Source organism: Actinoplanes sp. NPDC051343, from assembly GCF_044455125.1.
In the GTDB taxonomy this organism is placed as follows: Bacteria; Actinomycetota; Actinomycetes; order Mycobacteriales; family Micromonosporaceae; genus Actinoplanes.
Genome location: NZ_JBITEL010000002.1, coordinates 452,423 through 676,401, shown reverse-complemented (window position 1 = coordinate 676,401; position 223,979 = coordinate 452,423). Strand labels below are relative to the sequence as shown.

At 71.5% G+C, this 223,979-nt stretch carries 210 protein-coding genes and 4 pseudogenes (2 of these 214 running past the window's edge); 106 read left to right on the top strand and 108 right to left on the bottom strand.

Translation table 11 applies throughout. The annotated features are described in order from the left end of the window. Positions 1-255 carry the 3' end of a sensor histidine kinase gene (locus tag ACIA5C_RS10075; RefSeq protein ID WP_396052966.1) on the top strand. Its footprint begins 945 nt before the window's first position, so the window shows 255 of its 1,200 coding nt (coding positions 946-1,200); its start codon lies beyond the left edge, outside the window; it ends in the stop codon at positions 253-255. A 64-nt stretch (positions 256-319) separates the two neighbouring features. Here ACIA5C_RS10075 and ACIA5C_RS10070 read toward each other — a convergent pair whose 3' ends face one another. Further along, a complete protein-coding gene (locus tag ACIA5C_RS10070; RefSeq protein ID WP_396052965.1) occupies positions 320-1,165 on the bottom strand; it encodes a helix-turn-helix transcriptional regulator in 846 nt (281 codons plus the stop codon). A 101-nt stretch (positions 1,166-1,266) separates the two neighbouring features. Between ACIA5C_RS10070 and ACIA5C_RS10065 the strand changes: the two genes are divergently transcribed. The 3 genes from ACIA5C_RS10065 (at position 1,267) to ACIA5C_RS10055 (ending at position 5,248) form a co-directional block, all read left to right on the top strand. Continuing rightward, the gene (locus ACIA5C_RS10065; protein ID WP_396052964.1) at positions 1,267-2,157 is read left to right on the top strand and encodes an SDR family NAD(P)-dependent oxidoreductase; all 891 of its coding nucleotides are present in this window, start codon (positions 1,267-1,269) and stop codon (positions 2,155-2,157) included. Positions 2,158-2,219: 62 nt separating this feature from the next. After that, a complete protein-coding gene (locus tag ACIA5C_RS10060; protein WP_396052963.1) occupies positions 2,220-3,020 on the top strand; it encodes a hypothetical protein in 801 nt (266 codons plus the stop codon). Further along, the gene (locus ACIA5C_RS10055) at positions 3,017-5,248 is read left to right on the top strand and encodes an ArnT family glycosyltransferase (RefSeq protein WP_396052962.1); all 2,232 of its coding nucleotides are present in this window, start codon (positions 3,017-3,019) and stop codon (positions 5,246-5,248) included. Before ACIA5C_RS10060 ends, ACIA5C_RS10055 begins: the two co-directional genes overlap by 4 nt. Here ACIA5C_RS10055 and ACIA5C_RS10050 read toward each other — a convergent pair. After that, a complete protein-coding gene (locus ACIA5C_RS10050) occupies positions 5,245-8,283 on the bottom strand; it encodes a BTAD domain-containing putative transcriptional regulator (protein WP_396052961.1) in 3,039 nt (1,012 codons plus the stop codon). The two genes, ACIA5C_RS10055 and ACIA5C_RS10050, sit on opposite strands and share 4 nt — an antisense overlap. A gap of 95 nt (positions 8,284-8,378) precedes the next feature. Between ACIA5C_RS10050 and ACIA5C_RS10045 the strand changes: the two genes are divergently transcribed. Beyond that, positions 8,379-9,815, top strand: a complete 1,437-nt coding sequence (locus ACIA5C_RS10045; protein WP_396052960.1) for an FAD-dependent monooxygenase — start codon at positions 8,379-8,381, stop codon at positions 9,813-9,815. After that, positions 9,812-10,267 (top strand): GDSL-type esterase/lipase family protein, encoded by a 456-nt coding sequence (locus ACIA5C_RS10040; protein ID WP_396052959.1) that lies wholly within the window; start codon positions 9,812-9,814, stop codon positions 10,265-10,267. Before ACIA5C_RS10045 ends, ACIA5C_RS10040 begins: the two co-directional genes overlap by 4 nt. 8 nt (positions 10,268-10,275) lie before the next feature. On the opposite strand, the gene ACIA5C_RS10035 is transcribed toward ACIA5C_RS10040, so the two are convergent. Next, on the bottom strand, positions 10,276-11,148 hold the full coding sequence (locus ACIA5C_RS10035) for a LysR family transcriptional regulator (RefSeq protein WP_396052958.1): 873 nt from the start codon (positions 11,146-11,148) through the stop codon (positions 10,276-10,278). Positions 11,149-11,232: 84 nt separating this feature from the next. On the opposite strand from ACIA5C_RS10035, the gene ACIA5C_RS10030 reads away from it, so the two are divergent. Continuing rightward, positions 11,233-12,411: an MFS transporter gene (locus ACIA5C_RS10030; protein ID WP_396052957.1), complete on the top strand. Its 1,179-nt coding sequence runs from the start codon at positions 11,233-11,235 to the stop codon at positions 12,409-12,411. Between the two features lie 306 nt (positions 12,412-12,717). On the opposite strand, the gene ACIA5C_RS10025 is transcribed toward ACIA5C_RS10030, so the two are convergent. Next, positions 12,718-13,068, bottom strand: a complete 351-nt coding sequence (locus ACIA5C_RS10025; protein WP_396052956.1) for a nuclear transport factor 2 family protein — start codon at positions 13,066-13,068, stop codon at positions 12,718-12,720. A 29-nt stretch (positions 13,069-13,097) separates the two neighbouring features. Here ACIA5C_RS10025 and ACIA5C_RS10020 point away from each other — a divergent pair, with 29 nt between their 5' ends. Together ACIA5C_RS10020 and ACIA5C_RS10015 are read left to right on the top strand one after the other, a co-directional pair. Next, a complete protein-coding gene (locus ACIA5C_RS10020) occupies positions 13,098-14,054 on the top strand; it encodes an RNA polymerase subunit sigma-70 (protein WP_396053105.1) in 957 nt (318 codons plus the stop codon). Between the two features lie 91 nt (positions 14,055-14,145). Continuing rightward, a complete protein-coding gene (locus tag ACIA5C_RS10015) occupies positions 14,146-15,228 on the top strand; it encodes an aldo/keto reductase (RefSeq protein ID WP_396052955.1) in 1,083 nt (360 codons plus the stop codon). 136 nt (positions 15,229-15,364) lie between these two features. Here the strand turns inward: ACIA5C_RS10015 and ACIA5C_RS10010 are convergent, their stop codons facing one another. The 4 genes from ACIA5C_RS10010 to ACIA5C_RS09995 form a co-directional block, all read right to left on the bottom strand. Beyond that, positions 15,365-15,766 carry a hypothetical protein gene (locus ACIA5C_RS10010; RefSeq protein WP_396052954.1) on the bottom strand — a complete coding sequence of 134 codons (402 nt, stop codon included), beginning with the start codon at positions 15,764-15,766 and terminating at the stop codon, positions 15,365-15,367. 40 nt (positions 15,767-15,806) lie between these two features. After that, on the bottom strand, positions 15,807-16,541 hold the full coding sequence (locus ACIA5C_RS10005) for an ElyC/SanA/YdcF family protein (protein WP_396052953.1): 735 nt from the start codon (positions 16,539-16,541) through the stop codon (positions 15,807-15,809). Beyond that, entirely contained in the window at positions 16,529-18,583 is a 2,055-nt protein-coding gene (locus ACIA5C_RS10000; RefSeq protein ID WP_396052952.1) for a galactose oxidase-like domain-containing protein, read from the bottom strand. Before ACIA5C_RS10000 ends, ACIA5C_RS10005 begins: the two co-directional genes overlap by 13 nt. A 259-nt stretch (positions 18,584-18,842) precedes the next feature. Continuing rightward, positions 18,843-19,010 (bottom strand): hypothetical protein, encoded by a 168-nt coding sequence (locus tag ACIA5C_RS09995; protein ID WP_396052951.1) that lies wholly within the window; start codon positions 19,008-19,010, stop codon positions 18,843-18,845. Positions 19,011-19,217: 207 nt separating this feature from the next. Here ACIA5C_RS09995 and ACIA5C_RS09990 point away from each other — a divergent pair, with 207 nt between their 5' ends. Both ACIA5C_RS09990 and ACIA5C_RS09985 read left to right on the top strand, forming a co-directional pair. Then, positions 19,218-19,619 (top strand): hypothetical protein, encoded by a 402-nt coding sequence (locus ACIA5C_RS09990; protein ID WP_396052950.1) that lies wholly within the window; start codon positions 19,218-19,220, stop codon positions 19,617-19,619. Then, complete coding sequence (locus ACIA5C_RS09985; protein ID WP_396052949.1) at positions 19,616-21,724, top strand: tetratricopeptide repeat protein; 2,109 nt, start codon at positions 19,616-19,618, stop codon at positions 21,722-21,724. Before ACIA5C_RS09990 ends, ACIA5C_RS09985 begins: the two co-directional genes overlap by 4 nt. A gap of 107 nt (positions 21,725-21,831) precedes the next feature. Here the strand turns inward: ACIA5C_RS09985 and ACIA5C_RS09980 are convergent, their stop codons facing one another. Continuing rightward, a complete protein-coding gene (locus ACIA5C_RS09980; RefSeq protein ID WP_396052948.1) occupies positions 21,832-22,905 on the bottom strand; it encodes a hypothetical protein in 1,074 nt (357 codons plus the stop codon). A gap of 292 nt (positions 22,906-23,197) precedes the next feature. On the opposite strand from ACIA5C_RS09980, the gene ACIA5C_RS09975 reads away from it, so the two are divergent. Further along, positions 23,198-26,062, top strand: a complete 2,865-nt coding sequence (locus ACIA5C_RS09975) for a tetratricopeptide repeat protein (protein ID WP_396052947.1) — start codon at positions 23,198-23,200, stop codon at positions 26,060-26,062. Between the two features lie 18 nt (positions 26,063-26,080). Here the strand turns inward: ACIA5C_RS09975 and ACIA5C_RS09970 are convergent, their stop codons facing one another. From ACIA5C_RS09970 to ACIA5C_RS09945, 6 genes are read right to left on the bottom strand one after another with little or no spacing between them, the layout of a single operon-like run. Beyond that, a complete protein-coding gene (locus ACIA5C_RS09970; protein ID WP_396052946.1) occupies positions 26,081-26,737 on the bottom strand; it encodes an HAD family hydrolase in 657 nt (218 codons plus the stop codon). A 9-nt stretch (positions 26,738-26,746) separates the two neighbouring features. Then, the gene (locus ACIA5C_RS09965; protein WP_396052945.1) at positions 26,747-27,736 is read right to left on the bottom strand and encodes a zinc-binding alcohol dehydrogenase family protein; all 990 of its coding nucleotides are present in this window, start codon (positions 27,734-27,736) and stop codon (positions 26,747-26,749) included. Further along, the gene (locus ACIA5C_RS09960) at positions 27,733-28,095 is read right to left on the bottom strand and encodes a hypothetical protein (RefSeq protein ID WP_396052944.1); all 363 of its coding nucleotides are present in this window, start codon (positions 28,093-28,095) and stop codon (positions 27,733-27,735) included. The genes ACIA5C_RS09965 and ACIA5C_RS09960 overlap by 4 nt, the downstream gene beginning before the upstream one ends. Then, positions 28,092-28,955, bottom strand: coding sequence for an extradiol ring-cleavage dioxygenase (locus tag ACIA5C_RS09955; protein WP_396052943.1), 864 nt, complete (start codon positions 28,953-28,955; stop codon positions 28,092-28,094). The genes ACIA5C_RS09960 and ACIA5C_RS09955 overlap by 4 nt, the downstream gene beginning before the upstream one ends. Positions 28,956-28,966: 11 nt before the next feature. Further along, a complete protein-coding gene (locus ACIA5C_RS09950; protein ID WP_396052942.1) occupies positions 28,967-29,737 on the bottom strand; it encodes a citryl-CoA lyase in 771 nt (256 codons plus the stop codon). Beyond that, complete coding sequence (locus tag ACIA5C_RS09945) at positions 29,722-30,858, bottom strand: CaiB/BaiF CoA transferase family protein (protein WP_396052941.1); 1,137 nt, start codon at positions 30,856-30,858, stop codon at positions 29,722-29,724. The genes ACIA5C_RS09950 and ACIA5C_RS09945 overlap by 16 nt, the downstream gene beginning before the upstream one ends. Before the next feature lie 165 nt (positions 30,859-31,023). Between ACIA5C_RS09945 and ACIA5C_RS09940 the strand changes: the two genes are divergently transcribed. The 3 genes from ACIA5C_RS09940 to ACIA5C_RS09930 are packed head-to-tail and all read left to right on the top strand — an operon-like array spanning position 31,024 to position 33,988. Then, the gene (locus tag ACIA5C_RS09940) at positions 31,024-32,466 is read left to right on the top strand and encodes an amidohydrolase family protein (RefSeq protein ID WP_396052940.1); all 1,443 of its coding nucleotides are present in this window, start codon (positions 31,024-31,026) and stop codon (positions 32,464-32,466) included. Further along, complete coding sequence (locus ACIA5C_RS09935; protein ID WP_396052939.1) at positions 32,463-33,272, top strand: IclR family transcriptional regulator C-terminal domain-containing protein; 810 nt, start codon at positions 32,463-32,465, stop codon at positions 33,270-33,272. Before ACIA5C_RS09940 ends, ACIA5C_RS09935 begins: the two co-directional genes overlap by 4 nt. Then, entirely contained in the window at positions 33,272-33,988 is a 717-nt protein-coding gene (locus ACIA5C_RS09930) for a glycerophosphodiester phosphodiesterase family protein (RefSeq protein WP_396052938.1), read from the top strand. Before ACIA5C_RS09935 ends, ACIA5C_RS09930 begins: the two co-directional genes overlap by 1 nt. Positions 33,989-34,046: 58 nt before the next feature. Here ACIA5C_RS09930 and ACIA5C_RS09925 read toward each other — a convergent pair whose 3' ends face one another. The 7 genes from ACIA5C_RS09925 to ACIA5C_RS09895 all read right to left on the bottom strand — a co-directional run bounded on the left by ACIA5C_RS09925 (position 34,047) and on the right by ACIA5C_RS09895 (position 41,921). Further along, positions 34,047-35,534, bottom strand: a complete 1,488-nt coding sequence (locus tag ACIA5C_RS09925) for a M4 family metallopeptidase (RefSeq protein ID WP_396053104.1) — start codon at positions 35,532-35,534, stop codon at positions 34,047-34,049. A gap of 224 nt (positions 35,535-35,758) precedes the next feature. Next, positions 35,759-36,214 carry a MarR family winged helix-turn-helix transcriptional regulator gene (locus tag ACIA5C_RS09920; protein ID WP_396052937.1) on the bottom strand — a complete coding sequence of 152 codons (456 nt, stop codon included), beginning with the start codon at positions 36,212-36,214 and terminating at the stop codon, positions 35,759-35,761. A gap of 128 nt (positions 36,215-36,342) precedes the next feature. Next, positions 36,343-37,323 carry an L-histidine N(alpha)-methyltransferase gene (egtD, locus tag ACIA5C_RS09915; RefSeq protein WP_396052936.1) on the bottom strand — a complete coding sequence of 327 codons (981 nt, stop codon included), beginning with the start codon at positions 37,321-37,323 and terminating at the stop codon, positions 36,343-36,345. After that, positions 37,320-38,054: an ergothioneine biosynthesis protein EgtC gene (gene egtC, locus ACIA5C_RS09910; RefSeq protein ID WP_396052935.1), complete on the bottom strand. Its 735-nt coding sequence runs from the start codon at positions 38,052-38,054 to the stop codon at positions 37,320-37,322. The genes egtD and egtC overlap by 4 nt, the downstream gene beginning before the upstream one ends. Beyond that, positions 38,054-39,367: an ergothioneine biosynthesis protein EgtB gene (egtB, locus tag ACIA5C_RS09905; protein WP_396052934.1), complete on the bottom strand. Its 1,314-nt coding sequence runs from the start codon at positions 39,365-39,367 to the stop codon at positions 38,054-38,056. The genes egtC and egtB overlap by 1 nt, the downstream gene beginning before the upstream one ends. Then, on the bottom strand, positions 39,364-40,767 hold the full coding sequence (locus tag ACIA5C_RS09900) for a glutamate-cysteine ligase family protein (RefSeq protein WP_396052933.1): 1,404 nt from the start codon (positions 40,765-40,767) through the stop codon (positions 39,364-39,366). The genes egtB and ACIA5C_RS09900 overlap by 4 nt, the downstream gene beginning before the upstream one ends. A gap of 266 nt (positions 40,768-41,033) precedes the next feature. Continuing rightward, positions 41,034-41,921, bottom strand: coding sequence for an LLM class flavin-dependent oxidoreductase (locus ACIA5C_RS09895; RefSeq protein ID WP_396052932.1), 888 nt, complete (start codon positions 41,919-41,921; stop codon positions 41,034-41,036). A gap of 32 nt (positions 41,922-41,953) precedes the next feature. On the opposite strand from ACIA5C_RS09895, the gene ACIA5C_RS09890 reads away from it, so the two are divergent. Further along, on the top strand, positions 41,954-44,050 hold the full coding sequence (locus tag ACIA5C_RS09890) for a serine/threonine-protein kinase (RefSeq protein WP_396052931.1): 2,097 nt from the start codon (positions 41,954-41,956) through the stop codon (positions 44,048-44,050). Then, positions 44,047-44,970 (top strand): alpha/beta hydrolase, encoded by a 924-nt coding sequence (locus ACIA5C_RS09885; protein ID WP_396052930.1) that lies wholly within the window; start codon positions 44,047-44,049, stop codon positions 44,968-44,970. Before ACIA5C_RS09890 ends, ACIA5C_RS09885 begins: the two co-directional genes overlap by 4 nt. Here the strand turns inward: ACIA5C_RS09885 and ACIA5C_RS09880 are convergent. Beyond that, the gene (locus ACIA5C_RS09880; protein ID WP_396052929.1) at positions 44,961-46,031 is read right to left on the bottom strand and encodes a phosphatidylserine/phosphatidylglycerophosphate/cardiolipin synthase family protein; all 1,071 of its coding nucleotides are present in this window, start codon (positions 46,029-46,031) and stop codon (positions 44,961-44,963) included. The two genes, ACIA5C_RS09885 and ACIA5C_RS09880, sit on opposite strands and share 10 nt — an antisense overlap. 60 nt (positions 46,032-46,091) lie before the next feature. Here ACIA5C_RS09880 and ACIA5C_RS09875 point away from each other — a divergent pair, with 60 nt between their 5' ends. Next, entirely contained in the window at positions 46,092-47,021 is a 930-nt protein-coding gene (locus ACIA5C_RS09875; protein ID WP_396052928.1) for an NAD(P)-dependent oxidoreductase, read from the top strand. 288 nt (positions 47,022-47,309) lie between these two features. On the opposite strand, the gene ACIA5C_RS09870 is transcribed toward ACIA5C_RS09875, so the two are convergent. From ACIA5C_RS09870 to ACIA5C_RS09855, 4 genes and pseudogenes are all read right to left on the bottom strand, one after another. Further along, a complete protein-coding gene (locus tag ACIA5C_RS09870) occupies positions 47,310-47,681 on the bottom strand; it encodes a type II toxin-antitoxin system VapC family toxin (protein WP_396052927.1) in 372 nt (123 codons plus the stop codon). Further along, the gene (locus tag ACIA5C_RS09865) at positions 47,681-47,932 is read right to left on the bottom strand and encodes a type II toxin-antitoxin system Phd/YefM family antitoxin (protein ID WP_396052926.1); all 252 of its coding nucleotides are present in this window, start codon (positions 47,930-47,932) and stop codon (positions 47,681-47,683) included. The genes ACIA5C_RS09870 and ACIA5C_RS09865 overlap by 1 nt, the downstream gene beginning before the upstream one ends. A gap of 344 nt (positions 47,933-48,276) precedes the next feature. Then, positions 48,277-48,420, bottom strand: a pseudogene (locus tag ACIA5C_RS09860) (PIN domain-containing protein); the annotation flags it as partial. 293 nt (positions 48,421-48,713) lie between these two features. After that, positions 48,714-49,484, bottom strand: a complete 771-nt coding sequence (locus ACIA5C_RS09855) for a helix-turn-helix transcriptional regulator (protein ID WP_396052925.1) — start codon at positions 49,482-49,484, stop codon at positions 48,714-48,716. Positions 49,485-49,633: 149 nt separating this feature from the next. On the opposite strand from ACIA5C_RS09855, the gene ACIA5C_RS09850 reads away from it, so the two are divergent. The 3 genes from ACIA5C_RS09850 to ACIA5C_RS09840 all read left to right on the top strand — a co-directional run bounded on the left by ACIA5C_RS09850 (position 49,634) and on the right by ACIA5C_RS09840 (position 53,655). Further along, positions 49,634-50,605: a zinc-binding dehydrogenase gene (locus ACIA5C_RS09850; RefSeq protein ID WP_396052924.1), complete on the top strand. Its 972-nt coding sequence runs from the start codon at positions 49,634-49,636 to the stop codon at positions 50,603-50,605. A 98-nt stretch (positions 50,606-50,703) separates the two neighbouring features. Continuing rightward, on the top strand, positions 50,704-51,948 hold the full coding sequence (locus tag ACIA5C_RS09845; protein WP_396052923.1) for an acyltransferase family protein: 1,245 nt from the start codon (positions 50,704-50,706) through the stop codon (positions 51,946-51,948). A gap of 165 nt (positions 51,949-52,113) precedes the next feature. Beyond that, positions 52,114-53,655, top strand: a complete 1,542-nt coding sequence (locus ACIA5C_RS09840; RefSeq protein ID WP_396052922.1) for a glycosyltransferase family 39 protein — start codon at positions 52,114-52,116, stop codon at positions 53,653-53,655. 23 nt (positions 53,656-53,678) lie between these two features. Here the strand turns inward: ACIA5C_RS09840 and ACIA5C_RS09835 are convergent, their stop codons facing one another. Then, positions 53,679-55,058 carry an FAD-dependent monooxygenase gene (locus tag ACIA5C_RS09835; RefSeq protein WP_396052921.1) on the bottom strand — a complete coding sequence of 460 codons (1,380 nt, stop codon included), beginning with the start codon at positions 55,056-55,058 and terminating at the stop codon, positions 53,679-53,681. 62 nt (positions 55,059-55,120) lie between these two features. Here ACIA5C_RS09835 and ACIA5C_RS09830 point away from each other — a divergent pair, with 62 nt between their 5' ends. Both ACIA5C_RS09830 and ACIA5C_RS09825 read left to right on the top strand, forming a co-directional pair. After that, positions 55,121-55,717 carry a TetR/AcrR family transcriptional regulator gene (locus ACIA5C_RS09830; protein ID WP_396052920.1) on the top strand — a complete coding sequence of 199 codons (597 nt, stop codon included), beginning with the start codon at positions 55,121-55,123 and terminating at the stop codon, positions 55,715-55,717. A 71-nt stretch (positions 55,718-55,788) separates the two neighbouring features. Then, positions 55,789-56,532, top strand: a complete 744-nt coding sequence (locus tag ACIA5C_RS09825; protein ID WP_396052919.1) for a DUF6461 domain-containing protein — start codon at positions 55,789-55,791, stop codon at positions 56,530-56,532. Here the strand turns inward: ACIA5C_RS09825 and ACIA5C_RS09820 are convergent. The 3 genes from ACIA5C_RS09820 to ACIA5C_RS09810 all read right to left on the bottom strand — a co-directional run bounded on the left by ACIA5C_RS09820 (position 56,526) and on the right by ACIA5C_RS09810 (position 59,007). Next, positions 56,526-56,969, bottom strand: coding sequence for an SRPBCC family protein (locus tag ACIA5C_RS09820; protein ID WP_396052918.1), 444 nt, complete (start codon positions 56,967-56,969; stop codon positions 56,526-56,528). The genes ACIA5C_RS09825 and ACIA5C_RS09820 overlap by 7 nt on opposite strands. A 105-nt stretch (positions 56,970-57,074) precedes the next feature. After that, positions 57,075-58,067 carry a LacI family DNA-binding transcriptional regulator gene (locus ACIA5C_RS09815; RefSeq protein ID WP_396052917.1) on the bottom strand — a complete coding sequence of 331 codons (993 nt, stop codon included), beginning with the start codon at positions 58,065-58,067 and terminating at the stop codon, positions 57,075-57,077. A 40-nt stretch (positions 58,068-58,107) separates the two neighbouring features. Then, positions 58,108-59,007, bottom strand: coding sequence for a LysR family transcriptional regulator (locus tag ACIA5C_RS09810; RefSeq protein WP_396052916.1), 900 nt, complete (start codon positions 59,005-59,007; stop codon positions 58,108-58,110). 91 nt (positions 59,008-59,098) lie between these two features. On the opposite strand from ACIA5C_RS09810, the gene ACIA5C_RS09805 reads away from it, so the two are divergent. Continuing rightward, positions 59,099-62,506: a bifunctional proline dehydrogenase/L-glutamate gamma-semialdehyde dehydrogenase gene (locus ACIA5C_RS09805; RefSeq protein WP_396052915.1), complete on the top strand. Its 3,408-nt coding sequence runs from the start codon at positions 59,099-59,101 to the stop codon at positions 62,504-62,506. Here the strand turns inward: ACIA5C_RS09805 and ACIA5C_RS09800 are convergent. Next, the gene (locus tag ACIA5C_RS09800) at positions 62,454-63,638 is read right to left on the bottom strand and encodes an MFS transporter (RefSeq protein WP_396052914.1); all 1,185 of its coding nucleotides are present in this window, start codon (positions 63,636-63,638) and stop codon (positions 62,454-62,456) included. The two genes, ACIA5C_RS09805 and ACIA5C_RS09800, sit on opposite strands and share 53 nt — an antisense overlap. 68 nt (positions 63,639-63,706) lie before the next feature. On the opposite strand from ACIA5C_RS09800, the pseudogene ACIA5C_RS09795 reads away from it, so the two are divergent. The 3 genes and pseudogenes from ACIA5C_RS09795 to ACIA5C_RS09785 all read left to right on the top strand — a co-directional run. Then, positions 63,707-64,213 (top strand): annotated as a pseudogene (locus ACIA5C_RS09795) (LysR family transcriptional regulator); the annotation flags it as partial. Between the two features lie 175 nt (positions 64,214-64,388). Continuing rightward, positions 64,389-64,607 (top strand): hypothetical protein, encoded by a 219-nt coding sequence (locus ACIA5C_RS09790; RefSeq protein ID WP_396053111.1) that lies wholly within the window; start codon positions 64,389-64,391, stop codon positions 64,605-64,607. A 157-nt stretch (positions 64,608-64,764) separates the two neighbouring features. Beyond that, positions 64,765-67,509 (top strand): lectin, encoded by a 2,745-nt coding sequence (locus ACIA5C_RS09785; protein WP_396052913.1) that lies wholly within the window; start codon positions 64,765-64,767, stop codon positions 67,507-67,509. A 37-nt stretch (positions 67,510-67,546) separates the two neighbouring features. Here the strand turns inward: ACIA5C_RS09785 and ACIA5C_RS09780 are convergent, their stop codons facing one another. Then, positions 67,547-68,110, bottom strand: a complete 564-nt coding sequence (locus ACIA5C_RS09780; protein ID WP_396052912.1) for a GNAT family N-acetyltransferase — start codon at positions 68,108-68,110, stop codon at positions 67,547-67,549. Between the two features lie 122 nt (positions 68,111-68,232). Here ACIA5C_RS09780 and ACIA5C_RS09775 point away from each other — a divergent pair, with 122 nt between their 5' ends. Beyond that, the gene (locus tag ACIA5C_RS09775; protein ID WP_396052911.1) at positions 68,233-69,075 is read left to right on the top strand and encodes an SGNH/GDSL hydrolase family protein; all 843 of its coding nucleotides are present in this window, start codon (positions 68,233-68,235) and stop codon (positions 69,073-69,075) included. Here the strand turns inward: ACIA5C_RS09775 and ACIA5C_RS09770 are convergent. Beyond that, positions 69,060-69,197 (bottom strand): hypothetical protein, encoded by a 138-nt coding sequence (locus tag ACIA5C_RS09770; protein ID WP_396052910.1) that lies wholly within the window; start codon positions 69,195-69,197, stop codon positions 69,060-69,062. The two genes, ACIA5C_RS09775 and ACIA5C_RS09770, sit on opposite strands and share 16 nt — an antisense overlap. Before the next feature lie 139 nt (positions 69,198-69,336). Then, positions 69,337-70,107, bottom strand: a complete 771-nt coding sequence (locus ACIA5C_RS09765; RefSeq protein WP_396052909.1) for a serine hydrolase — start codon at positions 70,105-70,107, stop codon at positions 69,337-69,339. 109 nt (positions 70,108-70,216) lie between these two features. On the opposite strand from ACIA5C_RS09765, the gene ACIA5C_RS09760 reads away from it, so the two are divergent. Next, the gene (locus ACIA5C_RS09760; RefSeq protein ID WP_396052908.1) at positions 70,217-70,825 is read left to right on the top strand and encodes a putative glycolipid-binding domain-containing protein; all 609 of its coding nucleotides are present in this window, start codon (positions 70,217-70,219) and stop codon (positions 70,823-70,825) included. 53 nt (positions 70,826-70,878) lie between these two features. Here ACIA5C_RS09760 and rho read toward each other — a convergent pair whose 3' ends face one another. Beyond that, positions 70,879-72,000 carry a transcription termination factor Rho gene (gene rho, locus ACIA5C_RS09755; RefSeq protein WP_396052907.1) on the bottom strand — a complete coding sequence of 374 codons (1,122 nt, stop codon included), beginning with the start codon at positions 71,998-72,000 and terminating at the stop codon, positions 70,879-70,881. 270 nt (positions 72,001-72,270) lie between these two features. Here rho and ACIA5C_RS09750 point away from each other — a divergent pair, with 270 nt between their 5' ends. Next, a complete protein-coding gene (locus ACIA5C_RS09750) occupies positions 72,271-72,483 on the top strand; it encodes a hypothetical protein (protein WP_396052906.1) in 213 nt (70 codons plus the stop codon). Positions 72,484-72,497: 14 nt separating this feature from the next. After that, on the top strand, positions 72,498-73,199 hold the full coding sequence (locus tag ACIA5C_RS09745) for an NUDIX domain-containing protein (RefSeq protein ID WP_396052905.1): 702 nt from the start codon (positions 72,498-72,500) through the stop codon (positions 73,197-73,199). Between the two features lie 274 nt (positions 73,200-73,473). Here the strand turns inward: ACIA5C_RS09745 and ACIA5C_RS09740 are convergent, their stop codons facing one another. Continuing rightward, the gene (locus tag ACIA5C_RS09740; RefSeq protein ID WP_396052904.1) at positions 73,474-73,809 is read right to left on the bottom strand and encodes a cupin domain-containing protein; all 336 of its coding nucleotides are present in this window, start codon (positions 73,807-73,809) and stop codon (positions 73,474-73,476) included. Positions 73,810-73,880: 71 nt separating this feature from the next. On the opposite strand from ACIA5C_RS09740, the gene ACIA5C_RS09735 reads away from it, so the two are divergent. Further along, the gene (locus ACIA5C_RS09735) at positions 73,881-74,798 is read left to right on the top strand and encodes a GlxA family transcriptional regulator (protein ID WP_396052903.1); all 918 of its coding nucleotides are present in this window, start codon (positions 73,881-73,883) and stop codon (positions 74,796-74,798) included. Positions 74,799-75,013: 215 nt separating this feature from the next. Here ACIA5C_RS09735 and ACIA5C_RS09730 read toward each other — a convergent pair whose 3' ends face one another. Next, entirely contained in the window at positions 75,014-75,874 is an 861-nt protein-coding gene (locus tag ACIA5C_RS09730) for a hypothetical protein (RefSeq protein WP_396052902.1), read from the bottom strand. After that, on the bottom strand, positions 75,871-76,707 hold the full coding sequence (locus ACIA5C_RS09725) for an aldo/keto reductase (protein ID WP_396052901.1): 837 nt from the start codon (positions 76,705-76,707) through the stop codon (positions 75,871-75,873). The genes ACIA5C_RS09730 and ACIA5C_RS09725 overlap by 4 nt, the downstream gene beginning before the upstream one ends. A 75-nt stretch (positions 76,708-76,782) precedes the next feature. Between ACIA5C_RS09725 and ACIA5C_RS09720 the strand changes: the two genes are divergently transcribed. From ACIA5C_RS09720 to ACIA5C_RS09705, 4 genes are all read left to right on the top strand, one after another. Continuing rightward, positions 76,783-77,412, top strand: a complete 630-nt coding sequence (locus tag ACIA5C_RS09720) for a TetR/AcrR family transcriptional regulator (RefSeq protein ID WP_396052900.1) — start codon at positions 76,783-76,785, stop codon at positions 77,410-77,412. A gap of 348 nt (positions 77,413-77,760) precedes the next feature. Next, entirely contained in the window at positions 77,761-79,188 is a 1,428-nt protein-coding gene (locus ACIA5C_RS09715; RefSeq protein ID WP_396052899.1) for an MFS transporter, read from the top strand. Positions 79,189-79,352: 164 nt separating this feature from the next. Beyond that, positions 79,353-80,750, top strand: a complete 1,398-nt coding sequence (locus ACIA5C_RS09710) for a GGDEF domain-containing protein (protein ID WP_396052898.1) — start codon at positions 79,353-79,355, stop codon at positions 80,748-80,750. Between the two features lie 43 nt (positions 80,751-80,793). Continuing rightward, on the top strand, positions 80,794-82,773 hold the full coding sequence (locus tag ACIA5C_RS09705) for an ATP-binding protein (RefSeq protein ID WP_396052897.1): 1,980 nt from the start codon (positions 80,794-80,796) through the stop codon (positions 82,771-82,773). Here ACIA5C_RS09705 and ACIA5C_RS09700 read toward each other — a convergent pair. Beyond that, positions 82,739-83,608, bottom strand: a complete 870-nt coding sequence (locus ACIA5C_RS09700) for a helix-turn-helix transcriptional regulator (protein ID WP_396052896.1) — start codon at positions 83,606-83,608, stop codon at positions 82,739-82,741. The two genes, ACIA5C_RS09705 and ACIA5C_RS09700, sit on opposite strands and share 35 nt — an antisense overlap. A 138-nt stretch (positions 83,609-83,746) precedes the next feature. Between ACIA5C_RS09700 and ACIA5C_RS09695 the strand changes: the two genes are divergently transcribed. After that, positions 83,747-84,580 carry an SDR family NAD(P)-dependent oxidoreductase gene (locus ACIA5C_RS09695; protein ID WP_396052895.1) on the top strand — a complete coding sequence of 278 codons (834 nt, stop codon included), beginning with the start codon at positions 83,747-83,749 and terminating at the stop codon, positions 84,578-84,580. 36 nt (positions 84,581-84,616) lie between these two features. On the opposite strand, the gene ACIA5C_RS09690 is transcribed toward ACIA5C_RS09695, so the two are convergent. Further along, the gene (locus tag ACIA5C_RS09690) at positions 84,617-87,541 is read right to left on the bottom strand and encodes an NACHT domain-containing protein (protein WP_396052894.1); all 2,925 of its coding nucleotides are present in this window, start codon (positions 87,539-87,541) and stop codon (positions 84,617-84,619) included. Positions 87,542-87,675: 134 nt separating this feature from the next. Here ACIA5C_RS09690 and ACIA5C_RS09685 point away from each other — a divergent pair, with 134 nt between their 5' ends. Genes ACIA5C_RS09685 through ACIA5C_RS09675 form a run of 3 tightly spaced genes read left to right on the top strand, consistent with a single transcriptional unit; the run spans position 87,676 to position 90,667 of the window. Further along, positions 87,676-88,515, top strand: coding sequence for a hypothetical protein (locus ACIA5C_RS09685; protein WP_396053103.1), 840 nt, complete (start codon positions 87,676-87,678; stop codon positions 88,513-88,515). Beyond that, a complete protein-coding gene (locus ACIA5C_RS09680; protein ID WP_396052893.1) occupies positions 88,512-90,122 on the top strand; it encodes a hypothetical protein in 1,611 nt (536 codons plus the stop codon). Before ACIA5C_RS09685 ends, ACIA5C_RS09680 begins: the two co-directional genes overlap by 4 nt. Before the next feature lie 50 nt (positions 90,123-90,172). After that, a complete protein-coding gene (locus tag ACIA5C_RS09675) occupies positions 90,173-90,667 on the top strand; it encodes a hypothetical protein (RefSeq protein ID WP_396052892.1) in 495 nt (164 codons plus the stop codon). Between the two features lie 164 nt (positions 90,668-90,831). Here ACIA5C_RS09675 and ACIA5C_RS09670 read toward each other — a convergent pair whose 3' ends face one another. Beyond that, entirely contained in the window at positions 90,832-91,962 is a 1,131-nt protein-coding gene (locus ACIA5C_RS09670) for a glycosyltransferase (protein WP_396052891.1), read from the bottom strand. Further along, positions 91,952-92,917: a glycosyltransferase family 2 protein gene (locus tag ACIA5C_RS09665; protein WP_396052890.1), complete on the bottom strand. Its 966-nt coding sequence runs from the start codon at positions 92,915-92,917 to the stop codon at positions 91,952-91,954. Before ACIA5C_RS09665 ends, ACIA5C_RS09670 begins: the two co-directional genes overlap by 11 nt. A 139-nt stretch (positions 92,918-93,056) precedes the next feature. Between ACIA5C_RS09665 and ACIA5C_RS09660 the strand changes: the two genes are divergently transcribed. Further along, entirely contained in the window at positions 93,057-94,211 is a 1,155-nt protein-coding gene (locus ACIA5C_RS09660) for an LCP family protein (protein WP_396052889.1), read from the top strand. Here ACIA5C_RS09660 and ACIA5C_RS09655 read toward each other — a convergent pair. Further along, positions 94,178-95,338 (bottom strand): MFS transporter, encoded by a 1,161-nt coding sequence (locus tag ACIA5C_RS09655; RefSeq protein WP_396052888.1) that lies wholly within the window; start codon positions 95,336-95,338, stop codon positions 94,178-94,180. The two genes, ACIA5C_RS09660 and ACIA5C_RS09655, sit on opposite strands and share 34 nt — an antisense overlap. 54 nt (positions 95,339-95,392) lie before the next feature. Between ACIA5C_RS09655 and ACIA5C_RS09650 the strand changes: the two genes are divergently transcribed. Then, complete coding sequence (locus tag ACIA5C_RS09650) at positions 95,393-96,232, top strand: AraC family transcriptional regulator (RefSeq protein WP_396052887.1); 840 nt, start codon at positions 95,393-95,395, stop codon at positions 96,230-96,232. A gap of 79 nt (positions 96,233-96,311) precedes the next feature. On the opposite strand, the gene ACIA5C_RS09645 is transcribed toward ACIA5C_RS09650, so the two are convergent. The 3 genes from ACIA5C_RS09645 to ACIA5C_RS09635 all read right to left on the bottom strand — a co-directional run bounded on the left by ACIA5C_RS09645 (position 96,312) and on the right by ACIA5C_RS09635 (position 99,288). Further along, complete coding sequence (locus ACIA5C_RS09645; protein ID WP_396052886.1) at positions 96,312-97,079, bottom strand: DUF2927 domain-containing protein; 768 nt, start codon at positions 97,077-97,079, stop codon at positions 96,312-96,314. A 77-nt stretch (positions 97,080-97,156) separates the two neighbouring features. Next, positions 97,157-98,416 (bottom strand): alpha/beta fold hydrolase, encoded by a 1,260-nt coding sequence (locus ACIA5C_RS09640; RefSeq protein ID WP_396052885.1) that lies wholly within the window; start codon positions 98,414-98,416, stop codon positions 97,157-97,159. Positions 98,417-98,460: 44 nt separating this feature from the next. Next, positions 98,461-99,288: a class I SAM-dependent methyltransferase gene (locus ACIA5C_RS09635; protein WP_396052884.1), complete on the bottom strand. Its 828-nt coding sequence runs from the start codon at positions 99,286-99,288 to the stop codon at positions 98,461-98,463. 28 nt (positions 99,289-99,316) lie between these two features. Between ACIA5C_RS09635 and ACIA5C_RS09630 the strand changes: the two genes are divergently transcribed. The 3 genes from ACIA5C_RS09630 to ACIA5C_RS09620 all read left to right on the top strand — a co-directional run bounded on the left by ACIA5C_RS09630 (position 99,317) and on the right by ACIA5C_RS09620 (position 101,057). After that, the gene (locus ACIA5C_RS09630; protein ID WP_396052883.1) at positions 99,317-99,730 is read left to right on the top strand and encodes a PPOX class F420-dependent oxidoreductase; all 414 of its coding nucleotides are present in this window, start codon (positions 99,317-99,319) and stop codon (positions 99,728-99,730) included. Positions 99,731-99,752: 22 nt separating this feature from the next. Further along, positions 99,753-100,364 carry a hypothetical protein gene (locus tag ACIA5C_RS09625; RefSeq protein WP_396052882.1) on the top strand — a complete coding sequence of 204 codons (612 nt, stop codon included), beginning with the start codon at positions 99,753-99,755 and terminating at the stop codon, positions 100,362-100,364. Positions 100,365-100,427: 63 nt separating this feature from the next. Then, on the top strand, positions 100,428-101,057 hold the full coding sequence (locus ACIA5C_RS09620) for a hypothetical protein (RefSeq protein WP_396052881.1): 630 nt from the start codon (positions 100,428-100,430) through the stop codon (positions 101,055-101,057). A 987-nt stretch (positions 101,058-102,044) separates the two neighbouring features. Here the strand turns inward: ACIA5C_RS09620 and ACIA5C_RS09615 are convergent. Beyond that, positions 102,045-103,448, bottom strand: a complete 1,404-nt coding sequence (locus tag ACIA5C_RS09615) for a phthalyl amidase (protein ID WP_396052880.1) — start codon at positions 103,446-103,448, stop codon at positions 102,045-102,047. A 269-nt stretch (positions 103,449-103,717) separates the two neighbouring features. On the opposite strand from ACIA5C_RS09615, the gene chvE reads away from it, so the two are divergent. The 3 genes from chvE to mmsB are packed head-to-tail and all read left to right on the top strand — an operon-like array spanning position 103,718 to position 107,621. Further along, positions 103,718-104,848, top strand: coding sequence for a multiple monosaccharide ABC transporter substrate-binding protein (gene chvE / locus ACIA5C_RS09610; RefSeq protein ID WP_396052879.1), 1,131 nt, complete (start codon positions 103,718-103,720; stop codon positions 104,846-104,848). Then, positions 104,845-106,377 carry a multiple monosaccharide ABC transporter ATP-binding protein gene (gene mmsA / locus ACIA5C_RS09605; RefSeq protein WP_396052878.1) on the top strand — a complete coding sequence of 511 codons (1,533 nt, stop codon included), beginning with the start codon at positions 104,845-104,847 and terminating at the stop codon, positions 106,375-106,377. Before chvE ends, mmsA begins: the two co-directional genes overlap by 4 nt. Further along, positions 106,374-107,621, top strand: coding sequence for a multiple monosaccharide ABC transporter permease (gene mmsB / locus ACIA5C_RS09600; RefSeq protein ID WP_396052877.1), 1,248 nt, complete (start codon positions 106,374-106,376; stop codon positions 107,619-107,621). Before mmsA ends, mmsB begins: the two co-directional genes overlap by 4 nt. Positions 107,622-107,669: 48 nt before the next feature. Here mmsB and ACIA5C_RS09595 read toward each other — a convergent pair whose 3' ends face one another. From ACIA5C_RS09595 to ACIA5C_RS09580, 4 genes are all read right to left on the bottom strand, one after another. Further along, positions 107,670-110,483 (bottom strand): AAA family ATPase, encoded by a 2,814-nt coding sequence (locus ACIA5C_RS09595; RefSeq protein ID WP_396052876.1) that lies wholly within the window; start codon positions 110,481-110,483, stop codon positions 107,670-107,672. Between the two features lie 79 nt (positions 110,484-110,562). Next, positions 110,563-111,330: a BTAD domain-containing putative transcriptional regulator gene (locus ACIA5C_RS09590; protein ID WP_396052875.1), complete on the bottom strand. Its 768-nt coding sequence runs from the start codon at positions 111,328-111,330 to the stop codon at positions 110,563-110,565. A 67-nt stretch (positions 111,331-111,397) separates the two neighbouring features. Continuing rightward, complete coding sequence (locus ACIA5C_RS09585; protein ID WP_396052874.1) at positions 111,398-112,018, bottom strand: BTAD domain-containing putative transcriptional regulator; 621 nt, start codon at positions 112,016-112,018, stop codon at positions 111,398-111,400. Between the two features lie 10 nt (positions 112,019-112,028). Next, entirely contained in the window at positions 112,029-112,244 is a 216-nt protein-coding gene (locus ACIA5C_RS09580) for a hypothetical protein (RefSeq protein ID WP_396052873.1), read from the bottom strand. A 59-nt stretch (positions 112,245-112,303) separates the two neighbouring features. Between ACIA5C_RS09580 and ACIA5C_RS09575 the strand changes: the two genes are divergently transcribed. Then, entirely contained in the window at positions 112,304-112,696 is a 393-nt protein-coding gene (locus ACIA5C_RS09575) for a hypothetical protein (protein WP_396052872.1), read from the top strand. Here ACIA5C_RS09575 and ACIA5C_RS09570 read toward each other — a convergent pair. Continuing rightward, entirely contained in the window at positions 112,669-113,469 is an 801-nt protein-coding gene (locus ACIA5C_RS09570; protein WP_396053102.1) for a DUF72 domain-containing protein, read from the bottom strand. The two genes, ACIA5C_RS09575 and ACIA5C_RS09570, sit on opposite strands and share 28 nt — an antisense overlap. A 431-nt stretch (positions 113,470-113,900) precedes the next feature. Here ACIA5C_RS09570 and ACIA5C_RS09565 point away from each other — a divergent pair, with 431 nt between their 5' ends. After that, positions 113,901-115,346, top strand: a complete 1,446-nt coding sequence (locus ACIA5C_RS09565) for a flavin-containing monooxygenase (protein WP_396052871.1) — start codon at positions 113,901-113,903, stop codon at positions 115,344-115,346. Between the two features lie 72 nt (positions 115,347-115,418). Beyond that, positions 115,419-116,102: an MEDS domain-containing protein gene (locus tag ACIA5C_RS09560; protein WP_396053101.1), complete on the top strand. Its 684-nt coding sequence runs from the start codon at positions 115,419-115,421 to the stop codon at positions 116,100-116,102. Here the strand turns inward: ACIA5C_RS09560 and ACIA5C_RS09555 are convergent. Next, the gene (locus ACIA5C_RS09555) at positions 116,099-116,575 is read right to left on the bottom strand and encodes a nuclear transport factor 2 family protein (protein WP_396052870.1); all 477 of its coding nucleotides are present in this window, start codon (positions 116,573-116,575) and stop codon (positions 116,099-116,101) included. The genes ACIA5C_RS09560 and ACIA5C_RS09555 overlap by 4 nt on opposite strands. Between ACIA5C_RS09555 and ACIA5C_RS09550 the strand changes: the two genes are divergently transcribed. Continuing rightward, positions 116,561-117,094 (top strand): helix-turn-helix transcriptional regulator, encoded by a 534-nt coding sequence (locus ACIA5C_RS09550; RefSeq protein WP_396052869.1) that lies wholly within the window; start codon positions 116,561-116,563, stop codon positions 117,092-117,094. The two genes, ACIA5C_RS09555 and ACIA5C_RS09550, sit on opposite strands and share 15 nt — an antisense overlap. Before the next feature lie 125 nt (positions 117,095-117,219). On the opposite strand, the gene ACIA5C_RS09545 is transcribed toward ACIA5C_RS09550, so the two are convergent. Both ACIA5C_RS09545 and ACIA5C_RS09540 read right to left on the bottom strand, forming a co-directional pair. Further along, the gene (locus ACIA5C_RS09545; protein ID WP_396052868.1) at positions 117,220-117,477 is read right to left on the bottom strand and encodes a hypothetical protein; all 258 of its coding nucleotides are present in this window, start codon (positions 117,475-117,477) and stop codon (positions 117,220-117,222) included. A gap of 168 nt (positions 117,478-117,645) precedes the next feature. Continuing rightward, entirely contained in the window at positions 117,646-119,076 is a 1,431-nt protein-coding gene (locus tag ACIA5C_RS09540; protein ID WP_396052867.1) for a hypothetical protein, read from the bottom strand. 144 nt (positions 119,077-119,220) lie between these two features. Here ACIA5C_RS09540 and ACIA5C_RS09535 point away from each other — a divergent pair, with 144 nt between their 5' ends. The 5 genes from ACIA5C_RS09535 to ACIA5C_RS09515 all read left to right on the top strand — a co-directional run bounded on the left by ACIA5C_RS09535 (position 119,221) and on the right by ACIA5C_RS09515 (position 122,147). After that, positions 119,221-119,739 carry a class I SAM-dependent methyltransferase gene (locus ACIA5C_RS09535; protein WP_396053100.1) on the top strand — a complete coding sequence of 173 codons (519 nt, stop codon included), beginning with the start codon at positions 119,221-119,223 and terminating at the stop codon, positions 119,737-119,739. 189 nt (positions 119,740-119,928) lie between these two features. Beyond that, positions 119,929-120,300, top strand: coding sequence for a DUF2752 domain-containing protein (locus ACIA5C_RS09530; RefSeq protein ID WP_396052866.1), 372 nt, complete (start codon positions 119,929-119,931; stop codon positions 120,298-120,300). Then, positions 120,301-120,888, top strand: a complete 588-nt coding sequence (locus tag ACIA5C_RS09525; protein ID WP_396052865.1) for an RDD family protein — start codon at positions 120,301-120,303, stop codon at positions 120,886-120,888. It begins immediately after the preceding gene. Positions 120,889-121,023: 135 nt separating this feature from the next. Beyond that, a complete protein-coding gene (locus ACIA5C_RS09520) occupies positions 121,024-121,299 on the top strand; it encodes a hypothetical protein (RefSeq protein WP_396052864.1) in 276 nt (91 codons plus the stop codon). Between the two features lie 59 nt (positions 121,300-121,358). Further along, entirely contained in the window at positions 121,359-122,147 is a 789-nt protein-coding gene (locus ACIA5C_RS09515) for an SAM-dependent methyltransferase (RefSeq protein ID WP_396053099.1), read from the top strand. A gap of 297 nt (positions 122,148-122,444) precedes the next feature. On the opposite strand, the gene ilvC is transcribed toward ACIA5C_RS09515, so the two are convergent. Both ilvC and ACIA5C_RS09505 read right to left on the bottom strand, forming a co-directional pair. After that, the gene (gene ilvC / locus ACIA5C_RS09510) at positions 122,445-123,458 is read right to left on the bottom strand and encodes a ketol-acid reductoisomerase (protein ID WP_396052863.1); all 1,014 of its coding nucleotides are present in this window, start codon (positions 123,456-123,458) and stop codon (positions 122,445-122,447) included. Positions 123,459-123,592: 134 nt separating this feature from the next. Further along, positions 123,593-124,618 carry a LacI family DNA-binding transcriptional regulator gene (locus tag ACIA5C_RS09505; protein ID WP_396052862.1) on the bottom strand — a complete coding sequence of 342 codons (1,026 nt, stop codon included), beginning with the start codon at positions 124,616-124,618 and terminating at the stop codon, positions 123,593-123,595. 157 nt (positions 124,619-124,775) lie between these two features. On the opposite strand from ACIA5C_RS09505, the gene ACIA5C_RS09500 reads away from it, so the two are divergent. Genes ACIA5C_RS09500 through ACIA5C_RS09485 form a run of 4 tightly spaced genes read left to right on the top strand, consistent with a single transcriptional unit; the run spans position 124,776 to position 129,978 of the window. Next, positions 124,776-125,687 carry a carbohydrate ABC transporter permease gene (locus ACIA5C_RS09500; RefSeq protein ID WP_396052861.1) on the top strand — a complete coding sequence of 304 codons (912 nt, stop codon included), beginning with the start codon at positions 124,776-124,778 and terminating at the stop codon, positions 125,685-125,687. Further along, positions 125,687-126,604: a carbohydrate ABC transporter permease gene (locus ACIA5C_RS09495; protein WP_396052860.1), complete on the top strand. Its 918-nt coding sequence runs from the start codon at positions 125,687-125,689 to the stop codon at positions 126,602-126,604. Before ACIA5C_RS09500 ends, ACIA5C_RS09495 begins: the two co-directional genes overlap by 1 nt. A gap of 16 nt (positions 126,605-126,620) precedes the next feature. Beyond that, positions 126,621-127,949, top strand: coding sequence for an ABC transporter substrate-binding protein (locus ACIA5C_RS09490; protein WP_396052859.1), 1,329 nt, complete (start codon positions 126,621-126,623; stop codon positions 127,947-127,949). A gap of 52 nt (positions 127,950-128,001) precedes the next feature. Then, entirely contained in the window at positions 128,002-129,978 is a 1,977-nt protein-coding gene (locus ACIA5C_RS09485) for a beta-galactosidase (protein ID WP_396052858.1), read from the top strand. Here ACIA5C_RS09485 and ACIA5C_RS09480 read toward each other — a convergent pair. Both ACIA5C_RS09480 and ACIA5C_RS09475 read right to left on the bottom strand, forming a co-directional pair. Next, positions 129,887-130,144 (bottom strand): ATP-binding protein, encoded by a 258-nt coding sequence (locus ACIA5C_RS09480; RefSeq protein ID WP_396052857.1) that lies wholly within the window; start codon positions 130,142-130,144, stop codon positions 129,887-129,889. The two genes, ACIA5C_RS09485 and ACIA5C_RS09480, sit on opposite strands and share 92 nt — an antisense overlap. Before the next feature lie 10 nt (positions 130,145-130,154). After that, positions 130,155-130,520 (bottom strand): ATP-binding protein, encoded by a 366-nt coding sequence (locus ACIA5C_RS09475; protein ID WP_396052856.1) that lies wholly within the window; start codon positions 130,518-130,520, stop codon positions 130,155-130,157. On the opposite strand from ACIA5C_RS09475, the gene ACIA5C_RS09470 reads away from it, so the two are divergent. Beyond that, positions 130,500-130,928: an ABC transporter permease gene (locus tag ACIA5C_RS09470; protein ID WP_396052855.1), complete on the top strand. Its 429-nt coding sequence runs from the start codon at positions 130,500-130,502 to the stop codon at positions 130,926-130,928. The two genes, ACIA5C_RS09475 and ACIA5C_RS09470, sit on opposite strands and share 21 nt — an antisense overlap. Further along, entirely contained in the window at positions 130,910-131,284 is a 375-nt protein-coding gene (locus ACIA5C_RS09465; RefSeq protein ID WP_396052854.1) for a hypothetical protein, read from the top strand. The genes ACIA5C_RS09470 and ACIA5C_RS09465 overlap by 19 nt, the downstream gene beginning before the upstream one ends. 4 nt (positions 131,285-131,288) lie before the next feature. Here the strand turns inward: ACIA5C_RS09465 and phoU are convergent, their stop codons facing one another. The 5 genes from phoU to ACIA5C_RS09440 form a co-directional block, all read right to left on the bottom strand. After that, the gene (phoU, locus tag ACIA5C_RS09460) at positions 131,289-131,939 is read right to left on the bottom strand and encodes a phosphate signaling complex protein PhoU (RefSeq protein ID WP_396052853.1); all 651 of its coding nucleotides are present in this window, start codon (positions 131,937-131,939) and stop codon (positions 131,289-131,291) included. Between the two features lie 35 nt (positions 131,940-131,974). Continuing rightward, positions 131,975-132,469 (bottom strand): flavoprotein, encoded by a 495-nt coding sequence (locus ACIA5C_RS09455; RefSeq protein WP_396052852.1) that lies wholly within the window; start codon positions 132,467-132,469, stop codon positions 131,975-131,977. 249 nt (positions 132,470-132,718) lie between these two features. Then, on the bottom strand, positions 132,719-133,093 hold the full coding sequence (locus tag ACIA5C_RS09450) for a DUF5317 family protein (RefSeq protein WP_396052851.1): 375 nt from the start codon (positions 133,091-133,093) through the stop codon (positions 132,719-132,721). Between the two features lie 381 nt (positions 133,094-133,474). Then, on the bottom strand, positions 133,475-134,929 hold the full coding sequence (locus ACIA5C_RS09445; protein ID WP_396052850.1) for a benzaldehyde dehydrogenase: 1,455 nt from the start codon (positions 134,927-134,929) through the stop codon (positions 133,475-133,477). A gap of 64 nt (positions 134,930-134,993) precedes the next feature. Then, entirely contained in the window at positions 134,994-135,800 is an 807-nt protein-coding gene (locus ACIA5C_RS09440; RefSeq protein WP_396052849.1) for an IclR family transcriptional regulator, read from the bottom strand. Between the two features lie 57 nt (positions 135,801-135,857). On the opposite strand from ACIA5C_RS09440, the gene ACIA5C_RS09435 reads away from it, so the two are divergent. Then, the gene (locus ACIA5C_RS09435) at positions 135,858-137,315 is read left to right on the top strand and encodes an aldehyde dehydrogenase family protein (protein WP_396052848.1); all 1,458 of its coding nucleotides are present in this window, start codon (positions 135,858-135,860) and stop codon (positions 137,313-137,315) included. Here ACIA5C_RS09435 and ACIA5C_RS09430 read toward each other — a convergent pair. The 4 genes from ACIA5C_RS09430 to ACIA5C_RS09415 form a co-directional block, all read right to left on the bottom strand. Continuing rightward, complete coding sequence (locus tag ACIA5C_RS09430) at positions 137,278-137,943, bottom strand: class I SAM-dependent methyltransferase (RefSeq protein ID WP_396052847.1); 666 nt, start codon at positions 137,941-137,943, stop codon at positions 137,278-137,280. The two genes, ACIA5C_RS09435 and ACIA5C_RS09430, sit on opposite strands and share 38 nt — an antisense overlap. Continuing rightward, complete coding sequence (locus ACIA5C_RS09425; protein WP_396052846.1) at positions 137,936-138,727, bottom strand: isocitrate lyase/phosphoenolpyruvate mutase family protein; 792 nt, start codon at positions 138,725-138,727, stop codon at positions 137,936-137,938. The genes ACIA5C_RS09430 and ACIA5C_RS09425 overlap by 8 nt, the downstream gene beginning before the upstream one ends. A gap of 11 nt (positions 138,728-138,738) precedes the next feature. Beyond that, complete coding sequence (locus tag ACIA5C_RS09420) at positions 138,739-139,386, bottom strand: hypothetical protein (protein ID WP_396052845.1); 648 nt, start codon at positions 139,384-139,386, stop codon at positions 138,739-138,741. 74 nt (positions 139,387-139,460) lie between these two features. Next, positions 139,461-141,071 (bottom strand): glycosyltransferase family 39 protein, encoded by a 1,611-nt coding sequence (locus tag ACIA5C_RS09415; RefSeq protein WP_396052844.1) that lies wholly within the window; start codon positions 141,069-141,071, stop codon positions 139,461-139,463. Positions 141,072-141,295: 224 nt separating this feature from the next. Between ACIA5C_RS09415 and ACIA5C_RS09410 the strand changes: the two genes are divergently transcribed. Further along, complete coding sequence (locus tag ACIA5C_RS09410; protein WP_396052843.1) at positions 141,296-142,585, top strand: cytochrome P450; 1,290 nt, start codon at positions 141,296-141,298, stop codon at positions 142,583-142,585. Positions 142,586-142,641: 56 nt separating this feature from the next. Beyond that, positions 142,642-143,613 carry an undecaprenyl-diphosphate phosphatase gene (locus tag ACIA5C_RS09405; protein WP_396052842.1) on the top strand — a complete coding sequence of 324 codons (972 nt, stop codon included), beginning with the start codon at positions 142,642-142,644 and terminating at the stop codon, positions 143,611-143,613. 51 nt (positions 143,614-143,664) lie between these two features. Here ACIA5C_RS09405 and ACIA5C_RS09400 read toward each other — a convergent pair whose 3' ends face one another. Then, on the bottom strand, positions 143,665-144,459 hold the full coding sequence (locus tag ACIA5C_RS09400) for an SAM-dependent methyltransferase (RefSeq protein ID WP_396052841.1): 795 nt from the start codon (positions 144,457-144,459) through the stop codon (positions 143,665-143,667). A 154-nt stretch (positions 144,460-144,613) separates the two neighbouring features. On the opposite strand from ACIA5C_RS09400, the gene ACIA5C_RS09395 reads away from it, so the two are divergent. From ACIA5C_RS09395 to ACIA5C_RS09380, 4 genes are all read left to right on the top strand, one after another. After that, positions 144,614-145,429, top strand: a complete 816-nt coding sequence (locus ACIA5C_RS09395; protein ID WP_396052840.1) for an SAM-dependent methyltransferase — start codon at positions 144,614-144,616, stop codon at positions 145,427-145,429. Positions 145,430-145,434: 5 nt separating this feature from the next. Next, the gene (locus ACIA5C_RS09390; protein ID WP_396052839.1) at positions 145,435-147,189 is read left to right on the top strand and encodes a putative bifunctional diguanylate cyclase/phosphodiesterase; all 1,755 of its coding nucleotides are present in this window, start codon (positions 145,435-145,437) and stop codon (positions 147,187-147,189) included. Positions 147,190-147,253: 64 nt separating this feature from the next. Further along, positions 147,254-147,556 carry a GlsB/YeaQ/YmgE family stress response membrane protein gene (locus tag ACIA5C_RS09385; RefSeq protein ID WP_396052838.1) on the top strand — a complete coding sequence of 101 codons (303 nt, stop codon included), beginning with the start codon at positions 147,254-147,256 and terminating at the stop codon, positions 147,554-147,556. A 103-nt stretch (positions 147,557-147,659) separates the two neighbouring features. Then, positions 147,660-149,861, top strand: a complete 2,202-nt coding sequence (locus tag ACIA5C_RS09380) for a putative bifunctional diguanylate cyclase/phosphodiesterase (protein WP_396052837.1) — start codon at positions 147,660-147,662, stop codon at positions 149,859-149,861. A 170-nt stretch (positions 149,862-150,031) separates the two neighbouring features. Here ACIA5C_RS09380 and ACIA5C_RS09375 read toward each other — a convergent pair whose 3' ends face one another. Then, a complete protein-coding gene (locus ACIA5C_RS09375) occupies positions 150,032-152,053 on the bottom strand; it encodes a cellulose binding domain-containing protein (RefSeq protein WP_396052836.1) in 2,022 nt (673 codons plus the stop codon). Between the two features lie 71 nt (positions 152,054-152,124). Here ACIA5C_RS09375 and ACIA5C_RS09370 point away from each other — a divergent pair, with 71 nt between their 5' ends. Then, entirely contained in the window at positions 152,125-152,304 is a 180-nt protein-coding gene (locus tag ACIA5C_RS09370; protein WP_396052835.1) for an RICIN domain-containing protein, read from the top strand. A gap of 12 nt (positions 152,305-152,316) precedes the next feature. Here the strand turns inward: ACIA5C_RS09370 and ACIA5C_RS09365 are convergent, their stop codons facing one another. Continuing rightward, a complete protein-coding gene (locus ACIA5C_RS09365) occupies positions 152,317-153,168 on the bottom strand; it encodes an alpha/beta fold hydrolase (protein WP_396052834.1) in 852 nt (283 codons plus the stop codon). A 115-nt stretch (positions 153,169-153,283) separates the two neighbouring features. Here ACIA5C_RS09365 and ACIA5C_RS09360 point away from each other — a divergent pair, with 115 nt between their 5' ends. After that, the gene (locus ACIA5C_RS09360) at positions 153,284-153,985 is read left to right on the top strand and encodes an alpha/beta fold hydrolase (protein ID WP_396052833.1); all 702 of its coding nucleotides are present in this window, start codon (positions 153,284-153,286) and stop codon (positions 153,983-153,985) included. Here the strand turns inward: ACIA5C_RS09360 and ACIA5C_RS09355 are convergent. Both ACIA5C_RS09355 and ACIA5C_RS09350 read right to left on the bottom strand, forming a co-directional pair. After that, on the bottom strand, positions 153,925-154,302 hold the full coding sequence (locus tag ACIA5C_RS09355) for a winged helix-turn-helix transcriptional regulator (RefSeq protein WP_396052832.1): 378 nt from the start codon (positions 154,300-154,302) through the stop codon (positions 153,925-153,927). The genes ACIA5C_RS09360 and ACIA5C_RS09355 overlap by 61 nt on opposite strands. A 63-nt stretch (positions 154,303-154,365) precedes the next feature. Further along, positions 154,366-154,818, bottom strand: a complete 453-nt coding sequence (locus ACIA5C_RS09350; protein WP_396052831.1) for a hypothetical protein — start codon at positions 154,816-154,818, stop codon at positions 154,366-154,368. 52 nt (positions 154,819-154,870) lie between these two features. Between ACIA5C_RS09350 and ACIA5C_RS09345 the strand changes: the two genes are divergently transcribed. Continuing rightward, positions 154,871-156,808, top strand: a complete 1,938-nt coding sequence (locus tag ACIA5C_RS09345) for a BTAD domain-containing putative transcriptional regulator (protein ID WP_396052830.1) — start codon at positions 154,871-154,873, stop codon at positions 156,806-156,808. Here ACIA5C_RS09345 and ACIA5C_RS09340 read toward each other — a convergent pair. Continuing rightward, the gene (locus ACIA5C_RS09340; RefSeq protein WP_396052829.1) at positions 156,776-158,317 is read right to left on the bottom strand and encodes a CocE/NonD family hydrolase; all 1,542 of its coding nucleotides are present in this window, start codon (positions 158,315-158,317) and stop codon (positions 156,776-156,778) included. The genes ACIA5C_RS09345 and ACIA5C_RS09340 overlap by 33 nt on opposite strands. A 93-nt stretch (positions 158,318-158,410) precedes the next feature. On the opposite strand from ACIA5C_RS09340, the gene ACIA5C_RS09335 reads away from it, so the two are divergent. The 5 genes and pseudogenes from ACIA5C_RS09335 to ACIA5C_RS09315 all read left to right on the top strand — a co-directional run bounded on the left by ACIA5C_RS09335 (position 158,411) and on the right by ACIA5C_RS09315 (position 162,297). After that, entirely contained in the window at positions 158,411-158,977 is a 567-nt protein-coding gene (locus ACIA5C_RS09335) for a TetR/AcrR family transcriptional regulator (protein WP_396052828.1), read from the top strand. A 63-nt stretch (positions 158,978-159,040) separates the two neighbouring features. After that, positions 159,041-160,102: pseudogene (locus tag ACIA5C_RS09330) on the top strand (DUF6055 domain-containing protein); the annotation flags it as partial. Positions 160,103-160,271: 169 nt separating this feature from the next. Next, positions 160,272-160,505 carry a cellulose binding domain-containing protein gene (locus ACIA5C_RS09325; RefSeq protein ID WP_396053098.1) on the top strand — a complete coding sequence of 78 codons (234 nt, stop codon included), beginning with the start codon at positions 160,272-160,274 and terminating at the stop codon, positions 160,503-160,505. Between the two features lie 500 nt (positions 160,506-161,005). Beyond that, positions 161,006-162,040, top strand: a complete 1,035-nt coding sequence (locus ACIA5C_RS09320) for a hypothetical protein (protein ID WP_396052827.1) — start codon at positions 161,006-161,008, stop codon at positions 162,038-162,040. Beyond that, positions 162,037-162,297, top strand: a complete 261-nt coding sequence (locus ACIA5C_RS09315; RefSeq protein ID WP_396052826.1) for a hypothetical protein — start codon at positions 162,037-162,039, stop codon at positions 162,295-162,297. Before ACIA5C_RS09320 ends, ACIA5C_RS09315 begins: the two co-directional genes overlap by 4 nt. On the opposite strand, the gene ACIA5C_RS09310 is transcribed toward ACIA5C_RS09315, so the two are convergent. After that, entirely contained in the window at positions 162,286-164,271 is a 1,986-nt protein-coding gene (locus tag ACIA5C_RS09310; RefSeq protein ID WP_396052825.1) for an MMPL family transporter, read from the bottom strand. The two genes, ACIA5C_RS09315 and ACIA5C_RS09310, sit on opposite strands and share 12 nt — an antisense overlap. Before the next feature lie 182 nt (positions 164,272-164,453). On the opposite strand from ACIA5C_RS09310, the gene ACIA5C_RS09305 reads away from it, so the two are divergent. Further along, positions 164,454-165,404 carry a L,D-transpeptidase gene (locus ACIA5C_RS09305; RefSeq protein ID WP_396052824.1) on the top strand — a complete coding sequence of 317 codons (951 nt, stop codon included), beginning with the start codon at positions 164,454-164,456 and terminating at the stop codon, positions 165,402-165,404. Here ACIA5C_RS09305 and ACIA5C_RS09300 read toward each other — a convergent pair. From ACIA5C_RS09300 to ACIA5C_RS09285, 4 genes are read right to left on the bottom strand one after another with little or no spacing between them, the layout of a single operon-like run. Continuing rightward, positions 165,401-166,036 carry a response regulator gene (locus tag ACIA5C_RS09300; protein WP_396052823.1) on the bottom strand — a complete coding sequence of 212 codons (636 nt, stop codon included), beginning with the start codon at positions 166,034-166,036 and terminating at the stop codon, positions 165,401-165,403. The two genes, ACIA5C_RS09305 and ACIA5C_RS09300, sit on opposite strands and share 4 nt — an antisense overlap. Continuing rightward, positions 166,033-167,163, bottom strand: a complete 1,131-nt coding sequence (locus tag ACIA5C_RS09295; protein ID WP_396052822.1) for a sensor histidine kinase — start codon at positions 167,161-167,163, stop codon at positions 166,033-166,035. Before ACIA5C_RS09295 ends, ACIA5C_RS09300 begins: the two co-directional genes overlap by 4 nt. Before the next feature lie 4 nt (positions 167,164-167,167). Continuing rightward, entirely contained in the window at positions 167,168-167,659 is a 492-nt protein-coding gene (locus ACIA5C_RS09290) for a hypothetical protein (RefSeq protein WP_396052821.1), read from the bottom strand. Then, entirely contained in the window at positions 167,656-168,870 is a 1,215-nt protein-coding gene (locus ACIA5C_RS09285) for an acyltransferase family protein (protein ID WP_396052820.1), read from the bottom strand. Before ACIA5C_RS09285 ends, ACIA5C_RS09290 begins: the two co-directional genes overlap by 4 nt. Before the next feature lie 232 nt (positions 168,871-169,102). Here ACIA5C_RS09285 and ACIA5C_RS09280 point away from each other — a divergent pair, with 232 nt between their 5' ends. Beyond that, the gene (locus ACIA5C_RS09280) at positions 169,103-170,149 is read left to right on the top strand and encodes a hypothetical protein (protein WP_396052819.1); all 1,047 of its coding nucleotides are present in this window, start codon (positions 169,103-169,105) and stop codon (positions 170,147-170,149) included. A 1-nt stretch (position 170,150) separates the two neighbouring features. Here the strand turns inward: ACIA5C_RS09280 and ACIA5C_RS09275 are convergent, their stop codons facing one another. Then, positions 170,151-170,480, bottom strand: coding sequence for a hypothetical protein (locus ACIA5C_RS09275; RefSeq protein WP_396052818.1), 330 nt, complete (start codon positions 170,478-170,480; stop codon positions 170,151-170,153). Between ACIA5C_RS09275 and ACIA5C_RS09270 the strand changes: the two genes are divergently transcribed. Beyond that, positions 170,455-170,631, top strand: coding sequence for a hypothetical protein (locus ACIA5C_RS09270; RefSeq protein WP_396052817.1), 177 nt, complete (start codon positions 170,455-170,457; stop codon positions 170,629-170,631). The two genes, ACIA5C_RS09275 and ACIA5C_RS09270, sit on opposite strands and share 26 nt — an antisense overlap. Before the next feature lie 76 nt (positions 170,632-170,707). Here ACIA5C_RS09270 and ACIA5C_RS09265 read toward each other — a convergent pair whose 3' ends face one another. Beyond that, positions 170,708-172,219: an MFS transporter gene (locus tag ACIA5C_RS09265; protein ID WP_396052816.1), complete on the bottom strand. Its 1,512-nt coding sequence runs from the start codon at positions 172,217-172,219 to the stop codon at positions 170,708-170,710. Positions 172,220-172,309: 90 nt separating this feature from the next. After that, positions 172,310-175,105: an AAA family ATPase gene (locus ACIA5C_RS09260; protein WP_396052815.1), complete on the bottom strand. Its 2,796-nt coding sequence runs from the start codon at positions 175,103-175,105 to the stop codon at positions 172,310-172,312. Between the two features lie 44 nt (positions 175,106-175,149). Here ACIA5C_RS09260 and ACIA5C_RS09255 point away from each other — a divergent pair, with 44 nt between their 5' ends. Continuing rightward, complete coding sequence (locus ACIA5C_RS09255; protein WP_396052814.1) at positions 175,150-175,488, top strand: hypothetical protein; 339 nt, start codon at positions 175,150-175,152, stop codon at positions 175,486-175,488. A gap of 22 nt (positions 175,489-175,510) precedes the next feature. On the opposite strand, the gene ACIA5C_RS09250 is transcribed toward ACIA5C_RS09255, so the two are convergent. After that, the gene (locus ACIA5C_RS09250) at positions 175,511-175,795 is read right to left on the bottom strand and encodes a hypothetical protein (protein ID WP_396052813.1); all 285 of its coding nucleotides are present in this window, start codon (positions 175,793-175,795) and stop codon (positions 175,511-175,513) included. Positions 175,796-175,866: 71 nt separating this feature from the next. On the opposite strand from ACIA5C_RS09250, the gene ACIA5C_RS09245 reads away from it, so the two are divergent. After that, positions 175,867-176,079 carry a hypothetical protein gene (locus ACIA5C_RS09245; RefSeq protein WP_396052812.1) on the top strand — a complete coding sequence of 71 codons (213 nt, stop codon included), beginning with the start codon at positions 175,867-175,869 and terminating at the stop codon, positions 176,077-176,079. A gap of 3 nt (positions 176,080-176,082) precedes the next feature. Here the strand turns inward: ACIA5C_RS09245 and ACIA5C_RS09240 are convergent, their stop codons facing one another. The 4 genes from ACIA5C_RS09240 to ACIA5C_RS09225 form a co-directional block, all read right to left on the bottom strand. Then, positions 176,083-176,751, bottom strand: a complete 669-nt coding sequence (locus ACIA5C_RS09240; protein ID WP_396052811.1) for an NADPH-dependent F420 reductase — start codon at positions 176,749-176,751, stop codon at positions 176,083-176,085. A gap of 67 nt (positions 176,752-176,818) precedes the next feature. Next, on the bottom strand, positions 176,819-178,465 hold the full coding sequence (locus tag ACIA5C_RS09235; RefSeq protein ID WP_396052810.1) for an RICIN domain-containing protein: 1,647 nt from the start codon (positions 178,463-178,465) through the stop codon (positions 176,819-176,821). 2 nt (positions 178,466-178,467) lie between these two features. Next, positions 178,468-179,082, bottom strand: coding sequence for a type II secretion system protein J (locus ACIA5C_RS09230; RefSeq protein WP_396052809.1), 615 nt, complete (start codon positions 179,080-179,082; stop codon positions 178,468-178,470). A 3-nt stretch (positions 179,083-179,085) separates the two neighbouring features. Then, positions 179,086-179,703, bottom strand: coding sequence for a prepilin-type N-terminal cleavage/methylation domain-containing protein (locus ACIA5C_RS09225; protein ID WP_396052808.1), 618 nt, complete (start codon positions 179,701-179,703; stop codon positions 179,086-179,088). A 126-nt stretch (positions 179,704-179,829) separates the two neighbouring features. Here ACIA5C_RS09225 and ACIA5C_RS09220 point away from each other — a divergent pair, with 126 nt between their 5' ends. Next, positions 179,830-183,009 carry a penicillin acylase family protein gene (locus ACIA5C_RS09220; protein ID WP_396052807.1) on the top strand — a complete coding sequence of 1,060 codons (3,180 nt, stop codon included), beginning with the start codon at positions 179,830-179,832 and terminating at the stop codon, positions 183,007-183,009. Here the strand turns inward: ACIA5C_RS09220 and ACIA5C_RS09215 are convergent. Together ACIA5C_RS09215 and ACIA5C_RS09210 are read right to left on the bottom strand one after the other, a co-directional pair. Next, positions 182,965-183,612 carry a DUF4037 domain-containing protein gene (locus ACIA5C_RS09215; protein ID WP_396052806.1) on the bottom strand — a complete coding sequence of 216 codons (648 nt, stop codon included), beginning with the start codon at positions 183,610-183,612 and terminating at the stop codon, positions 182,965-182,967. The genes ACIA5C_RS09220 and ACIA5C_RS09215 overlap by 45 nt on opposite strands. Next, complete coding sequence (locus ACIA5C_RS09210; RefSeq protein ID WP_396052805.1) at positions 183,609-183,908, bottom strand: DUF1905 domain-containing protein; 300 nt, start codon at positions 183,906-183,908, stop codon at positions 183,609-183,611. The genes ACIA5C_RS09215 and ACIA5C_RS09210 overlap by 4 nt, the downstream gene beginning before the upstream one ends. A 212-nt stretch (positions 183,909-184,120) precedes the next feature. Between ACIA5C_RS09210 and ACIA5C_RS09205 the strand changes: the two genes are divergently transcribed. Then, positions 184,121-185,254: a PH domain-containing protein gene (locus ACIA5C_RS09205; RefSeq protein WP_396052804.1), complete on the top strand. Its 1,134-nt coding sequence runs from the start codon at positions 184,121-184,123 to the stop codon at positions 185,252-185,254. On the opposite strand, the gene ACIA5C_RS09200 is transcribed toward ACIA5C_RS09205, so the two are convergent. After that, the gene (locus tag ACIA5C_RS09200; protein WP_396052803.1) at positions 185,251-186,480 is read right to left on the bottom strand and encodes an MFS transporter; all 1,230 of its coding nucleotides are present in this window, start codon (positions 186,478-186,480) and stop codon (positions 185,251-185,253) included. The two genes, ACIA5C_RS09205 and ACIA5C_RS09200, sit on opposite strands and share 4 nt — an antisense overlap. After that, complete coding sequence (locus tag ACIA5C_RS09195) at positions 186,477-187,766, bottom strand: GH1 family beta-glucosidase (protein ID WP_396052802.1); 1,290 nt, start codon at positions 187,764-187,766, stop codon at positions 186,477-186,479. Before ACIA5C_RS09195 ends, ACIA5C_RS09200 begins: the two co-directional genes overlap by 4 nt. A 104-nt stretch (positions 187,767-187,870) precedes the next feature. Here ACIA5C_RS09195 and ACIA5C_RS09190 point away from each other — a divergent pair, with 104 nt between their 5' ends. Next, positions 187,871-188,875, top strand: coding sequence for an aldo/keto reductase (locus tag ACIA5C_RS09190; protein ID WP_396052801.1), 1,005 nt, complete (start codon positions 187,871-187,873; stop codon positions 188,873-188,875). Between the two features lie 803 nt (positions 188,876-189,678). Here ACIA5C_RS09190 and ACIA5C_RS09185 read toward each other — a convergent pair. The 4 genes from ACIA5C_RS09185 to ACIA5C_RS09170 form a co-directional block, all read right to left on the bottom strand. Continuing rightward, positions 189,679-190,740 carry a lytic polysaccharide monooxygenase gene (locus ACIA5C_RS09185; RefSeq protein WP_396052800.1) on the bottom strand — a complete coding sequence of 354 codons (1,062 nt, stop codon included), beginning with the start codon at positions 190,738-190,740 and terminating at the stop codon, positions 189,679-189,681. A 116-nt stretch (positions 190,741-190,856) separates the two neighbouring features. Further along, the gene (locus ACIA5C_RS09180) at positions 190,857-191,603 is read right to left on the bottom strand and encodes a sugar phosphate isomerase/epimerase family protein (RefSeq protein ID WP_396052799.1); all 747 of its coding nucleotides are present in this window, start codon (positions 191,601-191,603) and stop codon (positions 190,857-190,859) included. Between the two features lie 3 nt (positions 191,604-191,606). Beyond that, on the bottom strand, positions 191,607-193,544 hold the full coding sequence (locus ACIA5C_RS09175; RefSeq protein ID WP_396052798.1) for a putative bifunctional diguanylate cyclase/phosphodiesterase: 1,938 nt from the start codon (positions 193,542-193,544) through the stop codon (positions 191,607-191,609). Between the two features lie 99 nt (positions 193,545-193,643). Next, positions 193,644-194,924 (bottom strand): S1C family serine protease, encoded by a 1,281-nt coding sequence (locus ACIA5C_RS09170; protein ID WP_396052797.1) that lies wholly within the window; start codon positions 194,922-194,924, stop codon positions 193,644-193,646. A gap of 137 nt (positions 194,925-195,061) precedes the next feature. Here ACIA5C_RS09170 and ACIA5C_RS09165 point away from each other — a divergent pair, with 137 nt between their 5' ends. Then, the gene (locus ACIA5C_RS09165; protein ID WP_396052796.1) at positions 195,062-195,640 is read left to right on the top strand and encodes an ElyC/SanA/YdcF family protein; all 579 of its coding nucleotides are present in this window, start codon (positions 195,062-195,064) and stop codon (positions 195,638-195,640) included. 30 nt (positions 195,641-195,670) lie between these two features. On the opposite strand, the gene ACIA5C_RS09160 is transcribed toward ACIA5C_RS09165, so the two are convergent. Next, positions 195,671-197,416: a sulfatase-like hydrolase/transferase gene (locus tag ACIA5C_RS09160; RefSeq protein WP_396052795.1), complete on the bottom strand. Its 1,746-nt coding sequence runs from the start codon at positions 197,414-197,416 to the stop codon at positions 195,671-195,673. A gap of 393 nt (positions 197,417-197,809) precedes the next feature. On the opposite strand from ACIA5C_RS09160, the gene ACIA5C_RS09155 reads away from it, so the two are divergent. After that, on the top strand, positions 197,810-198,862 hold the full coding sequence (locus ACIA5C_RS09155; protein ID WP_396052794.1) for a glycoside hydrolase family 26 protein: 1,053 nt from the start codon (positions 197,810-197,812) through the stop codon (positions 198,860-198,862). Positions 198,863-198,904: 42 nt separating this feature from the next. Here ACIA5C_RS09155 and ACIA5C_RS09150 read toward each other — a convergent pair whose 3' ends face one another. Together ACIA5C_RS09150 and ACIA5C_RS09145 are read right to left on the bottom strand one after the other, a co-directional pair. Then, positions 198,905-199,519 carry a TetR/AcrR family transcriptional regulator gene (locus ACIA5C_RS09150; RefSeq protein ID WP_396052793.1) on the bottom strand — a complete coding sequence of 205 codons (615 nt, stop codon included), beginning with the start codon at positions 199,517-199,519 and terminating at the stop codon, positions 198,905-198,907. Positions 199,520-199,540: 21 nt separating this feature from the next. Then, positions 199,541-201,133, bottom strand: coding sequence for an MFS transporter (locus ACIA5C_RS09145; RefSeq protein WP_396052792.1), 1,593 nt, complete (start codon positions 201,131-201,133; stop codon positions 199,541-199,543). A gap of 186 nt (positions 201,134-201,319) precedes the next feature. Here ACIA5C_RS09145 and ACIA5C_RS09140 point away from each other — a divergent pair, with 186 nt between their 5' ends. From ACIA5C_RS09140 to ACIA5C_RS09130, 3 genes are all read left to right on the top strand, one after another. After that, positions 201,320-202,459 (top strand): ROK family transcriptional regulator, encoded by a 1,140-nt coding sequence (locus ACIA5C_RS09140; protein ID WP_396052791.1) that lies wholly within the window; start codon positions 201,320-201,322, stop codon positions 202,457-202,459. After that, positions 202,456-203,655, top strand: a complete 1,200-nt coding sequence (locus tag ACIA5C_RS09135; protein ID WP_396052790.1) for a sugar efflux transporter — start codon at positions 202,456-202,458, stop codon at positions 203,653-203,655. Before ACIA5C_RS09140 ends, ACIA5C_RS09135 begins: the two co-directional genes overlap by 4 nt. 221 nt (positions 203,656-203,876) lie before the next feature. After that, positions 203,877-204,335, top strand: a complete 459-nt coding sequence (locus ACIA5C_RS09130) for a hypothetical protein (protein WP_396052789.1) — start codon at positions 203,877-203,879, stop codon at positions 204,333-204,335. Positions 204,336-204,612: 277 nt separating this feature from the next. Here the strand turns inward: ACIA5C_RS09130 and ACIA5C_RS09125 are convergent, their stop codons facing one another. Further along, positions 204,613-205,035, bottom strand: coding sequence for a DUF3052 family protein (locus tag ACIA5C_RS09125; protein WP_396052788.1), 423 nt, complete (start codon positions 205,033-205,035; stop codon positions 204,613-204,615). A 128-nt stretch (positions 205,036-205,163) separates the two neighbouring features. On the opposite strand from ACIA5C_RS09125, the gene ACIA5C_RS09120 reads away from it, so the two are divergent. Continuing rightward, positions 205,164-205,358 (top strand): hypothetical protein, encoded by a 195-nt coding sequence (locus tag ACIA5C_RS09120; protein ID WP_396052787.1) that lies wholly within the window; start codon positions 205,164-205,166, stop codon positions 205,356-205,358. Between the two features lie 114 nt (positions 205,359-205,472). Here ACIA5C_RS09120 and ACIA5C_RS09115 read toward each other — a convergent pair whose 3' ends face one another. Then, positions 205,473-206,699, bottom strand: coding sequence for a winged helix DNA-binding domain-containing protein (locus ACIA5C_RS09115; RefSeq protein ID WP_396052786.1), 1,227 nt, complete (start codon positions 206,697-206,699; stop codon positions 205,473-205,475). Between ACIA5C_RS09115 and ACIA5C_RS09110 the strand changes: the two are divergent. The 4 genes and pseudogenes from ACIA5C_RS09110 to ACIA5C_RS09095 form a co-directional block, all read left to right on the top strand. Further along, positions 206,668-207,243: pseudogene (locus ACIA5C_RS09110) on the top strand (epoxide hydrolase N-terminal domain-containing protein); the annotation flags it as partial. The gene ACIA5C_RS09115 and the pseudogene ACIA5C_RS09110 sit on opposite strands and share 32 nt — an antisense overlap. A gap of 130 nt (positions 207,244-207,373) precedes the next feature. Next, on the top strand, positions 207,374-207,607 hold the full coding sequence (locus ACIA5C_RS09105) for a hypothetical protein (RefSeq protein ID WP_396053110.1): 234 nt from the start codon (positions 207,374-207,376) through the stop codon (positions 207,605-207,607). 34 nt (positions 207,608-207,641) lie between these two features. Continuing rightward, entirely contained in the window at positions 207,642-208,205 is a 564-nt protein-coding gene (locus tag ACIA5C_RS09100; RefSeq protein WP_396053097.1) for an HD domain-containing protein, read from the top strand. 55 nt (positions 208,206-208,260) lie between these two features. Beyond that, entirely contained in the window at positions 208,261-208,770 is a 510-nt protein-coding gene (locus ACIA5C_RS09095) for a DinB family protein (protein ID WP_396052785.1), read from the top strand. Here the strand turns inward: ACIA5C_RS09095 and ACIA5C_RS09090 are convergent. Beyond that, complete coding sequence (locus tag ACIA5C_RS09090) at positions 208,757-209,602, bottom strand: helix-turn-helix transcriptional regulator (RefSeq protein WP_396052784.1); 846 nt, start codon at positions 209,600-209,602, stop codon at positions 208,757-208,759. The genes ACIA5C_RS09095 and ACIA5C_RS09090 overlap by 14 nt on opposite strands. A gap of 102 nt (positions 209,603-209,704) precedes the next feature. Here ACIA5C_RS09090 and ACIA5C_RS09085 point away from each other — a divergent pair, with 102 nt between their 5' ends. Beyond that, a complete protein-coding gene (locus tag ACIA5C_RS09085; RefSeq protein WP_396052783.1) occupies positions 209,705-210,703 on the top strand; it encodes an aldo/keto reductase in 999 nt (332 codons plus the stop codon). Positions 210,704-210,773: 70 nt separating this feature from the next. On the opposite strand, the gene ACIA5C_RS09080 is transcribed toward ACIA5C_RS09085, so the two are convergent. From ACIA5C_RS09080 to ACIA5C_RS09070, 3 genes are read right to left on the bottom strand one after another with little or no spacing between them, the layout of a single operon-like run. Further along, complete coding sequence (locus ACIA5C_RS09080; RefSeq protein WP_396052782.1) at positions 210,774-211,457, bottom strand: maleylpyruvate isomerase N-terminal domain-containing protein; 684 nt, start codon at positions 211,455-211,457, stop codon at positions 210,774-210,776. Next, the gene (locus ACIA5C_RS09075) at positions 211,445-211,900 is read right to left on the bottom strand and encodes an NUDIX domain-containing protein (RefSeq protein WP_396052781.1); all 456 of its coding nucleotides are present in this window, start codon (positions 211,898-211,900) and stop codon (positions 211,445-211,447) included. Before ACIA5C_RS09075 ends, ACIA5C_RS09080 begins: the two co-directional genes overlap by 13 nt. Further along, complete coding sequence (locus ACIA5C_RS09070) at positions 211,897-212,841, bottom strand: 5'-3' exonuclease H3TH domain-containing protein (RefSeq protein WP_396052780.1); 945 nt, start codon at positions 212,839-212,841, stop codon at positions 211,897-211,899. Before ACIA5C_RS09070 ends, ACIA5C_RS09075 begins: the two co-directional genes overlap by 4 nt. Before the next feature lie 31 nt (positions 212,842-212,872). Between ACIA5C_RS09070 and ACIA5C_RS09065 the strand changes: the two genes are divergently transcribed. Together ACIA5C_RS09065 and ACIA5C_RS09060 are read left to right on the top strand one after the other, a co-directional pair. Next, positions 212,873-214,015, top strand: coding sequence for an acyl-CoA dehydrogenase family protein (locus tag ACIA5C_RS09065; protein ID WP_396052779.1), 1,143 nt, complete (start codon positions 212,873-212,875; stop codon positions 214,013-214,015). Between the two features lie 25 nt (positions 214,016-214,040). Next, the gene (locus tag ACIA5C_RS09060; protein ID WP_396052778.1) at positions 214,041-214,514 is read left to right on the top strand and encodes an Lrp/AsnC family transcriptional regulator; all 474 of its coding nucleotides are present in this window, start codon (positions 214,041-214,043) and stop codon (positions 214,512-214,514) included. Between the two features lie 26 nt (positions 214,515-214,540). Here the strand turns inward: ACIA5C_RS09060 and ACIA5C_RS09055 are convergent, their stop codons facing one another. Then, positions 214,541-215,047, bottom strand: coding sequence for a zinc-binding alcohol dehydrogenase family protein (locus ACIA5C_RS09055; RefSeq protein ID WP_396052777.1), 507 nt, complete (start codon positions 215,045-215,047; stop codon positions 214,541-214,543). 179 nt (positions 215,048-215,226) lie between these two features. Continuing rightward, positions 215,227-215,982 carry a class I SAM-dependent methyltransferase gene (locus ACIA5C_RS09050; RefSeq protein ID WP_396052776.1) on the bottom strand — a complete coding sequence of 252 codons (756 nt, stop codon included), beginning with the start codon at positions 215,980-215,982 and terminating at the stop codon, positions 215,227-215,229. An 89-nt stretch (positions 215,983-216,071) separates the two neighbouring features. Here ACIA5C_RS09050 and ACIA5C_RS09045 point away from each other — a divergent pair, with 89 nt between their 5' ends. Continuing rightward, positions 216,072-216,263: a CsbD family protein gene (locus ACIA5C_RS09045; protein WP_396052775.1), complete on the top strand. Its 192-nt coding sequence runs from the start codon at positions 216,072-216,074 to the stop codon at positions 216,261-216,263. A gap of 60 nt (positions 216,264-216,323) precedes the next feature. Here the strand turns inward: ACIA5C_RS09045 and ACIA5C_RS09040 are convergent, their stop codons facing one another. Then, entirely contained in the window at positions 216,324-217,691 is a 1,368-nt protein-coding gene (locus ACIA5C_RS09040) for a KamA family radical SAM protein (protein WP_396052774.1), read from the bottom strand. A 129-nt stretch (positions 217,692-217,820) separates the two neighbouring features. Here ACIA5C_RS09040 and ACIA5C_RS09035 point away from each other — a divergent pair, with 129 nt between their 5' ends. From ACIA5C_RS09035 to ACIA5C_RS09010, 6 genes are all read left to right on the top strand, one after another. Continuing rightward, positions 217,821-218,855, top strand: a complete 1,035-nt coding sequence (locus tag ACIA5C_RS09035; RefSeq protein ID WP_396052773.1) for an L-erythro-3,5-diaminohexanoate dehydrogenase — start codon at positions 217,821-217,823, stop codon at positions 218,853-218,855. A gap of 5 nt (positions 218,856-218,860) precedes the next feature. Then, positions 218,861-220,399 (top strand): amidohydrolase, encoded by a 1,539-nt coding sequence (locus tag ACIA5C_RS09030; RefSeq protein WP_396052772.1) that lies wholly within the window; start codon positions 218,861-218,863, stop codon positions 220,397-220,399. A gap of 19 nt (positions 220,400-220,418) precedes the next feature. Continuing rightward, complete coding sequence (locus ACIA5C_RS09025; RefSeq protein ID WP_396052771.1) at positions 220,419-221,975, top strand: lysine 5,6-aminomutase subunit alpha; 1,557 nt, start codon at positions 220,419-220,421, stop codon at positions 221,973-221,975. Between the two features lie 72 nt (positions 221,976-222,047). Next, positions 222,048-223,367 carry an ATP/GTP-binding protein gene (locus tag ACIA5C_RS09020; protein WP_396052770.1) on the top strand — a complete coding sequence of 440 codons (1,320 nt, stop codon included), beginning with the start codon at positions 222,048-222,050 and terminating at the stop codon, positions 223,365-223,367. After that, entirely contained in the window at positions 223,354-223,680 is a 327-nt protein-coding gene (locus ACIA5C_RS09015) for an RloB family protein (RefSeq protein WP_396052769.1), read from the top strand. Before ACIA5C_RS09020 ends, ACIA5C_RS09015 begins: the two co-directional genes overlap by 14 nt. Then, positions 223,677-223,979 carry the start of an OAM dimerization domain-containing protein gene (locus tag ACIA5C_RS09010; RefSeq protein ID WP_396052768.1) on the top strand. It continues 432 nt past the right edge of the window, so the window shows 303 of its 735 coding nt (coding positions 1-303); it begins with the start codon at positions 223,677-223,679; its stop codon lies beyond the right edge, outside the window. Before ACIA5C_RS09015 ends, ACIA5C_RS09010 begins: the two co-directional genes overlap by 4 nt.

The following is a 223,979-nucleotide window of genomic DNA, read 5'->3' as shown; positions in this document are numbered from 1 at the left end:
GTCTCGTTCACCGGGCGGGCCCCCTCGCTGCAGGTGATCGACGAGGGTGCGGGCATCCCGGCCGACGAGCTGCCGCACGTGACCGAGCGCTTCTACCGGGGGCGGCACGCCCGCAGCGAGGCGATGGCCGGCGTCGGGCTGGGCCTGAGCATCGCCCAGACGATCGTCTCGGCCCACGGCGGCTCGCTGTCGATCACCTCGCCCGGCCCGGGCCTCGGCACGACGGCCCGGATGTCGCTGCGGCCCGACTTCTGAACACCGGCCCGCGGCCCCCGAAGGGCGGTTCCGCCATGCCGTCCTCCGCGACCGGTCGGCGGCGTCAGTCGACCAGGGTCTGCGTTCCTAGCACCACGGCCAGGGCGAGCCGCTCCGCGTCCCCGGTGCCCGGCTCCGCCGTGTATACCGTGATGCGCAGGTCATCGAGGGCGACCACCAGGGTGTCGCAGTCGAGGGTGATGCGGCCGACCGCCGGATGGTCCACGATCTTCCGCTTGGCGGTGTCGGACGGCGGGGGTGCCGCGTCGGACTCCCACAGCGCCGCGAACCGCGGGCTCATCTCGCCCAGCGAGGCCACCAGCCGGCGCAGGGCCCGGTCGGCCGGGTAGCGCGACGCGGTCAGCCGCAGGTCGGCGACCAGCCGGGCCTCGTGGTCCGCCTGCTCCGACGGCGTGTGCACGACCCGGGAGCGCGGCCCGAGCAGGTTGCGCCAGACCGCGTTCCGCTCGATGCCCTGCCACACCGTCGTGTCGCCCATCAGCGCGTCGTAGGGCGCATTGGCGAGCACGAGCGTCCACGTCGCGTCGTAGACGACGACCGGCGTGTGCGACAGGCGGTCGAGCAGCCGCTGGATGCTGGGCGTGACGTGCGACGGGACGACGTCGAGGCCGGGCGCCGCGTGGCCGGCCAGGCGGTAGAGCAGGTCACGTTCCGCCGCCGGCAGGCGCAGCGCCCGGGCCAGCGCCTCGACCACCTGCACCGAGGGGGTGGTCGCCCGGCCCTGCTCGAGCCGCGTGAGGTAGTCGGCCGAGATTCCGGCCAGGCCGGCCAGCTCTTCGCGGCGCAGCCCGGTCGCCCGCCGGCGCCGGCCGACCGGCACACCGACGTCCGACGGCGCGACGCGGTCGCGCCAGCGTTTGACCGTACGCCCGAACTCCCACGACTCCACCCGACCAGTCTCCGGGTCCGCACCCCGGTTGTCCTGGCCCTGCTGTTCCTACGACAACGGAGTGACTGCCTGACGGCCGGCCCGTCCGCGAACCTGACCGTATGACAACCGTACTGATCACCGGCCCGACCCGTGGCCTCGGCCGCGCCGCCACCCTCGCCATGGCCGCCCGGCCCGAACCGCCCGAGCTGGTTCTCGTCGGCCGGAGCGGGCCGAGGCTCACCGAGGTCGCCGGCGAGGCCCGGCGGCTCGGGGCGCGGGTGCACGAGATCGGCTGCGACCTGTCCAGCCTCGCCGACGTGCGGAAGGCGGCCGCACAGGCCCGGGGGATGGGCGTCAGCGTCGTGGTCGCCAACGCCGGCACCATGTCGTCCGACACCCGGCAGGCGTCGGCCGACGGCTACGAGCTGACGTTCGCGGTCAACTACCTCGCCCACGCCCAGCTGATCGGGGATCTCGCCGGCGATCTGGTCGCGCCGGGCCGGATCGTGCTGCTCGGCTCCAACACCTACAGCGCCAACTTCTGGCGGCGGCTGCTCGGCGTGCCCGAGGCCGACTGGCGCGACCCGATCGACCTGGCCCGCCCCGCGACCGGCGATCAACGCCCGGGTTTCCGGGCATCCGGCGTCGCCTACTCCAACGCCAAGCTCGCGATCCTCTACTACGCCCACGAGCTGCAGCGCCACGTCCCGGCCGGCATCAACGTCGCGGTCTTCGAGCCCGGCTGGATGCCCGGCACCTCGCTGGGCCGGGACACGCCCGAGGCGTTCCAGGCGATCGGCCGCGGCCTGGCCCGCCTGCCCGGCGTCTCCACCCCGCGACGTTCCGGCCCGGCGCTCGCCTCGCTCGCCCTGGACGCCCGATGGGCACACCTGCGCGACGGCGCGTTCGTCGTGAAGGACCGGGTGACCGAGGTCGAGCCGGTCGCCCGTGACCGGGCCCGCGAGCAACGCCTCCGGGAGACCACCGAGGAGCTCCTCCAGGCGGTATGACCAGGTGGAATAGCCGGCCCGGCGGGCCCGTTACCCGGGTGCACGGTGCATCGGAGGCGCGGATGATCAAGGATTTCTCGTTCGAGACGGTCGCCCGCCGGGCGGGCGAGCTTGCGGACGTACGCGACCTGCTCCCGCCCGGAACCCGCGTCTCGATTCCGCACCTGGGCGGCGACGACCTGGCGGCGCTGGCCGGGGCGGCTCACGCCGTACGGGAAATGGGTTTCGTCGCCGTGCCGCACCTGGCCGCCCGGCGGCTGGAAGCCGGGGTTGATCTGACCGTCCTGCGTGCGGCAACCGACCAGCTGTTCGTTGTCGGCGGTGACCCGGCGCGGCCCGAGGGGCCGTTCCCGGACGGCCTGGCCCTGATCCGTTCCGGTCTGCTGGCCGGACACGGTTTCCGGTGGGTCGGTCTGCCGGCCTATCCGTCGGGCCATCCGGCAATCGACGACGAGCGCCTGTGGGCCGAGCTGGCCGCGAAGGCCGCCGCGCTCACCGAGCAGGGTCTGTCCGCCGGCGTGACCTTGCAGTTCGCCGGCCGGGCCGCGGTCGCGAACTGGCTCGCCGAGTCGTGGCGGCGCGGCATCGACCTGCCGGTCCGGGTGAGTGTGCCCGGCGCGGGTGGCATCCCGTCCGCGCTCGCCGCCCGCCTGGGCCTCGACGCCCAGGAGGGCGGGCTGCTCGGCTTCCCGGCCGGGGTGAAACTCCACCTCTCGCCGTTCGGCGCGGTGCGGGAAACCGCCCGGCTGGCTACCGCGAGGGCGGCCGCCGGCAGCGCGGTGACCGGGCACTCCGATTCCACAGGTTGCCCACAGTTTCGCCACACCGTTTCCGTAGCCGGGCGGGCGATGGTTCCGGCATGACGCTGACCCTCGACGGCGCGCCCACGCCCGCGGTTGACGCCCCCTCGCGACGGCGCACCGTGCCCTGGACCCGGACCGCCCTATGGCTGCTGCTCGCCGGCACGGCGCTGCTCTACCTGTGGGACCTGTCCGCCTCCGGCTGGGCCAACGACTTCTACGCCGCGTCGGCCCAGGCCGGCTCGATGTCGTGGAAGGCGTGGCTGTTCGCCTCCCTCGACCCGGGCAACGCGATCACGGTCGACAAGCCACCGGCCGCGATGTGGGTGATGGGCCTGTCGATGCGCCTGTTCGGCGTCAACAGCTGGGCGCTGCTGGCCCCGCAGGCGCTGATGGGAGTCGGCAGCGTCGCGCTGCTGGCCGCGGCGGTGCGGCGCTGGTTCGGCCCGGTCGCCGGCCTGGTCGCCGGGGCGGCGCTGGCACTCACCCCGGTCGCGGTGCTGATGTTCCGCTTCGACAACCCGGACGCCCTGCTGGTCCTCCTGATGACCGCGGCGGCCTATACGACGGTCCGATCGTTGGACCGCGGCTCGTGGAAGTGGCTGGCCGGGACCGGCGTCCTGCTCGGGTTCGCGTTCCTGACCAAGATGCTGCAGGGCTTCCTGGTGCTGCCCGGGTTCGCCCTCGCCTACCTGTTCTGCGCGCCGGTGTCGTGGCTTCGCCGCATCCGCGACCTGCTCATCGCCGGTGCCGCGCTGGTCGTCTCGGGCGGCTGGCTGGTCGCACTGGTATCGCTGTGGCCCGCCGCGTCCCGTCCGTACATCGCCGGGTCGACGAACAACTCGCTGTGGCAACTCGCGATCGGCTACAACGGTCTCGGCCGCATCTTCGGCGGCGACGGCAACCGCGGCGGCGGGGGTGGCGGCGGCGGAGGCGGCGGCGGGATGTTCGGCGGCTCGACCGGGCTGGGCCGCATGTTCGGCTCATCCTTCGGACTCGAGATCTCGTGGCTGCTGCCGGCCGCACTGGTTGCGCTGGTCGGCCTGCTTGCGCTTGCGGCGCGGCAAGTTCCGGTACGCGCGTCCGCGCTCATCTGGGGCGGTTGGACCCTGGTGACGGCGCTGACGTTCAGCTTCATGAGCGGCACGGTCCACCCGTACTACTCGGTCGCCCTGGCACCGGGGATCGCCGCGCTGGTCGCGATCGGCCTGCGCGTCCTGTGGGATTTGCGGGCGAGCGTGGTGGCGCGCGCCTTCCTGGCCGCGATGGTGCTGGCGACCGGCGTCTGGGACTTCGTCCTGCTGGGCCGCGTGTCGTGGGCGCCGGCCCTGCGCTGGGTGATCCTGGTCGCCGGCGTCGCGGTCGCGGCGGCCCTGCTGGTGCCGTTGGCCCGCTGGGGCCGGGCGGCGCTGGCGGTCGCCGCGGCGGCGGTGCTGCCGCTCGGGCTGGGCAGCGCGGCCTGGGGCGTGACCACGGCCGGCACCGCCCACACCGGATCGACGCCGACCTCGGGCCCGTCCGGCGTGTCGACGGGCGGCTTCGGCGGCGGCCCGGGCGGCGGCGGTTTCCCGGGCGGTGGCTCAGGCGGCTTCCCGGGCGGCGGCTTTCCAGGGGGCGGAGCTTTCCCCGGCAACGGCAACGCCGGCAACGGGGCCGGTGACGGCACCGCGGGCAACGGCACCGCGGGCAACGGCACCGCGGGCAACGGCACCGCGGGCAACGGCACCGCGGGCAACGGCACCGCGGGCACGGGCAACGGGGCGGGCAACGGCGCCGGCAGCGGGAGTGGGTCGGGGGGCGTAAGCGGTGGCAATGGGGCGACCAACGGCCAGAACGGCGACGGCACGAGCAGCGGCGTGGATGGGGACGGGGCACGCGCGTACGGAAATGGCCGCGGAAGCGATGGCACCCGGCGCAACCAGGGTGGGGGTTTCGGTGGACCGGGCGGTGGCGGGCAAGCCGACGCCGCGCTGGTGACGCTGCTCAAGAGTGCCGGCGAGGTGCGCTGGGCGGCCGCGACCAACGGGTCGATGGAGGCGGCCCCGCTGCAGCTGGCGAGCGGGAAGTCGGTCATGGCGATCGGCGGGTTCACCGGCAGCGACCCGTCGCCGACGCTGGCCGGGTTCCAGAAGTATGTCGCCGACGGCGACGTCCATTACTACGTGTCCGGCGGCCGGGGTGGCTTCGGTGGCGGTTCCGGCAACCAGATCGAGCAGTGGGTGACCGCCAACTTCACCGCTACCACCGTCGGCAGCAGCACCGTCTACGACCTGACCAAGCCGAAGTCCTAGAGGACCCTCGCGACCGCGGAGGCCGGATTCGATTCCCGGCCTTCGCGGTACGCCGCCTCGAACTCCGCGTCACCCAGCGCGGCCCGGCCCTCGGCGCTCAATCCCCGGATGTGCGGATCCGTGCGGTCGTGGGCGCCCCGCAGCCGGGCCGCCGCGCCGAGCACGACCGCCACCTCGCGGTGCCGCCCGTAGAAGCCGGCCAGCCCGGCAACGGCCACGGCAACCGTTGCCATCACCGGTTTGTCGCGGGTGGCGACCGCGGCCGCATATGCGCGGCGGAGCGCCTTGGCCGCACCCGGTCCGTCGCCTAGTGCCAGGCAGAGGGCGCCCCGCACCGCACCGGTCAGCGCCGGCCCGTGGTCGCCGCCCGGGAAGGAGGCCAGCGGCACCTCGGCCGACTCGATCAGCTCGTGGGCGCGGCCGAGGTCGCCGAGGCGGACCCGCAGGCGGGCCTCCAGCGCGTCGAGCAGGATCGCCATCTCGGGTGACGTCGAGCGCAGCGCGCGTTCGCGGGCGGCCGCGATCAACTCGGTGGTGCGGGCCGTGTCGTCGAGGCGCAGGTGCAGGTCGACGCGGCGCAGGTCGATGAAGATCTCGTCGTTGAGGCTGAGTGAGCCGAACTCGCGGGCCAGCCGCTTCGCCTCGTCGAGGTCGGCGAGCGCGCCGTCGACGCTGCCGTCGTACTGCCGTAGCAGGGCCCGCAACGGCAATGTCGTGGCCAGGCCCCAGCGGTCGCCGGCCCGGGCGAAACGTTCCAGGGCGCCGTCGACGTCGGTGCGCACCTGGTCGAGGTCGCCCTCGTTCTCGGCGGCCTGGGCCCGGAACAGGCGGGCGAGGCCGGCCGCCCACACGTCCCGCCCGTCGGCGATCCCCTGGAGGACGGCCGGTCTCGTCTCGCCCAGGGAGGCGAGCCGCACCGCGATCAGCGTGCCCCGGAAGCCGGGCAGCTCCGGGCGGCTCAGCAGGCGGTCGGCGAACGCCCGCAGCTGCGTGCGTTTCTCCTCGAACTCGTCGGCCGCCAGCGGACTCTGCGTGGCGATGGTGTTGAGCAGCAGCAACGCCTCGGCGATGTCGCGTTCGACGCCGCGCACGGCCGAGCGCGCGAGGGCCTCGCCGAGCCAGTAGGCGGCGTCGGAGCTGAGGCCGAACATCTGCCAGTACCAGGTCAGGTCGACCGCGAGCCGCAGCGCATCGTCGTGGTGCCGCAGGGCGGCGACGATGTTGTCGTAGTCGGCGCGGATCGTCCGCAGCGCCTCGAGCTGATCGGGGCCGCGCAGCCGCGGTTCGGTGCGGGCGACAAGCTCGGCGAAATAGGTGGCCGCGGTTTGCCACACGGTTGCCGGCGTGGCCAGGGTTTCGATGCCGTACTCGCGGATCGTCTCCAGCATCCGATAGCGCCCGGCCTCCGGCGCGAGCTGCAGCAACGACCGGTCGACCAGGGCGGCGAGCAGCTCGGGGACGTCGGCCGCCGGCACCGGCGTGCCGGCACAGACCGCGGTGGCCGAGGCCGCGGTGACGCCGCCGGGCAGGACGGCGATTCGGCCGGCGACCGTACGCTCGTGCTCGCCCAGCAGATCCCAGCTCCACGCGATGACTGCCCGCAGCGTGCGGTGGCGTGGGTAGGCCGTCCGGTGGCCGCTGGTGAGCAGTCGCAAGCGGTCGTCGAGCCCGGCCGCCAGCTCGTGGCGGGTCAGCGTGCGCAGCCGGGCGGCGGCCAGCTCCAGAGCCAGCGGCAGCCCGTCGAGAGCGCGGACGATCCGGATCGTGTCGGCGTCGACCGCGAAGTCCGCGCGTACGGCCGAGGCCCGGTCCGCGAAGAGCCGCACCGCGGCAGTCCGCCCGGCCTCCTCGACGCTCGCGTCTTCGCCCGGAAGCGCGAGCGAACCGAGCGGAACCAGGTTCTCCCCGTCGATGGCGAGGGGTTCCCGGCTCGTGGCCAGCACGCGAAGGTCGGGGCACCGGGCGAGCAGCGCGGCGGTCAGGTGGGCCACGGCGTCGATCAGGTGCTCGCAGTTGTCGATGAGAAGCACGGTGTCCTGGCCGCGGAACCGGCCCTCGAGGAGGTCCAGTTCGTCGCCCTCGGGCGCGATGCGGGCCTGGAACACGGCGCCGCCGCGGAGGCCTGCCCCGGCGAGTACCGCGGTGGCCACCTTGGCCGGCTCGGTGACCGGGGAGAGGTCGATCAGCCAGGCCGGGTGCGGGTGGCGGCGGGCCGCTTCGACGGCGAGGCGAGTCTTCCCGGCGCCGCCCGGGCCGAGCACGGTGACCAGCCGGCCGGTGGCGAGCAGGGTCTCGATGCGGGCCAGGTCGTCCTCGCGGCCGATGAAGCTGGTCACCGGGGCGGGAAGGTTGGTCGGCGCCGCGGCCGGCTCGGTCCGCAACAAGCGCAGGTGACGTTCCCGCAGGGCGGCGCCCACTTCGACGCCCAGGGCCCGGCGGGTGTCCTCGAACACCGCGAGCGCTTCGGCCTGCCGCCCCTGGGCGGCGAGGGCGTCCATCAGCAGACCGGCCGCCCGCTCCTGGGCGGGGTGCTCGGCGAGCAGGGCGGTCAGCCGGTCGGCGGCCGCATCGGCCCGGCCGAGTCGCACCTCGGCGTCGGCGAGGTCGACGACCGCCTCGACCGCGATGCGGGCCAGCCGGGTCGCGACGGCGGGCGCCACCGCGGCGACCGTGCCGGGAACGCCGTCCCACAAGGCGAGGGCCTCGGCGGGGTCGGTCCTCGCGAGCTGTTCGAAACGCAGGGCGTCCACGCCGGCCGGGTCCACGTCGAGCCGGTAGCCGCCGACGCCCTGCGTGACGGCTCCGGCCGATCCGAGGGCCCGGCGCAGCCGCGAGACGAGCGCCTGCAGGGCGTGGGCCGCCTCGGCCGGCGGGTCCTCGGCCCAGATCGCGTCGATCAGGACGGCCGGCTCGACGGTCCGCCCCCCGGCGAGGGCGAGGCGCACCAGCAGCGCCCGCAGCCGCGCGCCCGGAATCGGCAGGGCCTCGCCGTCGCGCGACACCCGGAAGTCGCCGAGCACCCTCACCTCAAGCATCGTCCGATCTTCGCAGGGTGTCGTGCCAGCGCCGTGTGAGCCCCGTGTCAGCGTCCCCGGCCAGCCTGGGGGAGCCACTTGACGAAGGAGTTCTCATGCATGACGTAGTGATCGCGGGCGCCGGCCCGGTCGGTCTTCTCCTCGCCTGCGAGCTCGGCCTCGCCGGCTGCTCGGTGCTGGTGCTCGAGCGGGACCCGACGCCCGGTTCGGAGTTCAAGGCGCAGCCGCTCGGGATGCGGGGGCTGTCGGCCGGATCGGTCGAGGCGTTCTACCGGCGGGGGATGCTCGGCGCGCTGCTCGCCGCGTCCGGCGTCGACGACTATCCCGGCGCGTTCCGCGGCGCCGGTCATTTCGCGGGCATCATGCTCGACCCGGGCCTGGTCGACCTCTCCGGGCGGCTTGCCAACTCGACGCCGGAAGGCATCCTGACCAGCCTGGAAGTGGTCGAGTCGGTGCTGTCCGAGCGGGCGGCCAAGCTGGGCGTCGACGTCCGGCGCGGCGTGGCGGTCGACGGCGTCACCCAGGACGACGAGGGTGTCGTCGTGCGGGCCGGGGAAGACGAGTACGCCGGCCGCTGGCTGGTCGGCTGCGACGGCGGCCGGAGCACGGTCCGCGGGCTCGCCGGGTACGAGTTCGCCGGCACCGGTCCGCAGCTCACCGGCTACCTGATGCTGGCCTCGATCGCCGACCCGGAGAAGCTGCGGCCCGGGTTCAACCTGACCCCGGCCGGCATGTACCTGCGGACCAACGGCGACCAGTATGTCGGGATGATGGACTTCGACGGCGGCGCGTTCGACCGCTCGCAGCCACCCGACCGCGAGCATCTGCAGGAGGTCCTGCGCCGGGTCTCCGGCACCGACGTCACACTGACCGAGGTCCATGTCGCGTCGACGTTCACCGACCGGGCGATGCAGGCCACCACGTACCGCCGCGGCCGTGTACTCCTGGCCGGCGACGCCGCACACATCCACTCGCCGCTCGGCGGGCAAGGGCTCAACACCGGCCTCGGCGACGCCATGAACCTGGGCTGGAAGCTGGCGGCGACCGTACGCGGGGAGGCGCCGGACGGGCTCCTCGACACGTACACCGCCGAACGTCACCCGATCGCCGCGCGGGTGCTCGACTGGACGCGCGTCCAGGTGGCGGCCATGCGCCCGGACCCGCACTCGCAGGCGATCCAGAACCTGCTCCGCGACCTGCTCGCCACCGGCGACGGGACCACCTACGTCTTCAACCGGCTCGACGCGATGACCGGCCTGGCGCTCCGCTACGACCTCGGCGGCGACCATCCGCTGGTCGGCCGCAACGCTCCGGACTTCCCGCTCGCCGACGGCCTGCGCCTCGGCGACCTGATGCCGGACGGCGAAGCCGTCCTGCTCGACTTCAGCGCCGATCAACGCTTGCGGTCGGAGGCCGCCGGTTTCCGGTACGCGGCGGGCCCGCCCACCGACGTCGAGGCCGTTCTGGTCCGCCCGGACGGGATCGTCGCGTGGGCCGGGTCCGCCGCTCGCTGGTCGGGACGCCGGGCATGACGATCACCCTCCGGGCCGGGAGCACCGTGATGTTCACCGGCGACTCGATCACCGACTCCAGCCTCGGGTTCGGCTATCCGCGGTGGATCGAGGGGGAGTGGGGTTTCCGGCACCCCGACCGGCCGGTCACCTGGCTCACCTCCGGCGTCGCCGGCAACAAGGTGATGGACCTCGAGGCGCGCTGGGCGACCGACGTTCTCGACACCCGCCCGGACGTGGTGTCAATCCTGGTCGGCGGCAACGACATGGGCTGGCACACCTACGACCCGGACGGCTATGTGATCTCGCCCGAGGCGTTCGCGGCCGGCTACGACCGCCTGCTCGCGGCCGACGGGATGTTCGCCCAGCTCGCCGCCACGACCGCGCCGGAGCACTGGGCGGCCGACGGCGTCCACCCGACCCCGGCCGGCCACGCGGCACTCGCGGCGGCGTGGCTACGCCTGGTCGCCTAGCGTCCCGCCTAGTAGGGGCCGGCCGCCGTCACGATCGCGAGGAAGTGTGCGGCGGCCGGCGCCTGGACGCGGTCGGCCCGCCACGTCAGGCCGACCACCCGGGAGGCGCCGGCGTTGGCGAGCGGGACGCCGACCGTGCCGGAGGCGCCCGCGAACTGCTCCGGCACCACGGCCACGCCCAGACCCGCGCCGACCAGCCCCTCGATCGTGGCCAGGTCGCCGATCTCGAAGGCGATGCGCGGGGTGACGCGGGCCTGGGCGAACAGCCCGTCGAGGTGCTCGCGGAATCCGAACCCGGGCGGGATGCTCACGAAGTCCTCGCCCTCGAGGTCGACCAGCCGCACCCGCCGGCGCGCCGCGAACCGATGCCCGGCCGGCACCACGACGACCAGGCGCTGCTCCTGCAGTGCCAGCCACCCGTGGGGCCCGGCCGGCCGCCCCGAGACGATGGCGAGCTCGGCGACCCCGGCCGCCAGGTGCGGCATGATCTCGTGTCCCGGTTCCTGTCGCAGCTCGACCCGCAGCCGTGGGGCGGCGGCCCGCACGTCGTGCAGCAGCCGCGGCACCAGCGAGGTGGCCATCGAGTCGAGGAACGCCAGCCGCACCGTCCCGGCGTCCGGGTCGAGCACGCCGTCGAGGTCACGACGCAGACGGTCGTAGCGTTCCACGATGTCGCGGGCGGCGCTCAGGGCCAGCGAGCCGAGCGGGTTGGGGTGCACGCCCCAGGCGTCGCGCTCGAACAGCCGGGCGCCCAGTGACGCCTCGGCCCGCGACAGCAGGCGGGACAGGTTGGGCTGGCTGATCCCGAGGGCGGCGGCCGCCGCGGTGACGTGTTCGTACTCACCCAGTGCCAGCAGCCCGCGGAGATCCTCGATCAGCACGACCAGGAATCATACGCCGATCGCATCGCTGCGTTCAATTCGATGCATTGGACGTATAGCCCGAGGTCCGAGCAGGGTGAAGCGATGACTTATCGAGCCGGGGAGCCCGGCTACCGCCGGATCAGCCTCGCCCTGTTCGCAGCCGGCGTGGCCACCTTCGCCTCCCTCTACAGCACCCAGGCGGTCCTGCCCGAGCTCAGCGCCGCCTTCCACGTCTCCCCGGCCGCCAGCGCCTGGTCGCTCTCGCTGACCACGATCGGTCTCGGCGTCGCGTTGCTGATCACCGGCCCGCTCTCCGAGCGCGTCGGCCGCACCCGGCTCATCCACCTGTCGCTGGTCCTGTCCGGCCTGCTCGGCCTGGCCTGCGCCGCCGCGCCGACCTGGCCGGCGCTGCTGACCCTGCGCCTGCTCCAGGGCATCGCGCTGGCCGGGCTCCCGGCGGTCGCCACGGCCTATCTGCGGGAAGAGCTTCACCCCGGTACGCACGCCCGCGCGGCCGGCCTCTACATCGGCGGCACGGCGCTGGGCGGCATGGCCGGGCGGCTGACCGCGGGACCGGTCGCCGAGGCGTACGGCTGGCGATCGGCCCTCGCGGCCGTGGCCATAATCGGTCTTGTCTGTGCCGGCATCGCCGGTGTGATGTTGCCGGCGTCGCGGCACTTCGTGGCCCGCCGCACCCGGGCCCTGAGCGCCCGCGCGATCACCGACCCGGCTCTGCTCGCCCTCTACGGCATCGGCGCCTGCGCGATGGGCGCCTTCATCGCGGTCTTCAATGCGCTCGGATTCCGGCTGACCGCCGCCCCTTTCGCTCTCGGGGCGGGCGCGGCCAGCGCCGTCTTCCTGGTCTATCCGATCGGCTCGCTCAGTTCGGCGGTGTCCGGCCGGCTGGCCGACCGGTTCGGGCGGCGCGCAGTCATGCCGGTCGGCGCGGTCCTGACCGCGGCCGGACTGCTGCTGACCCTTTCCGGCCATCTGGCGGTCGTGGTGCTCGGCCTGGCGGTGCTGACCGCCGGCTTCTTCTGCCTGCACGGCGTGGCCAGCGGCTGGGTCCCGGTGCGGGCCCACGCCGGCGGCGTCGCGGCGGGCCAGGCGGCCTCGCTCTACCTGGTCGCCTACTACGCCGGCTCGTCGATCGCGGGCAGCCTGGCCGGCACCGCCTGGTCGCTCGGCGGCTGGGACGGAGTGGTGCTCCTGTCGGCCCTCCTGATCGCCGCGGCGGGCGCCTTGGCGCTGCGGCTGAGAAAGGTCCCGGCGATCGCCTGACCCGGGCCGTCGGCGTCTCGGCCGCCTTCCATCGGCCACGGGCGGCTCTTCGGCCCTGGGCGACTCCTTTCGGGCAGGGCGACTCCTTCAGCCCGGCGACGGCGCAGGCGCAGGCCGTCCTCGACGGCGGTCCGGCCCGGCGTGAGCTTTCCGCCCTGCCGCGGCGCGTACGTCTCAGCGGCGTTGCCGGGCCATCTGCGTGGTCGCCCACGACCCGCTCGGTTTGCTTGGTCGCCAGACCTCGCCCTTCGTCGATCACCGCCACGCCGCACCTGCCCGGCAACGCCCGCCGTTGCGGAACACGGGCTAGCCGCGGGCCTGCGCGAACGGCAGACGGTCGAAGATGAATCGGCTGTGGACGATTTTGCCGTCGCGCACGGTCACGTACTCGGCCGCGGGCCCGCTCGCGACCAGCTTGGTCTCGGTGTCGTAGACGATCACCGCATGTTCGTCGTCGCCGTAGGCGCCGAGCAGTTCGGCCCGCACCAGCATGCCGGTGAACGGGGTCATGAATTCGCGGTAGGCCGCCGCGCCCTCCAGCCGCCCGGCCGGCGCGTCGCAGACGATGTCGTCGGCGACGAACGTCATCGCCTGGTCGAGGTCGTGGCCGGTCCACGCCGAGTAGTAGTTCAGGGCCACCCGCAGTGCGTCACTCATCGTGATTCCTCTCGTGTCGGTCACCGGTACTGACACCGCTCGGCCACCGAACGGAACGGTGCCAGGATGACCGGGTGGACGACTTCGGGGACCGGATCGAGCCGTACCGCGCTGAGCTGCGCGTTCATTGCTATCGCATGCTCGGCTCGCGGACCGAGGCCGACGACGTGCTGCAGGAGACGATGCTGGCGGCGTGGCGCGGGCGGGACGGCTTCGAGGAACGGTCCTCGCTGCGCACCTGGCTGTACCGCATCGCGACCAACCAATGCCTTAACGCGCGGCGGTCGGCTGCACGACGCGTACCGGAAACGCCCAGACCGCCGTTCACCCCGCCCGCACCCTCACGCCTGGCCGAAATCACCTGGTTGGAGCCGTTCCCGGACGCCCTGCTGGAGGCCGTGCCGGACCGGGCGCCCGGTCCGGAGGCCCGCTACGGCATGCGGGAGGCGATCGAACTGGCGTTCGTCGTGGGGCTGCAGCAGTTGCCGCCCCGGCAAACCGCGGTGCTGATTCTGAAGGACGTGCTCGGCTATTCCACCGCGGAGGTCGCGTCGCTGCTCGACACCACCGCGTCGTCGGTGAAAGGTGCCTTGCAGCGGGCGCGGGGCACTCTCGGTGAGCCTCGTGCGGCTACGCCACCCTCGGCATCGGAGCGGGCGCTCACGCAGCGTTTCGCGGACGCTTTCGAGGTACGCGACGTCGACGCGCTGGTCGAGTTGCTGACCGACGACGCGTGGCTGGCGATGCCGCCGGCGCCGCACGAATACCACGGCATTCCGGCGATCCTGGAGTTCCTCGAGGTGAGCGGAACCTGGCGCGGCGGGCGGGAAATGCGGCTGGTGCCGGCCCGCGTCAACACCCAGTGCGCGTTTGCGAGTTTCATCGACGGCGCGCGGGCCGGGTTGCTGGTGCTGACGTTGCGGGACGGGCGGATCGCCGGCATCACGCGGTTCCTGCACGACCTGGACCCCTCCATGCAGGAATAGGCAAGAGCCCGCGACGATCGGTCTACCTCGGCGGAGGCGCCGGACGGAGATTGGAGATGTCCTTCCCACCTCGAATCCGGGAGCCTTTGCGATGCCGCTCGACCACTACGAGACGCTCGGCCGTTCCGGGCTGCGGGTCAGCCCGCTCTCCCTCGGCGCGATGACGTTCGGCGAGGACCCGCCCGGCGCCGGTTGCAGCGTCGAGGAGTCGGAGAAGATCCTCACCGCCTATCTGGAGCGCGGGGGCAACTTCATCGACACGGCCAACTTCTATACCAACGGCCATTCCGAGGCGATTCTCGGCGACTATTTCCACGCCCGGCCCGGTCGCCGTTCGCACGTGGTGCTGGCGTCGAAGTTCTTCTTCAACATGTTCCCGGGCGACCCGAACGGCGGCGGCGCCGGACGCGGCAGCATCGCCGCCCAGTTGCACGAGACGCTGCGCCGGCTGCGCACCGACTACCTGGATCTGTACTGGCTGCACAACTGGGACCGGAACACGCCGATCGAGGAGACGATGCGTAGCCTCGACGACCTGGTGCGCGCCGGGAAGGTCCGCTACCTCGGCTTCTCGAACATGCCGGCGTGGGTGACCGCCCAGGCGCAGACGATGGCGCTGCTGCGGGGCTGGACACCGCTGATCGCCCTGCAGGTCGAATATTCGCTGCTCGCCCGCACGGTCGAGGGTGAGGTTGCGCCGTTCGCCCGCGATCAGGGGATCTCGCTGGTGCCGTGGAGTCCGCTGAAGAACGGCTTCCTCTCCGGCAAATACCGCCGCGACACGGTCGTGACCGACTCGGCCCGCACGGCCCACGTCGGCGGCCCGTCGGACGCCGACTACGAGGTGATCGAGGCCGTCGCGGCCGTCGCTTCCGAGCATGGGGTGTCGTCGTCGGCGGTCGCGCTGGCCTGGCTGCGGGCCCGTCCGGGCAGCGTGGTCCCGATCGTGGGCGCACGCCGGTTGGACCATCTGCTCGACAACCTGCCGGCCCTCGAGGTGACGCTGACGCCGGACCAGATCGCCCGACTGGACGTGCTCTCGGCGCCCGACCTCGACTACCCGGCGCCGATGCACGGCCCGGCCCGGGCGATGCTCCAGTTCGCCGGCACCACGGTCGACGGGGAGTCGTCGGGCGTCTATCCGCCACTGCTCCAGAGCGAGGTCCGCTACTGACAGAGCCAGCGCTGCTTCAGAGCGAGGTCCGCTACTGACAGAGCCAGCGCTGCTCCAGAGCGAGGTCCCCTACTGACCGAGCCAGCGCTGCTTCAGAGCGAGGTCCGCTACTGACGGAGCCGGGCCCACCACCGGGTCAGCGGACATCGACGGTGACACTCCAGCCCTGCATCGCGAAGCAGGTCGGGGCGTCCTTCGCGGCCGGGCAGGCCGCGCGGGCGGACGACAGGGTCGCCTCTCCGCGATGGGCGGCGAAGTAGTGCCCGGCGGTGACCCCGCGCGGGGTCATCGTGCCGACCACGCGGACCTGCAGAGCGCGGCCCTGCTCGGTGATCGGGCGCCACCAGGTGGACCGGTCGGCGTTGCGGCCTTTGACCTTGAGCTGGACCATGACGTGCCCGCCGCGCGGCACCCGGATGTGGCGTCCGTTGTCGGCCACGGTCAGCGTGATCATCTTCGGGGACGCGGCCTGGGCCGGGGTGGCCGCGACCGCGGTCACAGCCGTTGCGGCAAGGGCCAGAGCGACTGCTCGTCTCATCGTCATCCTCCTGAATTATCCGATAAACAGACATTTCAGGCTAGCTGGCCCAGCGGGCGTCGGCGCCCCGCGACGCGAACCGAGCCGACTCTTTCAGGTGAACCCACGCGCGACGAACCCCGGCCGGCACCTCGACATGCGCGATGAAGCCGCGACCGGCCGGGCCGTACCCGTCGCCGTCGTCGGTCAGCCGGGGCACCTCGCCCATCAGCAACGACACGTAACGGTCGAGCGACCACATGCCGGCCGGCGGGTCGTCGAAACCCAGCGCGTCGGTGACCAGCGTCTGATGCGCCGCATAGTTGACGATCTCCACCGACGGCGCGTGCCGGCGGAACCCGGCGTCCATCCGCTGCTGCATGGTCGCGTCCTGCACCAGGACGAGCCGCCGGTGCCGGACTCCCGACGCCCGCAGAAGGGCGAGCGCGTTGGTGACGTTGTTACCGCAATTCGTCGACTCCTGCTCGAGCAGATCGGCCGCCATGCCGTACCGCTGCCGCAGGTAGCGATCGAAGAGCGCGGCCTCGGTCGTCGGTTTCGTCTCGCCCAGGATGTGCCGCAAGGCATCCGTCGTGTGGCCCTCGCCGCCGACGATCAGGTAGCGCTCGGCCACCCCGGTGCGCATCGCCTCCGCGAAGACGTCGGCGCCGGCCAGAATGCTGCCGCCGAACAGAATAGCGACGTCGGCCATGGCCGGCCCGAGCGCCGGGACGTCCCGGCGGGCGCAGAAGCGTACGAGCGTGTTGATGCTCGCCGCGAGCGCTACCAGATCCATTTCTGCAGGGCGGCTCCGTTGCACGTCGTGAGGATAATCGTCGCGTTGCGGGCGGACGACGAGGCCGCGAGACACATCGTCGTCTTCCCGAGCGGCCGGATCGTCCCGTCGGTGCCGAACTGCCAGGTCTGGGCCACGGTGCTGTTGCAGGTGTAGGCCCAGATCTTCTGGCCGGTCACGAAGTTGCGCGACGGCACGTCGAGGCAGTTGCCGAGCACCCGCAGCGAATTGTCGTTCGGCAGGCGGGTCAGGTCCTGGGCCTTGGTGTTGTTGCAGTCGTAGCCCTGCAGATAGGTGCCCGCGGTGAGCGACGAGCTCGGCACGTCGAGGCAGCGGCCGGTGCTGTTCTTGACCGGGCTCATCAACGGTTTCGGGCCCGCGGCGACCTGAACCGTCTTGGCGACCGACGGCACGCCGTCCTTGTCGATGAGGAACAGCATGTAGTAGCCGGGCGGCGCCACGCCTCCGGTCGGCGGCCCGGTGACCGTGAGATTGGTGCCGGAGACCGAGAACTTCAGCGGGACGTACCGCTGCCCCTGGTCGACGCCGTGCGTCGCGTCGCCCAGGCCGACCAGGGCGACCTTCCCGATGGTCGAGGCCTGCGCCGACGAGACCGTGAACGCGGTGTTGATGCCGACCGTGGCCGGTGCCGTCGAGATGACCGGTCGGGTCGCCTTCTTCAGCAGGTAGGGAGGCGTGAAGTATTCGATGTTCTTCTCGAGATAGCCGACGTTCATGCAGATCGAGCAGACGCCACCGCCGCCCGTCATGACCCGTCCGTCGGGCAGCAGCACGGCCGCGGAATGGTATTGCCGGATGCGGCTCGCGCCGGCCAGGACCGTCCATTGCCCGGTGGCCGGATCCCACCGTTCCGCGGCGGTCGCGGCATGGTCGAGGTCGACCAGGGGCGAGGTGGCCGCGCTGGTCAGGCCGCCGGTCGCCAGCACCGAACCGTCGGCCAGCAGGGTCGAGTCGAATTGGCGCCGGCCGATCGACATCGACCCGGTCGGGGTGTACGTCGGTGCCGTCGCGGTGGTGGTGTTCAGCACGACCGCGGTCTGGGTCGGAACGTTCGGAACGCCGTTCTCGGTGATGTTGCCGCCGCCCACCACGATCGTCTTGCCGATGTCGTAGGTCGCGAAACTGCCGTAGTCGCGGGTGATGGCGTCGCGGGTGGTGGTCGCCGTGATGACGCCGGTGCCGGACGTGGTGATGGTGTAGGCGGTCGGGTACGGCCCGAAGAACGCGAGCTGGGTGTCCGGCCGCGAGCCCATGAACGGGTAGAGCCGCGCGGTGTACTTCGTGAAGCCGGTGAGCTCCCGGATGGCGCCGTCGTTCTGGTAGACCTCGGCGATCGACGGGCCACCACCGGCGATGACCTCCTCGCCGTTCGCGGTCTCCGCCACCGACGGGTACCACCGGGCGCCGGCCATGTCGGCTCCGCGGCTCCACGTCTCGGTGTGCCAGTCGAAGATGTGCGTCTCGATCGTGCCGTCGAGTTGCTGGTCGGCGTTTCCGCCCGCGACCAGGATGTTGCCGTTCGACAGGTGGGCGAAGCCGGCGCAGAAGATGTTGGAGCCCTGCACGTCGACGCGCTTGTAGGTGTTGTCGACCGGGTTCCAGACCATCGCCCGCGTGAAGGTGTGGTCGGGATAGGACTCGGCCGCGTTGTCGCCGACCGAGTCCCAGATCAGCACCTTGCCGTCGGGCAGAACCGCCTGGAAAACCGGGACGACCGGCGTGTCGACGACCGGGCTCCACTGTCCGACCTGTGCCGGATCGGTGGCTTTGAGGGCCTTGGTCTTGCGCGCGGTGCCGGGGCGCAGCCCGGTCTGACGCTGGATGCGCGCCGCGTTGGCGGCCGTTTGCTTCTCGATGGTGGTGACCGGTGTGCCGGCCAGATCGAGGGCCATGTGCTCGTGTTCTTCGTCGTCCTGCTGGGCGGCGGCGGGAACGGCCCGGTGCTCGGCGGCGACCGAAGCGCCCGGCATTATCAGTACGGAGAGCAATCCACAAGCGATGAGACCACGACGCGTGCGCATGCGGGTCAATGTATGCCCGGCTGTCGAACCTCGTACATCAGTCGTTTGACGAGAAGGCGCCGCTGTGTGGCTGGCCTACGGTGCGATTTGGTCGATCCGTTCCGTGTGCGGTGCCTGCTGACGAGCGCCTAGTTGACGTATGACTAATCGCCGAGGCAGAATGGCTCCTGTCAACGAGAGCGGGCGAGACGCGGGGGTGGACAAAAGCTAAAAAACCGATGCAGCCAGGCGGCGATCCCGGCTGCATCGGCAATCTCGATCAGTTGAAGGCGTACATGCACGCCTCGACGATCAAGCGCTTGATCCAGGCCATGTTGTCCTGCGCGGCATGGATCAGGTCGGTGCAAACGATATGCGTCAGCAGCGCTGACGCGTGGTCGGCGACCACCGGGAAGGTGGTCGCCAGCAGGGTTGCGAGTTCAGCCACAGTGCTCCTCTTTCTAGGCACTGTGAACGATCGCGGTTCCCGATCATCGACACCAGGCCGGGAATGTCACGCTAGCCTTATGATTCTCTTAAATATCCGGAAAAATGAGACCCTTTCGGCTTACCCCCAGCGGGTGATCTTGTCGGTGGTTGGTGCCTTTTGGCACATAGCTCGCTCGGTGCCCGTGCGGCGCAGACCGCCGTTACGATGAGCGATGCCCGCGGCTACTGGGGGGAGCGCGGCATGTTCGAAGATGTGGTGCCGGCCATCGCGTCGGCCCTGTCGGCGCACGGGTCGGAGCTGATCGTCGCCGGTGGCAAGAGCCTTCTGCAATCCGTCTGCGACGCTGTCCGGTCCCGATTCGGCAGCGGCACGCCCGAGGCCGACAGCCTCGACACCGCCCTACGCAATCCGGGCGATCCGGCCGCGGTCCAGGCGCTCGCCGACGCTCTGTCCCGCGCCATGGCGAGCGATCCGCGATTCGCGAACCAGACGCTCGAGGCGTGGCATGCGGTGACCGCGGGCGGCGACGGCGTGGTCAACAACTTCAGCGGCCAGGCGAAACAGGTCGTGCAGGCCCGCACCGTAAAGGGCGGAATACGTTTTTGATCCGGAACGAGATGTCCGGTTCGGTGGCCGGCCCGAGCATCCAGGCCGGCCACATCTACGGCGGTGTCCACGTCCACGGTGGCGAATCCGCGCCGAAGACACCGCATCAACTGCCGGGCCCGATTCCGCATTTCGCCGGGCGGCGGGCCGAGCTCGAGGCCCTTCAGGACGGCGGACCGGTCATCGTCCTCAGTGGGGCGGGCGGCACCGGCAAAACGGCCCTGGTGCGGCAGTGGGCTTTTCATATCGCGGACACCTTCGAACACGGCCAGCTTCTGCTGAACCTCAACGGCTTCGGCCCCGGGCCGCCCCTGCACCCGGCCGCGGCACTGCGCTCGGTCCTGCGGGCGCTCGGTGTGCCGGCCGACGGCCTGCCGTCCGGCCTGGCCGATCTCACCTCGCTTTACCGGTCCCGCACGGCGGGCCAGTCGATTCTCGTCATTCTCGACGATGCGTTCTCGGCCGCGCAGGTGCGCGTCCTCCTGCCGGCCGGTCCGGCCGGCAAGGCCGTCATCACGAGCCGCCGCCGTCTTTCCGGGCTGGTCGCCGACGGCGCCACGATGATCGAGCTGACGCCGTTGAACACCGGCGATTCGGTTGCGCTCCTGGCGAGCGCTCTCGGCCGTACGCGGGTGGACCGCGAACGGACGCAGGCCGCCCGGCTCGCCGACCTGTGCGCCGGCCTGCCACTTGCCCTCTCGGTGACCGCGGCCCGTCTCTCGACCCGGCCCAAGCTGACGATCGCCGGTGTGGTGGCCGCGCTCGCCGACGAGGCCGAGCGACTGATCCGGCTGGCGACGCCGGACGAGGAGGTATCGGTGCGGGGCTCGTTCGAGCTTTCCTATCAGGCCCTGGACCGGCCCGCGGCGGTGCTCTACCGCCGGCTGGCCCAGCATCCGGGTCCGGATTTCGGCCCCGGGCCGGCCGCGGCGCTCGCGGCCGATTCCGTACGCCTCGTCGACACCCTGCTCGAAGTCAACCTGCTCGAGGAGGTGGCCGAGGACCGCTATCGATTCCACGACCTGATTCGCCTCCACGCGCGGGACAAGGCCGACGAAGCCCACGACGACGTGCTGCTCACGATCGTCGAGTGGTACCTGGCGGCGGCGAGCGCGGCCGACCACGCGATCACGCCCTATCGCCGCCGGCTGGACTACGAGTACCTCACGACCCCGGCGGCGGTCCCCGTCTTCGGCGGTCGCGAGCAGGCCCTGGGGTGGCTGGACCACGAGCGTACGAACCTGGCCGCCGCCGCGCAGGCGGCGCTGGACCGACGCTGGGCCGCCGTGGCCTGGCAGTTGTCCGATGTGGTGTGGCCTCTACAGCTTTACCGTAAAAGCGTCGATCGCCGGGATTTCGACGAGCGTGGCTTGGCCGCCGCCCGGATGTGGGGTGAGCCGCGCGCCGAAGCCCGCATGCTCAAGCAGCTGGGACGCACGCTCAGCACCCTCGGCGAGCACGACCGGGCCGAGCAACTCCTGCGCGCGGCCGTTACGCGGTTCCGGCAGGCCGGTGAGGCCGACGAGGGAATCGAGGCCGAGGGGTTGCTGGCGCTGGCCTATCGGGACGCCGGTCGCCCGGAGGCCGCGGCCGGGTTGCTCGAGACAGTGGTCGCCGCGTTCCGCGCGCGGGGGAGAAGCCGCGACGTCGGGCTTGCGCTGATCAACTCGGGCGACCTGTCGTCCCGCCTCGGACGGCATGCCGAGGCGATCGCCTTTCTCGGCGAGGCCGGCACGTTGCTCGAGCGGTCGGTGGCCGCCGATCCGTACAACCCGGTGCGGGTGCGCACCGGGCTTGCCCGGGCCTACCTCGCGGCCGGCGATCTGCCGGCCGCCGAACGGGCGGCGGCCGAGGCACTCGACGGCATGCGGCGTCTCGGCACCTCGGTCGGCGCGGCGGAAGCGCTGGAGCTGGCCGGGGTGATCGCCGCCCGGCGAGGCGACCTCACCCTCGGCCGGAGTCGGCTACGGGAGGCGCTGGCCATCTTCGAGGCCCACGGCTCGCCCCGGGCCGTCGCCCTGCGGGAACGGCTGGCGGAGGGTGACGACCCAGCCGTCGCGGAAGCCGGCGGTGACGCCCCCGAACTCGCAGAGAACCAGGACTAGGCTCGCACCCGGATACCGGCTGAGGAGCTCGGCGCAGCGGACGGCCGGCGGCCGTCCGGCCGGGCTCGCGATGAGCACGTCGGCCAGTGCGCAGCGAAGGGGCTCGCTCATGATGCGAGCCGGGGAGCCGGCGCCGTGCTCCACCGGCCACCGGGTTCGGGCAGCCGGAGCAGCCGATAGACGGCGCGCCGCAGCAGACGGGCCGAGCGCCCGGGGCGGGAGGTGATCGCCGCCGCCACCCGCCGGTGGTCGATCGGGCCGGCGGCCGCCAGCTGGGGCGCGAGCGGCCGGGTCACGTCCAGTCGCGCGGCCGTGTCCAGAACGATCGACTGCGGCGACCCGGCAGCGGCCTGGCCGTCGCCGCGGGCCCGGAAGCAGAGCACCGGCAGGCCGACCGCCGCCCCGTACGCGGTGACCGAACCGCGATCGCCGACCAGGTGGTCCGCCGCCGCGATGTAGGACCGCCAGTCCTCGGCCGGGCCGGCCAGGATCAGACCCGCGTCGAGGCAGGGCCGCAGCCACGCGCCGACCTGCCGGGAGCCGTGGGCGCCCAGGATCGCCGGATGCAGCAGCAGGGCCACCCGCCGGCCGGACAGCTGGGTCATGAGCGACCGCAGCAGTTCCGGCGCTCCGCCGAAGAGGCCGTCCCGGCCCCAGGTCGAGCTCACCACGACCAGTTCCTGCCGGTCCGGGATGCCGAGTGCCCGCCGGTAGCCGGACCGCATCGCAAGGCTGTCGGTGAGCCGGTCGAAGCACGGATCCCCGGCGACCGTGGCGATCGGGAGCGCGTCCGGGCATTGGCGGGCGAGCACGTCGCGTTCGTGCTCGTGGGACAGCAGCAGCGCCGAGGCGACGACGCGGCCGTCGCGGACCAGTCGTGGCGCATCGAGTCCGTACACCGTGGGCGGGTTGCCGCCGAACACGCGGGCGTGGCCGGCGCCGTGGGCCGCCAGCAGCACCGGCGCGTGCAGTTCGTGCAGGCCGCCGTGGGCCGCCGCGATCGCCAGATCGAACGACTCGTGTATCGCCTGCTGCCAGGGGATGACGAGGGCGCCCAGCCGTTGCAGATGGCCGGTCATGCCCGCATTGAAGACATCGGGCGCCACGGTGAAGAGAAACTGGAGCCGTTCGTCCGATTCGACCTGCTCGACGATGTCGAGCAGGCGCTGGCAACTGACCATCGTGTGAGCGGCGATCAATATCGTCCGGCAGCCAGGCCGGGATACCCATCGCTTTGCGTCGATACCAATAGATGCTGTCACCCAGTCCGGATCAACCATCCGACCCACCCCCATGCCGACGATTCGGTTGCCTGGACGATGGCTGCGGCGCCTTGCCGGGGACGTTGCGGGAACCTTGCCGGGCCGCTGCACGTGAGCTGGCGATGGCGTGCCGGATATCGCGCAGTGCGGTGAAGGCGGCCGTTCTTTTGACCCTCTCGAACACAATGAGTAGCGGTCCTATTACGCGCTGATGGGGGTGCACGTGGAATTCGGCATCCTGGGCCCGACCCGACTGATCGTGGACGGAAGACCGGTACCGCTCGGGCCGGCGAAACAGCGGGGCGTGCTCGCCGCCCTGCTGCACCGGGCCGGGGAACCGGTCCGCGCGGACACGCTTATCGACCTTCTCTGGCATCCGCGCGGCACCGCCGACCACCGGCCGACGCTCTATTCGATCGCCAGCCGGCTGCGCGGCGTGCTGGCCGGCGCCGGCCTGGACCGGGCGCTCGTACGGGTGCCGGGCGCATACCAGCTCGACGTCGACCCGAACTGGGTGGACCTGCACCGGTTTCGTTCGCGGCTGACCGTGGCGCGGACGACCGCCGGACGCGGCCACCCCCGGGAGGCGGCGGAAATCCTGGTGCCGGCGATGTCGCTCTGGCGCGGCGAGCCGCTGGCCGAACTCCGCGGTCCGCGCGCGGAACAGGTTCGGGCGTCGCTCAACCAGCACCTCCTCGACGGCCACCGGCTGCTCGCCGAATGCCGCCTGGCGTGCGGGCACCACCATGCGGTGCTGGCCCAGCTCGAGAACCTGATCGTCGCCCACGACCTCGACGAGGGACTGGCCCGATGCTGGGTCGGTGCGCTGCGCGCGGTCGGCCGCGGCGACGAGGCCCGGCGGTTCGTGGCCGACTTCCGGCGGCGGTTCCGCCGGCAGATGCACACCGAGCCGGACATCGACGAGGGCACCGTGCCGGTCCGCCTGCGGCGAATCCCGCACCAGTTGCCGCCCGACATCGGCGACTTCACCGGCCGGGAGTCCCTTCTCGCCGAGTTGAGCGGCAACCACGTCGTCGTCATCACCGGAATGCCGGGCGTCGGCAAGACCACGCTGGCCGTCCATTGGGCCCATCGCCAGCGGAGCCGATATCCGGACGGGCAGCTCTACCTCGACGCCGCCGCGTACGGGCAGGCCGCGCCGATCGATCCGGAGGATGCGCTCGAGAGGTTCCTCCGGGCGCTTGGGGTGCCGCCCGACCGGTTGCCGGTCACGCCGGAACAGCGGCGCGACAAGTACGAGGAACTCGTCGGCGACCGCCGCATCCTCGTGCTCATCGACAACGTGCGCGACTCGGCCCAGGTGCGTCCGCTGATCCCGCGGTCGATGAACTGCCTGACCGTCATCACGAGCCGGGTCCGGCTGAGCGCGCTCACCATCCGCGACGGCGTACGCACCGTCGTCGCCGAACCCCTGCCGGAAGCCGAATCCCAGGCGCTGCTGGCGCGCATCGTCGGCGCGCGTGCGGCGGCCGACGCCAAGGGTCTCGCGGCGCTGGCCCGGTTGTCCGGCGGGGTGCCCCTCGCCGTACGCGTCATCGGTGAGCGCGTCGCCGAGCGTCCCCTCGCGAGCCTCGCCGGCCTCGTCGACGAACTGCGGCACCGGCTCCTCGACGCCACCGACCCCGACGATCAGGCGGCCAGCCTCACCACGTTCTTCGACTGGTCGTACCACGCGCTGGACCCGGACGCGGCGCGCCTGTTCCGGCGCATCTCGCTGCACCCGGGCACCAGCATCAGCCCGGAAGCCGCCGCGGCCATCGCCGGCGACCCGGTGCCGGACGTCGAGGGGCGGCTGAACGTCCTGGCCAAGGCCCACATGGTCAACCACGACACCGCCCGCCGGTACCGATTCCACGCGTTGCTGCACCGCTACGCGAGCGAGCGGGCCGCGGCCGAGGACGACCCGGCCGACACCGCGCGGGACCAGCGCCGGCTACTCGACTTCTACCTGCTGTCGGCGGCCGCGGCGATGGCGGTGATCGCGCCGGAGTGGCCGCCGATGCCCGACCTGCCCGACGGCCCGGACGTCCGGCCCCTCACGTTCGCCACCGACGTCGAGGCGATGAAGTGGTGCGACACGGAACGCGACAACCTCGGCGTCCTCAGCCTGTGGGCCGGCCGCAACGGCCATCACCGGTACGGCTGGCAGCTCCCCGGCGTGCTGCACGAGGTGTTCGAGCGGCACGGCAGCCCGGCCGACCTGCTCCGGCTCAACCAGCAGGCGCTCGAGGCGGCCCGGCACGACGGGCACGAGGAGGGCCAGATCGGCACGCTGATCAACCTCGGTACGACGTACTTCACCCTGCACGACTACGACCGGGCGATCGCCGCGTTCGTCGCCGCCCAGGAGTTCGCCTCCACCACCGGGCACCTCGAGGAGGAGGGCATCTGCCTGCAGAACCTCGCCGCCACGTACGTGCACCTCGGCCAGGTCACCCGGGCCATCGAGATCTACGGCGACGCGCTCGCCATCTGCCGGAAAGCCGGCGACCCGGTCGACGAGGCGGTCATCCTGCACTGGCTCGGCGAGGCGTACCTGCGGCTCGGGCAGCACCGGCGGGCGGGCGAAAGCTTCCATCAGGCGCTGACCATCCGGCAGCGGATCGGCGCGCAGCGCGGCACCGGGCAGACCCACAGCGGCCTCGGCACGCTGTACCTGGCCGCGGGTCGTCCCCAGATGGCGCTGCGGCACAGCGAGACCGCGCTGGCCATCCACGTCCACGCCCACGACGAGAAGGCGGAGTGCGACACGCTGATCACCCTGGCCGCCGTCCAGAGCGTCCTCGGCGCGCACCCCGACGCCCTCCGCAGTGGCCGCCGGGCGGTCCTGAAGAGCGAGCAGATCGGCGACCCGGTCCGGCAGGTGCAGGCGCTGACCGCGACCGGGGACGCCCTGCTGAGGTCCGGCGACCCGGTCGCGGCGGAACATCAGGCCCGGTCGGCCCGGCGCATCCTGGACGCCCTCGCCGGCGTCCACATCCGGCCGCTGCACGACCGCCTGACCGCCCTCGAACGCGCGCTCCGCCCGCCCGGACGCGAATCCCGGGCCGGCTGAGCCCCGATCCGGCTCCGTTCAGACGAGGCGTACGACGGCCTCGAGGCCGTGCACCGGTCCGCGGGTGCGGGGCAGGATCAGCGTCCGGATGCCGAGGGACGCGCCGCCGACGTCGTCGCGGCCGCTGTCGCCGACCATCAGGGTGGCCTCGCCGGTGGTGCCGAGCCGCTCCAGCACGACCGCGAAGATGGCCGGGTCCGGCTTCACGACGCCCACCTCGTACGAGAGCACGACCTCGTCGACCAGCACATCGAGGCCGTTCTGCGCGAGGCAGCCGCGGATGTCCACGCCGACGTTGGAGAGCACGGCGATGCGTACGCCCCGGGCCTTCAGCTCCCGCAGCGCCGGACGAGCGTCCTCGAACGCCCGCCACTGGGCCGTCATCGTGTCGTAGAGGGCGGCGGTCAGGTCGTCGTCGACGCCGGGGAGGAGGGCCATCGTGCGGCTGAAGACGTCGCGGTGCCGGTCGGCGCTGAGGTCGCGTTCGCTCTTCGGGTCGACGGTGTGCGCGTGCGTCCACAGGTGGTCGAGGTAGGCGATCAGCGCTTCGCGTTCCGGCGCGGGCAGGCCCGGGCGTCCGAGCCGCCCCAGCGCGGCGTCGATCCAGTCGCCCGGCTCACCGCCGTCGACCAGCGTGGAGTGGAAGTCGAAGATGACGCTCTCGATCTTGATCACCGGGTGAGCCTAGAGGGCCAGCACGATCCGGCCGGTCGCGGCGCCCGCGGCCTGGCGGGACCAGCCCTCGGTGACCGACGCGAACGGCAGCACCTCGTGGTCGACGGTCAGTTCGCCGGCGGCGGCGTGGGCCGCGATCGTCGTCAGGGCGTCGGCGCGCTCGGCGGCCGAGAGCGAGTTGTTGGTGTAACCGAGCACCCGCAGCATGCCGCTGCGGAGCGTCGCCGAGTCGATGGGCGCGGTCGCCGCGGCCGACGAGCCCAGATTGACCAGCCGGCCGCCGGGCTTGAGGACCCGCAGCGCAGCGGCCGCCGGTACCCCGAAAACCGGGTCGAGCACGAGGTCGAACGGGCCGCCGAGCCGGGACGCCAGCGAGGCCGGGTCGTCGTCGGGGCGCAGTTCCACGGCGTCGTCGGCGCCGAGTTCCATGGCTTTCGCCCGGGCCCGGCCGGAGCGGGCCAACGCGGTCACCCGGGTCGCGCCGCCGAGCCGGGCCAGCTGGATGCCGGCCTGCCCGACGATGCCACCGGCGCCGAGGATCAGCACGTGCGGGCCGGACGCCTGGTCACCCGCGCCGGGAGACGAGCCGCCGGCCGCGGATGACAGCCCGCCCAGGCGCAACGCTTGAAGGGCCGCGACGGCCGAGAGTCCCAGGGCGGCGATCAGCGACAGCGGTACGTCCGCCGGCAGCCGGACCACATCGCCCGGCGGCACCACGACCTGGGCCGCCATGCTGCCGTCGCCCGGGCGCATGCCGGCCGGCGTGGCGAACCAGACCGGGCTGCCGTCGTCGAGCCGGCCCACACCCTGGATTCCCGGGACGTACGGCGTCGCCGGCGTACCGAAATAGCTGGCGCCGGACGCGCAGAGCAGATCCAGCGGGGTGATCGGCGCAGCCGTCACCGCGACCGTGAGGTCGCCCGGTGCCGCAACCGGCGCCGGGCGGTCCTCAACCGCGGGCGGCTCGCCGCAGACCCGGAGAACGGCCGCGGGGATCATGTCGCGATGTCCGGGTACGGCAGGTCGAAGTGCTGCAGCCGCGCGCCGAACGCCTTCTGATATTCGAGCGGTTCGGTGTTGTCGCGCTCGAACAGGGCGATGAACAGCGTCAAAGTCAGGAACGGGTGCGCACCCAGTTCGAACAGTTTGACGTGGTCGTGCGAGATCAACGCCGCACGCTCGACGTCGTCGAACGCCAGCCAGGTGGACCGCTCGTCGACGATGCAGTTGAGCAGCTGGTTGGCCATCTCCGATTCCCACCAGGCGACCAGCGAGGCGGGGTCGGAACGGTAACGCTCCACCAGCGCGGGATCCCGGTCGACCGTGAACAGGAACTTGTTCAGCAGGTACCTGCTCATGCCGGCGCTCCGTTCGGGTACCAGGTGAAGTAGGCCTCCATCGTGTGGAACAGGTCGAGCGAGTCCACGTAGTCGGCCTTCCGGCCCGCCCCGGCGACGCCCATCATCAGCATGAAGTCCATGAAGCCGTGGGTGGCGTTGCCCGGCGAGTGCAGGCTGTCCAGCGTCACCTCGCGCAGGCAGTTGTCCAGGTCGCCGTTGGCGATCCACTCGACCGCCCGGGCATCGAATTCCGGGTCGGGGCCGTGCGGGCCGAACTGGCGCGGGCCGCCCAGCTCGAGCGACAGGTGCCCGGTGCCGATGATGGCCACCCGCAGGTGGGACGGCCATTCGGCGACGATCTGCCGGATCGTCTCGCCGAGCTTGACGAAGCGCGACGGCTGGGGGAGCGGCGGCGCGAAGATGTTGGTGTAGATCGGCACGATCGGCAGGTCGGCCTCGGGCCGCAGCGTGATGATCGGGCAGGTGATGCTGTGGTCGATCCGCAGCTCGTTGCTGAACGCCAGGTCGAAACCCTCGTCGAGACCAGCCCGGAGAATGTGCGCCGAGAGGTCTTCCTGGCCTTTCAGCCGCAGGCGCGGCAGGCCGAACTCGCGTTCCTCGTTGTACCAGTTGGCGTCGTACACGGGCGCCTTGCCGACCAGGAACTGCGGCATGTTGTCGAGCCACAGCTGGTGGAAGTGGTCGGAGCCGACCATGACCAGCACATCCGGGTTCGCGCGGGTCAGGGTCTCGCGGAACGCCAGGATCTTGGCGGTCCACTCGTCGGCGAAGGGCGGCCGCTCGTCGCCGGTCGAGGTGCTCGCCCGGTAGTAGAACGGGTGGTGCGTGGAGGCGATGACTGCGACGATCTCCGCCATACGGTCAGTCCTTAGGGTTCGTAGACAGCATTCCGGTCAACGGTCATGTAGATGTCGTTCGCGATGGGCCGGCGGCGTTCTTCGGCCAGTTGTCCCAGCAGCCCTGCCGCGCGGGCCAGCAGAGCGAAGCCGCGCAGCAGATCGGTCGGCAGCCCGAGGTCGGCCAGGGCGGCCCCGCAGACCCCGGCGCCGTTCAACGGCAGGGTGCGGCCCAGAACCTGGGGGTGCACCCGGCCGATCGCCTCGAACAACCGCAGATGCGGCCCGCGAAGGCCTTCGGCCGAGGCGATCTCGATCAGCACCGGCGTGCGCGGGTCCTGCACCTTGTGCACCGGGTGGCCGAGCCCCGGGATGAACCGGCGCTCCTCCTTCGCCTTGCGCACGGCGTCGAGCGCGATCACGTCGTAGTCACGTTCGGTTCCGGCCGCCACCAGCGTGTCGGCCAGGAACCGGCCGCAGTCCTCGGTCACGCCGAGGAATCGGGAGCCGCCGCCGAGCAGACCGGCGGCGAGGGCTCCCTGCAGGGAGTCCGGCGCCGAGAGGTACGTCAGTCGCGCCGCGATCGCGGTCGGGGTGAACCCGTGGTCGGCCAGCGCGACCAGGACGGCCTCGAACAGCCGGACCTCCCCGGCGGTCGGTCGTCGCCCGGCCACCAGCCAGAACGCCAGCTCGCCGAAGCCGACCTTGCCCATCAGGTCGGCGGCCAGGTCCTGGCCCATCAGCTTGATGGAGTCCGCATCGGACGTGCCCAGACCGGTGGGGAACCTCAACTCTTCAGCCATCGTTTGATCTCCTCACCGTGTTCATCGAGTGCGGGCGGCGGAAGTTCATATCGGGCCGGAGTTTCCGAGAACGTGATCGGGTTGCGGACGCCCGGGATGCCGTCGACCGTGACCACCGGGTCGAGGCCCAGCTCCTCGGCCAACGCGACTCCGCCGTCGATCGTGTTGATCGGCGCGCAGGGCACGCCGGCCTTGAGCAGCTTGCGGAACCATTCGTCCTTGGTCTTGGTCGCGAGGCGCTGCACCAGGATCGGGCGCAACTCGGCCCGGTTGGCCGTACGGTCCTGGTTGTGCGCGAACCGGGGGTCGTCCGGCAGGCCGGGCAGCTCGAGCACCTGGCACAGCTTGCGGAACTGCCCGTCGTTGCCGGCGATCACGATCAACTCGCCGTCCGAGGCCGGCAGCGGCTCGTACGGGAAGAGGCTCGGGTGCGCGTTGCCCATCCGGAACGGCACCGTGCCCCCGGCGACGTAGCCGCTGGAGTGGTTGACCAGGCCGGACAGCGCCGAACTGAGCAGGTTGACCTCGACGTGCTGCCCCTTGCCGGTGGTGTTCCGGCTGTTCAGCGCGGCCAGGATGCCGATGTTGGCGTGCAGGCCGGCCATCACGTCGAAGACCGAGATGCCGGCCCGGTAGGGCGGGCCGTCCGGGTCGCCGGTCAGGCTCATCAGCCCCGAGATCGCCTGGACCATCAGGTCGTAGCCGGGCATCCACGCGCCCTCGCCGGAGCCGAACCCGCTGATCGAGGCGTAGATGACCTTCTCGTTGCCGGACGCGACCGAGTCGTAGTCGAGACCGAAGCGCGCGAGCCCGCCCGGCCGGAAGTTCTCGATCATCACGTCGGCGCGGCGAGCCAGTTCCTGGGCGGCGGCCAGGTCGTCGGCGTCCTTCAGGTCGAGGGCGATCGAGCGCTTGTTGCGGTTGACGCCCAGGTAGTAGGTCGCCACGCCGTCGCGTACCGGCGGCATCCAGGTGCGCGTGTCGTCGCCGCCCGGGCTCTCCACCTTGATCACCTGCGCGCCGAGGTCGGCCAGGAGCATCGTCGCGTACGGCCCGGCGAGGATCCGGGAGAAATCGGCGACGAGCAGGCCGTCCAGGGGGCCCGCAGGGTGCGCTTGCATGAACACCGCCCGTTCTGCGGACGTTCGTCCGCCGGACCAGCGTGCCCCCCGTGAAAGGCGATGTCAAACACTCTCTTGACTTGAATTAGGTCCCGGAGCACAGTGACGCGAACCGGTCTTGTCCGTCACGCGGACGCCGGTCCGGTGGACTCGAAGGGGAGTGGCATGAGCTCAAGCGATCGGCCGGTGGTCTTCCGAAACGGCCTGGTCATCACCATGGACGACACGCACACGATCATTCCCGGCGGCGACGTGCTCGTGGTCGGCGACAAGATCGAACAGATCGGGACCGGCCTCGAGGTTCCCGAGGGCACCGAAGAGATCGACGCCGCCGGCGGCATCGTGATGCCCGGCATGATCGACACCCACCGCCACATGTGGCAGACCGCGATGCGGGGCTACGGCGCCGACTGGACCCTGACCCAGTACTTCGTCTGGTACTACCTCGAGTCGGGCAAGCTGTTCCGCCCCGAGGACATCTTCGCGGGCAACCTGCTCTCCGCCATCGAGGCCGTGGACGCGGGCGTGACCACCAGCGTCGACTGGTCGCACGGCCTGCAGACCCCGGACCACGCCGACGCCGCGGTCGACGCGCTCGAGTCGGTGCCGGGCCGGTTCGTCCTCGCCTACGGCAACATCCAGCAGGGGCCGTGGGAGTGGACGAACTCGCCCGGCTTCCGCGACTTCGTACGCCGCCGCATCGACCACGGCAAGCTCGAAGGCTTCCAGATCGCGTTCGACGTGCCCGGCGACCCGGCGTTCCCCGAGAAGGCCGCGTTCGAGGCCGCCCGCGAGCTGGGCGTGCCGGTCAACACCCACGTCGGCGTCTGGGGCGCGACCAACGACAACGGCGTGAAGATGATGTACGAGAACGGCTTCATGACGCCGGAGAACATCTACGTCCACGCGGCGACGCTGACCAACGACTCGTACAGCCGGATCGCCGCCACCGGCGGCTCGGTCTCGGTCTCCACCGAGAGCGAGCAGAGCGCCGGCCAGGGCTACCCGCCCACCTGGCAGTTGCGCAAGCACGGCATCCCGGTCTCGCTGTCGATGGACACCAGCGTCTGGTGGAGTGCCGACCTGTTCGCGGCGATGCGGGCCACGCTCAGCGCCGACCGCTCGCGCGAGCACATGGAAGCCCACGGCAAGCAGGAGACGGTCACCAACCACCACCTGCGGGCCGAGAACGTCGTCGAGTTCGCCACCCGCGGCGGCGCCAAGGCGATCGGCAAGGACGACAAGCTGGGCGCGCTCACCCCCGGCCGCCAGGCCGACATCGTGCTGATCAAGAACGACGACTCGCCGGCGATGTTCCCGATCCTCAACCCGTACGGCCACATCGTCTACCAGGCCAACCGCGCCGACGTGCACACGGTCATGGTCGGCGGCAACGTGGTGAAGCGGGACGGCAAGCTGGTCGGCACCGACCTCCCGGCCGCCCGGGCCAAGGTCGGGGCGACCGTCGACTACCTGCGCGGCACCCTCGGCGAGGAAGCGTGGCAGCGCGGCATGAACCCGCAGATTCCCGAGTCGGAGATGTTCGACAACCCCTACCAGTACTCCGACTACGAGCCGGGCAAGGCAGATGAAAACATTGCGGAATGACTGACACGGCGGGCCGGGGCGCGGGACCGGATTTCATCGAGGCACTTGCTCGCGGTCTCGACGTCCTCCGCTCGTTCCGCCCGGCCACCCCGTCGATGACGCTCAGCGAGATCGCCGGGGTGACCGGGCTGGCCCGGCCCACCGTCCGCCGCATCCTGATCACCCTCGACGCGCTCGGCTACGTGCGCCCGGCCGGCCGCGGCTACGCCCTCACCCCGCGCGTGCTCGAACTCGGCATGGCCTACGTCAACGCCCTGTCCATCTGGGACCTCGCCCGCCCCCACATGGAACGCCTGGTCGCCCAGACCAACGAGAGCACGTCGATGGCCCAGCTAGACGGCTCCGACATCGTCTACGTGGCCCGCGTCGCCGTCCCGAAGATCGTCACGCTGGCCGTGACCATCGGCACCCGCTTCCCGGCCCCGGCCACCTCGATGGGCAAGGTCCTGCTGGCGGCGCTGCCGGCGGCCGCGGTCGCGGACGTTCTCGGCGACGCGTCCCGCTCGGGCATCACCGCCCGCTGGCAGCCTACGGCCGCCGAACTCGAGGCCTCGCTGCGCGAGGTCCGGGCAAAGGGCTGGGCGCTGGCCGATCAGGACCTGGCGCCCGGCATCCGGTCGGTGGCCACCGGCGTACGCGACGGCGACGGCCAGGTCATCGCCGCTATCAACGTGACCGTCCACGCCGCCGAGACGAGCGTCGACACGCTCCTGGAAGACCACCTGCCCAAGCTCCTCCGCGCCGCCGCCGACATCGGCCACGACTGGGCCCTGGCCGCCTCGGTCCCGGCCGCGACAGTCGGCTGATGCCGCGTTTCCGGTTCCTCGACCACCCGGGCCTCATCCCGTTCGCCCACCGGGGCAATGCCGCGGGGAACGTCGAGAACACCCTGGCGGCGTTCCAGGCCGTCGTCGATCTGGGCTACCGGTACGTCGAGACCGACGTGCGGACCACCCGGGACGGCAAGCTCGTGGTGTTCCACGACCGGACGCTCGAGCGGATCGCCGGCGTGGACCGGGAGGTCGGGACGCTGCGCTACGCCGAACTGACGGACCTGGCCGTCCCCCTGCTGACCGACGTGCTGGAGACCTTCCCGGACGTCCGCTTCAACGTGGACATGAAGGACTGGCCGTCGGTCGATGCGCTGGCCGCGGTCATCGAGGCGACCACGTCGATCGACCGCCTGTGTGCGGCGTCATTCTCGGAACGGCGGCTCCGCCGGATACGCCGTCTGGCCGGGCCCGAGCTGTGCACCAGCGCCGGGGTCGCGGGCGTCGCGCGCTTCGTCCTGCGGTGGCCGGGCCCGATCGGAGGCGCCGCGGCGGTCCAGGTTCCGGCATCGCTCGCGCGGCCCTCCCTGGTCGAGCGGGCCCGGCGTCTCCACCTGCACCATCACGTCTGGACACTCAACGACCGCGACTCGATCGTCCGCGCGGTGCGGGCCGGCGTCGACGGCATCATGACCGACGAACCGCTTCTGCTGAAGGACGTCCTGGAGGCTCTCGGCCGTTGGGTCGCCTGACCGCGCGTACCGGAAAAGACCGGCGCCGAAGCGCCGGCCTTTCACCGCGTGGGGTTGGTCAGCAGGTCGGCTCGCCGGACTGGGCCGGGACCGAGACCGCGTTCCAAGCCGCCTTCACCGTGTTGAACGCGGTGCAGTCGCCCGGGTAGAGGCTCTTCGCCGCCTGGAGCGTCCACACCCGGTACTTGAGGTACGAGGAGCTGGAGGTCTTCAGCAGCATCGCGTGGTACATGATGTTGATGGCCTTCTGGATGCCCACCCCGGTCACCGAGGAGCTGTTGCAGGTCGGGCTGGCCGGCTGGCCGTTGCCGCTGGTGCCCTGCGAGAGCAGGTAGAACCAGTGGTTGCCCGGGCCCGCCGCGGCGTGCACCTCCTGGTTCGGGGTGCTCGACGAGTAGCAGTTGCTGTCGCCGGCCAGGGACGGGTTGTACATGTAGCGGATCGGACCGCTGCCGACCAGGTTGACCTCTTCGCCGACCGTGAAGTCGGGCTTGTCGTTCGGGTTGTTGGCGTACCACTCGGTCGCCGCGCCGAACGTGTCGGCGACGAACTCCTGGGTGCCCTTGCCGGAGATGCCGCCCGGCGTGTGGTCGTCGATGCCGTGGCCCAGCTCGTGGCCGACCACGTCGGAAGCGCTGATCCACTGGCCGGCCGTGTTGTGGCCGATCTGGACCTGGGTGCCGTCGTAGTACGCGTTCTCGTCGTTCAGGCCGACCCGCAGCGGCCACGCGCCGCCCGAACCGTCCTGGCCGTTACGGCCGAGCCACCCCGACAGCATCTTCTCCTGGGTCTGCGCCACGTAGAGGGCGTCCACGCAGCCGGTCTCCCGGTTGGTGCCGTTGCCGTTGCCCCACACGTTGTCCGGGCCGGTGAAGACCGCGTTACCGGAGGCGTTCTGGCAGCTCAGGTTCTTGTAGGTCGGGTCCTTCAGCGAGAACGTCGACCCGGACTGGGTGGTGTTCAGCGAGACCGAGCCGTTGATCCAGCCGGTGCCGGAGCCGGTCACGTCGGTGACGTGGTTGTACGCCTGGAGCACCTTGCCGTTCGCGGCGTCGACGTCGACCGTGGTGCGGGCGACGCCCTCGGCGCCGGTGCCCCGGATCGTCGACTCCCAGGCCAGGCGGGGCGAGACGCCGTCGGCGGTGAAGACCACCAGCTGGCTGCCATCCACGCTGGAGACCGTCTTGAGCTGGCCCTTCGCCACGTTCAGAGCGCCGTCTGCGGTCAGCGCCGGGGTGGTCGACAGCTCGGGGATCGTGGCCGACTGGGCGACCGAGGTGAACTGCGTCTGCCCGGCCGAGTTGCTGACCACCACGAAGTCACCGCCCTTGACCGGCAGGCCCTTGTAGGTGCGGTCGTACTGCACGTACTGGAGGCCGCCGGACGAGATCACCTGGCGCTGCACGAAGCCGTCGTGCGAGCTGGCGTGCAGGTAGGCGGGCCGGGACGCGACCAGCGACGCGGCCGATCCGGCCGCGAGGGCGGCCGCGGACGGCGTCACGGGTGCCGCGAGCGGCTGGGCGGCGTTCGCCGGTCCGGCGGTCATCGCCGCGGCGACCGCGGCGGCGGTCCCGATGGCGACGACGAGGGGGGATCGGAGGTTCACGCGGACTCCTTCCCCGCCCGAGGGGGTTGCGGGCGGGCTCGGTCCCGGGTCGGCGGGTCGGCCGGACCGGGCTGAATCGATCGTGCTGAATCGATTGATGACGCTATATTCCGCCGCGCTTCGCCGAAATAGGGGAAACCCTTGCAGGTTGGTCGATCATGCTCCTATTGGGGGCGTTCGGGCTGCTCGCCGGCGGCCAGCGCGAAGGCCTCCAGAGCCTCGGTGACGGCCGGTGACCAGTAGCCGGAGGTGGCGGCGACGATCGCCGCCAGCTCGTCGTGCCGCTTGCGCAGGGCCTGTTCGACCAGTTCCCGGCCCTCGGGGGTGAGCCGGATGCGCACCTCGCGGCGGTCGCTGGTCGACCGGGTGCGGCGGGCCAGTCCCTTGCGGACCAGACGCTCGCACATCCGGGTGCCGGTCGACGGGGCCACCGCCAGCTCGGCCGAGATGTCGGCCGGGCGCTGCGGCCCGCGGGAGGCGAGCACGACCAGCGCCCGGAACTGGGGCAGGGTCACCTCGGCGGGCAGGGCGGCCAGGGATCGGGCGGTGATGCCGACGAGGGCCCGGCTCGCGGTCATCAACGCTTCGACCGTACGGGTCGGGTCCTCGTCGGCAGGCATTCCGGCATTATCGCCGCCGGGGCCCGGTCAGCTCGACGGCGCCGCGCTCAGTTCGACAACGCCGCGCTCAGTTCGACAACACCGGGCTCAGTTCGACAACACCGCGCTCAGTTCGACAAATACCGCGCTCAGCTTGCCGGCACCGCTCGGGCCAGCGACACGGCGAACAGGCCGTCCTTGTCGGTCCACCACCGGTCGAGCGCGAACCCGGCTTCGGCCAGCTCCCGTTCGAAGCCTTCCCGGCGGAACTTGGCCGACACCTCGGTGCGTACCTCCTCGCCGGCCGCGAAGTCGACGACCAGGTCGAGCGCCCGCACGTGCACCCGCATCGGCCAGCGGGCGCGCAGGCGCATCTCCACCCACTCCTGGTCGGCGTCCCAGAGGGCCACGTGGGCGAACCCGTCGAGGTCGAAGTCGGCGCCGAGGCTGCGGTTGAGCACCCGCAGCACGTTGCGGTTGAAGTCGGCGGTCACCCCGTCCGCGTCGTCGTAGGCCGGTACGACCACCCGCGGGCTCTTCACCAGGTCGGTGCCGACCAGCAGGTGCTCACCCGCTTCGAGCACGGAACGGACGTCGGCCAGGAAGGCCGCCCGCTCCGCCGGTACGAGGTTGCCGATGGTCCCGCCGAGGAAGGCGATCGTGCGGGAACCGCCGTCCGGCAGGTGCTTGAGGTGCCGGGTGAGGTCGCCGACGATGTTGTGCACCCGCAGACCCGGGTAGTCGGCGGTGATGCGGGTCGCGGCCGCGGTCAGCGCGGTCGGGGAGACGTCCATCGGTACGAACGCCTCCAGGGTGCGCTGCGCGGTCAGCGCGTCGAGCAGCAGCCGGGTCTTGGTCGAGTAGCCGGAGCCCAGCTCGATCAGCGTGCGGGCCCTGGTGTGCCGGGCGATGTCGCCGGCCCGGTCGGTCAGGATCTGCCGCTCGGTCCGGCTCGGGTAGTACTCGTCCAGCTCGGTGATCTGCTCGAAGAGCTCGCTGCCCCGGGCGTCGTAGAACCACTTCGGGGGCAGCCACTTGCGGTCGGCGGTGAGGCCGGTCAGCACGTCCGACCGCAGGGTGCGATCGAGGTCGTCGTCGTCCAGGTGGACTTCGAGCGCGGGCGCGTTCATGCGTCTCCCAAGGAAGTCAATCGGATGCCGGAGCGGTCGGCGACCAGCAGGCTGCGGTCGTCCACGGACTGCCAGGCCGGGTCGTCGTCGAGGGGTTCGGAGGCCACCAGAACGGAGTCGCCGTGACGCACGGACAGGGCGTGCCCGGCCGTGGTCGCGACGATCGTGGTGCCGTCGGTGAGCAGCAGGTTGAGCCGGGAACCGGGCGCTGCGCGCTCGACCTCGGCCACCGTCGTCCGGATGGCGGCCGGCGGCCCTTCGTGCAACCGGGCACGAACCAGCGCCCAGAGCAGCGCCGCGTCGGTCGGAGCCTCGAGGGTGAGCAGGTCGGTGACCGGCAGCGTGCCGGCGAGCTTCGCCACCGAATCGGGCCAGCCCCGGACGACCCCGTTGTGGCTGAACAGCCACGGGCCGTCCGCGAACGGGGCCGCCGCGAACTCGGTGACCGGCATGCCGGCCGTGGCACTGCGTACGGCGGCAAGCACCGAGCCCGCGGCGATGGTCCCGGCCAGGCCCGGCAGGGTGTTGTCGCTCCAGAGCGGGGTGGCGCGGCGGTAGCGGACCGGGCCGGCCGGTGTGTGCCAGCCGACCCCGAAGCCGTCCGCGTTGATCGTGCCGCCGCCCCGCATGTCGCGGGGAGCCCAGGACTGGTGGCTCAAGCCGTGCGGTGGGTCGTACAGCAGCGCCGACAACGGGATCGGCGGCCCCAGATAGGCCAGGTGGCGGCACATCAGGCGTCCCGGGCGAGCCGGAAGCCGCTGAAGATCTGCCGCCGGATCGGGTAGTCCCAGTTGCGGAACGTGCCCCGGCAGGCCGACCGGTCGGCGCCGAACGAGCCGCCCCGCAGCACCTTGTATTCGCGGCCGAAGAAGACCTCGGAGTACTCGCGGTAGGGGAACGGGACGAAGCCCGGGTAGCCGTGGAAGTCGGTCGACGTCCACTCCCACACGTCGCCGATCAGCTGGTGCACCCCGGTCGGTGACGCGCCGGCCGGGTAGGCTCCGGCCGCCGCCGGTCGCAGGTGCCGCTGCCCCAGATTGGCGAGATCATCGGTCGGGTCGTCGTCGCCCCACGGATAGCGCCGCGAGCGCGCCGTCGCGGGGTCGAACCGGGCCGCCTTCTCCCACTCCGCCTCGGTGGGCAGGCGCTTTCCGGCCCACGCCGCGTAGGCCTCGGCCTCGTAGTAGCAGACGTGGACGACCGGCTCGTCATCAGTGATGCGGGCGGTCCGTCCGAAAGCGGTGGCCGCCCACGACGAACCGTCCCGCTGCCAGTGCTGCGGTGCGGTCAGGCCGGCCGACACTCGATGCTGCCAGCCCTCGGGGCTCCACCAGCGCGGATCCTCATAGCCGCCCTCGTCGATGAAGGCCGCGTACTGACCGTTGGTCACCGCGGCCCGATCGATGTAGAAGGACGGCACGTCGACGACATGGGCCGGGCGTTCATTGTCGAGGGCCCACGGCTCGGTGCTGGTGCCCATCGTGAACGGGCCGCCGGAGATGAAGGCCTCCCCGGTCACCGGCGATGGCGGCACCGGGGGAGCGGGTGCGGCAAGCACCGGCGCGCCGGCCCGAAGCTGGTGCGTGGCCAGCATGGTCTCGTCGTGCTGCTGCTCGTGCTGCACGATCATGCCGAACGCGAACCCGTTCTCGACCAGCTTCGATCCGGCGTCCGGACGGGCCTCCAATTGGGCATGGTCCAGCACGTCGAACACCTTGTCGCGCACGGTCGCCACGTAGCGCCGGGCCTCGTCGGGGCCGAGCAGCGGCAGCTCCGGCCGGTCGCGGCGGGCGTGCTTGAACGCGTCGTACAGCTCGTCGATGTCGCGGCGCACCGGCTCGCGGCCGCCGACGTCGCGCACCAGCCAGAGCTCCTCCTGGTTGCCGACGTGGGCGAGATCCCACACCAGCGGCGACATCAGCGGGGAATGCTGGCGGATCAGGTCACCGTCGTCGACGGCCTCGGTCAGGAGTGCGGTGCGTTCGCGCGCGCGGCTCAGCTCGCCGGCGACATGGTCGCGCAGACGGTCGGACTCGTAGGTCATCTCTGCTCCTCGGCGTCACGGAGACGCTTCTCGACGGTCTCGATGACATGACTCAGGACCCCCGGTGGCAGGCCGGTCGCCGCGAGCCGGCCTGCGGCCAGCTCGACCAGGCGGGCAGCGCTGCGGCGCAGCGCGGGGTCGCGCAGCCCGAAGCGGTACGCCGGCACCCAGCACCCGGCGACCGGGGCCGCGATCTCCAGCGCCGCCTCGGTCGTGGCGTGATCGCCGAACAGGGCGGCGAGCATCGCGAACGGCACGACCCAGTCGGCGCCGGGCTGCGCGTCGAGGTATCGCACCTCGAGATAGCCGCGCGGGCGTACCGGGGGGAACAGCGTGCTCAGGTGGTAGTCGAGGTCGCCGACGGTGAGCGGCACCGGCAGCGCCCCGCCGGCCCAGTCGCGCAACGTCGAACCGGGCGGTGGATCCCAGTCACCGCCGGGCCGCCGCACACAGACCAGCGGCGCCGCCAACGCGTAGCGCACCCAACCGGCGGCCGGATCGTCGGGCGGTCCGGCCGGCGGATGCGTCAGCCTCGGATCCATCCGCCACCAGGCCGACATCCGGGCCGAGGCGAGGCCGGTGTCGCGCCCGGCGTGCCGGGCCGAGTTGGCGAAGAGCGCGACCAGGGGCGGCCCGAGCGCGAGCACCGTGGCCCACCGGACCGGTAGCTGCGCCGGGGTTCCGGCATCGAGGCACACCTGGAAGCCGGCCGTGCTGCACATCATGGTGCGGCCGTGCGGGCCGTGGCGGTCGAAGACGTGCTCCATGGCGGTGTATCGCGGGGTGTCCAGGAGCCGCCGGGGTGGCCGGTGCGGATCGATGCCGTGCTCGCCGAGCGAGAGGCCGCCGGCGTCGAGGAGCTTGGTCAGGTGCTCGAGATCGGCCGTGACCGCCGAGAAGAGGCCGGCCGCGGAATCGGCCGGTGCGGAGGAGATCTCGATCTGTCCGCCTGGCTCCGCGGTCAGCCGGCCACCGGCCGGCAGGGGAAGCGGGTCCTCGCCGGGGCCGCCGCGCCCGGCCGCTGAGTGGGCGGGGCTGCCTGGCCCGGCCGTTGGATAGGCGGGGGCGCCTGGCCCGGCCGCTGAGTGGGCGGGGCCGCCTGGCCCGGCCGCTGAGTGGGCGGGGCCGCCCGGCGCGGCCGCTGCATGCGCGGGGCCGGTGGCGGTGGCGGCCGGAGGGCCGCCGAGGGTGGCCGGTGTATGCCGGCCGAGTGCCTGTCGGACGAGGCCGACATCGAGCGGGGTATCGGGTGCCCCGGTGTGGTGCAGGGTCCATTCGAGCTCGGCGCCGAGCCGGGCCGGTGGACCGGTCTTGAAGCAGATGGCGCGGATGCGCTCCTCCACTTCCTCCTGTTTGCGCAGGACACGGGCGGTGCCCGCGTCATGGTCGAGCGTGGTCATGCCATCTCCATTGCGGACGGTGACGCGTGGGGGTGTCCCACGGCGCGTCGGAATGGTGGTGTCGGGCTTCCCGCGGATTCTTACCCCGGTCCGGGTCATGAGTGAGGCGGGTCACCGGCGGGCCGGCCCTCCCTTCGTCGGGAACAGCAGAGGTCGACTACGGCCCGAACCTACGTTCGGGGTGCGACAGATCCGCGTCCGGCAGGCGAACTTCGGCTGTCGCGCCCCGGCCGCTCACTGCGGAAACGTAAAGAAGGTGACCTGCGTCACCGCACGAGCGAGCGGATCGTGTCCATCGCCCGCAGTCGATCGGCGCCGGTGCCCAGCATGGCGTCCGGAACGATCAGCTCGTCCAGCCCGATCGCCTCGTACTGCTCGATCGAGGCGGCGAGATCGGCCCGCGAGCCGCCGATGACCGGCCGGTCGATGTCGGGGCGGGAGCCGCCGACCACCGTGAGGGCCTGCGCCGTCCGATCGATTTCGGACGGGTCGCGGCCGATGCGGGCGCAGTGCTCGTCGAGCACCTTCATCTTGTGGGCGATCAGGTCGGGGGTGCCCCAGGCGTTCCAGAGGTCGGCATATTGCGCGACCACACCGAGCATCCGCTTCTCGCCTTTCGCCCCGATCAGGATCGGCAGCGGCTCCTGCACCGGCTTGGGCTCGTTGACCGCCTCGGCGAGCTGGTAATAGGTGCCGTCGAAGCTGGTCACCGGGTCGCGCAACAGTCCGCGCAGCACCTGCAGCGCCTCGACGAACCGGTCGAGCAGCTGTTTGGTCGGGGGCAGGTCGATGCCGTACTGCTCGTGCTCGTTGACCTGCCAGCCGGCGCCGACGCCGAGCACGAAGCGGCCGCCGGTGATCCGGTCGAGGGTCGCGGCGAGGTTGGCGACCACGGCCGGGTGCCGATAGGTGTTGCCGAGCACCAGCGTGCCGATCCGGACCCGGGGTACCGCCGCGCCGAGCGCCGCCACCAGCGCGGTCGCCTCGAGCACCGGGTGCCGGACGTCGACGCCCGGACCGGCGTTGGGCATGAAGTGATCGGCGATGTAGACCGCGTCCCAGCCGGTCTCCTCGGCGTGCGTGGCCGCCTCGAGAATCGCTTCGTAGGGCTGCCCGGCGCCGGGCCAGATCGAGAGTCGCATGACAGCAACCATGCCACGTGACGAGGGCCGGTATGGTGCAGCGCGTGACGCGTCCACTCCGGCCGAGCGATCCGCAGCGCCTCGGTGACTATGAGCTGGTCGGGCGGCTGGGCGAGGGCGGCATGGGCACCGTCTTCCTCGGCCGCGCGCCCGACGGCCGCCTGGTCGCGGTCAAGGTCATCCGGCCCGAGCACGCGTGGGACACCGAGTTCCGCGGGCGCTTCCGCAGCGAGGTCAACCGGGCCCGCGAGGTGCCCGGCTTCTGCACGGCCGCGGTGCTCGACGCCGACCCCGACCACGAGCCGCCCTACCTGGTCGTCGAGTACGTCGACGGCCCCAGCCTCTCCGAGGTGATCAAGGAGCAGGGCCCGCTGACCGGCGGCACGCTGCAGAGCGTCGCGGTCGGTGTCGCCACCGCGCTGGCCGCCATCCACGGCGCCGGGGTGATCCACCGCGACCTCAAGCCACAGAACGTGCTCTTCTCGCTCGGCACGCCCAAAGTCATCGACTTCGGCATCGCGCGGGCGCTCGAGGCGACCAGCCGGCACACCCGCACCGACCAGATGGTGGGAACTGTCGCCTATATGGCGCCCGAGCGGTTCGACACCGAGTCCGACCGCGCCGCCGGGCCGCCGGCCGACGTCTTCGCCTGGGGTGCGGTGGTGGCCTACGCGGGCACCGGGCGCACACCGTTCCAGGCCGATTCGCCGGCGGCCACCGCGGCGCGCATCCTCACCCAGCCCCCCGAGGTCGCGGGTCTCCCGTCGCCGCTGCGCGAGCTGGTCGAGCGGACGCTGGCCAAGGACCCGGCCGACCGGCCGACCGCGCACGAGCTGCTCGACCTCCTGCTCGCCACGGAATCTCCCGCGGTCCTGGAGCAGCGGCCCGAGCTTCGCCGGGCCGCCGAGGCGGTCGCGCATTCCGGGCGGTTGCGCCCCCTTCCCGTACGCACGGACGCCGCGGCCCGGCCCCGCCGGGCCGGCCGTCTCCTGGGCGTCGCCGCAACCGCGCTCGTGGCCCTGACCGTCGGCGGGCTGTACGCCGGGCATGTTCTGGCCGCGTCGACATCGTCCCGGACGGCGCCGCAGCCGAGTTTCGTGACCCCGTCCGGCCCGCCGTCCTCCGGTTCGGTGCCGAGCACGGTCACGGCCCGCGCCGCCACCCCGCGCGTACAGGGGCCGTCGCTGATCGACCCCCTCGACCGGCCCGCCCAGTGGAAAGCCGACAAGCCCGCCGACAACGCCGACGGCTGGTGCTCGTTCGACGGCCGGCGCATGCTCGCGACGACCCACGGCTCGAGCGCCTACAACTGCCGGGGCCCGGCCGACACCTTCGCCGGCGACCAGTCGATCGCGGTCGACGCCACCGTCGTCACCCCCGGGGCCTGCGCGGCGATCTGGCTGCGGATGGTCCAGGGAAACGGCTACCAGGTCTCGCTCTGTCCGAAGGAGATCAGGATCGGGCTGGACGAGGACAACGATATCAGCGGCGAGAAGAAGGTGCCGTCGACCGCCTTCCAGCCCGGGCAGACCCATCGGGCCGGCGTGTCGGTGCAGGGCGGGACGGCCACCGTGACGGTCGACGGCGCGGCTGTGGTCAGCCTGCCGCTCAGCGACCCGCAGCTCGCCTCCGGCCAGGTGCAGCTAGGCACGATCAACGATGTGCTCAGCGGCGACTCGACGGCCGCGTTCGCGAACGTCGCCCTGAGGTCGCCGACCGTCGGCACGCCGGTTACGTTCAAGGACCTCTCCGGCAAGGGCGCCGTCTCCTCGATGGTCAAGCTTTACGCGTACGACTCGGCGGCGCATGCGGTGGTGGCCGAGCCGATCCTGTTCATGTCCGGTCCTGACTACTGCACGATGTTCCACATCAAGCAGAGCAGCGGGCAGTGCGAGGCCGAGTGGACGACCGTCGACAGCCACCTCAAGATCACCCTGCCGATGGCCGACCGGCCCGACCTCTACACGTTCGACGACCCGGACGGCCAGGGCGAATGCACCGGCGACATGACCAGCGGCGGGACCTGCCGCACCAAGTCGTCGGCGTTCGCCGCCTGGCTGAAGGAGAACGCGCCCGGCCTGGTCGTCGTCCGCACCGCCGACGGCCGGGTCACCCGGATGGCCGAGATGTACACGCCATGACGATCCTCGAACCGGCCGCCCAGGAGTTCGCCGCCGCCACCGCCGGGCCGCCCTACCCCTACGACGTGCCGGTCGCCGACGGCCGCCGCCACATCGAGTCGCTGCAGTCGGGCGTCCAGGTGCCGTCGGTCTCGGTCGAGGACCTGGTCATCGCGTCCGGTGTCAAGATCCGCATCTACCGGCCGGCCGGAGCGCGGGGGCTGCTGCCGGTGGTGGTCTACACGCACGGCGGCGGCTGGGTGGTCGGGGGCACGCGCACCCACGACCGGCTGGTGCGGGAGCTGACCGCGCGGTCCGGGGCGGCCTTCGTCTTCGTCAGCTACTCCCGGTCACCCGAGGCGGTCTACCCGGCCGCGATCGAGGAGGTCTACAACACCCTCAACTGGGTCGCCACCGACGGGTTCGGCCGCGGCCTCGACTTCGCCCGGATGGCCGTGGCCGGCGACTCGGCGGGCGGCAACCTCACCGCGGCGGTGGCCCTGCTCGCCGGGCAGCGGGGCGGCCCGCGGCTGGCCGCCCAGTTGCTCTACTACCCGGTCACCGACGCGGCCTTCGACACCCCGTCGTACCGCGAATTCGCCACCGGCTACTGGCTTCGCCGCGACGCCATGCAATGGTTCTGGGATCAGTACGCGCCGGACGCGTCCCGGCGTACGGAAATAACCGCGTCGCCCCTCCGGGCGACCGCCGCCGATCTCGCCGGACTCCCGCCGGCCCTGGTCGTCACCGCCGAAGCGGACGTCCTGCGGGACGAGGGCGAGGCCTACGCGGCGTCGCTACGCGCGGCCGGCGTCGACGTGACCGCGGTGCGATACCTCGGGATCACGCACGACTTCGTGATGCTGAACGCGCTGAAGGACACCGCGGCCGCCCGGGCGGCCACCGCGCAGGGCGCGGCCTTCCTGGCGTCTCACCTGTAGGTCTCGGCGATCGCGGCCGCGTAGGCCGCGAACTGGTCGGCCAGCCTGGTGTTGACGAACTGCAGCTGATTCTCGGCGTTCCGCTGAGCGTTGGCGCTGAAGTTGTAGCTACCGGTCGCCAGGTGCCCGTCCGCCACCAGGATCTTGCTGTGCATGAAGTCGTGCACGCTGGTCGGCGTGTACGGCTTGGACGGCTTACCGACCAGATGATCCGTGAGCAGCTTCCAGTGGGCGAGCACGTCGGTGTCATGCCACTGCTTGGCGATCGGACCCATCTGACCCCCGTCGTACGCCCCCGACACGTCGACGCCCCGATCGATGGCGTCGGCGAGGGCGGCGAGCAGCGGATGCGACGTGATCACCATCGAGGCGAGCACGATCCGGCGGCGCGCGGCCGTGACCTGCCGCACCAGGTAGCTGTCGATGCCCGTACCGTCGGCGGGCGCGAAATCCCACCCCAGCCGGACCCCGTCCGCCGTCGTCGTGCCGGCATCGCCGGCCCCCGTGCCGGTGATCCGCCCGGCCGCCCACAACTGATCAAAATCGGCCCGGTAGCCGACCGCGAGCGGCCGCGACGGAATGGTCAGCAGGTTGTTCTCCTGCCGGCTCCAGGCGTCGTCGGTCCAGTTCGCCGACCCGGTCCACACCGCGGCCAGCCGGTGCCCGACGTCGCGCACGATGTACTTCGAGTGCATCAGCTGACCCGACGGGGCGGTGATCGCCTTGGTCTGCACCGCGGTCCCGTCGAAATGTTCCCGGACCCACTGGGCCGTCCCGACCGGCGCGGGGTCGGCGCCCAGCGCGGCGAACGTTTCCAGGGTGGCGCCGGCCGGCTTCCCGGCGTCGTAGGCGAGGCGCACCTGAACGCCCCGGGTGGCGGCCGCTGTCAACGCGGCGACGACCGGGCCGGCGAGCGCGGGGGAGAGGCGGAAGTCGTAGATGGCGAGGTCGAGCGAGTACTTCGCCCGGTCGATGAAGCCGGCGAACCGGGCGGCCACGGTGCCGGCCTGGTCCTGATCGCCGCCGTGTTCGATGTCACGCAGCAGGAGAACGTCAAGCATGCCTTCAGAGCAGCACGCCCCTGGTTGAAGCGCAGTCCACTGGGTGACAGGCTGTTGACCATGAAGGTCCTGCTGCCCGACTCGATCCCGCTCGACCTCGACCTGCCCGGCGCGGTGACCTACGCGGTCGACCAGCCCATCCCGGCCGACCATCTGGACGCCGAGGTTCTGGTCGCCTGGGGCAACCCGGCCTGGCAGCTGCGCGACGCCGCGTCCCGCCTGACCGAACTGCGCTGGGTGCAGACCCTGGCCGCAGGCCCGGACGCGGTGCTGGCCGCCGGTTTCGGGCCCCACGTCGTGATCACCTCGGGCGCCGGGCTGCACGACAAGACGGTCGCCGAGCACACGCTGGCACTGGTGCTGGCCGCGGCGCGCCGGCTCAACCTCCTGGTCCGCGCCCAGATCGGCCACCGCTGGGCGGCCGAGCTGGGCGGCTTGCAGCCGGTCCGGGAAACCGCCAACTTCCGTACGCTCCGGGACGCCCACGTGGTCGTCTGGGGTTTCGGCGGCATCGCGGCAACCCTGGCGCCGTTGCTGGCCGCCCTGGGCGCGCGGGTGACCGGGGTGGCGCAGTCCGCAGGCACCCGCCACGGCTTCCCGGTTGTGACGGCGTCTTCGCTGCCCGCACTGCTCCCCACCGCCGACGTCCTGATCAACATCCTCCCGGCGACGGCATCCACGGCCCGCATCGTCGACGCGTCGATCCTGGGCCTGCTGCCCGCCCACGCGTGGCTGGTCAACGTGGGCCGGGGCAACACGGTCGACGAGTCCGCCCTGCTCACCGCCGTCCGCGGCGGCCACCTGGCCGGGGCGGCCCTCGACGTCTTCGAAACCGAGCCGCTGCCCGCATCGTCCCCCCTGTGGGACGAGCCGAACGTGCTGATCACACCCCACGCGGCGGGCGGCCGGCCGCTGGGCGCAGCCGACCGCATACGTTCCAACTACGAGGCCTTGGTGGCCGGAAAGCCGCTTTCGCACGTGGTCTCGTAGTTCGATTCCCGGCACCTCCACGAGTCGATGGCGGCCCGTGTTCGCGGAAAGCGCGAACCGGGTCGCCTCGTCATTTCACTCCGGGGGCCGAGCCCCCGGACGCCCCGCGGCGCGGTGGTTGCGCCCTTGAACCCGCAGCGGCGCCGCCCGGATGGGTGGTGCCGCTGTCGTTTCTCGACTTGGTGGGCCGAGGCAACGCCAAGTCCGACTGCTCATCTGCGGCAAGCAGTTCATGACCATGAGTCCAGGCAACCCTTGGCGTTGATCGGGGCGGCCGGATGGCAAAGGTTAGGCCGTCAGAATTTCCAGGTCGTACTTCGCGATCTCCGGGTCGCGGGTTACCAGTGTCAACTGTTCTGCTTTCGCCTGGGCTATCAGCATCCGGTCGAACGGGTCGCGGTGGAGCAGGGGAAGTCGGGCCGCTGCGATGCCGTGTTCGGCGGTGATATCCAAACGGCGGAAGCCGCTGTCACGGACACGCTCAGGGAGATCGTCAGGCTTGAGCTTGCCCATCGACTGTTTGATCGCTACTTCCCAGATCGTCGCGGCACTGACGTAGACGTCCGGCTCGTGGTCCAGCCGGTTCTTGATTTCGCCGGCGAGTGTGGGGTCGTCCGAAAGCCACCACAGCACGATGTGCGTATCCAGGAGCAGGCTCATCAAGCGAGCCCGAAGTCTCGGGTGATGGCCTCGTTCACGTCGGGAGAGTCCCAGTCGTCGGCCATGGTGAGCTGGCCGGCGAGGCTGCCTCGGCCTTTCCTCTCTACGCGGCGATGCAGTGGGATCACCTTGGCGACCGGTGTGCCGGCACGGCTGATGATGATCTCTTCGCCGTGCTCGACACGGTCGATGATCCGCGAAAGGTTCGTCTTCGCGTCATGGATGTTGAACTGCGCAGCTGCATCCGACATCGCGGCCTCCCTTAGCTAAGAGGTTAGTCCAGTGCCACACGGACCGGCTAGCCTCTCCGAGATGAAGGTTCACTCTCCGTCGATTACTTGACCGTCAGGGATCAGCGATGCTTCGCGGAGTCTCGTCAGGTGGTCGGCTGAGTTCAAGTAGGCCGACAGCAGCTCCACGAGAGGGTTCTTACCCGAACCTGAAGCGGCGCCGCCCGGATGGGTGGTGCCGCTGTCGTTTCTCGACTTGGTGGGCCGAGGCAACGCCAAGTCCGACTGCTCATCTGCGGCAAGCAGTTCATGACCATGAGTCCAGGCAACCCTTGGCGTTGATCGGGGCGGCCGGATGGCAAAGGTTAGGCCGTCAGAATTTCCAGGTCGTACTTCGCGATCTCCGGGTCGCGGGTTACCAGTGTCAACTGTTCTGCTTTCGCCTGGGCTATCAGCATCCGGTCGAACGGGTCGCGGTGGAGCAGGGGAAGTCGGGCCTTCGCGTGGCGAACAGGGTTGTATCCCAGGTGCCCAGCCCGCACAGCTTTGTGAATTCGTTCCTGAACCCCATGGCGGACTCTGCCATGTTCAAGTAAGCAACCGTCACCTGCGCTGCAAGATCATGCCGGTGCCTTCGCGGAAGGCGCGGACCGGGGCCTTCCGGTTGCCTGCCGAGGAGGCCGACCTCCGGAGACCCCACGGTGCGGTAGCTGCGCTCGCGTTGTCTCGCGTTATTGCGGGCTGCCTTTTCCTCAGCAAGCGGCGAGCGTTACTGGCGTCGCGAGGAGGTGCGGTGGCTCGGTCACGGCCCTGCACTGGGCGGGAGGTGGTAGACCACCAGCGTCTGCTCGGTTCGTTCGGCGACGTGGAACGCGGCGTGGGACACGGTGATCACGCCCAGCCGGGGATGCCGTAAGCGTTTGCGGCCCGCGTGGCTGAACTGGATGTCGTACTGGGGCCACCACTCGCGTACCTCCGGGCTGGCCTCCGACAGCTCGGCCACCAGCCGGATCACGCGCGGGTGACCGGAATGCCGTCCCGCGATCGCCCTCAGCCGGGCCAGGATGGTGCGCGCCTCCGGTTCCCAGTCGACCAGGATCTCGCGGGCGGCCGGTTCGGTGAACATCCAGCGGACGACGTTGCCGCCCGGTGCCATGCCGCGGAACAGTTCGGTCGCGGCGTCGTTGGCTGCGAGAACGTCGTAGCAGAGGCCGGTGACGTACGCCGGGTTGTCGCCGAGCAATGCCGGAACGCTCGCGACCTCGGGCGCTGCCTCTTCCGCAGCGACCGGCTCGGGCGTCACTTCGCCGCCGGCCAGGCGACGCAGGTGCTCGTGCTCGGCGCCGGTCAGGCGCAACGCCCGGGCCAGTGCGTCGAGCACCTGGCCCGAGGGGCACACGTCGCGGCCCTGTTCCAGGTAGGTGAGCCAGGTGGCACTGATGCCGGCCAGCAGGGCCAGCTCTTCCCGGCGCAGTCCGGGCGTGCGACGGCGGCCGGTGAACGGCAGGCCCAGGTCGGACGGGCTCAGTCGCTCCCGGCGGCTGCGCAGGAAGGTGCCCAGCTCAACGCTCACCCTGGAACCTCCAGTACTAGAATAAGGCGACTCTGGATACCACTTTAAGGTCCGACGAAGCTTGGTTCATGCGTGCTTGGACTGTTGCTTCAGAAGACAATGACGTATGCCTTCGCGACGTTCCCTCGCCGACTTTGAAGGGCGGCGGTGTGCTCGTGGAGGTGCTCGCCGCGCATCTGCCGGCGTACACGAAAATGGTGGTGAAGGGTAACCGCGGCGGCCTTCCCGTGCCGCTTACGCTCGGTCCCGCCTGCATCGCGCGGGTGATCGACGTAGCGCCCGACGTGTTCCACGTGGCCCCTGGTGACGTCGTGGTGGACACCGCGCTGCTCGACGCGGGTGGCGGTGACGAGATCCTGGTCGGGTGGGTCGGTCTGGGCGGCTCCGGCGCCGGCAGCGAGCGTACGGCTCGTATTCGCACCGTGTGGCACGACGGCGTCTTCGCGGAGCGAGCGCTCTGCGCCAAGGAGACGCTCGTCAAGCTGCCCGGGGCGGAGAATTACCCGGACCTCGCTCGCCTGTCGTTTCTGCCGTGGCTCTGCATCGCCGCCGCGGGCCTGCACGCGGCGGGCCCGCCGGCCGGCCGCGACGTCGCGGTGATCGGTGGGACCGGCCAGCTGGGCGGGGCGGCGGTGTTGACGGCGCTCGCCGAGGGCGCCGCGACGGTGACGGCGGTCGGCCGCAACACCGACGCTCTCAACCGGCTGGGCGAGCTCGGCCCCCGTGTCCGCACCCACCGGCTGACCGGCGACCGCGCGACCGACGCGGCGGGTATCGGCCCGGTCGATGTGGCCCTCGACGCCCTCGGCGCCACGCCGACGGCGGACGCGACCATGGCGGCCTACGACAGCCTGCGGGGGCGCGGCACTCTGGTACTCATCGGCGGCGTACGCCAGGACCTCGCCATCCCGTACGGCGATCTGATGCGCCGCAGGCTCACCCTGCGCGGTTCCTGGATGAGCGACGACCAGACGGTGACCACGGTGTGGAACCTGATCCGCTCCGGACTGCTGGACCTTTCCGCGCTCGAGCCGCTGACGGTCGGCCTGGGCGACCCGGCGGCCGCCCTCGAACTGGCGGAGCGTACGACGGGCCTCGGCTTCGTGACCCTCGTTCCCTGACGAAGTGGTTCTTGAGGCAATGCGATTGAACTGCCCGGCGCGCGGGGCCGTACTCACGCACGCGGGCCGGACAAAGCATGGCGACCGGCTGCAGCACCATGATCACCGATGCGGAGGCATACAGCTTGGGCTCCACTGCGGGGACGGAGCAAAAATCGCCTGGCCTCGCCGCCCGGGACCTACCTGACCAGTCGGGGGAAGAGGACAGGGCGGCACCGCGGCGGGTTGCCGGCCTCGACGGGCTGCGTGGTCTCGCTGCGGTATACGTGCTCATGTTCCATTGCTGGCTGTTGACCTTTGCTGGCTTCCCGGCCAACCGTGGTCCCGCGTGGACCGGGGTGTTCATGTACGGACGCCTGGCCGTCGTGCTCTTCCTCGCCCTGTCCGGTTTCTCGCTGGCCCTCTCACCAGCGGCGAAGGGCTGGCGGCTGGGCAGCGTCGCCGCGTTCGCGCGCCGGCGGGCATGGCGGATCCTGCCGCCGTACTGGGCGGCGTTGCTGTTCAGCATCTGGGTCGGCTACAACGTTGTCGCCGCGTCGCACCATGGTCCGCCGACGGCTCGGGCCACCGTCATCTACGCGTCGATGCTGCAGGACGTCTTCTGGGCGCCGACTCCCAACGGCGCGTTCTGGTCGATCGCCGTGGAAGCCGAACTGTACGTCGTGTTCCCCCTGCTGATTCTGCTGCGACGGCGGATCGGCGCGTTCGGCGTGCTGGCGTTCGCGTTCGTCCCGCTGGTTGTCCATGGCCTGCTCGCGCCGGACGCCAATCCGGTGGAGGGATCCAATCACCTGGTGGTGTCCCTCGCGCCCGTGTTCGTCGCCGGCGTGGTCGCGGCCGGTGTGGTCACTGCTTCGGAACGGATCCGCCGGATCCCCTGGCACTGGCCGGCGGTGGCAACTGCCGCTCCGGTGGCAGCGGTCATCGTCGTACGGGGGTCGGTCTGGACGGTGCACCACTACTTCTGGATCGATCTGGCCGTCATTCCGGCGATGGTCTTCCTGATCATGTCGGTGGCGACGGGAACGGCGGTTTCGCTGCGCCGGCTGCTCGACACCAGGCCCATGCGATCCCTGGGCTCCTTTTCCTACAGCCTTTACCTCGTGCACCTCCCGATCGTCATGATCATCAGCCGGAAATTGGTGAGGCCGTATGCCGGGCGTGGAGTGGATGCATTTTTGCTGACGCTGGGCCTTGGTCTCGTGCTTTCGATTACGTTCGCGTGGGGCTTCGCAAAATTGTTCGAGCTTCCCTTTCAACGCTATCGGTCATGGCGAGAGGTCGGCATGGCGACAACCTCGCTCCTATCGGCCACGCGCCGACGGAACCAGGTACCGTCATGAGCAGCGGAACGCGAGAGGAAGATGGTTAATCGGCCCCGGCCGTGGAAGAAGCCAGGCCCCGCCGTACCGCTGGCAATCCTGATATCTGCCGCCGCTGTCATCCGGTTTGCTCTCGTTGCACTGGAGTGGCCGGGCAGCAACAGCGACGAGGGCACCATGGGCCTGATGGCGATGCACATCGCCGAGGGCCGCGACTTTCCGAATTTCATGTACGGCCAGACGTACATGGGTTCCGTCGAGTCCTATCTTGCCGCCGCGGTGTTCCGGGTGTTCGGCCCGTCGCTTGTCGCGTTGCGGGTTCCCATGGTCCTTTTGTTCCTGGTCTTCCTCCTGGTGATGTACGTCCTGGCGCGCCGGCTGTACGGCACCGGGGTGGCATTGGTTTCCATCGGCTTGCTGGCGCTGGGTTCGCGGGAGCTCTACGGCTACGAACTGGTGACCGAGGGCGCGATTCCGGAGACGCTGCTGGCCGGCGCCATTTTGCTGCTGCTCGGCCATCGACTGCTGGAAACGGCCGGTCGCGGCGGAGACTCCGCACGGCGATGGCTGCTGGCCGGCTGGGGTCTGACGGTCAGCCTCGGGTTGTGGAGCACGATGCTGGTCGCGCCGTTCGTGGTTACCTCGGGTGCCTTGGTGTGGCTCGGTTGTCGGCGAAATACCGGCCGGGTGGCCTGGGGCGGGTGGTCGATGGCGGCCGGGTTGATCGTCGGCGCGGTGCCGTGGCTGGCTCACGACCTGACCCATGCGTACGCCGAGAGTTCGGTGGCCACGCTTATCGATCTGTATGTCCACGGCGGCACCGGACTCGGCAGCGGCCGGTCCGCCGGACTGGCAAGTCAGGTGACCAACACGGTGACCACCAGCCTGGCCTATATCACCGGCGGATCGGCGATAGTGCACCCGCAGTCGCCTCCGGCGTGGCCGCTCGGCTTTGACGGAAGGTGGCAGCCGCCGACCGATAACGCGGCCGCCACGGTGTGGGGCATCGCCATTATCGTGCTCTGGGCGGCCGGGATCACCAGCGCGCTGCGGGCGTTGCGTCGCCGCGGGGCGGCGTCCGCGACCAACGAGAGTGCTGACCGGCGACCGCGGCTGTACGGCCGGCTCGCGATGCTGATCAGTGCCGCCCTCACCACGGCCGCCTTTGCCGCGAGCCCCGCGCCGGGCGTCGCACCGGCGAACAACGTCCGTTACCTCGTCGGCATTCTTGTCGCCACGCCGGCGCTGATCGCGCCGCTGCGGGCGCTGTTCTCAAACGCCCCACGGCTCGCCCGCGCCGTGCGGGCAGGCAGCCTCGGAGTGGTTGTCCTCTCCCTCACCATGGGCACGGTCCAGGCGTTTCGAGATGCGACCCACGGCCAGAACGAGGCCACCAATCGACAATTGATCCACGCGCTGCAGCGCCACGGGATCAGCCGCATCTATGCCGGCTACCTGGACTGCGGCCGATTGACCTTCATCAGCCGGGAGCAGATCGTCTGCGCCGTCCTGTTCCAGGGACCGGGAGACAGCCTTCGCCCCGGGTTCGACCGTTACCTACCTTATCGAGCCACCGTGGAGGCCGACCCCACTGCGGCTTATGTGTTCCGTTCAGGCGATCCGCGGAACGGAACCCTCGCCCGCTCGACCTGTCGATGGCAGAACCACTGGCGCACGCTCGGTTACGAGATCTGGCAGCCGGCCGAGCCGTGCGGAGCGGCCACCTGATCAACCCACTGGACCGCGGGCCGCTACAGATCTTCGAGATACCGGCTGACGGCGCTCAGGTCGGTCGGGTCGGCGATCAGGCCGAGGTAGCCGTCGGGGCGGACGAGGGTCAGGGTCTGTGCGTTCTCCACGCCGTGGGCCTGCACCAAGGCTGAGGTCCCGGACTCGGCGGCGGGTGGGCCCAGCAGGGTGAAGTGCGGGCCGCGGAAGAGGTCGAAGAGCCGGCGGCCGCCGATCCGGCCGTCGGCGGCGCGGTCGCCGGCCCGGGGCGTGCCGGGGTGGTCGACGGTCTGGCGGGAGAGGCGGCTCCAGGGATATTTCAAGGTGAGCTGGCTCAGGTCGTGGGTGGTGCCGGCGTCCAGGCCGCCGCCCCGGTGCCGGATCGATTCCAGGATCTCGGTCAGGACCTCCGAGGTGATGTTCAGCAGCGAGGCCGCGATCGGGAGACGCTCCTGTTCGTACGTGTCCAGCAGGCCCTCGCCGGCCTGCCCCTTGATGACCAGGCCCAGCTTCCAACCGAGGTTGTACGCGTCCTGGATGCCGGTGTTCATCCCCAGCCCGCCGGCGATCGGGTGGACGTGGGCGGCGTCGCCGGCCAGGAAGACGCGGCCGGCGCGAAGGCGGTCGACCATGCGGACCTGGACGCGGTAGGTCGAGCGCCAGGTCGGTTCGTGCAGGCGTACGCCGGGGACGCCGGCGATGCGGTCGAAGGTCTGCTGGAAGCCTTCGCCCCCGGCCGCCTGCACCTGGAACGACCGGGTGCCGGGCAGCGGGCACAGCATGATGCCGCCGGTGGGGGTCAGCCACTGGTGCCAGGCGTCGCGGGAAAGGCCGTCCACCTCGACGTCGCCGACGTCCATCTGCTGGACGTCGGGGGTTTCGCCGCGGAGCGTCAGGCCGAGCAGCTTGCGTACGGTGCTGCGGCCGCCGTCGCAGGCGGCCAGGTACCGGGCTCTGATCGTCGTGTCGCCGACGGCGGCGGTGACGCCGTCGGTGTCCTGGGTGAGGCCGGTCAACTCGCTTGCCGGTTCGACGGTGACGCCGAGGCCGGCCAGGCGCTCGCGGAGGATCTGCTCGACCCGCCACTGCGGGATCAGGAGGCCGACCGGGTACGGGATGTCGTCGGTGGGTTCGCGGCCCGCCTCCGGGTCGACCTCGCTGATGATCTCCGCGCCCCGGTATCGGCGGTGCGGCAGGTGGGTGACGCCGCTCGCCAGGGTCTTGTCGATGACGCCCAGGTCGTCGAGGACCTCGAGGGTGCGGGGGCTGAGACCTTTGCCGCGGGAACCGGTGGGGAACTCCGCCGACCTGTCGACGATGCGGACTTCGACGCCGCGGCGGGCCAGGTCGCAGGCAAGGGTGAGGCCGGTCGGGCCGGCGCCTGCTACGAGTAGGTCTGTCACACCGGCAGTAAACCGATACTCAGTTAAAAAGGCAACCCGGTAATGTTTGTTACTGTGTCGGAGTGAGCGAACCGGCCGGGCTCAGGGCCCGCAAGAAGGCGCGCACCCACGATGCGATCGCCGATGCGGCCATCTCGCTGTTTCTGGCGCGCGGGTTCGACCAGGTGTCGATCAACGACGTCGCGGCGGCGGCCGAGGTGTCGAAGCCGACCCTTTTCCGGTACTTCGCGACCAAGGAAGACCTGGTCCTTCACCGGTTCGCCGACCATCAGGGCGAGGCAGCGCGGGTGGTCCTCGGCCGTCCGGAACCCCTCGAGCCGCTCGCGGCACTGCACGAGCATTTCCGGGCCGGGCTGGATGCGTTCGACCCGGTGACCGGGCTGAACGACCACCCCGCGGTGGTGGCCTTCCATCGGCTGGTCTTCACGACCCCGTCGCTCGCCGGGCGGCTCACGCAGTATGTGCAGGCCGACGAGGAGGCGCTGGCGGTGGCGCTGGGCGGCGGCATCGCGGCCCGGCTGCGGGCGGCGCAGGTGCTGGTGACGCAGCGGGTGCTGGCCCGGGCCAACTGGCAGAAGATCGCGGACGGCCGTACGGCGGCGGCGGTGCGCCCGGAGGCGTTCGCCGACGCCGATCTGGCCTTCGCCCAGCTGCGGTAGGGGCTGCGAGGTGGGCGCCGGATCGGAGTAAACGGGCGGTCGGCGCCGGGTGCCGGTGATCTACTGGCGGGATGCACCGACGCCGGGTGCTGGCCGGTGCGGCCGCGTTGCTGCTGCCCGCGGGATGCTCCGCATCCCGGCCCGAGGTCGCGGTGGTGCCATCGCTTCCGCCTTCGACGTACGCCTGGTTCACCGGCGGGAGTGGGCTCGGCGGCGTCTACGTCCTCACCTGGATCGAAGGTCTGTCACCGGCCGAGGTCGTCACCCGGGCCGCCGGCCGGCGGCTCGGGCAACGGCGACGGCCCGCGGCGGGCTGGAGCACGCTGCCGGGCACCAGGAAGAACGAGACCGTCCTGGCCGTCACCCGCGCACACGGCTGGGCGCTCATGGTCGAGGAGTCGGTCACCGCGGTCGGCGCGGCCGACGACACGATCGGCAAGCTGTCCAAGGGGACGCGGCTGGTGGCGTACGCGCACAACGACCGGGCCGCCGACCGGTTCGTGCTCGCCTCGGACGGCACGATCCTGGTCGATTTCGATCCCGGCTACCCGCCCGACCGGGCCGGCGCCCAGCCGGACCTGCTGGCCGACGAGATGCGCGCGGTCGGCCTCAACCCGACCCTGGCCGAGCCCACCCGGGCGCAGCCCGAGCCGGCGACGCTCGCGCTGACCGAACGCGTGACCGGCGTCCCGCTGACCCGGGCCCTGCTGCGGGACTCCACCTATCTGGCCGCGGCGGTCGCGTCCACCGCCGGCACCGCGGGCACCGCCGGCACCGCGGGCACCGGGCAGCAGCGGAAGACCGGCGGCTATTGACGCTCGGCGAGCGTGGCGAGACTGTCGAGCGAAGCCCGGAGCTTGTCCGCGGTGGTCGCCCGGGCCCGCACGAGACGCTTCTCGTCGCGCAGCCGGGTCCAGTCGTAGGTGTGCGTCACGCGGGTGCTGCGGTCGCCGATCGGCTCGAGCACCCAGCGCCACAGATGGCCGGGCGGGGTCTGGCCCGGCTCGCTCGGACGCCAGGCGATGCGCCGGCCCTCGTCGAACTCGACGACGTGGTTCTCCCGCACCGAGCCGGTGGTCAGCTCCATGACGAAGACGTCGCCGGTGGCCCGCACCCGCTGCCCTTGCGCGCAGCGGGCCAGGTTGTCGTTGCCGTCCCACGCCGGCTGCCGCGCCGGGTCGGCGATGAGCTCGAAGATCTCTGCCGCGCTCGCGGCGATGTCGCGGCCGGCGGTCACCACCTGATCGGTCACGCCCGACAACCTATCGGGAGGCGGCCGTCTCGCGCACGCCCGGCCACGCCCGGTGGCGGCGGGTTCGCGGCTTCCTTCGCCGAGCGGCCGGAATGCGGTCGATGGTCAGGCGGCGGCCGAGCTGGCGCGGACCTCGAGCGTGGTCGGGAAGGTGCGGCGCCAGGAGAAGACCGCCTCGTGGTCGACCAGGGCGCGGGTGGCGGCCGCGGCCATCTGCTCGACCGGCTGGTGGACCGACGAGAGCGGCGGGATGGTCAGCGCGGTGATCAGGCTGCCGTCGAAGCCGACCACGGCCACGTCGTGCGGGATGCGGCGGCCCGCCTCGGCCAGGGCCTGCATGGCGCCGGTGGCCATCAGGTCGCAGCCGACGAAGACGGCGTCGATGTCCGGGTCCTGGACGAGGAGGCGGCGCACCTGCTCGTAGCCGGTCTCGCGGCGGAACGGGCCGACGTAGGAGCGGGCGGGCAGGCCGACCTCGTCCATCGCGGCGTGGTAGCCGGTGCGGCGGTCGACGGCGCACGGGCTGCGGTCGGGGCCGTGGACGGCGGCGATGTGGCGGCGGCCGGTCTCGTAGAGGTGGCGGACGGCGGCCCACGCGCCGTCGGCGTTCTCGGGCACGATCGACGGGACGCCGGGGGCGGAGCGGCCCATCGAGACCACGCGGGTGCAGCGGGCGTAGAACTCGCCGCCCAGCTCGGGTGTCACGTTGACCAGCAGGACGCCGAGGCTCACCGACTCGGCGACCCGGGCCAGAAGAGCGGGGGCGCCGGCCTCGTCGACCACGTGGAGGCCCACGTGGGCGTCGGTGCCGGCGATGCCTTCCAGCAGCCCGGTGGTGACGCGGCTGTAGAACGGGTTGGCGCCGAACCGGGAGGCGCTTTCCTCCACCACGACCAGGTCGATGGCGTCGCCGTGGCCGGAGGCGAGGGCGCGGGCGGTCGGGTCGGGGCGGTAGCCGAGGCGGCCGATGACGGCGCGCACGTGTTCGCGGGTGTGCGCGGCGACGCCGGGCGCGTTGTTGATGACGCGGGAGACGGCGGCCTTGGAGACTCCCGCCGCGGCGGCGACGTCGTTGACGGTAGGTCTCTTGTGGGACACGCCGCGCAGTCTAATCCTGACCCCCGACATTCCTGCCCGGTCAGCGGTCCACCGCGGCGGCGGCCTCGAGGGTCGCGCGGAAGGCACGGGCGACCGGCGACGCGGCGCCTGCCACGCGCTGGGCAGTGAAGATCGTGCGGTGCGGGGTGCCGGGGAGGGTCAGCAGGCGGCAGGACGTCGAGCGGCCGGCCCACACCAGGTCCGGGATCAGGGCGACCGCATTGCCCGACTCCACCAGCCGGATGTGCGCCTGGAGGTCGGCCGTCTCGTAGCGGACGTCCGGTTCGAAGCCGGCGCCGCGGCACAGCTGCTCGGCGAAGTGCCGGGAGGCGGCGCCGCGTGGCTCCATCACCCAGGGCATGTCGCGGGCCGTGGACAGCGAGTCGACCGGGTGCAGGGAGGCCGCCGCGGCGGGCAGGGCGAGGCGGATCTCGTCGGTGGTCAGCGGGCGGCGGTCGAGGCCGGGATGGTGTGGGGCGGCGTGGGCCGGGTACTGCTCGGCGATGACCATGTCGAAGTCGCGGGCCCAGGTCTCGCGCAGGGCCTCCTCGGGCTCCCGCTGCACCATCTCGACCCGGACGTCGGGGTAGTGCTCCGCCAGCGAACGCAACGTGGCCGGCATCAGGGCGAGCGCCGCCGACTGGAAGACCGCCACCCGGACCGTGCCGCTGACCCGGGTCGACGCGGCGTGCAGGCGGGCCTCGGCGCGTTCGAGGGTGTCGAGCACCTCGGCCACCGAGTCGACCAGGACCTCGGCCTGCGGCGTCAGCTGCAGGCGGCGGCCGGCCTTGCGGAGCAGCGGGGTTCCGGCTTCTTTCTCGAGCAGGCTGAGCTGCTGCGACACTGCGGACGGGGAGAAGTTGAGGGCCTCGGCGACGGCGGCCAGGGTGCCCCGGACGGCGAGTTCGCGCAGGAGCACGAGGCGGCGGATCTCGAGCATGGGAACGGCTCCCAAAGGGTAAGTAGAACTGAAGAATACCCGTCACGAATCATCGCTTTTCCTGATGCAAACGTGGATCGAGACTTGTCGCATGCATGACACCGACGACCGGCCGGTCACCCCCGCGCCGGAAACTGACGAACTCGCCCACGAGGCGATCGCGCTGGTGCGCCGCTGGCTCCGGGAGGCGGCCAAGATTCCGGTCGACGGTTCGGCGGCCCAGCTGGCCGGCCTGCTGCGCGACCCGAAGGGGCTGGAGTTCGCGGTCGGCTTCGTCGACGGGGTGATCAGGCCCGAGGACGTACGCGTCAGCGCGAAAGCCCTCCGGGAGCTGGCGCCCGCGGCACCCGGCTTCCTGCCCGTCCCGTTGCGGGCGGCCGTCCGCCTCGGCGGAGGCCTCGCGCCGGCCCTGCCCGGCGTCGTCGTGCCGATCGCCCGTCGCGTGCTGCGCCGGATGGTCGGCCACCTCGTCGTCGACGCGACCGACGCGAAGCTCGGAAAAGCGCTGAAGAAGCTGCACCGCAACGACGTCCGGCTCAACATCAACCTGCTGGGCGAGGCGGTTCTCGGGCGCGGCGAGGCCCGGCGGCGCCTGACCGAGACCGAGCGGCTCCTGGCCCGGGACGACGTCGACTACGTGTCGATCAAGGTGTCGGCGACCGTGCCGCCGCACAGCGCGTGGGCGTTCGAGGAGGCGGTCGACGACATCGTCGAGCAGCTCACGCCCCTGTTCACGCTGGCCGCGACCGCGAAGACACCGAAGTTCGTCAACCTCGACATGGAGGAATACAAGGACCTCGACCTCACGATCGCGGTCTTCACCCGCCTGCTCGACCGGCCCGAGTTCGAACAGTTCGAGGCCGGCATCGTGCTGCAGGCCTACCTTCCGGACGCGATGGCCGCGATGATGCGGCTTCAGGAATGGTCGGCCGCCCGGCGTGCCCGAGGGGGCGCGGGCGTGAAGGTACGCCTGGTCAAGGGGGCCAACCTCCCGATGGAGCAGGTCGAGTCCTCGCTGCACGGCTGGCCCCTCGCCACGTGGGGCAGCAAGCGCGAGACCGACACCAACTACAAGCGGGTCCTCGACTGGGCGCTGCACCCCGACCGCATCCGCAACGTGCGGCTCGGCGTGGCGGGTCACAACCTGTTCGACGTCGCGTACGCCTGGCTGCTGGCCGGACGCCGAGGCGTCCGCGACGGGGTCGAGTTCGAGATGCTCCTCGGCATGGCCGAGGGCCAGGCCGAGGTGGTACGCCGCGAGGTCGGCGGCCTGTTGCTCTACACACCGGTCGTACGCCCGGAGCAGTTCGACGTCGCGATCGCCTATCTGGTGCGGCGTCTCGAGGAGGGTGCGAGCACCGACAACTACATGTCGGCGGTGTTCGACCTGTCGGGGGACGAGGAGTTGTTCGCCCGCGAACAGGACCGTTTCCTGGCCGCCCTGGCCGGTCTCGACGACCAGGTCCCGGCACCGAACCGGGTCGCCGACCGCTACGCGGCCGTGGCACCGCCGCGACCGGGCCACTTCGACAACACTCCCGACACCGACCCGGCGGTCGCGACGAACCGCGCCCGGATCCGGTCGATCCTGCAGAGGGCCCGCGACTCGAAGATCGGCATCGACGCGATCGACGCCGCCCGCATCGCCGAGGAGGGCCTGCTCGACGAGGTGCTGGCCGGCGCCGCCGAGGCCGGCACCGCCTGGGGCGCCCTGAGCGGCGCGATCCGTGGCGACGTCCTGCACCGCATCGGCGACGCTCTGGAAGAACACCGCGACGAACTGATCGAGGTGATGGCGGCCGAGGCCGGCAAGACCGTCGACCAGGCCGACCCCGAGGTGTCCGAGGCGATCGACTTCGCGCACTACTACGGCGAACTGGCCCGCGAACTCGACCAGGTCGACGGCGCCACCCACGTCCCGGTCCGGCTCACGCTGGTCACGCCGCCGTGGAACTTCCCGGTCGCCATCCCGGCGGGCTCGATGCTGGCCGCCCTGGCCGCCGGCTCCGCGGTCGTGATCAAGCCGGCCGGCCCGGCCGAGCGCTGCGGCGCGGTGCTGGCATCGATCGTCCGGTCGGTGCTGGACGACCCGCGGGTGCTCACCCTGCTGCAGGTCCAGGAGCAGGGCCTCGGCAAGGAGCTGATCTCTCACGAGCTGGTCGAGCGAGTGGTTCTGACCGGCGCCTACGAGACGGCCGAGCTGTTCCGGTCGTTCCGCCCGGACCTGCCGCTGCTCGCCGAGACCAGCGGCAAGAACGCCATCGTCGTCACCCCGAGCGCCGACCTCGACCTCGCGGTCAAGGACGTGGTCGCGTCCGCGTTCGGCCACGCCGGCCAGAAGTGCTCGGCCGCCTCGCTGGTCGTGCTGGTCGGCTCGGTCGCCACCTCCAAGCGGTTCCGCACCCAGCTGCTGGACGCCGCCTCGTCGCTCACCGTCGGCCTGCCCAGCGACCCGCGCAGCCAGGTCGGCCCGGTCGTCGAACCAGCCGCCGGCAAACTCCTGGACGGGCTCACCAAGCTCGGGCCGGGCGAAAAGTGGCTGCTCAAGCCGTCGCAGTTGGACGAGGACGGCAAACTGTGGACGCCGGGCATCCGGGACGGCGTACGCCGGGGCTCCGACTACCACCGCATCGAATACTTCGGTCCGATCCTCGGCATCATGACCGCCGACACCCTCGACGAGGCGATCGACCTGGTCAACGACGTCGACTTCGGCCTCACCTCGGGCATCCACTCGCTCGACGAGGACGAGGTGCGCACCTGGATCGACCGGGTCCAGGCCGGCAACCTCTACGTCAACCGCGGCATCACCGGCGCGATCGTGCGGCGGCAGCCGTTCGGCGGGTGGAAGCGGTCGGCGGTCGGACCGGGCACCAAGGCGGGCGGACCCAACTATCTGGTCGGCCTCAGCGGCTGGCGGTCCGCGCCTTCCGGCGCCGACGGGTCCATCGGGACGGCTTCCGTGCGTACGCTCCTTCAAGCCGCCCGGGAAACGCTCAGCCCGACCGACCTCGCCTTTGTGACCCGCGCGGCGCGCAGCGACGCGGCGGCGTGGGAGCGCTCGTTCGGCACGGCGGCCGACGTGTCGGGGTTGAGCGCCGAGCGCAACGTGCTGCGCTACCTGCCGCACCCGGTGACCATCCGGCTGGCTGCGGACGGCTCGGTGGCCGCGCTGGTGCGGGTCGTGGCGGCCGGCCTGCTGTCCGGTGCGCCGTTGAAGGTCTCGGTGGCGTCGCCGGTGGCGCTGCCCATCGAGACGACCGTCGAGGACGACGCGACCTTCGCGGCGGGCCTCACCGCGGGGCGGGTGCGGCTCATCGGTGGCTCGGCCGCTGCGCTGGCGGCCGCCACCGACGGCCGGCCCGACCTGGCGGTCTGGGCCGGGCCGGTCACCGAGGCCGGGCGGATCGAGCTACTTGTTTTCGTACGCGAACAGGCCGTGAGCATCACCGCGCACCGTTTCGGCAACCCGGATCGTCTGGCCTACGACGTCCTCTGATCGGCGTCAGCAGCAGGAGTGCCCCGGCCGCGCCGATCGCGACTCTCGTCGTGGTCAGCGCGGCCAGGACTCCCCAGAGTGCCGTGCAGACGGCGACCACGGCCGAGTTGACGGCGTTCCACCTGACCAGCACGCGTCCGAGATGGTCGGCGGGGATGCGTTCGAGCCGTTCGGTGGCGAGCAGCGGGTTGTAGACGCCGAAGCAGGTGATCACGGCGAACTCGATCGCGATCACCAGTATCACCCCGGGTGTGCCGGGCATCGTGAAGGCCAGGCCGATCGGCCACAGAGCGCGGAGTACGCCGACCGTCCGCAGCGTCCTGCGCCGGTGCCGGACGCGCTGCGTCAGCCGGGCGCCGAGGAGGCCGCCGACGCAGGGCAGCCCGAATGCGAGGCCGTACTGCCAGGGCGGCCAGCCGAGGTCGCCCAGCAGGAGGACGGCGAGCAGCGGTTCCGTGGCCAGGACGAGGGCGTTGACGGTCACGGTGTTGAGGAACAGGGTGCGTAGGTCGCGATCCATCGTGTATCGGTCGGCTTCTCTCACGTCGGCCTTTCTGATGGCCCCTTCGGAGGCACCTCCTCGGATGGCCGCGATGCCGGCCGCCGAGAGGAGAAATCCGCACGCGTTCGCCGCGACCGTGACCACCGGGCCGAAGAGGCCGATCGCCGCCCCGCCGAGCGCCGGGCCGATCGCGATCGCGGTCCAGGCGGTCGACTCGAAGCGGGCGTTGGCCCTCAGCAGGTGGTCCGGCGCGACGAGGTCCTTGAGATAGGCGTCGCTCGCCGCCGTGAACGCGATGCTCGCGGCGGTGCTGACAGTCGATACAACGATCAGTTGTAGAAAGGTGAGCCAGCCGGCGGCGTAGCCGAGTGGCACGCTCACCAGGGCGGCGAAGCGCAGGACGTCCGCGGCGATCATCACGGTACGTTTCCGGCGAGCCTCGACCCACGGGCCGAGCGGCATGGCGAGAACCGCCCCGGCGGCCGTGCTCGCGGCGGCCAAGGCCGAGATCGCGGCCGGTCCGCTGTGGAACACCCGGATCGCGATCAGCGGAAAAGCCCCGAAACCCAGCCACGTGCCGGCCGTCGATATCGCGAACGCGGACCACAGCCGGCGGAACGATCTGCCCATGGCCGGGGATCAGATCAGCCGGCCGGCTCGGTGGTCCAACAACCGCACCCACAACCTAGGGTTGTGGGGTGGACATCGAGGGTGTGCGGACGTTCGTGGCGGTAGCGGAGGCCGGGCAGTTCCAGGTGGCCGCGGTCGACCTGCACGTCACCCAGCAGGCGGTGTCGAAGCGGGTGGCCGCGCTGGAGCGTTCGCTGGGCGTCCCGCTGTTCGCGCGGACCGCCCGGGGCGCTTCGTTGACACTCGACGGGCGGGCGTTTCTGCCGCATGCCCGGGGTGTGCTGCGGGCCGTCGACCGGGCGGCGTCGTCGGTCCGGCCGGGGGAGCGGGCGTTGCGGGTCGACGTCGTCCACCCGCGGATCGCGCCGGCGCAGCTCTTACGGCGTTTCCACCGGGCGCGTCCCTCGGTCGCGCTCGACGTCGTCACCCTTCCGGGAGCCGATGCCGGCCGGGCCGTGGAGGCGCTTGTGCGAGGCGAGATCGACGCGACCTTCAGGGCGGTTCTCGAGGCGCTGCCCCCGGGGGTGACAGCGGTTCGCGTGCTGGACGATCCGTTACAGGTGCTGGCCGGGCCGTCGCATCCGCTCGCCGGTCGGTCCTCGCTGCGGCCACCCGAACTGTCCGGACACCGCATCTGGATCCCCGGCATTCAGCCCGGGCACCGAGTGGGCGGCGTTCTATGCGTCGCTGGCGGCCACCTTCGGTCTCCGGATCGACGCGCTGGGACCGAACTTCGGGACCGAGGCGCTGATGGAGGAGATCGCGGGATCGCCCGCGGTGGCCACCCTGGTCGGCAGCGGCGATCACTACGTCTGGCCGGCCTCGTACGACCTGCGCCGGATTCCGCTGACCGAGCCGTCCCCGGCCTATCCGCACTCGTTGCTGTTCCGCACCGGCAATTCCCACCCGTCGCTGGCGCAGTTGTTGACCTGGACGACCGCAATTGACGGACTTCGATCGCCCGGCTAGGTTCACGAGAGCGCTCTCCGCTCGGCACCACGCGGCTGTGCGCGAGCCGGCTCTGCATGTCGACCGGCGTTTTGTCGCCACCTGACAACGTTGTCATCCGGCGGTTTTCCCCATCGATCGGTTCCCCCATCAGACCGATCCCCGAGGAGGCGGATCCATGAATTCCCTCTCCGCACCAGGCCGACGCCCGCTCGCCGCACTCCTCGGAGTCGGCCTCGGCGTGGCAGCGGCCGGCGCATTCGCCACCCCCACCCTGGCTGCCCCGGCCCTGGTCACCGCTCCCGCGACCCTGGTCAACCCGTTCATCGGGACGTCGAACCAGGCCGACGACTTCCCCGGCGCCGACGTGCCGTTCGGCATGGTGCAGTGGAGCCCCGACACCCCGTCGCGGCCGTCCGGCGGTGGCTACGAGTACGACGACACGTCGATCACCGGCTTCAGCCTCACCCACATCGCCGGGCCCGGCTGCGGCGCCGCCGGTGACGTTCCGGTGCTGCCCACCGTCGGCGCGGTCAACAACTCGGCCACGGACGCCTTCTCGCACGCCAACGAGTCGGCGTCGGCCGGCTCCTACAAGGTCGCGCTCAACAACCAGGTGACGACCGAACTGACCGCCACGACCCGCAGCGGCATGGCGCGCTTCACCTTCCCCTCGACCACCCAGGCCAACCTGATCTTCAAGCTGACCGGCAGCCAGAACGGCGCGAGCAACACGCAGTTCAACGTCGTCTCGAACACCGAGGTGAGCGGTCAGGTCACTTCCGGAAAGTTCTGCGGCGCGGGTAACACGTACACGGTGTACTTCGACATGGTCTTCGACCGCGCCTTCGCGAGCTCGGCCACCGCCGCGGCGACCGGCACCCTTCCCACGGCGCCGAGCGCGACGGCATCCAAGAACGCGGCCGAGACGCCCAACAAGCCGGTGTTGCACGGCAGCATGCCGAAGGCCGCCGCGCCCGCCGTCGCCGCCTCCAACGGGCACGTCACCTTCGACACCACAACCAACAAGGTGGTGCAGGCCAAGGTCGGCGTCTCCTACGTGTCCATCGCGAACGCGGCCGCCAACCGTACGGCCGAGAACGCCGCCTGGAACTTCGACAACACCCGCAACGCCGCCCAGAGCGCCTGGAACTCCGCGCTCGGCAAGATGCAGATCGCCGGCGGCACCACCGACCAGCAGACGATCTTCTACACCGCTCTTTACCACTCGCTGCTGCACCCCAACGTCATCAGCGACACGAACGGCCAGTACTACGGCTTCGACGGCAAGACGCACACCGTCGACTCCGGGCACAGCGCCGCCTACGCCAACTACTCCGGCTGGGACATCTACCGGACCCAGGCCCAGCTCGAAGGACTGGTGGCGCCGCAGGTCGCGTCCGACACCGCCCAGTCCATGATCGACGACTATGCGCAGACCGGGATCCTGCCCAAGTGGTCGGAGAACAACGGCGAGTCGTACGTGATGGTCGGCGACCCGGCCGACGGCATCATCGCCGACTACTACGCCTTCGGCGCCCGCGGCTTCGACACCGCGACCGCGCTGGCCGACATGGTCAAGCAGGCGAGCACCACCAACAACGACCGGCCCGGCCTGAACTACCTCAGCACGCCCGGCTTCGAGCCGCACAACGGCACCTACGGCTGCTGCAACTTCTACGGCCCGGTGGCCACCACGCTCGAGTACAACACCGCCGACTTCGCCGTCTCCGCCTTCGCGGGCGCCCTCGGCGACACCGCGAACCAGAAGAAGTACGCGGACCGCGCGCAGGACTGGCGCAACGTCCTCAACCCGGCCTCCGGCTTCGTGCAGCCCCGCAACGCCGACGGCACCTGGGTCAGCGACTTCGATCCGACCAGCGGCACCGACATGGTCGAGGCGGACTCGTGGATCTACACCGGCATGGTCCCGTTCAACGTGGCCGGCCTGGCCCGCGCCAAGGGCGGCAACACCGCGATGAACCACTACCTCGACACGGTGCTGCGCAGCTACACCGGTGCCAACGGCTACGCCTGGGTCGGTAACGAGCCCAGCATCGAACTGCCCTGGGAGTACGACTACACCGGGCAGCCGTACCGGACGCAGGGCACCGTACGGTCGATCCAGGACTCGATCTGGGCCAACAACCCGAAGGGCCTGGCCGACGGCAACGACGATCTCGGCGCGATGAGCGCCTGGTACGTCTGGTCCGCCCTCGGCATGTACCCGATGACGCCGGGCACATCCGACCTCGCCCTCGGCTCGCCGTTGTTCACCCAGGCCGTCGTCACCCTGCCGTCCGGCAAGACCCTGACGATCAGCGGCAACGGCGCCGCCGACAATGCCCCGTACGTGCAGTCGGCGTCCTTCAACGGCACGGCCTGGAACAACGCGTACGCGCCGGCCGCCGCCATCACCTCCGGCGGCACCCTCGACTTCACCCTGGGCACCGCGGCCAACACCTCGTGGGCGACCGCGGCCTCGGCCGCTCCGCCCTCCTACGGCGGCAGCCTCGCCGCGCCGGCCCAGCCGAGGGTCGGGGCGATCAAGTCAGGCGTGGGCGCGAACCTCTGCGTCGACGCCGCCCAGTCCGCCACGGCGAACGGTACGGCGGTGCAGATCTGGGGCTGCGACAGCACCTACGCCCAGGACTGGACGGTCGCGGGCGACAGCACGCTGCGCGACCTCGGCAAGTGCCTGGACATCTCCAACAGCGGTACCGCCGACGGCACCAAGGTGCAGTTGTGGGGCTGCAACGGCACCGGCGCCCAGAAGTGGACCGCCGGCGCGAACGGCTCCCTGGTGAACCCCCAGTCCGGCAAGTGCCTGGACGACCCGAACTCCGCCACCACCAACGGCGCCCGGCTGCAGATCTACACCTGTAACGGCAGCGCCGCCCAGAACTGGACCCTGCCGGCATGACCCGCGGGCCGGCGTGCTCACGGGCACGCCGGCCCGCTCAGGCGACTTCGATGCGCATCACACAGTTCTTCGTGCCCTTGGGGCGTACATAGGTGAAGCCGGCCTCTTCGAACACGCTTCGGGTGCTGTTGTAGAGGACCGACACCTTCTTGCCGTCGTTGTCGTGCGGGTAGCCCTCAACGATTCCGCCGCCCGCCTGGGCGATCAGATGAAGCGCGCCGCGCAGGGCGATCGCGGTCAGCCCCCGCCGCCGGTGCTTCTTGTCGACGAAGATGCACGTGATGCGGTAGTCCGGCCGGACGTCGCACTCCTCCTCGTACTGCTTGCGGTGGTAGATGTTCGGCAGTTCGGCCGGGCTGCCGAACTGGCACCAGGCGACGGCCTTGTCCTGATCGAAGACCAGCGCCGCGTGGGCCCCGCCCGAGGTGACCAGCCGCTGTTTGAGGTGGCGGTTGCCCTCCGCGGTGCGGGTCTTGTCGGCGTTGAGGGTGTGGAACCAGGTGCACCAGCAGCCGCCGAAGACGCCGTTGTGCCGCTGCATCATGCGGGCGTACGCGTCCCAGGTGTCGGCGCCCAGCGCCTTCACCGTGTAATCACCCATGGCCGCACCCTAGGCGCCGGGGCGGCATCGACGCGAACGGCGGGGCGCGACCGTAGGGTGAGCGCGCCCCTGGCAAAATCCGTAGAGTGACGGCGAAGTTTCTCTTGGTGAGGATGGGGCGGATGAAGCGGTGGCATGTGGGCGTCCTGGCGGCGCTGGCGGCGCTCGCGCTCGGCTGTGAGGGGGCTGCCACCGGCAGCCAGGGGAGTGGTCACGGCAGCCCTGAGCCCAAGCCCGGCCTGCCCGCCTCGATGGCCGCGCTCGGCGACTCGATCACGGTCGGGTTCGCCAGCTGCGGGACGGTGCTGGCCTGCGGGCGGAACTCGTGGGCGACCGGCACCAGCGCCGACGTCGACAGTCACTACCTGCGGATCAAGAGCGACAACGACCGGATCGCCGGGCACGAGCACAACTATGCGGTGCCCGGTGCCCGGGCCGACGACCTGGCGCGGCAGGCGAAGCTGGCCGTCAAGGCGAAGGTCGACTACGTGACGGTCCTGATCGGGGCGAACGACGCCTGCGCGGGCACGGTCGACCGGATGACGTCGGCCGCCACCTTCCGGAGCGAGATCGACGCCGGCCTCAAAACGCTCAAGAAGGGCCTGCCCAAGGCGCATGTGCTGGTCGTGAGCCTGCCCGACCTCTACCGCCTCTGGGAATTGGGCCACGACGACGCCCACGCCCGGCGCGCCTGGAAGCTGGGCATCTGCCCGAGCCTGCTCGCCGACCCGGCCTCGACCGACCAGGCCGACCAGGACCGGCGGGACAAGGTCAGGCAACGCATCGACGACTACGACGACGAACTGCACGACGCCTGCAAGGCCTACGGCGACCGCTGCCGCTGGGATCACGGCGCGGTGCACGGCGTCCGGTTCTCGTTGTCGCTGATCAACCACCTCGACTACTTCCACCCGGACGCCGACGGGCAGAAGCGCCTGGCCGAGGTGACCTACCCGGGCTGGTGAGCCGCCAGCCGGCCGGCCGCAACGACCGACACCACCACCGTGATCAAGGCGCCGAGCACGATCGCGGCCGGTTCGCCGGCGCGCAGGGTCGAGGCGCCCAGCGTGGCGGCGGCGACGGGCACGCCCAGCTGCGCCGACGCCAGAGGCCGAGATAGGACGGCCGCACCAGGAAGTGCACGACGACCGCGCCCACGCCGAGCAGCACCCAGCCACACCAGGCTGCGGCCGCGCCGATCACGGCCAGGGCGCCGAACCCGGCGGTCACGCGGCCATCGCCCGGCCGATCGCCCGCATCCCGCCCATCACCTCGGCGGTGCGGTCACCCTCGGCGGGATTCCAGTTCGCGAGTACGGCGTACGGCTCCAGCCCGACGTGGCCGACGTCGGCCCGCACCCCGTCGTCGGTGCCGGTCTTGTTGCGCAGGTCGCCGCCGGCGTGGGCGAGCGGGTCGAGGTCGAAACCGGCGGCGACCATCGACAGGTCGACCCCGGTGGCCAGCCACGAGTCGACCCGGGCCGAGACCGCGGGGGAGACGACCGTGCCGCGGGCGAGCCCGCCCATCAGGCCGGCCAGCTCGGCCGCGGTGCCCCACGACAACGTCGGTGGGTGGTCGGGGGCCCGCTCACCGCGTACGAAATCAAGCAGTGCCGTCTCCCGCAGCTTGAGCTCCGCGGCGAGGTCCGTCAGCGGGCGAAGCCCGATGCGGCCGAGCAGAACATTTGTCGCGAAATTGTCACTGACCGCCGCGACCAGCACCGCAAGATCGGCTATCGGCAGCTCAGGGATGGTCAGGTGCTGCCACAGCCCCGAGTCGGCGACCGCGAGTGCCGGGTCCTTGGCCAGCCGCTCGGCCGGGTCGAGACGGCCGTCCCCGATCCGGCGCGCGACCTCGATCAACAGCAGGAGTTTGCCGGCGCTGGCCGTGCGCAGCCGGCGTTCCGGCTGGTGAGCGGCCCGGTCGCCGATCTGCACCGACCAGTCGACGGCCGGCGTCGCACCGGCCACCTCGCCGACGATCTCCTGGATGTTCATCCGTACATCATGGTCGACTCGGCGGGCCGTCCCGCCCCGGACGGTGTGGCGGCTCATATTGCATAGTGCAACCATGTCAGGTATCGCAGTGAGGCGAAGGGAGACGACTATGGGTGCCCACGAGACCCCCACCCGGCCCAACGGTGCCGCTCGGACCAGGACGACCCACGATCCCGCGGGCCCGCTGATCTGGCAGCGCACCGACACGGTCGGCACCGAACTGGTCTTCCCCGACGCCGACGGGCGCACCGCGGCGGGCACGGCGGTGATCGGTGGCACCGGGCCGCACAGCGTGCACTGGACGGTCGGCCTGGACGACGCCTCGGGCGTACGCGCACTGACCGTGACCTGCGAATCCTCGCAGTCCCGGCGCACCCTGTCGATGACCCGGGAAGAGGACGGGACGCTCGTCTTCCGCAGCGGCGACTCGGAGGAGCCGATCCGCATCGAGGGAATCGACGTCGTCCGCATCACCGACTCGCCGATGTTCCTGACCTGGGCGCTGCGCCGGCTGGCCGTGACCCCGTCGGCGGGCGTGGTGACCGCGATGACCGCGCGGGTGCTGCTGCCGTCGCTCACCGTGGCGACCGGCGCTACGACCTATCAGCTCGTCAGCGACCAGCGACTGCGCATCGGCGGTGACGAGGCGGGTGCGTCCTTCGACATCGACGCGTCCGGGATCGTGGCCTATCGGCCGGGCCGGTTGCGGCTGGCCTGAGCTTTCCAGGCCGCTTTCCAGGCCGCTTTCCAGGCCGCTTTCCAGGCCGCTTTCTAGGCCGCGAGGGAGAGTGCTACCCGGCGCAGGAACGCGGCATTCGACGGGGTGGTGCGCAACTGGTCGAGCAGCTGCTGAAGGGACTGCCGGGCGTCGCCGCCGGTGAGCGCCCGGCGCACCTGCCCGACCACGGCGAGCTCGTCCCGCGCCATCAGGATCTCGTCGTGCCGGGTGCCCGTGCTCGCCACGTCGATGGCGGGGAAGGTGCGCGCCTCGGCGAGCTGCCGGTCCAGCTTCAGCTCGGCGTTCCCAGTGCTCTTGAACTCCTCGAAGATCAGCCCGTCCATCGCCGAGCCGTTCTCGACCAGCGCCGTCGCGATGATCGTCAGCGAGCCGCCGCCCTCGAGGTTGCGGGCGGCGCCGAGCAGCCGCTTCGGCGGATAAAGAGCTGTCGAATCGAGGCCGCCGCTCAGCGTCCGGCCACGGCCGGGGGCCAGCAGGTTGTACGCGCGTCCCAGCCGCGTGATCGAGTCGAGCAGAACGACGACGTCCCGCCCCTGCTCGACCAGCCGCTTGGCCCGCTCGACGGCCAGCTCGGCCAGGGCCGCATGCTCGGCCGGCGGCCGGTCGAACGTAGCCGCCACCACCTCGCCCTTGACCGACCGCTGGAAGTCGGTGACCTCCTCCGGCCGCTCGTCGACCAGGACGGCCATCAGGTGCACCTCGGGGTGGTTGACCGTGACCGCGTTGGCGATCTCGTGCAGAATCGTGGTCTTGCCGGCCTTCGGCGGGGCGACGATCAGCGCCCGCTGCCCCTTCCCGATCGGCATGACCAGGTCGATGACGCGGGTGGTGAGATCCTTGGAGTCGTTCTCGAGCCGAAGCCGCTCGTTAGGGAACAGCGCGGTCATCTCGTAGAAGTCGGGCCGCTTGCCGCCGGGCGCACGCCCGTTGACGGTCTCGACCTGCAGCTGGGCCGGCTTACGCGGCGCGGCGACCCGGGCGAAGCCGGTGACCCGGTCACCGCGGCGCAGGCCCAGCTGACGGACCTGGCCCATCGAAACAGCGATATCGTCGCGGCCCGGCAGATAGCCGTCGGCCCGAAGCCAGGCCCGGTCGTCGACGACGTCGAGCAAGGCGTCGAAGGCGACGTCGGCCATGGTGGTTACAGCAGACATGGGGGAGCGCTCCTAGAGCTGAAAGGCGGGCGCGGATAGACGCCGGCCTGGGTGAAGTGAAACTTTGCTGGGCCGGGTCGGAGACCTCACGGCCGATCAGGAACCCCGGGGGCGAAAGACAATCGCCAGCATCCGGGTCCGGATGGCCGAAGAGTAGCACACGGTTTACGCTCGCTGCCCGGCCGCCGGCCAACGCGAGTCTGACGGCGCACCCAGCGCCGGCGCCACTCAGGGGGCCTGTCGGCTACTTTCTGTGGGACCTTCATCGCGATGACGAATCGCGAGTCGTGCACTCGGCCCAGAACAGTGCGCCCGGTTGCCTCGCACGCGGGGTTCGACGCCTTTCGCTCAGGCAGAGAGTGTATCAAACAATTGAGCCGGATCGATTCCAATCCCGGTTTGCTCGACACCACTTCTGAAGTATTTGGCAACGACGTCTACAGCATCATCAGCGAGCCGTTCGTCGAATTATCCATTGCCTGAGGTGGTTCCACCGAATGGTGTGGCTATCCGTTGTGCCGGACTTAGTTGAACGCCAAGACTTCACCTCGATCAATTGGTTCGCCGAGCGCGCTGCGGTAATATCTACGGAATTACACCGCCACCGTATGGTCGTAACGCTGTTCTTGCAGATCGTTGAGTCACCGGACTCGATGGGGAGTGCTATGCACACGCATTTGCTGGTCGGGGGCTTGCTGCGGCGAGCCGGGGAAGTTTTGCTCGTTCGGCAGCCCGGCCCGGACGGGCCGGGCACGGCGTGGGCTTTGCCAGGCGGACGCGTAGAACCCGGGGAACTGTCACCTGAGGCGCTGTTACGCGAGGTGTGGGAAGAGACAGGTTCCCGCGTCGTCGGTGAACCGCACCTCATCTGCGTCGCTCAGCTGGCCAATCCCACCACGATCAGACGGGACGCCGGCGAGCTGCCAGGCCCCGGCGAGAGCGCTGTGGTCCTGATGTACGAGGCGACCTCCGGCGGCGGCTCGCCACACGTCACCTCCGACCCGGATGACGAGATCGCCGAGATCGCCTGGGTCGACTTGGAGGATGCCGCCTTGCTGCTGGCCGGCCATCCGTTCCCGTTCAACCGTGAGATCTACAAACGCTGCATCGCCGCGGCCCGAGGCGGGATCCGCACGGTCGCTCACTGCTACTTCCGCCGTCAGCCCGACGGCCATGACGAACCGTTGGTATTCAGCTAACCGGACATGGGCGCGTGCGCATCGTCGGCAGCCGTCGCGCCGGTGTGGGGCCGCCCTGGGGCGGCGAAGGTAGCCGGCAGGGCCGCCGGATATAGATACCCGGCATGGTGGTTGCCGACCGCGGCGGCATCCTGATTCGCTTGATATGCCGCCGATAGTGCGCGGTCGGCAGCGTGGCATCGCTATGCGGCGGTGAGGCGCCGCGACTCTGCCGGTAGATGCTGTCGCACTTGTTCTGCTCGGAAGTCCTGGCGGGCCGGCACGAAGGGCCGTATTAGCCGGCGGGGTAGAAGAGGAACAGGGTGCAACCGCTGGTGGTGGCGGGCACGTGCCAGGAACCGGCCGGGGCGTGCAGGAACGTCCCGGCGGGATGGTCACGTGCCCCGTCGTGGAAGGTGCCCGTGATCACGAAGACCTCTTCGGGACCCGGCTCGTGGATGTCGCGGCGTGGCCAGGAGCTGCCTGGGTCCATTTCCAATACGTCTGCGTGCGCGCCATTGGGGCCGGTCCACAGCGGGCGGTGCCGGACCCCGGGGAAGAGTTCCCGGATGGGTGCTTGGTCGACGCGGGCGAAGGCGTAGCCCTCCTGCGCGAGGATCTCGGGATGCATACCTCTCAGGGTGCGGTCGGTGATCACGGCGGCCCAGGGCCGGTGCGGACAGGATGGGGTATTTTTCTGCCATGCATCGTGTTGTGGCTCTGGTTCGGCCGGTGCAGTCGACGTTCGAGCTCGGCTGTGCCGTCGAAGTCTTCGGCACGAAACGGGCCGGGGTGCCCCAGCACTATGAGTTCGAGGTGTGCACGGAGACGCCGGGTCTGGTGCCGACGTCGGCCGGGTACGCGATGTCGGTGTCACGCGACCTGTCAACGCTGGACCGCGCAAGTACCGTGATCATCCCGGGTTGGGCACCCGTCGAGGCGCCGTTGTCGGACGGGGTGCACCGTGCTTTGCTGCGGGCGCACGCGCGTGGGGCGCGGCTGGTGACGATTTGTTCCGGAGTGTTCGCCCTCGCCCGCACGGGCCTGCTGGACGGCCGGTCGGCCACCACCCATCCGGGACGCGCCGAGCAGCTACGACGAGAGTTTCCGCGGGTCCGCGTGGAGCAGGACCGGCTCTATGTGGATCACGGTGACGTCGCCACCAGCGCCGGTGCGGGCGCGGGCATCGATCTGTGCCTGCACCTGGTCCGCCACGACCATGGAGCCGCTCATGCCGCGCTCCTTGCCCGGCACATGGCGATGCCGCCGCACCGCGAGGCGCCCCCTCCGTCCGCGGGGGACGCGCTCGACGGGCTCCTCGAGTGGGCCGGCACGCGCCTGGGGACGTCGTTGTCCGTGCGCGCCATGGCCGCGCACGTCGGTGTCTCGCCGCGCACGCTGGCCCGGCGCTTCGCCCACCACTTGGGCACGAGTCCGGGTGGGTGGCTGCTGTCGCGCCGGGTGGCCGAGGCACGCGCCCTGCTCGAGCACACGGACCTGCCCGTCGAGGCGATCGCGGCGCGCGTCGGCCTCAGCTCGGCGGTCAACCTGCGCCGCCGGTTCCGCGCCCAGCTCGGCATGACCCCGAGCGCCTACCGACGCGCATCACGCGTCTCCTGACGACAACGGCAAACCCTGATCGGTACGCTCGGTAGCCCTGAAACGCCGTGGTGTCGTGGTCATCGCAGGCGCTGTGGTAATCGCGCTGCTCGGTGCCGGGGGTCCGGTTCTGCCCGCTGCCATACGCGGTAATGGAGCCGGGGCCCACGGTCGACACACTGGGCCACGAGGACGGCCGGCAGGTGGTCACGGTGAGCGGCGGCGAGGTCTCCGCCTCAGCGGGGCGGCTGCGGCTGACCACCGTGCAAGTCGAGACCGAGATCGGCCCCTGAGCCGCGCTCGAGAGCTGGATCGACCACGACGTGGCATTGGTCCCGCGTAGCGCGGTCTACCCAGATCCAGCCGTTCGATCTGGCGCGGTGTGCCGCCTCGACACAGTTGCGCGTGCTGGTTTTGCCGATCGCGGCAGACAGATGGTTGCGAACTGTGCTTTCGGACAGGTGCAGGTGGCCGGCGATGTCCGCGACCGTGGCGCGCCGTCCGCAGCGGCGTGCAGAACGTCGCGCTCGCGGTCGCTGAGCGGGTTGGGCCCGGCGGACAAGGCCGCTGCCGCCGGCGCCGGGTCGATGACTCGTTGGCCGGCCAGGACCCGGTGGATGGCGGCGGCCAATTCCTCGACCGGGCCGTCCTTGACCAGGAAGCCGGTCGCGGACCAGCCGGCGTAGTTCGAATCGCAGGTATGCGCGCAGCAGTGCTCCGTCTCGGCGGGCCTGGTCGCCGGTCCCTCGGCGGCCGGCATCTTGGTGGTCAGGGCGAGGAACGCCGCATCCCAAACTGGCCGACATGTCGACGCCGGCCAGGGCCCGGATCTCTGCGGGCGGCCCGTCGGCGACGATGCGCCCAGCGGCGAGCACCACGACGCGGTCGGCCACGTCGTCGGCCTCGTGCAGCTGGTGGGTGCTGAAGAACACCGTCTGGCCGTCGGCGGCGTAGGCGCGGATGGCGGTCCAGAACCGCTGGCGGGCGGCGACGTCCATGCCCGTGGTGGGTTCGTCGAGCACGAGCAGGTCCGGGTCACCGGCGAGGGCGAACACGTTCTGCTGTATCCGAAGGTCGCGGCGCACGAATGGGCTCATGTGGTGGGTAGCTCGCTGCGCAGTTCGGCCAGGTCGTTGGTGGAGAGGTGCAGGTCGGCGGCGGCGGCGTTCTCGGTCAGGTGGTCGAGGGAGCTTGTGCCGGGGATCGCCAGGGTTACCGGGGATGCGGCCAGCAGCCAGGCCAGCGCGACCTGTGCGACGGTGGCCTCGTGCCGGGCGGCGACCTTGGCGAGGGTGGTCCGGTCGATCCGGGGTCGGCCGCCGCCCAGCGGGAAGTAGGGCACGTACGCGATGCCTTCACGCTGGCACCGTTCGAGGACCGCGTCGTCCTGATGCGCCGGGCTGTGCCGGTTTTGTACGGCGGCGACCGGGGCGATGGACAGCGCCTCGGCGAGTTGGTCCTCGTCTACGTGGCTGACGCCGAGATGCCGGACCAGTCCTTCCTGGCGAAGCTGCGCCAGGGCCGCGAACCGTTCGCCGATCGGCTCTCCGCCCGGCTCGCCCATGCCGTTGGTGCGCAGGTACACCAGGTCGAGGTGGTCGCGGCCGAGCCGGCGTAGGTCCTGCTCGATGAGACGACGCTGGGCGGTCGCCGGATCGCCCTGCTCCAGCATCGCGCCTACCTTGGTGGCGATGACCAGGTCGGCGGGGTACGGCGAAAGCGCCTGCCGGATCATGTCGTGCGCGTGGAGGGCGCCGGCCCCGTACGAGGCGGCGGTGTCGATGTGGTTCACGCCGATCCCGGCGGCGCGGCGCAGGATCGCGATGCCATCCTTCGGGTCCCGGATCCGGCCACCTAGAGCGAGCCGCATCGCGCCCAGACCGATGCGGTGGACCGGCAGGTCGTCGCCGAGGAGGAAGTCATTCGCCATGGCCGGCGACGATAGCAAAAACTTGCGTACACGCAAACTTGCGTGCACGCATCCACTATGTGAAGCTGCACCTTGATGGCAGACGATCTCGGCTTACGTGAACGCAAAAAAGAGGCGACCCGGGTGGCGCTCCGCGCTGCCGCGCTGCGCCTCGCGCTGGAACGCGGACCCGGCAACCTACGGGTCGACGACATCGCCGAGGCCGCCGGTGTGTCGGTGAGGACCTACAACAACTACTTCTCCAGCCGCGAGCAGGCGATCATCGCGGCGGTCACCGCCGAGCGCGCGTCGCGGATCGCGGCGGCTGTCGCAGACCGGCCGGCTGAGGTCGGGCTCGCGGATGCCGTCATCGACGCCGTCGCGGGGCAGTACGCCGATCCGAGCGACGACGACCGGGCCGTGATGCTGATGATCACGTCTACGCCCGCGCTGCGGGCCTGCTACGTCGACACCGTCGCCGCGATCGAGGAACCGCTGGCTGCCGCGATCGCGGAGCGGTGCCCGGGCGTCGACCGGCAGACCGCCGAGGTGCTCGCGGCCGGTGTCGGCGCGGCCACCCGTCTCGCGCTGCGACGGTGGCTCGACTCGGCCAGGACGCCGGCGTCGATGCACGGCTTCGTGATACCCGCCGGATCGCTGCCGGAGATCGTCCGGAGCGCGCTGACGCCGCTCGGCCCGGCGCTCGACCAGGCCGGACACCGCTGACGACGGTCGTGCACGTCCCCGCCAAGACCGGCTCGCCGGAGGAACGGCCTGCATGGCGTGATCCCGGCGGGCTGACGCAGGCGAGCGCCTCGCCGCCGCACGGCTTGCCGAACTCCTGGAACGGCAGGGCTCCGAAGGTGTGGTGCACCGCCGCGTCGGCGTGCCCGGCAAGCAGAAGGAAGCCCAGGAATCCCAGCGAGACGGGCGGGTCCGGGTGACGTCCTGCAGCGGATCAACCGAGTTGTCGAAGGAATTTGGCCGACGGTGTCGGATCGGGCCGGGGGTGTTCGTAGTCGGTACGAGGCCGCCCGAGAGGTGCGCCCGACCGCCGAAGAGAAGGACTTCCTGATGACGATTTTGATGGAGCCGGCCCCGGTCACCGCACGCCGCTCCGGTCGCCTGATGTGGGCGATCCTGGGTCTGGTGCTGCTGGCCGACGCCCTCGACGTGATCGATGCGACGGTCACCAACATCGCCGCCCCGACCATTGCCCGCGAGCTCAACGGCGGCGAGAGTCTGATCAAGTGGTTGGGGCCGGCGTACATGCTCGCCATGGGTGTCCTGCTCGTGGTCGGCGGACGGCTGGGTGACAAGTTCGGCCAACGCCGGCTGTTCCTGATCGGAATCGGCGGGTTCACCCTCGCTTCGGCGGTCGCCGGGTTCTCACCTGATCCTGCCCTGCTCATCGCCGCCCGGGTGGCTCAGGGCGCGTTCGGAGCTCTGCTGATCCCGCAAGGCATGGCGATCATGACCAAGGCGTTCGACCGCGACCTGCTCGCCAAGGCGTTCGGGCTGTTCGGCCCGGTTCTCGGTCTCGCCAGTGTCGGCGGCCCGGTCCTGGCCGGATTCATCATCAGCGCCGACCTGTTCGGTCTGTCCTGGCGCCCGATCTTCATCGCCAACGTCCTCCTCGGCGCTGCCGGGCTGGTGACAGCCGTCAAGATCCTGCCGCGGGACGACGGCGACCGGTCGATCGTCGTCGACGGCTGGGGCTCCGGCCTCCTCGCGGCCACGATGGTCGGGCTGCTGTACGGCCTGATCGAGGGCTCGACCAACGGCTGGAGCGCCGTACCCGTCACCTCGCTCACCGCCGGCGTCCTGTTCCTCGCCGCCTTCGCGTACCGTCAGCGCACCGCAACCCACCCGCTCATCACGCCCTCGCTGTTGCGCAACCGCGGTTTCACCTCCGGGATGCTCGTCGGTCTGACCGTCTTCGCCGCCGGCACCGGCCTGATCTTCGTGCTGTCGCTTTTCCTGCAGGAGGGGCTGCACGTCGGCCCGTGGGACGCGTCGCTCGGCCTGGTTCCGCTCACCCTGGGCATCATCGCCTCCGCGTTCGCCGCGATGGGTGGCCTGGTGGCCAGGCTCGGCCGGACCCTCGTCTTCGTCGGTCTCACCGTCGTCCTCGCCGGTTGCGGTGCGGTCCTGGCCCTCGTCGATCACTCCGGTACCGAGGTCGGCCTCTGGGCGCTGGCCCCGGCGTTGTTCGTCATCGGCGTCGGCATCGGTCTCTGCTTCGCCACGATTCCCACGGTTGCTCTCGGCGACGCGAAACCCGAGGAGGCCGGCAGCGCCAGCGGCTCGCTCAGCTCCATCCAGCAACTCGCTTCGGCGATCGGCTCGGCCGGGGTCACGTCGGTCTTCTTCCAGGCCGCGACGTCCGGAATCGGCCACGCCATGAGGGTCACTCTCGTCGTCGTTCTGGCCGTCACCGCCCTCAGCCTCCCGGTCGTCGCCCTGATGCCCCGCAGGGCACCGGCAGAACCCCACCCCTGAGCAGCCGGCCGTACCGCCAACCGCGCGCGGCAACCGGTCTGCACCGCAGCGGCACCGTTTTCGCACTCAGGAGCCCGTCTACTGAAAGGGTCCGATCGGCTGTAGTGGTGGAGGGGCAAGTGCCGGCGAGCAGGCTCACCCGTGTGCATCTGTTGGTTTCAGTCGTGGCGTTCGCGGGGTTCCTGCTGGTGCCGGACGGCAGCAACCTGCAGCTGATCTGGCAGGTGACGGTCGGCTGGTATGCCGCTGCGATGATCGTCGGCGCGGTGCGGCACCGCCGGCCGCCGATGGCCGCCGTCTGGTGGCTCGTCGCGGTGGGGGTCGCGGGCAACGCGAGCGGGATCCTCGTCGAGTTCATGCTCACGCGTACCGGCACCGAGGTGGGCTTTCCGTCCTGGGCCGACGCCGCATACCTCTCCCTTTACCCCGCGGTCGCCGCCGGTCTCCTCCTGATGATCCGGCGGCGCAGTGCCGAGCGGGACTGGAGCGGCATCGTCGACGCGACGACGCTGACTACCGGCATGGGGCTGCTCGCCTGGATCTTCATGATCAAACCGGCGGCCTCCGATCCGTCGATCGGGCTCCTCGGGCACATCGTCAGCGTCGCCTACCCGGTCGGAGACGTCGTCCTGCTGGCCATCACGGTCCGGATGATGCTGGCCGGTGGTGCCCGCAACGTCTCGTTCCGGCTGATCTGCGCGGCCCTCATGACCTTTCTCGGCGGCGGCACCGCCTGGGCAGTGATCAACCAGGCCGGTTGGGAACCGGGGCCGTTCCCGCACGCGGTCCTCGCCGACGTATTCCTGGCCGGCTACCTGGCGTTCGCCGCCGGCGCGGTCCACCCGGACGTCCGCGCCCTGTCCCGGGCTGTCGCCCCCCGGCCGGCCCGGCCCAGCCGCTCGTTGCTGGTGCTGCTGATGGCCGCTTCGCTGATCGGCCCCGGGCTGCTGATCGTGGAGGCGGTCCGGCACCAGGTCACCGACACCCTGGCCATCGGCCTCGGCTGCGCCGCGCTGTTCCTACTCGTCGTCACGCGCATGTCACAGCTGGTGAAACAGCTCGACCTGCAGACCCAGCGGGTCCGCGAGCTCGCCGTCACCGACGAACTGACCGGCCTGCCGAACCGGCGCGCCTGGAACACCGAACTGCCGCGCGCGATCGAGCGCGCCCGCCGCACCGGCGAGCCGCTCGCCGTGGCGATCATCGACCTCGACCACTTCAAGCAGTTCAACGACGCGTACGGCCACCCCGCCGGTGACCTGCTGCTCAAGGAGGCGGCCGCGGTGTGGACCGGCAACGTCCGCAGTGGCGACCACCTTGCCCGGTACGGCGGCGAGGAGTTCGTCCTGCTGATGCCCGACGCCACCGCCGAACGCGCCCGTGAGATCGTCGACCGGATGCGCCGGGCGACCCCGCTCGGCCAGACATTCTCGGCCGGCCTCGCGACCTGGAACGGCAACGAGGCCTCCGATGAGCTGATCGCCCGCGTCGATACCGCCCTCTACGAGGCCAAGGACGCCGGCCGGAACTGCATCACCGAGGCGGCCGCCTACGCATCGTAGGATTCGACCTCCGGCCACGTCGCGGGCTGATTATTCTTTCCCCATGGCGGCGGTGCTGATCGCGGAGGACAATCCGGATCATCAGCGGCTGATGGCCCGCGTGCTTCGCCGGCTCGGCCACGACGTCACGGTCGCCGACGACGGGTGGGCCGCGCTCGTCGCCGCCTCCCATGAGCGGCCCGACCTGATCATCGCCGACGTGGACATGCCGGAGATGGACGGCCTGCAGTTGTGCCGGGCGCTCCGCGAGGACGTGCTCCTGGCCGCCGTGCCGATCCTCCTCGTCACGGCCTTCCTGCTGCCGGGGGATTCGCGGTTGAAGGACACCGGCGCGGTGGCGGTGGTGCGCAAACCCTTCGACATCAAGGAATTGTCCGCCGTTTTGGAAGAGCATCTGAACAGCGGCGCGGCCAAGGAGAGCCACGGATGCCGCAATGCGGTCTCGACGCTCGACCCGGCGTTCGTCGAGGCGATGCTCGGCAACGTGGACGCGGGCCTGGCGGCATGCGACATCGACGGCCGGCTGATGCTGTGCAACGACTTTCTGCGCGACTTCCACGACGACGAAGGCGCCGGCGCGCCGGTCAAGGAGTGGGTCCACCGTCTCGGGCTGGGTCATCACGACGGCCGGCCGCTGACGGCCGAGGAGATTCCGTTGCTGCGGGCGCTGGGCGGCGACACGGTGCGGCACGCCGGCCTCCAGGCCGTCGACCGGCACGGCCGGCGTCGCTGGCTGACCATCAACGCCGTCCCGGTACGCGACGATGACGGCACCGTGATCGGCGCGGTGTCCGCCGTGCACGACGTAAGCACCGCCTACCGGTCGCGCGTTTACCAACTGTGCAAGAACGACATCCTCAAAGCACTCGCCCTGGGCCCCGGCCCGGCGGCCGCCGCCGACAGTGTCGTACGGATTCTCGCGACCGCATTGGGCTGGAGGCACGCCCGGTTGTGGCAACTCGACCCGGTGATCGACCGCCTGCGCCCGGTCGCGGTCTATACCGCCGAGGGCCATCCCGAACTGCCGCTGCCGACCAGCTTCGGCCGCGGATGTGGTCTGGCCGGCTCCTGCTGGCGGAGTGGCGAGATCGTCTGGACGGCCGACATCGGCGGGCCCGGCTCACCGGTGCTGCCCGAAGTGGCGGCGGCCGTGGACTGCCACGCGGCCGGAGCCGTCCCGGTGCGAAGTGGCGACCGCGTCACCGGAGTCCTGACGTTCTACACCGACGACGATCAGGAGCCCGACCCGGCCATGGTGTTGCTGCTGACCGGCATCACCGACACTGTCGGGGCGTCCTGGGAGCAGCGCCGCGCCGATGAGCTGGAACGCAGTCTCGCCTCCACGACGGACGAATACATCGCACTGGTCGGCCACGAGCTGCGCACCCCCATGACGTCGATCGCCGCGTACGTCGAGCTGCTGTCCGACAGCCCCGAGCTGAGCGACGAAACACGTGACCTGCTCGGCGTGGTCGACCGCAACGCCCACCGCCTGCGCTACCTGATCGAGCAGTTGCTCGACCTCGCCGCGATCGAGACCGGCCATCTCCCGATCGCGGCCGATGACGTCAACCTGGCCGACGTCGTGGCCGCCGCCGTCGCTCACGCCGCCACCTACGCTGCCGAACGGGACATCACGGTCGAGGTCCGGGCACCCGGGACCCTGATGGTCACCGGAGACGCGGAGCGGCTCACGCAGATGCTGCACGGCCTGCTGGACAACGCATTGAAGTACAGCCACGAACAATCCACCGTCACCGTCGTCGCCACCACCGTCGACGGCACCGCCCAGCTGACCGTCGCCGACACCGGCATCGGCCTTCCCGCCGACGACCAGGCCCAGCTGTTCCGCCGCCTCTACCGTGGCGACAATGCCCGGCACAGCGGGATACCGGGCAGCGGGCTCGGGCTCGCGATGTCCCGCGCCATCGTCGAACGGCAGCGCGGAACCATCACCCTCGCCCCGAACAAGCCCGCCGGGACCACCGTCACCGTCCGCCTGCCGGGTCCCGCCGGGCGGTAGCCGGGCCGCCCGGTACGTCGGCGAGCAGGCCGAGCAGGCGGAGATTGTCGTGCGACTCGCTGCCCGGGTCGGTGGTGTAGAGGAACAGGGTCTGATCCGGGTCGCCGGGCAGCACCAGGGCCTCGTAACGCAGGGTGATCGGACCGACGGCTGGATGCCGCATGCGTTTGGTGCCGTGCGTTCGTTCGTGCACCTGGTGGTCGTTCCACCACGTGCGGAAATCGGCGCTCCTGCGGGTCAGCTCGCCGGCCAGTTCGTCGAGGCGGGAGTCGCCGGGGTTGCGTCCGGCGTACAGGCGCAGCGTGCCGACGACCTCGGCGGCGACGGCCGGCCAGTCGTCGAAGGCTTCGCGGGCGGCCGGGTCGAGCAGCATCCAGCGGGCGTAGTTGCGGTCCCGGGGCGGCACCGCAGTCCAGTCGGTGAGCAGCGCCCGGGCGAGCCGGTTGGACGCGAGGACGTCAGTGCGGCGGCCCAGAACGAGCGCGGGATGGTCGGTCATCGAGGCGATCATCTGGTGCATGGCCGGCCGGACCCGCTGTGAAGGAGACGGTGCGGCCGCCCGGCGCGCCGGGCGGGCCAGGTCGGCCAGGTGCGCCCGGCCGGCCGCGTCGAGCCGGAAGACGCGTCCCAACGCGTCGATGACGGCGTCCGAGGGACTGGTGTGCCGGCCCTGCTCGAGCCGGCTGTAGTAGTCGACGCTCATCCCGGCGAGCGCGGCGACCTCCTCGCGGCGCAGCCCGCGGACCCGCCTACCGGACAGCGGTCCGCCGATGCCGGCGTCCTCCGGGGTCAGGTCGGCGCGGCACTTGCGGAGGAAATCGCCCAGCCCGGTCATGCCTCCATGATCGGTCGCCGGCGAGGGGTCCGGAAGGGCTTGGGAGGGCATGCCGTTCCCCGGCAGAGCTGGGCGCGGCCGGCCATGGGGAAGCCGGCGTCCGGCCCGCAACCTGGAGGGCGAGAGAAGGAGTACACCGTGACCACATGGTTTGTTACCGGAGCTTCCCAGGGGATCGGCCTCGAGCTGGTCCGGCAGCTGCTGCGACGGGGTGACGAGGTCGTCGCCGCCACGCGTTCGGTGCCGCGACTAGCCGGCGCCCTCGGCTCGGAGTTCTCCGACCGGCTGCTGCCGCTCGAGCTCGACCTCGGCGACGAGCAGGCGGTGGCGGCCGCGATCCGCACCGGGACCGACCGGTTCGGCGCGATCGACACGGTCGTCAACAACGCCGGTTACGGCTACCTCGGCGCCGTCGAGGAGGCCACCGATGCCGACGTGCGGCAGATGTTCGAGGTGCAGATCTTCGGCGTCTGGAACGTGCTGCGCGCGGTGCTGCCGGGCATGCGGGCCGCCGGGCGGGGCCACATCATCAACATCTCGTCGATCCTCGGGCTCACCGCCTTCCCCGGCTGGGGGCTCTACTGCGCGGCCAAATATGCCCTGGAAGGCCTATCGGGTTCGCTCGCCGCCGAGGTGGCCGGCTTCGGCATCCGGGTGACCGTGATCGAGCCGGGGTACACCCGGACGAACTTCCTGCGCCCGTCATCCCTCGGCCGGCCGGCCGCGACCGCCGCGGGCTACGAGGCGATCCGGGAGATGACCGAGGCGCACCTGGCGATGCCGGGAACGCAGCTCGGCGACACCGTGAAGGTCGCCGCCGCCATCATCGAGGTCGCCGCCTCGGAGCGGGCGCCGCTGCACCAGCTGCTCGGCTCCGATTCCTACGGCCTGGCCCGGAGCAGCCTGGAAGCCCTGGCGAGCGACGTCGAAGCGGGCCGCGAGCGAGCCTTCGGCACCGACGTCGCGCGCTGAGGCGTCTCACGCTGAGGCGTCGCGCGCTGAGGCGTCTCACGTCGGCGGGAGCGCGGGCAGGGCGGCACGGCAGGCGGTCACGAGGGCGGCGGGCAGGCGGTCGGCGTCGCGTTCCAAAGAAGCCGCGAGCAGGGCGGTGGCCCGGCCCGGCGCGCGGCTTGCGCTCACCGCTTCGATGGCGCGGACGTACGCCCGGGCCAGTTGCGCGTCGTCGGAAGACAACCCGGCCAGCCAGACGTCGAGGAGGGTGCGCGCGATCGAGGCCGCGTCGCCGGGGCCGTGCACGACCACCTCGGTCAGGGCGGACGGCATCGTCTCGATCAGCGGTTCGAGGGCGTGCCGCAGGAGGTCGGTGGAGAGGTAGCCGTCGAGCGACATCGCGCGGAGCGCGATCTCGAACGAGGTGTCGTCGTGGAAGCCGGACAGGCCGGGGTCGGGCTGGTCGTCCGGGTGCACGCGAAACGACCACAGCAGGTCGACCCGGCTGGGCGCCGGGCGGCCGGCCGCCGAGAGGACGATGTCGCGGCGGCGGTCGGGAGCCCACGACCGCGAGACGGTGATCGGGGAGAGCGAGTCCAGCCACATCGACGACGGGACCGCGGCCGTCCAGAGCCGGGCCGTGATGCGCATCCAGTAGGCCGGGTCGGCGGCGTACTGCCACAGCTCCGAGGCGCGCAGCGGCTGCCCGCACGCCAGCACGAGCAGGGCCAGGTTGAACGAGTAGGTGGCGGTCCAGAAGTCGCTGCGGCGGTCGACCGGCTGGTAGGCGCGGGGCTTCCACTGCGGCCGCAGCACCGCCGCGCGGAGGCGGTCGACCAGCCACGGACGGGCGGACGCGCCGTCGATCAGCCCGGTGATGAACGGCAGCACGGTGGCGCGGGCGGTCAGTGGCGTGTAGCCGAGCAGCGACTGCAGCAGGTCGTCGTCGGCGCTCTGCGGCTGCAGGGCCAGGGTGCCGGCGGCGTCGCGGGCCACGGCGTCGTGCAGGGCCTGGACGGTCAGGCGGGCGACCAGGTATTCGCCGAAGGTGGCGTGCAGGAACTCGTACGCCTGAAGGTGTTGCCCGTCCCGTTGCGCCTGCGACCGCTGGACGAAGAAGAAGCGCCCGACCATCTCCTGGCCGGCGGTCAGCGGCGTGCGGAAGCCGGACGGGCGGTCGGACGCGCGGTCGGCGAACAGCAGGCCGAGGCCGGCGAGGTCGTTGTCGAGCTCGGCCTCGGTGACCCAGAGCCGGTCGCGGTGGAACATCGCGAACGCCACCACCGACAGGCGCAGCAGTTCCTGCTCAACCAGGCGCGGCAGGTCGGCGTCCGGGCCGGAGAACGAGCGGCCGACCTCGCGCCGGGCGAACTCGCTCAGCAGCCGCTCGTAGAGCTGGCCGGTGTCGAGCGAGTCGTGGTCGCCCAGCTCGGAGGTCGAGGCGTCGAACAGCGCGAGCATCAGCAGCATCAGCGGCTGCGAGGCGAGATCGGGGAAGCGGCGCAGCACCGACAGGGACAGCGGCCGCCGGGCCGGGTCGGCGGCGTTCCAGAGTTCGCGCCAGCGGGCCACCTGCGGTTCGTCGAACGGTTCCAGGCGTACGGCGAGCGCGCCCGGCGGCAGCCGCGCGCGGTCGGCCACCGCGACCCGGCTGGTGACGATCACCGCGACCGGGCGGTCGAGGGCGGCCTCGCGGCGCTGGAAGTCGGAGACCCGTTGCAGGTAGTCGGACTGGTGCACGCCGGTGGCCCGCAGCAGTTCGTCGAAGCCGTCGAGCAGGATCAGCGGCTGGGCGCGGTCGGCGTCGCGGGACAGGGCGGCCCAGGAGACGGTCTCGCCGATCGCCGAGCGGATCGCCTGCTCGATCTGGTCCTGGATCGCGGCTTCGGCCCGCACCTCGCGCAGCGCGACCCGCACCACGAGGTAGTCGGCGGCGGGCAGCCGGGCGGCCAGGATGCGGGTGAGCGACGACTTGCCGGCGCCGGGCTGGCCGAGCAGCAGCATCGGCGCCTGCGTCGCCGCGGGGGTGGTCAGGTAGGTGGCGAGGAAGTCGCCGAAGTCGTTGCGGATGTCGGCGTCCCACCAGCTGTCGTCGGCCGGGCGGGCACCCGGGCCGGCCGCTTTCACCTGGAAACGCGGGTCGATGTAGGCGTCGCCGAGCGAGGGCTGGTGGACGTCGCCGCCGAGGACGGGACTGCTGAGGACGGCCCGGTTGGCCGCGGCGAGGGCGGCGCGCCGGGCCGACGGGTCGAAGTGCGAGCCGATCGGGCGGAGCAGGGCTTCCAGCTGCTCCAGGCCGCGGCCGACGGCGTGGGTCTCGAGCTGTCCGAGCCAGATGACGAACTCCGGGATGTCGCCGGCCAGGCGGCGAGCCGATTCGAGGTAGAGCTCGGCCGCGCGCGAGGGCAACCGGGACGCGAGCGCGTCGGACAGGGAACGACGGGCCCGGGAATCGGCCCGGTCCCACTCGGCCAGCCCGGACAGGAACGAGGACAGCCGGGTTCCGGCCGCGGACGCCCACGACGAGATGTCACGGAGAAGCATCTGCGCGGTGCGTTCCGCCGACGGGGCCGGCAGGTCGGCGTCCAGCAGGGCCGACACCCAGCCGGACCCGCGGCGGGCGGCCGCCAGCATCAACTGGTCGTCGCGGGAGAAACCGGGCGAGGCGACACGTGTTTCGGCGAGGCATTCGTCTAGCGCGGAGAAGAAGGCCGTCACGACCAGCACCGAGTGAGCGGCGTGGAGGCGCTGGGTGCGGTCGTAGCGCCGTAACCCGCGTACGGAATCGGAAAGGCGGCCGATAGCCGCCTCGCTCAGCTTGACCGCCTCCGACCGGGCGTCGAAAAGACTGAGCGCGAGATCGCTGCCGCCGGCCGTGGCCAGCGTGAGCGCGGCCCCGGCGGCCTTGTCGGCCGCGCGCACCAGCGGGCCGGAACCGCCGAGAAGAGTGACCGCGTCGGAGTAGCGCAACCCGCGAGACATTCGACCATTCTGGACCGCGTAACGTCGCCGGAAGATATTGACCCCCGGGCGGAGAGCATCCGTTCATCTGCCGGACGTCTCGGCGTAGTCAGATGGTGCGTCACCCGTTCCGCTGGCAGGAGTCGAGCCGGGCCGTGCACCACGCCAATCACTACTACGGCCATTCCGCCGTGCTCGCTCGCTGGTGCGGTCTCCCCGATGCCGCCGACCCGCCGCGGATTCACGGATATCTGCAGCACGGCTGGAACATCGGTGACGGGATGGCGCCCGATCATGCGTTTGTTCCGGGTGCACCGCTGTTCGTGTGGTCCTCGCGGGTGCAGCGGCGGGCCTGGTCACTGGGGCGGCGGCAGGTCTATGCGATCGGTTCCCCATGGGCCTATCTGCTGGCCCTTTCGCCGCCCGAGCCGTCGCCGGTTCCCTCCGAAGGCACCATTTACTACCCTTTCCACGGCTGGGAGGGTCAGCATGTCGTCGGTGACCATGCGGGCCTGATCGAAGAGATCCAGCGGGTCGAGGAAGGACCGGTCACGGTCTGCCTGTACTGGCAGGAATACCGGTCGAAGAGGCTGCGCCGCACCTACGAACGGGCCGGCTTCCGGGTGATCTGCCACGGCTATCGCGGCGGCTGGTGGAAGGACCTCGACCCCGGTTTCCTGGTGCGCCAGCTGGCCGAGCAGCGCCGCCATAAACGGGTCGCCTCCAACCGCCTGTGCTCGGCGGTCTTCTACGGCGCGCTGGCCGGTTGCGAACCGGCCGTCTACGGCGACCCGATGCGGCTCGAGGGGGAGCGGTCGGCGTTCGGCGGCGAGGACTTCATCCAGCGGAACTGGCCTTTCATGCTCGGCCCGCACGTCGACGTCGCCCGCGCCCGGCAGGCGGCGATCGACGAGCTCGGCGCCGACCGGCTGCTTCCGCCGCCCGCGCTGCGCCAACTGCTCCGGTGGCCCTCTTCGGTAGGAGTTCGCTCGTGAACCCGCGGCTGATCGGCGGCGAGATGATGGTCTGGTCCGACCTCGACGGCCGGCACGGCGCGGGGCCGGTCCAGGCGGCCACGTTGCGGCCGCTGCTGGGTGCGGTTTCCAGGCGTACGCTCGTGGCCGGGCCCCATAGCCCCGCACTCCTCTCCGCGTTGCCGTCCGCCGAGCTGACCCTGCTGGTCCGCGGCCTGCCCGACGCCGACTACCTGGCCGACCGCTTCGATGCGACGGTGCTGTGCGGGAGTCTTTCCAAGCTGGCGGCGGCCCCCGCCTTCGACACGGTGATCGCCCTGGACGGCCTGGGCCGCCTCCGCTCGGCCGAGGACGAGACGTCCGGCGCCACCTGGTCCGATTCGCTGGCCCGGCTGGTGTCGGTGCTGGCCCCCGGCGGCCGCCTGCTGCTGGGCGTCGAGAACCTGTTCGGGCTGCACCGGATGCTGGCCCTCCCGCCGTCTCCGGCCGACGCCGACTGGGGCGACGAGGCGGACGAGTACGACGAGTCGCGCCCGGCGTCGCCCGCGCTGCTGCGGTCGGCGCTGGGTGAACTGGGGTTGGAGGTGCGGGCTTCCTACGGCGCCTTCCCCGGCCCGGGGAACCCGTCGCTGCTGCTGAGCACATCGCTGCTGGCCGACCGTTCGGTCCGTGGCTGGGCCACCGCGGCGATCCGAACCGCGTTCAGCGGAGACACGGGTTCCGGCGGCGCGGTCTCCGCCGAGGCGATCCCGCCCACGACCGACGCCACACGCGCGGGGTCGGGGTCTGGTGCCACGGCGCCCATTGCCCCGGCACCGGCCGGGTCGGCGTCCGGTGCCGCGGCGCCCGTTGTACCGGCGCTCGCCGGGTCGGCGTCCATGACCGCGGCGCCCCTTGCCCCGGCGCTCGCCGAGCCTGGGCGGATTGCTGCGGGGGCGATGCGGGCGGGCATCGGGGCTGAGCTGGCGTGCGGCTGGGTCGTCGTTGCGCAGGGGGCGTCGGGTTCGCCGCTGCCGCCGCTGCCGGCCGCCGTCGTCGGGACGGACCCGGTGGAATCGGACCTTCCGGTCGGCCCGACGCTAGACGAGCTGCTGCTGGCCGCCTCGCTCCGGCGGGACCTGCCCGCCCTGCGCGAGCTGCTCGCCGAGTGGCAGGGCGGCCCCGACGCCGGAGTGCCCGCCGACCGCATCGTGGTCGGCCGGGACGGCACCCGCACCCCGCTGGCCGCGGCCGCCCAGCCCGAGGCGGCCCTGGCCCGGCTCGCCGCGACGATGATCCGCGAGGGACACGCGTACCTCTGGCCCGCCCCGGCCGACCGGGCCGACCTGACCGCCCTGCTGGCCGCGATGGCCGGCCGGGAGGCCGCCGAGATCCCGGCCGATGCCGCCGAGCCCACGCTCGACCTGCGCGAACTGCTGATGGAGCGCGACCGCCTGACCCGCGAGCTGGCCGAGGCGCGGGCCCGGCACGACTGGTACGAGGGGATGCTGCAGGGTCGCGAGGCCGAACTGAAACGGGTCCGCCGCATCAACACGATGCTGATGGCCACGATGCCGGGCAAGGCGGCCAAGGCGTCGTACGGCGGCCTGCGCGCCGCCAAACGGGCGCTGCGCAAGCTGAAAAGCTGAACGGTCGGCAGCGTCTGCCACCGCCGGCCGACTTCGGTACGGTGTCCGTCGTGGCGGCGAGCGGGACGCAGGGCACCGGCGTTCAACACATGGCGCCCCTGACCTTTCATCACCGGCGGTCCGGCCGCGGCCGCACGGCCGGCGCCATCATGCTGATCGTGATGCTTGCCGGCTGCGCCCGCCCGGTGCACACCCAACCCGACGGCCAGGTGTCGATCTGCGGCAGGACGGTACACACCGGCGCGATGGTGCCCGTCGTGCAGCACCTCGCCGCCGACGCACCGGCCGAGCCCCAGCCGGCCGCACCGGTGCTGCCGTCCCCGATCGACGAGTCCTCCTACAACCAGCTGCAGTACGTGCGCCTGACCGACTCGTGCAAGGCCGGCGCGGTCGTGACCGTCGAGCCGCCGGGCAGCGCGCGCCTGGGCATCACGTTCCCGGCCGCCGACGGCCGCCCGGCCGGGATCGGTCTGCTGGTCACGCACCCGGTGACCGTGCACGCGTGGAGCGGCGGGCACGACCTCGGCTCGGCCGGCCTGAACTGACCTCCGGCCCGGTTGAGCCGCCTCAGCCGTGCGGTGCAGCCAGCCCGGCGATCACGCAGGCGATGCCGATTGCGGTCGAGATCGAGCCGGGGACGCAGGTGACTCAGCTCCGTTGCCGCAGCTGGTAGAACACCGTCCGCCGGTGGTCGGCGAAGCACTGGGGGTCACCGGTGCGCCGGCTGGAGGTGGCCGGCGAGGACCTCGTCGTAAAGGTCCTCCAGGCCGCGCGACTGGGTCGCCAGGTTGAAGTTCACGGTGATGTGGGCCCGCGCCGCCCGGCCCATCCGAGCGCGTAACTGGTCGTCGGAGAGCAACCGCAGGATGTTGCGGGACAGGGCTGCCACGTCCCGCTCCGGGCCCAGCAGGCCGGTCGTCCCGTCGATCACCGCCTCCGGGATACCACTGTGGAAGGTCGACACCACCGGGACGCCCAGCGCACCCGCCTCCAGCACCGTCGTCGGCAGGCCCTCGGTGTCGCCGTCGGCGGCGGTGCGGGACGGGGCGGCAAGCATCCGCGAGGCGGCCAGCCGGGCGGACACCTCGGCCGGCGGCAGCGAACCGGTGAACGTCGCGTCGACGCCGAGCGAGCGGGCCTGCGCCTCGACCGCCGGTCGCAGCGGTCCGTCGCCGATGAACAGGGCTCGCGGGCGGGTCGGCAGCAACATCCCTAAGGCCGCCACCAAGTCATCCGCGCCCTTCTTGTCGACGAAACGGCCGATGAAGGTTACGTCCCAGGACGGGGGGACCGGGGAAAATGCCGGCGGGACGGGGACTCCGGTGTAGTGGACGCGTACGCGGGAAGGCTCGGCCCCCCGGGCGATGGCGCGTTCCCGGATCACCTCGGACACCGCGATGATCAGGGATGCCCGGTCGAAGACCGAGCGGAGGTTGCGCCGGTAGCGAATCCCTTTCAGGCCGCCGCTGTCCGGCTGCCGGGTCACGTCGTGGCCGTGGGTGGTCACGATCAGGGGGACCCCGAGGCGCCGGGCCGAGTCGTTGATCAGCCAGCCGTCGCCGGCGAAGTGGGCGTGCACCAGGGTGGGGCGGGCGAGGGCCAGGAGTCGCCGCAGGCGCGGCGACTCGCCGGTCAGGCGGAGGCGGAGGAAGGGGAGCCGGTCGCTCTGCCAGGGGTACGCGATGACGTCGGTCTCGCGGGCCAGGGCAGAGTCGGTTCTGGTTGCCCCGAGGTAGGCCGGCTGCCACCTCGTGAGGTGGTCGCCGTGGTTGCGGACGAACGTCTCCGAGCCGGACAGCAGGGCGCTGCGCCAGATGACGACGCGGTGGTCAGGCGACATTGGCCGGGGTCGGGGTTTCGGGTTCGGGTGTGGAGCGCCGGCCGACGATCTTGTCGCGGAGGGTGTGCCGGAGAGCCGGTGGGAGGGTCCAGATCTGCAGGAACGTCAGGTAGTCGGTGGCGCCCGGACGGCCGGTGCGGGCCTCGCGCAGCAGCTCGGCGAAGACCTGGCGGCTGCGGGTGGGTGCGGCCATCGAGCTGAGCACGCTCATCGTGAACGCGGCGTACGCCCGGGGGGTGAAGAGCGTGCGGTTGGCGCGCAGCCATTCCAGCTGCTCGGCCCACGGGTTTTCCAGGCTGATGCGTTCCCGGTTCTCGTCCTGGTGCCACAGGACGAGCGGCTGGTCGGCGTAGAGCAGCTCGACGTCCTCCTGCGCGGTCGCCCGCAGGGCCCAGTCGAGTTCCTGCTGGCGGCGCAGGCCGACGGTGAACGGGACGCGCCGGACGAGCGACGTCGGGGCCATGATCGTCGAGGTCTGGATGAAGCCGTCGCCGTAGAACAGTCCCTTGCGGACGGTGAAGTATTCGCTGAGCGGCTCGTCGGGGGCGGGCAGCCGGCGGGGCATCACCGTGTCCGCGCGCGGGGTGCGGCTGATCAGGCGGGTCGCGACGACCGGGGACGGGAGTTTCGCGGTCGCGGCCAGTTTCAGCTGCACCTCGAGTTTCTCCGGCAGCCACTCGTCGTCGTCGTCGAGGAACGCGGTCCAGTGCCCGGTGGCCGCGCGGGCACCCTGGTTGCGCGCGTTCGGGGCTTTGCCCCGTTGCGGCAGTGTCAGCACCCGCAGGCGGCCGTCCGGTATCGCGGCCAGCGCCTCCTCGGTCGCCGGGTCGGGGCCGTCGATCACGACGACGACCTCGAGGTCCTCGTGCGTCTGCCCGAGCGCGCTGCGCACGGCGCGGCTGGCCAGATCGGGGCGGTTGCAGGTCGGGATCACGACGCTGACCTCTGGGGACATGGGGGTCGAAGTTAGGAGTGGAGGGCGGCGCGGGGGTTAACAGCGGGCTGCGGGCAGACATTTTTCCGGGGTCGGTCGATCCGCGGGCGCGCCGGATCCGTGAAATCAGTGACGAACCGCCTCGCCTGGGAGAAGTGTCTTGCCTTATCGCAACGCCCGACGTCGTCGTCGCCGTTCGCCCGTCTGGGCCCGCTGGAGCCTCGGGCTCGGCGTGATTCTGCTGGTCGTAGGGGGTGGGTCACTGGTCGCGGTGCAGGCCGGCCTGGCCGCCGCCACGAAGTCGGTGGCCCAGCAGGACCTGCTCGGCTCGTCGGCGACCAAGAAGCACGCCGACATCAAGGGTGCCAAGAACATCCTGCTGGTCGGCGTCGACCAGCGCCCGAACGCGACGGCGACCAACGGCACCCGGTCCGACTCCATCATGATCATGCACATCTCGGCCGACCATCAGCAGGCCTACCTGGTGTCGATCCCGCGTGACCTCCTGGTCGACGTGCCGGCGTACGAAAACGGCAAGCAGTCCTGGGAGGGCGGCCAGCAGAAGATCAACTCGGCGTTCTTCTTCGGCAGCCGCGGCCTGGCCGGTGACGCGGCCATGTCGCACGGTTTCGACCTGCTCACCCGCACGGTCACGAACCTGACCGGAATCACCCCGGACGCCGGCGCGATCATCGACTTCACCGGCTTCCGCAACGTGGTCAAGGTGCTCGGCAAGGTCTGCATGTACGTCGACGAGGACACCACCTCGATCCACATCGGCGAGGACAAGAACGGCAACAAGGCCAAGCCGTACGTCATCAACAAGGACGGCACGCTCAAGTCGAGGATCCCGGGCGTGACGCCGTGGTTCTACTCCAAGGGGAACCACTGCCTCACCCCGAACGAGGCGCTCGACTACGTACGCCAGCGCGACCTGCTCGCCAACAAGGACTTCGACTACGGCCGGCAGCGCCACCAGCAGCAGTTCCTCAAGGCGCTGCTGCAGCAGGCGGTGAAGGACGGCCTCGACTCGCCGACCAAGCTGCCGGGGCTGCTCAAGGCGTTCGGTCAGGCGATGACCGTGGACAGCGGCGGCATCTCGCTCGAGGACTGGGTGTTCGCGATGAAGGCTGTCCGCCCCGACAACCTGGTCACCCTGAAGACCAACGAGGGCAAGTTCCATCCCGAGTCGGTCGCCGGCCTCGGTGAGGTCGAGACGCTCAGCGACAGCAGCAAGCAACTGCTGGTGGCGGTCAAGAACGACAAGGTCGGCGAGTTCGCTCAGAGCTTCCCGACCTTCGTCGCCAACACCTGAGGCTCCTTCACCTGAGGCTCCTTCAGGGCCAGACCCAGGACGAGGGCGAGGACCGGCGTCAGACACAGCACCGACAGCACGCCCTGCGGTCCCCGGTGCTGGGCGATCACGCCCAGCACCGGCGCGATCAGGCCGCCGATGCTGACGGCCAGCCCGAGCGTCACCCCGGCGGCCGTACCCGGGCGGCGCGGCAGGTAGTCCTGGCCGAGCTTGACCAGCACGGCGAACGGGATGTTGAGCGCGATGCCGGCCGCGATCGCGCAGATCAGCGGCGCGATCGGGCCGGTGCTCAGCCGCAGGGCGATCAGCGGCGGCACGGCGATCAGCGCGCCGAACCGGGTCGTGCGGACCATCCCGTACCGGTCGGCGATCCGCCCGCCGATCAGGGTGCCGGCCACGCCGCCGACCAGGAAGCAGGCCAGCGCCGCGCCCGCCGCGGTCCGGCCCAGATGCAGGTAGCGGATCCAGTAGAGCTCGATGAACGTGTTGATCCCGAAGAACGTCGTGGATCGCACGACTTCGATCGCGGTCAGTGTGCCGAAGAGCAGCCAGCGATCGTCCCCCACGAGATCCCGGGCCTTCTGCCTGATTTGTCCCCGGCGGTGCTGCCGCAGCAGGATCAAGGCGATCACCACCGCCGGCGGGATGAACAGCACGGTCGCCGGTGCACCCCACCGGATCAGGACCGGCGTCGCCAGCACCGGCGCGAGAAAGAACCCGACCTTCCCGCCGGCCGCGAAAATGCTCATCGCCGAGGCGCTGTCCCCGGCCGCCTCGCGGGCCGCCTTCCCGGCCGCGGGGTGGAACATCGCCACACCCAGCCCCGAGATCAAAATCAAGATCCAGACCATTTCGTACGCGGACGCGAGTCCCGCCAGACCGAGCCCGATCCCCGCCGTTGCCACTCCGGCCGACGCCATCCACCCGACCCGATAGCGATCGGCGAGGATCCCCACGAACGGCTGCGGCACGGAACTGCCGAGCGCCGCCGCGAGCGTCAATCCCGACGCGGCCACATAGCCGTAGTGCCGATCCAGCACGAAGTACGGCAGGGTCGCCGGCACCAGCCCCTGATAGAGGTCGTCGACCGCGTGCGCCGTTCCCCACAGCCAGATCCGTCTGCTCACGCATCCGATCTTCGCGGTCGCCGAGCTTGCCGACTTCCGATAATCTGCCACGTCATGTCGGTAACCCGCCAACCCGCCGACCCGACCGTCCGCTCGCTGGCCCACCGCCAGCAGATCGCCTGGCACGGCCACCCGGTCCACCAGCTGGTCTACCCGATCAGCGGCGTCCTGCAGGTCTCGACCGAGAAGGGCTCGTGGATCGTCCCGCCGCACCGCGCGGTCTGGATCCCGGCCCACATCGCCCACGCCCACCAGGCCCACGGCCCGACCGAGATGCGCGCCCTGAAATTCGACGTGCCCAACCCGCTGGCCGGCGACGCCCCGACCGTGCTGTCGGTGAGCCCGCTGCTCCGCGAGGTCGTCCGTGCCCTGACCGACGACGACGCCCGCACCGACCAGCACCGTCACCACCTGGAACTGGTCGCCCTGGACGAACTGCGCGGCGTCGAGGCCCTGCCCTTCGGCCTGCCCGCCCCGCACGACCCGCGCCTGGTCGACCTCGCCCGCATCCTGGCGGAAGACCCGGCCGACCCCCGCTCACTGCCCCAGCTCGGCCGCGCCGTCGGCGCCAGTTCCCGTACGCTCAGCCGCCTGTTCCGGGAGCAGACCGGCCTCACGTTCCCGCAGTGGCGAACCCAGCTACGACTGCACCACGCCCTCAAACTGCTGGCCGGCGGCACACCGGTCACCCGGGTGGCGGCCGACTGCGGCTACCGCAGCCCGAGCGCCTTCATCGAGTCGTTCCGCCTGGCCTTCGGCACCACCCCCGGGCGCTCGGCCTACCTGGGGGCGACCCCCAGACCCCACGTTGCGGTGAGCGCACCGCGCGGTCCGGTGACCGGCCGCACCATCGGCGGCAGACAGGCGTACGTGACGACGGTGCCCGGCGGATAGGGCAGCACCGCACGCTCCTGCTCGGCCGTCCCTGCGCACGTCCCGGCCGGGCGCAGGCGAGGCCGGGTGCCGCAGAGGCTCAGGACACGGTCACGGCGCGGGTGACGGCGGAGCGGTCGTCGTGGGGGTGGATCGCCCCGCTGTAGAGCAGCTTGATCATCTGCTTGTCGAGGGCGGAGTACTGCGTGGGGGTCGCGTCCTTGTCGTCGGTGAAGACGCTGGTCGGGTGGTTGCCCAGGTCGCCCAGCAGGCCCATCGCCTGGGTGAGCTCGCGGCGGATGAGGTGGCAGCGCAGCCGGGCCGAGATGCCGGTCGACTGCACCAGCACGTTCGCGTGCCCGATCGCGTTGGTGCCGGCCGGCCAGGTCACCCAGGCGAAGCCGTCGTTGCCGGGCACGTAGTGCGGCTCGATCGTCGCGAACTGCGAGCGGGGCGCGACGTGGAGTTCGATGTCGCCGGGCCCGCTCGTGATCCGGAGCTTGGTGGTGGCGCTGAGCGCGTTGAAGTCGGCGACCGTACGGGTGGCGCAGGTGCGGCCGGCCGCGCTGAGGGTGCCGCTGAGATGGACGACGACGATCGGCAGCTCCCACATCGCGATCGTGGGGTCATTGTCGCCGTACTCGGTGCCGAGCGCGATCGTGAGGAACGAGTCCAGCGTCTCCCGGCTGACCTTCGGCCGGGTGGGCACGGGGCCGGCCGCGAGGTCCTCGCCGACCCGGGGAAGCGCCGCCGCGGAGCTGACCGGGGACGACGGGGACGACGACGCCGGCGGGGAATCGCATCCCGCCGGCGCCAGCGCGGCCACGAGCAGCGCCGCCCCGGCGGCGCGAACCCATCTCGATCCCATGCGGAGCCCCTCTTCGTGTGCGGCGCGACGGCCGCGGGCATCCTACGGTCAAGATCGGCCGACCGGGGGGCGCCGGTCTAGGCGAGGCCGGCGGCCATGTCCATGAGGCGGCCGAGCACGGCTTCGCCGGAGGTGCGCAGGCCGTCGTGCTCGTGCTCGTTGGTCACCCAGGCGCGGACGTTGCCGACGGCGGCGGCGGTCTCGAGCGAGAGGCCGGCGTCGACGTACATGTCGTCGGCGTAGACCGCGGCGGCCACCGGGACCTCGTTGGCGGCCAGGCGGGCCGGGTCGTAGAGGGCCGGCCAGTCGTCGGTGGCGGCCAGGATGTCGGCGGCACCGGCGAACGGGCGCAGCGCGGCGATCTGCTCGAACATCCAGGGGTACATCATCTCGCCGGTGAACAGCAGGGGAGTGGCGTCCGCGGCGAACTCCGGGCGCGCCCGCATGGCGCGGTCGGCGGCCCAGCCGGTGGCGCCGCCGGCCCGACCGTAGCAGTACTCCTGGAGCGCGAACAGCGGCTGGTCGATGAACCCGGTCTCGGCCATCACCGCGTACCGGAAGGTGTCGGAGAGTTCCTCTCCGTGCCATGCCTCGTCGAGCAGCCAGTGCAGGTGGGCATAGCCGTAGCTCATGCCGAACGAGCTGCCGAGGAAGCGGAACCGTTCGACGGTCAGACGGTCGCCGTCGGGCAGACGGACGTCGCCCGCGGCGAGGTGGTCGGCGATGCGGCGTACGGCGGCGACGTCGTCCGGGAACTCCCGGTAGAACTCGGCGTTCTTGGCGGCGACCCGCGGGTAGGTCCGCGCGTACACATCATCGGCCGTGGCCGTGAGACCCGGCAGCCCGCCGGTGACATAGCAGGTGCGCAGCGCCTGCGGCGCGGCCGAGAGGTAGGCCAGCGTGATGAAGCCGCCGTAACTCTGGCCGAGCGTGCTCCATCGGGCGCCGCCGGCGACCCGTTCGCGCAGGATCTCGGCGTCGGCGACGATGCTGTCGGCCCGGAAAAGCTTGAGATGGCCGGCCAGCTCCCGCGGGGAGCGGCCGGCGACCGTACGCGCGGTCAAGGGCGTGCTGCGTCCCGTTCCGCGCTGGTCGAGCAGCAGCACCCGGTGCGTGCGTACGGCCCGGCCGATCCAGCTCTCGGCCCGCAGCGGCCGCGGCGACTTCCCGCCCGGGCCGCCCTGCAGGAAGACCAGCCAGGGCAGGTCGTCGCCGGACCGGTCGGCGGCCACCACCTCGCGGGCGAAGACCTCGATCGTCTCCCCGCCGGGCGTCCGATGGTCGAGGGGCACGGTGACGGTGTGGTCGGCGAAGCGGAGTCCCGGATGAGCGATCATGCCCTCAGCTTAGGAAGGTACGACCTCGTCCACCTATTACGGCTCTACGGGCTGACCCGGGCAGCGAGCGCATAGAACAGCGGAATCCGCGGGGCGTCGCCGGGAAGGCGCCAGAAGCCGGTGCCGGTCGGGACCATCGACGGCCAGCGGGGCCACGGAATCTCGTCCGGCTCCCGGAGCGACGTGATCTGAAAGCCGGCACCGACCAGGGCGTTGACGACCTCACCCAGGCCGTGGGCCCACTCGTACACCTCGGTCGAGTGGGTCAGCGGCGGGCCGTCGGTGTAGGTGTGCGCGCCGTCCCGCAGCTGGGCGCCGCGGCCCTCGAGGTAGTCGTGGCGCAGCAGCAGCTCGGGACCGGACGGGACGAGGCCCAGCGAGACCAGCAGCGGGTGGAACTCGACGATGTAGACCAGGCCGCCGGGCCGCAGCAGTTCGGCCACCACGCCGGCCCAGCGCGGCAGGTCGGGCAGGTAGCACAGGGCGCCCTTGCCGGTGTAGACCACGTCGAAGCGGTCGCCGTTCAGGGCCGCCGGTGCGTCGTACACGTTGGCCCGGACGTACGAAACGGGAGCCGTCGCCAAGCGACGGGCCTCGGCCACCGCGGCGGTGGAAAGGTCGAGGCCGACGACGCGGCCCGCGCCCCGCCCGGCGAAGGCGGCGGTCTCGGTGCCCAGGTGGCACTGCAGGTGCAGGACGTCCTTGCCGGTGAGGTCGCCGAGGTCGGCCCACTCGTAGTCGGCGAACCAGGAGGCCGGCTCCTTGCCGCCGACGTCGTAGAAGCGGCTGGCCGCGTGGATCGGGGTGCGCGCGTCCCAGTTGGCCTCGATGGCGGCGAAGCGGCGGCGTGTTTCCGGGTCGAAGTCCGTCATCGCCCCATTCTGGTGGACACTGGGGATCATGCAGCCACCTGAGAGCCACACCGACCTGCTCGAGCAGCCCAACTTCGCCCACCTGGCGACGGTCCGCCCGGACGGCTCGCCCCAGTCCAGTGTGATGTGGTTCGACTGGGACGGCTCCCGGATCCGGATGACACACACCAAGACCCGGCAGAAGTTCCGCAACCTGGGCGCCGAACCGCGGGTGGCCCTGTCGATCGCGGATCGGGCGGACGAGTACCGCTTCCTCGAGGTGCGCGGCGTCGTCGAGAGCGTCGAGGACGACGACGCCGAGGCGGCGTTCTACAAGACCCTGCAACGCCGCTACGGCAACGAGTACGAGGTGAAGGACGCCGACGTACGGGTCATCATCACCATCCGGCCGGAGAAATACGTGGCGGTCCAGGGTGGAGGCGTCGTCGGCGTCGAAGTGTGATCGCCGTACTAGTGTTCCCGCCATGGCCTTGACCCCGGGCGAGTTCTACGACCACGCCGCAGCCGTCGCGGACACCGAGCGGCGACTGCCGCTGGCCCGCATGACGGGATGGGACATCAGCCCGTTCGAACAGGACGGACTACGGGTCGCCCCGCTACGCCCGCCGGTGCTGCCCGAACCGGCCCGGCACGGCGAGGACCCGGCGAACTGCCGGCCGTGCCGGGAACGCGACGAGGGCATATGGTTCAACGAGCGCTGGCGGCTGGAGCGCATCCCCGGAGTCGGCGTGCCGCTGGTGCTGATGCTGTACCCGCGCGACCACTACGACATGGCCGAACTCCCGGACCCGATGGCCGCGGAGATGGGGCTGTTGGGCACCCGCATCGTCCGGCACATGCAGGCCCTGCCGCACATCTCCCGGGCCCACCTCTACCGCATAGGCGACGGCGCCGCTCATCTCCACCTGTGGTTCTTCGCGCGGCCCGAGGGCCAGGCCCAGCTGTACGGGTCGTGGCTGGTCGTCTGGGACGACCTCCTGCCGGAATATCCCGCCCACGTCGCCGACGCGGACGCCGCGAAGGTGGCGGACGCCCTGGTCGCCTCGCACGGAGGATCGCGGAGTGCCGGCCTCTGACGACTGGGCCCGGCTGTTCGTCGACTACTGTCAATACTCGATCTCCGCCGGCCCGTCGGCCTGATGGGTGGCACCGCTGACGCGCTCACCGACGTCGCCGTGCCGCGCGGACTGATCCGGGTCCGGGTGCACGCACGCGACCGGCTGCACGAGACGGTCCGCACCGACGGCGACCCGCCCGAGCGGCATGAGTTCCACATCTGGGCGGTGCCCGAGGAAACCCCATGGCGTACGGTCGTCGGCTCGCACCCGGCCTGGGAGCAGAAGCCGGCAAGGGCCGCCGAGTGGGCGATGCTGTCACTCGTGCGGCGGCCGGCGCCACCCACCCCTGACGACGCGCGGGTGACCGTGGTCCGCCACCGGTCCGCGGCGGTGGAGGCCCCGGTGGGGGTGCTGCCGGCCGGCGACCTGGAGGTCCGGCTGGAGCGCGCCGACGACGAAACCCTGCGGTGGTCCCGGGCCGCCGCCGACGAGCCGATCTTTCCGCACCCGTTGACGACGCTGCCGGACTCCGAGCCCAGCACCGTCCGGCTGGCGTCCGCGGCGGACGGCTGGACGCTGCGCCACGAGGGTGTGCTTGGCCGGCAGGCCGCAGCGGTCGGCTTGATCTGGGACCACCTGCTCGACAACCCCGGATCGCACCCGTGGACGGCGACGCTGCAGGCGCAGGCCGCCCGCAACGAGGCCGCCTGACGCGCGGAGGCCTCGCAGCGGGAAGGGCGGCCGCCGTCGGACCGGATCCGCGCGCTACGCGGCCGGGCACGGTCCCTTGCCATGATCGACCGCCCGCTGCCCGACCGGATCGAAGCGTTGCTCGCTGGCCGCCTGCTGGGCGGGCCCGCCGGGCGCCTGCTGGGCGGCCGCCGGGCGCCTGCTGGGCGGCCCGCCGGCCGAGGCGCACGCCGCCCTCCGGTCCGTTCAACCTTCGGACTCGTTGTTGCGGCACCGCCGCCGGGCCGAGCACGGCCGATGCTGACGGCAGCCACCAATTCCAAGAACGGCGTCGGCTGTCCGGCGTTCCCGCGTAGCCTGGTGGTCCGCGGCCTTTCGGGGTCCGTCCGGCGGTCTCCGACGCGCACCACGGCCTCGGCAGTGCAGTCGGCGCCGCCGAGCCGCGGTGCCGCACGGACCAGCTGCGCAACCTGCTGGCCGACGTCCCCCAAAAGGGCGCGGCTGGTTCGCACCATCTTGGCCGGGCATCGACGCGGTCAACGCTCAATACGGCCGCGTCATCGAGACGATTGGCGAAAGTTGAGGACACCGCCGAGCATCTCGGTGATGCCGGAGCCGCGGCGAAGTCTGACGCCAGATCCGGTCGAACAATCCGCCGCGCTGCTGCCGTCGGCATCGTCCCGAACCGGGTCGCGACAATCCGCCTTACCGGCGCCGTGCCGGCCGAGCAGACCGGCGTACGAGTCGATAGGCGCCCAAGGCCGCAAAGCCAGCCCGACTCTCCCCCGCTGGCCGGGATCGCTGCCTGACGTTAACGCCAGCGGGCGTGACTCCTACGCGATGTCCGGTCGAGGCGACGCAGCACCCCCGCGCCGTCTGGCGGCTTTGGTCCTGAGCGCTTCGCGGCTCATCTTGGCAGGCCCGTTTACCGGGAGGGGAAGGGGAGCCGGGCGTGAGCCCCCTTCCCGAGGCCAGTCCACACGCGACTGAGCCCCGGGGATCGGGCTGCTACGCGGGGCAGGCGGGGGCTACGAAGAACTGGTGGGTGCCGTTGGTGAAGCGGCAGCCGAAGGCCGGTGAGGACACCGTGCGCCGGTCCAGGATGGCGTCGCCGGCCGGGCGGTGGCCGGAGTCTACCCAGTGGATCAGGTCGTCGAAGCCCTGGGTCAGTTCGGCCGGGGTGAAGTCGCAGTGGCCTACGCCGCGGATCGCCCGGGAGACGAACAGGGCCGCGCGGCCGTTGGCGGCCGCGCGCTGGGCGTAGATCTGCTCCATCGAGAACGGTACGAACAGGTCGCCCACGTCGTGCATCGACAGTACCGGGATGGCCGGGCGGCCGTAGACGTGGGGGACGCCGGAGAGGTCGCGGGACGGCGGGATGGTCGGGTGTACGCGCAGGACCGAGGCGTTCAGCTTCCACTCGGCCGCGGTGGGCCACCGGCCGTCGGTCGAGCGGTAGAACGTGAACTGGTTGCCTGCCACGTTGCCGGCGGCGATTTTTTCGGTGCCGCCGGTCAGACCCGGGTAGAGGCCGAACAGGAACGGCAGGTCGGACAGCGGGTCGAGGGAGCGGGCGGCGTTCCAGTAGGCGAACGCGCCGTCGAAGCCGGGCCGCACCCCGCCGGTGCGCCGTTCGACTACCGCCGACCACGTTTTGCCGGTCGCGGTCAGGGTGGGCGGGGCGCCGGCGGTCACGCCGAGGGCCGGGAGCATCCGGGCGACCTGGGCGCGCCACTGGTCCTGGTAGGTGTCGCCGGGGTGGAGCGGGTAGTCGATGCGTACGCCGGTCAGCGCGGCCGCGGTCGCGTTCGCGTCCAGGAAGTAGTCGAAGAGGCTGGTGTCGCCGAGGACGCCGCACATCGGCATCGCGCCGGTGAATGAGTGCGGGTGCTTCTCGATCATGACGGCGGTGACCTGGCCGCCCATCGAGGCGCCGCTCATCAGCGCCGAGCGGGCGGCCTGGCCGGTCACCCGACGGAACTGGTCGATCATCGAGTACGAGTCGGTGACGCCCTGGCCGACGTCGTAGCCGTTGGTCGCGTAACTGGACGCGGCCCAGGCGAAGCCGGAAGCGATGTAGTGGGCGCGCAGCGGGGGGTTGTCGACGTACACCGTCGTGCCGTCGCCCCGGTAGCCGTGGGCCCAGACGACCAGCCGGCCGTTCCAGTGCTGTGGCACCTCGATGCGGTAGGCCGCCCCGGCGCGGATGCCGGTGTAGACGTGGGCGCCGGGCAGCGCCGTGAACGGCGTCCCGTCGATCTCGCAGCCGGGGTCGGCGACCAGGTAGCCGGGCTGGGTGGTGCTGGGGGCCGGCGCGGAACAGCCCGCGGGGGCGGCGGACGCCGGGATGCCGGCCAGGAGCGGGACGGCCAGGACGAGTGCGGAGAGAGCGTGCTTCCAGCCCGTGATCATGGCGTTACCTCCGAGTAACATCCAACGGCCGTTCTCGATGGCTGTCAAGCGGCCCGCCCGCACATCGTGCCGAATCTGTTATCGATAACAACTGGGGCCCTCGGAGCGCCGAAAGCGCAGCCCAGAGCGTTTCGATGAGGTGTCGTCGAGGTTGCCGGAACCCGTTGACAGGGCAAGTGTGAGCGTTCACACTCGACGCCACTGCAGCGCTCCCGACTCCTTGCGGCCGGCGAGCGTCTTTACTTGAAGTGAATTGGAGTCCCGCCGCGATGAGACTTGCCAGAGTGGGGGCCGTGGCCTCCGCCGCCCTCCTGACCGTCGCGCTGGCCGCCTGCGGTTCCAGCGAGAAGACCGCCGACAAGCAGACATCGTCGACGGATAACAAGGGCGCCCTTGTCGGCGTCACGATGCCGACCCGGGTCAGCGAACGCTGGATCAAGGACGGCGACAGCGTGAAGTCGCAGCTCGAAGCCCTCGGCTACAAGGTCGACCTGCAGTACGCCGAGAACGACATCCCGACCCAGACGCAGCAGCTCGACAACCAGATCACCAAGGGTGCCAAGCTGCTCATCATCGCCTCCATCGACGGCAAGGCGCTGACCACGCAGCTGGAGAACGCCAAGGCCGCGCACATCCCGGTGATCGCGTACGACCGGCTCCTGCTCAACTCGCCGAACGTCGACTACTACGCGACGTTCGACAACGGCAAGGTCGGCGAGCAGCAGGCCACTTCGCTGCTGACCGGGCTCAAGCTGCTCAAGGCCGACGGCTCGAAGGGCACCGCGAAGGGCCCGTTCAACGTCGAGCTGTTCGCCGGCTCGTCGGACGACAACAACGCGACGTTCTTCTACAACGGCGCCATGAAGGTGCTCAAGCCGTACATGGACGCGGGCACGATCGTGGTCAAGAGCAAGCAGACCGACTTCAAGACGATCTCCATCCTGCGGTGGGACCCGGCGACCGCGCAGAAGCGCATGGAGGACCTGCTGACCTCCACCTACAAGGGCGGCGCCAAGGTCGACGGCGTGCTCTCGCCGTACGACGGCCTGTCGATCGGCATCCTGTCGGCGCTCAAGAGCAGCGGGTACGGCACCGCCGCCCAGCCCTACCCGATCGTCACCGGCCAGGACGCCGAGCTCGCCTCGGTCAAGTCGATCAAGAAGGGCGAGCAGTACTCGACCATCTACAAGGACACCCGGCAGCTCGCCAAGACCGCGGTGAGCATGGCCGACGCGGTCCTCAAGGGTCAGCAGCCGCAGGTCAACAACACGACCGACTACAACAACGGCAACAAGGTCGTCCCGTCGATGCTGCTTCCGTTCGTGGTCGTCGACAAGTCGAACTACCAGAAGGAACTGGTCGACACCGGTTACTACACCGCGGCCCAGATCGACAAATGACCGAGGCAATCCTGCGGATGCGGGGCATCTCGAAGTCCTTTCCGGGCGTGAAGGCGCTCTCGGACGTGGACATCGAGGTGCTCCGCGGCGAGATTCACGCGATCTGCGGGGAGAACGGCGCCGGGAAGTCGACCCTCATGAAGGTCCTTTCCGGCGTCTACCCCCACGGTGACTACGAGGGTGACATCACCTTCGAGGGCGAGGCGTGCCGGTTCTCCAGCATCCGCGACAGTGAGCACCGCGGAATCGTCATCATCCACCAGGAGCTCGCGCTGGTGCCGATGCTGTCGATCGCCGAGAACATCTACCTCGGCAACGAGCAGGCCACCCGCGGCCTGATCGACTGGAACCGCACCAATGCCGCCGCGAGCGACCTGCTGCGGCGGGTCGGCCTGCACGAGAACCCGGTCACCCCGGTGATCGACCTCGGTGTCGGCAAGCAGCAGCTGGTCGAGATCGCCAAGGCGCTGTCCAAGCGGGTCAAGCTGCTGATCCTCGACGAGCCCACCGCCGCGCTCAACGACGAGGACTCGGCCCACCTGCTCGACCTGTTGCGCGGCCTGCGCGACGAGGGCATCACCTGCGTGATCATCTCGCACAAGCTGAACGAGGTGCTGGCGATCGCGGACCGGGTGACGATCCTGCGCGACGGCCGCACGATCACCACACTGCCGTCCGAGGGGCTGACCGAGGAACGGATCATCGCCGGCATGGTCGGCCGCGACCTCGACCACCGGTTCCCGCCGCACGAGCCGAAGATCGGCCCGGAGATCCTGCGGATCGAGGACTGGACCGTGCACAGTCCGACCCAGCACGGCCGGGTGCTGGTGCGGGGCGCCAACCTCTCGCTGCGGCGCGGGGAGATCGTCGGCCTGGCCGGGCTGATGGGCGCCGGGCGCACCGAACTGGCGATGAGCGTCTTCGGCCGCTCGTTCGGCACCGGCATCTCCGGGCGGATCATCAAGGACGGCCAGGAGATCCGGTTGCGGTCGGTGCGCGAGGCCATCGATCACGGCATCGCGTACGCGACGGAGGACCGTAAACGGTACGGGCTGAACCTGATCGAGGACGTCAAGCGGAACGTCTCGGCGGCCGCCCTCGGCAAGCTGGCCCGCCTGGGATGGGTCGACGACAACGAGGAGTACAAGGTCGCCGAGGAGTACCGGCAGAGCTTGAACATCAAGGCGCCGAGCGTTTCGAGCATCACCGGCAAGCTCTCCGGCGGCAATCAGCAGAAGGTCGTCCTCTCCAAATGGATCTTCACCGATCCGGACGTGCTGATTCTGGACGAGCCGACGCGGGGCATCGACGTCGGCGCGAAGTACGAGATCTACACGATCATCAACCGGCTCGCCGACGAGGGAAAGGCGGTGCTGGTGATCTCCTCGGAACTGCCCGAGCTGCTCGGCCTCTGCGACCGCATCTACACCCTGTCGGCCGGCCGGATCACCGGCGAGGTGCCACGCGCCGAAGCAACACAGGAGGGCCTCATGACCTTGATGACCGCCAGTCCGGAGGTGTCCTCGTGACCGCCGCACCGACCAACGCCGACCTGGCGGTGGACGAGACCCCGGCCAAGCCGGGCGGCAACGGCTCCCGCCGGTTCTCGATAAACCTGCGGCAGAGCGGTATCTACATCGCCTTCGTCGTGATCGTGCTGCTGTTCACGATCCTGACCGGCGGCGACATGCTGGCGCCGCAGAACATCAGCAACATCATCGTGCAGAATTCGTACATCCTGATCCTGGCGATCGGGATGATCCTGGTGATCATCGCCGGGCACATCGATCTGTCGGTGGGCTCGGTGGTGGCGGTCACCGGGGCGATCGCGGCCAAGCTGATGGTCGATCAGCATGTCGCGTGGCCGGTCGCGCTGATCATCACCTTGCTCGCGGGCGCTCTGATCGGTGCCTGGCAGGGTTACTGGGTCGCGTACTTCGGCATCCCCGCCTTCATCGTCACGCTCGCCGGCATGCTGCTGTTCCGGGCCCTGACGATGATGGTCCTCAGCAACCAGGGCATCGGCCCGATCCCGGACGCCGTGCGCACGCTGTCCAACGGATTCACCGACGGTTATCTCGGCAACGTCGGGCTGGGCCCACTCGGGGGCGCCGATCTACTCAGCCTCCTCGTCGGCCTCGGCGCGGTGGTGGGAATCGTCGTCGTGCAATGGCGTTCGAGGGCCGGACGACTGCGGTACGGCCAGGCGGTCGAACCGGTTCCGGTCTTCGTCGCGAAGATCGTCGTGGCGTCGGTCGCGGTCATGTTCCTCATCGTCCAGCTCGCCCGATTCCGCAATCTGCCGTGGGTGCTGGTGCTGCTGGCGATCCTCACCCTCGCCTATTCGGTGCTGACCAACCGGGCGGTGTTCGGCCGGCAGATCTACGCGGTCGGTGGCAACGTGCAGGCCGCCAACCTGTCCGGTGTCAAGGTCAAGTCGGTGATCTTCTGGATCTTCGTCAACATGGGTGTGCTGTCCGCGCTGGCCGGCATCATCTTCGCCGGTCGGCTCAACCAGGCGAACTCGACGGCCGGCAACCAGTTCGAACTCGACGCGATCGCGGCCGCCTTCATCGGCGGCGCCGCGGTGCAGGGCGGCGTCGGCAAGGTGGTCGGCGCCATCACCGGTGGCCTGATCATGGGCGTCATCAACAACGGCATGAACCTCATCGGCGCTCCGTCCGAGCGCGTCATGCTGGTCAAGGGCGCGGTACTGCTGGCCGCCGTCGCGTTCGACGTGTGGACCAAGCGCCGCGCCGGCGCGTCGCGTTAGCGTGCACCGGGAGCGGGCCGGCGACCCGGCCGCTCCCGGTACGCCGGTTCAATGCACCAGGCCGGCGGCGACCAGCGCCCGGGTGAGATCCGTACGCGATCGCACGCCCAGCTTCCGATAGACGCGCGTCAGATGGGCCTCGACCGTCTTGCGTGACACGAACAGCACACTGGCCGCCTCGGCGTTGTTCAACCCGCCGGCGATCGCCCGCGCCACCTGGATCTCCTGCGGTGACAACAGATCCAGCAGGCTCGGCCCGGCGCTCGGCAGCGGCCGCACCCCGGCCGCCGCCAGTTCGACGGCCGCCCGAGCCGCCCACGGCGCCGCCCCCAGCGACTCGAACGTCGCGTGCGCGGCGGTCAGCGGCACCCGCGCGGCGGCCGGCCGGCGGAACCGCCGCAGCGCCTCACCCCGGCACAACAGGGTGCGGGCCCGCTCGTACGGATAGTCGCGCACCCGGTGGTGGCGCTCGGCCTCGGCGAACGCCTCCTCGGCCTCGTCGAGGGTCTCGGCCAGCATCCCGCGGCACCGCCCGACCGCCGCCCACGCCCAGCTCGACCCGGTCCGGGCGGCCACCGAGGTCAGCCAGGCGAGCGGCTCCCGGGCCCGGTCCGGCCGCCCGCCGCGGACGTGCGCCTCGACCACGTCGGCGCCGAACGGCACCACGCGCGGGTTGCCCAGTCCGGCCCGGCGCGCGTGCCCGAGCGCCTCGTCGAGCGCGGTGCCCGCCTCGGCGTAGTCGGCATCGGAGAGCGCGGCCACCCCGGCCGCGAAGCTGAGGTAGAACTCCAGGCAGCCGATCCGGTACGGGCCGATCTCGCGGCGGGCCCGGCTGACCCGGTCGAGGCAGCGGGTACGCTCGCCGCGCTGACCGTCGAGCCGGGCCAGGCAGGCCAGGCCGTAGCCGACCGCGCCCAGGTGACCGAGTTCCTCGGCCCAGTGCAGCCCGTCGGCCCAGTCCGCCTCGGCCTCGGCCCATCGGCCGGTCCAGTGCTCGCCCTCGCCCCGGATGATCAGCGCGACCGGCAGCACGGCCGGGGCCGCGAACCGGCGGGCGGTGTCGATCGTGCGAGTCAGGACGGCCAGGCCCGCAGCGTCCTGCTCGCTGAACAGCAGCCCCTGGCCGAGCATCGCCACCATGAGCTGCTCGGTCACCGGATCGATCCCGCGTTCCAGGTAGGCCGCGCCGGCCCGCAGGCCCGGCTGCGCCTCCTCGACCCGCCCGTTGAGCACCAGCCCGAAGCTGTGCACGAGCGCGGTGCGGGGCGCGGCGAAACCGGCGGTCGTCGCCAGCGCCAGCGCCTCCTCGCCGTGCTGCAGCACCGATCGCACGTCGGCGTCCATGGCGGCCGGCACCGCCGCCTCGGTGAGCAGCGCGCAGGCCCGGGCCGGGTCGAGGTCGCGGACGTTCCGGGCCGCGCCGACCAGACCCTGGTACGCCGCCGCGGTGTGCCCGGTCCACGTGAGGATGCGGCCGCGCAGCAGCTCGATGTCGGCCCGCAGCGCCGGATCGGTCGTCGTGGTCAGTGCCTCGTCGCACCACGCCGAGGCGCGGGCCGACGCGCCGGCCAGGAACGAGTCGGTCGCCGCCTCGCGCAGCAGGCCGGCCCGCGCGGCCGGGTCGGGGTTGAGCTGGGCCGCGCGGTGCCAGGCCAGGGCGGCCCCGTCGTAGCCGCTGCGCCGCCGGGCCTCGCGGGCCGCCTCGGCCAGTTCGGCCGCCACCGCCGAGTCGGGGCCGGTCGCGGCCGACGCGCGGTACCAGGCCCGCGTGGTGCCCGAGGTGACCCCGGCCAGGGCGTCGCAGGCGGCCCGCCGGTCGGCCCGCGACACGTGCCGCAGCACCGCCGAGCGCAACATCGGATGCCGGAACTCGTAGTCCGTCCCGTCCGAGACCACGATCCGGGCCGCCTCGGCCGGGGCCAGGTCGGCCAGGCTCAGGCCGCGCCGCTCGAGGGCCGCCTCCAGCACCGTGATCGCCGGCGAGCGGCTCACTCCGACCACGGCCAGCGCGGCCCGGGCCGACTCCGGCAGCTCCTCGATGTGGCGCAGCCAGGCCTCTTCGAGCAGGCGCCGGCCGGCCGGCAGTGCCTCGCCGAACGGCCGGTCGCCCGCCAGCTGGTCGTCGCCGAGCGCGGCCACCCACTCGAGCAGCGCGAGCGGGTTGCCGCCGGTGCGCTCGACCAGGTCGCCGAGGACCGCGCCGGACGGCTCCCGGCCCCGCTCGCGCAGCAGCCGGGCGCAGTCGGCCCGGGTCAGCCCGGCCAGGTCGAGAGTGGGCAGGTCGGCACTGCGGCGGCGCAGATCGGGGTCGTCCCGGCCGCTCATCACCAGCGCGACCCGTTCCGGGCCGAGCCGGCGGGCGGCGAACAGCAGCGCGCGCTGCGACGACTGGTCGACCCAGTGCAGGTCGTCGACGAGCACGACCAGGGGGGTCGTCTCGCCGGCCGCGGCCAGCACGCTGAGGGCCGCGGCGCACACCGCGTACGGATTGGGGGTTTCGATGTCGGCGAGCGCGAGCGAGCCGGCGAGCGCATCCCGCTGCACCGCCGGAAGCTCGGCGAAGTGCCCGCGGAGCGGGATGATCAGGTCGGCCAGGGTGGCATAGGGCAGCACCGCCTCGGACTCGACGCCGCGGGCGCGCAACACCCGGGCCGGTGCGATGCCGGCGGCGTAGTCGAGCAGCGTGGTCTTGCCGACGCCGGGATCGCCCCAGAGGAGCAGGGCGACGCCTCGGCTCGCGGCGGCCCGCACCGCGGCCGCCAGGAGCCGGCATTCCCGTTCTCTCCCGATCGGTTGTCCCGCGCGCCCCGCGTCCCCCGCGGCCGTGATGGCGATCGCGCGGCGTAGATCCTCCCCGGCCATGAGGGCTCCCGGCGGCTCGTCGCTGATGCGCCCGCTCAGCATGCGCCCCCGCGGCGACCCGCCACGCCCTCACTGTCGGCTACCGGACCGCCAGCCTAGGGAGGTGCCCGATGCGGGCACCGGCGATCAATTGCCACAGGTCGGGTGCCGGATCGACCCCCAGCTCGGCCAGCAGCAGCTCCCGATAGGACCGGAACGTGCGCTGCGCCTCGATCAGATTGCCCTCGGCCAGGTGCGCCTCGATCAGCGCCCGCTGCGCGCTCTCGCGCAACGGGTCGGCGCACATGGCGGCTATCGCCGCATCGACGGCCTGGGCGTGCCTTCCGGCCGCCGACAGGCTGCGGCTCACCTGCTCCAGGGCGTGCAGGACCCGGGTACGCACGCGCTCGCGCTCGACGATCGCCCAGTCGTCGTACCAGCCGGGCAGCAGATCGAGCGCGGCGTCGGCACCGTCCGGGACGGTCAGGTCGGAGGGGCCGGGCCGGCCGCCGATCACCCGTTCGGCCCAGCCGGACAGCGTTTCGAGGTCGACCGCCACGTCCGGGCCGAGGGCCAGCGCGGCGCCGCCGGCCTCGACGACCGCCGTGCCGGCCCCGGCCCCGCGTAACCGCCACATCGCCGAGCGCAGGTTGCCGCCCGCGCGCGACTCGGTCACGTCCGGCCACAGGGCGGCCGCTACTACTCGCCGGCCGGCCGGGCGCCGCCGGCAGGCCAGGTAGACCAGCAGCCGCAGACTGCTCTCGGGCAGTACGGCCGGCTGGCCCCGCACCCGCAGGTCTGGCCCGTCCAAGACGTGCAGGACCGTCTGCGGCCGGTCCCGGTGCCGATAAGTGAGACGTGCGCTCATCGCTCCTCCTCGTTTCTCCAGAGCCCAGCGTCGCGTACGACCGGGGGCAACCGCTTCCGGGCAATCCCTAGGAATCGGTTCCGCCGACGCCGGCGGCCCGCGTCGCCGCGTCGAGCAGGCGGCGCGCGGTGGCCCGCCGCGGTTCGGCGGCGACGAGCAGCCGGGCGGCTGCTACCGCCCGGCCGAGGTCGCCGGCCGCCAGCAGCGCCCGGGCCCGGGCCTCCATGGCGTGCAGCACCCGCTGACGCAGCCGTTCCCGGTGCGTGCCGACCCACTCGTCGGGCCAGCCGGGGAGCAGGCCCGGCCGGGAGCGCTGCCAGGTCGCCTCGTCGCGGTCCGAGGCCGGGCCGCCGTCGATCAGGCGTAGCGCCCAGACGGCGACCTGATCGGCGTCGACCGTGACGCCGGGGTGCAGCCAGACCTGGCGCTTGTCGGCCTCGAGCACGGTCAGACCGGCTTCCCGCAGGCGCCACAGGGCCGAGCGCAGGTTGCCGGCCGCCCGCACGTCGTCGCATGCCGGCCACAAGGCCCCGGCCGCGTGCCGCCGGTCGAGGTGGCCGCGGTGCAGTGCCGCGTACGCGATCAGGCGTTTGCCGCCCGCCGGGAGCTCGCGGCCGCCCGGGCCGTCGGCCTCGCCGAAGGCGAGCCGCGGCTCACCGAACAGCAGGAGCGTCGTCGGACCCGGCATGGCGCACAGGCTACGACGGGGGTGTCACCGGTCCGTCACTCGTCGCGAGGAGAAAGGCCCGGACGTCGTCCAGCGCGTCCCGGGCCGAGATCACGTGGCGGCGGAGGGTCTCGGCCGGGCGGGCGAGGTCCGGCACCACCAGCACCGTGATCAGCGTGGGCGCGGTGGGCTGGCGCTCGACCGTGACGACACAGACGCCGCGGATCGGCCGAGCCTCGGTATGCATGGGGTCAAGCCTGCCCGGCGGGCGTCACCGGTGCGTTCCCGGCGTGGAAAACTCGAACCATGAACCGGCCGCCGCGGTGGATGGCACCGCTCTTCGCGGTGCTCGGCGCGGGCACCGTCCCCTGGACCGTCTACCTGTCCCTGACGCTGCCCGACCACGCCCGGACCCACAACTACCGGCTGGCCTGGGTCGGGTTCGACGTCATGCTGATCCTCGCCATGCTGCTGACGGCGTTTCTGGCCTGGCGCGGGCGGCCACTCGCCGGGCAGGCGGCCGGGTGCACGGCGACGATGCTGATCGTCGACGCGTGGTTCGACGTGACGACGTCGGGCCGGCACGACCTGAGTCTGGCCATCCTGCTGGCGGTGCTGGCCGAGTTGCCGCTGGCCGGGCTCTGCGCCTGGATCGCCCTGCTCGTGCAGCGTCAGAAGAGCGCCACCGGCGCCGGCTGAGGCAGCGGCTCGAGATCGGGGACGCGGGCGCGCACCTCGTCGTGGAAGCGGCGGGCCAGGGCGGGTGCGTCGGCGTTGTCGGGGGTGTGGATGAAGACGGTGGGGGAGCGGCCCTCGTCCAGCCAGCCGGCGGCGATGCCGACCCAGCGCTGCCAGCCCTCGACCGTCCTGGCGGGATCGTCGCGGCCCAGGTAGCGGATGATGGGGCGATCGGTCAGAGCCCTCGTGCGCAGGGGCAGGCGGGGCTTGCTGGCCCAGGCGTCGCGCTCGGCCTCACTGCTGGGCGGAATGGTGAAGAACGCCGTCGTGTCGAACGGGACCCACTCGGCGCCGGCCTCGGCCAGCACCTCTTCCAGCGGGCCCGGGTTCTCGAAGAACGCCGGATGGCGTACCTCCACCGCGTACCGGTGCCCGCCCGGTTGCCGTCCGAGAAAGTCCGACAGGACCGGCAACTCCGACGGCCCGAACGACCCCGGGAGCTGGATCCACAGTGCGTGGATGCGGTTGCCGAGCGGCTCCACCGCGTACCGGAACTGCTGAAGCTCCTCGAAGCCGCCGGCCAGCCGATGACCGTGAGTCACGGTCTTCGGGATCTTGAGGACGAACCGGAAGCCGGGCGGCGTCTGCGCGGCCCACGACGCCACGGTCTCGCGGGTCGGGGTGGCGTAGAAGGTCGTGTTGCCCTCGACCGCCGTGCACCACTCGGCGTAGCCGCGCAGACGCTCCCTCGACTGACCGACGAGATGCGCCTCCCACGCCTTGTGGGTCCACATCGCGCAGCCGACGGCGAGCCGCTTCACGCGCCGGCCCCGCGGAACTCGAGCAGCTCGATCACGAAATCCCCGTCGGACAGCCCGGTCTCCCGGCTGAGGTCACCGGCGACGCGCTGCCGGACGCCCTCCGCGGCCGCTTCCACGCGGTCCGCAGCTCAAGGTCGCCGACCGGGCTCATCCCGGCATCCTACTGACCTGTTCACACGACAAGGGCGGGGACCTTGCCTTCCGGATGCTTCCGGCGAGCCCGGCGACTGATCCCGGGTCGTCCGGCCGGCGGCATGGCGTGGCCGCACGGCCGGGGCGGTTCCGAAAACGGGCCTGTTGGCAGTGCGTCAACAGGCTGCTAACTTCTGGTTGCGGCCGGGCCGCCACCCGGCCGTTTTCCCGTTGCCCCAGGAGTGTCCTGAGCGCGGCAGAGGGGACTACCTATGGCGCGCATCGTCATTATCGGGGCGGGGTTCGGCGGGATTGCGGCCGCCGCCGCGCTGGTGCGGGCCGGGTTCGACGATCTGGTGCTGCTCGAGAAGGGCGACCGGATCGGCGGGGTGTGGCGCGACAACACCTATCCGGGGTGTGGCTGCGACATTCCCGCGCCGCTCTATTCGTACTCGTTCGCGCCCAATCCGCAGTGGAGCCGCCGATTTCCGCCCCGGCGCGAGATCTTGGGCTATCTGCAGGACTTCGCCGAGCGGTGGGGACTGCTTCCGCGCGTACGCCTCAATGCGCAAGTGACCGGCGCGGCCTGGGACGACGCCGCCGGAAGGTGGCGGGTTTCGACCGCCGACGGCGGCGAGGTCGTCGCTGATGTGCTGATCCCGGCCGTCGGGCAACTCGGCAATCCGGTGGTGCCGGTGCTGAAAGGCGCCCAACGGTTCGAAGGGCCGGCCGTCCATACCGCCCGGTGGCCGGAAGATCTGACCGTCGACGGGCTGAACGTGGGCGTGATCGGTACTGGCGCCAGCGCGATCCAGCTGGTCCCGGCGATCGCCGGCCGAGCCGGGCGGGTGACTGTTTTTCAGCGCACGCCACCGTGGACGCTGCCGAAACCGGACCGCCGGTACAGCCACCTCCGCGAGCGGCTCTACACCCGCTTCCCGGGGCTGTCCCGGGTGCCGCGGTGGGGGGTGTGGGGGATGACCTGGGTGGCCGGCCGGGCGGTGACCGGGCACCGGGTGGCGGGAGCGCTGCTGAAGGGGATGTCGAACGCCCAGCGACGCCTGCAAGTGCCGGACCCGGCGTTGCGGGCCCGGGTGACGCCGGTCGAGCCGATGGGGTGCAAGCGGGTGCTGTTCACCAACGCCTGGTACCCGGCGCTGCGCCGGCCCGACGTCGGCCTGGTGACCGCCCCGATCGAGGCGGTGACGCCGAACGGCGTGCTGACCTCCGACGGCGTCGAGCACCGCTGCGACGTGCTGGTCTATGCCACCGGATTCGATGCGGTGGATTTCCTGGTGCCGGTCCGGATCCGCGGGCGGGACGGCAAGGAGCTTTCCGACGTCTGGCGCGACGGTGCTTTCGCCTATCTCGGAATGAGCGTTCCCGGTTTTCCCAACCTGTTCCTGATGTACGGCCCGAACACCAACACCGGCAACAGCTCGGTGATCTACTTCCACGAGGCGCAGGCCCGGCACATCGTCCAGGCGGTCCGGCTGGTCGCCGCGGGCGGTGCGCCTCTGGAGGTACGCCGCGAGCGGTCGGATTCCTACGATGCCGAAATCCAGCGGCGGCTCGCGACGAGCGTGTGGACCGGTTGCCGCAGCTGGTACCGCACCGCGACCGGCCGGATCGTCACCAATTGGCCGGGCATGGCGGCCGAATACCGCCGGCGGACCCGGCGTCTGCGGCCCGCCGACTACGGCCGATCGCTCGAATGAGGTACCGCGACTGTTCCTGTTCGGGCGGTACGGTGAGGCGATCCGGGCCCGAAGGGAGGGCCGTGCTCGGCACTGGACTGCTGGATCGACACCTCGACGGCCCTGGCGAGCGGGCAGCTCGAGGCGACCACGGCCGAGGCCTCCTACCTGAAGGGCGGCGTCTTCGAACCGGATGCCGTGCTGCCGCTGTGGGCGCCGATGGCCCGGGCCGCGCGAGCGGCCGGCTACACCGGGGTACGCGTGCTCGGCGACATGAGCTGGGCCGGGCGGAACGTGCCCGGGCGGGAACACCTGTGCGGCTACGAGACCGAGATCAACCGGGTCGCGCTCAACAGCGAGCTGATCGGCGTGTGCGCGTACGACCGGCGCACGATGGACCCGCTGGAGCTGCGGCGGCTCACCTGGCAGCACCCGGGCGTCGCGGCGAGCGGGGCGCCGTACGACGAGCGGTTCGCCCTGCGCATCCGCCGCACGCGGGAACCGGCCGGGCTCGCGCTGTCCGGTGAGGCCGACCTGGCCGGCCGCAACGCGTTGCGGGCGGTGGTCGAGAACGTGTTCGTCGACTGCGGCACCGACGAGGTGACGATCGACGTCAGCCGGCTGCGCTTCGCCGACCCGGCGGCCGCCCGCATCCTCGTGCGGGCGGGGCTGGGTCCCGGGCGGGTGCGGCTGGTCGGCTGCTCGCCGTCCCTGCTGCGGCTCCTGGCGTACACCGGCGCCCGGGACGCACCCGCCTTGACCGTTTCGCCCCTCTAGGACCGGGCCTGCACCGCCGGCAGGCGATCGAAGACGCTGACCGCCTCGGTGATCCTGCCGTTCTCGACGGTCAGGTATTCCATGCCGCGGAAGCCATTCGCGAACGGCGTCTCGACGACGTAGAACGCCGCGGCGTGGGTGTCGTCGCCGAGGATGTCGATCAGCTCGCTGCTGATCAGGGCGGTCGCGAACGGCTGGAGGAACCTGCGGTACGCCTCGAGGCCCCGGATCTCGCCGCCCGGGGACCGGGCGACGACGTCGTCGGCGACGAGGCTCAGCGCCTTCTCGACGTCGCCGCCGAGCCAGGCGCGGACAAGGTGATGGCCGCGCTGCCCGCTCCGCCCGGCGCCGACCGCACCAGCCGCCGCATCCTCATCGACCCGGTGCGGTGGCGCGGCCGGTCGGAGGCCGACCTCGACGCCTTCCAGACGGCCGTCTTCGACGACCGGCGGCTGAGGTTGCGCTACCGGCACGGCCGGGACAATCGCGTACGCACGTACACGCTCGACCCCTACGGCCTGGTCAACAAGGCCGGAGTCTGGTACCTGGTCGCCGACCACGACGGTGAGCCCCGGCTGTTCCGCGCCGACCGGGCCCGCTCGGCGACCGTCCTCGACGAGCCGGTACGCCGCCGCGAGGGTCGGGAACTGGCCGACGTGTGGGACACCCTCCGGCGCGGCATCGAGGACCTCCCGGCCCGGGCCGCCGTCACCGCCCGCGTCCGCGACGAGACCCTGCCGTTGTTCCTGCGCTTTCACGCGGCCGACGTCGTAACCGCGGAACCGGCCGCGGAACCCGGCTGGACACGTGTCGAACTGCGTTTCCGGTCGCTCCTGGCCGCGCAGCCGCTCCTCGCGTTCGGCCCGGACGTCGAGGTGCTGACGCCGGACGACCTGCGCGACTCGTTGAGGAGGACGGCCGAGGCCACGGCGGCGCTCTACCGTCAGGGTGCGCCGGTGCCCCTGCCGTCGACCGGTCAGCGGCCGCGGTGACGATAGGCGTCGGTGCAGAGTGCGGCGGCGGTCAGCGGCCGCGGTGACGATGGGCGTCGGTGCAGAGTGCGGCGGCGGTCAGCGGCCGCGGTGACGATGGGCGTCGGTGCAGAGTGCGGCGGCGGTCAGCGGCCGCGGTGACGATAGGCGTCGGCGCCGAGCGCGGCGGCGGTCAGCGCCACCACCGAACACGTCAGAAGCACGCCGGCGGCACCCCAGGCGACCATCGCGACGGACAGGAAACCCCACAGGATGCCACCGAGGACGGCCGCGGTGACCACGACGTGGCGCGGCCATCGGCGTTGCTCGCCCAGCGAGGGGTAGTCGGCCCTGAGCTGGGCGACTATCTGCTCGAATTGGTGTTGTCGGTCGTTGGTTCCCATCGGACACCTCGCGGCGTGAGATCCTGCGCAAGAGCCTACCGCGCCGGGGAGGCGCGGCGCCTCCGCCGGCTGCGAAGCAGATTACGCACCCGCGGCAAGGCGGCCATCCCGACCGGCTGATTCACGATCCACCGTGGAGGTGCGGCGCAGCGGTGACCGCGGCTGACCTCAACGCCAGTCGAAGTGCTCGCGATGGATGTTGCGGGCGCGTACGCCGGCCTGCCGGAAGCGGCGGACGAAGCCGCCGACCATCGCCGCCGGGCCGCAGAGGAACACGGACAGTTCGCGCGGGTCGCCGCCCACGCGGCTGAGGACCCGGTCGGCGGTGAGATATCCGGCGGCGGCGGTGTCGTGCAGGTGCACCCGGAGGCCCGGGTGGTCACGGGCGATCGCGGTGATCTCGGCGGCGAACGGTGCCTCGCCCTCGGTGCTGTAGAACAGATCGACGCGGCCCGGTGGGGCGTGCTCGTCGAGGGCGCGCAGCCAGCTCAGGAACGGGGTGATGCCGATGCCGCCGGCGATCCAGATCTGGCGCTCGGTGCCGCGTGCCCGGTCGAAGCGGCCGTGCGGGCCGCCGACGACGGCCGGCATGCCCGGCCGGACGAGGGTCTGCATGCGGGCGGTGTCGTCGCCGAGCGCCTTGATGGTGAAGCGGAGCGTCTCGCCGGGCGCGCCCGACATGGTGAAGGGGTGCCGCCGCCAGCCGGCACCGGTCTCCAGGAAGAGCATGGCGAACTGCCCGGGCCGGTAGGTCAGCGGCTTGCCGAGCGGTACGAGAGCGAGCTCGGTCAGACCGGAGCCGACCGGCGTCACCGTGGCCACCTGATAGTCGTGCAGGGGCAGGAAGTGCCGGGCGAGGGTCTCCCGATAGACGTAGAACGCCAGGCCGACCGTCCCGGTGGCGACGTAGGTCCAGCGCAGCCGTGCGGCGCCGAACATGGTGCCGTCGAGGAGTCCGTGCACGAAGGCGGCGGCCAGGAAGAGACCGGTCAGGCGGTGCAGCGACCGCCAGCGTTCGTAGCCGCCGAGGACCCACCGGCCGGCGGCCGGCACACGCCGCACCGCGGGGTAGGCGGTGAGGCGATCGGCGGACCGGGCGAGATGCGGGCCGATCCAGGGCAGCATCGTCCGCCAGCGCGGCGCGATGGCCCACACGCCGAGCGCCAGCAGACCCCACACGCCGATCTGGGCCAGCGGGCCACCGAGATCGACGCCGCTGTGACCGGCGGGATGGGGACCGGCGGCGCCGGGATGGTGCGGATGATCCCCGGCGGAGAAGAGGACGTGCGGTGCCACCAGGACGAGTCCGGTGACGGACAGGCGGCGGTGCCAGATCGCGGTCCGGTCCATGCCGTCGAACCAGGTCTCGACCGTCGGCAGCACCGAGATCAGGATCATGGCCATCGACATCAGTAGGACGGCCTCGGCGCCGGCGAGCTGCCCGGCGAACGACACCCAGCCCCCGGCGGGCGGCCCGGTGATCACCCACAACAGCGCGAACGCGGCCGCCGCCACGGCCATGCCGGCCGGGCCCACCCGGCGACGGGGCGGCCATGACCACCACGCCGGATGGCCGACGTGCCGTTCGCGGACGCTCATGCCACCAGCCTTCCACCGGCCGGGGACGGCCGTCGGCGAAGTCGTCGGGGCCGCTACCGTGTTCGGGTGACGGACAACCTCTGGCTGCGCCAGATCGCCGAAAATCCGGGCCACTCGCGCTGGTACATCCAGCGGTTCCGGGACATGGCGGCGCGCGGGGACGACCTGGCCGGGGAGGCGCGGCTCATCGACGCCATGGTGCCGCGCGGCGCCCGCATCCTGGACGCCGGCTGCGGCACCGGCCGGGTCGGTGGGCACCTCGCCGCGGCCGGGCATCAGGTGGTCGGCGTCGACCTCGACCCCGAGCTGATCGCCGAGGCGCGGGCCGCGCATCCCGGCCCGACCTGGCTGGTCGGGGACCTCAGCGAGCTCGACGTCCCGGGTGCCGGCTTCGACGTCGTCGTCTGTGCCGGCAACGTGATGACTTTCGTGGCGCCGTCGACCCGGCGGGAGATCCTGCGCCGGTTCCGGGCCCACCTCGCCGACGGCGGGCGGGTCGCCGTGGGGTTCGGGGCCGGGCGGGGCTACGAGCACGAGGAGTTCCTGACCGACGCGAAGCAGGCCGGCCTGACCGCCGACCTTCTTCTCAGCACCTGGGACGTGCGGCCCTGGACGCCCGGATCCGACTTCCTGGTGGCCCTGTTCCGGGTGGGCCCGGCGTAGTTCAGGCCGACTCCGACGATCGACAGGACGCTGCCCGGTGTACCGAAGGTCCCCCGACCGAGGTCGCGCCCGGTTCGGGGATCGCTTTGTGGCTGCGTAACCCCTACGATCCCGAAACCGGCTCTAGATCAAGGAGTAGTCCTGCGTACGTTCTCCGTCCCCGAGCGCCTCGGTGGTTTCGGTCTGCTCGTGGCCGGTGCGGCCGCGGTCTGGCCGGTGGTGACCACCGGTCCCGGCGTCGGATTGCCGTGCCCGCTGCGCGCGCTGGCCGGTGTGCCGTGCCCGTTCTGCGGTCTGACCACCGCGGCGATCGCGTTGGTCAGGGGCGGGGCGGGGGCGGCGTTCACGGCCAACCCCTTGATCTTCGGGCTGGCGGCGCTCGCGGTTGCCGTCGGGCCACTGGTCGCGCTGCGCGCCTTCGGCGTGATCGGCGAACCCCGGCCGTGGCCGGCACCCCGGCGGCGCCGATGGGGAAGGCTCGCGGTCCTCGTTGCGGCCGCGAGCTGGTTGTTCCAACTGCACCGGCTCGGCGTGGGCCGGCCATCATTAAGGATCATCTGAATGACGTATCCTCCGAACAACGACCCTTACGGCGGTCAGCAGCCTTACGGCCAGCAACCGCCCGGCCAGCAGCCTTACGGCCAGCAGCAGTATGGCCAGCAGCAGCCCTACGGTGCTCAGCAGCCGTACGGCGCTCCGCCGGCCCCCGCCTACCCGATGCCGGCGGCGGGCGCCAACTACGCCAGCTGGATTCAGCGGGTCGGCGGCTACCTCATCGACGTGGTGATCCTCGCGCCGTTCTCGATCCTGGCTCTGACGCTGGGCTCCAGCACGGGCGACGACAACCTGCCCCACTTCAACGCGCTGTACTTCGTCTTCTGGTTGCTCGGCGTCGTCGTGAGCGGCTACAACCGGTGGTACCAGCAGGGCAAGACCGGGCAGACGTGGGGTAAGAAGGCCCTCGGCCTTCGCCTGATCAGCGAGGAGACCGGCCAGCCGATCGGCGGCGGCATGGCGTTCGTCCGCGACCTCGCGCACTTCGTCGACGGCATCATCTGTTACGTCGGCTTCCTGTTCCCGCTCTGGGACGCCAAGAAGCAGACCCTGGCCGACAAGATCATCAAGACCGTGGTCGTCAGCGAGAAGTGACAGGTGGCCGGGCCGCCCGACCCGGGCGGCCCGGCACCCGGAGCGATCTCGGCTGAACGCCATCGGCCTGGAAAACGTAAGGCCCTGTGGAAGGGGTCACCGCACGATGAGCACGGTGGCCGGGAGGGGCTCGAGATGTGGATCGTTTTTCTGATCTTTGCCGTCACGTTCTTCGTGTGCGTGACCCGGGTCCGGCCGCGACGCGAGAGCGGGCGGCATGAGGACGGGCGGCGCGAGGACGGCACCGAGGTCGTCGAGCTGCCGCCGGTCCCCGGCAGCCTGGAGGGTGCGCTGGTCGCCCAGCTCACCGGCGGGGCGATCACGCGGTCGCAGTACGCGCGGGCGATGGCGCAGCTCGCGGCGCGGGACGAGGCGCGCCACCCGCTGTCGGTGCCGCCCGAGGTCGGGTAGGTCGGCGGCCGGTTACTGCGCGACCCGTCGCGTGGTAGACCTTTCCCGTGACCGATCCGATGAGCCGCTTCGACGTGGGCGTCGCGCACCCGGCGCGGCGTTACAACTACTGGCTGGGCGGAAAGGACAACTTCGCCGCCGACCGGGCGTCCGGCGACGCGATCGCCGCCACGTTCCCCACGATCCGCGACTCGGTGCGCGAAAACCGGAAGTTTCTGCGTCGCACGGTCGAGTTCCTGACCGGCGAGGCGGGCATCGACCAGTTCCTCGACGTCGGCACCGGGCTGCCCACGGCCGACAACACCCACGAGGTGGCGCAGCGGACCACCCCGCGCTCGCGCATCGTCTATGTGGACAATGATCCGATCGTGCTCGCCCACGCCCGCGCGCTGCTGAGCAGTTCGCCGGAGGGCGTCACGGCATACATCGACGCCGACCTGCGCGACCCGTCGACGATCCTGGACGCTCCGCAACTGCGCGCCACGCTCGACTTCGATCGCCCGATCGCCCTGGTGATGCTGGCCGTGCTGCACTTCGTGCACGACGACGGCGACCCGTACGGCGTCGTCCGCCGGGTGGTCGAGACACTGCCGGCGGGCAGCTACCTGGTCATGTCGCATGCCACCTACGACCTGGTCGACCCGGCGAAGGTCGAGGTCCTCGAGAAGAAGAGCGGCGGCCAGTGGCGCTCACGCAGCCGCGCCGAGTTCGCCCGCTTCTTCGACGGGCTGGAGCTGGCCGAGCCCGGAGTGGTGCCGATCGGCGACTGGCGGCCGAGCCCCGGTGTCACCCCGCCCGACCCGGCCGAGATCGTGACCTACGGGGCGGTCGGCCGCATCCCTGGATAGCCGATGAGGACGGCCACCGCCCAGGGGCGGTGGCCGTCACGCCGGGCGTCAGTTACGCCACGGGGAGCAGTCCATGTTCGGGTTGTCGAACCTTCCGATGCAGATCTGCATCAGGAAGATGTCCTTGCCGTACTCCGCGAGCGAGCGAGGCGCCGACGGCCCACTCCGCTTTGCTGCTCTTCATGTCTTACCTCCCGTTGGGAACGCCTGAGCGGGCGTCCTCACAACCGGCAGACGGCTGTCCACAGTGGCAATCGCCGCCGTCGTGGTGACGAATCTCCGGCGGCAGCGCTGAATTCACGCGGTTTCGGTGATCGGGCGGTCGACCCAGCTCATCATGTCGCGCAGCTTCTTGCCGGTGACCTCGATCGGGTGCTGGGCGCCCTGCTCGCGGTACTTGGTCATGAGCGGGCGGCCGTTGTCGTCGTCCTCGATCAGCTCGCGGGTGAACTCGCCCGACTGGATCTCGGAGAGGATCTTCTTCATCTCCTCCTTGACCGACGCGTTGATCACGCGCGGGCCGCGGGTGTAGTCACCGAACTCGGCGGTGTCCGAGACGCTGTAGCGCATCCGGGAGATGCCGCCCTCGTACATCAGGTCGACGATCAGCTTGAGCTCGTGCAGGCACTCGAAGTACGCGATCTCGGGCGCGTAGCCGGCCTCGGTGAGCACCTCGAAACCGGTCTGCACCAGCGCGCTGACCCCGCCGGCCAGCACCGCCTGCTCGCCGAACAGGTCGGTCTCGGTCTCGTCGCGGAAGGTCGTCCGGATCGCGCCGGCCCGGGTGCCGCCGATCGCCTTGGCGTACGACAGCGCCAGCGCCAGCGCGCCGCCGGTTGCCTCCTGCTCGACGGCCACCAGCACCGGTACGCCCTTGCCGTCGGCGTACTGGCGGCGGACGAGGTGGCCGGGTGCCTTGGGAGCGACCATGGCCACGTCGATGTCGGCCGGCGGCCTGATCAGCTCGTACCGGATGTTGAGGCCGTGGGCGAAGAACAGCGCGTCGCCGGCCCGCAGGTTGGGGGCGATCGATGCGGTGTAGACCGCGCGCTGGGCGGTGTCCGGGACCAGCACCATGATCAGGTCGGCCCAGGCCGACGCCTCGGCCGGGGTGAGCAGGCGCAGGCCCTGCTCCTCGGCCTTGACCCGGCTCTTCGAGCCGGGCGGCAGTCCGATCACGACGTCGACGCCGGAGTCGCGCAGCGATAACGCGTGCGCGTGGCCCTGGCTGCCGTATCCGATGACGGCGACCTTGCGGCCCTGGACGATCGACAGATCCGCGTCGTCGTCGTAGTAGACCTCGATCGACATGGTTTCTCCTTGTGGATGGGGACAGTTTCGTCCCGGTAGACGCGGAGGCGGGGCCCGATGTTCGATCCCGGAGGTGTCGGCTTTCTCACGGCCGGGATGACGCCGAGCGGAGGAGGCGAGCCCGGGCGGGGGGATCAGCGGGGCGGGGGAGCGGTGCTGGCCCGGGCGATCAGCGTGGTCGGCACCAGCACGGTTCCGGCGTCGACCGGCTCGTGGCGGATCTGCCGCAGCATGGCCTCGACGCAGCGGCGGCCGACCTCGGCGAAGTCCTGGTGCACGGTGGTCAGCGGCGGAAGGTAGGAGCCGGCGTCCGGGATGTCGTCGAAGCCGACCACGCTCACCTCCTCCGGCACCTTGCGGCCGCGTTCGGCCATGGCCCGCAGCACGCCCAGGGCCATCTGGTCGTTGGCCGCGAAGACCGCGGTGCACGAGGGGTCGTCGGCGAGCCGCAGCCCGGCCTGGTAACCGGATTCGGCCGACCAGTCGCCGCGTTCGACCGGCGGGATCTCCCGCCCGGCCTCGGTCAGCACCTCCCGCCAGGCGCCGGCGCGGCGCTCGCTGGCGAACGACTCGGCCGGGCCGGTGACGTGCCGGACCGTACGGTGGCCGAGGCCGAGCAGGTGCCGGACCGCCTGCCGGGCACCGTCGGCCTGGTCGGTGTCGACGACCGGGTAGCGGTCGCCGGCGTCCGAGTCGACGACCACCACCTGCACGCCCGGCGGCAGCGTGAGGTTCGCCGTGTCGAGGAGGTGCACCTCCATGATCACGATGATGCCGTCGACTGCGAGTTCGCCGAGCCGGGTGAACGCGCCGAGCACACCGTCCTGAGTGGGCAGTGCGACCGGGATCAGCGTGATGGCGTAACCCTCGTGGGCGGCGTGCGTCGCGATCGCCTCCACGGTGCGGCTGTTTCCCGTGGTGGCCAGCGTGAACAGGATGACGCCCAGGGTGCGGAACTCGCCGCGTTTCAGGGCCCGCGCCGCGCTGTTGGGGCGGTATCCGAGTTCGGCCATCGCGTCGAGCACCTGGCGGCGGGTCGACTCGACGACGCCGGGGTGGCCGGTCGAGACGCGGGAGACGGTCTGCGAGGAGACGCCGGCGAGGCGCGCGACGTCGGCCATCGACACGCGCCGGCCGGGGCGGCGGGCTGCTGCGGTCATCGCCGGTTGCTCCTTGACGATCTGTTCACGCGGTGAAACTATCACCCACGATGTTTACGTAAACATCATCCCGGTAGCCCCGATGTAACATTCCTGGTCATCGGTAACCGGCATCTATGTTTGCGCAAACATTCCCGGCGCGGAAGGTTGAGGTCAGATGGCAGTCCCGCAACTCGCGGCCCCACCGGGCCCGGCGGTGAAGATGAAACACCGGCGCGGCTGGGCCGGCTGGCAGTTCGTCGGCCCGTTCATGGTCGTGTTCGCGCTGGTCTTCCTGGCCCCGATCGCCTACTCGATCTACCTGAGCCTGTACCGCAACCGGCTCATCGGCGGAAACGCGTTCGTCGGCCTCGACAACTACCAGCGGGTCATCCAGGACCCGCAGTTCTGGTCGGCGTTCGGCCGGGTGGCCCTGTTCCTCTGCGTCCAGGTGCCGATCATGCTGTTCCTGGCCCTGCTGGTCGCGCTCGCGATCGACAGCGGGCGGCTCTACGGCGCCGGCTTCTTCCGGGTCGCGATCTTCCTTCCGTACGCGGTGCCGGCCGTGGTGGCGGCCCTGATGTGGGGCTTCATGTACGGCGCCCGGTTCGGCCTGATCGGCAACCTGAGCGACTTCCTGCACGTCCAGCTGCCCGACCCGCTGAAGCCCAGCCTGATCCTCGCGTCGATCGGCAACATCACCACCTGGGAGTACGTCGGCTACAACATGCTGATCTTCTACTCCGCGCTGCGGGTCGTGCCGACGTCGCTCTACGAGTCGGCCGAGATCGACGGCGCCGGGCAGTGGCGGATCATCCGGTCGATCAAGCTGCCGCACATCCGGGGCGCCCTGGTCATCGCCGCGATCTTCTCGGTGATCGGCAGCTTCCAGCTGTTCAACGAGCCCAGCATCCTCAAGGACCTGGCGCCCAACGCGATCACCACCTACTTCACGCCCAACTTCTACGCGTACTCCCTGACGTTCTCGGGCCAGGAGTTCAACTATTCGGCGGCGGTCGCGGTCGTGATGGCGGTGCTCACCATGATCGTCGCGTACGTCGTTCAGCTGCGCGGCTCGAGGGAGCGCTGATGTCGACCACTACGCGCGTACCCCTGCGTACCGGAAAGCAAGCGCCGAGCGCAAGCGAAGGCAGCAAGCGCAAGCGCCGCGGCAGCCTCACCCTGACCGTCCTCACCGCGCTGGTGGGTCTCTATGCGCTGGTGCCGCTCGGATGGCTGGTGATCAACGCGACCAAGACCCAGGACGGGCTGTTCACGTCCTTCGGGCTCTGGTTCGACGACGGGCACTTCGCGCTCTGGGACAACCTGCGGGACACACTCACCTACGACCACGGCATCTATCTGCGCTGGCTCGGCAACACGCTGCTCTACGTGGTGGTCGGCGCGGGCGGCGCGACGTTCCTCTGCGTGCTCGCCGGCTACGGCCTGTCGAAGTTCGAGTTCGTGGGTAAGCGGGCGGTGTTCGGTACGGTGCTCGGCGCCGTGGCGGTGCCGCCGAGCGCGCTGGCCGTGCCGACCTTCCTGATGTTCTCCAAGCTGGGGCTCACCAACACGCCCTGGGCGGTGCTCGTCCCGTCGCTGATCTGCCCGTTCGGCCTCTACCTGATGTGGACCTTCACCACCCAGGCGATCCCGGACGAGATGCTCGAGGCGGCCCGGATGGACGGCGCGAGCGAGATGCGCACCTTCTTCCGGATCAGCGTTCCCCTGCTCGCGCCGGGGATCGTCACGACCCTGCTGTTCAGCATGGTCGTGACGATGAACAACTACCTGCTCCCGCTGATCATGCTGAAGAACCCCGACTGGTACCCGCTCACGGTCGGCCTCAACGCGTGGAACGCGCAGGCCACCACGGCCGGCGGGCAGGCCGTCTTCAACCTGGTCATCACCGGCTCGCTGATCATGATCGCGCTTCTGCTGGCGGCGTTCCTCTCGCTCCAGCGCTATTGGCAGTCCGGCCTGGCCGCCGGAAGCGTCAAAGAATGATTCGGAAAGGACCCCCATGAAACGTGTGCTGGCCGTGGCGGCCGCCGCCGTCCTCCTTCTGACCGGGTGCGGCTCGTCCGGCTCCTCCTCCTCATCGAGCTCCTCCGCGGGCTCCGGCGTCTCGGACGCCGACGTCCAGGCCGCTCTGCAGAAGGGCGGCAGCCTGACGGTGTGGGCCTGGGAGCCCACGCTGAAGCAGGTGGTCGCGAAGTTCCAGGAGAAATACCCGAACGTCAAGGTGAACCTGGTCAACGCCGGCACCGGCAACGACCAGTACACGGCCCTGCAGAACGCGGTCGCGGCCGGCAAGGGCGTGCCCGACGTGGCGCAGATCGAGTACTACGCGCTGCCGCAGTTCGCGCTCGGCAAGGCGCTGACCGACCTGGGCGGCTACGGCGCCGCCGGGTTGAAGAACGACTTCAGCCCCGGCCCGTGGAACTCGGTGCAGAGCGGCGGCAAGACCTACGGCCTGCCGATGGACTCCGGCCCGATGGCGCTCTTCTACAACAAGGACGTCTTCGACAAGTACGCCATCAAGGTGCCGACGACCTGGCAGGAGTTCCTCGACGCGGCCCGCAAGCTGCACAAGGCCGACCCGAAGGCGTACATCACCAACGACACCGGCGACGCCGGCTTCGTCACCAGCATGATCTGGCAGGCCGGCGGCAAGCCGTACCAGGTCGACGGCACCAACGTCACGATCAACTTCACCGATCCCGGCGCGACCCGGTTCACCCAGGTCTGGCAGCAGCTGATCAGCGAGAAGCTGCTGGCGCCGATCTCGTCCTGGAGCGACCAGTGGTTCCAGGGCATCAGCAACGGCTCGATCGCCACGCTGACCACCGGCGCGTGGATGCCGGCCAACTTCGTCTCCAGCGCCCCGAGCGGCTCCGGCAAGTGGCGGGTCGCCGACATGCCGCAGTGGCAGGCCGGCGGCACGGCGACCGCCGAGAACGGCGGCTCGTCGCTCGCCATCATGGACAAGGGCGGCAACAAGGCGCTGGCCTACGGTTTCATGAAGTACGCCGACGACGGTGACGGCGTGCAGGTCCGCGTCGACAACGGCGCTTTCCCGGCCACCACCGCGCAGCTGAGCTCGCCGGCCTTCCAGAACACCGAGTTCAAGTACTTCGGCGGGCAGAAGGCGAACCAGATCTTCGCGAAGTCGGCCCAGAACGTGGTCACCGGGTGGAGCTACCTGCCGTTCCAGGTCTACTCCAACAGCATCTTCAACGACACGGTCGGAAAAGCGTACGTCTCGTCGACGCCGCTGACCGACGGGCTGAAGGCGTGGCAGGACAAGAGCGCCAAGTACGGCAACGAGCAGGGCTTTACCGTCAAGTGAGGCTCGTAGGGGCCCGCTTCCCGGCGGGCCCCTACGTGGTTAAGGAGCTTGTGTGACAACCCCCCGCTGGCTTCGCCGCACCGGCACACCCCGCCTGGAGTTCGGCGCCGACTACAACCCGGAGCAGTGGCCGCGTGCGGTCTGGGACGAGGACATGAAGGCCATGAAGGCGGCCGGCGTGACCATCGTTTCGCTCGGCATCTTCTCGTGGGCCCGCCTGGAGACCTCCGACGGCGAATTCGACTTCGGCTGGCTCGACGACGCGATGGATCTGCTGCACGCCAACGGGATCCTGGTCGACCTGGCCACCGCGACCGCGTCGCCGCCGCCCTGGCTGACGGCCGCCTATCCATCGATCCTGCCGGTCTCGCCGGACGGCCGCGTCGTCTCGCCGGGCGGGCGTCAGCATTGGCGGCCGACCTCGCCGATCTTCCGGGCCCATGCGTTGCGTCTGGTGCGGGCCATGGCCACCCGCTACGGATCGCATCCCGCGCTGGCCGCCTGGCACGTCTCCAACGAGCTGGGCTGCCACAACGTCTATGACTTCTCGGACGACGCGGCGGCAGCGTTCCGGGTGTGGCTCCGCGCGCGGTATTCCACACTGGACGCTCTCAATGCCGCGTGGGGAACCTCGTTCTGGTCGCAGCGGTACGGCGCGTGGGACGAGATCCTGCCTCCCCGGCTCGCGGCGACGCACCCCAATCCCACGCAGCAGCTCGATTTCAAGCGGTTCTCGTCGGACGCGCTGCTCTCCTACCTCAGGGACGAACGTGCACTGCTGCGGGAGCTGACCCCCGCGGTTCCGGTGACCACGAACTTCATGGTCATGGGAGAGACGAAGGGCATGGACTACGCCTCGTGGGCCGCCGACGTCGACTTCGTCGCCAACGACCACTACGTGACTCCCGGCCCGCAGGCCCACGACGAACTGTCGTTCTCGGCCAACCTGACCGGCAATCTGGCCGGCGGCCGGCCATGGTTCCTCATGGAGCATTCCACCAGCGCGGTCAACTGGCAGCCGATCAACGTGGCGAAGAAGCCGGGTGAACTCGCCCGGGACTCGCTGACCCACGTCGCCCACGGCGCCGACGCGGTCTGCTTCTTCCAATGGCGGCAGTCGGCGGCGGGCGCCGAGAAATACCATTCGGCGATGGTTCCGCACGCGGGCCCGGACTCCGCGGTGTTCCGCGACGTGGCTTCGCTGGGGGACCGGTTGCGGTCGCTGCGCTCGGTTGCGGGTCTTTCCCGTACGCCGTCGCCGGTCGCGATCCTGTTCGACTGGACCTCGTGGTGGGCGGCCGAACTGGATTCGCATCCGTCGTCCCGGCTGCGCTACCGGCAGGAGGCGCTCGACTGGTACTCCGCGTTCCTCGATCTGGGAGTGCGGGCGGACGTCGTGCCCGTTGGCGCGGATCTGACCGGCTATGCGGTGGTGGTCGCGCCGATGCTCCATGTGGTCCCGTCCTCCCTCGCGGAACGGCTCTCGGCGTACGTTTCCGGCGGCGGCCACCTGATCACGACGTACTTCTCGGGCATCGTCGACGAGAACGACCACGTGTGGCTCGGCGGTTATCCGGGGGCCCTGCGGCCGCTGCTCGGCATCCGCATCGAGGAGTTCGCGCCGCTGCTGGACGACGAGCAGGTGGCGCTGGACAACGGCACGGCCGGCACGCTGTGGACCGACCGGATCGACGTGGTGGACGCCTCGACGGAGGTGCTGGTCTCCTACAAGACGGGCGAGATGGCCGGGCGGGCCGCGGTGACCCGTCGTTCCGTCGGCCCGGGCTCGGCGTCCTACGTCTCGACCCGGCTGGGCCCGGACGGTTTGGTGCCGGTGCTGGACAGCCTGCTGTCGCGGGCCGGTGTCGTGAGTGAGTTACCGGCCGAGGTACGCGGGCGGGTGGAACTGGCCGTCCGCGGGCCGGTCCGGTTCTACATCAACCGCACCGACCGGCCGGTCGAGCTGGCCGGCATTGCGGGGGCGCCAGCGGTGCTCGGCCCGCGCGAAGTGGCGGTGGTCGCGGCCTGACGGCGGGAAGTCGCACCGTGAAGGTACTCCCCGCGCCCGGGCGGCTGACCACCGAGATATCAGCCCCGTGGGCCTCGACCAGCTTCCGGGCGATCGACAGGCCGAGGCCGCTGCCGCCGGTGGCCCGGCCCCGAGCCCGGTCGGCCCGCCAGAAACGGTCGAACACGTGCGGCAGGTCAGCCGCCGCGATGCCCTCGCCGGTGTCGGCGACCTCGACGATCAGCGCGGGGCCGGCGGACCCGGGCGCGCACCTCGACCCGGCCGCTGGCCGGGGTGTGCCGGATCGCGTTGGTCAGCAGGTTGCCGATGATCTGGCGGAATCGCACCGGGTCGACGAACGCGCCGGGTTCGCCCTCGACCGCCATCGAGACGGTCACGGCGGCACCCCGGTGCGCCTCGGTCACCTGGGCCAGCAAGCCGGCGACCGGGTGGCCGGCGCGGTTCAGGGTGAGCGCGTCGGCGTCGGCGTCGGCGTCGTCGGCGGCGGCGGCGGCGGCGAGGTCGGCCAGGTCGTCGACGATGTGCTGGAGCAGGCCGACCATCTCGCGCTGGCGTTGGCCGGGCTCCGCGAACGCCGGATGCGCGCCGCCCTGTCGGCCCTCGGCATCGCGGTCGGTATCGCCACGATGGTCGTGGTCATCGGCATCCCGGCGGCCGGCCAGCGGGCGCTGATGCGCGACCTGGCCCGGTTCGGCACCAACCTGTTGCAGGTCAGCGCCATGCCCGACCAGAAACCGCCGGTGGCCTTCGAGCCGCAGGCGGCCGCGATGGCCGCACGGATGGGCCCGGTCACCGGCACCGCGGCGGTGGCGAACACAAGAAATCCGCGCCGCAGGTGGCGACGTTGCAGTCGTCCGCCCCGTCCGCCCCGCCGGCCGGCTCGCAGGCGCCGGTCATCCGGCCCGACACCACGGCGGAGGAGGCGGCCCGGATGGCGCAACCCTGGATGAAGTGCCTGGGCGACCATGGGATCCCGGTGCGTACCGGCCCGGACGGGCTCCTCGGCATCGACGCGACCGGCACCACGAAGGCCACGAACGGCCGGATCCGGGCCGAGACCGATCCGAAGGTGACGGCAGCCTGCGGGAAACTGAAACCGGTCCTCGCCACCGAACTCGACGAGGACAAGAACCCGTACTGGGCCGACGACAACGACGACTACAACCGGTGCCTGGTCGCACACTGCGAGCCGCTGGTCAAGAAGGACGGCAAGTGGGTGCCCGGCCCCGGCTGGGACGACTGGCCCCCGGACCCGGACATGGAGCTGGCCTGCCAGGCCAAGGCGTTCGACGGCAAGCGCGGCTGAGGTGTCAGGCGGCCTCGGCCGGTCGGCCGCTGGGCAGAAACGCGACCTGCCGGCCGATGTTGACGGCGTGGTCGGCGTAACGCTCGTAGTAACGGCCGAGAAGAGCACCGTCGACGGCGGCCTCGACGCCGACCGGCCACTCGTGGCTGAGCATGACGGCGAACAGGTCACGGTGCAGCTCGTCCATGGCGTCGTCGTCGGCGTCCAGGCCGGCGGCGAGCACCTCGTCCTGGTCGGCGAGCGCGGAGACAATCTTGGCGGCCAGCTCGTCGGCGACGGCGGCCATCGACCGGAACAGCAGGGCCAGTTCGGGGGCGACCGCCGGCTGCGGGTGCCGGCGCAGCGTCGACCGGGCGACGTGCACGGCCAGCTCGCCCATCCGGTCGAGGTCGGCGGCCACCTGCAGCGCCGTCATGACGACGCGCAGGTCGCCGCCCACCGGGCGCCGGCGGGCGACCAGGTCGTAGACCCGGTCCTCGACCACGCGGTAGAGCACGTCGATCTCGGCGTCGCGGACGGTCACACCGTGCGCCAGGTTCTGGTCGGCGGCGAGCAACGCGGCACTGGCCTGGCGCATCGCCTCGCGGACCGCCTTGGCCATGATCACCAGCGAGCTGCGGACCCGGGTGAAGTCGTCCGGGAAAACCTCGCGCATGACCTCTCCCCGCCGTTATTCAATGTCCGGTCATGCTATGTCCTGGCCTGCTTTTCCAGAAGTGCCCGCGCGGCGCCGGGGAGTTCGGCCCAGGAACCGACAACCTCGACACCCCACCGGCGCAGCACGTCAATGCTGGCCGGGAACGCGGGATGCCGCGCAAGATCGGCGTTGACGACCGGCATCGCGATGATCGGGCGGCCCCGGCCGAGTCCCTCGTTGAGCAGGCCGAGCGCGAGGGTGTCGCTCGCGCCGTGCACCATCTTGTTGATCGTGTTGAAGGTGGCGGGCGCGACGACGAACGCGTCGGCGGGCGGAAGGACATCGGGTTCGGCCGGTTGTTTGTACCGCGACCGGACCGGATGCCCGGTGCGGGCTTCGAGGGCCTCCCGATCGAGAAACTTGAGTCCGTCCGGGGTGGCGATCACGCAGACGTCCCAGCCGGCCGCCTGCATCTCGGCGACGAACGGCGGCAGATCGGGGGCGGCGGGGGCGCCGCACGCAACGATGTAGAGAACCGGCTTCGGCATGATCCGAGAATGGCACCGGCCACGCGAGCGCAGGGAGCTTCGCGTGGCCGGAGACCTTTCGGGACCTTTCTACGACATCTGCGACGGGGCGCCGATCGTGATCAGCAGCAGCGTGTCGGTGCCGGTTCGTACGGGGCGCCGATCGTGTAGAGCAGCAGCGCCAGGCTGAGGACGGTCAGGAGCGTCGGGCGGATGAGGCGCATGGGCGGTCGGCCTCCGTATCTGTAGGGTGCGCCGGAGCAGAGCGGGTCAGGCGAGTGCCGGCTCTCGTGGTGCGGCCTTCCGCGTGGCCGGGCGGCCGCGGCGCATCACGAGGACGACCAGGGCAGCCGCGCCCACGGTGATCAGGACGTCGCCGGGACTGGCGACCTTGTGCAGCAGCGGGATGCCGATCGGGGCCAGGCGGGTGCCGGCGTCGGCGGGCATGTTCTTCGGGGTGACGGCGTCGATGTGGTGCAGGCCGGCCGCTTCGGCCGCGCCCGGGCTGTACGGCATGCGGCCGTTGAGCCCGATCGCCAGCGCGTTGAGGCAGGCACCGAGGACGATGACCAGGCCGGCGCCGCGGACGGCGGCCGGCCAGCTGGGCAGATTGAGGCCGAGCCAGGCCAGCACGATCGCGAACACGGCGGCGAGCAGCGGCCGCGCATGATGCCCAGCGAATATTGGGCGAACTGGCGACGCCCCGGGCGGCGGCCCAGCATCCGACAGCCCACCAGCGAACAGCCGCCAGCCGCCAGCCGCCAGCCGTAGCCGCCAGCCGTAGCCGCCAGCCGTAGCCGCCAGCCGCAGCCGCAGCCGCCAGCCGCAGCCGCAGCCGCCAGCCGCAGCCGCCAGCCGCAGCCGCAGCCGCCAGCCGCCAGCCGCCAGCCGTCAGCCGTCAGTAACGATCTGTCCTTAGTAGAGCGACCATGCCACGGAACGCCCGCGCTTTGCCCGGCTGCCAACTCATCAGCGGGGCAAAGCGCGGGCGGAGCGAAGCGGAGCCAGCAAGTTCAGCCAGCAAGCTCAGAACGGATACGTTGCGGCCTGGCCGCGGACGGTGATCCAGCGCGTCTCGGTGAAGGCGTCGATGTTGGCCGCGGCGCCGCCGAAGCGGGAGCCGGTGCCGGAGGCGGCCATGCCGCCGAACGGGGCGTTGGCCTCGTCGTTGACCGTCTGGTCGTTGACGTGCACGATCCCGGTCGGGATGCGGTCGGCCAGGGCCACGCCGCGCATCGCGTCCTGGGTGACGATGCCGAGGGCCAGGCCGTACTCGCTGGCGGTGGCCAGGGCGACCGCCTCGTCGAGGCTGCCGAACTTGGCGACCGGCGCGACCGGGCCGAAGATCTCGCTGGCGAAGGCCGGGGTGTCCGGGGTCGTGTCGGCGATGACCGTCGGCTGGTAGAAGAGCCTGTCGTATTCGCCGCCGGTGACGATGCGGCCGCCACCCGCGGTGACGAGGGAGTGGATTTTGTCGCGCTGGGTGGCGTCGATGACCGGACCGAGCGCTACCTGTTCGCGGGCCGGGTCACCGACCGGGAGCTTGGCCGCCTTGTCGGCCAGGCGCTGCACGAAGTCGTCGTAGATGCGCTCGTGCACCAGGTGGCGGCCGGTCGTCATGCAGATCTGGCCCTGGTGGAAGTAGCTGCCCCAGGCGGCCAGCCCGACGGCCGCGTCGACGTCGGCGTCGTCCAGGACGATCATCGCCGAGTTGCCGCCGAGTTCGAGGTGGGCGCGCTTGAGATGCCGGCCGGCCAGTTCGCCGACCCGCTGGCCGGCCCGTGTCGAACCGGTGAACGAGATGACGCGCACGGCCGGGTCGGCGATGATCGCCTCGCCGACGTCGACGCCGCCGATCAGGGTCTGCAGCAGGCCGTCCGGCAGGCCGGCCTCCTGGAAGATCCGGGCCAGGATGAGGCCGCCGGTCACGGCGGTGCGGGGGTCGGGCTTGAGGAGTACGGCGTTGCCGAGCGCGAGTGCGGGTGCCACCGAGCGGATGCCCAGGATGATCGGCACGTTGAACGGCGAGATCACGCCGACCACGCCGGCCGGGTAGCGCCGGGTCATCGACAGGCGCGGTTGCTCGCTCGGCACGAGTTCGCCGTAGGGCCGGCTGGGCAGCGACGCGGCCTCGTAGCACTCCTGTTCGGCGACGTGCACCGCAAACCCCGCCATTCCCGGCACGGCGCCCACCTCGCGCACGTTCCACCAGGTGATCTCCTCGGCGTGCTCGGTCCACAGGGCGGCGGCCTTGCGAAGGACGGCGGCACGCTGCGTGTGCGGCGTCGCGGCCCACTCACGCTGGGCGATTGCGGCCGTACGCGCGGCGCGCGCCACGTCGTCCGGCGTGGCCAGCGTGATCCGCCCGAGGGCCTCGCCGGTGGCCGGCTCGACCACGTCCGATCCGGCGCCGCGGCCGGGTCCCCAGGCGCCGTCGGAGAAGATCAGGTCGTTCCATCGGGATTCGTCGAGCAGCGCCATGACGGCTCCTTCCGCGGTTTCCGCCGACCGTATGCGCGTGCCTCCCGGTGGACAACCGCGTGTTTCAGCTGTTCGAACGGCGGTATCCCAGCTGGGACGAAATGTCGTCGGCGGCGCGGCGGAGCGGGCGCTCGAGGCGGTTCACCACCGACTCGACCGACATCGTCCAGGTCGTCAGCTGGACCGCGACGTTGATCGCGGCGACCACGTGGCCCTCGCGGTCGCGGATCGGGGCGGCGATCGACCGCAGCCCCGGTGCGAGTTCCTCGTCGTTGACCGCGATGCCGGCCTGCCTCACCTTGGCCAGGGCGGACACGAGCTGCTCGCGTACGGTAATGGTCTTGGGACCTCGCCGCGCGAGGTCCATCCGGTCGAGCAGGGGCCGTAGGGCGACGGGGTCGCGGTGGGCGAGCAGCACCTTGCCCATCGAGGTGCAGTAGGCCGGCAGCCGCGACCCGACGTGCAGGTTGAGGTCGACCACCAGGCCGGCCGCCCGCCGGCTGCGGCGCCGCTCGACATAGACGATGTCCGGCCCGTCGAGCACCGCCATGCTGGCCGCGCACCCGGTCTCGTCGGAGAGCGTCTGCAGGTGGCCGGCCGCTACCCCGGTCAGCTCGAGGGAGCCGATCGCGGCGAACCCGAGGTCGGCCACCTTGGGGCCGAGCGAGTATTTGCGGGTGTCCGGATCCTGTTGCAGGAAGCCGAGTTTCGCCATCGTCGCGACGTAGCGGTGGGTGGTGCTGCGGTTGAGCCCGACCGCGCGGGACAGGTCGGCGATGCCGAGCACCGGGCCGCGGGCGGCGAACTCCGACAGGATGGTCAGCCCCCGCTCGAGGGACTGCGAGAACCCTGCGCCCGATGCCTCGGTCATGGCGTTGGACTGTATCAGTGGCTGTTCCGGCTACCGGAACATTGTTAGGCTGCCGCGGTGACACAGACGGCCGACCTGTTCATCGGCGGGTCGTGGGTTCCGGCCGTGAGCGGGCGGCGCTTCGACGACTTCGACCCGTGGGACCGGTCGGTGTTCGCGTCGGTCGCGTCCGGCGACGCCGAAGACGCCCGGCTGGCGGTCGAGGCGGCCCAGGCCGCGTTCCCGGTGTGGTCGTCGTGGTCGCCCTCCTCCCGCCAGCAGGTCTTTCTGCGGGCCGCCCACCTACTGGCCGCCCGCGCGGCCGCGGTGGTCGATCTGCTCGCCGCCGAGACCGGCTGCGGCGTCGTCTTCGCGCGGATACAGATCGACTTCTGCCTCGCCCTGCTGCGGCAGGCGGCCGCTCTTCCGTACGCGTCGCCCGGCCATCTGGTGCCCTCCGACATCGCGGGGACACAGGCGCTTGCGGTCCGCCGGCCGGTCGGGGTGGTGGCCGCGATCGCGCCGTGGAATGCGGCGCTGGTGCTGGCCGGGCGGGCCGTCGTCGGGCCGCTGGCGCTGGGCAACACCGTCGTTCTGAAGCCGTCCGAGGAGTCGCCGCTGACCGGCGGCACCTTCTGGGCGTCGCTGCTCGCCGAGGCGGGGCTTCCCGACGGCGCGCTGAACGTCGTCACCCACGCGCCGGGGGAGGCCTCGATGGTCGCGTCCGAGCTGGTCTCGCATCCGCTGGTGCGGCGGGTCAGCTTCACCGGCTCGACCGGGACCGGACGACGGCTGGCCGAGTCGGCGGCGCGGCATCTGAAACGGTCGGTCCTCCAGCTGAGCGGCTCGAACCCGCTGCTCGTGCTGTCGGATGCCTCGTTGCCGCTCGCCGTCACCGCGGCGACCTTCGGCGCTTTCGTGCACCAGGGCGAGGTGTGCATGTGCGTCCGGCGGATCATCGTCGACCGCTCGGTGGCATCGTCGTTCATCTCCGGATTCGTCGACCGGGTCGCCGGCCTCCCGGTCGGCGACCCCCGCGACCCGGCGACCGTGGTCGGGCCGCTGATCAACGAGTGGGCGCACGCGCTGATCTCGCGGCGGGTGTCGGAAGCGGTGTCGCTCGGCGCCACGGTGCTGACCGGCGGCTCCGCGGTCGGCCCCTGCTACCGGCCGACCGTGCTCACCGACGTACCGCCGGCGGCCGAGATCGCCTTCGAGGAGACGTTCGGCCCGGTCGCGCTGATCGAGGTGGTGGACGGGCCGGACGAGGCGGTCGCCCGGGCCAACGCGTCCCGCTTCGGGCTGACGGCCGGCATCATCTCGGCCGACGTCTACCGCAGCCTGGGCCTGGCCCAGCAGTTGTCGGCCGGCATCGTGCACGTCAACGACCAGACCGTCAACGACGAGCCGCAGATGCCGTTCGGCGGGCTGAAGGACAGCGGCTGGGGGCGGTTCGGGCTGGGATTCACGGCCGAGGAGTTCACCGACCAGCAGTGGATCACCCTGCGGGACAGCCCCCGGTCGTACCCGTTCTGAGCTCTGCCTCACCGTAGATCCACGGCCAGTCGGCGTCGTCGCGGCGGGTGGCGCAGGTCCAGCCCAGGCGGTCGAGGTCGCGCTTCAGCCGGGCCGGGTCGATGAACGTCTTGACGATGTGGAAGGTGGTGCCGTCGGTGAGGCGCCGCTCGACCGTCTCGTCGCGTACGTACGACTCCTTGGCCTCCTCCCCGGCCGGCTCGTCGACGAACAGGACCCGGGTCGTCCAGCGGGCCAGCCGCCCCCAGAAGTCGTCGAACCGGCGGGCCGGCACATGCGACAGCCAGGCCGAGAAGAAGATCGTGTCGAACCGGGCCGCCGGTTCCCAGGCGAAGACGTCGGCGACCTCGAAGGTGACGTTGGCGGCGGTCGTCCGGCGGCGGGCGATCTCCAGCGCCTCGGGGGCGGCATCGACCGCCAGCACCTCGTCCGCGTGCTCGGCGAGGGCCGACGTCCACATGCCGGTGCCGCAGGCGATCTCGAGGACGCGGCCGGTCGGCCGCATGGCCCGGGCCAGCTCACCGATCCGCCGCCGGGCGGCGTCGACGTCACCGTACGAGGTGGCGTCGTACTCGGGAGCACGCCGCCGGTAGTAGGCGACCTGCTCGGCGAGCTCAGGATCAGTCATCGGCGGGGAACGCGGCGTCGCGCACCGCGCGGGGCAGGGCGCGGTCGAGATAGGTGCTGGTGCCCTGGTCGCGCAGTTCGGTGGCGGCGTCGACCAGCGCGCCGTACGCCGCCCAGGCCAGGCTGCCACCGGTCGAGACGCGCCGGACGCCGGCCCCGGCCAGCTCGGGCACGCTCGGCCCGTTCCGCAGCGCGAGCACGTTGACCGGGGCGCCGGTCTCGCGGACCACCTTCGCGATGTCGCCGAGGTCGCTCAACCCGGGCGCGTAGAGGCAGGTGGCTCCGGCCTCCCGGTACGCGATCAGCCGCGCGATCGTGTCGTCCAGCCCGCCCGCGTCGTACAGATGGTTCTCGGCCCGCCCGGTCAGCACCACACCGTGCCGGTCGCACTCGGCGGCCGCGGCGGCGATCCGCTCGGCGGCCACCCCGGCCGGGTAGACGGCCTGCGCATCCGGGTCGTAGTCCTCGATCGACACCCCGGCGGCGCCGGCCTCGATCAGCATGCGGACGGTCGTGGCGACCCCGGCGGCGCCGGTGGCGTAGCCCCGCTCGGCGTCCACCGACACCGGAATGCTCACGGCGGCGGTCAGGCTCGCGACGTGCCGTACGAGCTCGTCGCGGCTGACGTGCTGATCGCCGCGGCCGAGGGTCGCGGCGAACCCGGAGCTGGTCGTGGCCAGAGCCGCGAACCCGAGGTGCTCCAGCAGCCGCGCCGACGGGATGTCCCACGGGTTCGGGATCACGAAGGTGCCGGACTCGTGCAGCGTACGGAAGGCTTCGCTCACGACGGCAGAGCCTATCGTGCCTGCTCGGGCCGGAGGTGTTCGCCGGGGAGATTCAACCAGCGGCGGTGGAGCTGTTCGTAGTGGAGCGGGTCGACGGACGCCGGGTCGTCGAGCAGGGTCACCAGGCGGGCACCGTTGGACAGGACGCGGGTGCGGGCGGCGACCTCCGGCAGCGGCGGCGCGGAGGGGTGGATGGACGGCCCGGCGTAGGTCAGCCAGCCGAGTTCGGCCGGCCAGTTGCCCGCGGTCGGGTGGGTGGCGTCGTGGAGGTCCCAGACCTGTTCGGACGACCACTCGTCGAGGACCCGGCCGAGCCGGGCGTCCAGGAACCGGGCCACGTCGAGCCACAGGGCGGTCAGCCGGCCGTGCGGGCCGAACGTGGGCATCGACCAGGACAGCCGCCCGTCTTTCAGGCGGACGAACACGTCGTCGTTGTTCTTCGTCCACCACTGGCTGGCCGCGCCGGCGGCCATCGCGGCCATGGCCGCGTCGAAGTCGCCGACCGTGACCTGGTCGCCCTCGTCGTCGATGATCGTGATCAGGCCGTCGTAGCGCCGCGGCCGCAGGTCGTGCTGGGCGGCGAGCTGGTAGGTGCGGCGCAGTGCCGTCTCCGGCCGGGCCGCGGGTACCTCCAGCTCCCACCACCAGTCGGATCCCACCGGTCAGCTCACCTCGAAACTGAGCTGAGCGCATGGTTCGCGGAACCCGAGCGCCCGGGCGAGATCAGGAGTCGTCATCGGTCGTCACGAACGTAGAGGGCGAGGGTCGCGTTGCGGGGGAACCAGATCCGGTCGAGGCGGAAGTGGCCCTCGAACAGGGTGCGAAGGTCCGTGCGTACGGTCAAAGGGTTTTGGTGGTGGCCGTAGAGCAGCAGCCAGAGCCGCGGGGTGTGGCCCAGACGGGCCGCGGTCGGCGGCAGTTCGATGGCGTGCAACTCGCCGGCCGACGCCGCGGTGCGGGCCAGCAGCAGGTCGGCGGGGCCGTGCGGCAGGTACGACCCGAGGCCGGGGCGCATCGTGCGGCTGTTCGGTGTGTAGATGACGCCGTCGCCGGGCTGCTGGTCGTGACCGACGATGGCGGCGGCCGTGCGGTAGTCGCTGCCGGCTTTGGCGTGCGGGCTGCGGACGGCGCGCTGTGCGGGATAGACGGCGCAGGCGATCAGGGCGAGGACGACGCCGGTCCGGGCCACGAGACCACGCTGCCGGGCCGGTGGAGGGGCCGCGGCAACGGAGGGCTGGGCGGCTCGGGCGGGCGGGGCGGCCCGGGCGGGCGGGGCGGACCGGGCCGGGGCGCCGACGAGAACCGGCGTGGGCGCCTCGGCCGGGCGCGTCACCGGAAGCCGGACCACGGCCGGCCGGGGTGCGACGAACAGCACGTCGTGCAGCCCGGCCGCCGCCAGCAAGGCGAGAGGAGCCAGCACGACCAGCAGGTAGCGCGGCACCCAGTACGGCGCTACCAGCCACGACACCAGGCCCACGGTGACGACCGGCCCGAGGATCAGCGCGGCGAGCGTGGCTCGATGCGGCACCGGCCGGCACAACCCGATGACCGCGAGTCCGAGCAGCAGCCACCCCGCGGCCACCGAGCCGACGACGTCACCCGGGAACTTCCACAGCACCCCGGTCGTCAGCGGCGGCACCCAGGAGAGCTGCGCACCCCGCTGATGTGCCCCGAACCAGAACAGCGGGCCGAGGGCCAGGAACGCCGGTCCCGCGGACGCGGCCCATCTGATGACCGTACGGCGTGAGCCGCGCCGCCACATCACCACCGCGTGGGCCGCCAGCGTGGTCAGGGCGATCAGATGCGACAGCCCCACGAACACCACCGCGAGCCCGTAGAAGACCCACCGTCCGGGCACCGGCCGGTCGAGCGCGCGTTCGAGCAGGAACAGCGCGAGCAGTGCGAAGAAGCAGGCGAACGCGTAGGGCCGGGCCTCGGCCGCATATCGGGTCGTGCCGGGTAGCAGGCAGAACAGCACCCCGGCCAGCGCGCCGGTCGCCGGTCCGAAACAGCGCCGCCCGAGCGCGCCGACCACGGCGGCCGCCCCGGCCATCGCCACGATCGACGGCAGCCGCAGCGACACCGGACTGCTGCCGGCGAGCGACGTCCAGAAGTGGGCGAGGAAGTAGTAGGGTCCGAACACGCCGTCCACATGCTGGACGAGGTGCCAGATCTGCGCAGGTGTGCGGCGCGCCACATCGGCGGTCGCGATCTCGTCCCAGCTGAGGACCGGCCGGCCGGCCCCGATCAACCCGAGCGCAAGCATGAGCAGCCCCGGCCCCGCGGCCGGGAGCAGCCGGACGACCTGCTGGCGGCTCATGCGGGCCATCTCATCAGCCCGCATGTGAAAGTACGGTGAGGATCCACCGAGCCACTGTCGGTCAGCGTCACGACGGAACGACCTCCGTTATGTGCGACTGTGCTGAGAAAAGGCTGAAGAGACCTCCGTCGAAACAGAGGCGCGGGAGGCTCACAAATGGGGGACGTGTCTTCGCTCGCGGAGGCCGTCGTGTGATCATGCTTCGACCGCGCGGGCCGACCGCGCCGGACGCTGGGAAGGGGAGCCACGTGAGCGTCGCCTCGCTGGTCTCGTCGGTACGGTCGCGGCTGCTGGGGTTCGTGGCCCGCCGGTACGCCGGTGGCTCGTCCGGCATGTCGTTCGGCGGCAACCTGTCGATGCTGCCGGAGAGTGTGCTGTTCCCGCTGTTCCGGGACGGCCTCGACCCGAGCGCCAAGGTGAACGAGCTGCGCGAGCGGGAGCCGGTCAGCCGCCTGTCGCTGCCGTTGGGCATCCGGGCCTGGCTGGTCACCGGCTACGAGCCGGTCCGCGCGGTGCTCGGCAGCGTGGACGGTTTCAGCAACGACTTCGGGAAGCTGGCCGGCCGCATCGGCGTCGACGCCGGAGCCACCCCGGGCGGGCTCGGGTTCGCCGACCCGCCGGTGCACACCCGGCTGCGGCGGCTGCTGACGCCCGAGTTCACCATGCGGCGGCTGGCCCGCCTGCAACCGCGGATCACCACGATCGTGAACGACCGGCTCGACGCGATGGCGGCCATGGAGGGAGCGGTCGACCTGTGGCAGGAGTTCGCCCTGCCGATCCCGGCGCTGGCGATCTGCGAGCTGCTCGGCGTCCCCTACTCCGACCGCGACTACTTCCAGAAGCTCAGCACGTCCCGGTTCGACCTCGACGACGGGGCGCACGCGTCGCTCGACGCGATGACCGAGTCGCTCGACTACCTCGGCGGGCTGATCACCAAGGAGCGCAAGGACCCGGGCGACGGCCTGCTCGGCTCGATCATCCGGGCCGAGGGCGACAACATCGACGACCGCGAGCTGGCCGGCCTGGCCGACGGCGTACTGACCGGCGGGCTCGAGACCAGTGCCAGCATGCTCGCGCTGGGCTCGCTGGTTTTGATGAACCAGCCGCACCTGGCCGACCCGCTGCGGGCCGGGGAGCCGGCCGACGACCTGGTCGAGGAGCTGCTGCGCTACCTGACCGTGGTGCAGGTGGCCTTCCCGCGGTTCGCGGTGCGCGACCTCGAGGTGGCCGGGGTGCCGATCAAGGCCGGTGACGTCGTCATGTGCTCGCTCAGCGCCGCCGACCGCGACAGCGTGCTCGGCCCCGGCATGGACCAGATCGACGCCGGCCGCGGGACGACGAAGTCGCATCTGGCCTTCGGGTACGGGTTCCACCGCTGCGTCGGTGCCGAGCTGGCCCGGATGGAGCTGCGGATCGCCTACCCGGCCCTCGTGCGGCGGTTCCCGGGGATGAAACTGGCCGCCGATCCGGCGAAACTCGCGATGCGGCGGGCCTCGATCGTGTTCGGCCTGGAAGGTTTGCCCGTGCTCCTGGAGTGACTGAACGGACCACCCGCGTACCGAAAAAAGCGTGACCGAACCGGAGAGAAGTGCCCATGGCCGTGCCGTCCCTGACCTACCCGGAAGCGATCTTCATCGGTCTGCTGCAGGGCGTGACCGAACTCTTCCCGGTGTCGAGCCTCGGTCACAGCGTGCTGATCCCGGCGATCATCGGCGGAAGCTGGGCCCGGGACCTCAGCATGACCGCCGACGAGTCGCCCTACCTGGCGTTCGTCGTCGCCGTGCACGTCGCGACGGCGATCTCGCTGGTGATCTTCTTCCGCAACGACTGGGTACGCATCGTCAAAGGCCTGTTCAGTTCGCTCCGTGACCGTACGATCTCGACGCCCGACCAGCGCCTGGCCTGGCTGCTGATCGCGGCGACGATACCGGTCGGCATCGCGGGCGTGCTGCTCGATCATGCGCTGCGAGCGGCCCTGGGCAAGCCCGGGCCGGCCGCGGTGTTCCTGATCCTGAACGGCATCATGCTGGCCACGGTGGAACGCATCAAGAAGAAGTCGGCGGTCCACGACGAGGTTCCGGTGATCGCCGAGACGCCGGGCGGCGGCCGGGTCTACCAGTCGGCGGCCGCCCGCGGCGGCGTCTCGGCCTCCCACGGCGGCGACGTCGAGTCCGACAACCGCCTCGCCTCGCAGAGCTGGGGCCAGGCGATCCTGATCGGCGCGGCGCAGATCCTGGCGCTCTTCCCGGGCATCAGCCGTTCCGGCGCGACGATCGGCGCAGGCCTGCTGAAGGGCCTGTCCCACGAGGACGCGGCGCGGTTCGCGTTCCTCCTCGCGACCCCGGTGATCCTGGCGGCCGGCGTGCTGAAACTGCCGTCGCTGGCCGGCCCGGCGGGCCACGGCATCCTCGGCCCGGTGCTGGCGGGCAGCGTGGTCGCAGCGATCGCGGCCTACGTCTCGCTGCGCTTCCTCACGAAATACTTCGAGACCCGCACCCTCAACCCCTTCGCGATCTACTGCGTGGTCGCCGGGATTGCCGCGCTCATCTGGACCGCGGTCGCCTGATTCCGGTACGCGGGCCCGGGCGCTCGTACAGCAGCCCGGGCCGGACGGTGATCAGCGTTTGAAGGCGACCCCGCCGTACATCGCGACGTCCTTGTCCTCGATGCCGGCGTCCTCGCCCGCGGGCCGCCACCGGTGCACCAGGACGACGCCCGGTTCGACCCGCGGCAGGTCGCCGAACAGCGCCTCGACCTCGCCCAGCGAGCGCGGCCGCACCGGCACCCCGCTGCGGTTGTAGGTCTGCACGGTGTGGTCGCCGCCCCGCTCGTCGTTCTCGGTCGTCACGGCCGCGATCGCGAGCGCGCTGCCGGGCACCAGCGGGGCCATCACCCGCGAGACGATGTCGCGGGCGATGTCGTCGTCGACGATGTGCTGCAGCACCGCGATCAGCGTGACCGCCACCGGCTGCGCGAGGTCGAAGCCGTCCCTGATCGGCAGGGCGGAGAAGATCGCCTCGGGTTCGCGCAGGTCGGCGTCGAGGTAGGACACGGTGCCGGTGCCGACCGGGATGAGCAGCGCGCGGGCGTGCACGAGCACCAGCGGGTCGTTGTCGACGTACACGACCTTGGCCTCGGGCGCCTCGCCCTGGACCACCTCGTGCAAGTTGGGGTGGGTCGGCAGCCCGGTGCCGACGTCGAGGAACTGCCGGATGCCCTGACGGGCCATGAACCGTGCCGCTTTGACCATGAACCGGCGGTTGGCCCGCATCGAGACGCGCAGCGACGGCATGCCCTCGAGCATCTTCTCCGCGGCCACCCGGTCGGCCTCGAAGTTGTCCTTGCCGCCGAGCACGTAGTCGTAGATGCGCGCGGAGTGCGGAACGTCCGGGCGGAGCTCAGGCGGCGTCATCGGCCTCTCCTCTTGGTGAAGCTCCCCACCATGTCAGACGGGTACGCCGCTGAGCCAGCACCCGACCGGGCGAGAACGCTCCCAGTTGGACACTGCGTCCGGCTGGTGCATCCTAGAGCTTCAATCGCTGGGCGGCGGGGATCGGGGTGGAGCGGTGACCGACTCGTACGACTGGGTGCCGGACGGGGTCGACGTCACGGTTCCCGACGCGTCCCGGGTCTACGACTACGCCCTCGGTGGCCTGCACAACTTCGAGGTCGACCGCGATTTCTGGCAGCGCACCGAGGCCGCCTTCCCCTCCGCCGGGCTGGTCGCCCGCGCCAACCGGGCCTTCCTCGGCCGGGCGGTCCGCTGGTTGTCGGCCCGCGGCGTACGCCAGTTCCTCGACATCGGCTCCGGCATCCCGACCCTCGGCAACGTGCACGAGGTCGCCCAGGAGGCCGACCCCAGCGCCCGGGTGGTCTACGTCGACATCGACCAGATCGCGGTCGAGCAGAGCCGCAGCCTGCTGGCCGGCAATTCCTACGCCCGGGTGATCCAGGGCGACCTGCGCGACCCGGAGAGCCTCCTCACCCACCCCGAAGTGCTCGACCTGCTCGACTTCTCCCGGCCGGTGGCCGTGCTGACCGTGGCGGTGCTGCACTTCGTGCCCGACTCGGCTGCACCGGGCGCGATCGTCGAGCGGCTCGGCAAGGCGCTGGTGCCCGGCAGCTACCTGGTGCTCTCGCACCTCGGCCCGGAGAAGTCGGCGCAGGGCCGGGCCGCCCAGGAGACGGCCCGCAAGCTGTACGAACGGACGCCGACCCCGGTCGTGATCCGCGACCCGGACGAGATCGCCGAGATCGTCGGCGACGAGTTCGAGATCGTCGAGCCGGGCGTCGTCGCCGCCACCGACTGGCAGCCCGACCCCGACGAGGCGGGCGACCCACCACAGCCGACGGCTCTGGTGGCGGTGGCCCGTAAGAGGTGAGCGGGGTGGAGGACACGGTGCGGCGGCAGATCACCGACGACGGCCTGGCGGCGCTGGCCGAGGACTGGTTGCGCGGCGTGGTCGAGGCCGGGTTCGTTCCTGGTGTGCGCGCCCGTGCCCGGGCCGCCCTGCACGACCTGCTCGACGAGTTCGTGGCGGCGGTCCGCGGCGAGCCGTTCGACCCGGCGCTGGGCTACCGCATCGGTGTCGAGCTGGTCGATCTGCGCATGGCCGCGCCGCAGGTGGCCGGCGTGACCGTGCGCTTGTTCGCCGGCCGGCTTCCCGCCCTCCTCGGTGACGGCGGGCCGCGTCCCCGGCCGGCACCCGGCGACGACGTCCCCGAGCGCATACTCCGGCTGCTCGACCGGCTGGTCACCGGCTTCACGACCGCGCAGCGGGCAGCGGCGGTGAGCGCGGCCGAGCAGATGAACCGGTCGGAAAAGATCCACTGGCGGCGCGTGCAGACCGACCTGCAACAGCGCCTGCAGGACGCGCTGCTGCACGAGGTCCAGACCGGCCTGCCCAACCGGCAGTACCTGCGCAAGGACCTGGGCGAGCGGATCGCCGTGGCCGCACCGGGCGACCGGCTCGGCATGTGCCTGCTCAGCGTGGACGGCGTGGCCGAGCTGACCGACGCGCTCGGCCGCGACAACGGCGACCGCCTGCTGGCCGACGTCGCCTGGCGGCTGCGGCAGGTCGCCGCGGCCGGCGGCTACTTCCTGGCCCACCTCGGCGACGACGAGTTCGCTCTGGTGGTGGCCGGTGAGGGCGGCCCCGACGAGGTGGTGAAGGCGGCGGCCTCGGCCCGGGTCGCGCTCAGTCCGGCGTTCCCGATCGACGGCTACTCGTTCTCGGTCGGCGTGACCGCGGGCGTGGTGGAAAACCCGCTCGCCGGCACCCATCCCGACGGCTGGCTGCGCGACGCCCACCTGGCCCTGGACTGGGCCCGCCAGGACCGGCGCGAGCACGCCGTCTTCGAGGCGGTCCGCGCCGAGGCCGACCGCAGCCGCCACCGGCTGGCCGCCGCGATGCCGGCCGCTCTGGCCAAGGGCGAGTTCGTGCCCTACTACCAGCCGCTCTACCGGCTGTCCGACCACACGGTCGCCGGCGTCGAGGCGCTGGCGCGGTGGCAGCGGCCCGACGGCCTCCCCGCCCTCAACCCCCAGCAGTTCATCGACCTCGCCGAGCGTACGGGCCTGATCCGGCCGTTGGGCCGGTCGCTGCTCGAGCAGGCCTGCCGGCAGGGCGCCGCCTGGCGCCGGCAGGGCCACGACCTGCTGATCAGCGTCAATCTGTCGCCGCTGCAGCTGGGCGAGCCCGGGCTGGCCGCCGAGGTCGCCGACATCCTGCACCGCACCGGCCTGCCCGCCCACCGGCTCCAGCTCGAGATCACCGAGAGCGCGGCCGTCGGCGAGCACCGCGACCGCCTGCGCGAACTGGCCGCCCTCGGCCTGCGCCTGGCGGTCGACGACTTCGGCACCGGGTACGCCAGCCTGGCCGTCCTCTCCCGGCTCCCGGTGACCGGCCTCAAGGTCGCCGGTGACCTGGTCGCCGACCTGGACACCTCGTCGGCGGCCGCGGCCGACATCCTCCGGCACACGATCGAGCTCTGCCACGACCTCGGCATCGAGGTCACCGCGGAGGGTCTGGAGACCGAGGCCCGCGAGCGGCGGGTCAGCGATCTCGGCTGCGACCTCGGCCAGGGCTACCTGTTCGCCCGGCCGGCCCCGCCCGAGGAGATCACCGCACGCCTGGGGTGATCGTCCCCGCCTTGCGGGGGCAGTGCATCATCGTCCTACGTCCACCGGCGAGAGGAACCCATCGGTGCATGCGCAGGACTACCTGGCGGCGATCGTCTTCGGCCTGGTCATCGGCGTGGTGGCCCGCCTCGTCCTGCCCGGCCGGCAAAACATCGGCCTGGTCGTGACCGTGATCATCGGCATGCTGGCCGCGGTGGCCGGCACCTGGGTGGCCGACCACTACGACATCCACAGCAGCCACCTGTTCACCGTGGCGAGCCACCGCTACGACTGGGCGGTCGTCGGCGTGCAGGTCGGCATCGCCGTGGTCGGCGTGGCCGTCGCCGCGATGCTGGCAAGGGCCTTCACCACCGACCGCGACCGCTAGCGGCCGGCTGCCCGCGGCGGCGCTGGGTGCCAGTGGTGCGCGACACGCCGCCGCCGGCCGGCAACCTCTCTCAAGTCACGCCGCCGTCGACCGATATACGGGCGTGAAGCATGCACGGTGGTGGCGTTGGTGGCTGGGCGGTGGCGCCCTGGCGATCATCGGTTACTTCTTTCTGCCCGCGGGCGGCACGGCCGCGAACGTCGTGTACGACGTCATCGGCCTGGTCTCCGGGCTGGCGATCCTGTTCGCGGTCCGGCTGCATCGCCCCGTCCGACCGGCGATGTGGTACTGGTTCGCGGCCGGTCAGATCATGTCGGTGCTCGGGGACGTCAGCTACTCGTTCGTCCAGAACGTGCTTCACGACTCGCCGTACCCGTCGTTCGCCGACATCTTCTACCTGGGCTCCTACCCGGTGACCTTCACCGGGCTGGTGCTGCTGATCCGCCGGAGCCGCGGGCGTACCGTGGCCGGGCTCCTGGACGCCGCGATCGTCGCGACCGGGCTCGGGCTGGCCTTCTGGATCTTCGTGCTGCACCCGATCGCGGCCGGCTCGGTGGCCTCGACGCTGGAGCGCGTCGTCGACATCACCTACCCGACGGTCGACCTGCTGCTCCTGGCCGGTCTCGCCCGGTTGTTCACCGACCCCGGCACCCGCACCGCGAGCACCCGGATGCTCGGTCTCGCCACCGCTCTGGTCTTCATTGCCGACACCACCTTCTCGGTGATGACCCTGTACTCCGACTCCGACGGGCATGCGGCCGACGCCGGCTTCCTGTTTTCGTACGTCTTCTGGGCGGCCGCCGCGCTGCATCCGTCGATGGCGACCGGCGACACCGGCGATCGCGGAAGCCGGGCAGTGCGCGTCCGGGTGGCCCGGCTGGTCGCCTTCGGGACGTGCTCGCTGGTCGCCCCCGCGCTTCTGCTGCTGCCCCGGGTGAGTCGCAACGTCGAGGACCGTACGGTGCTCACGCTCGGCGCGATCGTCCTGTTCCTCCTGGTCATCGCCCGGATGGGCGGCTTCATGGCCCAGGCGCAGCGGCAGTCCGGGGTGCTCGAGCGGATGGCGTTGCACGACGACCTGACCGGGCTGGCCAACCGCTGGAGCCTGGAGCAGGCCGCGCCCGGCCGGGTCGTGCTGCTCGGGCTCAACGGTTTCAAGAACGTCAACGACGAACTGGGCCGGCCGATCGGCGACCGCGTGCTGCGGGCGGTGGCCGACCGCTTGCGCGGGAACGGTGCGCTGGTGGCCCGGATCGGTGGCGACGAGTTCGCCATAGTTCCGCGGGCGGACGAGGACGACGCCGCGCTGGCCGAGCGGGCCGGGCGGGCGCTGCGTCAGCCGATCACCGTCGGCGGTCATGAACTGCTGGTCGGGGTCAGCATCGGCCTGGCCGGCTCCGGCGAGGCGGCCGACTCCGCCGAGATCCTCCGGCAGGCCGACGTCGCCATGCACGCCGCCAAGCAGACCGGTGAACCGTGGAAGCGCTGGACCCCGGTGCTCGACGAGCGGTCGGCCGCCGACGTACGCCTCGGCGCCGAGCTGCGGGCGGCGCTCGACGCCGGCCAGTTCCGGGTCGTCTACCAGCCGATCGTGCGGCTGCCCGAGGGCCGGATCCACGCGGTCGAGGCGCTGGTGCGCTGGGAGCACCCGACGCGCGGCCTGGTGAGCCCGGTCCATTTCGTGCCGGTCGCCGAGCAGAACGGCCTGATCGTCGAGCTGGGCGCGTGGATCCTGCACACGGCGTGCGCGCGACTGGTGGCGTGGCGGTCCGAGCTGGGCCCGGACGCGCCGTTGAAGGTGTCGGTGAACGTCTCGGCCCGTCAGCTGGCCCGGCCCGGCTTCGCCGGCACGGTGGCCGCGACCCTGGCCGCCACCGGCCTGCCGGCCGAGTGCCTGGCGGTCGAGGTCACCGAGACCGCGGTCTTCGAGGGCGGCCAGGCGGTCACCGCGCTGCACGAGTTGCGCGCCCTGGGCGTACGCATCGCGCTCGACGACTTCGGCACCGGCCATTCTTCGCTGGGTCTTCTGCAGACCGTGCCGGTGGACACCCTGAAGGTGGACAAGTCGTTCGTCGACCGGATCACCGAAGCCGGTCGCCACGCGGTGATCGCCGAGGCGCTGATGCAGGTCAGCACCGGCCTCGGTCTGGCCGCGGTGGCCGAGGGCGTGGAGACGCGCGAGCAGGCGGTCGCCCTGTACGACCTGGGCTACCGCCTGCTGCAGGGCTACCACTACGGCCGCCCGGTGGACGACCCCGACTTCGACCTGGTCCGGGCGACCGCCGCAGCGGCTCATGTTGACTGAATCAACACGTCATACATGTTGATCCGGTCAACACGTCAACATTGACGACGCTCCGCGGCCGCAGCGACGCAGCGACGCAGCGCCATCGGCGCGTCGGCCGCGTCGGCGCGTCGGCTGCGTCGGCGCGTCGGCCGGTGCGGTGAGCCGACGCGCCGATGACGACGGTCGGCTCAGGTGACGCTGCAGACCGTTCCGTTCACCGTGAAGGTGCCCGGGGCGATGTTCGGGCCGCTGTAGTTGCCGACGAACCCGACCGAGACCGTGCCGCCGGTCGCGGCGAGCGCGGGGGAGTCGGTCACGCGTACGGTCCGGCCGGACTGGGACCACGTGCCGTTCCAGCCGCTGTCCACGCCCTGCCAGCCGGTCGGCCACGTGAAGGCCAAGGTCCAGCCGCTCAGCGCCGCCGCGCCGGTGTTGGTCACGTCGATCTGGCCCACGTAACCGTTACCCCAGTCGTTGGTGTCGGCGAAGTGCACCGAGCACGTGCTGACCGCCGGGGCGCCGGTGGCGAACGTCAACGGCAGCGAGGAGCGGGACACCGCGCCGGCCGTGTCGCGCGCCAGGACAGTCACCGTGTAGCGCGTACCGGGGGAGAGGTTGCCGACGCTCAGCGTCGTCGCCGAGGTCTCGCCGAGTTCCTCGCTGATCGCGCCGTTCTGGCGGAAGACCTCGTACTTGGCGATCGGGTGCCGGCCCGGCGCGGCCGCCGGCCACGAGATCGTCGCGGTGCGGTCGGTGACCGCCGAGGCCGCCGGGCGGCCCGGCGCGGCGGGCAGACCGGTCGGGGCGGCGGCCGGGTGCAGGGTGAGCAGGGTGACGGAGTACGCCGGCAGGGTCTGGGATGCCGCGGTTCCGGCCGGCGCGGTCTGCACCGACGTGCCGCCGTTCAGGTACGACGTGACCGCCGGGGTCGCGGTGGACGGAGAGTAGCCCTCGTAGTGCAGAGCCACCGTCTTCGCCGCGGACGGGTCCTCGTTGAGCAGCAGGACGCCGAGGTCGCCGTTGGCCCGCAGCGACGCGTGCACCTTGACCAGCGGGTCGGATGCTCCGGCACGGATCATCTGGTCGCCCGGGTGCGCGAACGAGCTCATCACCTTCAGCGCGTGGTAGGGCGCGAGCGGCGTGTTCATCGGCGGCTCGCACACCGTGTTGTCGGCGTTGCAGTTGCCGCTGGACAGCATCCCGTAGTCGCCGTAGTCGGTCTGGCCCTCGACCGTCGAGACCGTGCCCATGCCGTTGTGCACGTTCCACCAGTCGACCGTGAACACGCCGTTCTCGATCAGCGAGCTGTACGCGTCGGCCAGGAACAGCGCGCCCGGCTGGGTGTCCTCGCCGACCCCGGCGTTGACCTCGGTCAGGCTGATCTGGATGCGGTCGTCCCCGATCTGGCGGCGCAGCAGGTAGAGCGCGTCGTCCAGGTACTGCGTCTTGGTCAGCGAGTCGGCCGCGCTGCTGCCACCCGGGTACCAGTGGACGTCCACGAAGTCGATCTTCGGACCGGCCAGCTTGAGCACGGTCTGGTTCCAGGTGCCGATGTCGCCGGCCGCCACGATGCCGTCGGGCCAGTTCGCCGGCATGGTCAGCACCGCCCCGATCTTGATCGTCGGGTCGACGGCCTTCATCGCGTCCGAGTACGCGATCACCTCGTCGGCGTACGCCGTCGGGCTGAGATCGGCGTGGTCGTCGGCCTCCCAGGCCGAGCCGTAGTGACCGTTGCCGTAGTTCTCGTTGCCGATCGCCCAGTAGCGGGCGCTGTACCCCTTGGTGACGTTCGCGTAGCGGACCCAGTCGGCGGCCTCCGCGGCACTGCCGGTCCCGTAGTTGGCGATGATCATCGGCTGGGCGCCGATCCGCTTGACCGAGCCCATGAACGTGTCGAAGTCGGTGTCCGGAGCGACGTAGCCGCCGGGCGCGGTGTTGTCCTTCCAGTGGTAGATGTCGGCGTACGAGCCACCGGGGTAGCGGATCATCTTGACCCCGGCCGCGCCGAGCAGGTCCGTGACGGCGGTGGTGCCCAGCTGGGCGTCCCAGACGGCGTCGTTCACGCCGAGCGCGGTGCCGGCCACCGTGGAGAGGCCGGAGCGCGCGTTGACGGTGACGGTCACCGGGGCGGGGTCGTCCGCGTGGGCGGCAGGGGCGCCGAGCATGCCGGCCAGGCAAGCGATGGCGATCGTGAAGGCGCCACGTTTCATGGTTCTCCTCGCAGAAGATGGGAGCGCTCCCACATCGTTCGCCGGAGAGTTATCGCTGTCAATGAGCAAGATTGCAGGCACAAGTCGGGCGAGAGCTCGGAGCAGCCGCCCGCTCGGCTTCCAGAGCCGCGACATGGGCCTTCGGGCAGGTCGTCGACGTCGCTTCGGGTGCGACCACGACCGGCGCCGAGGTCGAGCAGTGGGCGAACAACGGCGGCGGCAACCAGAAGTGGACGTTCACGGCCGGCTGAGCCGGGCGTACGTCATCGGAGCAGGAGGCTCCGGACGGCCTTGACCACCGCCTCCGGGGCCTCCTCGGCCATGAAATGTCCGTACGGAACCGACTCGTGCACCAGATCGGGCGCCCAGGGCCGCCAGAGCGCGGCCGCGTCGAATCCGAGCGCCGCGCCCCAGTCCTGCTGCAGAACGGTCACCGGCATCGCCAGCTTCGTGCCATTTTTCCGATCAGTTTCGTCGTGCTCGACGTCAATGCCGGCCGACGCCCGATAATCGGCCACGATCGACGGGATCGCCTTCCGGCACGCGTCCAGATATTGTTCCCGGATCCCCGCCGGAATCGCCTGCGGGTCAATTGCCCACAGGTCCAGGAAATGGCCGAAGAACTCGTCGGAACTGGCCTCGATCATCCGCTCCGGAAGGCCCGGCGGCTGCGCCATCAGATAGAGGTGGAAGCCGACCGCGGCACTGACCCCGTGCATGACCTCCCACATGTCGACGGTCGGCAACACGTCGAGCGACGCCAGATGGGTGACCTCTCGGGGATGGTCGAGCGCCGCGCGGAAGGCCACCAGAGCCCCACGGTCGTGCCCGACCAGGGCAAAACTGCGAAAACCGAGGCGCTCGCTCACCGCGAGCACGTCGCGGGCCATTTCGCGCTTCGCGTACGCCGTGGCCTCGGCCGGCTTGTCGCTGTCCCCGTAACCGCGCAGGTCCGGGCAGATGACCGTGAATTCGCCGGCCAGTGCCGGCGCGACGTGCCGCCACATCAGGTGGGTCTGCGGGAACCCGTGCAGCAGAACGATCGCGGGTCCGCTGCCCTCGACCGCCACGTTGATCATCACGCCGTCGGCGCCTTCGATCCGTTCCGTCTTCATGCGGTGAAGCCTCCCGGAAGCGGATGAGCATCCGATGAGCACACAAAAATGTTCGCGACCGAAGTCACGATTCCACGCATTGATCGGCTTATGCCGCGGAAGTACGTTGTCCGGCGTGACATTCGTTTTGATTCCGGGCGCCTGGATGGGCGCATGGTCGTGGCATCCGGTGGCGCGTCATCTGCGCGAACAGGGGCATGGCGTGGTCGCCCTGACAATGCCCGGCCTTTCCTACGGTGATTCCCCGGCCGGTTTGAAGATGGCCGACGCCGTCGACCACATCGTGCACGAGATCGACCGCCGCGACCTGCGCGACGTCGTGCTCGTCGCGCACAGCTGGGGCGGCTATCCGGCCACCGGCGCCGCGCACCGGCGCCCCGGCCGCATCGCAAAAGTGATCTATTACAGCGCCGTCGTGCCCGCCCCCGGCGTCGGCATGGCCGACGAGAACGCCGGCTACGGCGAGGCGATCCGCGCCTCGATCGCCGCGACCCCCGACGGCACGGTGGCGCTCCCACTCCAGGCGATCCAGGCCGGCCTGATGGCGGGGGAGTCGCCGGAACTGCAGCAATTGGTCGCCGGGCTGATCCTGCCCCAGCCCGGGGGCTACATGGTCGAGGCGCTGGACGTACCCCCGGTGACCGCCATCGGCCTCCCCGCGGCATACCTGCTCGGCGCCGACGACCGTTCCCTGGCCCGCCCGGGGGAGGAGTTCGCCGGCCGGCTCGGCCTCGACCCGGTCGTCGTCGGAGGCAGTCACATGGCCTTGCTGTCCCGCCCGGCCGAGATCGCCGAGGCCGTCATCGCCGCCGCGTAGCGGTCGCGACTCTCGACGATGTGCGCGTAGTGCTCGTCCGACCAGGCGATCAGCGGCTTCACCAACGCGACCAGCGACCGCCCCGACGGCGTCAGGTCGTAGACCCCCACCTCGGCGTCGCGGCCGATCAGCCCGTCCTGCTCGAGCTCCCGCAGGGTGAGCGAGAGCATCCGCTGACTGATCTCGCAGGCGCGCCGGATCTCGGAGTACCTCCGCGGTCCGGCGTCGAGCATCGTCAGCACGAGGCAACTCCACTTGCTGCCCACGTGCCCGAGCACGTCCCGCCGGACAGCGCAGTGTTCCTTGGTCGTCGCCATCGAATGCGCTCCTTCACCTGCTGCTCGGGTTAACGCTGCTCGGGTTGACACTGCTGCCCGGGCTCACATGCTGCTCAGGGCGATCGCGAAGACCGCCGCCGAGCCGGCGAGCAGGGTGCCGAGGGTGCCGCCCAGGACCAGCAGAGCCGGGCGGATCCGCAACCGGCGGCGCAGCACCACATAGACGCCGGCCGCGCCGATCAGGGCCATCACGGCGAGGTAGGAGACGAGCGCGAACGCCGCCCCGATGACCAGTCCGGCGGCCGCCGCGGCCTGCCCGGCCCGTGCCCGGCCGAGGTCGCGCACCAGCGTCAGATAGGTGATCGCGGCGGCCTGGGCGGCGGCGACCAGGAACGTGCCGGGGAGCCAGACCCGCGCGAGCCCCAGCATCAGCGCGAAGCCCGCGGCGACCCCGATCGCCGCGGCCGCACCCTTGGCGAGCCCGTGTGCCACCCCGACGGCCGCGCCGGCGAACCCGGCGGCCAGGACGATGAGAATCGCGAGCGAAAGGTCCATGAGGCCTATTTGTAGCCGTCCGGGGCAAGCCGCCGGGCCTACTCTTCCTGGCGTGGGTGTCGGACTGTTCGGGGTGCTGGGGCCGGTCGTCGCGTGGGATCGGGACGGGCGCGAGGTCGATCTCCGCGGTCCGAGGCACCGCGCGGTCCTGGCCCGGCTGCTGGTCGCCCGCGGGCGGGTGGTTCCGGTCGGGCACCTGGTCGACGACCTCTGGGTGGTGCCACCGGCCGGTGCGGTCCCGGCGGTCCGCACGTTCGTCGCCGCGCTCCGGCGGGCGCTCGAACCCGACCGGCCACCCCGCTCCCGGCCGGCGGTGCTGGTCACCGAGGGGCCGGGGTACGCGCTGCGGGCGGCGCCGGACGCCGTCGACGCGTGGCGGTTCGAGGACGCGGTCGCGGCCGGTGGCCCGCTCGGCGAGGCGCTGGGCTGGTGGCGCGGCCCGGCGTACGCCAACTTCGGTGACGAGCCGTGGGCCCGCTCCGAACGGGCGCGCCTCACCGAACTTCGGCTGCGGGCGGTCGAGATGGAAGCGTCGCGGCTGCTCTCCGAGGGGCGCCCGGCCGACGCGATCCCGCAACTGGACGCGCACGTCACCGACCACCCGTGGCGGGAGGAGGCCTGGCGGCTGCTGGCGCTGGCGCTCTATCGGACCGGCCGGCAGGGCGACGCACTGGCCGTGCTGCGCCGGGCCAGAGACCTGCTGTCCGCCCGGCTGGGAGTGGATCCGGGGCCGGCGCTGAGCCGGCTCGAGCGGGACATCCTGCGCCAGGAGAAGAGCCTGGACGCCGCCGGCGAGGTGTGGTCGGCGGCCGCGGAGGCCTACGGCCGTTTCGTCGCCGTCGGCACCCGGGCCCGCCTGGAAACCACGGTCGGCCTGCTGCGCAGCCTGGCCGTGAGCGGCGGCGGGGACGGCCTCGGCGCGGCCCAGGAGCAGCGGCCGGCCACCATCCGGGCGGCCGAGGAACTGGGCGACCCGCTGCTGACCGCGCGGGTCATCGGCGCCTACGACGTCCCGGCCGTCTGGCCCCGCGCCGACGACCCGGCCCGCGCCGCCGAGGTGGTCGCGGCCGCCCGCCGAACGCTCCGAGTTATGCCCCACGGGCCTACTCCCGCGGCCACCCGCCCCGCCGTCGGGGTCGGGGTCGGCGAGCCGGCGGCCCGGCCCGACGATCGAGTTTCACCGCGGACGGGCGCCGGCTTGATGCGTACGTCCGGAAAGCGCGACCCGGCACCCGGCGTAAGCGAACGTGCCCGGCTTCTCGCCACCGTTGCCGTCGAGGCGCGGGGGACCGGGGCGGCCGAGGACCGCGAAGCGGCCGAGGAAGCCGTGCTGCTCGCCCGGCAGGCCGAGGATCCCGCGCTGCTGGCGTTCGCGCTCAACGGGCTCTACATGCAGACGTTCCACCGGTGCGGCCTGGCCGCCGAGCGGGACGCCATCGGTGCCGAACTCGTCGAGCTCGCGGCCCGGCACAGCCTGCCGACCGCTGAGGTCCTGGGGCATCTGATCCGGGTGCAGACGCGGTCTGCGCTCGGCGAGCCCGACGCGGCCGCGGCCCACGCCGACGCGGCCGACCGGCTGGCCGCGCGCCACGAACTTCCGCTGGTCGCCGTCTTCACCACGTTGCGCCGGGCTTCGTCCGCCGACGCCTACCGGGCCGCGCGTTCCATTCTGGACCGGGCCGGCATGCCGGGGCTCACCGACGGGCTGCTTCCGCTGGCCCTGTTCGCGCTGGGGGACGAGGACCAGAATTGCGGGCCCTACGAGCCCTGGGTGCGGGGTTCGGCCATCGACCCGCCGCACGATCCGATGGCCGAGATTCTGTGGTGCCTGACCGCCCGGGCCGCGATTCGCCGCGGTGACCGGGCGGCTGCGTCGAAGGCGCGCGAAGCCCTTCGCCCGGCCGCCGGTGAATACGCCGCCAACGGCCTTCTTGACCTGGGCCCGATTCGCGACGTCCTAACCTGCCTGGACCGGCACATCGACGTATGAACCGCCGCCGATGGTGATCGTCCCGCCATTGTTGGCGTCGTAATACAACGGGTCCGCGGAATCCACGACCAGCGTCAGCGAATGGCCCGGCGGCACATCATAAGCCGCCGCCGAAAGGTCGAAATCCACCACGCCGGACCCCGAATTCCAGGTGACCGGCTCATGCGTGATCAACCGGGCGTTTCCCAGAAGGTCAAGGTCGTAAAGGTAGGCGACAACGGTCCCGCTGGGCGGGGACCCGGCCAGGTTCAGGTGTACGTGCGGGATGCCCCGGATCGACAGACGGCTGCCGGGTCGCTCCGAGGCCCAGACCCCGGCGCGTGTGCGGTCGACCGTCGGTAGCCAGATCTGCGGGGGCTGCCCGGTGAAGGCGGCGATCCCGTTGGTGATCAATACAATTCCGCCGTCGGCCGTGGTGTCCAGCCCGGCCGGAATGCGTTTCGTCCAGCCGGTGCTCGCGGCCCCGCCCAAACGGCCGGTCTGATCCAGCAGCCGCGGCGCGCCGAGGCTGTACCGCACGGTTCCGGACGTCATAGCGGCCCACGAGGCGTACGACTCGGCGTCGTTCAACCGTACGGGCGGCTCGTTACCGATGCCCGTTTCGACACCGCCCAGATATTGGTCCATCCACCGCCGCAGGCTGATCCAGACCGCATTCGGCAATCCGATCAGACCGGTCAGTTCGGCGATCGCGTGATCGCCCGGCCGCAATTCGAGCCGTTTCGGCGTGGTCAGCTTTCCGAAGAATCCGGGCAGCTGATCGGGCGGGAAGAACGAATCGCCCCAGGCGTTCTCGATCAGCACGGCCGGATTGTTGGTATTGATCTGGTCGACATAGGACGCCGGCGACCTCACCTTGGCCCACGCCTGCACCTGATCGACGTTGCGGTCGGCGTTGAAGTCGGCCAGCTTCCCCGACAGGTCGGGCCCCGGGTGGCCGAGCAGCTGGGCCGCCAGCTGCAGGAACCCGGCCGACTGCCGGTGCCGGGTCTGGTCGCCGTACAGCGAGTAGACCAGGTCGGTCCAGCCGCTCAGCATGCCGACCGCCCGGATCCGTGTGTCGAACGCCGACCCGAGCAGGCTGATCCCGGCGCCGTAGGAGACGCCGGCCGCCCCGATGCGCGCCGGGTCGGTGGGCGTGTTGGCAATCGTCCAGTCGATGACCCGCGACAGGTCGGCCATGTCGCGCGGCCCGGCGGTGTCGATGTCGCCGCCCGAGCCCCACCAGCCGCGCGGGGTGTAGGAGACGACCACGTAGCCGCCCGCCGCGAAGGCCTTGGCCTGGGCGAGGTATTCGGCGTCGTTGAGTCCCCAGCTCGACGGGAAGATCACCGCGGGGTGCTTGCCGGCGGTGGCCGGGGCGATCCAGTTGGCCTTGAGGACGACCCCGTCCTGGCCCGGAATATCGACAAATGTGAATCCGGTGGAGGCTGCGGCGGCGGGCGGGGCGAACCCGACTGCCAGCGCCGTCACCATGGCGATCAGGGCTGCCACGCGTCGGAGGTTCATGCGCCGACGCTAGGAATCGGTACCGAGAAATTGAACTTGATGACATTATCGTTACCAGCCAGTAACGTACCTGCTTCGAGGAGCGTGGTGGCCGTGCTGTACGGAACTCAGACCCCGCGCCGCCGGGACGCCCAGCGCAACCGCTCGGCGATCGTGGCGGCGGCCAGCGAGGCGATGACCACCCCGCGTACGGCCGTCGGCATGTCGGAGATCGCCCGCCGGGCCGGGGTCGGGCAGGCCACCCTGTACCGGCACTTCCCGGACCGGGACGCGCTGACCGCGGCCGTGATCGGCTACCAGATCGAGCGGCTCGAGCTGCTGATCGAGGCGGGGCGCGACGACCCGGGCACCTTCCGGCGGGTCCTCGCGGAACTGCTGCGCACGCAGATCACGATGCGGCCGCTGGTGTTCCTGGTCCGCCGGATGGATTCGCGGGCCCGCCGCCGGTTCGAGCAGCGCGTCCTGTCGGCGCTGACCGAGCCGCTGCGCCGGGCCCAGCGGGACGGCCGCGTGCGGGGCGACCTGGTGCCCAGCGACCTGGCGTTGCTGTTCAGCATGGTCGAAGGCGTGCTGGGAAGCGCGTCCGATGTCGCTGCCGCGCGTCGCTCGATCGACCTGGCCCTGGACGGCGTGTTCCAGACATCGATAAGTGTCACTTGACTTAGGCCTTCACGCTGCAGAAAGATTGCCCTCGACCACGCGGCCCAGCCGGGCCGGGCGTGGGTGTCCCCGTGGGCGCAGAACCGGACCAAGGAGTCGCCCGACTTCATCCTGCTGTGGGGCGAGAAGTCCGGCACCGACCCGAAGTCGGCCCCGTCGCCCTGCAACTTCGACCCCGACAACATCCTGCAGCAGCTCGAACAGCTCTATGCCTTCTACGTCGGCACGATGAAGTTCACCCCGGAGACCGGGGTGACGGCGCAATACAAGATCGACGTCATCGTGACCACCACCTGGAACAACACCGGCCTCAACGCGTGGGCCACCGGCGGCTCGGCCGACAACAAGGTCGGCGTCATCAACGTCGCGCCGGGCGCCGCCCAGCCCGGCTCCTGGGGCCTCGCCCACGAACTGGGGCACGCCTTCCAGAACTTCACGTTCCTCGGCCGCGCCGGCGTCGGGCTCACCGACCCGTCGGCCGGCACGTTCTGGGAGACCAGCGCCGAGTACATGGCGATGCAGGTCTACCCGGACGGCGGCGCCGGCGACCTGACCCGCTTCCTGCGCACCGAGAACCTCGCCTACTCGTCGAGCCGGCACCACTACGGCGCCTGGATGCTCGTGCAGTACATCGTCGACAAGCACGGCGGCCTGCCGATGTTCAACCGCATCTGGGACGACGCCAAGCCCGGCGAACACCCGCTCGAGGTCTACCGCCGCCTGGCCGGTCTCACCCAGGACCAGCTCAACACCCAGCTGGGGGAGTACGCCCAGCACCAGGTCACATACGACTACAGCAACGCCTCGCACTTCATGCCGTTCATCCGCAACCTGCACGGCGGCGGCTTCATCAACGCGTACAACGGCGTCCCCGTCGACCAGGTCGGCAACCACTACGCCATCCCCGACGACCTGGCCCCGTCCGACTACGGCTACAACAAGATCAGGCTGGTCCCGTCCTCCGACGGCGCCCTGGTCAAACTGCACTTCAAGGGCCACGTCAACGGCGCGGCCGGGTCCGGCTGGAGCTACGGTTTCGTCGCGGTGAAGAACGGCGTCAGCCGCTACGGCCCCGTCACCACCGCGGCCGACGGCCAGATCTCGTTCGCGTTGCAGCCCGGCGAGAAGGACGTCTACCGACGTCAACCCGGCGTACGCCCACTTCCCGGACTCGGACGTAGCGGTAGGCGGCACCACGACCACGACGGCTCCGACCACCCCGCCCGCAACCGGCCGCTCCTGCTCCGCGTCCCTGGCGACCACGGGCAGCTGGTCGAGCGGCTATCAGGCCGAGGTGACCGTGACCGCAGGCTCGTCCGCCATCTCGACCTGGACCGTGAGCTGGACCTTGGCCTCCGGCGAAAAGATCACCAACTCGTGGAATGCCACCCTGACGACCTCCGGCTCCACCGCAACCTTCGCCAACGCCGGCTACAACGGCGCCTTGGCGCCCGGCGCCACAACCACCTTCGGCTTCCTGGCCGACGGCGGTTCCTCAGCCCCCTCCCTGACCTGCACCGCAAGCTGACCCACCCGGCGGCGGCCTCCAACGAGGCCGCCGCCTTCCCCGTACGCAGTAAGCCCCACCCACCACCCACCCGCACCCACCCGCACCCACCCGCACCCACCCGCACCCGGCCCGCGCCCCGCCCGGCCGCACCCGGCCCGCGCCTGGTCTCGTCCCGCCTGGCCGCGCCTTGCCCGGCCCCGCCCCGCCTGGTCTGGCCGTCTTCCCGCCTGGCCGCGCCCGGCCCCGCCGCGCCCGGCCGCACCCGGCCCGCCGCGGCAAGCCCGGCCGCCCGGTGGTCTTACGAGCCGGCCCTCTCGTGGACGGTCGTCTCGACCTCGGCGATCATGACCGCCCTGGCTGGCAGCAGGTGCGTTCCGTCCGCGAGTCGATGAGCAGCCGCCTGCGCGATGACGAAGGCGCGCCGCAGCACCTCGATCCCGCTGAGGGGGCGCTGAACCGTCCGGTGGGTGGCCGACGTGTGGGCTTTGTCCATGTTGCCGAGCAGACGGGCGGGCGCGATGAGCGAGTTTTCCGTGGACGCCGCCGGGCTGAGCGGGCTCAGCCGGCTGCTGTCGCGGGCGTCCGACGACGCGTTCGACGTGCTCGACTACACCAAGCGGCAGTGTGGCCTCGACTGGCGGGCCGAGGGCCTGCTGATGAAGCTGGTCGGCCCGCACGAGCACGCGTATCAGTCCGTGACCGCCGCGCTGGCCCGCGTGCAGGATCTGTCGGCCGGGGCGGCGGGCCAGGTCGCGCTGGCCGCTCAGGACTACGCGGCGGCCGACCTCGCCGCTGCCTGGCGGCTCGCACCGGCGTACCCGGAAAAGCCGGCGCCGGAAGACTTCGCCGATGTGGCCGATCCGGGCAGTCATCTGACTGACCCGGGCGTCGTCGGCACCGCCGAGATGTGGTCGATCAACCCGCTGACCGACCTCATCAGCCCGGCGTCGTGGCTGCGGCAGGTGTCGGTGAGCCTGTTCGGCTATGACCCGTTCGACGAGTGGGCGCGGGATCTGGGCGGCGACTGGGCGGCCTACGTCCACAGTGGCGCCGCGATGTCGCGGGCCGGTGCGGGCGCGTACGAGATCGGCCGTAACCTGCTCGCCGGGGTGGGCCGGGCCGACGCCGTGTGGCGGGGGAGTGCGGCCGACGCGGAGCGGCGGTTCCAGACGTCGCTCGGCACCGCTACCGAGGAGCTCGACGGGGCCTGCCAGGAGTTTGCCCGGCTCTACGGGGAGGCCGCCGACGCCGCCGCGAACCTGCGCGACGTGGCCGGCGACCTGATCTCCGATCTGCTCGACGCGCTGATCATGGTGAATCTGGCGTCGGCGGTCGGCACCGCGCTGGTCGAGACGGGGATCGGGGCGGTCGCCGGTTACGGGATCGCCGCCTACTACGCGACCCAGGCCTACCAGCTCTATCAGGAGATCGCCCGCTGTTACAGCATCGCCGGGGACACCGTCGAGGCGCTGAGCGCGGCTATCGGCTCGGTTCACGCCGACGTCGACATGCCCGATCTGGGCGCTGTCCAGCCCTACCGGTATGCGGCATGACCACCGACGACCCGCTGGCCGCCGGGCTGCTGAACCATCTGGCCACCATGCGGGGTCCGCAGGATCCGCTCGGTTCGATGGCCCGCACCGTCCTTTCCGGACAGGCGAACCTTCGCCAGGCCGTCACCTGGTCGTGGCACGGCGAGGCGTTGATGTCGGCGTACGCGGCGGCGCTGCGCGAGCGCGAGCGGATGTCGCCGGCCGAGCGGGCGGCCTACGACCGGCAGGCCGCCGCGCTCCGGCAGTCAGCCGACTAGGACCGGCTCGGCCTCGGGTTCCAGGGACGATCCCTCGACGTCCACCGCCGGGATCGCCCGGCCGAGCCAGCCGGGCAGCCACCACGCGGCCCGCCCGGACAGCGAGATCACCGCCGGCACCAGCACCAGCCGCACCACGAACGCATCGACCAGCACGCCGACCGCCAGCGCGAACGCGATCGGCCGCACCACCGGATCGCCGCCCGCGACACCGCCGCCGAAGACGCCGATCATGATGAGCCCGGCCGCGGTGACGACCTTGGCGCCGCGGGCGAAGCCGTCCGCGACCGGCGCCGCCGAGCCCCGCCGGTACTCCTCGTGCATGCCGGAGACCAGGAACATCTCGTAGTCCATGGAGAGCCCGAACAGCACGCCGATCACGATCGTCGGCAGGAAGCTGAGCAGCGGCCCGGGCGGGTCGGCGAGCCCGAACCAGCCCCACTGGAACATCACGACCGTGCAGCCGAGCGCCGCGCCCAGGCTGAGCAGGAAGCTGAGCACCGCCTTGAGCGGGATCAGCAGCGACCGGAACACGACCATCAGCAGCAGGAACGCGAACCCGGCGACCAGCCCGAGGTAGAGCGGCAGCGCCTGCCGCAGATGGGCCGAGATGTCGATCGCCACCGCCGTCTGCCCGGTCACCAGGAAAGACCTGTCGTCCCTCAGCCGGGCGACCAGCGTCGCGGTCGCTGCCGACTCCGGGCCGCTTTCCGGTACGACCGTGAAGAGTGCCTGTCCGCCCCGGACTCCACCGGGAATCACCCGGGCGACGTCGGGCAGCGTGGCGATCCGGGCCGGGTCCGGGTTTCCGGTCAGCACCAGCAGCGGGCCGTTGGCGCCCGGCCCGAAACCCTCGGCCACCAGGTCGTACGCCTTGCGGTCGGTGGCCGAGGCGGGGTCGGAACCGTCGTCGGGCAGCCCCAGCCGCATGCCGAACACCGGCACCGCGAGCACGCCGAGCACCAGCACCGACAACGCGATCGCGGCGATCCGGTGCCGGATGACGAGCCCGGCCCAGCGCGGCGCCACCGACATGCCCGGGAAGAAGCTGCGCCCGGCCGCGCGCCGACCGACGAAGCTCAGCAGCGCCGGTGTGAGCGTCAACGCCATCAGCATCGCGACGAACACCGCCCCGGCCGCGGCCAGGCCCATCTGGGTGAGGAACCCGACCCGCGCCACCGCCAGGCCGGCCAGCGCGATGATCACGGTCAGGGCGGCGAAGAACACCGCCGTGCCGGCGGTCCCGGTGGCGAGGGCGATCGATTCCCGTACGCCGAGGTCGTGATCGGCTCTGAGCTGGCGCCGATGCCGGTCGATGAGGAAGAGCGCGTAGTCGATCCCGACCGCGAGCCCGAGCAGGATCGCGAGGGTCGGTGCGACCGAGTTGACCGGCGTGACCGCGGTCAGCGCGTGCAGCGCTTCCAGCGAGACGCCGAGCCCGAGCGCGGCGGTGAGCAGCGGCAGCCCGGCGGCGCTGAGCGAGCCGAAGGTGATCAGCAGGACGACGAACCCGATCAGCAGACCGATCGCCGGCGAGCTGCTTCCGGCAGGCGGCGCGGTCAGTTCCGACGACTCCTCGACCTCCAGGCCCGCCGCGCGCGCCCGGCCGACGGCCTGGCCGGGCGCCGACGAGGCGGTGAAGTAGCCGATCCGTCCGCCCTCGGACAGCGTCGGCCTGGCCCGCAGGGCCCCGCCCAGGGCCGCGACCGCCGGCTGGTAGCTCGCGAGCGTCTGCCCCGGTGGAGCCGCGAAGACCACCTTCCCGGCGTCGTCGTCACCGCCTCCGAAGAGCCGGTGTACCTCGTCCAGCGTGTGGGTCGACTGCAGTCCGGAGACGGTCAGCTCGGTGTCGAGCGGCTTCGCGAACCGGGCCGCCGGCCCGACCGCGGCGACCAGCACCAGCACCCACACCCCCAGCACCGTCCACCGGCGCCGGGCGCAGAACCCCCCGATCCGTGCAAGTAGCGCGGCCACGGCAACCCCATTCCGATTCTGCGCCGCGGCTCGTCCGCGACGCCGCCGTCGATGTTCGGGCAGGCCGCAGACATCCGGTTCCACCTACGGGTGGGGTTTCGGGTGGAAACAGGGGGCCGGGCGACGCGAGCGCACGGCCGCCGGTCTGGCGGTTGCCTCTCGGACGTAGCATGGTCGAAATCATGAGGAGTTCTCGTTCCTGGCGAACCGCGGCCGTGCTCACGCTGACGCTCGGTCTCGCGGCCGCCTGCAGTCATTCCTCGGACGACCCGACCTGGCACGGCGCGCCGGCGGCTTCCGGCGCCTCGTCGGCCCCGTCCGTCGCGCCGACGACGAAGGCCACGCCGGCCGCCAAGCGCGTGCACCTGCGGCTTCTCGAGGGTGACGGCTCGACCTGGGGCATCGGCATGCCGATCATCGCGTACGTGGGTGGCAAGGCCACCGACGGCAAGGCGTTCGCCGCCGCGACGACCGTGACCGTCAACGGGGCGCCCGCCCAGGGCGCGTGGTACTTCCAGCGGTCGGCCATCTACAAGGGCTATCCGCTCGAGGCCCACTACCGCACCCAGGCCTACTGGCCGGCCCACGCCAGAATCCACATGGATCTGGCGGCGAAGGACCAGCCCGCGGGCCAGGGCATGGTGTTCGACAACAGCCTCACGCTCGACATGTCGACCGGAGCCGCCAACATCAGCCGGATCGACGGCAAGAAGGAGAGGATGACCGTCACCTCGGACGGCAAGCAGGTCTTCAGCTACCCGGTGTCGCTCGGCAAGGCGAGCACCCCCACCTTCAGCGGCACCAAGGTCGTCATGGAGAAGGACAAGGTCCAGCGCATGACCGGCCCCGGCTACGACGAGAAGGTGCCGTGGTCGGTGCGGGTCACCAACTCGGGCGAGTTCATCCACTCGGCCAGCTGGAACGGCGGCAACATCGGGCAGCGCAGTACCTCGCACGGCTGCACCAACCTCACCGTGAAGGACGCCCAGCAGTACTTCGGCTTCGCCCACATCGGCGACGTCGCCGTCTACACCAACACCGGCGGCCCGACCATGCCGAGCTGGGACGGCTACGGCGACTGGAACCTCTCATGGAGCACCTGGCAGTCCGGCGGCACCGTCAGGACCAGCTAGGACCGGCCCGCCGCGATCGCCGCCGCGTGGGCCCGGTCGCGGGCGCCCAGCTTGGCGAAGATCGCGTTCACGTAGCTCTTCACGGTCGCGACGCTCAGGAACAGGTCGGCCGCGATCTGCGCGTTGTTGTGCCCGAGGGTGATCGCCTCCAGCACGTCGGCCTCCCGCGCGGTCAGGGCCGGGAAACGCTCGCGCAGTCCGGGCCGGGGCGCCGCGGCGGTGAACCCCCGCACGAGCCGGTCCGCGATCTCGGCCGCGAACGTCGCCTGCCCGGACGCGACCGACCGCACCGCGGCCGCGAGTTCGGCCCGCCCGGCGTCCTTGGTCAGGTAGCCGCGGGCGCCCGCCCGCAGCGCCCCGGCCAGCGACTCGTCGTCGGCGTAGGTGGTCAGCACCAGGACCGCCGTGCCGGGCGACGACGCCATGATCCGGGCGGTCGCGCCGGCCCCGTCGAGGCGAGGCATGCGCAGATCCATCAGGACCACGTCCGGTTGCAGCGAAGCCGTCAGCGAGACCGCCTCGAGCCCGTCGGCCGCCGCTCCGACGACGGTCACGCCCTCGGTCAGGTCGAGCAGGGTGACCAGGCCGTCCCGTACGGTCGCCTGGTCGTCGGCCACCACCACCCGGATCATGCGGCGGGCTCCCCGGGCAACCGCAGGATGATTTCGAAGGGCGGCCCCGGGCGTACGGTCATCGTGCCTCCCGCCTCCGTGACCCGTTCCCGCATGCCCGTCAGACCGTGGCCGCCGCCCGGCGGCCTGCCGTCCGGCGGACGGCCCGGCGGCGTCGACGCCGTGATCGTCAGCATGTTGTCGTCCCAGTCCAGATCGAGGGTCGTGGGCGCGTCCGGCGCGTGGCGGCGGGCGTTGGTGAGCAGTTCCTGCACCGCCCGGCGGACGGCGTCCTGTCCGGCGAGGCCGAGAACGCCGCGGTCGGCATCTCCGCGCACGGCGACCTGCCCGTTGAGCGAGCGATGCGTGTCGGCGAGACCACCGACGATCGCCGAGAGAGGCTGGGACGGCTCCCGCAGCGCGGAGACCGCGCGTTTCGCCTCGTCGAAGCCGGACACCGCCAGGGCCCGCGCCGCCTGCACCCGGGAGCGTGCCTCGCCGGCCCGGCCCGACTCGAGCAACGCGTCGACCACCTCCAACTGGATGACCAGGCCACCCAGCGAGTGTGCCAGCACGTCGTGCAGATCGCGGGCGATGCGCGACCGCTCGGTCAGCGCCGCCACCTGGGCCCGCTCCTGCTCCACCGTGACCCGTTCCTCCAGCAGAGCCCGGTTCTGCGCCTCGGAGACCCGGTAGGAGCGGCGGCTCAAACCGCCCAGCGAGCAGATCACCAGCAGCGCCGTCACACCGCCGAGGGCGCCGCCCGCGGCCGGCCACAGCACGGCGGAGAGCCAGATCAGCGCCGCCGACCCGAGCCCGGCCGAGGCGGCGACCGCGATCGGGACGGCCGGGGTGCCGAAGAGAAACAGCAGGCCGGAAACGGTGGGCACGAAGCCGACGACGTCCGTGCCCGGGCCGGCCAGGGAGCCGCCGGCGACCATACCGAGGTAGCAGACCGCGCGGGCGCGGACCCAGGGCTCGGGCAACGCGATGGTGATCAGCCAGAGCGCCCACGCGCCCCAGGCCGCAACCACCACCGGCCCGGACGCGGCGTCCAGGGAACGCCTGGTGAAGTCGAGCCCGACCAGGACGATCCCGAGCAGGTTGAGCGGGATCGACCACAGGCGGCGCGCCGGGAAGAGGAACACGAACCTATTTTCCGGCCATGGCAAGCGGGTGGCGGTGCCGGCGCGCCGAGACGACCAGCGCCGCGGTCAGCCGGTTGACGCCGAGGACGAGCAGGATGACGCCGGTCGAGACGGCCAGGTCGGAGCCCATCCGGTGGCCGGCCACGTCGAGCCCGACCCGGATGACGATGAGGCCGAAAAAGATCGCGACGCCGAGCCAGCCGGTGCGGCTCTCGGTCACGCGGGGGTCGGCGGCCGACCGCCGGAACCGGGTGATCGCGCCCATCATGGCCCCCGAGACCACCGCGAGCAGCGCGGACAGGCCCAGGATGACGATGTCGACCGGCTTGACCGTGGTGGTCTGGCGGGCCATCAGTACGACGCCGGCGGCACCCAGGATCAGCGGCAGCTTGAGCATCCGGGCCGGGTCGACCGGGCGCCATCGAAGTTGCCGGGATGAGATGTAGACGATCAGGGCGAGGCCGAGGACGAGGTCGGTCAGGGTGCTCGAGGTCATGTCTCGAGAGTCGGCTCGACGGCCCTTCCGCGGTACCAACCCTGGGTGGTGAAGCGGGTGGAGAACGGCAGTTCGATGTACCGGTGGGTGAGCCACGACAGCGTGACCAGCAGCGCGAGGAACGCCGCGACCGCCGGCAGTTCGGCCACCCCGTGCAGGTGCACGCCGAGCCAGGTCAGCACCGGCGCGAGCACCAGGATGAGCGTGTAGTGCAGCAGGTAGAGCGAGTAGCTGATCCTCCCGAGCCCGGCGAGCGGGCGTGGGATCCGGCCGTGCCGCAGCGCCATGGCCAGCGCGAACGTGCCCGCGAAGACGGTCAGCGTGATCACCGACCGGAGGCAGTAACGCAGGGTCAGCGCGTCGAGGGAGGAAAGCTCCGCGAACCAGTTGATCAGAAGCGCCGCGCCGACCACGGCGCCCGCGAGACCGGCCTGCCACCAGCCGGCCTGCCCGTGGTCGGCCCGGTAGACGGTGGTGCCGGTGAACATCACGGCCAGGATGAGAAGGCCGTCCCAGACGTGGGCCGGGTCCTGGCCGGCGACGACGAGGGTCAGCGCCAGGGCGCCGAGCAGCACCGCACCCGGCACCACCGCCAGTCGCCGGCCCGAAGTGACGGCGGCCAGTCCGGCCGTCAGCAGCACGGCCGCGAGCCAGGGTGAAGAGCCGAGCAGGTGCGGGGTCAGCGGAGCGGTCACCACGGCGGCCACCGCGAGAACGACCGCGGCGATGCCGCTCCCGCGATGCAGCCGCACGGCGAACAGCGCCCCCACCAGCAGGTAGAACACCATCTCGAAGCTCAGCGTCCAGAACACCGGGGTGACCAGCGGCTGGCCCAGCAGGAAGGGCAGCATCGTCGCGTGCGCGACCGCCGCCGTCCCCGGGTGCGCGACGACGATCGGGTCGAGCGGCACCACCCCGGTCACCCCGAGCGCGACCACCAGCAGCGCGACCACCGTGTAGAGCGGGAACAACCGCCGGAACCGCCCGGCCCAGAACCGCCGCAGACTCCCGTGCCGCTCCAGCGAAGCCGGAATGATGTAGCCGCTGACCAGGAAGAACAGCATCACCCCGGCCGGCCCGGCGTGCAGCCACTCGGCCGAGACGGCGCGCACCGACCGCAGCAGGTAGTGGCTCAGATGGGCATAGACCACCAGCAGAGCCGCGATGCCCCGGAGAGCGTCGAGCCAGGCCATGCGGTTCCTCGGGGGCACCCGCGACAGGCTACTAGGACCGATGGCCGCCCCCGGCCCCGGGAAATGCGGCGGGCATTAACCGGATACCGGTTCGCCTCATGCCGTGACAAGCTGGATGCCATGACGCGCCTCGCTGTCACCTTTGCCGGCTCTTCGTAGGGGGCCGCTTTGTCATGGCCGCCTTCGGGCGGCCGTTTTTGTTTTCCCGTCCGGAGCCGGCTCTTTCTCTTCCGGACGGGAGCACTAAACCATGGACCTCACGCTTCGTGACCTGACCGACCCGTACGCGGGTGGGCACGCCCTGCAGGAGATGACCGCGCGGATCCTCGGCGCGGTGTCGGCCCGCTGGCCCGCCGACCTGGTGCTGGACCGCGGCGACCGGATAGTCGACGTGGCCGACAACTACGACCGTCTGGGCTACACCGCGGACGCCCGCACCCGCGACGCCCGCTACACCCGTTACGTCTCCCCGGACCGGATGCTCCGCTCGCAGACCTCCGCGTTGATCCCGCCGGTGCTGCGCCGGCTGGCCGCCGCGGGCCGGGACTCGGCGCTGATCGCCTGCCCGGGTTTGGTGTACCGCCGCGACGTCATCGATCGGCTCCACACCGGCACGCCGCACCAGCTGGACCTGTGGCTGCTGTCGCCGGTTCCGGAAGACCTGTCGGCCTGGATCGCCACCGTCGTCGGGGCCGCGCTGCCCGGCGTCGCGTGGCGGGCCAACCCGGCGTCGCATCCCTACACGTCCGACGGCGTCGAGATCGAGGCCTGCGCCCAAGGACGCTGGGTCGAGATCGGCGAGTGCGGGCGGGCCGCCCGCCCGGTGCTGTCGGGGGCCGGGCTCCCCGCGTACGTCTGCGGCCTGGCCATGGGTCTCGGCCTGGACCGCCTCGTGATGCTCCGCAAGGGAATTCCGGACATCCGCCTGCTCCGCTCGTCGGACCCGAGGGTGGCCGGCCAGATGCTCGACCTGTCGCCCTACCGCCCGGTCTCGTCGCACCCGCCGGCCCGCCGCGACGTGTCGGTGGCCGTCCGCGCCGGGATGACCCCCGAGGAGATGGGCGACCGGGTCCGCTCGTGCCTGGGCCCGGACGCGCACCTGGTCGAGGAGGTGGCGGTCCGGTCGACGACCGCTCCCGCCGATCTGCCCGGCGCGGCCCGCGCCCGGCTGGGCATCCGGCCGGGTGAGGTCAACGTCCTGCTGCGGGTGGTGCTGCGCGACCTGAACGGCTCCATTCCGGTCCCGGCGGCCAACCACCTCCGTGACCGCGTCCATGAAGCGTTGCACCATTCCTGAATCAATAGACCTCTTCATTTTTGTGCCGGATGAAATTGCCGGCACGCTGAATTGTTGGTCCGCGTACAGTGCGAGCCGGTCCGGCGAGATCGCCGTCGCGGCATCGTTTCCAGGCGTCGCCGGCCACGACGAACTGGTCCCGCGGCACGGCGGCCGGGTCGAACGTGACGCCGAGGTCCCGGCACAGTTCCGGACCGAGCTGAGAGTCGGGCGGCACCCAGCGCATCGTGGAGGCGCTCCAGTTTTCGCACACCCAGTGGTCACCGTGCAGTCCGGGCACGAAGTACCGGGCGAAGCCGCAGCGCGTGGTGGCCGTTGTCCTGTTTCTCATCGCTTTCCTCACGCTGGCCGCCTCGCGTGCGTTCCCGTTCCTGGACGACATCCCCGGCGTCGTCGAAGCGGCCGTCGTCGTCGGGGGAGTGGCATGCGGCTTCGGCGGCGTCTACCTGTGGCTGCGCAAGTCGCCCGGCTCCCGGGCGTAGGCCGATCCGGCCGCCGGGAACAGCAAAAGGTCCCCGGCTCCTCGGGCGAGGGGCCGGGGACCTGTCGGTCACGCCGTCAGTGGGCCATGGCCTTCGGGGCGTCCGGGTCGGCCGCGAGCGGGCCGCTGCGGAAGACGACCGCGCCGATGAGCGAGGCCAGCAGGAAGAAGCCGACCGACCACCAGAAGACCGTGTGGTAACTGTGCAGCGCCGCCTCGGCGGCCAGCGCCGGGGTCGGGGCGTGGTTCCTGGCGTAGTGCTCGCCGGCGGTGGCCGCGAACGAGCTGAGCAGCGCCGTGCCGATCGAGCCGCCGATCTGCTGGACCGTGTTGATCATTGCCGAGGCGACGCCCGCGTCGCGGTGTTCGACGCCGCTGGTGGCGGCGTTCTGCACCGGGGCGAAGACCAGGCCGAGGCCCAGGCCGATGACGACCAGGCCGGGCAGGACGCCGCCGGCGTACGTGGAGTGCAGGTCGAGCCGGGTCAGGTAGGCCATGCCGCCGGCCGCGACCAGCGCGCCGACCGGGACCAGCGGGCGCGGGCCGACCCGCGGCACCAGGATCGAGCCGGCCGTGGTGGCCGACAGCATGATGCCGGCGAGCAGCGGCAGGAAGCCGACGCCGGTCCGGACCGGGGTGAAGTGCAGGACGTTGACCAGGAAGTAGGTCAGGAACAGGAAGATGCCGAACATGCCGGCGCCGGCGATGCCGATCGCGAGGTAGGCGCCGCCGCGGTTGCGGTCGAGCACCACGCGCAGGGGCAGCAGCGGGTTGGCGACACGCGTCTCGATCAGCACGAAGACGACCAGCACAACCGCGCCGAGAATCATCGGGACCAGCGCGGCGGCCGAGTGCCAGCCGTCGGTCTCGACCTTGCCCAGGCCGTACACCAGGCCGACCAGGCCGCCGACCGCGGTGATGACGCCGGGCACGTCGATCTTGGCCCGCGTGGTGATCGGGTCGTCCTTGAGGCGGGTCAGCGCACCGGCCACGGCAACCGCGGCGATGATCAGGTTGACGTAGAGGCACCAGCGCCACGAGGCGTACTCGGTCAGCACCCCGCCGAGCAGCAGGCCGACCGCGCCGCCGGCGCCCGAGATGGCGCCGAAGACGCCGAACGCCTTGGCCCGGTCCTTCGGCGTCGTGAACGTGGTCGACAGCAGCGACAGCGCGGCCGGGGCCAGCGCCGCGCCGAACGCGCCCTGCAGCGCGCGGGCGACGATCAGCAGTTCCAGGTTGGGCGCGAACCCGCCCAGCGCCGACGCCACCGCGAAGCCGATGAGGCCGATCAGGAACATCCGCTTGCGACCGACGAAGTCGGAGAGCCGGCCGCCGAGCAGCAGCAGCGAGCCGAACGCCAGGGCGTAGCCGGTGACCACCCACTGCCGGCCGGAGTCGGAGAAGCCGAGGTCGCGCTGCGCCGTGGGCAGCGCGATGTTCACGATCGTCGCGTCGAGCACGACCATCAGCTGGGCCATCGCCAGAACGATCAGCGACAGCCACTTCCCGGAGTCGCCGGTGGTCGGCGCGGGCGGGTCGGTCCGGTCCTGGGTCGCCGCGGGTGGCGGCAGTGCGGTGTCGGTGGTCATCGGTTCCCTCTGGGCTGGAAGCAGGATGCTTCCTCCGAGTCGGCATCGCACCGGCCCGGGTTGAGGGCAGCCGAGTTGCAGGCCGGGTGTTCAGCTGTCGCGGACGGTCGCCCGGAGCTCGCGCCGGCTCGTGACGCCCAACTTGCCGAACACCTTGCGCAGGTGCCACTCGACCGTGCGCGGGCTGAGGAACAGCTCGGCGCCGATCTCGGGGTTGGTGTGGCCGGCGGCGGCCAGGCGGGCGATCTGCTCCTCCTGGGCGGTCAGGTTCCACCGGGCCGGGTCGGTGCGGCGGCGCACGGTCTCGCCGGTCGCCGCCAGTTCGCGCCGGGCCCGCTGGGCGAAGCCGTCGGCGCCCATCGCGTCCAGCGCCTCGTGGGCCGCCCGCAGCACGGCACGGGCCTCGGCCCGGCGGTTCTCGCGGCGCAGCCATTCCCCGTACAGCAGCCGGGCCCGGGCCAGCGGCAGGCCGAGCCGTCCGGTCCCGAGCCGGTCCACCGCCTCCCGGTAGGAGTTCTCGGCCGGCTTCCCGCGGCCGGTCACGGCGGCCGCGAGCGCCGCACGCCCGAGGGCCCACGGCGTCCCGGCCGCCCGCGCCCACGCGGTCAGCCGTGCCACCTCGGCCGCACACGGCAGGCCACCCCGCGCGCTCGCCTCGATCAGCTCGCTCAGCATCGCCGGCAACAGACCCACGTCGTCGTGCGCCGCGGCCATGCGGGCCGCGTCGGCCGCCGACGGATATCGGCCCAGGCCGTTGTCGAGGAGCGCTTTCGCGTACGCGGTGAGCCCGAGCAACCGGCCGCTTCCCGTCGCGTCGCCCTCCTTGACCGCGGCGTCGAGCAGGGCCGTCGCGTCGATCTCGTGCCCCCGGGCGGCGGCCAGCAGCAGGCCGGCGCCGGGCGGGCCGCCCGCGCTGCCCGCGGCCTCGGCCAGCGCGGAGGCCTCCGCCGTCTCCCCGGCCACCAGCAGCGCGACCGCCCGGTGGGCGAGCGCGGCCGGCAGCAGCCCGACCGCCCCGGTCTCCCGGGCGTGGGCCAGCGCCGTTCCGGTGATGCGGTGCCAGGCTTCGTCGTCGCCCGCGTCCAGCGCGGCCGCCACCGCGAGCGGCAGCCGTTGCAGCGCCTGCCCCGGCGTCAGCCCGCCCAGCACCTCTCCGAACGCCGCCCGCCCGTCGATCACGCGCGCCACGAACGCATCGAGCAGCCCGTCGCCGGCTTTGCCCCCGCGTGCCGAGAACGCATCGAGTAGCGTGTCGCCGGTTTCGCCGCCGCGTGCCGCGACCGCATCGAGTAGCGTGTCGCCGGTTTTGCCGCCGCGCGCGTCGAGCAGCGCGTCGCCGGCCTTGCCGCGGCCGCCGGCCGCGGGGTGCAGCGACCCCAGCCGGCGGGCCGCCTCGCAGGCCGCGCGGAGTTCGTCGCCGCCCCGGCGGCCCGCCTGAAGGCCGGCCGTCACGGCGTCCAGGGCGGCCTGGACGGCCGCGGCCGGGTCGAGCGGGGCCAGTTCGCGGGCCGACGAGATCAGCTGGAGGACCGCGGCGGCCGCGGTCGGGGCCAGGCGGGCGCGCAGCCGGGCCAGCGAGGCGCGGGCCAGGGCGTCCAGCGGCCCCAGTTCGGCCGCGTCGAGCAGCGGCGGGACCGCGGCGAGCTGGCCGGCCGCGGCGCGGGCCTCGGCGGCCGCCAGGGCGCGCGCCGCGTGCCGGGCCGGTTCGGGGCTCAGCTCCATCGCCCGTTCCAGGAAGACCGCCGCCGCGGCCCGCCCGCCGCGGGCCATCGCCGCCGTCGCGGCCTGCTCCAGTTCGGCCGCCACCGCCTCGTCGGGCCCGGCGGCGGCGTGCGCCCGGTGCCAGGCCCGGCGGTCGGCGGCCGCGAGCGGGTCGGTGACCTCGGCCAGGGCCCGGTGAATCTCGCGGAGGCGGGGCCGGGGGACGGCACGCCAGGCTTCCGAGCGTACGAGAGGATGCCGGAACCGGACCCGGGAGCCGATGTCCATCAGCCCGGCCGCCTCGGCCGGCGCCGCCGCTGAGGCGGCGACCGGCAGGCGGGCGAGGGCCTGCCAGAGCACGGTGGGGTCGCCGGTCGGCTCGACCGCGGCGGCCGCCAGCAGCGTGCGGGTGTCCGCCGGGAGTTCGTCGATGCGGCGCCGGAAGGCGGCGGCGACGCGGTTGCCGACCGGGGCGTCGGACGGCGGCACGCCCAGGCCGAAGGAGAGCTCGGCCGCGTCGAGGCCGCGCGGGAGCTCGAGCAGGGCGAGCGGGTTGCCGCGGGTCTCGGCCACGATCCGGTCGCGCACCCGGTCGTCGACCGGCACGGTGAGAACGGTGGCCAGCAACGCCCGGGCGTCGCCGTCGGGCAAGCCGCCGACCAGCAGTTCGGGCAGGCCGGGGAGTTCGTCGCCGGGGCGGGCGGCCATCAGCAGCGCGACCGACTCGCGGCCCAGGCGGCGGGCCGCGAAGAGCAGGACGACCTGCGACATCAGGTCGAACCACTGCAGGTCGTCGGCCAGCACCAGCAGCGGCTTCGCGCGGGCCGCCTCGCCGAGCAGGCCGAGCAGGCCGAGGCCGATCAGGAAGGCGTCCGGCGGTTCGCCGGCGGCCAGCCCGAACGCCACCTCGACCGCGGTCCGCTGCGGCGCGGGCAGACGGCCGGTGTGCTCGAGCAGCGGAGCGCAGATCTGCTGGAGTCCGGCGTAGGCGAGGTCGCTCTCGGGTTCGACGCCGGCCGCCCGCAGCACCCGGAAACCGGTCGCGGCCGACGAGGCGTGGTCGAGGAGCGCGGTCTTGCCCGCCCCGGGCTCGCCGCGGAGCACGAGGACCCGGCTGGTGCCGCCCCGAGCGTCCTCGAGGAGCTGTTCCAGCAGATCACACTCGCGGCGGCGGCCCAGAAGCACCCGACGACCTTACTCGAGACCGGACCCGGAACGACGGCGGCACCGTGCTCATCTCGAGCCACCTCCTGGCCGAGCTCGCCCAGCTCATCGACGACGTCGTCATCGTCTCGGACGGCCGGATGCGCCTGGCGGCGCCGCTTGCCGAGCTGTACGGGACGGGGCAGCGCCTGCGGGTGCGGGGGCGCGACCCCGGGCGGCTGTGGCAGGCGTTCGAGGCGGCCGGCGCGGTGGTGGCGGCCGACGACCGGTTTCTGGTGGTCGACGGGTTGCCGGCCGAGGAGGCGGGCGAGGCCGCCTTCGCCGCGGGAGCGCCGGTGTACGAGATGATCCCGGACGCGCCGAACCTCGAACAGATCTTCCTCGACCTGGCGGTGAGCCGATGATCGCGCTGATCCGGGCCGAGCTCTACCGGACGATGACGATCCGGTCGGGCTGGATCACGATCGTCCTGTTCGGAGCGTTCGCGGCCGCGTTCGGGGTGCTGAACGCGTACGGCTGGGCGCTGTTCGCCGGAATCGGCGCCTTCGGCATCGCGGTGTTCACGGTCGCCCGGCACTTCCAGCACCGGACCGCGGCGCTGCTCCATCTGGCCCGGCCGAAGCGGATCGAGGTGCTGCTGGCCCAGGTCGTCACCACCGTGCTCATCGCCTGGGTGTTCACCGCCGTCACCGCGCTGGTCCCGGACGGCAACGGCGCGGTCTACCGGCACACGCTCACCGTCGTGCCGGTGATGGCGGTCTGTCGGGGCCGCGGCGGCGGTCGTGCGCCGGCCGTCGTGGCTGTTGTACGGCTTCGCCGTGTGGTTCGTGCTGGTCGAGGCCCTGATCGGCGGGATGAGGTGGCCGCTGCCGATCTCGTCCTACCTCGACGCGGCGGGCGGCAACCCGTACGGCCTCGAGGTGTTCGGGGTGTGGGCGTCCGGCACGCTGGCGGTCGCGGCGCTGATGCTGCGCCGCGACTTCGCCGCCGACTGACCGTCAGCGGGTCGCGGCCGCGACCGCGTCCCTGATCGTGGCCACGTTCGCGGGGGTGCCGGCCGGGTCCTCGAACGAGCCGTAGGGCGTGCCGTACACCGGGGTGCCGGGCTCGAAGCGCCAGCTGTCGGCCAGGGTCCCGGCCTCGTACGCGTCGTAGCCGATCCGGTCGAGGAACTCGGTGGCCGCGAGCAGCGCCGCCGGGTCGTCGCCGGCGATCGGCAGGGCGGACCGGTCGGCGCTGCCGGACGGGCGGGCCAGCGACTGAAGGTGCCTGAAGTAGACGTTGTTGAAGACCTTGACGACCTGCGCGCCGGCCAGCTGTTCCTGCTCCAGCTCGGCGCTGGTGCGCTTGGCCTCGTCGATCTCGGCGAAGGTGCCGTCGCGCTGCGGGTAGTAGTTGTTCGTGTCGAGCACGACCTTGCCCGCCAGTTCGGCGACCGGCAGGTCGCGGAACGCCTTGAACGGCACGCTCACCACCACGATGTCACCGGCCTCGGCCGCCTCGGCCGCCGTCGCCGCCCGCGCCTTCGAGCCCAGCGAGGCGACCAGGTCGGCCAGGGTCTCCGGGCCGCGCGAGTTGCTCAGCACCACGTCGTAGCCGGCGTCGACCGCCAGCTTCGCCACGACGCCACCGATGTTGCCGCTTCCGATGAATCCCACTGTCGTCATGTCCGTGCGAACTCCGCGGGTCACACCGATGTTTCGCGCAGCAAGCTTTCGTGACGGTCGCCACGGCTCATTTCTCGCGGTAGTCGGAGACCACCGAGGTCAGGATGCTCGGCGAGGCGTTCCACTTCTGCAGGTTGCTGCCGTCGCACGGGGCCAGCACCAGCTTGCTGATCTTCATCGCGGTGAACTGGTCCCAGTAGTCGGACGGCGAGGGCAGCAGGCAGTACGGGTTGCCCGCGTTCGTGCCGAAGGTCGACTCGATCCGGTACGAGGTCTGGTTGACGCCGGTGAACACCCGCCGGGTCCAGTTCTGGTTGGCCGGTGGGGTGGCTCCGGCCGTCGGCGTGCACTGGTAGACGCGGACGTATTGACCGGCGGCCGTGGAACCCGGGCTGGTGAGGCAATACTTGGTCACCTTGTCGCTGCCGGTCAGGGTGAGCCAGCCGGTGCCCGAGGTGCCGGGGTTGCCCGCCGCGTCGGTGGCCGGCACCCCGGGCAGATACCAGACCTGGTTCCACTGGATGCCGTTCGGGTCCGGCGTCTGCTTGCACGGGAAGACGACCAGGAACGCCGAGCCGACGTTGTTGCCGGTCACGTCCAGGCAGCGGCCGAACTCGTCGTAGTTGACCAGCTGCCGGGTCACCGGTCCGGCCGCCCCGGTTCCGGCGCTGGCGTCCGGGAAGAACGTCTTGTACCTGGTGTAGTCACCCGAGGTGCCGCTGCACGGCGTGCCGTCGGTGCCGTCGCCGGCGGTGTTGGCGACCCGGTTGGTGTTGCCCTGGATCACGTTGTTGATCACCAGCGCGGGCGGGGCCGCGGTCCAGTCGACGTTGACGCACTTCCCGTCGTTGCCGGTGCCGTTCAGGGTGCCCTCGAAGTTGTCCCGGTTGTTGAGGCTCCACACCTGGGTGTAGTTGAGCTTCGTGGTGTCGCAGTCGGCGAAGACGACCGGCGAGTGGTCGGTGTTGACCGCCTGCAGGCAGGCGCCGTGCGGGAAGGCGACGCTGCCCTCGGTCGCCTTCAGCTCGACCTGCAGCGTCGGGTTGTACGTGAAGATCTGCTTCGGGTCGGTGGCCGAGCAGGTCGCCAGGACGACCTGGGTGCTGGCCGTGAGCGGCACCGGGTCGGCCGGCAGGCGCGGCGCGGTCAGGCACTGGTCGCTGTTGTAGACCTTGATGGTGCCGCCGGGGACGTTGGCCTTGGTGTGGCTCTGGAACAGGTAGGTCGCGGTGACGGACCGGTTCTCGGCGCCCGAGGTGCCGGTCGCGGCCAGGAGGGCGTACATCGGAGCGGTCGCCGGGATGCCGGCGACGCAGCCGATGCGGTTGCTCCTCGCCCAGGCCTCGGCGTCGGTGGTGGACGGCGGCGCCAGGCTCACGTAGTAGACGTTCACCGAGTAGGCCGCGGGACTGCCCGGGCTGACCCGGCCGGCGATGGTCAGGTCCGGGCTGGTGGTACTCGTGGTGGCGCAGGGCAGGTCGGTCCGGCGGGCGTCGCCGTCGGCATAGATCGGCAGGGCGCGCATCTGGGCCAGAGCGGTCTCGATGCCGCTCTGCGCGGCGTCCATCGCGGCCGCCCGCTCGCCGTCGTAGCGGGAGGTCGTGACCTGGCCGATCACGGTGGTGCCGATCAGACCGGTCAGGCCGACCCCGACCAGGGTCAGCAGCATGGCCAGCGGCAGCGATCCGCGCTCGTTCCGGCTGATCCGCATCATGGTCAGGTCCTCGTGCTCGTGGCGTAGCAGGGCTCGGCGGACGCCGGGATCGGGTTGTTGTTGCTGTCGAGGACGGTCGAGGCGTACGTGTTGAGCGCGGTGAACGTCATCGCGCTGGTCCGCACCGACGTCCCCGAGCGGGCCGCCAGCCGTACGGTCAGGAGCTGGTGGTCGACCGCCGTGGTCGGCGCCGTCCGCACGAACGGCGTCGTGCTCGCCGTGAGGTTCCCGGCCAGCTGGGTCCAGCCGGTGACCGTGCCCGCCGACCCGGCGGTCCAGGAGCGGGTCTGCAGGGCGGAGCCGGACAGGCGCAGCTGCACGCACCGTTTCGCGAGGGTGGTCGAGGCCGGCGTGACCGGCGTCATCACCAGGTATTCGAGGTACGGCGTGGTGCCCTCGAGGTGCGGGGCGCCGACCGAGTACGCGTAGCGCACCTGCTTCTCGAGCCGCAGCAGCGCCTGGCTGGTCTGCGACTGCGTGGCGTAGTCGTTGTCCTCGGCGCCCGCGGTCCGGTAGAGCTGCAGCACCGCGGTGGTGAAGACCGCGCCGATCACCGAGGTGATGGCCATGACGACCAGGATCTCGACCAGGCTGAAGCCGTCGTCGTCACCGCGCATGCGTCAGCCGGCCAGGAACGGGTCGGTGACGGCGACGCTGAACAGCCCGGCCTCGGCGTAGACGCACCGCGTGGGGCATTCGCGGCCGGTCCAGGCGACCGCGACGACCAGCCGGGCCAGCTGGGCGCTGCCGGTGGCCGCGGCGCAGTCGAGGCCGGTGGTGTTGGTCAGCGCCCGGTTCTGCCCGCACGAGCCGACGTAGTAGTAGCGCCGGAACGAGGTGCCGTCGAGCTGGACCACCTCGGGGTCGGTGGGCGCGCTGACCGTCGAGCCGTCGGCCTGTGCGCCGGGTGCGGGCACGGTCAGCGTGCCGGCGCTGGTCCGGTCGATGCGGCTGATCCCGCTGCCGAGCAGGTCGGTGACGGTGGGGGAGATCACCGCCGGGCACGACCCGTCGCACGCCTGCCGGCCGCCGAGCAGGGCCGACCCGCGTACGCCGCGGGCCTTCTCCATTCCTTCGACCACCAGTTGGACCGCGGTGTCGCGCTGGGACGAGTAGTGCCCGCTGCGCCGCGAGTTGACCATGAAAACGGTCAGCGAGGTCATGACGACCGAGATGATGCCGAGCGCGACCACGACCTCGACCAGCGTGAAGCCGTCGTCCGCTCGTTTTCTTGCCACGCGGAAAGTATTCGGTCGCCCGGGCGGTGCTGCTGAGCTCTTGTGACGGACTTCTGGTGCACGAAGACATCGACGTCTTAATATCTATGAAATCTTTTCGCGTTCGAGCGTCCCCTGGAGGGCCCCATGCGCCGACGCCTCAGCACGTTCCTGACCGCCATCGTGGTGACATCGTTCGTGTCCGTCCCGTTCCAGGCCACGCCCGCCCAGGCCGCCTTACCGGGAAACGACTACTGCCTCGGCGAATGCTCCGACATCCTGCCGCCCGGCCAGAACGGCAACGCCACGCTCGTCGACATCCTCGCCTCGCAGGCCTTCGGCACGAAGCCCGCGCACTCCGACGACCAGCTGGCCCCGTACGCCAACCTGGCCTACAACTACACCGGCCTGACCCCGCAGCAGATCAACTCGTTCTTCAACGACAGCTCGTACGGCGTATCCGCCCCCGACGTGGCCAGCACGGTCAGCCCGCGCCCGGACGTCACGATCGTGCGCGACAAGAAGCTCGGCATCCCGCACGTCACCGGCACCACCCGGGCCGGCACGATGTTCGGCGCCGGGTACGCCGGAGCCCAGGACCGCCTGTTCCTCATGGACCTCATGCGGCACGTCGCCCGCGGCCAGCTGACGTCGTTCGCCGGCGGGGCGGCCGGCAACCGCGCGCTCGAGCAGAGCGTCTGGCGCGACTCGCCGTACACCGAGGCCGACCTGCAGACACAGATCGACGCGCTGCGGGCCGACGGCCCGCGCGGCTCCCAGCTGTACGACGACGTGCAGAGCTACATCGCCGGCATCAACAAGTACATCGCCGACTGCATGGCCGGGCGCAACTGCCCGGGCGAATACGTGCTCACCGGCCACCTCGACGCGATCACCAACGCGGGCGGCCCGCAGACCTTCACCATGACCGACCTCATCGCGATCGCCGGGGTCATCGGCGGCCTGTTCGGCGGGGGCGGCGGCACCGAGATGCAGTCGGCCCTGGTCCGCATCGCCGCCCGCGCCAAATACGGTGCCACCATCGGCGACCAGGTCTGGCAGCAGTTCCGGGAACAGAACGACCCGTCGGCGACGGTCACACTGCACAACGGGCAGAACTTCCCGTACGCGGCGTCCAACCCGTCCGCGGCCGGGGTCGCCATGCCGGACGCCGGCTCAGCCGTGCCGGAACCGATCGTCTTCGACAAGACCGGGTCGGCCGCTTCCGGAGCCTCCGGAACGAGCAAGCTCGCAACCTCGCTGAGCAGCCTCACGATCGACGGTGCCCACCGCGGCATGTCGAACGCCGCCGTCGTCTCGGCCGCCCACTCGGCCACCGGCCACCCGGTCGCCGTCTTCGGGCCGCAGACCGGCTACTTCGCCCCGCAACTGTTGATGATCCAGGAACTGCAGGGCCCCGGCATCAGCAGCCGGGGCATCGCGTTCAGCGGCCTCAACCTCTACACGCTGATCGGCCGCGGCACCGACTACGCGTGGAGCGCCACGTCGGCCACCCAGGACATCACCGACACGTACGCCGTACGCCTCTGCACCACCGACGGCAGCGCACCCACCACCGCCTCCACCCACTACCTGTTCCACGGCCAGTGCCTGGCGATGGAGAACCTGACCCGGACCGACTCGTGGAAGCCGACCGTGGCCGACTCCACCGCGGCCGGCTCCTACCGCCTGACCGTCGAACGCACCAACTACGGCCTGGTCCAGTGGCGGGGCACGGTCGGAGGTACGCCTGTCGCGTTCACCAGCCTGCGCTCGACCTACCGCCACGAGGCCGAGTCGGCGATCGGCTTCCAGATGTTCAACGACCCGGCGGAAATGGGCACTCCGGCCGCCTTCACCAACTCGGCCTCGCAGATCTCGTTCGCCTTCAACTGGTTCTACGTGAACTCGACCGACTCGGCGTACTTCACCTCCGGCGCCGAACCGGTGCGCCCGGCCACCGCCGACCCCAACCTGCCGGTCTGGGGCGACCCGGCCGACGAGTGGACCGGCTGGAACCCGGCCACCAACACGGCCGCCTATCAGAGCGCGTCGGCCCATCCGCAGGCGGTCGACCAGGACTACTTCGTCAGCTGGAACAACAAGCAGGCCAACGGGTTCTCGGCCGCCGACGGCAACTTCAGCTGGGGGCCGGTCCAGCGGGTCGACCTGCTCGACAAGCCGCTCAAGGCGGGCATCGCGGCCGGCACCAGATACGACCGGGCGTCACTGCTCAAGGTCGTCGAGAACGCGGCCCTCACCGACCTGCGCGGCCAGGAGGTGCTGCCCGACCTGCTCCGGGTCATCGACACCGCCACCGTCACCGACCCGTCGCAGGCGGCCGCGCTGGCCAAGCTGCGCACCTGGCTGACCGGCGGCGCCCGGCGGGCCGAGACCGCGGCCGGGAGCAAGACGTACCAGGACGCCGACGCCATCCGGATCTTCGACGCGTGGTGGCCCAGGCTGGTGCAGGCCGAGTTCGGCTCCGGGCTCGGCGACGACCTGTTCGGCGCCCTCGTCGACACCCTGCAGATCAACGAGTCGCCGTCCGGCGGCCAGACCGGGCCGGTCTCCGACCTGCCCGGCTCGGCCAACGAGGCCCAGGCCCACAAGGGCTCCTCGTTCCAGTACGGCTGGTGGGGTTACGTCGACAAGGACCTGCACGCGACGATGGGCGACCTGGTGCCCGGCTGGTCGCACACCTACTGCGGCACCGTCACGGCCTGCCGCAGCGCCCTGCTGACCAGCCTGTCGGCGGCCCTGGCCGAACCGGCGTCGACCACCTACCCGGGCGACGACAACTGCTCGGCCGGCGACCAGTGGTGCGCCGACGCGATCCTGCAGTCCCCGCTCGGCGGCGTCGAACACGACCTGATCGCCTGGCAGAACCGTCCTACCTACCAGCAGGTCGTGTCGTTCCCGGCCAAGCGCGGCGACGACGTGTCCGACCTCGCCCGCGGCAGGACGGTCAGCGCGTCCAGCGCCCAGTCCGGCAACCCGGCGGCCAACGCGGTCGACGGCAACCCGGGCAGCCGGTGGGCCAGCTCGTGGGACGACAACCAGTGGCTGCGGATCGACCTCGGGTCGGCTCGCCCGGTGGCCCGCGTGTCGGTGAGGTGGGAGGCCGCGTACGCGTCCGCGTACCGCATCGAAACCTCGGCCGACGGCACCACCTGGACCACCGCGGCGTCCGTGACCTCCGGTCACGGGGGCTTGGAGAACGTCGCCTTCCCGGCGACGTCCGCCCGCTACGTGCGGCTGTACTGCCTCACCCGCGGCACCTCATACGGCTTCTCGACCTACGACGTGGAGGTCTATTCCGAGTAGCGGCGCCGCCTTCCGGAACCGTTCCGGGATCGCGAGCGCGTCGGTGGAATCGACGGCCTGGTCGACCGTGCCCGGCAGCCGCGGAATGTGCCCGTGGCGCAGCCCGAGCCGATCGACCAGGCCGCGCAGCACCGGGTCGGTGATCTCCTCGGCCAGCGCGACCGTGAACCGCTCGGCACCCAGCACCGTGATGTCGCGCTCGTAGAACTGCCGGGGCGCCGGATCGACCGGCCCGGCGAGCATCAGGCCGTTGGTTCTCCGGGCGAGCACGGTTGCCGCCCCGGCAACCATCCGTTCGCGCTCGCGCCAGCCCGGCGCGCCCAGCGCGCCGTCCAGGAGAGGCTTCAGCTCGGCGGCCGACTCCAGCTCACCGAAGGCCCGGCCGAACCATTTCCCGTACGGGGCCCAGCGCCGCTCGACCAGGAAGGCCAGCCTCATCAGTTCGCGGACGAGGCGGGCCCCCAGCACCCGCGAGCCGAGGTCGTCGTCGTAGCCGAGAACCTCGGACCCGGCGCCGAGAAGCGCCGCCGCATGCCGCCGGTCCCACAGCTGCGGCGCGACCTCGTCCCGGTAGTACCGTCCGGCGATCTCGATCCCGTTCACAGCACCTCGACCGTGACCTCGGCCGCGTCGCCGGCCTCGATCCTCTGCGCCTTCCGAACCGCCTTCTTCACCGGCAGCACGTAACAGCCGCTCTTCGCATCCGGGAAAATCGACGTCCGCCAGATGGTCGCCCCGATCCGCGCCTCGACCCGCACCGCGCCGAACCCGCGCCGCCCCCGCCCACCGGTCATCTCCCGGATCTCCTCCGACTCGTCCGCCGGCAGACTGACGAACGTCCACCCCTCGTCCGGCCGCGCCTCCCACACCCACAGCGTGGCCCGAAACTGAACGATCACCCTGCTTTCCCCCTCCGGTCCGTGCAACCCTTTACCGCCTCCACCGCCCGCCCCGCCCAAGCACCGGGCGGACTCAGCCAACCAGACGGGTCCGACAGTTTTCGGCGTCGCCCACTGTTACCGGCGCGGCGTCCACAGCCGGGTTTCGGGCACCGGGTGGGCCGTTCCCTTGACCAGCTCGAATGCCTACGCTGGGGGGCGGGAGGTGCACGTTGCGTGACCGAGCGGGCTGGCGCGCCGCCGTCTGGGTTCTAGGGACGGCGGGGATCTACAGCGCGCTCTACGGGTTCGCGGCGGGCGAACGCACCCCGGCCGTTGTCGGGGTCGCGCTGGCCGTGGTCGCGGTGGTCGGCGGTCCGTTGCCGGCGGCGCTCCACGCATGGTGGTCGCCCCGCCGGCCCTCGTGGGTCTGGGGCACCGGCGAGGTGGAGACCGCCTCCGGGCCGCCGGATTCCGGGGCCTACGGCACCTGCGACGTCCGGCTGCTGATCGCTACGCCGGGCCTGGGGGTCTTCCCGGTGCAGAGGTCCGTGCGGCTGCCGGTGAGCCGGTGGCCCGGGACCGGGGACACGGTGCCGGTCCGGGTTGATGCCCGGAGGCAGCACCGGATCAGGGTCGAGTGGGATCAGCTGGGCGCGCCGCCGGAGGACGCCGACACCGATGCGTCACCGCCGTGGCGGGCCCGGCCGGCCACCGGTGACGGGCCGCGTCCCGCATCCGATGCCGATCCCGGCTACGGCTACAACGACCCGGCCTTCGACGGCACGGACGGTTCCAGCTACTACCCGTCGCCCCGGCTCGTGCCGCTGGAGGACGAGCCCAGCCGGCACACCGACCGCTTCCTCTTCCCGACCGAGCGTTTCCGCGGCGAATGGCGGCGCCACTGGGTGCGACCGCTCGCCCGCTACGCCGTGACCCTCGGGCTTGCGGTGGGTGCCCAGTTCCTGATTCCGCGGTTCGTCCCGGCCGCCCATGTGCACGCCGCCCGCACCGGTGTGGCGGTCGCCGGCGGGCTGATCGCCCTGCACGTGCTGTTCGCCTGGGAGGTCGGCCGGCTCGTGCTGACGAACCGGCGGGTGATGCTCGTCGAGGGCGTGATCCGGCGCCGGGTCTCGACGGCACCGCTGCCGCGCGCGGGCGACCTGCGCCTCGAGTGCTCGTTGGCGGGGCGGCTGTTGCACTACGGCGATTTCGTCTTCGAGCGCAAGAGCGTCTTCAGCCGCATGCGGATGGTTGCCGCGGTGCCCCGCCCCAACGAGCTCTACCTGCGCGTCGTCGAGGAGGTCTACGAACCGGCCGCGGTCGAGGAGCGCTTCAACTTCGACCGCGAGCTGGAAGATCTCTAGGCGATCGCGCGGATCCGGGTGACCAGCACCGAGCCGAGCACGGTCACCCCGGCCACGATCACGTACAGGACCGTGTAGCCGCCCAGGTAGGCGACGATCGGGAAGGCCAGCGCCGGGCCCAGCACCTGCGGGGCCGAGTTGGCGATGTTGATGATGCCGAGGTCGCGGGCCCGGTCCTGCTCGGTCGGCAGCACCTGGGTGATCAGGGCCTGGTCGACCGAGAGGTAGACGCCGAAGCCGAGGCCCAGCACGACCGCCGCGACGAGCGCGCCGGTCCACGTCGGCCAGACGGCCAGGATCAGGCAGGCCAGGGCCATCACGTAGCCGGAGACGATCACCGACGGCTTGCGTCGTCCGCTGCGGTCGGAGAGTACGCCGCCGGCGACCACGGTCAGCACGGTCGCCGCGGTGTAGACGACGATCAGGATGGCCAGGCCGTCCTCCGCGTGCTCGTAGTGCACCCGGTCGCGCAGGAAGTACAGCAGGTAGAGGGTGGCCATCGCATTCCCCAGCTGCACGAGGAACCGGGTTGCCCAGGCCCACGCGAAGTCGGGATTACGGCGTACGGAAAACCGGAAGGACGACCACAACGAAGCCGCGGTGAACCGCGGGGTCCGACCAACCGGTGGGTCCGGCGTGGCGAGGACGAACGGCAGGGCGGTCAGCGGAACGAGTACGCCGATGAGCAGGTAACCGGAGACCAGCCCGGTGACCACGGCGGTGACCAGCAGGACGCCGGCGACCACCCCGAGCGACTGGGTGAGCCCGACCCAGCCGGAGACGAGCCCGCGCTGGCGCACCGGTGTGCGGTCCGGCACCACCGCGGTGAGCCCGGCCTGCATCGTGTTCAGGCCGGCCTGGGCGACGCACCACCAGACCGTCAGGCCGGCGACCGTGTGCTGGTGCGGCAGCAGCGCCAGGCCGGCGAGACCGACGACCGCCCCCGACGCGATCCACGTGTGCCGCCGTCCGGTCCGCAGCCGCGTCGAGTCGGAGAGCGCCCCGGCGATCGGGCCGGCGAGCACCGCGACCAGCGCGCCGACGCCGGTGACGATCCCGAGGGCGGTCGTCTTCTGAGCGCCCGCGATGTCCTCGACCTGATTGGGCAGCAGCACCTGCAGAGGTCCGAAGTAGCCCATCCACAGTCCGAGGTTGGCCAGCGAGAGCAGGGCGATCCAGCCGTTACCGACCCGCGCCTGCGGCTGCGTGGCGGCGACGGCCGTCATGAGCGGCCGGCCAGCACGCCCCGCAACCAGTGGTAGGAGGCCCGGGGCGTGCGCTGTTGGGTCTCGAAGTCGACCCGTACGAGGCCGAACCGCTGGCTGTACCCCTCGGCCCACTCGAAGTTGTCGAGCAGCGACCACACGAAGTAGCCGCGCACGTCGACGCCGTCGGTGATCGCCCGGTGGACCGCGCGCAGGTGCCCGTCCAGGTAGTCGATCCGGAACCGGTCGTCGAGCACGTCGTCGGTCGAGCATCCGTTCTCGGTCACGTAGATCGGCGGCAGCCGGTCGCCGTAGGTGTCGCGCAACCCGGTCAGCAGGTCGTACAGCCCGGACGGCACCACCGGCCAGCCGAACGCGGTGGTCGGCACCCCTTCGACGGGCAGTGTCTCGAACGGCAGCGGCGCATCGGGGCTCGACGGCGCCCCGACCCGCGTCGGGTTGTAGTAGTTGACACCCAGCGCGTGCAGAGGCGTCGAGATGATGTCGAGATCGCCGTCCCGGATCACGTCGCCGAGCGCGTCGGCCAGGAACGCCGGGTAGGAGCCGAGCAGCACCGGGTCGGTGAACAGCCGGTTGTGGAACGCGTCGTAGGCCGTCCCGGCCACCGGATCGTCGGCGATCACCGGAGTCATGTTGTTGGTGATCATGACGTTTTCCAGTGCCTGCGCCGCGAGACCGTGCGCCAGCAGCTGATGGTGTGCCACCGGCAGCGCGGCCAGGCCGAGAGCGTGACCGGGGGCGTGGTCGCCGAACGCGTACCCCTGGGCCATGTGGACGACCGGCTCGTTGAGCGTGATCCACCGGCGTACGCGGTCACCCAGCCGGTCCGCGACCAGCGCGGCGTAATCGCCGAAGCGCAGGGCCGTCTCGCGGCTGAGCCAGCCGCCGCGGTCCTCCAGAGCCTGCGGCAGATCCCAGTGAAAGAGCGTCGGCAGCGCGGCTATGCCGCGCTCGCCGAGCGCATCGACCAGGCGGTCGTAGAAATCAAGACCCTTGGCCTGGGCCGGGCCGGAACCCTCCGGCTGGATGCGGGGCCAGGCCACCGAGAATCGGTACGCGTCGACGCCGAGACCCGACATCAACGTGATGTCCTCGGCATATCGATGATAGTGGTCGCACGCGACGTCGCCGGTGTCGCCGTTGCGGGTCCGCCCGGGCGTGTGCGCGAACGTGTCCCAGATCGAGGGGCCACGGCCGTCCTCGCCGGCCGCGCCCTCGATCTGATAGCTCGCGGTCGACACTCCGAAGTGGAATCCGGGCGGGAACGCGGGGAGGGAATCCACCATTCGGGTCTCCTCGGAGGAAAGTGAATTCAGCTCAGGTTAGTGCTGGTGTTCGTCGTTGAATAGCCCTTGACCTGGAGCGCGCTCCAAGTTCTAGCGTCGCTCCCATGCAGACGACAGAACTCGGCAACACCGGACAGCGGGTCAGCGCGGTCGCTCTCGGCGCCATGCAGATGGGCAACGCGACTTCAGAGGAGGACTCGACCCGGATTCTCGACCGCTACCGCGCGATCGGCGGCTCGTTCATCGACACCGCCGACTGCTACGAGTGGTGGGCCCGGCCGGGCAGCACCGGCGGCGAGAGCGAAGAGCTGCTGGGCCGCTGGATGCGGTCCCGCGCCTGCCGCGACGAGACCTTCCTGGCGACCAAGGGCAGCGGCCTGCCCGTCCACTCGCCGGACCTGTGGGCGCCGGACGGAACGCCCGACTGGGAGCTGGCCCGCCGCACCTTCTCGGGCGCCGGCGCCGCGAACCTGCGCGCGGCCCTCGAGGGCAGCCTGCGCCGGCTGGGCACCGACCACGTCGACCTGTACTACGTCCACGTCGACGACCGCTCGACCCCGCTCGACGAGACGCTGGCCGCCCTGGCCTCGTTCGTGGCCGAGGGAAAGGTCCGCTACCTGGGCTGGTCCAACGTCGCCACGTGGCGGCTGGAGCGCATCCGCGGCCGGTGCGCCGCGAACGGCTGGCCGCTGCCGGTGGCGGTGCAGCAGCAGCACAGCTACCTCCAGCCCCGCCCGGGCGCGGAGAGCGTCTCGATCGTCTCGGGGGAGCAGCTCGACTACCTGCGGGCGAACGCCGACCAGACCCTGGTCGCGTACTCGCCGATCCTCGGTGGCATCTACGACTCGGCGGTCAAGCGCGACGGCCACTGGAGGATGGGCCCCTACGCCGGTCCGGACACCGACGCCCGCCTGGCGGTCCTCGGCGAGGTGGCCGCCGAGGCCGGCGTGACACCCAACCAGCTGGTCGTCGCCTGGCTGCTGCACCAGAGGTCGCCGCGCGTCGTCCCGCTGATCGGGCCGCGCACCCCGGACCAGTTCGAGGCCGCGCTGCCCGCCCTGGACGTCAAACTCACCGACGACCAGCTAGCCCGCCTGGCCGCCGCCTGACCACCGGTGCACGTCAACATGCATAGCGCCATGTTGACGTCAATGTTGATCCAGTCAACATGAAGCGGTTGTTCCTCGGACGGCGAGGGGTTCGAGCGGCCGGGTTCGCCCGGCGCGGGCGAGCTCGGGCCTCGGGCTACGCGGAGGGCGCGCAGGAGTCCCTGCGGAGCCGGTCCGGCTCCGGCTTTGCGTAAGGGGCACAGGAGCCCGGCGGAGCCGGGCCGGCTCGGCTGCACCGTGGTCGCCGACGAGGTCAAGGGCCCGGCGAACAGCACCCCGGTCCGAAGCCCCGTCCGGCTCACCTGGAGGACGGCAGCGCTCCGTGCCTTGCGGCTGCCCCCTCGGCGGCCGCAGGCACAAAGTGCTCGCCCCCGGCGGTGTGCCGGATCGCCCTGTCGGTAGACGGGGTGGGTGGCCGCCGTCGCCCGATGGCGAGGGTGGATGGGCGCCATCGCCCGGTCCGGTGCCGGGCTGGGTGGCCGCCGTTGCCCGGTCCGGTGCCGGGCTGGGTGGCCGCCGTTGCCCGGTCCGGTGCCGGGCTGGGTGGCCGCCGTTGCCTGGTCGCGAGCCGGGGCGGATGGGCCGCGATCGCCCGGTCCGTGGCGAATGGGCCGCGATCGCCCGCTCCGTGGCGGATGGGCGCCATCGCCCCGTCCGGAGCCGGGGCGGGTGGGCGCCCGCCCCGGCCTGGTGCCGGATGGAACCGTGTCACGCGGTGTTGCTCCGAGGGCCTCCCTTCCCGAGGCGATGGGAGCGCTCCCAAGTCAGCCTAGTGACAGCCGGTTGGATTGAGAAGGGTCTATTCAGGTGGCCGTGCAGGTGACCGCCGGGGTGGTGGCGCTGCCCGAGCCGATGAAGCCGAACGTCGTGCTCCCGCCGGCGGCGAGTGCGCCGTTGTAGGACACGTTCGACGCGGTGACGGTGTTGCCGCTCGATGAGGTGGTCGCGTTCCACGACTGGGTCACCGTGGTTGCGCCCGAGAACGTCAACTTGACCGTCCAGCCCTTGACGGGGGCCGATCCGGCGGTCACCTTCACGTCGCCCTGGAAGCCGCCCTGCCACTGGCTGCTCAAGGCGAAGGAGGCCGAGCAGGCGCCTCCGGACGGCGCCGGGGTGGTCGGAGCGGTCGTGGGCGGCGTCGTCGTCGGCGGTGTGGTGGTCGGCGGGGTGGTCGGGGGTGTGGTCGTCCCTCCGCCGCCGCCGAAGTCGATGTCGCTGCAGAAGTAGTACGACTGGTCCAAATGGCTGGCCTGCCAGATGGTGTAGACCATGGCCCGCCCCGTACGCCCGGAAAGCGCGACCGGAAGGTCGATGCGCACCCCGCCGTCAACCGGGATCCACTGCGAGGCCGGGGTATTGCCGACCTCCGCGACCTTGGTCAGATCCGACCATTTCGCGGCCCGCGTGCGCGGATCGAAGCCCGGATTCGACACATAGACCCAGACGTAGTCGGCGCCGTGCGACGCCTGGTCGAACAACTGCACGGTGAAGCTGTTGCCGACCGGGGTCGCCTTCCAGTCGCCGACGGTGTCCATCGCGTTGTAGCGCCCGTTCTGGGTGTGCCCGGCGCTGCACAACTGCCCGTCCGGGACGGCGCCCTGGTGGTTGCCGGCGACCTGTTCGCGGTAGAGGCCGTTCCAGTTCCACATGGCGTTCGGGTCGGCCTGCCAGGCCTGGTAGCACATCGGGTCCTCGGTGGCCATGGCCGGATCCTGGAAGTGGTCGCCCCAGCGGATGTAGCAGCCGTAGTTGCGGGACGCGGGACTGATCACATTGCCGTGCGCGAATGCCGGGCTGACGAGGGCGAAGGCGGCGATCAATACTCCGGCGGCGGCGCTGATCAGCAGGCGGGATCGTTTTCTCATGAAAGGCTCCGCAAGGTGGCGGCCCCGGGATCGGGGGCCGGCGGTCATGGGGGATCGGCGGAGGCTGCCCGTTTCCTCCGCGCGCCGCGTGACCCGGCGGATGCCGCCACCCTGCCCTACAGATAGACCTCTGTCAATGCCAGCGCGCCCTCGATCGCGTCGTCGATCGGTGCCGCTCCGGGATACCAGCGGGCCTCGTGCTCGAGCACCACCGGCCCGTCGAAGCCGCCGGCCCGGGCCAGAGCCAGCACCTCACGGCACGGCACGCTTCCGCGTCCCGGCACCAGAGGGGTACGCCGGTCCGGGGCCGCCACATCCTTGATCTGAATCTCGGCCAGCCACGGCCGCAGCGCGGCGAAAGTCTCGGCCGGGGCCTCACCCGCGCGCCACGGATGCAGCGCATCCCAGATCGCCCCGGCCGACGTCCCGGCCGCATCCAGGAGGGCGGCGAGTTCCGATCCCCGCAGGAAGGCGTCGTGCGTCTCGACCAGCAGTCGTACGCCGCTCCCGGAAGCCCGCGCGGCCACCGCCGACAGTGCGGCCGCGGCCGCGGACACCGGGCCGTCGCCGGGCATCAGCCGCAGCGCCGGCGCGCCGAGGTCGAGCGCCAGCCGGAGGTGCTCGTCGAAGCCGTCCGCTCCGGAGCTCAGCCGCACATACGTCGCCAGCCCGAGCAGGGTGAGGCCGGACGATTCGAGCTGCTCGCGGGCCGTACGCCTCGCGGCGGGTGACAACCCGACATTGACCGGCTCGTCGGAAGCGCAGCGTAACTGCACCGCGCTCACCCGGTGCCGCCGCAGGAGGGCGCCGACTTCGATCAGTGGCAATCCGGGGCAACCGAGCGTCGAGACTCCGAAGATCATCGCCTACTGTAGATCGACCCGCTGGGCCGCCCGCTCGCGGTCGCCGTTCCACTCGTCGACGGTTGCCCAGAGCAGGGCGGCCGGCAGCGGCTCGCTCGCCACGTACCCCTGCACGCCGTCGCAGCCGGCCAGGGTCAGCAGCGCCCAGTCGGCCGCGCCCTCGACGCCCTCGGCCACGCAGCGGGCGTCCGCGTCGTGGGCCAGTTGCACCAGGTGGCGGACCACCGAGGCGGCGTGCGGGTTCGCGGCCATGCTGCGGGTCAGGCGCGGGTGGATCTTCAGAGCGTCGACCGACGACCGCGCCAGCGCGAACAAAGCGTGATAGGCGCTGCCCACGTCGTCGATGGTCACCTGGACGCCGAGCCGGTGCAGCGCGTCGATCGCGTCCGCCACCGCGTCGGTGGTCGCCGGCTCGAGCGCCGGCTCGGCCACCTCCAGCTGCAACTCGGTCAACGGGAACCCCGTCGCCGCGGCGTCGTCCCGCAACCGCTGCGGCAACGCCGGATCGATCAGCTCCCGCAGGGAGACGTTGACGGCCAGCCGTACGCTGCGTCCCTGCGCCCGCCAGCCGGCACCGTCCGTGAGGGCGGTCCTGACCACCCAGGCACTCAACTCCTTGATCAACGAGGTCTTCGCGACCTGCGGCACGAACTCGTCGGCGGTCAGCAGGCCCCGCGACGGGTGCCGCCAGCGCAACAGCGCCTCGACCGTGTCGACGTCACCGTCCGGCGCGCACACCGGCTGATAGAACAGTTCCAGCTCGCCCTCGCCGAGCGCCCGCCGCAGCTCCGGCACCAGCGTGACGTGCTGCTCCTCGGCGTGCCGGGCCCCCGGGCGGTACATGACCACGCCGGCGCCGTTGCGCTTCGCCTCGTACATCGCCAGGTCGGCGTGGCGCAGCAGTGCCACCACCTCGGTGGCGTGCTCGGGAGCGAAAGCGACCCCGATGCTCGCGTCGATCTCGACCGGGACCCCGGCGACCTGCATCGGCTCGCGCAGCGAGGCGTAGATCTCGTTGGCCAGCGCCAGCCCGTCCGGGCCGCCGGCCAGCACCGCGAACTCGTCGCCGCCGAGCCGGATCGGCAGCACCTGGTGGCCGGCCACCGCGGCCAGCTTCTGCGCGACCAGCACGAGAAGCTCGTCGCCGGCGTGGTGGCCGAGCGTGTCGTTGACGCCCTTGAACCCGTCGAGGTCGATCAGCAGCAGCGCGGACGGGGACTCCGGCGTCGCCCGGGCGATCAGGCCGCGGGCCCGGCGGTGCAGCAGGGCCCGGTTACCGAGGCCGGTGAGCCCGTCGTGGGTGGTGGCGAAGTCCTGGCGGTTCTGGTTGCGGCGGATCATGAACAGGTTCAGCAGCAGGGCGAGAAGCCCGAACGCGGCCATCCCGTACAGCCAGCGGGTGGCGCGGGTCACGGTCAGGTCGATCCGGGTACGCGGGATCATCACCTCGATCGCGGCGTCCGGCTTGTCGTCGCCGGTCGCGTCGTACGGCAGGTAGACGACGACCGCGGACGGGCTCCCGCCGGCGTTCGCGGCGTACGGCTTGCCGGCGCGCACCGCGGCGAAGGCCGCGGCCGGCGGTTCCGGTGAGTTGCGGTGCGCCGCGTCCCCGTAGACCAGCCGGCCGTCGACCATCGACCAGACGCGCAGCCCGAGGATCGCCCCCTCGCCCTGCAGCAGGGTCACGTCGGCGTCCATGGCCTGGCGTTTTTCCCGGTCGACGAGCAGGAGCATGTCCTGGACGGTGAGTTCCCGCGCCACGACCAGCACCTGGACGGTGCGCGCCGCGGTGGTGGCACTGTCGAACGCCCGCTGGGTGATCTGCTGGTGCATGACCCGGACGCCGGCCAGCGCCAGTGCGGTGATGATCATCGCGACGACGGCGAGTGCGCGCCACGAGGCCAGAAATCGGGCGACCCCGGCCCCGCGCGCACTCTCCACGTTCCGCCTAATCGGTCCGGCGGCCGCGCTCTTGAGCCGTTGTCACTTCTACGGCCCGATCCTCACCGGCTCGCAACGCCGGCGTACCGGCCGGCCGGGTCAGCCGACCGGGCCGGTGGTCAGCTTCAGCGTGCTGGAGTGGGACTGGCCGTTGAGGTCGTCCCAGGTGAGCTTGACCTTGTCGCCGGGGTGGAACTGGTCCATCCGGTTGGTGAGCGTGGTCGCCGAGTCGACCGTGGTGCCGCCGACCGAGCGGATCACGTCGCCCCGGGCGAGCCCGGCCTGGTCGGCCGGGGAGTCCTGGACCACCCCGAGGACGACCGGGCCCTGCTGCTGCGCCTGGCCGCGGGCGGCGCCCGCGAGCTCGACGCCCAGGTAGGCGGTGTCGCCGATGTGAACCTTGGTGGACGCCTGTCCGGCGCGGATCTGGTCGGCGATCGTCGTCGCCGAGTCGATCGGGATGGCGAAGCCGTCGCCGCCCTGCGACTGGTACTGGAAGCCGGCCGAGGCGGCCGTGTCGACGCCGAGGACCTGGCCGTCGGTGCTCAGCAGCGGGCCGCCGGAGTCGCCCGCCTCGATGTCGGCGCTTACCTCGATCAGGCCGGTGAGCTGCTCGGACGCGCCGCTCGACTCGTCCGAGGCGGTGATCGACTGGTTGAGGGCCGAGATCACGCCGCCGACCGCGGACGGTGTGCCGCCGGTGCCGCCGGCGTTGCCGATCGCCACGATCTGCTGGCCCGCCTTGGCCGGCGTCGAGGAGAGGGTCGCGGTGGTCAGGCCGGACGCGCCGTCGAGCTTGAGGACCGCGATGTCCTGGGTGCGGTCGTAGCCGACGACCGCCGCCCGGTAGGTCTTCTGATTGCCGATGTCGGTGACCGTGATCGCGGTGGCGCCGGCGACGACGTGGTTGTTGGTGAGGATCACGCCGTCCGAGGTGATCACGATGCCGGTGCCGGCCGCCTCGCCGTTCTGCGCGCCGAGCACCGTGTCGATGTCGACGAGCGCCGGGTCGACCTTCTGCGCGACCGCCTGGACCTGGCTGTCGGTCGCGCCGTTCTGATCCTGCTGCCCGGGCTGGCCCTGCTGCCCCTGCTGGCCCTGGCCGCCCAGCGGGTTGCCGCCGCTGTCCGGGTTCAACGGCAGGTAGGAGGACTGCGAGGACGTCGACTCCATCGGGCGGAGCGTCCAGCCGGCCGCGAAGCCGGCGCCCGCCGCACCCAGCAGAAGGGCAAGGCCGCCGGCCACCGCGGCGACGATCGGTCCGCGGCGCCGCCGGGGCGGCGGTGGCGGCGCCTGCTGGTACGGCGAGGACCATCCGCCGTGCTGGGGCGGCCACCCGCCCGGCGCGGGCTGATAGGTGTACTGCTCGGGAATCGACATCTGATTCCCTCCCTTCCGGGCACGGGGGGCCACATCCACCACATATGTACGTCGAGAAGCTAGGAGCCAGCTGTTCGAGACCTGTGCATAGTCGGGGACTCACGGGCGGCTGGTGATCGGCAGGTAGCCTCGGGCCGGTGAGCAACGCCGAGGTCGTCGACGGGCCCTCCCCGGTGGCCGGCCGGCGGCGCCGGCGTGTGGTGCTGACGGTTCTGGCGGTGGTCCTGGTGGCCGCGGCGGTGCTGATCGTGCGCCCGATCGTCCGGCCCGCCCTGCCCCCGCTGCCCGCGAAGGCCGACGCGATCATCCAGCTGGGCGGCCCCGGCAACCGCCGCATGACGGCGCTGGAGCTGGGCCGGGCCGGCCGGGCCCCGGTGGTGGCGATCTCGGTCTCCGAGGCGGAACTGGCCGTGGCCGGCTGGTGCGACGACGGCAACTTCCGCGGCCAGCCGGTCATCTGCTTCCACTCCGAGCCGTTCACCACCCGCGGCGAGGCCCGCTCGATCGCCCAGCTGGCCCGGCAGCACGGCTGGCACTCGGTGATCCTCGTGACCTCGACCGACCAGGCCGCCCGGGCCGTGCTGCGGGTGGGCCGCTGCTACGACGGCAGCATCTACGTGGCGACCGCCCACCTGCCCTGGTACCACTGGCCCGTGCAGGTCGTCTACCAGGCCGCCGCCTTCGTGAAGGCGTACACCTTCCAGCGGTCGTGCTGAGCGATGGCCGGCGCGGGCTCGGAGCAGGCGTCAGCGGGCCTTCGCGGGCGGGGCCGGCTCGCTGCCGTAGGCGGTGAAGAACTTGTCGCGGAAGTCGGACATCTTCCAGATCGGCGCGTTGGCGGCGGGCTGCAGGCCGTCCGTCCAGTTCCAGCCGGAGATCTTGTCGAGGACCGCCTTGTCGTGCGCGACCACGGTGATCGGGATCTCGTGGTTCGCGTTGTTGCCGCTCACGATCGAGAACGGCTGGTGGTCGCCGAAGAAGACCAGCACCAGGTTGTCGTCGCCGTACTTCTCGACCCAGCTGATCAGGGTCTGCACCGAGTAGGCGATCGACTTGGCGTACTGGGCCTGGGTGTTGGCCGAGCTCTTCCATAGCGCGTGCCGGTCGGTGGCGCCCGCGATCATCGGGTCGTAGATCTTGCCGTCGCCGATCTGGTCCCAGTCGACCATCGAGGGGATCGGGGTCCACGGCTCGTGGCTCGAGGTCATCGTGATCTCGGCCATCAGCGGCTGGTGCGCCTTGCCGTAGACGTCCTTCTGGAACTGCGCCAGCGTGTACTGGTCGGGCATGCGGGACCAGCCGAAACGCGGGCCGGCGTAGCCGAGGTTGCGGGAGTCGTAGACGGTGTCGTAGCCGTAGAACTTCGCCTCCGGCCAGGCGGTGGTGTTGCCGGGCTCCAGGCCGTACGTCGGCCGGCCCGCGTTGTGGAACGCGCTGGTGATCGTCAGGCGGTCGGAGGCGGTGAGCTGCCGGTAGCGCTGCTGGCTGTCGATCCACAGCCCGGACTGGAAGGAGCCGTGGGCGAGCCACGACCCGCCGCCGTAGGTCGACGACGTCAGCCAGCCGCTCTTGGCGTAGTAGCCCTTGGCCGCCAGGGTGCGGGTGCCGTCGGTGAGCACCGGGTCGACGATCGCGCTCATTTTCGGGTTGCTCAGGGCCGAGCGCCCGTAGCTCTCGACGACGCCGATCACGAAGTCGTGCCCGTCCAGGCCGGCGACCAGCTGGTTGGCGGGCACGTTGTGGAAGGGGTCGTTCTCGGTCGCCCGCTCGAACGCCTTCTGGTCGCGGATCGCGGCCGGTATCGACTTGGCGGTCGTCTTGGCCAGGGCGACCGCGCTGTCCGACGCGACCGGGTTGTTCGGGTAGGGCGACACCCCGGTCAGCGCGAGGGCGATCCAGGCCACGCTGAGGACGAGCAGGGCCCGGCGGGCCGGTCCGGCGTAGCGTGCGGTCACGCTTGAAAGGCGTACGACCGCAAGCGTGACCAGGCCGATAACCGCGACCGAGAGCAGGACCGCTCCGATCGCCGCCGCGACAGCGGTGGCCCGGCCGTTCGTCTCGGTGAGGGCGTTGAAACCGTCGCGGAACAGCGGCGGGTCGAGCACCGGGTTGAAGCGGCGGCCGAGCACGGTGAGGAAGCCCGCGTTGAAGATCTTGAGCACCGTGAGGACGGCCAGGCCGAGCCCGAGGAGGGCCGCGATCAGGCGGCGCCGGCGCTGCGGCGCGACGAGCAGCAGTGTCCCGCCGAGGATCGCCTCGATCGGCAGGCGCACGAAGCCGGTCGCGACGTTCGTGCCCTCCTTGGCGTGGGCGACCGAGTCGGGCACCACCAGGGCGAGGTAGACGAGGACCGCGGCGAGCACGGTGAGGGCGATGCCGAGGGCGCGGCGGGCGGGGCCGCGCTGCGCCCCGGCGGTCTGGTTCCCGGTGGGCTGGTCCGGGGCGGGCTCGGCGGGCTGCTGCCCGGAACGGGCCCGGCTGATGATCGACAAGGTGGGTTCCTTCGTCCTTCGGCACGGTGCGCGCGCGACGGCGTTCGGACCTCCGCGCGCCAAGCAGTACGGGCCGCACGGCCGAGCGGTTCATCGGGGCCGCAGGATTTGGGGTGTTTGTACCGGCGTCGAAACAGCACCCCGATAGGTGGCGACCCGGGGAAGGTGTGCGGAAACCCGGGCCGCCACGCAGCAGCTAACCCGCCGCCGGATGAGAAGACGCTGAGTTTCCTCAACCCGGGGAGTGCCCGCCCGATCGCTTCCGGCGGCCCCTGCGCCCGGCCCCGGACGCAACCGGCAGGCACCCGCTCGGGGACCGGCCGCGCACCCGCCGCCCTGGAATCTCTTTCCCATGCCCGGCCGACAACGGCCGGACAACGTGGGGGAGAGACAGTGACCGTACGCAAGCTCATCCTGTCGGTGGCGGCGACGCTGGCCGGGCTCGGTGCCGCCGTGGCGGCTCCGGCGGCTGCGCACGCCGACGCGGTTCCGGCGACCGGCCCGGCGGCGGCGCGCTGCGTCACCGGTGCCAAGCTGGTGCCGTCGTGCGGGGTGCTCTGGGGTGCGGCGGCGGGCGGTTTCACGGGTGCCCCGCGGGACGCCGAGCTCAAGACCTGGGAGAAGAAGAGCGGCCGTACGGCCACGATCTTCCACACCTACCACAAGGGAGACGAGGTCTTCCCGACCGCGGCCGAGGTCGCGATGACCCGCGACGCCGCCCACCCGCGGGTGCTGCTGCTCAACTGGCGCGTCGAATACGGCTCGAACTGGTCGGCCGTGGCGGCGGGCCGGATGGACAAGCGGATCGACGCGTTCGCCGCCCGGGCCAAGGCGTACGGGCAGAAGTTCTTCCTCGTCCTCAACCACGAGCCGGAGGACGACGTCAAGCCGGCCGCGAAGTCCGGGATGACCGCGAAGGACTTCGCCGCCTCCTTCCGCCACGTGATCACCCGCCTGCGCGCCGGGGGCGTCGCCAACGCCGTGTCGGTCGTCGCGTACATGGGCAACGAGCGCTGGATGGCTCAGAGCTGGTGGAAGGACCTGTACCCGGGCGACGACGTCGTCGACTGGGTCGGCCTCGACTCGTACGTCAGCGCCGAGCAGAACTACTACCACCACGGCGTGTTCGCCGACCTGCTCGACCGGCGCGCGCCGGGCGGCGACGGCTTCTACAAGTGGGCGACCACCAGGCACCCGTCGAAGCCCATCATGGTCGCCGAGTGGGGCGCCTACCACCGCATCGGCCGGGTCGTGTCGAAGGCGGCCCAGTTCGACAGCGTGCGGCCCGAGCTGGCCAAGCGCCCGGCCATCAAGGCGATCGTCTACTTCGACACGAAGCGCGACGCCTTCGGCGACCGCGACATCAGCATCGACAGCTCGGGCGCCAGCCTGTCGGCCTTCCGCCGGCTCGCTGCCAACCCGCTGTTCAACGTACGCCTGAAGTAACCGCACCGGCGGGAGCGGGCCCTCGTGGCCCGCTCCCGTTTTTTATGCCTGCATGCCGCGGATCAGCGCGTCGACGAGCGCCTCGGGGAAGCCTTCCTCGGGCACGTTCGGGTTGAAGTTCAGCATGTTCTGCACGACCGACGGTCCGCTGAGCATCAGCATGGTCAGCTCGATGTCGAGGTCGGGCCGCAGCTCGCCGAGGGCGATGCCGCGCCGCAGGACGCTGCGCATCGCCTCCCGGCGGGGCTCGGTGATGGCCTGGTAGACCCGGCGCATCTCGTCGTCGCGGCTGTACTGCGGAAGGAGACAGGCGGTCACCTTGCCGTAGCGCCGGGCCCGGCTGGTCCAGTTGGCCGCGATCAGGGCGATCAGGTCGTCGCGGACCGACTCGCCCTTGAGCTCGGGGAGCGGGCCCTTCATCGTGGCGACCGTGTCGATGAGCAGCGCTTCCTTGTTGGGCCAGCGGCGGTAGATGGTCGCCTTGCCGACGCCGGCCTTCGCCGCGACCGCCTCCATGGACAGCGCGGCCGCGCTCTGGCCGGCCGCCAGCAGCGCGATCGCCGCCTCGATGATGGCTTCGTCGGCCTTTTCGTTGCGGGGCCGGCCAGGAGCCTTGCGGTCCTGGCCGGTCTCGAGGTCGGTGCCACCCGTTCGCATGTCGTTCATGTTACCGGCGCGTCACGCCTCGACCAGTTCCACGCCCTGTTCCTCGGCGAGCGCCTCGGCGCTGGTCGGGGCCGGAGCGGTGGCCGGACGCTTGCCGGGCAGCCAGATCAGCGCGACCAGGGCGCCGAGCAGCGCGATCGCGACCGAGCCGATCGAGGCGTAGTGCATGGCGGTGAGGAACGCGTCGTTGGCGTGCTGGACGAGAGCACCGGCCGCCGGGCCCGCGTGCTCGGCCACGCCGTACGCACCGGAGATGGACTCCTTGGCCGCCGAGGCCGCCGACGCGGGCAGACCGTCGGTCGCGTCGCCCAACCGGCCACGGTAGACCGAGGAGAGCACCGCGCCGAGGGCCGCCACGCCGAGCGCGCCGCCCAGCTGCCGGATCGTGTTGCTGACCGCCGAGCCGACGCCCGCCTTCTCCCGCGGGACCGCCGACATGATGGTCTCGGTGGCCGACGGCATCACGTTGGCCATGCCGACGCCCATGATGCCGAACGCCGCGCCGACGACCCAGATCGGCGTGGTCGCACCGATGAACAGCCAGGCGGCGAGGCCGATCGCGACCAGGAGCAGGCCGACCGAGCTGACCGCCTTGGGGCCGAACCGCTTGACCATGGCGGCGCTGCGCGGTGCGAAGATCATCTGGCCGACCGCGAACGGCACGAACAGCGCGCCGGACGCGAGCGGGCCGTAGCCGCGGACCAGCTGCAGGTAGAAGGCGCCGAAGAACATCGCGCCCATGGCGGCGAAGAAGACCAGCCCGATCATGCCGGTCGAGGCGGCGAACCTGCGGTTCGCGAACAGCCGTACGTCGAGCGACGGGTACTTCAGGCGCAGCTCGAGGAAGACGAACCCGGCGAGCACGACCGCGGCCGCGACCAGGCTGCCCCACGCCTCGGTGCTGCCGAAGCCGTTGTCGCCGCCCTCGATCACACCGTAGGTGAGCAGGGTCAGGCCGACGATCGAGAGCAGCACGCCGAAGATGTCGATGCGGCCGGGGCGCGGGTCGCGCGACTCGGGGACGATGACGCCGACCAGGATCGCGCCGGCGAGCGCGATCGGCACGTTGATCAGGAACACCGAGCCCCACCAGAAGTGCTCGAGCAGCAGGCCGCCGACGATCGGGCCGATCGCGACGCCGAGGCCGACCGCGCCGGCCCAGATGCCGATCGCCCGGCCGCGCTCGCGGGGGTCGAAGACGTTCGCGATGATCGACAGGGTGGCCGGCATGACGGCCGCGGCGCCGAGGCCCATCAGGGCGCGGGCGGCGATCAGCTGGTCGGCGCTCTGGGCGTACGCGGAGACCAGCGAGGCGATGCCGAAGAGCGCGAGCCCGGTGATCAGCGTGATCCGGCGGCCGAGCCGGTCGGCGAGGATGCCGGCGGTGAAGAGCAGGCCGGCGAAGACCAGGGTGTACGAGTTGATCGCCCACTCGAGCTGGCTCTGGGTCGCACCGAGGCCGTGCTGCGGGTCGGAGATCGTGCGCAGGGCCACGTTGAGCACCGTGTTGTCCAGCACGACGACCAGCAGGCTGATGACCAGCACACCCAGGATCAGCCAGCGCCGGGGGTGCCCGGTCTGTGGTGTTGCGATGGTGGCTTCCATGTGGTGCTTCCCCCAATTCGATACGGAACGGTTCCGTATCTGGAGCCAGACTAGGAGCCTCGGTTCGGAAACGGAACCGTCTCGTATCGAATGTGGGTCTCGACACATGATTTCAACTAGTCCGAGCCCGTTAACTCTGTTAAACCGGAGGAGAGACCTGCGAATTAGGGGCGGATTGAGCCAAATATGGAATACCCGGCCGACCTCCGGCCGCCGCACCGGCGTGTGCTGGCCGAGATAGCCATCCGAGACGAGATCAGCCGCAACGACCTCACCGCCCAGCTCGAACTGCCCCGGGCCACCGTCACCAGCCTCGTCCGCGACCTCATCGGACGCGGCCTGGTGATCACGCGGGACGCCGCCGGCACCGGCCGCCGCGGCCGCCCGGCCGAAACCCTCGCGCTGGCCGGGCCGGCCACCGTGGTCGGCGTGCTCAGCCCGTCGGCCGACGGGCTGCGGGTCGCCGTGGTCACGGTCAGCGGGCGCATCCTGGCCTCCGGGACCCACCCGATCAGCCAGGCCGACTTCCGGGTCGACACCGCCACCGGCCTGCTGGCGGCGATCGCGTCGCGGGCCGGCTACACGCTCGGCGAGATGAACCGGGTCGTGCTCAGCATCCCGGCCCCCTACCAGCGGGGCGTCGGCTCGCTCGCCCGGCACGGCAACTCGTACGCGGCGTGGGCGCTCGTCGACCCGGCGGCCGAACTCGCGTCGCTCACCGGCACCCGCGTACTGGTCGAGAACGATGCCAACCTCGGCGCCCTCGGCGAACACCGGTTCGGCGCCGGCCGGGGACGCCAGAGCATGGTCTACGTGATGCTCGGGGAGCACAGCGTCGGCGCCGGGCTGATCGTCAACGGCGGCCTGCACCGCGGCGCCACCGGCTTCGCGGGCGAACTCGCCCACATCCAGATCCGCGACGACGGGCCGCTCTGCTCGTGCGGCGGCCGCGGCTGCCTCATCCACGCCGGCGTGGCCCTGCTGCGCAGCGCCCAGTCGGCGTACGACGAGCCGCTCACCTATCCGCGCATCCTCGCGCTGGCCGACGCCGGGGACCCCGGCCTGCGCCGGCTGCTCGGCGACTTCGGCCGCGCGGTCGGGCGCCCCCTCGCCGACATCACGACCATGCTCAACCCGGAGGCGATCGTGGTGGGCGGCGCCACCGGCGCCGGCGGACGCATCATCGTCGACGGCATCCGCGAGGCGGTCAACCGGTACGCCTCCCCGCCCGCAGGCGTTGCCGTCACCGTCCTGGCCGGTGAGACCGGCGAACACGCCGACCTGCTCGGGGCCGTAGCCCTGGCCCGCAACGAGGCCGATCGATGACCGCTGTCCTCCAGCCGGCGACCGCACTTGGTCGCCCGGCCCGCCGCCTGCTGCCCATGGCGCTGATGTTCCTCGCGGTCGGCACCTCGAGCGCGATGGTCGGCCCGTTCCTCACCCTGTTCCTGACCGACGCGGTGCACGCGGTGCCGCTGCAGGTCACGGCGTTCCTGATCGTGGCGCCGCTCTCGTCGGTGGCCGTCTCGACCGTCCTCGGCCGCCTCTCCGACCGCTACCCGATCCGCCGCTATCTGATCATCGCCACCGCGATCGCCGGCGCGTCGGGCACGCTCGCCACCTCGATGATCAGGAACTACTGGGTCCTGCTGGCCCTCACGGTCACCGCGACGGCGGCGGCCGGGTCGCTGGTTCCGCAGCTTTTCGCGTACGTCCGGACGACCGTCGCCGGAAGCGGCCGGGCCGCCATGACGACGAGCTCCCTGCGCACACTGTTCTCCCTGTCCTGGGTGGCCGGCCCGTTCGTCGCCACGGTCCTGATCGCCGCCGGCGGCTTCCGCCTGTCCTACTCGGTGTCCTCGGCGATGTACCTGACCGCGGCGCTGATCGCCTGGCGCCTCCTCCCGGCGGCACCCCCGGCCCCGGTCACCTCGTCGGCTGCGCCCTCCCCATCACTGTCCGCACCGGACGCACCCCGGCGGGTGATCCGGCTGACGGTGGTGGCATTCGCGCTCCTGCAGTGCGCGAGCGGGCTCGGCGTCCAGGCGATGTCGCTGTTCGTGACCACCGACCTGGGCGGCGGCATCGGCTCGGCCGGCGTCGTCCTGGGCATCTGCGCCGGCCTGGAGATCCCGCTGATGCTGGGCTTCGGCTACCTGTCGACCCGCGTCCCGCTGCGCCGGCTGATCCTGTGCGGGCCGCTGTTCAGCATGGCCTACACGCTGACGGTCGCCGCCTCGCACCATGTCTGGCAGGTCGCGGCCGCCCAGCTGTTCGCGGCGTGCACGGTCGCGGTGGTGCAGGGCCTGGGCGTGAGCTACGTGCAGGAGATGCTGCCGCGGCACCCGGGCCGCGCGTCCACCCTGTTCACCAACGCCTTCCCGGCCGGCCAGATGATGGCGGGCCCGATCCTGGGCGTGTCCCAGCACGTCGGCTACCGCGCGGCCTACCTGACCGCGGCGTGCCTGGCGCTGATCGCCTTCACCGTCCTGAAGCTGGCCCGAGCCCGCGCGGTGCGGTAAAGCGGCCCGGGCACAACCGGTGCTCAGCTGGTGCCGACTGCCTCCCTCGAACAGGCTGACGGTCCGGTCCGGCCGGAAGCCGCTGTCGTCGGGCAACGCGGCGGAGCGCTCACAGCCGGCCAACCTTCCACTCCGGCTGCCGGCGCAAGGCCGACGGCATTGCGGCGACTCCAGCCCGGCGTAGCGCGAAGGCCACTGATGTAGATAGTGCTGTCGGCCACGTGCGATACCTAGCGCTCAAGGAACTGGTCGCCGCCGCCGGGAACCGGCAGATCAACCGGGTGCTGCACATCATGGCCACCGGTTCAGCTGCGCGCCCGACCGAACGTCGCGTTTACTTCGACCGCAAGAAAGCACCTGGGAAGACGTCGATGGAAGCGATGCGGGCGCTGAAACGGCGTCTGTCCGACGTCGTCTACCGGCAGATGGTCAACGACGCCGTCGCCGCGATGGCGACGGGTCCGGGAGGACACCAGGGAACGTCAACGAACTCCAGCGTGACCGGCTCACATCCCCACACCGGCTCTTCGGAGAAGTCACTTCCCGAACCCGCCGACAACAAGCTCCAAGACGCGGGCGCCGAGGTGCACCTGGCACATCCGCCCGGCGTGAAAGGGTTCGCCTGCCGTCGGGTCATGTCTGACCCCGCCGGCCGGCGGCGTGGTCGCCTCCTTGATTGACCTCGTCCGGTCACGGTCGTAACCACCATGCCCCGACAGCGCGGGCGAATGGATGACCGGCCGCCGAGCCCTCGGCCCGCCCTCCGGCATCACCGGAGAACCTGGCGCACACGACCACACCCAAACCAGCAACACCGACCGCGGCTACGCCGCGGCACTTCCTATGCCCACATGTTCGGTGCATCCGCCCTCTACGAGCCCACCGTCATCTCACTCCGGTCGCCGAGGGGTCCGCGTCGGGGTGTCCGTTGGCGTACAGGGAATCGCGCGAGACGCGTCACGTGGCTGGTACGCGGTTTTCGCGGCGGATGACCAGCCGCAGGCCCGACCAGATCTCGTTGATCGCACATACCTTGTTGTCGACCAAGCCGGTCGGCAGCGCGACGTCACGGATTACGTCCTCGGTGACGTCCGTGGGTACCTTCGACGCTCGCTTCGGCCAGGCGACCCAGAAGCCGCCGTCCTGGGCCATGCCGCGCCTGACCTCGTCGAGGCGGCCCTGCAACTCGTGGCGTTCGGTCACGAACAGCACGATCACGTCGGTCGGCACGTCGGCGGCCAGGCCGGGCCGGATGACGACACCGTCGGGCAGGCCGTCGAGTGCGGCGTCGAAGCCGGCCGGCGCTTCGAGGAGCGCGACTTGGTGGCCTGGCTTTATGCCGAGCTTGCGGGGCAGCGGCGTGCCCGAGTACTCAGCCATGTCGGCCCCGTCGCCCCGCATTGTCGGATATTCGTGGATCGTAGCCGTGCGGCCGAGGCTGGCGCGTACGCCGGGCCACCGACCGGACGGTCCCACTCCGTACGACTACAACGGGGATTGTCCGTGAAGTGTCGGGCCGGGCCCGGTGGGCGGGACTGGAAATCCTGATCGAGTTCTTGTCGTTCGGCTTCGACCGTGAGGAGTTCACTGACCCGGCCGGGACGCTGGTCCGGCCGAAAGAGGCGATTGTCGGAGCAGGACCGGAAATCCACGACGACCTCGAGCGTGTCGACTACGGCGAGCCCGGCGGCAATGCCTACTAAATCCCGCGTGTAGCGGTAATGCAAAGGACGTGGAGTGCCTTTTACAAGGTTTGTAATAGCATTCCAAGACTGCACCACCACGTCGACGTTGGCGGAGGCGGGCGGGGTCTCCGCTCACCCGGTCGATGTTGTGCTCGTCGTAGCCGAGTCGTCTTCGTCGGCAAACTGGATGTCTACGGACGACGCGCCTCGCAATGCGGCGATCTGGTCGGCCTCGTCGCTCAGCGCCTTCCGGTCCCGCTGTGGCATCGAGCCGAACGGCTTGATGGTGAGGGCCAGCTTCCGGCCACTCCTGCGTGACCGCCATATGCCGGCGATCTTGCCGTCGGTGAGGATCGTGCCGGGTGCGCCGACCGTCTTCCAAACCTCCCGGTGGTACTTCTTGTCGACGATCGTGTCGCGGTCACGTAGCTGGGTATACGGGTCGGAAGGCGGCAGCAGGCGCACCCCGTTCGGGATCGCGGCCGACTGCAGCGCGTCGAGGTCACCGGCGAGGATCCATGATGTGCCGCCGAAGTCAACGTGCCTCAACTCGTCCTGGATCGGTCTCCACCATGGGCCGATGTCACCGACGCGGACGCCCACCCACGCGGCGAAATCCGCAGGTGTCGAGGGCCCGTAGCAGTGCAGGTAGCGGCGCAGCAGTTCGCCCCGCGCGGCGTCCGGGTCGACGCGCGGGATCGAGTGGCCGAGCCACTCGTCGACCAGGACGAACGGCGCCTTGTTCCCGACACGCGGAGCGAAGCAGACGACCTGCTGCAACGTCAGGATACGGATGCAGAAGTGCACAACGGCTTCACCGATCGCCTGGCCCGCGGCGTAGGGACCGTCCTCTTCCCAGACGTCACGCTGCGCCTTCGGCAAGTCGCGAGCGATCCGCGCGGCGAGTTCCCCGCCCAACTCGTCGATGGCGAGCCGGCGTCCGGCCAGCACCTCGCCCATGTGCTGGCCCGTAAGTTCGACCGCCTCGGCCAGGCTCATACCAAGACGATCCACTGACTGTTGCACCCCGAGGATGAAGTGCCGCATCGCGTCCTCGGTCGGCGGCAGCACGCCGGTGGTGAACACCGGCGTATCCGCGGTGGGACAGAAGAACGGCGCGCCGCGCATGGACCAGGTCTGCAGCAGGCTCTTCTCCTCGGCGACCACGTGGTCCATCCGTTCTGGCCGGACGTCTCGGACTCTGGCGTGCAGGGCCAGCAGCGCCGACCCGGGCGGACTGTTCTGGATACCGCACCGGCCCGCCGCGACGAGCAGCCCGTCCTCGCTCAGCCGCTCTGTGAGGTGGTGGGCCGCCAGCCGGAACGCGATGACGTCTTCCTTCGAAATGCGCCTGGCCATGCGGCCACGCTACCGCAATGCCGTTCGACTGCGGCATGCAGCTGATCAGAGCGCGCCTGGACATTCGCACCGAAAAGCCGAGCGAATAGCGAATACAGAAACGCAAATCGCCATCGGTCCCGAAATCCCATACAGTCGGCCAGGAGCAGGAAAACGTATGACCCCGAGCACCCAAGCAAGCAGAGACCCGGGTCCCGATCGAGAGGAGAAGGCCGGGAGCCGCGAAGGAGGATGGACCATGCCGAGTGCTCCGCTGATCGAAGTGCCGGAAGCCGCGTGGGAGGAACTGCGGGGCCGGGTGCGCGCGACACGGTGGCCGCGCCCCTGGCCGGTGGGCGGCTGGGAGGCCGGGACCGAGCCGGGTGAGCTGCGGCGCCTGTCCGGCTACTGGGCCGACGGGTTCGACTGGCGGGCGCGGGAAGCGGCGATCAACGCGCTTCCGTCCCGTCACGCGGTCCTCGACGGAACAACCGTCCATTACCTTCGCTTCGACGGTGAGACGACGGATGCGGTGCCGATCGTGCTCACCCATGGCTGGCCGAGCACCTTCCTGGAGGAGGCCGAACTGGCCCGGCGGCTCTCCCGCCCCTTCGAGCACTGTGCCGTAGCCACCCTGCTTCACCGCGATCGCGCCCGCCCTGCCCGGCTTCCCGTTCACACCCGAGCAGAGCCGGATGCCCGGCGTCCCGACGCACGAGCTGCGGCACCGGCTGATGACCCGGCTCGGGTTTCCCGCCGACCTCGTCCAACCTCCACGGAGCTGGGTCGCCCGCAACCACCATCTCGTCCACTACAGCCGGATGCCGCGCGGTGGTCATTACGCCGCACGCGAGCAACCCGACCTCCTCGCCGGCGACATCCGGGCGTTCGCCCGGAAGCTTCGAGCGGACTACCCAAGAAGTGTTTGACAGTGGGGGCGCTAGCCTGGACGTCGTGCTCGACATGGCATTGACCGATCCGCCTTTCCGGCCGGTGCCGCCGGCCGCCTCGGCGTTGCTGCGGGAGGCCGGGGCGCCGCCGCGGCTGGGCGCCCACCTGCGGCTGGTGCACGACGTCGCGTTCTCGCTGACCGCCTGGCTCGAGACCGCCTGCCCGGCCGCGCCGTTCGACCGGGACGCGGTGCTGTTCGGGGCGGCCACTCATGACATCGGCAAGGTCCGGCACGTCGAGGAGTTGTCGGAGCCGGGCACGCGACACGAGCCGGCCGGCGAGCAGATGCTGCTGACGGCCGGGGTCGAGCCGCGGCTGGCGCGCTTCGCGGGCACCCACGGTCGCTGGCACTCGGAGCGGGCCGGCCTCGAGGACCACCTGGTCAGCCTGGCCGACAAGGTGTGGAAGGGCAAGCGGCAGGAAGACCTCGAGCAGCTGGTCGTCGAGCGGATCGCGCTGCTCAACGGGCAGGCGCCGTGGGAGGCGTTCCTCGCGCTGGACGACGAGCTCACGACCCTCGCCGCGGGCGCCGACGGCCGGCTCGCGTTCCAGAACGCCTACCGGATCGGCGTCTGAGTCACGCTGCGGGTGGGTACAGGCTCCCCGCGTACGGGAAAGGAGAATGGGCCGCATGAGCCTGCCTTTTCCGTCGCCGACGATCCCGGCCGCCGGCCGTGCCGAGGTTTTCGTCCGCTACCTGGACTATTTCCGCGAGAACCTGATCGACAAGGTGGCCGCGCTGCCCGAGGAGGAGTTGCGGCGCAGCCGGCTGCCGTCCGGGTGGACGCCGCTCGAGCTGGTGAAGCATCTGCGGTTCGTCGAGCTGCGGTGGATCTCGTGGGGTTTCCAGGGGCGCGACGTCGGCGACCCGTGGGGTGACGAGCGCGACGACCGCTGGCACGTGACGGCCGACGAGACCCGTGACAGCCTGGTGGCCGCCCTGCGGGAGCAGGGACGGCACACCTCGGCGGTGGTCGCCGGCAACGACCTGGACGCCGTCGGCAAGCCGGGGCCGCGCTGGGACGGCGCCGAGCCCGCCTCGCTGGAGCGGGTCCTCTTCCACCTGACCCAGGAGTACGCCCGGCACCTGGGCCATCTCGACATCGTCGCCGAACTCGCGGGGGTCGCTATCGGGGAGTAGGCGCGAACTCCTCGGTGCCCAGCACCCGCAGCAGATCGAGCCGCTCCCGCGCCTCGGCGCCGGCCGGGGTCAGGACCAGCAGTTCCTGGCCGAGGTCGGGCGTGACCAGGGTTTCGCAGTCGAACCGGATCGGGCCGACCCGCGGATGCACCAGCGTCTTCTGGTCGGCCCGCCGGACGCCGACCTCGTGGTCCTCCCAGAGCCGCCGGAACTCCGCGCTCCGCTCCCGCAACCGGGCCACCAGGCTTTCGACCACCGGGTCGCCCGCGCGGCGACCGGCCGCCGCCCGCAGGTCGGCGACGAGTTGCCGGGACTGGCGCTGCTGGTCGGTGGCCGGATGGATGGCCCGGGCGGCCTCGTCGGTGAACCACCGGTAGATCAGGTAGCGCCGGTCGCCGGTGAAGCGGCCGAAGTCGCCGTGCAGCAGGAACGACATCCGGTTCTGGGCCAGGATCTCGCCGAGGTCGGACATCACGAGCGCCGGGGTGTTCTCGAGCAGGTCGAGCATCCGCACCAGCCCGGCCCGGGCCTGACGGGCCACCCCGTCGGCCGGCGGCGGGCGGTGCCCGGCGAGGTGGAACAGGTGGTCGCGCTCGTCGTCGGAGAGGCGCAGCGCCCGGGCCAGCGCGCCGAGCATCTGCGTCGACGGCTGGCTGCTGCGGCCCTGCTCGAGGCGTACGACGTAGTCGACCGACATGCCGGCCAGCATCGCCACCTCCTCGCGGCGCAGGCCGGCGGTGCGGCGGCGGGGGCCGTCGGCGAGGCCGACCTGGGCCGGGCGGATCGCCTCACGGCGGCGGCGCAGGAAGTCGGCGAGCTGGTCACGCTGCATGCACCCATGCTGCCCGCCCGCGGGCGGCGCCATCCAGGGAGCCGCGCTCCTACGATGAGCTCTCCGCTCCTCCGATCATCGTCGCGGTTCGAGACTGGGGTCATGCAGAAACGAACCTTGGGAACCACCGGCCCGTCCGTCTCCGCCCTCGGGCTCGGGGCGATGGGCATGTCCGGCGGGGCGTACGGCGCGACCGACCGCGCCGAAGCGATCGCGACCGTGCACGCCGCCCTCGACGCGGGCGTCACGCTGGTCGACACCGGCGACTTCTACGGCATGGGACACAACGAGCTGCTGCTGGCCGAAGCGCTGCGTGGCCGGCCGCGGGACAGCTACCAGCTCAGCGTCAAGTTCGGTCAGCTGCGCGGGCCGGCCTTCTCGGTCGGCGGCCAGGACGGCCGGCCTTCGGCGGTACGGAACTTTCTCGCCTATTCGCTGGTCCGGCTGGGTGTCGACCACGTCGACATCTACCGTCCGGCCCGGCTCGACCCGGACGTGCCGATCGAGGACACGATCGGCGCGATCAAGGAGATGGTGGATGCCGGTTTCGTGCGGCACATCGGCCTGTCCGAGGTCGACGCGGCGACGATCCGGCGGGCCCACGCCGTGCATCCGATCGCCGACCTGCAGATCGAGTACTCGCTGCTCTCCCGGGCCGTCGAGACCGACATCCGGCCCACGCTGGAGGAACTCGGCATCGGGCTGACCGCGTACGGCGTCCTCGGCCGCGGGCTGCTCTCCGGCCACTGGCACCCCGGCCACGAGCCGGCGCCCGGTGACATGCGCGGCATGAGCCCGCGGTTCGCGGCCGGCAACGTCGAGCACAACCTGGCGCTGGTCTCCGACCTGCGCGCGGTGGCCGACGCCAAGGGCTGCACGGTCGCCCAGCTGGCCATCGCCTGGGTCGCGGCCCAGGGCGACGGCATCGTCCCGCTGGTCGGCGCCCGCACCCGGGAACGCCTCGCAGAGGCGCTGCCCGCCCTCGACGTCACGCTCACCCCCGACGATCTCGCCGCGATCGAGAAGGCGGTGCCGCCCGGCTCGGCGCGCGGCGACCGCTATCCGTCGGCATTCATGTCGTCGCTGGGCGCGGGGAACTGACGTCGGCGGTGCCGGCTTGAGCCCACGGTCGGCTGAGCCGGATGCAGTCGCGCGCGGGGCCGGCGGCAGGTCATCCGAGGACCGGCAGGCGGCCGCCGAGGGCCACGCTCTGGGCGGCGTCGGGCGGGACGCGACCGGCGCCCAGCAGCGCGACGGTCCGGTCGTCCCACGACGCCGGCATCGGCGAGCCCGCCAGCGCCTCGATCGTCGCGCGGGTCAGGCGCAGCGACTCGGCGGTCGGGGGCGCGAGGGTCACCTCGCGTCCCAGGTCCAGCTGGTGGATCGCCAGCTCGACCGCCCACGTGGCCAGGAAGTCGCCGGTCGCCAGGATGTGGCCCTGGAAGCGCACGGCGCCCGGGGGCAGCGCCGGCACCGCGGTGCGGATCGCGTCGGTGGTCGGCCGCAGGTGGCGGACCACGCCGGTCGGCCGGCGGTAGGCCGCGCCGAGCAGGCGTACGAACCGTACGTTGTCGAGCCGGTCGGCCTCGTCGTCGTTGGTCGGCGGGGGCGCCGCCCAGTACGAGCCCGCGTCCGTGTCCGGTTCGGACGTGGCCGGGCTGACCAGCCCCAGCAGCATCTCCTGCAGCCCCATGTGTACGTGCACGAGCACGTCGCCGACCGTCCAGCCCCGGCAGTGACTGGCCGCCACCAGCGACGCGTCGTCCAGTTCCGAGACCGTCGCGACGAAGTGGTCCAGCTCGGCCAGGAACGCCGCCGCGCCCGCCGAGTGGCCGACGTGCATCAGATCGCCCACCCGCTCAGGGTGAACGTCGAACCGGACCGGTAGGCCTCGATGCAGTCGGCGCTGTAGGAGGACATCGGAGCGGGCAGCGCCCCGGCCGGGAACCAGTCGATGCCCCCGCACTTCTGCGGCTCGGCGTTGACCGGCGAGCCCTGCGACGACGGGTCGGAGGCGGCCGCGAACACGAGTCCGATGCGGCCGTGATCGATGGCGGCCCGGTGGTGCACGGTCGTGACCAGGCGCAGCGCGGACGGCGGCAGCCGGATGCCCAGCTCTTCCCGCGCCTCGCGGATCATTCCGCTCACCGCGTCCTCGCCGTGCTCCAGCTTGCCGGACGGCAGGTTCCACCGGCCGTCGTGGTAGCCGGTGTTCTGCCGGAGCGCCAGCAGCAGCGACGGGCCGTCGTGCAGCACCAGGAACACGTCGACCGGATGGACCGGGGGAGCGGCCGTCACCCGGCGGCCAGCGCGTCGACCAGGCGGCGGGCCGAACCGGCCAGGTTCCACCGCTCCGCCAGGGCCAGCAGCGCGTCGGGGTCGCGGGGCGCCCGCGGCATGGCCGGGTCGAAGCCGGGCAGTTCGACGTCGAGCGCCACCCGGCACACCGGCAGCGCCTTGGCCAGGTAGTCGCGTGCCGCGTCGAGTTTCGCCCGCACGCCGGGCGCGAAGCCGGCCGCCGGGTCGTCGAGCGCGGTCAGGATCTCTTCGACGCCGCCGTAGCGCGCCACCAGCCGGGCCGCCGTCTTCTCCCCGACGCCGGCCACGCCGGGCAGGCCGTCGCTCGCGTCGCCCCGCATGGCGGCGAAGTCCGCGTACCACCGGGCGGGCACGCCGTACTTCGCCTCGACCAGCGCGTTGTCGGCGTCCTCGAGCTTGGCGACGCCGCGGCCGCAGTAGAGCAGGCGGGTGCCGCGCTCGTCGTCGACCAGCTGGAACAGGTCGCGGTCGCCGGAGACCACCTCGACCGGGCCGGGCTGGGTGGCGGCCAGCGTGCCGAGCACGTCGTCGGCCTCGTAGCCCTTGACGCCGAACGCCGGGATGCCGATCGCGCGCAGCACCTCGAGCAGCAGCGGGACCTGCTTCTCGAGGGCGGGCGGGATCACCTCGACGTCGCCGTGGGCGACCCGGTGCGCCTTGTAGGACGGCACGAGCGCGACCCGCCAGGCCGGCCGCCAGTTGGCGTCGAGCGCGCAGACCACCCGGTCGGGGTGCCGGGTGCGGATCAGCTGGGCGAGCATGTCGAGGAATCCGCGGACGGCGTTGACCGGCTCGCCCGCGGATGTCTGGGCGGCCTTTTCCGGGATGCCGTGGAAGGCCCGGAAGTAGAGGCTGGGCGCGTCGACGGCGAGCAGTGGTTGTCCTGACACGCCGCAAACCTTAGCGGGAGGGTGTGACAATCGTTCCCTAACGAGCGTTAAGCTGGATCACGTGACGGTGGATCGCATGCTCCCCAACGACGAGGCGTACGACCTCCTCGATCTCACCCGTGAGATCGCCACCCGCGAGCTCGCCGGCAAAGCGAGCGACTTCGAGGCGCGGGGCGAGTTCCCGCGCGAGGTGATCCGGACGGTCGGCCGCGCCGGCCTGCTCGGCCTGCCCTACCCCGAGGCCGCCGGGGGAGCGGGCCAGCCCTACGAGGTCTACCTGCAGGTTCTCGAGATCCTCGCCGGCCGCTGGCTCGCGATCGCCGAGGCGGTCAGCGTGCACACGCTCTCCTGCTACCCGGTGCACGCCCACGGCTCCGAGCGCCAGCGCAAGCTGCTGCCCGACATGCTCGGCGGCGAACTGCTCGGCGCGTACTGCCTGTCCGAGCCGCAGGGCGGCTCGGATGCCGCCCACCTGGCCACCCGGGCGGTGCACGACGGCGACGACTTCGTCGTCACCGGCACCAAAGCCTGGATAACGCACGCCGGGCACGCCGATTTCTACAACATCTTCTGCCGTACGGGCGGGGAGGGCCCCAAAGGCATTTCCTGCCTCCTGGCGGATGCGACCACACCCGGCGTGATTCCGCAGAAGCCGGAGCGCACGATGGGCCTGCGCTCGTCGGCGCCGGCGCAGATCGTCTTCGACGGCGCCCGCGTGCCGTCCGACAACCTGATCGGCGCGGAGGGCACCGGCTTCACCATCGCGATGGAGGCGCTCGACGCGGGGCGGCTGGGCATCGCGGCGTGCGCGGTCGGGCTCGCCCAGGCGGCTCTCGACTACGCCTGCGCGTACGCGAAGGAGCGCGAGCAGTTCGGCCGGCCGATCGCCGAGTTCCAGGGTCTGGGTTTCCTGCTCGCCGACATGGCGACGCAGGTCTCGGCGGCCCGGGCCCTGCTGCTGGCGGCGGGCCGGCTCAAGGACGCCGGCCGCCCGTTCTCGATCGAGGCGGCGAAGGCGAAGCTGTTCGCGACCGACATGGCCATGAAGGTGACCACCGACGCGATCCAGGTGCTGGGCGGCGCGGGCTACGTGCAGGACCACCCGGTCGAGCGCTGGTTCCGCGAGGCCAAGGTGCTGCAGATCGTCGAGGGCACCAACCAGATCCAGCGGCTGGTGATCAGCCGCGCGCTCACCCGGGACTGATCGCCGGGCAGGTAGGGTGTCGCCCGTGGAAGAGATCGACCGGGCGATCGTGGGCGCCCTCACCGCGGACGGCCGGCTGTCCTACACCGACCTCGCGGAGCGCGTCGGGCTGAGCGTGTCGGCGGTGCACCAGCGGGTGCGCCGGCTCGAGCAGCGGGGCGTGATCGCGGGCTACGCGGCGAAGGTCTCCTACGAGGCCCTCGACCTGCCGCTGACCGCCTTCGTCGCGATCCGCCCGTTCGACCCGTCCCAGCCGGACGACGCGCCCGAGCGCCTGGCCCACCTGTCCGAGATCGACTCGTGCTACTCGGTCGCCGGCGAGGACTTCTACATGCTGCTGGTCCGGGTGGCCGGCCCGGCCGACCTGGAACGCCTTCTGCAGGAGATCCGCACGGCCGCCAACGTGACCACCCGCACCACGGTCGTCCTCTCCACGCCGTACGAGAACCGCCCGCCCCGCATCGCCCCGCTGCCGGCACCGCCCGCCGAGACGGAGTAGCCCGCGCCCGTCGTGCGCCCACTTCCTCATGGCAGGAGTACGACCTTGCCGCGGTTGAGGCGGTTCTCGATGCGCCGGTGCGCGTCGGCGGCCGAGGCCAGCGGGTACGTCGAGTCCACCATCGCCCGCAGCTCGCCCGAGCGGGCCGGCTCCCACAGCCGCGCCGACTGGTCGGCGTAGGCGGACGGCGAGGTGCGGGCGAAGCGGCCCATCGAGAAGCCGGTCACGGTGAGCCCGCGGGCCGGCAGGTCGTACGCCGGGAGGGTCCCGCCGCCCGAGGCGAAGAACACCATGCGGCCGCCCGGGCGCAGGCCCGCCAGTGCGTCCCCGAGCAGCCCGGCCCCGTCCAGCACCACGTCGGCCCCGGAGGACGGCATCGCCGGATAGGTCACGGCGGACGTCGCCCCGACGGAGCGGACGAAGTCCGTCTTGTCGGCCGACCCGACCGCCCCGATCACGGTGCTGAAGCCGGCCAGCCGCGCCAGCTGCACGAGCAGGTGTCCTACCCCGCTGGCCGCCCCGGTGATCAGCACTGACGACCCCGGGCAGTGCCGACGCCGGGCCGCCCCGCACCTGCCGCACCGCCGGCAGCGTCACCCCGATGGCTCCGACCTCGACCAGCAGTTCGTGCTCGGACGGCACCGGCACCGGCGCGTCCTCGAGCTCGAGCACGGACGGATCACCGTAGGAGTAGTACCGGACGACCTTCATGTCACGAGACCTTGAGACCGGTCCGCGTGCAGTAGGTGACGTAGGGCAGCGCGAACTCGGTCCGCCCGACCAGGTCCGGGTGGGTGGCCATCAGCTGGCGCACCTCCCGCAGCAGCGCCGCCCGCTCGTCGGCCGGCAGCAGGATCACCGCGCTCCGCGAGGCCACCAGGTCCAGGAGCAGGGACGGCCCGATCGTGTGCACCCACGGGAACGAGGCCCGCGTGACGGGCCCGAACGGCGCCCCGATCACGGCACCCCGGTCGGAGAGCCGGTCCCGGTTCCCGATGATCTCGTCGAGCCGCCGGACCCAGTCGGCCCGGTCGTCGCGGACGTTCCACAGCAGACCGAGGCGGCCGCCCGGCGCCAGCACCCGGGCCACCTCGGGGACGGCCCGCGCGGGATCCACCCAGTGCCACGCCTGCGCCACCAGCACGATGTCGGCCGACCCGGACGGCAGCGGCATCGACTCGGCCGAGCCCTCGACGACTGTCACGTCCGGGAGCACGGCCGACAGCTGGGCGCGCATCCCGGGGGAGGGTTCGACCGCCGTCACCGGTAGTTCCCGATCGCGGATCAGCCGCGTCAGTTTCCCGGTTCCGGCGCCCAGGTCGATCACCCGCGGCCCGGACGGCGGTGGCTCCAGCAGCCAGTCCAGCGCCGCGGCCGGATAGGTGGGCCGCCCACGTTCGTAGACGTCGGCAACCGGCCCGAACGAAGAGGCGTGATCATCCACATCGACGATCTTAACCGGCAACATCCTAGGATGCTCTAGGCGCTGTGGTTTGGGAGTCGCCCGGATGCGGGTACCACCGGAACACCAAGCGAAACCAGACGCGGAGGATAGCGATGAGCTTCACCGACAAGGTCAAGAACGAAGCCGAAGAGCTGACCGGCAAGGCGAAGCAGGCCGTCGGCCGCGCGACCGACAACGAAAGCCTGGTCGCCAAGGGCGAGGCCCAGGAGACAGCGGCTCAGGCCAAGAAGGCCGGCGAGCACGTGAAGGACGCCGGCAAGGACGTCCGCGACGCCTTCAGCTAGGCCAGGAAACATCAAAGACGAGAGGCCGGGAGATTTCTCCCGGCCTCTTTCCGTACGCCGTCAGCCCGCCGTGGCCGAGGCTTCCTGCTTCTTCCACCAGTCCTGCCCCGACTGGGGAAGAGTGTCGATCGGGTCGTAGTACGCGTGGAGCCTCGACAGCGCCTCCGCGTCGTCCTTCTCGATCGACGTGCGGTAGTTCTTGGTCCAGTACGAGATGCCGTGCTCCCGGTCGTACTCGTTGAGCATGTGCACCCAGCGCTTCCCGACGAACGGCACGTCGCACACGATCCGCGGCGTGGCGTATCCGGGCAGGTAGCCCATCATGTCGTGCTGCAACTGCTGGGCCCACCAGACCGGCACCCGCCAGTGCTCGGCGTGCGGGATCATGTCGCACATGTAGAAGTAGTACGGCAGGATGCCGGTCTCGCCCTGCAGCCCGAAGCACAGGTCGAGCAGGTCGGCGGTGGTGGCGTTGACCCCGCGCATGAGCACGCCCTGGTTGCGCACGTCGCGTACGCCCACCTCGAGCAGCATGCGCGCCGCGCGCGCCACCAGCGGGGTCAGCGAGTTGAAGTGGTTGACGTGGGTGTGCACGGCCAGGTTGACCCCGCGGCGCTCGGCGGTGATCGCGACCCGTTGCAGGCCCTCGACCACGTCGCCCTGCAGCCAGTGCTGGGGGAGGCCCATCAGCGCCTTGGTGGCGAGCCGGATGTCGCGCACGGTCGGCACCGAGAGCAGCCCCATGAGGTACGCCTCGAGCTGCTTCCACGGCACGTTGGCCACGTCGCCGCCGGAGACCACCACGTCACGCACGCCCGGGTGCTCGCGAAGGTAGGCGAGGTGGGCGTCGTAGCGGTCGACCGGCTTGAGGGTGAGCTTGAGCTTGTCGACGGTCGGCGTGGAGTTGCCGACGAGGTCCATCCGCGTGCAGTGCCCGCAGTACTGCGGGCAGGTCGACAGAAGTTCGGCCAGCACCTTGGTCGGGTAGCGGTGGGTGAGGCCCTCGGCGACCCACATGTCGTGCTCGTGCAGCGAATCGCGGGTGGCGTGCGGGTGCGACGGCCAGACCGGGTCGCGGTCGGAGGCGACCGGGATCATGTAGCGCCGGATCGGGTCGGCCAGGAACGACGCCGTGCCGGGCACCTGGTCGGGCACCATGGTGTTGAGCATCTGCGGCGGCACCAGCATCGACATGGTCGCCATGCGGGCCTGGTCGGTGGCGAGGTCGTCGTAGAAGCTGTCGTCGAGCAGGTCGCCCATGACCGCGCGCAGCTGCTTGATGTTCTTGACGCAGTGCACGCGCTGCCACTGCGCGTTCTCCCACTGGGCGGTGGTGACGTCGCGCCAGCCGGGGAACCGGGTCCAGTCGGGCTCGACCAGGGTGCGGCGACGGTATTCGTACGGCTGCCCAGCTTCGGGACTCGTCACCGGTGGCCTCCATTGGTCGGGCGGTTCGCTCCAACGTACCGGAGAAATTGCGGTCTAGAAACCCGGGCGCGGGAGGATTTACGGTGTGTATACGGTGTGGGTCATTGATTTGCGGGAAGGATGGGGCGGATGTCGGCTTCTGTGGGGTTGAACCGGGTTCTCGAGCCCGCGGGAGTGTTGCCGCAGGCCGCCTGGCGGCTCGACGCGAGTCCCGGGATCGCCGACGACGAGGTGCTGATCCGCGTCGAGCGCCTCAACCTCGACGCGGCCAGTTTCCGCCAGCTGGCCGGGAAGCACAGCGGGGACGGCGACGCGGTCCGGGCCGAGGTCCTCGAGATCATCGGAACGCGGGGCAAGATGCACAACCCGGTCACCGGGTCGGGCGGCATGCTGATCGGGACGGTCGAGGGGGTCGGCCCGCAGTCGCCGCTGGGACTCAAGCCCGGTGACCGGGTTGCCACCCTGGTCTCGCTGACCCTGACCCCGCTGCGGATCACCGACGGGCTCGGGGACTGGGACGGCCGCAGCGAGCAGGTCCCCGCCCAGGGAACCGCGGTGCTGTTCGCCCGCTCGGTGGCCGCCGTGCTGCCCGGCGATCTCGCCCCCGAGCTGTCGCTGGCGGTCTACGACGTGTGCGGCGCCCCGGCGCTCACCGACCGGGTGGTCCGGGGCTACGGCCGCGACGACGTCACGGTTGCGGTGCTCGGGGGCGCCGGCAAGAGCGGTTCGCTGGCGCTGACCGCGGCGCGGCTGGCCGGCGCGCGTACGGCGGGAATCGTCGTCAGTGACGCCGAGCGCGAGTCGCTGCGGAAGGCCGGTGTCGCCGATGCGATCGCGGTGGCCGACGCCCGCGACCCGGTCGAGGTGTCGCGGGCGGTGACCGGGGCCCTGGGCGGCCCGGCGACGGTGACCGTGGTCTGCGTCGACGTGCCGGGCTGCGAGCACGGCGCGATCCTGTCGACCGCGGCCGGCGGCACGGTGATCTTCTTCTCGATGGCGACCAGCTTCCCGGCCGCCGCGCTGGGCGCGGAAGGCCTGGCCGCCGACGTGACCATGCTCATCGGGAACGGCTACGTTCCTGGCCACGCCGACTTCGCGGTCGATCTGCTGCGCCGGGTCCCGGCGGTCCGGGCGCTCTTCGAAGAGCGGGTGGCGGCACACTGAGCGCTATGACGAACCTCCCCTCGGTTTTGTTCACGCACGGCCGCTTCTACTCCGCCGCCGACCCGCGGGCGACCGCCATGCTGGTCCGCGGCGGCCGGATCGAGTGGCTCGGCCAGACCGCCGACGCCCCGTCCGCCGACGAGCGGATCGACCTGGACGACGCGCTGGTGACCCCGGCGTTCGTCGACGCGCATCTGCACGCCACCGACACCGGGCTGGCGGCCGACGGCCTCGACCTGTCCGGGGTGCGGTCGCCCGGCGCGCTGCTCGACGCGGTCGCCGCCTTCGCGCGCACGTGCCCGGCCGACGGCGTGGTGCACGGGCACGGCTGGGACGAGTCGACGTGGGCCGATCAGACGCCTCCGGCGGCCGGCGAGCTCGAGCGGGCCGCCGGCGGCCGGCGGGTCTACCTCTCCCAGGCCTCGGTGCATTCGGCCCTGGTCTCGGCGTCGCTGCTCGGCGAGGCCTCGGGCGTCGCCGGGTTCGACGCTTCCGGCTGGGTGCGTGAGCAGGCCCATCACGCCGTACGCGCCGTCGCGCTCGGTTCCCTCTCCGCTTCGCAGCGCACCGCCGCCCAGCGCACGGCCCTGAGCCGGGCCGCCTCGATGGGGATCGCCGCCGTCCACGAGTGCGGCGGGCCCGGCACCTCGAGCGAGGACGACTTCCGGTCCGTGCGGGCGCTGTCCGGCCAGGGCCTGCCGCAGGTCTTCGGCTACTGGGGCGAGCTGGGCGGCGCCGAGCGGGCCCGCGACCTGGGCGCGGCCGGCGCGGCCGGCGACCTGTACGCGGACGGCGCGCTCGGCTCCCGCACGGCGGCGGTCCGCGAGGCCTACCACGACGGCGACCACGGGCACGGGGACGCGTTCGTGACCGCCGAGCAGGCCGGCGAGCACCTGCTCGACTGCATCCGGGTCGGCGTGCAGGGCGGCTTCCACGCGATCGGCGACGCGGCGATCGAGACCGTGCTCGAGGGCTTCGCGATCGCGGCGAAGTCGGCCGGCACCGATCGGGTCCGCGAGGGCCGGCACCGCATCGAGCACGTCGAGCTGATCGACAAGGCGATGATCGCGCGGATGGTCGAGTTCGGGGTGATCGCCTCGGTGCAGCCGGTGTTCGACGCGCTGTGGGGCGGCACCGACCGCATGTACGCGCAGCGCCTCGGCGTCGAGCGTTCGCTGGCCAGCAACCCGATCGGCCAGATGCACGCCACCGGGGTGCTGCTGGCGTTCGGATCCGACTCGCCGGTGACGGCGCTCGACCCATGGGCGGTCGTGGTGGCCGCCGCGGCGCCGCGCAACCCGGTCTACCGGATGACCGTGCGGGCCGCGTTCGCCGCGTCGACCCGGGGCGGCTGGCGGGCGGCCGGGGTCGACGGCGCCGGGGTGCTGGCACCGGGCGCGTCGGCGACGTTCGCGGTGTGGGACACCCCGGGCGGCGTCGAGGGTGGCCTGCCGGTGCTGCTGCCGGGCGCCGACGGCGCGGTGCCCGCGCGGCCGATCTGCCGCCGCACCGTGCTGCACGGCGAGACGATCTATCAGGCGTAGGAAGAATGGAGCGGGAACCGTGGCCGGGAAACTGAACCTGGATCCGAAGGTGGTCCGAACCGCGAGACGGCTGGCCGCCCGGGCGGGCCGGCCGGTGGTCGACCTGGCCCGGTCCCACACCACGGTGTCGGTCGAGCGGGCGGTGCTGCGCCTGGCCGGCGTGAGCGGCGCCGACCAGGACGGCATCCCGTGGGTCAACCGGCTCGCCGACGCCGTGCGAGCGGACGTCGGCCTGGGCCACGGGGTGTCGCTGCCGGTCTTCGCGGCCCTGGCCGAGGACGGGGCCGAAGATCTGACGGTGCTGGCCCAGAAGGCGGCGGCGGGTTCGGTTCGCTTCCGCGTACCGGAAGGCAGAGAGGCCCAGGCGGCCCGGCGGGCCGCGAGAACCGCGGCCACCCGCGGCCTGAAGCGGGTCGACCGGCGGCGGGCCGAACGGGACCGGCTGATCAAGCGGTACGGGGATCCGGAGCAGCGTCCGTGGATCTACCTGATCGTCGCGACCGGCGACATCTACGAGGACATTCCGCAGGCGCAGGCGGCCGCGCGCGCCGGGGCCGACATCATCGCGGTGATCCGGTCGACCGGGCAGTCGCTGCTCGACTACGTGCCCGAGGGCGCGACCCGCGAAGGTTTCGCCGGCACCTACGCCACCCAAGAGAACTTCCGGCTGATGCGGGCGGCGCTCGACGACGTCTCCCGCGAGCTGGGCCGCTACATCCGGCTCACCAACTACGCCTCCGGGCTGTGCATGCCGGAGATCGCGGCGCTGGCCGGCCTGGAGCGCCTCGACATGATGCTCAACGACTCGATGTACGGGATCCTGTTCCGCGACATCAACCCGATCCGCACCTTCGTCGACCAGCGGTTCTCCCGTCAGGTACACGCCCGGGCGGGCATCATCATCAACACCGGCGAGGACAACTACCTGACCACGGCCGACGCGGTCGAGGCCGCACACACGGTCACCGTCTCGCAGCTGCTGAACGAGTACTTCGCCCACGAGGCGGGCCTGTCCGACGCCCAGCTGGGGCTGGGCCACGCGTTCGAGATAAACCCCGACCTGCCGGACTCGTTCCGGATGGAGCTCGCGCACGCCCTGCTCGCGCGCGAGCTGTTCCCCGACGCGCCGCTGAAGTGGATGCCGCCGACCAAGCACATGACCGGCGACGTCTTCCGCGGCAACCTCCTCGACGGGTTCTTCAACCTGGTCGGTGCGCTGACCGGGCAGGGCATCCTGCTGGTCGGCATGATGACCGAGGCGGTGGTGACCCCGTGGCTGTCCGACCGCGACGTCGCCCTGCAGAACGTCCGGTACGTCCTCAACGGCGCCGGCAAGCTGCACGAGGACTTCGTGCCGGCGCCGGGCGGGTTCATCCAGTCGCGGGCGCACCACGTCCTGGGCGAGGCCGTCGACCTGCTCGGGAAGATCGTCGACGACACGCTGCTCACGGCCATCGCCGACGGCACCTTCGGGATCATGAAGCGCCCGGCCGACCGCGGCAAGGGCCTCGACGGCGTCGCCGAGCACGAGGAGGGCTACTACAACCCGGTCACTGAAGCGCTGGAGAGCTCCTGATGCAGCAAGACAGAGGCCACCTTCTGCGGTTTACTTGCGCTATGAGGCTCGAAACTGCCGACGGGGACAGTCATGCTGCGTAGCTTTCAGGTGTCGAATCATCGTTCGCTGCGCGATGAGCAGGAACTCGCCCTGATCCCGGCGTACGACCATGACCGGCCGGTCGTCCCGGTCGCGGCGGTGTTCGGGGCCAACGCCTCGGGCAAGTCGAACCTGCTGGACGCGCTCGGCTGGATGAAGTTCGCGGTGACCCAGTCCTACCGCTCGTGGGAAGCCGAGTCGGGCGTCCCCCGGGTGCCTTTTCGCCTGGACCCGGACGGCTCGCTGGAGCCGTCGTCGTTCGCCGTCGACCTGTTGATCGACGGAATTCAGTACGTCTACGGGTTCACCGTCGACGACGATGTCGTGCGGAAGGAATGGCTCTCCTCGCATCCGCATCAGCGGGAGAGGGTGATCTTCTCCCGCGACGGTCAGCAGATCGAACTGGGTTCAACTGTGCCTGAACGGCGTGGCCGGAGGGATCTGCTCACCAGCCTGCTGCGGGAGAACGCACTTCTTCTCAGCACAGCGGTTCAGGCCGGCCAGGAGGAAGTGCTGCCGGTCTACCGGTGGTTCAGGGAGTGCTTGCGCTTCGCCGGCCGGATCCCTCGGTCGGGCGGGATCGTCGTCGACGATGTCGCTGCCGCGCTCAACCGCTACCCGTCCTTCGTGTCGCTACTGAAGGCCGCCGACCTCGGCATCGCAGACGTGATCGTCGACGAGCGCACGCAGGAGCCTTCGGCGCGAGATCTTGATCAGGCCGACAAGTTGGAGGCCAGGATCGCCGCCATGGAGGCGGCAGACGTCCAGCAGAGCGATCGCCGGAGGCGCGATCTTCTTCACCTCCGCTCGCCGAAGGTGACGAAGGAACTCCTGTTCCTTCATGGATCAGCAGGTACACCGCTGAGCTGGGTCGAACAATCCGAGGGGACCCAGTCGTGGGCGCGCCTTCTCATAGCGGCACTGTCGTCGCTCGCGGACGGATCGGTACTGGTCGTTGACGAGATCGATGCGAGCCTGCACCCCCGGCTGACGGCCCGGCTCATCGAGCTGTTCCGCCACTCGTCGACCAACGAGCGCGGCGCTCAGCTCCTCTTCTCCACCCACGACGCCACTCTTCTCGGCACCAACCTGGGCGAAGAGGTCCTGCGCCGCGACGAGATCTGGTTCATCGAGAAGCGCGACGGTGCGTCCAGCCTGTATCCGCTCTCCGATTTTCATCCTCGCAAGGACGAGAATCGCGAACGCCGGTATCTCGCGGGAAGCTACGGCGCGGTTCCCGCGATCTTCAGCGACTCCCTGGTCGAGGCGGTCCTGTCCACCCGGCCGGAGGCGACGGATGCCACGGCATGAGACGGCCGCGCTGGCGCACGCGCGCAAGGCCGGCATCAAGGTCGCCGTATCCAACCCCTGCTTCGAGATCTGGCTGCTGCTGCACCGCGACGACTGCCGGTCCGCCTGCCAGAACTGCGGGGCGGTGGTGAGCAAGTTGAAGAAACACCTGCCGGCGTACGACAAGGGCCGCCTTCGATTCGAGGACTTCGCGAGCGGCCTGGAGCAGGCGCGTACCCGTGCCGAGCGTCTGGACCCCTCCGGCGAGGACCACGCGCAAAACCCCTCGACCGGCGTATGGCGTTTGGTCGACACCATCCTGGAGCAAGCATGACGATCGTCCGGCCGTACGGGGACACCACCGGCGACGGGATGGTGCAGCTGTCGTTCACGCTGCCGATCCCGCACGACAAGCGGGCCGAGGGTGCCGCGATCCAGCTCGCCAACAAGATGGGCATGGACCCGGCCATGCTCGTGCACGCCAGGCAGATGGGCGACGGCTTCACCTTCTTCGTCGTCTACGGCAAGGTCGCGCACCTGGTCGACACCGCGCAGGTGCAGGTCGTCGAGCGCGACTTCCCGCTGCTCAGCGCCAAGGAGGTGAACGCCGTGATCAAGCGCCGGCTGCGGCGC

Excerpts from the sequence above, each read along its gene's own strand:
- ACIA5C_RS09645 (WP_396052886.1), bottom strand. The coding sequence starts at position 97,079 with ATGGGATCGAGATGGGTTCGCGCCGCCGGGGCGGCGCTGCTCGTGGCC.
- ACIA5C_RS09440 (WP_396052849.1), bottom strand. The coding sequence starts at position 135,800 with ATGACCGAGGCATCGGGCGCAGGGTTCTCGCAGTCCCTCGAGCGGGGG.
- ACIA5C_RS09495 (WP_396052860.1), top strand. The coding sequence starts at position 125,687 with ATGTCGACCACTACGCGCGTACCCCTGCGTACCGGAAAGCAAGCGCCG.
- ACIA5C_RS09885 (WP_396052930.1), top strand. The coding sequence starts at position 44,047 with ATGACGATCCTCGAACCGGCCGCCCAGGAGTTCGCCGCCGCCACCGCC.
- ACIA5C_RS09230 (WP_396052809.1), bottom strand. The coding sequence starts at position 179,082 with ATGCGCGGTGACGACGACGGCTTCAGCCTGGTCGAGATCCTGGTCGTC.
- ACIA5C_RS09455 (WP_396052852.1), bottom strand. The coding sequence starts at position 132,469 with ATGCCGAAGCCGGTTCTCTACATCGTTGCGTGCGGCGCCCCCGCCGCC.
- ACIA5C_RS09650 (WP_396052887.1), top strand. The coding sequence starts at position 95,393 with ATGTCGGTAACCCGCCAACCCGCCGACCCGACCGTCCGCTCGCTGGCC.
- ACIA5C_RS09265 (WP_396052816.1), bottom strand. The coding sequence starts at position 172,219 with ATGACCACCGACACCGCACTGCCGCCACCCGCGGCGACCCAGGACCGG.
- ACIA5C_RS09185 (WP_396052800.1), bottom strand. The coding sequence starts at position 190,740 with ATGAGAAAACGATCCCGCCTGCTGATCAGCGCCGCCGCCGGAGTATTG.
- ACIA5C_RS10040 (WP_396052959.1), top strand. The coding sequence starts at position 9,812 with ATGACGATCACCCTCCGGGCCGGGAGCACCGTGATGTTCACCGGCGAC.
- ACIA5C_RS09565 (WP_396052871.1), top strand. The coding sequence starts at position 113,901 with ATGGCGCGCATCGTCATTATCGGGGCGGGGTTCGGCGGGATTGCGGCC.
- ACIA5C_RS09640 (WP_396052885.1), bottom strand. The coding sequence starts at position 98,416 with ATGATCGCTCATCCGGGACTCCGCTTCGCCGACCACACCGTCACCGTG.
- ACIA5C_RS09100 (WP_396053097.1), top strand. The coding sequence starts at position 207,642 with ATGGCATTGACCGATCCGCCTTTCCGGCCGGTGCCGCCGGCCGCCTCG.
- ACIA5C_RS09400 (WP_396052841.1), bottom strand. The coding sequence starts at position 144,459 with ATGACGCCGCCTGAGCTCCGCCCGGACGTTCCGCACTCCGCGCGCATC.
- ACIA5C_RS10055 (WP_396052962.1), top strand. The coding sequence starts at position 3,017 with ATGACGCTGACCCTCGACGGCGCGCCCACGCCCGCGGTTGACGCCCCC.
- ACIA5C_RS09340 (WP_396052829.1), bottom strand. The coding sequence starts at position 158,317 with ATGAACCTCCGACGCGTGGCAGCCCTGATCGCCATGGTGACGGCGCTG.
- ACIA5C_RS09235 (WP_396052810.1), bottom strand. The coding sequence starts at position 178,465 with ATGATGCGGATCAGCCGGAACGAGCGCGGATCGCTGCCGCTGGCCATG.
- ACIA5C_RS09305 (WP_396052824.1), top strand. The coding sequence starts at position 164,454 with ATGAGGAGTTCTCGTTCCTGGCGAACCGCGGCCGTGCTCACGCTGACG.
- ACIA5C_RS09765 (WP_396052909.1), bottom strand. The coding sequence starts at position 70,107 with ATGAACATCCAGGAGATCGTCGGCGAGGTGGCCGGTGCGACGCCGGCC.
- ACIA5C_RS09115 (WP_396052786.1), bottom strand. The coding sequence starts at position 206,699 with ATGGCCAGGCGCATTTCGAAGGAAGACGTCATCGCGTTCCGGCTGGCG.
- ACIA5C_RS09895 (WP_396052932.1), bottom strand. The coding sequence starts at position 41,921 with ATGGTTGCTGTCATGCGACTCTCGATCTGGCCCGGCGCCGGGCAGCCC.
- ACIA5C_RS09030 (WP_396052772.1), top strand. The coding sequence starts at position 218,861 with ATGACGAACCTCCCCTCGGTTTTGTTCACGCACGGCCGCTTCTACTCC.
- ACIA5C_RS09430 (WP_396052847.1), bottom strand. The coding sequence starts at position 137,943 with ATGACTGATCCTGAGCTCGCCGAGCAGGTCGCCTACTACCGGCGGCGT.
- ACIA5C_RS09350 (WP_396052831.1), bottom strand. The coding sequence starts at position 154,818 with ATGGACCTTTCGCTCGCGATTCTCATCGTCCTGGCCGCCGGGTTCGCC.
- ACIA5C_RS09840 (WP_396052922.1), top strand. The coding sequence starts at position 52,114 with ATGGCGATGCACATCGCCGAGGGCCGCGACTTTCCGAATTTCATGTAC.
- ACIA5C_RS09625 (WP_396052882.1), top strand. The coding sequence starts at position 99,753 with ATGGCCTTGACCCCGGGCGAGTTCTACGACCACGCCGCAGCCGTCGCG.
- egtD (WP_396052936.1), bottom strand. The coding sequence starts at position 37,323 with ATGAACGCGCCCGCGCTCGAAGTCCACCTGGACGACGACGACCTCGAT.
- ACIA5C_RS09190 (WP_396052801.1), top strand. The coding sequence starts at position 187,871 with ATGCAGACGACAGAACTCGGCAACACCGGACAGCGGGTCAGCGCGGTC.
- ACIA5C_RS10010 (WP_396052954.1), bottom strand. The coding sequence starts at position 15,766 with ATGAGACGAGCAGTCGCTCTGGCCCTTGCCGCAACGGCTGTGACCGCG.
- ACIA5C_RS09620 (WP_396052881.1), top strand. The coding sequence starts at position 100,428 with ATGGGTGGCACCGCTGACGCGCTCACCGACGTCGCCGTGCCGCGCGGA.
- chvE (WP_396052879.1), top strand. The coding sequence starts at position 103,718 with ATGAGACTTGCCAGAGTGGGGGCCGTGGCCTCCGCCGCCCTCCTGACC.
- ACIA5C_RS09545 (WP_396052868.1), bottom strand. The coding sequence starts at position 117,477 with ATGGGAACCAACGACCGACAACACCAATTCGAGCAGATAGTCGCCCAG.
- ACIA5C_RS09585 (WP_396052874.1), bottom strand. The coding sequence starts at position 112,018 with ATGCCGGGTCCGACGACGCTCCTGCTGTTCGGTGAGCCGCGGCTCGCC.
- ACIA5C_RS09945 (WP_396052941.1), bottom strand. The coding sequence starts at position 30,858 with ATGCAAGCGCACCCTGCGGGCCCCCTGGACGGCCTGCTCGTCGCCGAT.
- ACIA5C_RS09465 (WP_396052854.1), top strand. The coding sequence starts at position 130,910 with ATGGCGCAACCCTGGATGAAGTGCCTGGGCGACCATGGGATCCCGGTG.
- ACIA5C_RS09195 (WP_396052802.1), bottom strand. The coding sequence starts at position 187,766 with ATGGTGGATTCCCTCCCCGCGTTCCCGCCCGGATTCCACTTCGGAGTG.
- ACIA5C_RS09315 (WP_396052826.1), top strand. The coding sequence starts at position 162,037 with ATGACCACCGACGACCCGCTGGCCGCCGGGCTGCTGAACCATCTGGCC.
- ACIA5C_RS09950 (WP_396052942.1), bottom strand. The coding sequence starts at position 29,737 with ATGGCTGAAGAGTTGAGGTTCCCCACCGGTCTGGGCACGTCCGATGCG.
- ACIA5C_RS09740 (WP_396052904.1), bottom strand. The coding sequence starts at position 73,809 with ATGCATCCCGAGATCCTCGCGCAGGAGGGCTACGCCTTCGCCCGCGTC.
- ACIA5C_RS09355 (WP_396052832.1), bottom strand. The coding sequence starts at position 154,302 with ATGGCGACGACCAAGGAACACTGCGCTGTCCGGCGGGACGTGCTCGGG.
- ACIA5C_RS09505 (WP_396052862.1), bottom strand. The coding sequence starts at position 124,618 with ATGACCGCAGCAGCCCGCCGCCCCGGCCGGCGCGTGTCGATGGCCGAC.
- ACIA5C_RS09150 (WP_396052793.1), bottom strand. The coding sequence starts at position 199,519 with ATGCGAACGGGTGGCACCGACCTCGAGACCGGCCAGGACCGCAAGGCT.
- ACIA5C_RS09750 (WP_396052906.1), top strand. The coding sequence starts at position 72,271 with ATGACGAATCGCGAGTCGTGCACTCGGCCCAGAACAGTGCGCCCGGTT.
- ACIA5C_RS09590 (WP_396052875.1), bottom strand. The coding sequence starts at position 111,330 with ATGAGCGCACGTCTCACTTATCGGCACCGGGACCGGCCGCAGACGGTC.
- ACIA5C_RS09780 (WP_396052912.1), bottom strand. The coding sequence starts at position 68,110 with ATGGGTGATTACACGGTGAAGGCGCTGGGCGCCGACACCTGGGACGCG.
- ACIA5C_RS09540 (WP_396052867.1), bottom strand. The coding sequence starts at position 119,076 with ATGAGCGTCCGCGAACGGCACGTCGGCCATCCGGCGTGGTGGTCATGG.
- ACIA5C_RS09015 (WP_396052769.1), top strand. The coding sequence starts at position 223,354 with ATGCCACGGCATGAGACGGCCGCGCTGGCGCACGCGCGCAAGGCCGGC.
- ACIA5C_RS09085 (WP_396052783.1), top strand. The coding sequence starts at position 209,705 with ATGCAGAAACGAACCTTGGGAACCACCGGCCCGTCCGTCTCCGCCCTC.
- ACIA5C_RS09415 (WP_396052844.1), bottom strand. The coding sequence starts at position 141,071 with ATGCGGGCTGATGAGATGGCCCGCATGAGCCGCCAGCAGGTCGTCCGG.
- ACIA5C_RS09145 (WP_396052792.1), bottom strand. The coding sequence starts at position 201,133 with ATGGAAGCCACCATCGCAACACCACAGACCGGGCACCCCCGGCGCTGG.
- ACIA5C_RS09515 (WP_396053099.1), top strand. The coding sequence starts at position 121,359 with ATGAGCCGCTTCGACGTGGGCGTCGCGCACCCGGCGCGGCGTTACAAC.
- ACIA5C_RS09615 (WP_396052880.1), bottom strand. The coding sequence starts at position 103,448 with ATGATCACGGGCTGGAAGCACGCTCTCTCCGCACTCGTCCTGGCCGTC.
- ACIA5C_RS09050 (WP_396052776.1), bottom strand. The coding sequence starts at position 215,982 with ATGTTGCCGGTTAAGATCGTCGATGTGGATGATCACGCCTCTTCGTTC.
- ACIA5C_RS09475 (WP_396052856.1), bottom strand. The coding sequence starts at position 130,520 with ATGGTCGGCCTGCTCCAGCACATCGTCGACGACCTGGCCGACCTCGCC.
- ACIA5C_RS09570 (WP_396053102.1), bottom strand. The coding sequence starts at position 113,469 with ATGTGGACCCACAAGGCGTGGGAGGCGCATCTCGTCGGTCAGTCGAGG.
- ACIA5C_RS09140 (WP_396052791.1), top strand. The coding sequence starts at position 201,320 with ATGGAATACCCGGCCGACCTCCGGCCGCCGCACCGGCGTGTGCTGGCC.
- ACIA5C_RS09690 (WP_396052894.1), bottom strand. The coding sequence starts at position 87,541 with ATGTCTCGCGGGTTGCGCTACTCCGACGCGGTCACTCTTCTCGGCGGT.
- ACIA5C_RS09200 (WP_396052803.1), bottom strand. The coding sequence starts at position 186,480 with ATGACGGCCGTCGCCGCCACGCAGCCGCAGGCGCGGGTCGGTAACGGC.
- ACIA5C_RS09665 (WP_396052890.1), bottom strand. The coding sequence starts at position 92,917 with ATGTCCCCAGAGGTCAGCGTCGTGATCCCGACCTGCAACCGCCCCGAT.
- ACIA5C_RS09240 (WP_396052811.1), bottom strand. The coding sequence starts at position 176,751 with ATGACGACAGTGGGATTCATCGGAAGCGGCAACATCGGTGGCGTCGTG.
- ACIA5C_RS09135 (WP_396052790.1), top strand. The coding sequence starts at position 202,456 with ATGACCGCTGTCCTCCAGCCGGCGACCGCACTTGGTCGCCCGGCCCGC.
- ACIA5C_RS09825 (WP_396052919.1), top strand. The coding sequence starts at position 55,789 with ATGCACCGACGCCGGGTGCTGGCCGGTGCGGCCGCGTTGCTGCTGCCC.
- ACIA5C_RS09800 (WP_396052914.1), bottom strand. The coding sequence starts at position 63,638 with ATGGGCAGATCGTTCCGCCGGCTGTGGTCCGCGTTCGCGATATCGACG.
- ACIA5C_RS09490 (WP_396052859.1), top strand. The coding sequence starts at position 126,621 with ATGAAACGTGTGCTGGCCGTGGCGGCCGCCGCCGTCCTCCTTCTGACC.
- ACIA5C_RS09790 (WP_396053111.1), top strand. The coding sequence starts at position 64,389 with ATGGAGGAGATCGCGGGATCGCCCGCGGTGGCCACCCTGGTCGGCAGC.
- ACIA5C_RS09180 (WP_396052799.1), bottom strand. The coding sequence starts at position 191,603 with ATGATCTTCGGAGTCTCGACGCTCGGTTGCCCCGGATTGCCACTGATC.
- ACIA5C_RS09990 (WP_396052950.1), top strand. The coding sequence starts at position 19,218 with ATGAGCGATGCCCGCGGCTACTGGGGGGAGCGCGGCATGTTCGAAGAT.
- ACIA5C_RS09980 (WP_396052948.1), bottom strand. The coding sequence starts at position 22,905 with ATGGTCAGTTGCCAGCGCCTGCTCGACATCGTCGAGCAGGTCGAATCG.
- ACIA5C_RS09365 (WP_396052834.1), bottom strand. The coding sequence starts at position 153,168 with ATGAAGACGGAACGGATCGAAGGCGCCGACGGCGTGATGATCAACGTG.
- ilvC (WP_396052863.1), bottom strand. The coding sequence starts at position 123,458 with ATGTCGATCGAGGTCTACTACGACGACGACGCGGATCTGTCGATCGTC.
- ACIA5C_RS09300 (WP_396052823.1), bottom strand. The coding sequence starts at position 166,036 with ATGATCCGGGTGGTGGTGGCCGACGACCAGGCGACCGTACGGGACGGC.
- ACIA5C_RS09805 (WP_396052915.1), top strand. The coding sequence starts at position 59,099 with ATGCATGACACCGACGACCGGCCGGTCACCCCCGCGCCGGAAACTGAC.
- ACIA5C_RS09405 (WP_396052842.1), top strand. The coding sequence starts at position 142,642 with ATGGCCGTGCCGTCCCTGACCTACCCGGAAGCGATCTTCATCGGTCTG.
- mmsA (WP_396052878.1), top strand. The coding sequence starts at position 104,845 with ATGACCGAGGCAATCCTGCGGATGCGGGGCATCTCGAAGTCCTTTCCG.
- ACIA5C_RS09810 (WP_396052916.1), bottom strand. The coding sequence starts at position 59,007 with ATGCTCGAGATCCGCCGCCTCGTGCTCCTGCGCGAACTCGCCGTCCGG.
- ACIA5C_RS09035 (WP_396052773.1), top strand. The coding sequence starts at position 217,821 with ATGTCGGCTTCTGTGGGGTTGAACCGGGTTCTCGAGCCCGCGGGAGTG.
- ACIA5C_RS09595 (WP_396052876.1), bottom strand. The coding sequence starts at position 110,483 with ATGGCCGGGGAGGATCTACGCCGCGCGATCGCCATCACGGCCGCGGGG.
- ACIA5C_RS09525 (WP_396052865.1), top strand. The coding sequence starts at position 120,301 with ATGACGTATCCTCCGAACAACGACCCTTACGGCGGTCAGCAGCCTTAC.
- ACIA5C_RS09720 (WP_396052900.1), top strand. The coding sequence starts at position 76,783 with ATGGCAGACGATCTCGGCTTACGTGAACGCAAAAAAGAGGCGACCCGG.
- ACIA5C_RS10005 (WP_396052953.1), bottom strand. The coding sequence starts at position 16,541 with ATGGATCTGGTAGCGCTCGCGGCGAGCATCAACACGCTCGTACGCTTC.
- ACIA5C_RS09670 (WP_396052891.1), bottom strand. The coding sequence starts at position 91,962 with ATGTCGCCTGACCACCGCGTCGTCATCTGGCGCAGCGCCCTGCTGTCC.
- ACIA5C_RS10060 (WP_396052963.1), top strand. The coding sequence starts at position 2,220 with ATGATCAAGGATTTCTCGTTCGAGACGGTCGCCCGCCGGGCGGGCGAG.
- ACIA5C_RS09775 (WP_396052911.1), top strand. The coding sequence starts at position 68,233 with ATGAAGCGGTGGCATGTGGGCGTCCTGGCGGCGCTGGCGGCGCTCGCG.
- ACIA5C_RS09105 (WP_396053110.1), top strand. The coding sequence starts at position 207,374 with ATGCCCGGCGTCCCGACGCACGAGCTGCGGCACCGGCTGATGACCCGG.
- phoU (WP_396052853.1), bottom strand. The coding sequence starts at position 131,939 with ATGCGCGAGGTTTTCCCGGACGACTTCACCCGGGTCCGCAGCTCGCTG.
- ACIA5C_RS09500 (WP_396052861.1), top strand. The coding sequence starts at position 124,776 with ATGGCAGTCCCGCAACTCGCGGCCCCACCGGGCCCGGCGGTGAAGATG.
- ACIA5C_RS09730 (WP_396052902.1), bottom strand. The coding sequence starts at position 75,874 with ATGAGCCCATTCGTGCGCCGCGACCTTCGGATACAGCAGAACGTGTTC.
- ACIA5C_RS09095 (WP_396052785.1), top strand. The coding sequence starts at position 208,261 with ATGAGCCTGCCTTTTCCGTCGCCGACGATCCCGGCCGCCGGCCGTGCC.
- ACIA5C_RS09925 (WP_396053104.1), bottom strand. The coding sequence starts at position 35,534 with ATGACCGCCGGACCGGCGAACGCCGCCCAGCCGCTCGCGGCACCCGTG.
- ACIA5C_RS09760 (WP_396052908.1), top strand. The coding sequence starts at position 70,217 with ATGGGTGCCCACGAGACCCCCACCCGGCCCAACGGTGCCGCTCGGACC.
- ACIA5C_RS10030 (WP_396052957.1), top strand. The coding sequence starts at position 11,233 with ATGACTTATCGAGCCGGGGAGCCCGGCTACCGCCGGATCAGCCTCGCC.
- ACIA5C_RS09955 (WP_396052943.1), bottom strand. The coding sequence starts at position 28,955 with ATGGCGGAGATCGTCGCAGTCATCGCCTCCACGCACCACCCGTTCTAC.
- egtB (WP_396052934.1), bottom strand. The coding sequence starts at position 39,367 with ATGACCTACGAGTCCGACCGTCTGCGCGACCATGTCGCCGGCGAGCTG.
- ACIA5C_RS09090 (WP_396052784.1), bottom strand. The coding sequence starts at position 209,602 with ATGCAGCGTGACCAGCTCGCCGACTTCCTGCGCCGCCGCCGTGAGGCG.
- ACIA5C_RS10000 (WP_396052952.1), bottom strand. The coding sequence starts at position 18,583 with ATGCGCACGCGTCGTGGTCTCATCGCTTGTGGATTGCTCTCCGTACTG.
- ACIA5C_RS09125 (WP_396052788.1), bottom strand. The coding sequence starts at position 205,035 with ATGGCTGAGTACTCGGGCACGCCGCTGCCCCGCAAGCTCGGCATAAAG.
- ACIA5C_RS09275 (WP_396052818.1), bottom strand. The coding sequence starts at position 170,480 with ATGAGAAACAGGACAACGGCCACCACGCGCTGCGGCTTCGCCCGGTAC.
- ACIA5C_RS09705 (WP_396052897.1), top strand. The coding sequence starts at position 80,794 with ATGGCGGCGGTGCTGATCGCGGAGGACAATCCGGATCATCAGCGGCTG.
- ACIA5C_RS09845 (WP_396052923.1), top strand. The coding sequence starts at position 50,704 with ATGATCACCGATGCGGAGGCATACAGCTTGGGCTCCACTGCGGGGACG.
- ACIA5C_RS09020 (WP_396052770.1), top strand. The coding sequence starts at position 222,048 with ATGCTGCGTAGCTTTCAGGTGTCGAATCATCGTTCGCTGCGCGATGAG.
- ACIA5C_RS09290 (WP_396052821.1), bottom strand. The coding sequence starts at position 167,659 with ATGACCTCGAGCACCCTGACCGACCTCGTCCTCGGCCTCGCCCTGATC.
- ACIA5C_RS09935 (WP_396052939.1), top strand. The coding sequence starts at position 32,463 with ATGACTGACACGGCGGGCCGGGGCGCGGGACCGGATTTCATCGAGGCA.
- ACIA5C_RS10050 (WP_396052961.1), bottom strand. The coding sequence starts at position 8,283 with ATGCTTGAGGTGAGGGTGCTCGGCGACTTCCGGGTGTCGCGCGACGGC.
- ACIA5C_RS09375 (WP_396052836.1), bottom strand. The coding sequence starts at position 152,053 with ATGAAACGTGGCGCCTTCACGATCGCCATCGCTTGCCTGGCCGGCATG.
- ACIA5C_RS09725 (WP_396052901.1), bottom strand. The coding sequence starts at position 76,707 with ATGGCGAATGACTTCCTCCTCGGCGACGACCTGCCGGTCCACCGCATC.
- ACIA5C_RS09870 (WP_396052927.1), bottom strand. The coding sequence starts at position 47,681 with ATGAGCCTGCTCCTGGATACGCACATCGTGCTGTGGTGGCTTTCGGAC.
- ACIA5C_RS09745 (WP_396052905.1), top strand. The coding sequence starts at position 72,498 with ATGGTGTGGCTATCCGTTGTGCCGGACTTAGTTGAACGCCAAGACTTC.
- ACIA5C_RS09735 (WP_396052903.1), top strand. The coding sequence starts at position 73,881 with ATGCATCGTGTTGTGGCTCTGGTTCGGCCGGTGCAGTCGACGTTCGAG.
- egtC (WP_396052935.1), bottom strand. The coding sequence starts at position 38,054 with ATGTGCCGCCACCTGGCCTATCTGGGGCCGCCGATCCCGTTGTCGGCG.
- ACIA5C_RS09520 (WP_396052864.1), top strand. The coding sequence starts at position 121,024 with ATGTGGATCGTTTTTCTGATCTTTGCCGTCACGTTCTTCGTGTGCGTG.
- ACIA5C_RS10015 (WP_396052955.1), top strand. The coding sequence starts at position 14,146 with ATGCCGCTCGACCACTACGAGACGCTCGGCCGTTCCGGGCTGCGGGTC.
- ACIA5C_RS09700 (WP_396052896.1), bottom strand. The coding sequence starts at position 83,608 with ATGACCGGGCTGGGCGATTTCCTCCGCAAGTGCCGCGCCGACCTGACC.
- ACIA5C_RS09975 (WP_396052947.1), top strand. The coding sequence starts at position 23,198 with ATGGGGGTGCACGTGGAATTCGGCATCCTGGGCCCGACCCGACTGATC.
- ACIA5C_RS09220 (WP_396052807.1), top strand. The coding sequence starts at position 179,830 with ATGCGCCGACGCCTCAGCACGTTCCTGACCGCCATCGTGGTGACATCG.
- ACIA5C_RS09045 (WP_396052775.1), top strand. The coding sequence starts at position 216,072 with ATGAGCTTCACCGACAAGGTCAAGAACGAAGCCGAAGAGCTGACCGGC.
- ACIA5C_RS09960 (WP_396052944.1), bottom strand. The coding sequence starts at position 28,095 with ATGAGCAGGTACCTGCTGAACAAGTTCCTGTTCACGGTCGACCGGGAT.
- ACIA5C_RS09940 (WP_396052940.1), top strand. The coding sequence starts at position 31,024 with ATGAGCTCAAGCGATCGGCCGGTGGTCTTCCGAAACGGCCTGGTCATC.
- ACIA5C_RS09930 (WP_396052938.1), top strand. The coding sequence starts at position 33,272 with ATGCCGCGTTTCCGGTTCCTCGACCACCCGGGCCTCATCCCGTTCGCC.
- ACIA5C_RS09635 (WP_396052884.1), bottom strand. The coding sequence starts at position 99,288 with ATGACGGACTTCGACCCGGAAACACGCCGCCGCTTCGCCGCCATCGAG.
- ACIA5C_RS09965 (WP_396052945.1), bottom strand. The coding sequence starts at position 27,736 with ATGATCCCCGCGGCCGTTCTCCGGGTCTGCGGCGAGCCGCCCGCGGTT.
- ACIA5C_RS09630 (WP_396052883.1), top strand. The coding sequence starts at position 99,317 with ATGCAGCCACCTGAGAGCCACACCGACCTGCTCGAGCAGCCCAACTTC.
- ACIA5C_RS09575 (WP_396052872.1), top strand. The coding sequence starts at position 112,304 with ATGAACCGGCCGCCGCGGTGGATGGCACCGCTCTTCGCGGTGCTCGGC.
- ACIA5C_RS09320 (WP_396052827.1), top strand. The coding sequence starts at position 161,006 with ATGAGCGAGTTTTCCGTGGACGCCGCCGGGCTGAGCGGGCTCAGCCGG.
- ACIA5C_RS09445 (WP_396052850.1), bottom strand. The coding sequence starts at position 134,929 with ATGGCGCTGCTCGACGAATCCCGATGGAACGACCTGATCTTCTCCGAC.
- ACIA5C_RS09865 (WP_396052926.1), bottom strand. The coding sequence starts at position 47,932 with ATGTCGGATGCAGCTGCGCAGTTCAACATCCATGACGCGAAGACGAAC.
- ACIA5C_RS09580 (WP_396052873.1), bottom strand. The coding sequence starts at position 112,244 with ATGCATACCGAGGCTCGGCCGATCCGCGGCGTCTGTGTCGTCACGGTC.
- ACIA5C_RS09715 (WP_396052899.1), top strand. The coding sequence starts at position 77,761 with ATGACGATTTTGATGGAGCCGGCCCCGGTCACCGCACGCCGCTCCGGT.
- ACIA5C_RS10045 (WP_396052960.1), top strand. The coding sequence starts at position 8,379 with ATGCATGACGTAGTGATCGCGGGCGCCGGCCCGGTCGGTCTTCTCCTC.
- ACIA5C_RS09900 (WP_396052933.1), bottom strand. The coding sequence starts at position 40,767 with ATGACCACGCTCGACCATGACGCGGGCACCGCCCGTGTCCTGCGCAAA.
- rho (WP_396052907.1), bottom strand. The coding sequence starts at position 72,000 with ATGTCTGCTGTAACCACCATGGCCGACGTCGCCTTCGACGCCTTGCTC.
- ACIA5C_RS09880 (WP_396052929.1), bottom strand. The coding sequence starts at position 46,031 with ATGCTTGACGTTCTCCTGCTGCGTGACATCGAACACGGCGGCGATCAG.
- ACIA5C_RS09170 (WP_396052797.1), bottom strand. The coding sequence starts at position 194,924 with ATGTCGATTCCCGAGCAGTACACCTATCAGCCCGCGCCGGGCGGGTGG.
- ACIA5C_RS09875 (WP_396052928.1), top strand. The coding sequence starts at position 46,092 with ATGAAGGTCCTGCTGCCCGACTCGATCCCGCTCGACCTCGACCTGCCC.
- ACIA5C_RS09535 (WP_396053100.1), top strand. The coding sequence starts at position 119,221 with ATGGCGGCGCGCGGGGACGACCTGGCCGGGGAGGCGCGGCTCATCGAC.
- ACIA5C_RS10065 (WP_396052964.1), top strand. The coding sequence starts at position 1,267 with ATGACAACCGTACTGATCACCGGCCCGACCCGTGGCCTCGGCCGCGCC.
- ACIA5C_RS10025 (WP_396052956.1), bottom strand. The coding sequence starts at position 13,068 with ATGAGTGACGCACTGCGGGTGGCCCTGAACTACTACTCGGCGTGGACC.
- ACIA5C_RS09920 (WP_396052937.1), bottom strand. The coding sequence starts at position 36,214 with ATGCCTGCCGACGAGGACCCGACCCGTACGGTCGAAGCGTTGATGACC.
- ACIA5C_RS09785 (WP_396052913.1), top strand. The coding sequence starts at position 64,765 with ATGAATTCCCTCTCCGCACCAGGCCGACGCCCGCTCGCCGCACTCCTC.
- ACIA5C_RS09280 (WP_396052819.1), top strand. The coding sequence starts at position 169,103 with ATGGACCTCACGCTTCGTGACCTGACCGACCCGTACGCGGGTGGGCAC.